The organism is Bradyrhizobium sp. in8p8, assembly GCF_000426845.1.
Lineage (GTDB): Bacteria > Pseudomonadota > Alphaproteobacteria > Rhizobiales > Xanthobacteraceae > Bradyrhizobium > Bradyrhizobium japonicum_C.
On record NZ_AUGD01000002.1, the window covers coordinates 504,020 to 728,987 of the forward strand.

Below are 224,968 nucleotides of genomic sequence, written 5' to 3' on the forward strand. Positions count from 1 at the left end.
AAGACGCCCGGAACACCGGGCGCATTCACGTGAGGGATGGCCACCATGATGGCGGGAAATCGCGCAACGCCGCGCGATGCGGATCCGGGGACGGACCGCGGGGATCAACCACCCATTCGCGGCAGCGCCGGCGAAATGGCGCTGCAATCAAGCCGGGGCTTCGAGGCCGCACCGCAGATGTTCGTGCGTCTGACCGGTTCGCATCTCGCGAGGCTGCGCGATCGGGACTGAGCGAGCGCAAGGCGCCGCAGGAGCGACGCCAACGCATTACTGCGTGAAGAACTCGCCGCACTTCTGCACGTTCACGTCCGCCGTCCCCCATGGCATAATCGGTACCGTCGAGGTCGAGTTCTTGGGCGATCCTTCGATCAGCCTGTCCGAATAGACCATGTAAACCAGCACGTTGCGCTTGGCGTCGCAGCCGCGTACGATCTGCATCTTCTTGAAGAACAGCGAGCGGCGTCGACGGAACATGTCGTCGCCCTGCTCCATCTTGTTCTTGAACTTGATCGGGCCGATCTGGCGGCAGGCGAGCGAGATGTCGGAGACCTCCTCGGCAAGGCCGAGCCAACCCTTGAAGCCGCCCTTCTCCGGCACCGTGAAATGGCAGGCGACGCCCTCGACCTCGGGATCGTCGATACCGTAGGTCGCAAGCTTGTCGTTCGGGCTCATCCATTTGAACACGGTGGAGCGGCGGAAGATCAGATCGGGCTCATCGGCTGCAGATGCCGACGCCATTGGCGCGGTCAGGGCAAGGAGGAATAAAGCAAGACCTTTCAGACGGATGCCGGAAAGAATGCGGAAACGAGATGACATGAAGTTCTCCGGTAACAAGTCCCCGCAATGTAGGAACGCAAGCGACGATCAGGAAGGTGACGGACCGCGAGAGGCAGCCGCCGTTTACCGCTCCGTGAGGCTTTTTTGCTACGCCTTGGATAAAAGTGACGGACGGCAGAACCGCCCTGCTGGTGAACGCGTATTCCCTTCGCGAGACTAACGTCTGATTTGGATTATGGATTCGAGGATGAACAGCGTGAGCGGGTCGGATTCTTCTGCCAAGCAGGGGCGGCTGTGGCAGATCGCCATTGTGACGGCGGCGGGTGTGATCGGCGCGACCAGCCACGCAGACGCAGCGTATTATTATTGGACGGACTATTCCGACGGGTCCTATTACGCTCGACCGGATCGCTATCCCGAGATACCGCGACAGAAGCCGCAAAAGCGCGGCACGGCAAGCAAGAAGGAAAGCATCGTCGAGAAGGAAGCCGGCACCAAGCCGCAAGGACCGCTCATCATCGTGGTCTCGATCGACCGGCAGAAGGTTACGGTCTACGACCGCAACGGCATGTTCGCGGAATCACCGGTGTCGACCGGCATGAAGGGCCATTCGACGCCGATGGGTGTGTTCAGCGTCATTCAGAAGCATAAATTCCACCGCTCCAATCTCTATAGCGGCGCGCCGATGCCGTACATGCAGCGGATCACCTGGTCCGGCGTCGCCATGCATGCCGGCGCACTGCCAGGCTATCCGGCCTCGCATGGCTGCATCCGGATGCCGATGTCGTTCGCGATGAAGATGTGGAACTGGACCCGGATGGGTGCGCGCGTGATCGTGGCGCCTGGCCAGATGTCGCCGCAAAGCTTCTCCCACCCCTTGCTCGCCTCCGTGCGCGTGCCGCCGCAGCCGACGGTGAGCCTCGAGCCGCAGACCAACGGCGACAAGATCGAGAAGACCGTCGCCGAAAGCAGGCCCGTGGAGACCAAGACCGCCAGCGCCGACAGCGTGCTCGATCTTCGCTCGTCCGTCGGCCTTGTCGTCATGTCGGATGTGACCACGGGCAATACGCCGGCGCGCGAAGCCGCCACGCCGGCCAAGTCGGCCGAGGCACCCGACGCGGCCAAACCCCAGTCGGAAGGCGCGGTGAAGCCCGCCGACGACAAGGTTGAGGCTGTCAAGACCGGGCCGGGCAAGACAGAAGCGGTGGGCGCCGCGACGACGCCCGGTGCACAAGCCACAGCACCGGCGCCCGCGGCCTCGCCCGATGCGAAGACGGACGCGACACGCGTTACTGAACCTGCGCCTGTGTCAAAGCCGGATGCGCCGAAGCGGGCCGGCCAGATCGCGGTCTTCATCAGCCGCAAGGATTCCAAGCTCTATGTGCGGCAGAATTTCGCGCCTCTGTTCGAGGTACCCGTCACGATCGCACCCAGCGACCGGCCGCTCGGCACGCATGTCTTTACCGCGGAGGTCGACAAGGCCGATTCCAATACGCTGCGCTGGTCGGTGGTGTCGCTGCCCGTCTCAGCCCGTTCCGCGGCACGAGCCGATGACAGCCGCCTTGCGCGCCGCCGGCAGGGCGCAGTGATGCCGATTGCCGCCAAGCCCGTAATCGCGCCGGACAGCCCGGCTGACGCCCTTGACCGCATCTCGGTCCCCGCCGACACCATGGCGAAGATCAGCGAGATGCTGACGTCAGGCGGCTCGATCATCGTCGCGGACCAGGGCATCAGCCAGGGCGAGACCGGCGAAGGCACCGATTTCATTGTCCGCCTGTATTAGCCCTTGGTCGTTCCGATAACGCGGTGTTGACGAGGCAGATCGTTACGGCGGAGTAGCATGCCCCTCGGATCATTTCGGGGGACGCCGTCATGATGAATCGCAGGACCATGCTCAGCGCGACGCTTGCAAGCGTGCTCGCGCCGGCAACACGCGCCTTTGCCGATGGCGGCATGAGCCGGGTCTCGGCCTACGCGTTCTCCTTCCCGGCCCTGTCGGGCGACGATATCCGCCTCGCCGCCTTCACCGGCAAGCCGCTGCTGGTGGTGAACACCGCCTCGCTCTGTGGCTACACGCCGCAATATGCCGGCCTTCAGGAACTCTGGGACGAATTTCGCGATCGAGGACTCACCGTGATCGGCGTTCCCTCCAACGATTTCGGCGGACAGGAACCCGGCGGCTCCAACGAGATCACGCAGAAGGCGCATCACCAATATGGCGTTACCTTCCCGGTCACGGCCAAGGCCGTCGTCATTGGAGCGCAAGCACACCCCTTCTACAGATGGGCGGCTGCGGCGCGACCAAAGGACGCCCCGCGGTGGAACTTCCATAAATATCTGATCGGCCGCGATGGCTATATCGCTGACGTCTTTCCGGCAGCAGTGGAACCGCCCGATACGCGAATCAAGACTGCCATTGCCAAGGCACTGGCCGTCAGTTGAGCGGGTGCGCCATCCGGCTGGGCACAATTGTGCCGGCGGATCAAACAGCCGTTGCAATGGCGATGGCCCACCATCTAGGCTAGGATTCGTTTGGCAGGATGGTTCTGCGGCAGGCGAAAAGCCGCGGCGGAACAACGGGATCAATCTCGAGGACAACACCATGCGTGTGGCGGCAGGACTGATTTTGGCAGGCGCAATGTCCATGGCGATGACCGGCGCATCATGGGCGCAGACACCGGCTGCCAAGCAGGCGGGTGCAACGCAGGTCGCACCGGCGGCGATGCCAGTCGCGTCAGCGCCCCCGACAGGCCCGGCAGCCGCTCCCGCGACAGGCGCCGCGCCGACGGGGTTCGTCAATCCGCCCCCGCCCAAGCAGGCGCCGCAGCCGGCCCGCGCAGCCTGCAACACGCCGGGCGCGCTGGGGGTTGCCCGCACCGTCGAGATCGACACCACGGGCGGTCCGGGCTTCGGCTTCGAGCACTTCAAGGAGCTCGACTTCCTGCGCGACAAGGAAGTGGTGCTGACCTTCGACGACGGCCCGTGGCCGCGCAACACCCCCGCAGTCTTGAAGGCGCTCGCGGACGAATGCACCACCGGAATCTTCTTCATCATCGGCAAGCACGCGACCTACGAGCCGGAGATCCTCAAGCAGGTCTACGCAGCCGGCCACACCGTCGGCGCCCATACCTGGTCGCACGCCAACCTCAACAACAAGAAGCTCAACGAAGCGCAGCGCAAGGACGAGATCGAGAAAGGCTTTGCGGCGGTGAAGTGGGCGCTCGGCGGCATTTCGCCCGCGCCGTTCTTCCGCTTCCCGGCGCTGCAGCATCCGCCCGAGATGGTCACGTATCTCGGCAACCGCAATGTTGCGAGCTTCTCCTGCGACATCGACTCGTTCGACTTCAAGGCCTCCAAGCCCGAGAAGATCGTCGAGACCGTGATGAAGAAGCTCGATACCAAGGGCAAGGGCATCATCCTGATGCACGACTTCCAGAAGCACACGGCTGAGGCCCTACCCGAGCTGCTCAAGCGGCTGAAGGCCGGCGGCTACAAGGTGGTGGCGATGCGCGCCAAGTTCCCGGCCTCGACGTTGCCGGAATACGACCAGGAGCTGCTCAAGGACCTCAAGCTGCCGACGGTGAGCCAGCGCCCCGTCAATTCCGTGGTGACGACCGTTTCCGAATAGAAGGCAATTGTCTTTCCGCATCGAAGGCTACGTCATCGTCTCCGCGGACGGCATGCTTGCCGACGCCGATCGCGTGATGCCGGACAGCCTGAAGTTCGAAGGCGACAAGCTGTTCTTCGAGCAGGCGCTCGATCGCGCCGCGCTGATCGTGCATGGTCGGCACTCGCACGAGCAGCAGCCGAATTCGCCAAAGCGCAAGCGGCTGATCCTGACCCGGAAGATCAGGGATCTCACCGTCGATCCGGAGATGCCGAATGCGACGCTGTGGAATCCGGAGCATGCCAGCTTCGAGGCGGCCTGCGCCTTCGCGGATGTCGCCTCCGGCACGGTCGCCATCATCGGCGGTCCGGTCGTGTTCGACATGTTCATGGACCGCTACGATACGTTCTGGCTGTCGGAAGCCCCGCATGTGCGGCTGCCTGGCGGCGAAGGCTGTTTTGTCGATGTCCCCGAGCGAACGCCCCATGAGGTGCTGGCTTCGCACGGAATGAAGCCGGACGCGCCGTACCTGCTCGACGCGGCGCACGAGGTGACTGTCACGCCGTGGCGACGGTGAGTCTCCGATCGAAATCGGAAAACAACCCCATGCACAGTACCGGCAACCAGATACCTCTTCGTATCCTGTTCGAATGTCGGTCATAATGGGTCCCGCCGCCGGCCGGCGCAAAGCCGGCTGGCATATGTGCCGAGGTCCGATAATCGGCCCCGACGGCGGTGATGGCGCTATAGCCAATGTCCGCGCCGATGCGTCAAGACGGGCTCACGGCCGAGACACACCGTATCAATAGACTGAGACGAAAGCGCAAGACTGGATGGGCATTGGAACGAGGCGGCCCGCCTCAGAGAGGCCGCAGATGGTGCACGAACGAGCCATTTCCCTTTGCCGCATATCAACTTCCACCCGGACATGATTGCCCAGCCGACCTCCCGCGTCTAACGTCGCCCCAGACGCGACAAGGCCAGCATGACCGACCACGGTACGACGACGACAGGTCCGGCAGACGCCTCCGGACTGACTGACGACGCAGCCCCGATTTCCTCCTTTTTGCCCGCCTTCGGCTTCACCGCCGATCAGATGGATGGGGATGCGAACGTCGCCGCCTGGCGGGAGGCCGTCGCCACGCTGTTCGAGATCGACGAGCTCGCCGCGGGCGAACCGGGCCCGTTTCGCGCCGACATCCGCTCCTACGCCATGGGGCCGGTGCTGATCGGGTTGAGCCGAGCCAGCGGCCAGCGTTTCCGCCGGACAGCTGAAACGATCGCGCGCAGCGGCGTCGACCATATCATCCTACAGCTCTACGTGACGGGCGGCTTTGACGGCGTCGCCGGCGACCGGCCGATGCAGGTGGGCGCTGGCGACATCTGCCTGTTCGACCTCGCCCAGACCCTGGAGACCCGGGCGACGCCATTCGAGAACGTCACGCTGGTCGTACCGCGTCCGATGTTCGGCCCCCATCTCCTGCGCGTCGACGATTTGCACGGCCTCGTCCTGCCGGGCAGCAGCGTGATCGCAAGGCTCCTGGCGGGACATCTCACCGCCCTGTTCGAATTCGCGCCGCGCATGACGCTCGACGAATGCCAATCGGTGGTCGAGGGCACGGTGTCGCTGGTGGCCGCCTGCCTGCGCAACGAAATCGAACGTAGCGATATCGACGCAGGTCATCCTGGCGCCGCGAACCCGTCCTTGATGCGGATCCGCCAATACATCGAAGCCGGACTTGCCAGCGAGGATCTGTCGGCCACTTCGATCGCGGACCATTTCGGCCTGTCCCGGGCCTCACTGTACCGACTGTTTGCGCCCGTCGGCGGCATCGCCGACTACATCCGCAGCCGCCGGCTGCACCGCGCCTTCTTCGATCTCGCCAATTCGGGCGGCCGAGGCCTGCGCATCAGCGAGGTCGCCCGGCGCTGGCAGCTCGGCAGCGACGCGCATTTCGCGCGCTCGTTCAAGGCAGCCTACGGCATCACGCCCCGCGCGGCGCGCGAGGCCGCATTGCTCGGCCTGCAGCGCGGCACCGATGCAACGAACAGCGCAACGATTTCCCGCTGGATGCGCGAGATCGCTCCACCGAGAGCGGATTGATCGCTACACGTCGCCGTAGGCCGCCTCGGCCGGACGCGTGGTGCGGCCGTAGCCGATGATCATGCAGAGCGCACCGATGATCGACAGGTTCTTGAGCGCATCGACCAGCATCTTGGCGTTGTCGGGCGCCGCCATGTTCCAGAAGTCGTAGAACATCACGGTCGCGACGGCAACGTAGATGATCAACAGCGTCGCGAAGAAGCGCGCGCCGAAATTCAGTGCGATCATCAAACCGGCCAAGATCTCCAGTGCTCCGATCGCGATCGCCAGCAGCTGCGGCGTGGTCATCGCGGTCGCCGCCTCGACCTGCTTGGCATAAGGCGCGACCGCGTCGGGCACCACGAGCTTGGTGGCGATGAAGTCCGCGGTGGCCTGGATGGCGAACAGCTTGGTCGCGCCCGTGTAGATGAACAGCACGGCGAACAGGATTCGCCCGAAAGTCACGAACGCTGGCATGATCGGCCTCTTGGTAGGAGCGCTACGGCACGGAACGCGTAAGTGGATTATGAAGAGTCGTGCGTCGGTTTACAAACGAGGAAATGGAGAGCTGGCAAGGAATTCAAAGTTGCCGGTCTCTTCCCTTCTCCCCTTGTGCGAGAAGGGACAAGCACCTCGCGCGGCGCAGCAGCCTGCCGCTACGTAAACAACGTCGGCTGCTGCCGGGCTGCGCGCTCCTGCGCTTCCACGACCGCGACGGCCGTCATGTTGAGGATGCCGCGCGCGGTTACCGACGGCGTCAGGATATGCGCGGGGCGCGCCGGGCCAATCAGGATCGGGCCGACGGGAAGCGCGTCCGCCAGCGACTTGATCATCTGATAGGCAACGTTGGCGGTGTCGAGGGTCGGCATGATCAGGATGTTGGCCTCGCCCTCCAGCTTGGAGTGCGGCAGCACCATTCGCCGAGCGGCGGCCGAAAGCGCGGTGTCGCCCTGCATCTCGCCGTCGGCCTCGATCTCCGGATGCTTCTCCTTCAACAGCTGGGTCGCTCGCCGCATCTTGCGCGAGGACTCGGTGTCATAACTGCCGAAATCCGAGTGCGAGACGAAGGCGATCTTGGGCTTGATGTTGAAGCGCTGCACGTGAACCGCCGCGAGCGAAGCGATCTCCGCGAGTTCTTCCGCGCTCGGGTTGGGCCGCACCTGGGTGTCGGCGATGAAGAAGGCGCCTTTGCTGGTGATCAGAAGCGCAAGCGCCGCATAGTCGCTGATCCCAGGCGAGAAGCCGACGATCTCGCGGACATGGCGCAGATGGCTCATGTAGCGGCCCTCGACACCGCAAAGCATGGCGTCCGCCTCGCCGCGCACCACCGCAAGCGCGGCGATCACGGTGTTGTTGGTGCGCACCACCGTCCGCGCTGCATCCGGCGTCACGCCGCGACGGCCGGCGACCTCGACGTAGGATTGCACGTAGGAGCGGTAGCGCGGGTCGTCCTCGGGATTGACGAGGTCGAAGTCCTTGCCGGCGCGGATCGACAGGCCGAAGCGATTGATGCGCGCTTCAACGACGGAAGGACGGCCGACCAGGATCGGCCGCGCCAGGTTCTCCTCCAGCACCACCTGCGTGGCCCGCAGCACGCGCTCGTCCTCGCCCTCGGCATAGATCACGCGCACCGGCTGGGTCTTGGCCTTGGCGAACATCGGCTTCATGACGAGGCCGGAGCGGAAAGCGAAGCGCTCGAGCAGCGCAGTGTATTCGTCGAAATTGGTGATCGGGCGCGTCGCCACGCCGGACTCTATCGCGGCCTTCGCCACAGCCGGCGCGATGCGCAGGATCAACCTCGGATCGAACGGGCTTGGGATCAGGGACCCCGGGCCGAAGCCCTGCGTCTCGCCGGTGTCGAACCCCTGCGCGACCGCATCCGACGGTGCCTCGCGCGCAAGCTGCGCGATGGCCTCGACCGCGGCCTGCTTCATCTCCTCGTTGATTGCGGTGGCGCCGACATCGAGCGCGCCGCGGAAGATGAAAGGAAAGCAAAGGACGTTGTTGACCTGGTTCGGGTAGTCCGAGCGGCCGGTGCAGATCATGGCGTCGGGGCGCGCCTTTCGTGCCTCCTCAGGCATGATCTCCGGCACGGGATTGGCGAGCGCCATGATCAAGGGCTTGTCGCCCATGGCTTTCGCCATCTCGGGCTTGAGCACGCCGGGTGCCGAGAGCCCGATGAAGATGTCGGCGCCGCCGATGACGTCGGCGAGCGTGCGCTTGTCGGTCTTCTGCGCATAGACCGCCTTCCAGCGGTCCATCGAGGTATTTCGTCCCTCGTGCACGAGGCCGTCGATGTCGCAAACCCAGATGTTCTTGCGCTGTGCCCCCATCGACACCAGCAGGTTCAGCGTCGCGATCGCGGCAGCCCCCGCGCCCGATGCAACGATCTTGACCTCGGACAGCTTCTTGCCGTTCAGCCTGAGGCCGTTGGTGATGGCCGCCGCGACGATGATGGCGGTGCCATGCTGGTCGTCATGGAACACCGGGATCTTCATGCGCTCCTTCAGGCGCGCCTCGATCTCGAAACATTCCGGTCCGCGGATGTCTTCCAGATTGATGCCGCCGAAGGTCGGTTCGAGCGCGGCAACCGTCTCGACCACGCGGTCAATCGTGTCGGCGGCAATTTCGATATCGAACACGTCGATGCCGGCGAATTTCTTGAACAGGACCGCCTTGCCTTCCATCACCGGCTTGGACGCCAGCGGGCCGATATTGCCGAGGCCAAGCACTGCGGTGCCGTTCGAGACGACGGCCACCAGATTGGCGCGTGTGGTGAGCGTGGCCGCCTCGGCCGGGTTCTTGGCGATCTCTGTGCAGGCCGCGGCAACGCCCGGAGAATAGGCCAACGCGAGATCGCGCTGGTTGGCAAGCGGCTTGCTCGCCTGGATCTCGAGCTTTCCGGGGCGCGGCAAACGATGATAGGCCAGCGCCGCCTGGTGGAGATCATCAGAATAGGACGACATGCGGTGTCTCGCCTCGCGTTACCGGCCTTCAATCAAGTGCCCCGGCCAGCCGCCACATTGCGGTATTCCGGCTCATGGAAACCGGATGAAGCACGGCCGGCCGCCCGGTGGCAACATCCGAATGCGATCTGGTCAACAGACTATCCGCGCCGTCATTGCGAGCCATCGGGTCCGCGCAGCGCGCGGCCCGATGACAGGCTCCGCGAAGCAATCCAGAGTCCCTCCGCGGAAACATTCTGGATTGCTTAGCTGCACTCGCAATGACGATGTTGCGGCACCTGGCGCAATACTTGTCGTATGGCGTCGCGGTGCCATAGCGGCCCGCTCACTTCTGCGGCAGGTTCACCCGGATGTGCAGCTCGCGGAGCTGCTTGGTGGTGGCCTCCGATGGCGCGCCCATCAGGAGGTCCATCGCCTGCTGGTTCATCGGGAAGAGCGAGATCTCGCGCAAGTTGGTGGTGCCACAGAGCAGCATCACGATGCGATCGACGCCGGCGGCCATGCCGCCATGCGGCGGCGCGCCGTACTGGAAGGCGCGGTACATGCCGCCGAAGCGCTCGACCACTTCCTGCTCGCCGTAACCTGCGATCTCGAACGCCTTCACCATCGCTTCCGGCACGTGGTTGCGAATGCCGCCAGAAGCGATCTCGTAGCCGTTGCAGGTGATGTCGTACTGGAACGCCTTGATCGTCAGCGGGTCCTGCGACTTGAGCGCGTCGAGGCCGCCCTGCGGCATCGAGAACGGGTTGTGCGAGAAGTCGACCTTCTTGTCGTCCTCGTTATACTCGTACATCGGGAAATCGACGATCCAGGCGAGCTCGAACCGCTCCTTGTCGGTGAGGTTCAGTTCCTCGCCGACCTTGTTGCGGGCAAGGCCAGAGAACTTCCAGAACTTGTCGGGATCGCCGGCGACGAAGAAAGCGGCGTCGCCTTCCTTGACGCCGAGCTGCGCGCGGATCGCAGCCGTGCGCTCGGGCCCGATGTTGTTCGCGAGGGGACCTGCGCCCTCGCCGCCCTCGCGCCACATGATGTAGCCGAGGCCGGGCTGTCCCTCGCCCTGCGCCCACGAGTTCATGCGGTCGCAGAACGCGCGGCTGCCGCCGCCCGGTGCCGGGATCGCCCACACCTGGTTCTTGGGATCTTCGAGCATGCGCGCGAACACCTTGAAGCCGGAGCCGCGGAAGTGCTCGGAGACGTCCTGCATCTCGATGGGGTTGCGCAGGTCCGGCTTGTCGCTGCCGTATTTGCGCAAGGCTTCCGCGAACGGAATCCGGCGCCAGCCCTTCGTGACCGGCTTGCCCTTCGCGAACTCCTCGAACACGCCGGTGATGACGGGCTCCATCGCCGCGAACACGTCTTCCTGCGTGACGAAGCTCATCTCGACGTCGAGCTGGTAGAACTCGCCCGGCAGACGGTCGGCGCGCGGATCCTCGTCGCGGAAGCAGGGCGCGATCTGGAAATAGCGATCGAAGCCCGACATCATCAGCAGCTGCTTGTACTGCTGCGGCGCCTGCGGCAGCGCGTAGAACTTGCCGGGATGAATGCGCGAGGGCACCAGGAAGTCGCGCGCACCCTCCGGCGAGGACGCGGTCAGGATCGGCGTGTTGAACTCGAAGAAGCCCTGCCCCTCCATCCGCCGGCGCATCGACTTGATGATCTCGACGCGCGTCATGATGTTCTGGTGCAGTTTTTCGCGACGCAGGTCCAGGAAGCGATATTTGAGCCTGATGTCTTCAGGATATTCCTGGTCGCCGAACACCGGCAGCGGCAGGTCGCCGGCCGGGCCGAGCACCTCTATCTCGCTGACATAGACCTCGACCTTGCCGGTCGGCAGGTCGTCGTTGTCGGTGCCCTCGGGGCGGCGGCGCGCCTTGCCGTCCATCCGCACCACGCATTCCGAGCGCAGCTTTTCGGCCAGCGAGAACGCCGGCGAGTCCGGGTCGACCACGCACTGGGTCAGGCCGTAATGGTCGCGCAGGTCGATGAACAGCACGCCGCCATGGTCGCGGACGCGATGGACCCAGCCCGACAGGCGGACCGTCTCGCCAATGTTGCTCTCGCGGAGCGCGCCGCATGTATGTGACCGGTAGCGATGCATGGTCGTCCCAAAATCAATGTCAAAGGAAGCGAATCGAACCGCCTGTCACGGCCGGTCCGAAGTTGCGGCAGGGTTTACCCGACGGGACCCAAGGCGGCAACCAAGGGAACGCCCTGTTTTGGACCTCCACTGCCATTTTTGGCTTATCAGAGTCCGAGCCTTTGCCATCAGGCGTTCCAGCCCTATCTTAAGCCCATGACGGTCCATTTCCCCTTCCAGAACTCCTATTCGGCACTGCCGGACAGCTTCTTTGCCCGCGTCGCGCCGACCCCGGTCGCCGCTCCCCGGCTGATCAAGCTGAACCGGCCGCTGGCGCTCCAGCTCGGGCTCAACCCCGACCTGCTGGAGACCCCGGAAGGCGCCGAGATCCTGGCCGGAAAGACGGTTCCCGCCGGGGCCGAGCCCATCGCCATGGCTTACGCCGGCCACCAGTTCGGTCATTTCGTGCCGCAGCTCGGCGACGGCCGCGCCATCCTGCTCGGCGAGGTGATCGACAGAGACGGTGTCCGCCGCGACATCCAGCTCAAGGGCTCGGGCCCCACCCCGTTCTCCCGCCGCGGCGACGGCCGCGCCGCGCTTGGTCCGGTCCTGCGCGAATACATCGTCAGCGAAGCGATGCACGCGCTCGGCATTCCCACCACGCGCTCGCTCGCTGCCGTCGTCACCGGCGAGCACGTCATCCGCGAGACCGCGCTGCCCGGCGCGGTGCTGACCCGCGTCGCCTCCAGCCATATCCGCGTCGGCACCTTCCAGTTCTTCGCCGTTCGCCGCGACACCGAGGCGATCCGCCGGCTCGCCGACCACGTCATCGCGCGCCACTATCCGGACCTGCTTCATGCCGAGCGGCCCTACCACGCCCTGCTCGCAGCCGTCGTCGAGCGCCAGGCCAATCTGATCGCACGCTGGCTCCTGGTCGGCTTCATCCACGGCGTGATGAACACCGACAACTCGTCGATCTCGGGCGAGACGATCGACTACGGTCCCTGCGCCTTCATGGACGCCTACAACCCCGCGCAGGTGTTCTCCTCGATCGACGAGATGGGCCGCTACGCCTATGCCAACCAGCCGCGCATCGGCCTGTGGAATCTGACGCGCCTCGCCGAATGCCTGCTGCCGCTGTTCTCGGACGAGCAGGAGAAGGCGGTCGCGGAAGCCCAGGACATTCTCGGCGCCTTCTCCGACACGTTCAGCGCGGCGTATCAGGCGGGCCTGCGCAGGAAAGTCGGCCTCTTCACGGAGCGAGATGGCGACGAGGCACTAATCCAGGACCTGCTCGACGCGATGGCCAAGAACCAGGCCGACTTCACCCTCACCTTCCGCAAGCTCGGCGACGCGGCGGCTGGCGACGCAGCCGACTCGCGCGCGCAGTTCATGGAGCCCACAGCCTTCGACGAATGGGCCGGCCGCTGGCGCGCGCGTCTCGCGCTGGAGCCGCAGAGCGCCGCCGAGCGGCAAGCCGCCATGCACGCCGTCAACCCGATGTTCATCCCGCGCAACCACCGCGTCGAGGCCGTGATCCAGGCCGCGGTGAACGACGACGATTACGCGCCGTTCGAGGAACTGGTGAAGGTGCTGGCGAAGCCGTTCGAGGATCAGCCCGAGTACGCCGCGTATGCCGATCCCCCGCTGCCGGATCAGCGGGTGCTGCAGACGTTCTGCGGGACGTGAGCCACAAACTCGGTGCGAGGGTGGATCAGCCGAAGGCGTCATCCACCACTTCCCACAATACGCGGCAAATAAAGAGGTGGATTTCACTTCGCTAATCCACCCTGCGACGTCCGCGCTTGTGGACGCCGGAACCGCTGTCATCAAACTGAAACACACGCGCTCTAACCGCCTGTCAGGGTCGTCTTGCCGGAGGCGCCCATCCTTCAACAGTCCTGACAAGCGCCATGCCCTTCAAGTTCATCCACGTCACTGACACGCATCTCGCAAATCCCGGCTCGACGCTCTATGGCCTCGACCCGCGCGCCCGGTTGGATGCGGCGATCGCGGACATCAACAAGCACCAGTCCGATGCTGCCTTCGCAGTGGTGACCGGCGATCTCACCCATTGGGGCGAGCCGGAGTCCTACGTCAACTTCGCCGAGGCGATGGCCGCGTTGAAGATTCCCTACATCGCGATGGTCGGCAATCACGATCGCCGCGTTACCTGCCTCGACGCGCTGAAGGCCGCGCCGCGCGATTCCCACGGCTTCGTGCAGGGCACGCGCACGACCGAGCATGGCCTGTTCGTTTTCCTCGACACTCTGGACGAGACCAGCCATGCCGGCGAGATGTGCGAGAGGCGCCTCGGCTGGCTGGCGAGCACGCTCGCCGCCGCGCCTGCCGACATGCCGTTCGTCGTGTTCATGCACCACCCGCCGTTCCCGGTCGGCGTGCACGCGATGGACGAGATCGGGCTGAAGCAGAGCGCGGAGTTCGCCGAGGTGATCGCGCCCTACCGTTCGCGCATCCGTCATCTGTTCTTCGGCCATGTGCACCGGCCCATCTTCGGCAGCTTCGGCAAGATCCCGTTCTCGACGCTGCGCGGCACCAACCATCAGGTCTGGTTCGAGCTCGACCAGAACGCACCGCACCTCGCCAGCCACGAGCCGCCGGCCTACGGCGTGGTGCTGATCGACGACGAGAACCTCGTCGTGCACAGCCACGATTTCCTCGACGAGAATCTGCGCTTCCCCTTCGCCCCGCCGGCGGGAATGGACGGCCGCGATTACGCGCTCAATTTTCCCGGCGCGGTGAAATGAGCCTCGCCGAACCCGCGGCTCTCCCGGTCGCGACCTCGGCGGCGCCGCGACCGCAAGTCCTGAAGCGCTTGACGAGCAGCTTCAAGGCCTCGCTGCCGGCCTATCTGCTGCTCTTGCCTTCGCTGGTCTTCCTCGCGCTGTTCACCTATGGCGCGATGGGGCGCGTGCTCATCGATGCGCTCTATCAGCGCACGACGCCGAAGGCGCCCGTCCGCTTCGTCGGGCTCGACAACATCAGCGCCGTACTTGCGGACCCCGCGTTCACCGGCGCCGTCGTCAACAATCTCATCTACGCCGTCGCCACCACGATCCCGAGCATCGCCCTTGCGCTGTTGTTCGCGCTGGCGCTGTCGCGGACCCACGCCGTGAGCAGCGCGTTGCGCGCCGCGCTGTTCCTGCCGGTGCTGATCCCGATGGTCGCGGCGTCCGCGCTGTTCCTGTTCATCTTCCTGCCCAATGTCGGCCTGCTCGACTATTACATCGGCCGGCTGCTGCCGGTGCTGCCGAACTGGCTCGGCGATCCCGACATCGCGCTCACTGCGATCATGATCATCACGGTCTGGAAGAACGCCGGCTATTACATGCTGTTCTTCCTCGCCGGCCTCCAGGCCGTGCCCGAGGACGTCATGGAGGCCGCGCATCTCGATGGCGCGGGGCCGTATCGACGCCTGCGCCATATCATCCTGCCGGAGCTCAAGCCGACCTTCCTGTTCGTCACCGTCATCGCCATGCTCAACGCTGTGACGCAGGTCGACCACGTCTTCGTCATGACCCAGGGCGGGCCATCGAACTCGACCAATCTCGTGCTGTTCTACATCTACCAGCAGGCGGTCGAGCATTACGACATCGGCAAGGCCTCGGCCGCGACGCTGCTGACGCTTGCCGTGCTGATGGGTCTCACCGCACTTTCCTTTCGCACCCTGGCGAACCGCGAGGGCGGGGCATGAAGCTGTTCGACCGCCTGTTCAGGGACGCCCCGCTCGCCACGCGCGGCGAGATCACGCCCAAGCTCGGCTTTGCGCTGACCGTGCTGCTCGCCATCGTCTGGCTGATCCCGTTTCTCTGGATGGGCGTGGCGACGTTGCGTCCGCCGTCCGACGGCATCAACCTGATGGCCGAACTGCTGCCGAGCCTCAACCCGACGCTCGACAACATCAGGGATGCCTGGGAGATCGGCGATTTCCCGCGCTACACGCTCAACACCATGATCATCTGCGCCGGCATTTTGCTGGTGCAGTTCGTCACGATCACGCTGGCGGGCTTTGCCTTCGCGCGCCTGAACTTCGCCGGCAAGACGCTGATCTTCTACCTGTTCCTGATGCAGCTGATGCTGGTGCCCGTGCTGCTGATCGTGCCCAACCTGTCGCTGGTGGCGCAGCTCGGCCTCTACGACACGCTCACCGGCGTCATGATGCCGTTCTTCGCCTCCGCCTTCGGCACCTTCCTGATGCGCCAGGCGTTCGAGGCGATCCCGACCGAGCTGGAAGACGCCGCACTGATCGATGGCGCCGGCCTGCTCCAGCGCATCCGCCACATCTACGTGCCGCTGTCGATGCCGAGCTTCTCGGCGTTTGCGATCATTTCCGTGACCAGCCACTGGAACGACTTCCTGTGGCCGCTGATGGTGATCAATTCGCCGGACAAGCGGCCGCTCACGGTCGGCCTCTCCGTCTTCACCAAGACCGCCGAGGGCACGCAGGCCTGGGGCACCATCGCGGCCGGCACGCTGATGGTGATCGCGCCGCTGCTCGTCACCTTCCTGATCTTCCAGAAGCGATTCATCAGCTCTTTCGTCACCTCAGGCATCAAATAGGAGATTTCCGATGCTGTTCTCCCGCAGGCTCATGCTCAGCCTTGCCATCGCAGGCACGATGGCAGGCTCCCTCGCCGTCCCGGCGAAGGCTGAAGGCCCGACCGAAATCGACCTGTTCTTCCCCGTCCCCGTCGACGGCAAGCTCGCCCGCGACATGGGCACCCTGATCAAGGAGTTCAACGAGACCCATCGCGACGTCAAGGCAACCGCGGTCTACACCGGCTCCTATGACGACACGCTGATCAAGACGCGCGCCGCGATCAAGGCCGGCAAGCCGCCGGCCGCCGTGATCATGTCGGCGAACTTCCTGCTCGATATGCAGATCGAGAACGAGCTCACCAACCTCGACAGCCTGATCGCCGCCGACGGCAGCACCAAGGAGAAGTTCCTGGGCCAATTCTTCCCGGCGCTGCACGGCAACGCGGTGATCAACCGATCGGTCTACGGCGTGCCGTTCCACAACTCGACGCCGCTGCTCTACATCAACGCCGACAAGGCCAAGGAAGCCGGTCTTGATCCGAGCAAGCCGCCGCAGACCTGGGCCGAGCTCACCGACTGGGCCAAGAAGCTCACCAAGCGCGACGGTGACAAGGTGACCCAGTGGGGCATCGCCATTCCCTGCGCCTATGATTATTGCGGCTGGATGATGGAAACGCTCACCATGAGCAATGGTGGGCGCTACTACAATGAAGAGTTCGGCGGCGAGGTCTATTACGACACGCCCTCGATGCTGGGGGCGCTCACCTGGTGGAACGACCTCGTCTACAAGCACAAGGTCCACGCGCCCGGCGCCACCCCCGGCCCGGCCGTCAGCACCTCCTTCATCTCAGGCAATGCCGCGATGATGATGCTGTCGACGGGCTCGCTGACCTACGTTCGCGACAACGCCAAGTTCGCCTACAAGGTCGCCTTCATCCCCCGCAACGTCCGCAACGCCGTGCCGATCGGCGGCGCCTCGCTGATCGTGCCGGCAGGGCTCGAGGCCGACAAGCAGAAGGCCGCCTGGACGCTGATCAAGTGGATGACCTCGCCCGAAAAGAGCGGCTGGTGGAGCCGCGCCACCGGCTATTTCGCGCCGAACATGGCCGCGTACAAGACACCCGAGATGGTCGACTTCCTGGGCAAGAACCCGGACGCGAAGACCGCCGTCGATCAGCTCGACGTCGCAAAGCCCTGGTTCGCGACCTACAAGACCGTCCCGGTGCGCAAGACCCTTGAGGACGAGGTGATGCTGGTCCTCAACGGCAAGAAGCAGCCGAAGGAGGCTCTCGCTGCCGCGCAGAAGGCGGCCGACGAGACGCTCAAGCCATACAATGCAGAGACGTCGCTGAAGCTGCCGTAAGGCCGCTTACGACGACGAAGAGCTTCGGCGCTCCGCGATGCGGGGCGCCGAAATCGTTTGGGCACTCCAATCCATTAACCGCCTGTCCACCATCCCATCCGCCCCGCTGCCGGTAACCACGAGAATTAACAGACCCTCAACAGACCCCCGACAAGTCTAGCAATGTTTCTGGAGGTTTCGCCGTGGATCTGTTGGTTATCGAGTTCCTGGGACTGGCTCTGGTCGTCATGTGCGTGCTGGTGGTGGCGCTGCCGTGCGCCCGGAAATCCTCGCAGCGCGTGCGATACGAGTAGGTCTTCGGCGGAGAACAGCGATTCCGGCCCGATTGCAAGGCTCGAATTCGCATCGAGCCCCTTGACATCACAGCACTTTCGGCAGAACGGCTGATGGCAAGTGTCATGGGCCGTTCATGGATTTGATTACCACCACCGCTGACCTCGCGGCTGCCTGCAGCCGACTGGCCAAGCACCCCGTCATTACCGTCGATACCGAGTTCCTCCGCGAGACCACCTATTACCCGCTGCTGTGCGTGGTGCAGATGGCCAGCCCCGAGGAGGCCGTCGTGATCGACGCGCTGGCCGAGGGCATCGACCTCAAGCCGTTCTTCGAGCTGATGGGCAACGAAGGCGTTCTGAAGGTCTTTCACGCCGCCCGTCAGGACATCGAGATCGTCTGGCACCAGGCGGGCATCATCCCGCATCCGGTGTTCGACACCCAGGTTGCCGCGATGGTACTGGGCTACGGCGACAGCATCGCCTATGACGCGCTGGTCGAGAAGGTCACCGGCCACCGCCCGGACAAGACCCACCGCTTCACCGACTGGTCGCGGCGACCGCTGACCAAGGAGCAGATGCACTACGCAGTCTCCGACGTCACGCATTTGCGCGAGGTTTTCGCAGCGCTTGACGCCGACCTGAAGAAGCGCCGCCGCAGCGAGTGGGTCTCCATCGAGATGGAGGTGCTGACCTCGCCCCGCACCTATGATTTCCACCCCGAGCGCGCCTGGGAGCGGCTGAAGACGCGGGTGCGCAAGCCCAAGGACCTGGCGGTACTGATGGAGATCGCGGCCTGGCGCGAGCAGGAGGCACAGAGCCGCGACGTGCCGCGCGGCCGCGTGCTGCGCGACGAAGCCGTCACCGACATCGCGACCCACGCGCCGACTACGCTGGAGAAGCTCGCGCATCTGCGCTCGGTGCCGAAGGGATTCGAGAAATCCAAATGGGGCGCGGACATCATCGCCGCTGTCGAGCGCGGGCTGGCGCGGGATTTCTCGAAGCTGCCCAAGCTGGAGAAACCGCGCAACAATTCCAACGGCGCCGCCATCGTCGAGCTGCTGAAGGTCTTGTTGCGGATGACCGCGGAGCGCCACGCGGTCGCAAGCAAGGTGATCGCGACCGTCGACGATCTCGAGGAGATCGCGGCGGACGATGAGGCCGACGTGCCGGCCCTGCGCGGTTGGCGCCGCGAGCTGTTCGGCGACGCCGCGCTGAAGCTGAAGCGCGGCGAGCTCGCACTGGCAATCGAGAAAGGCCGCGTGATCGGGGTGCAGCGGGCCTAGGCTCGGTGCTCCACATCGTCATCGCAAGCGTACCGAAGCAATCCAGACTGTTCCGGCGGTCTGGATGGCTTCGTCGCTTCGCTTCCTCGCCATGACGAGGAGAGAGCGAGACCTTACGCCGGCGTCAGCTTGGCCACTTCGCCCTTCATGTCGTTCAGCACGCCCGAGATCGCGACGATCAGCTCGTCGATCTGGGCCTTGGTCGTGATCAGCGGCGGGCAGATCGCGATGGCATCGAGCATGTTGCGCGAGATCACGCCGCGCTCCTGGAGCATGCGGCTGGCGATGCCGCCGACGGCACCGGGCGTGCTGGCGGCGCTCTTGCGTCCCTTGTCGAGCACGAGCTCGATCGCTGCGATCATGCCGACGCCGCGGACCTCGCCGACCAGCGGATGGCTGGTGAGCTCGCGCAAGCGGCCCTGCATGTAGCCGCCGAGCTCGGCTGCGTGGGCGACCAGGCCGCGCTCCTCGATGATCTTGAGGTTTTCGAGCGCGATCGCCGATCCGACCGGATGGCCGCCCGCGGTGAAGCCGTGGCCGAGCACGCCGATCTTGTTGCTCTCGTCGGCGATCGGCTCGAACATGCGGTCGTTCATGATGATCGCCGAGAATGGGAAATAGCTGGAGGTGATCTGCTTGGAGACCACCATCGCATCCGGCTTTATCCCATAGGTCTCGCAGCCGAACATCTTGCCGGTGCGGCCGAAGCCGCAGATCACCTCGTCGGCGACCAGCAGGATGTCGTACTTCTTCAGGACCGCCTGGATCTTGTCCCAATAGGTCGCCGGCGGCACGATGACGCCGCCCGCCCCCATCACCGGCTCGCCGAAGAAGGCCGCGATCGTATCAGGCCCTTCCTTCTGGATCAGCGCATCGAGCTCTTCCGCCCGCCGCGTCGCAAACGCCTCCTCGCTCTCGCCGGGCGCACCGTCCTTGTAGAAATGCGGCGAGCCGGTGTGCAGGATGTTGGGCAGCGGCAGGTCGAAGGAGCGGTGATTGTTCGGCAGGCCCGTGAGGCTGGCCGATGCAATCGTGACGCCGTGATAGGCACGCATGCGGCTGATGATCTTCTTGCGCTGCGGCTGGCCCAGCGAATTCGAACGATAGGCGATGAGCTTGAGGACGGTGTCGTTGGCCTCCGAGCCGGAGTTGGTGAAGAACACCTTGCTCATCGTGACAGGCGCGATCGCGACCAGCTTCTCGGCGAGGTCGATCGAGGGCCCGTGCGATTTGGCCGAGAACGTATGGTAGAACGGCAGCGCCTGCATCTGCTTGTACGCAGCCTCGACCAGCCGCTTCTCGTTGAAGCCGAGCCCGACGCTCCACAGGCCGGCCATCGCTTCGAAATAGCGCTTGCCCGCCGCGTCGAACACATAGGGTCCCTCGCCACGCTCGATCACCAGCGGACCAGCCTGCTGATGAGCGCGCGCGTTGGTGTAGGGATGGAGCTGATAGGCCACATCCCGGGCCTCTTGCGAATTGGGCAGCATGGACATTTGCGCAGATCCTTGAAAGCGTCACCTCGCCGGAGCAGCCGGCGTCATCACTCGATGGCACGCACCTTGGCTATTGCCACAGCGCAAAACTTGCAACGCTAATTCGTCGGCAGCAGCCGCCCAGCAGCGATGCACAAAGCCGCACACGGCCGGCCCGCGCCGCGGCAGCCCTCACGCCGCGCCGTCGTCGTCCCCACCGTCGGTGGCGGCACCGGCTTCCCTCACCTCCACCAGGGCCATCGAGAGCAAATAGGCCGTCGTACGAAGACCAAGCCTGCGCGCCCTCTCGGCGGCACGCGACAGATCGTTCGCCAGCTCCCTGAGTTCGTCTCCCCGTGACAATCCCTCACCCCGTCGGCGGCCACCTAAACCGCAACAGCGCCGCTGGTTCTGATCAGTTCGGCGCTGGACTGGACTGTAGCAAAATTCCCGATGACATTCACCACCGCATTCCTGTAGGCGGCTGCATCATCCGTGCCCGGCTGCCGGCAAGCCACGGCGTCAATGACCACTTGGTAGCGGTGACTGCGGTGAAACCCGTCAACGGCCGTGGCCAGGATGGTCTCGTCCAGCGAGAAGCCGATCAGAACGCACCGCATCGCCCGGATACTGGACATATGATCCACGAACCGCGCCGAGCTGTAGGCCGACGGCAGTGGATGCTCGAACGTCATCTCTCCCGGGTGCGGCTTGGTTTCTGCGATCCAATCGGTCAGCCTGGATGCCGGATTGAACCAAGCCGCCTGTGCGATACGCTTCAGATGCATAACCGGCCACAGATTGCTGCGCCACAGCATCAGGAGTTCCAGGCAGCGCGCCATTGCCGCATCGCCGTCAAAGATGACATGGCGGCGGCCGGGGGTCAGATATTCGACCTGAAGATCCGCACAGATCAGGATCGGCGGATCATCATGGATGGACGTCAGCATTGTGTTGCGCAGAGCTGCACCAGTTTCAGCGGTCGGCGAGTGCGAGGTCCCGCAGCGGCGAGGTCACCGCCCGCCCCGCCGAGGCATCGAGGACGCCGGGCCGATCCCAATCGCCCTCAGGACGGATGATCACATAGGGATCGCTGTCTAGCGTGATGGCGTCCGGGCCGGGCTCGATCTCCAGCAACATCTCCGTATAGGAAAAATCCGAGAAGGTGATCTTGCGGTTGTGACCGAGCGGCTTGGCGCCGAAATGGGCCCAGAAATCGACCAGCCGGTCCTGCGCCTGGCCATAGATCTTGCGAAAACCCTTGCGCTTCACATAGTCGACACTGGCCTGCACCAGCTTGAACGAAACGCGTGAGCGGCGGTATTGGTGCCGCACTGCCAGGCGTTCCACCTTGGCGAAATCGCCGAAGAAGCGCACCCGCAGGCAGCCCGCGGGCTCATTGCCGACGAAGCCGATGAAATGCGCGGCGACCATGTCGTTACCGTCGAACTCCTCCTCGAAGGGACAATCCTGCTCGGCGAGATAGACCGCCGAGCGGATGGCGGTCACCAGCATGAGATCATTTGGATCGCGCGCGAGGCGGATGGTGATCGCGCGGGAACAAGGCTTGGCGACAGGAATCCTAGTACCGTGCATCTGCAAAGCTCCTTGATTGGATCATCGCGCCCGGCATGCGCATCGGCTGCCGATGCCAGGGACGCTCGTAACACCACAGGTCGGGTTGAAAGCTCGGAACGGGCGCAAAGCCTGTCGCCCTCATGATGTCGCGTCCGGCCACCGTTGAGGGCTGCGCATAGCAATCCGCGCCGCGAAACCTTATCTGCCTGAGATGAGCCGCGGCCTTGCCGAGACCGGCGATGCCGCGCCCCGTGGCGGCGATCGCCCAGATGTAGATAGCAGCGACGTCCTCGTTCGCCGACGCGAGATAACGCGTCTCCGGCGCGGTGAGGCAGATCTCGTCGAGCAGCAGCGCATCGTGGCCGCGGTCATTGAGAAACAAGAAGGCCATGCCGCCGACGAGCTTGCCTTTCCGGCTGAACGTCAAAATGCTTTGAGGATCGAGAGTGAAGTATCGCGCAAGCTCCACCGTTCCGATCTGCACGCCCGGCACCAGCCGGCGCGCCATTTCCGAAAGTGTCGCAATTTCGGAAAATTGCGCACAGCGAACGTCGACATCCGGGCTCAGCGGCAAGGCATCGAAATCATGCCTTGCGGCAAACGAGCCCCTTTCCATACTCATATCACGCCTCTATCGTTCGAGGCTTTCGTGCCCCGCTATGGCCATGAGCTTAGCGGCTGGGGATCAGGAGTATGCAGCAGTTATTGCACCGGGGTGCTGCGATGATGCAGCACCGTGAAGAAGCCCTGGATGCGTCCTGGGACGATTTGAAGCTGTTTTTAGCGTGCGCAAAATATAAAAGTTTTCGCAATGCGGCCGAAGAGCTCGGCCTCACCTCCACGACCCTGATGCGCCGCATCGACCGGCTGGAAGAGAGCATCGGGTGCAAGCTGTTCCTGCGCGACCAGAGCGGACTCACGCTCAGCGATGAAGGCACCGCGATGATCGCCGACGTTGCACATATGGAGCGTCATGCCTTCAACGTCTTCCGCCGCGCCTCGCGATCGTCGAGCGACACGTCAGGCACCGTGCGCGTCGCTGTGACGGAAGGCCCCGGCAATTTCTGGATCCTGCCACGACTGATCGATTTCCAGAAGACCTACCGCAAGATCACGGTCGATCTGCGTTGCGCGATGGAGCAGGCCGACGTCGCGCGGCTTGAATCGGACATTGCCATCCAGCTCGAACCGCCGACCAATCCCGACCTGATCGTTGCCAAGCTCGGCCGCCTGCACATCTATCCTTTCGTCTCCAAGGAGTACCAGAACCTCTACGGCGTCCCGGCGACGCTCGCTGAGCTGAAGAACCATCGCATCATCAAGCAGAGCGCGCCGCAGGTCGACGACGGCGCCTATGCTCGCGTGCTCGGATTGAACTCGCTCGAGGGCATCGTCGGGATCAAGACCAATTCGTCGGTCGGCGTGCTCTACGCCGTCGAGCGCGGCGCCGGCATCGGCTTCCTGCCGACCGTGTCGATCGCGCTCGGCGCGCCGCTCGTGGCCGTCGATCTCGGCGTCAGCCACCACGCCGATCTGTGGCTGACCTATCACAAGGAGTTCCGCAGCTCCGAACGTCACAAGATCGTAGTCGACTGGCTGAAGAAGATCTTCGATGCCAGGACCTATCCCTGCTTCCGCGACGAGTTCATCCATCCGGACGCGCTGGTGCCGATGATGACGGCTGCGCGCGAAGGGTTTGGTTTGGCAGGCTATGTTGCGGCGACGCCGACCTGAACGCAGGCGAGCGTCGGCTCACCATTTGTATTCGAAGCCGGCCGTGCCCTGATGCGAGGTCAGTTCGTTGCGGAACTTGCCGTCGTAATTGACGTAAAGCCGTGCCACGTTGGTCAGGCTGAGCGAGGCCGAGGCACCGGCATCCATGCCGTAGCGGCTCTCGCCGATGCCGGGGACAATGATGCTCTGGGCGCCCAGGCTGACCTGAACCGACCCCAGATCCTGGTAAAAATTGTCGACGAACTTGCCGTAGGCCGAAAGGTCCAGAACCTTCTGCTCAATGATGAAATAGCGGCCGACCTCCGCCCCGATCATCACACGCGCGCGAGAGAGCGCCGTTGAGCCGACGTTGAGCGGGGCGAGGCCGCCGGCCTCCTGAAACGCGGCGCTCGTGGCGCGCACATATTCGAGCGCGCCCTTGGGCACGATGCGCATCTGGTCCTTGGTCCAGTAATAGCTGATCTCGGTCAGCGCGCCGTCAACGGCGGCGCGATAGCCCGCGGTCGCAAGGCCGAGGCCGGTGTCGCGGGAGGAATGAACCTTGCCGAAGCCGTGCACCACGGCAAAGGCCCAAGTCCAGGGGCCCTTGTCGGCCGAGCCGCTGAAGCCGAGCTGGGTCAGGTCGAGCGTTGCGGATTGCAACGCCAGCGGCACATCGATGTCGGTGTGGCTCTGGTCGATCGAAAAGCCGATGTTGACGCCCGGCGCAAGCCGCGCGCCGAAACCGGCGACGCCGCCAACGGTCTTGCGCTTGTCGCCGACGAAGTCACCTTGCGCATCCGTCCGGACAGAGATTCCGTAGCCCTCGAACCAGGTGCGGTAGCGCGGATCTTCCGTGCTCGCGGACGCGCCGCCGCCGCCGGGATTGGTGCGAAACGCGCGGTTGATACCGCCTGAAGCCTGGTTGCCGAGCCGCTCCAGGAACCCCGAGCCGAGGTTGAGCGCGCTGTTGCCGGCCGACTGATCGTAATTCGTCGACATCGGCGACGGGATCGGGGTCGGTGACGGCGTGGGCGTCGGGGTCGGGGTGGGCGTTGGGCTTTGCGCGAAGCTCGGGGTCGCTGCCGCCATCATCACGACCACCGCGAACGCCATTGCGATCGCAGCCACGATCCGGGGAACGCGGACCAGCCCGATCGTCTGCCGTGTCCCGGAGAGCTGCGCGGCGCAGCGCATGACGATGAATCCCGAAGCAAAGTGGCGGCGCGCGAATACAACACGAACCCGCGGCGCGAGCGGCGATTTGTGCCGAACTACCCGGGAGCGTCAATCGGTCGAAGCGCTGCGACAGGGCCTATTGCCTTCGATTGTGGTTCCGCTGCCACAGGTCGTAAATTGCAGACGAACAGGCCCGCATCGGCCTTGAAATCCGCGCGCAGCTTGCTCGCGCGCGATTTTCATGTTGCAATGCTGGACACAATCGGAATTGGCCGCTGCGCTGTGCGTTTCGCGACGTTGAGACTCAAGACTCGAACAGACTTCCGGAAGCCCGCTTGTGGCGTGGCACGCGAAAAGCGGCCGCGTCTTTTTTGTATCTAGTGGAGGAGACTAGCGATGCCGCAAAAGGGCACCGTCAAATGGTTCAACCCGACCAAGGGCTATGGGTTCATCAAGCCGAACGGCGGCGACAAGGATGTGTTCGTCCACATCTCCGCCGTCGAGCGTGCCGGACTCTCCACCCTCAACGAGAACCAGGTGGTTGAATTCGACCTCGTGGAGAACCGCGGCAAATCATCCGCGGAGAACCTCAAGGTCTCCTGATGTCGCGCAGCGCGCGGGAAATCATGACGTTGCCCCCGGCTTTGCCGGGGGATTTTGTTCTTGGAGGCACCCAGACGCGGAGGGCGCTTCAGCTCACCACCGGCGCAATCAGAAAATTCTCCGACGCCGCGCTGCCCGCCGTCTTGCACACATCGCCCTCGATCCGGACCTTGCCGCTCGCGAGCAGCCGCAGCGCTTCGGGATAGATGCGGTGCTCGACCTCGAGGATGCGTTCCGACAGCGTATCCCCGGTGTCGTGATCGCCGACGGGAACCGCGCCCTGCATCACGATCGGGCCGGCATCGGTCTCGGGGATCACGAAATGCACAGTCGCGCCGGACAACTTCACACCGGCGCGCAAGGCCTGGCCGTGCGGGTCGAGGCCGGGGAAGGACGGCAGCAGCGAGGGGTGGATGTTGAGCATGCGCCCGTACCAGGCCTTGGTGAACTCGGCGGTGAACAGGCGCATGAAGCCGCCAAGACAAATCAGCTCGATGCCGTGCCGATCGAGGGCTGCCTGCAGCACTTTCTCGAATCCGGCGCGGTCCTTGCCGAACGGCTTGCTCTCGATCACCTCAGTCTTCACGCCGCTCGCCCGGGCCCGTTCGAGCCCGGGCGCATCGGCCTTGTTCGAGATGACGAGCGATATCTCCGCCGGAAAATCCGCAGCGGCGGCGGCCCTGATCAGCGCAGCCATGTTGGAGCCGCGCCCGGAGATCAGGATGGCGACCCGGCGCTTCATCACAGCGCCCGTCATTACAGCGCCAGATCGAGGTGGCCGTTATAGACGACCCGATGCTCGCCCTCGGCCGGGATCACGGTGCCGAGCTGCGCCACCGTCTCACCGGCGTCGGTGAAGACCTCGACGACCTGGTCGACCCTATCGGGCTCGACGATCGCGATCATGCCGATCCCGCAATTGAAGGTGCGCAGCATTTCCAGCTCGGCAATGCCCGCCTGCCCGGCCAGCCATTTGAACACCGGCAGCACCGGCAGGCGCGCGAGGTCTATGCCGACGCCGAGGTGCTTCGGCAGCACGCGCGGAATGTTGTCGGTGAAGCCGCCGCCGGTGATGTGGGCGAGCCCCTTCACCGCGCCGGTCTCGCGGATCGCGCGCAGGCAGGACTTGACGTAGAGCTTCGTCGGCGTCAGCAGCGCGCCGCCGAGCGTCATCACGGGCGCGAACGGCGCCTGCGCCGCGAAGCTGAGACCGGATTGCTCGACGATCTTGCGCACCAGTGAGAAGCCATTGGAATGCACGCCCGACGAGGCGAGCCCGATCACGGCATCGCCGGCCGCGATATCCTTGCGCGGCAGCAGCGTGCCGCGCTCTGCAGCGCCGACGGCAAAGCCGCCGAGGTCGTAGTCGCCATCCTTGTAGAGGCCCGGCATCTCGGCCGTCTCGCCGCCGATCAGGGCACAGCCGGATTCGCGGCATCCCTCCGCGACACCAGCGACGATCGCGGCAGCGGCCTCGGGGTCGAGCTTGCCGCAGGCGAAATAATCCAGGAAAAACAGCGGCTCGGCACCTTGCACGACGAGGTCATTGACGCTCATGGCAACGAGATCGACGCCGATGCCGCCGTGCAGCCCGGTCTCGATCGCGATCTTGACCTTGGTGCCGACCCCATCGGTAGCGGCGACAAGGACCGGATCCTTGAAGCCTGCCGCCTTCAGGTCGAACAGGCCGCCGAAGCCGCCGATCTCGGCGTCCGCGCCCGGCCGCGCGGTGGCGCGCACCATCGGCTTGATCAGGTCGACCAGGCGGTTGCCCGCGTCGATATCGACGCCTGAATCGGCGTAAGTGAGCCCGTTTTTGCGGTCGGTCATGCCCGATTTCCAGTGGGTTTGCGGCTGGTTACGTCGAATTCCGGGGACGCGCAATGGCTCGCATGGCGCCCCGCTCTATACTATGTAGATATCAACCGGTTCAGCCTCCCAAGGGGGGCGGATTCGAGGTCAAGCCGGGGCCGGGAAAGCGCTTTCGTGAGTATTCCGAACATCATTACCCTGGGCCGCATCATGCTGGTCCCGATCATTGTCTGGGCCATCGTGTCGAGCCAAATGGAGGTGGCGTTCGCCGTCTTCCTGATTGCCGGCGTCAGCGATGCCGTGGATGGTTTCCTGGCCAAGCGCTTCAACATGACGAGCGAGCTCGGGGCGCTGCTCGATCCGCTCGCGGACAAGGCGCTGCTGGTCTCGATCTACATGGCGCTCGGCATCTGGGGCGCGATACCGCGCTGGATCGTGATCCTGGTGGTCTCCCGCGACATCATGATCGTTGCCGCCGTGATCGTATCCTGGCTGTTCGACCGACCGGTCGAGATGAAGCCGTCGAAGGTGTCCAAGCTCAACACCGTGGCCCAAGTGGCGTTCGCGGCGCTGGTGCTGGCGGCGCTTGCCTTCGGCTTCAAGCCGGCCCCTTATGATATGATCCTGATGGGCCTCGTCACGGTCTTCACGCTCTCCTCCGTGTCGCTCTACCTCGTCGAGTGGCTGCGGCACATGAGTACGATCGAGGCCAAATGAGCCGGGATGCGGCCCCGCAAAAGGCCAAGTCTCGCAAGATCCAGTCTCGCAAGATCAAGGTCTCGCACGAACAAGTGCCGCACGATCAAGTCGAACCCTCTTCAAACGGGCCGGCGCGCCGGCATGGAGCAAAACAAGCGTGGCAGGCCGCGTTCACCCCCGACAATTGGCATTTTCGCTCCCGCATGCGGAGAGCCTCAGCCGGGACAACTTCCTCGAAGGCCCCGCCAATGCGGCCGGTCTCGGCCTGATCGACAGCTGGCCGGAATGGCCGAACCGGATCATGTGGCTGGCCGGTCCCGAGGGAAGCGGCAAGAGCCATCTCGCCGCGATCTGGGCCGAGGAGGCCGGTGCCCGCTCGACCACCGCCAATGCGCTGACCGCCGCCGGGGTCCCCGGTGCGCTCGCCACCGGCGCGCTGGTCGTGGAAGATCTCAGGGCAAACGATTTCGACGAGCGCGCCCTGTTTCACATGATGAATCTCGCCCGCGAGGACGGCGCCTACGTCCTCCTCACCGGACGCGAGGCGCCGGCCTCGCTGGAGATCGAGCTGCGCGACCTGCGCTCGCGTCTGCGTGCCGTGCCGGTGGTCACGCTGCAGCCCCCCGACGACCAGCTCTTTCGCGGCCTCATCGTCAAATTCTGCGCCGACCGCCAGCTCACCGTGGACGAGAGCGTAGTCAGCTACCTCGCCACCCGCCTGGAGCGGTCCTCGGCCGCCGCCCGGCGGGCCGTGGAGCTGCTCGACAGCGAAGCCCTGCGGCTCGGCCGCCCCGTCACCCGGGCGCTGGCCGCCGAGCTCTTGCGGGACGTCTGATTGGCCCGCCAGCCCCCAAGGCGCCTTGAGGCCGCTTGACGGGACCGAGGGGCGGAACATCAATGTCATCGAAACGTCATCGCTGTAACACATGCTCCCCGGGGTTTTGCGCATAAGTCGCAAAGTGAGGCGAGACAGGATGGACCGACTTCTAATGGACTCTGCGCAAACGGTTGAAACGAAAGAAAAACCCCCGGAAGCCGAGGGCTTGCCGGCGATCGCATCCAGCCCCGAACGGTTCATCAACCGCGAGCTGTCCTGGCTGCATTTCAACCGCCGCGTCCTGGAGGAATCGGTCAATCTCAACCACCCCGTGCTGGAGCGGGTGCGGTTCCTCTCGATCTCGGCGAACAATCTCGACGAATTCTTCATGGTCCGCGTCGCCGGCATCAAGGCCCAGGTGCGCGAGGGTATCGCCGAACGCAGCCCCGACGGCCTGACGCCGTCGGAACAGCTCGCGCTGATCAACCGTACCGTCTCCCAGCTCGCCTCCGACCAGCAGGCGATCTGGCGCGACCTGCGCGCCACGCTGGCCGAGGTCGGCATCGTGCTGGTCGACGGCAAGGAGGTCACCAAGGCGGAACGAACCTGGGTCGAGGACTACTTCCTCAACAACGTGTTCCCGCTGCTGACCCCGCTCGCGATCGATCCGGCCCACCCCTTCCCGTTCATTCCGAGCCTCGGCTTCACCATCGCGCTCCAGCTCACGCGCGCCGCCGACGGCAAGCAGATGAACGCGCTGATCCGCATGCCCGGCAAGATCGACCGCTTCATCCGCCTGCCGGCCGAAGGAACGGTGCGCCTGATCTCGCTGGAGCAGGCGACCACCCTGTTCATCAACCGCCTGTTCCCCGGCTACAATCTGCACGGCCAAGGTTCCTTCCGGATCATCCGCGACTCGGAGCTCGAAATCGAAGAAGAGGCGGAAGACCTCGTCCGCCTGTTCGAGACCGCGCTGAAGCGCCGTCGGCGCGGGTCCGTGATCCGGCTCGAGATCGACGCCAAGATGCCGGAGCAGCTGCGCAGCTTCGTGCAGCATGCACTGTCGGCTGCCGACGACGAGGTGTTCCTGGTCGACGGCGTGCTCGCCATGAACGAGCTCTCGCAGCTCACCCGTCTCGACCGGCCGGATCTCGAATTCACCCCCTACGTGCCGCGCCATCCCGAGCGCGTACGCGAGCATGGCGGCGACATCTTTGCCGCGATCCGGCAGAAAGACCTCATCGTCCATCATCCTTACGAGTCCTTCGACGTGGTGGTGCAGTTCCTGCAGCAGGCGACGCGCGATCCCGATGTGGTCGCGATCAAGCAGACGCTCTACCGCACCTCGAACAACTCGCCGATCGTGCGCGCGCTCGCCGAAGCGGCCGAAGCCGGCAAATCCGTCACCGCCCTGATCGAGCTGAAGGCGCGGTTCGACGAAGAAGCCAATATTCGCTGGGCGCGCGATCTCGAGCGCGCCGGCGTGCAGGTGGTCTACGGCTTCCTGGAATTGAAGACGCACGCAAAACTCTCGATGGTGGTGCGCCGCGAGGGCGGCAGCCTCACGACTTACGTTCATACGGGCACCGGCAACTATCACCCGGTCACCGCGCGCATCTACACTGACCTCTCCTACTTCACTTCAGATCCGACCATCGGCCGCGATGCCGCGCGCGTGTTCAACTTCATCACCGGCTATGCCGCTCCGAGCGATCTGGAGAAGATGGCGGTGTCGCCGCTGACCCTGCGCAAGCGCATCATCGAGCACATTCAGGGCGAGACCGCGCATGCCCGGCACGGCCGGCACGGCGCGGTCTGGATGAAGATGAACGCGCTGGTCGATCCTGACATCATCGACGCGCTCTACGAGGCCTCGCAGGCCGGCGTCCAGGTCGAACTCGTGGTGCGTGGCATCTGTTGCCTCAGGCCCGGCATCCCCGGCCTGTCGGAGAACATCCGCGTCAAGTCGATCATCGGGCGATTCCTGGAACATGGCCGAATCTACTGCTTCGGCATGGGCCAGGGCCTGCCGAGCGCGAAGGCGGCTGTGTATATCTCCTCTGCCGACATGATGCCGCGCAATCTCGACCGCCGCGTCGAGGTGTTGTGTCCGCTGCAAAATCCGACGGTGCATCAGCAGGTTCTCGAGCAAATCATGGTCGCGAACCTCAAGGACAATGAGCAGAGCTGGCAGTTGTTGCCGGACGGGTCCTCAACGCGTATGAAGACCGCGAAGGGCGAGGAGCCTTTCAACGTGCACAACTACTTCATGACGAATCCGAGTCTGTCTGGCCGTGGAAAGTCGCTCAAGGAATCCTCGCCGCGTCGTCTCACGCGCCGGAACGAACGCCATCAATCCTGATCGGGGATCTGCGACGTGAAGCAGCCGCGCAAGCGCGGCTCGAGCGTCGCGGTCATCGACATCGGCTCCAACTCGGTCCGTCTCGTCGTCTACGAGGGGCTTTCGCGGAGCCTCATCCCGATCTTCAACGAGAAGACGCTGTGTGGCCTCGGGCGCGAGGTGCAGAGCACCGGTCTGCTCGCGCCGGACGCCGTCGACAAGGCGCTGACCTCGCTCAAGCGTTTCCGTGCGTTGTGCCGCGTGATGCAGGTCGGACGCGTGTTCGCGATCGCGACCGCGGCCTGCCGCGACGCCTCGAACGGCCCCGACTTCATCGCCAAGGCCGAGCGCATCTGCGCGGTGAACATCGAGATCCTGTCGGGCCCGCGCGAGGCGCGGCTGTCGGCGCTCGGCGTGATCTCCGGCATCCACCTTCCGGACGGCATCGTCGGCGACCTCGGCGGCGGCTCGCTCGAGCTGATCGACGTGCGCCGGAACAGCGTGCGCAGCGGCGTGACGCTGCCGCTCGGCGGCCTCGCGCTCCAGGATCTCGCGCATAAATCGCTCAAGCGCGCCGACCACATCGTGCGCGAGGAGCTCGACGGGGTGCCGCAGCTCACCGCGGGCCGCGGCCGCACCTTCTACGCGGTCGGCGGCACCTGGCGCGCCCTGGCGCGCATCCACATCATCCAGAGCGGCTATCCACTCCAGGTGATGCACGGTTATTCGATCTCGGCCGCCGAGGCGCTGGACTTCTCGCGCCGTCTCCGGCGCCTCGTCGCCGCCGACATGCTCGCCGACATCGAGATCGTCGCCGACGCGCGGCGCCCGCTCCTCACCTACGCCGCGCTGGTGCTCGAGCACATCATTCGGGTCGCCAAGCCGAAGACCATCGTGTTCTCGACCTTCGGCGTGCGCGAGGGTCTGCTGCACGAGAAGCTGTCCGAAACCGAACGCGGCAAGGACGGGTTGATCTGCGCGGCCGAGGAGTTGAATCAGCTGCTGTCACGCTCGGCCAAACACGCCCGCGAGCTGATCGCATGGACCGACCGTCTCGTGCGCGTCGTGAAGCTGCGCGAAAGCGAAGAGGATCGCCGCCTGCGCCACACCGCCTGCCTGCTCTCCGATATCGGCTGGCGCGTACATCCCGACCATCGCGGCGAACAAACGCTGAGCCTCGTCGTCAACGGCAATTTCGGCTCGATCACCCACGTCCAGCGCGCCTTCGTCGGCCTGTCGGTGTTCTATCGCTATGCCGGTCTCAGCGAGGAAAACCAGCCGCCGGCCACGATGCAGGGGCTGCTGACGCCGGCCCAGCTCGAACGCGCGCGCCTGCTGGGCGCCGCATTCCGCGTCGCGCATCTGATCTCGGCGGCGCGTCCGGGTGTCCTGCCTGCTACCCATTTCCGCAGCCGGGGCCGCAATCTGACGCTTGTGTTCGAGCACCGCCTCGGCGATCTCGTGGCCGACCGCGTCGGCAGCCGCTTCCGCCAGCTCGCCCGCCTGATCGGCCGCACCGGCTCGATCGTGAGGCGCTGAAGTGCGAACGAGTCGCAGATGCTGGCGGCAGATCATCCGATCTGACCGCTGCTCGTGATCCAAGCGGCTCAAGGCTGTCGGACCGATCGGCATCAGTACAGCCGTCGTGAAAACCATCGTGTCCTGACAGCGTCGGTTGATGCAAATCAACCCGCCAGCGGCGCATCCGATTAGCCTGCTGCCACTTGTTCCGGACTCAAGTTCGTCATGCAACTCCAACATGGGATTCGGCTTTCCGTCCGCGCCCGGAAAGCGGCCGTCGGCGCTCTGCTTGCGCTCGCTTTGAGTTCTTGGCCTTCGGCGCCGCACGCGCAGGCCGAACTGAAGCTGAGCGATGCACAGGCGCGCAATCTCGGCGTGCGCCTGACCCATCCAGTCGCGGTCCGGACGGATCTGACGCTGCCCTATCCCGTTCAGATCGTGATCCCGACGCAGCAATTGCGGGTCGTGAGCGCGCCCATGGCCGGCATGGTCGCCAATCTCCTGGTCGGGCGCGGTGACCGCGTCTCCGCAGGCCAGCCGCTGGTGACCCTGGAGAGCCCGAGCTTCGTCTCCCAGCAGCGCGATTACCTGCATGCGCTCGCACAGGAGCATCTTGCCAGCCAGCAGCTCAAGCGCAACATGGATCTGTTCGAGGGCAAGGCCGTGCCACAGCGCGTGCTGGAGGCCAGCCAGGCTGAAGCACGCCAGGCCGCTCTCGTCGTCGCCGAGCGGCGCCAGATGCTGCATCTGAGCGGGATGTCCGACGAGGCGATCCTTCGGCTTGGACAGGAGGCGGCCATCAGCGGTACGCTTACGGTCAATGCGCCGCAGACTGCATCCGTGGTCGAGGTCACGGTATCGCCGGGACAGCGGATCGAACAATCCGCGCCGCTCATCAAACTGGCGCGGCTCTCACCGCTATGGGCGGAAATCGCGGTCCCTGCGACGAATATCCGCGCGATCCGCACAGGCGCGAAGGTCGAGATCACCGGCTATTCCACCCCCGGCAAGGTCGTGCTGGTCTCCGAGACCATCGACCCTGCCACCCAGACCATTCTGGTTCGCGCGGAAATCCCCAACGATGGAGAGCTGCATCCCGGTCAGACCACCGCGGCTCGCATCGGCTTTCTCTCCGCAGGCGAAAGCGCGTGGGAAATTCCCTACAATGGGCTGGTGCGTCGTGGCGAGCAGACATCGGTGTTCGTTGCCACGGCCGGCGGCTTCCGGCTCGTACCGGTCAAGCTGGTTGCGGAGGACCAGGACCATGTCGTCATCTCCGGCCACCTTACGGACCAGGACGAGATCGCGATCGGCGGCATCTCGGCACTTCGCGGCATTCTCTCCGGACTGGGGCAATAAATGCTCCGGCGCCTGGTTGCGTTCGCACTTGCGCAGCGACTGTTCGTCCTGCTGAGCGTGTTGCTGGTGGTCGGCGCAGGCGCCGTCCTCCTGCCCGGTCTACCGATCGACGCGTTCCCCGACGTCTCGCCGATCCAGGTCAAGATCATCATGAAGGCGCCGGGCCTGACCCCCGAAGAGGTCGAGCAGCGCATCACGGTCCCTGTCGAGCTCGAACTGCTCGGATTGCCCAACAAGAAGATCCTTCGCTCCACCACGAAATATGCGCTGGCCGACATCACCGTCGATTTCGAGGACGGCACCGACATCTATTGGGCGCGCAACCAGGTGTCGGAGCGGCTGTCGAACATCGCGCGTGACTTCCCCGACGGGGTGAGCGGAGGTCTTGCGCCGATCACGAGCCCCCTGGGCGAAATGTTCATGTTCACCATCGACAGCCCCGAGCTGTCGCTCGCCGAGCGGCGGACCCTGCTCGATTGGGTGATCCGTCCCGCGCTGCGGACAGTCCCAGGGGTTGCGGACGTCAATTCGCTCGGCGGTTATGTCCGAGCCTTCGAGATCGTGCCGCGCAACGATGCGCTCGCCGCGCGCGGCATTTCGTACGACGTGTTTCGTCGCGCGATCGAGGCCAACAGCCGCAACGACGGCGCCGGACGGGTGAACCAGGGCGAAGACAGCGCTCTGGTCAGGATCGAAGGCAGCATCCGCTCGATCGAAGACATCAAGGCAATCGTCGTCGACACCCGCGATGGCGTACCGATCCTGGTCAACGACGTCGCGAGCGTCAAGATCGGGACGCTGACCCGCTATGGCGCGGTCACGTCGGACGGCAACGGCGAGACCGTTGAAGGCCTCGTCCTCGGCTTACGCGGCGCCAACGCCGGCCAGCTCGTCCGCGACGTGCGTGCCCGGCTCGCCGAGCTGCAGCCGGCACTGCCGAAGACCGTTTCCATCAACGTGTTCTACGACCGCAGCCGCCTGGTCAACCGCGCCGTCGGCACGGTGGTGCGAGCGCTCGGCGAGGCCACCGTCCTCGTCATCGTTCTGCTGCTGCTCTTCCTCGGCAACTGGCGGGCCTCGCTGGTAATCGCTCTCAGCCTGCCGCTGGCCATCGTCATCGCGTTGATCGTCATGCGCCTGGTGGGGATGTCGGCCAATCTGATGAGCCTCGGCGGACTTGCGATCGCGATCGGCATGTTGATCGACGCGCTGGTCGTCGTGGTCGAGAACATCGTCGGCCATCTCGGCAAGCAGGAGCCGGGCAAAACCGTTCCACTGATCCACCTGGTGTACCGTTCGGTTTGCGAGGTGCTGGAACCGGTCGCCTCAGGGGTCCTCATCATCATCATCGTGTTCATCCCCCTCCTGACGCTGCAGGGCCTTGAGGGCAAGTTGTTCATCCCGGTCGCGCTGGCCATCATCTTCGCGCTCACCGGTTCGCTGCTGCTGGCGCTCACCGTGGTGCCGGTCTTGACCTCCTACGTGCTCAAGTCCGCGTCGCATCGCGATCCCATGCTGGTCCGTGCGGCGCAACGGGTCTATGCGCCGGCATTGGACTGGGCCTTGAACAACGAGCGCAAGGTGATGGCTGCGGCGGTGATCGGACTGATCGCCGCGGGATTGGCCTATACGAAACTTGGCAAGACCTTCATGCCGACGATGGACGAAGGCGACGTCATCGTCAGCGTGGAAACGCTGCCCTCGGTCAACCTCGACGAGTCGCTCGCCATGAATGCGAGACTCCAAAAGGCACTGCTGGCCGTACCGGACGTTGCCGGCATCGTCGCACGGACCGGCTCGGACGAGCTTGGCCTCGATCCCATGGGTCCGAACCAGACCGACACGTTCCTCGTGCTCAAGCCAGCCGCCGAGAGGCAGACCGACGACCGCGAGGCCCTGTTGCAGAAGCTGCGCGAGGTTCTGACCGGCTTTCCCGGCATCTCGCTCGGCTTCACCCAGCCCATCGACATGCGGGTGCAGGAGATGATCAGCGGCGTGCGCGGCGACGTCGCCGTCAAGATCTTCGGTCCTGATATCGCCAGGCTGAACGAAGCCGCAGCCAAGCTGTCGGCCATCCTGTCCAGCATCGACGGTGCCGAGGACGTCTACACGACGCTGAACGAAGGCGCTCAATACTACACGGTTGCGGTCAATCGCATGGAGGCCGGCCGCCTCGGCCTGACGGTGGATTCGATCGTCAACTCGCTCCGCACTCAGATCGAGGGCAGGACGATCGGCACCGCGCTCGAGGAAGGACGCCGCACGCCGATCCTCGTCCGCGGCAGCGAGACCACCCGGGAAGCGCCGACGCTGCTGGCAAACCTGCCGCTGACGCTCGCTTCAGGGCAGCATGTCGCATTGTCGCAAGTCGCCCGGATCCAGCGCGTGGATGGCCCGGTGAAGATCGACCGCGAGGACGGAGCGCGCATGAGCGTCGTCCGCGCCAACATCCGCGGTCGCGATATGGTCGGATTCGTCGAGGAAGCGCGCCAGAAGGTTGCGATCGAGCTTCCCCTTCCGAACGGCTACCGACTGACCTGGGGCGGGCAGTTCGAGAACCAGCAACGTGCCGCCGCACGCTTGTCCATCGTCGTGCCCATCGCGATCGGCCTGATCTTTCTGCTGCTCTTCACCACGTTCGGGGCCATCCGGCAGGCCTTGCTGGTGCTGGTCAACATCCCCTTTGCGCTGATCGGTGGCGTCTTCGCACTGGTCCTGACGGGTGAGTATCTGTCGGTGCCTGCTTCGGTCGGTTTCATCGCACTGCTCGGCATCGCCGTCCTCAACGGCGTCGTTTTGGTATCCTACTTCAACCAACTCCGCGCCCATGGGTTGAGCGAGGACCGCATCGTCGTCGAAGGTGCCATGCGCAGGCTCCGTCCGGTGCTGATGACCGCGAGCATCACGGCGCTTGGCTTGATCCCGCTGCTGTTCGCGTCCGGGCCAGGATCCGAAGTGCAACGACCGCTCGCCATCGTCGTGATCGGCGGACTGTTGTCCTCCACCATGCTCACTCTGATTCTCCTGCCGATCCTGTATCGCCGCTATGGCGGAGCGCCGAAGGTGGCGAAATGACCGATCAACCGGTCTGTCTCACCCTGATCGTACCGGACCAGCTCCGCGAGGAGCTGCTCGACTATCTCACCGACCAGACCGATCTCGTTTCGGGATTCACGGCAGCGCCCGGTGCCGGTCACGGCGCCGGGGTTCGATTGCAGACGGCCGCCGAACGCGTGAAGGGGCATGCCGACCAGACGGCGGTGCAGATCATCCTGGCGAGGAGCGATGCCAGCAACTTGCTCGATCGGCTGCGAGCCTCATTTGGCGGTACCAAGCTCGTCTATTGGATCCTGCCGGTGACGGAGTTCGGCACGATCGATTGACCGCCTCAGAAATCCGTCGCCATCGACAAGAGCAGGGTTCGCGGCGCGCCTTGCGCCAGCGCGGAGAAGCTCGCCACGCCGGACCAATAGTTGGTATCACGGAGGCCGCGAATGCCGTCGGGCTGGAGACCCCGGCGAGCGCTTTGACGGCGGACGCCAGAATGGCAATGGGAGGGCAAATGACTCTCGACGACATCTCGCGGCGGCTTCCGGTTTGATTGATACCGGAGCGAGGTGCCGCGGGAACAGCCGGCGAGTCAAAGAAAGTGTGTTTATTTTCAGTAGCTTAGAATAAGATAAGATCTAAACATGGGGAGAAGCGCGCGACTGGCTGCCGAATATAGCCGCGCGGCATCTGTAGATCGCTGCCGTCAAATTCACTCGGCCGAGGCCCTGGCGTGGTGCTCGGAAGATTCGAGGGCTGTCCGCATCAGGCTGCGGCGGCGCCAGATGAAACCGACCACCAGCACGACGATGACGCCGAGCACCGCACAGAAATATTCGCCGCCTCCTCCGCCATGGCCGAACTGCGGCGGAATGCGCAGCGCGCCGAGCATGCCGTCGAGGGAGGCGCCGAGCGGGCCGTCGAACAGCGTGTGCAGCTTCGGCGCGATGCCTGGATCGGTCGCGATCACCTCGCCTGCGACCCAGCCGAGCAGCGCTGCACCGGCCCAGACCAGGACCGGGAGCTTCGCGAGGAGCGCCATGATCAGCGCGGCGCCGGCCACGATCAGCGGTACGCTGATGGCAAGGCCGAGGATCAAGAGCGGCACGCTGCCATTGGCCGCGGCGGCGACGGCAATGACGTTGTCCAGACTCATGACGATGTCGGCGACCACGACGATCTGGATCGCGTGCCACAAATGCGCGCCCGATTCGACGTCGTCCTCGTCCTCGTTTTCCGGCACCAGGAGCTTGGCCGCGATCACGATCAGCGCGAGACCGCCGGCCAGCTTGAGGTACGGCAGGCCCATCAGGCTGGCGACGATGCCGGTGAAGATGATCCGCAGCATCACGGCTGCGCCGGCACCGAAGATCATGCCCCAGAGCCGGTGCCGCGGCGAGAGACCGCGGCAGGCCAGCGCAATCACCAGCGCGTTGTCGCCGGAGAGCAGGATGTTGATCCAGATGATTTTGCCGACCGCAATCCAGAAGGTCGGTTCGGCCATCTCGTTGCGAAACTGGGTGAAGAATGCCCCGATCGTAGCGGGATCGAAGATCTGCCAGAGCCAGCCCACAATTAATCCTTTCGCCCCGTCGTCCTAACCTGTCGCCTGACGGATCAGCCCACGATCTCGTTGCCCGAGAAGAACTGCGCGATCTCGATCGCGGCGGTCTCCGGCGCGTCCGAGCCGTGCACGGAGTTCTCTCCGATCGACTTCGCGTAGAGCTTGCGGACGGTGCCCTCGGCGGCCTTGGCTGGATCGGTGGCGCCCATCACCTCGCGGTACTTGGCGATCGCGCCCTCGCCTTCCAGCACCTGCACCACGACCGGACCCGAAGTCATGAAGTCCACGAGCTCGCCGAAGAACGGGCGCGCCTTGTGGACGGCGTAGAAGGTCTCGGCCTGCTCCCTGGTCATGCGGATGCGCTTCTGCGCGACGATGCGCAGGCCGGCCTTCTCGATCACGGCATTGACCGCACCGGTCAGATTCCGCTCGGTCGCGTCGGGCTTGATGATCGAGAAAGTGCGTTCGATGGCCATAATCTTGTCCTTGGGAGAAAAGCGGTGGTTCGGAGTTGCGGGGCTTATATCGGCGCCTTTGCCATCCGGCAAGCGACCGCCCGTACGGCCGCAATCGCTTCCGTCGGAGGACGGACGCTCGATTCAGCATGGATGACAACAATTTCACCAAGATGAACCCAGTCTGAAACCGCCGTCAGGGTTCGGTTCAGCTTTAGTGGCATAAGGTCGGCCCATCGAAACCGAAGCCTGATCGTCAGGCGGACCGTTTCGGCGGCTTTCCCTTCGGCGCGATGGCCCCGCGCCGGCAGTCTTGAGGAGATCACCATGTGGAGGAAACTTTCGCTTGCCGCCGTCGCCGCGGTCGCGCTGGGTGCCGCACTGGCGCCGACCTCCGCATCCGCTCATTGGCATGGCGGATGGCGTGGCGGCTGGCACCATGGCCACGGCTGGGGCGGACCGCGCTTCTATGTCGGAGGTCCCGTCTCCTACGGTTATGGCGGCTGCTATGTGCGCCGGTTGGTCCCGACCCCGTGGGGACCCCGCTGGCGGCTGATCAACCGCTGCTACTAAGACCGTCAGCACCTTCCCGAGGTACCTGAGCCCCCCGGGTACCTCCAAGAGAAGCCCCGGCGCCCCCCTCGCCGGGGCTTTGCCTTGCACGGACAAGGTGCGCTTCATACAATTTTTGCGAGAATGCCCACCATTCCCCACAGTCGGCGAAACCAATTGGCTAGCAATGACTTGGTACGGTGTCCTTACTTTGAGAACACGGAACCCGCGATGGCTGGCCTTTTTGCCAACGACAGCGAACAGATCGACCGGCGCACCAGCCGCTCGATTTGCGACGCCGTGGGCGAACGGCTCCAGCAGAGTCTGCGACCCGAGCCTCGCCTTCCGACGCACCTCGAGCAGCTCCTCAACGCCTTGAGGCAGCGCGAGCGCGAGCCGCATTGACGGAAAAACGAGTTGCGTTCGAGGCGCCTTGCGGTGACAAGGCCGCATGCTTCTCATCACCGACCTCTCCATCCGTCTCGCCGGACGCCTTCTGATCGACCAGAGTTCCGTGCAGATCACGCCCGGCGCGCGCGTCGGCTTGGTCGGACGCAACGGCACCGGCAAGTCGACGCTGTTCAAGGTGATCCGTGGCGAGCTCGCTGCCGAGCACGGCTCGGTGACCCTGCCCCCACGCTGGCGCATCGGCAGCCTCGCGCAGGAAGCGCCGAACGGCCCCGAGAGCCTGATCTCGGTCGTGCTCAAGGCCGACCTCGAACGCGACGCGCTGCTAACTGAAGCCGAGCACGCGACCGATCCGCACCGGATCGCCGAGATACAGACCCGCCTCGTCGACATCGACGCGCATTCGGCGCCATCGCGCGCCGCCGCGATCCTCTCCGGCCTCGGCTTCTCCGCCGCGGATCAGCTCCGCCCCTGCGCCGAGTTCTCCGGCGGCTGGCGCATGCGCGTCGCGCTTGCCGCAACGCTGTTCGCTGCGCCCGACCTGTTGCTGCTCGACGAGCCCACCAACTATCTCGACCTCGAAGGCACGCTCTGGCTGGAGGATCACCTCGCGCATTATCCGCGCACGGTGATCGTGATCAGCCACGACCGCGACCTCCTGGAAAGCTCGGTCGACCAGATCCTGCATCTCGAGCGCGGCAAGCTCACGCTCTACAAGGGCACCTATTCCTCCTTCGAGGAGCAGCGCGCTGCGCGCGAATTGCTCGACGCGAAGGCGATCAAGCGCCAGGAGGCCGAGCGCGCGCGCCTGCAGGCCTTCGTCGATCGCTTCAAGGCCAAGGCTTCGAAAGCGCGCCAGGCGCAATCGCGTGTGAAGATGCTGGAACGGCTGAAGCCGATCACCGCGCTGGTCACCGAGGACGTGCGCGAGATCAGCTTTCCCGCGCCCGAGAAGATCCTGTCGCCGCCGATCATCGCCGTCGACAATGCCTCGGTCGGCTACGATCCGGCAATGCCGGTGCTGAACCGCGTCACCCTGCGGATCGACAATGACGACCGCATCGCGCTGCTCGGCGCCAACGGCAACGGCAAGTCGACGCTCGTCAAGCTGCTGGCCGGACGTCTCGCGCCGTTCTCCGGCAAGGTGACGCGAGCGGACAAGCTGTCGATCGCCTATTTCGCGCAGCACCAGCTCGACGAGCTCAACGAGGACGCCTCGGCTTACGACCATGTCCGGAAGCTGATGGGCGATGCGCCGGAGGCCAAAGTGCGCGCCCGCGCCGGCGCGATCGGCTTCTCCGGCAAGGCCGCCGACACCAAGGTCGGCAAATTGTCGGGCGGCGAGAAGGCCCGGCTGCTATTGGGCCTTGCGACCTTCTTCGGCCCCAACATGATCATCCTGGACGAGCCGACCAACCATCTCGACATCGACAGCCGCGCGGCGCTTGCGGAAGCGATCAACGAATTTCCCGGCGCGGTGATCATGGTTTCGCACGACCGCTATCTGATCGAGGCCTGCGCCGACCGGCTCTGGATTGTCGCCGACCGCACCGTCACCAACTACGATGGCGACCTCGACGAGTACCGCCGCCTCGTGCTGTCCGCGCGCAACGCGGAAGCGCCGCGCGAACGCAGCGCGGCAAACGACAAGCCGCAGCGACCGAAGTCCGACAATCGCGGCTCGCTGAAGAAGCGCATCGCCGAAGCAGAAACCGAGATCGCCCGCGTGAGCGAGATCATCGCGAAGATCGACACCGCGCTCGCCCTGCCCGACATCTTCACACGCGATCCCAAGCAGGCTGCGCAGCTGTCAAAGGCCCGCGCCAATGCCGCGGAGGCGCTCGCACGAGCTGAAGAGCAGTGGCTCGAGGCGAGCACGCAATTTGATGAGGCGGCGGGGTAGCTAGCGCTTGGTGCCCCGGAGCGGAGGCAAAGCGAAAGCGACGCGCCGCAGAGCCCGGGACACAGAGAGCCTAAGCAGACTTCTTCCTCGGCTTCGCTGCCCTCGGCACCGGCTGCGGTTCGGGATTGCCTTCGATCGAGGACAGGCGGCCGGAGGTGAACGTGTAGATGCCCGCGCGCGGGCCGGTGGCCCAGGTGACGACCGCGACGCGCCGGCCCGCGGCATCGTTGGAAAGATTGACGGTCGAGGGCGCACCGATGCCGCGCACCACGTCGCATTCGGTGTGGCCGAGCGCGACTGTTCCCCCCATCGGCGCGGGTGCAGTCGTCGAGGCATTGGCATCGGCCGGTCCGGGAGGCGGCGTCATGCCGGGACAGGCGCCGTCGGCGCTGACGAGGTCCTCGGGTCCGACCGGCTTATCGGGCGTCAGCGGCGGCGACTCGATCGAGATGTTCTTGATGAAGAGCCGGCCGGGCTTCTGGAACCATGCTGCGTCCTTCGACAACAGATCGGTCCCGCCCGAGCAGCCCGCGACCAGCGGTGCCACGGCGGCCAACGTAATCATGAGCGAGCCGGGAAGCTTTTGATGTCGCACGATAAACTAATTCCCCGCGTGAAGGACCAGCCCTAAACGATTGTCCCAACATCCCTTTGCGGCACGAAGGTGGCCGAAGCCAGCATCGCTCGAAAAGTGCAAATTATCATTAATTGCGAACGGCGGCTAATTGCGCTTCTGCCACCGGCCGCGCTCGTCGGCCTGCCAATAGGTGACATCAAATCCCCGCGCCTTGCAATCCGTCCAGACCGTGCGGGCAATCGCCAGCGCGTCCGGATCGTCGCCATTGAACAGCAGCACCATGCGCTCGTAGCCCTGTGCGTCCTCGGGCAACGCGGCGTTGTCGATCAGGAAGCGGACATTGGCGCCGTTGGGATTGCCCCCCTCGATCGCCAGCACGATGGGCTGATCGGCGGCGTCGTTCACCCGCCACGTCGCGTGCGGCAGGAAGGAATCGTCGCGATAGGTCCACAGATGCGCGTCGAGCGCATCGGCGCGCTCCTCAGAAGTCGACTGCACCACGACGCGCCAGCCGCGCTCGAGCGATTTCTCGAGAAGCGGCGGCAACACATTCTCTACCGTCATGTCTTGCAGATGGTAGAACAGCACTTCAGTCATTTCAGGTCATTTGCGCTCATAATGGTCGGAGACCAGGCGATCGAGCAGGCGGACGCCGTAGCCGCTTCCCCAGCTCTGGTTGATGTCGGTCTTCGGCGCGCCCATGGCGGTGCCCGCGATGTCGAGATGCGCCCAAGGCGTGCCGTCGACGAAGCGCTGGAGGAATTGCGCTGCCGTGATCGAGCCGCCGTGGCGGCCGCCGGTGTTCTTCATGTCGGCAAACTGCGAATCGATCAGCTTGTCGTATTCGGGACCGAGCGGCATCCGCCAGACCTTCTCCCCGCTCTCGATGCCGGCCGTGAGCAGCCGGTCGGCAAGCTCGTCATTGTTGGAGAACATGCCGGCACGCTCGGTGCCGAGCGCCACCATGATCGCGCCGGTCAGCGTCGCCAGATCCACCATGAATTTCGGCTTCACCTTTTTCGCCACGTACCAGAGCACGTCGGCCAGCACGAGGCGGCCCTCCGCATCGGTATTGATGATCTCGATGGTCTGGCCCGACATCGAGGTGACGATGTCGCCCGGCCGCTGCGCGTTGCCGTCGGGCATGTTCTCCACGAGGCCGATGGCGCCGACCACGTTGACCTTGGCCTTACGCGCAGCGAGCGCATGCATCAGGCCGACGACGCAGGCCGCGCCTCCCATGTCGCCCTTCATGTCCTCCATGCTGCCGGCCGGCTTGATCGAGATGCCGCCCGTGTCGAAGCAGACGCCCTTGCCGACGAAAGCAACCGGTGCCTCGCCTTTCTTGCCGCCGTCCCAGCGCATGATCACGGTGCGGCTCGGCCGTGCGGACCCCTGCCCGACGCCGAGCAGCGCGCCCATGCCGAGCTTCTGCATCGCCTTGACGTCGAGCACCTCGACCTTGACGCCGAGCTTGCGGAGCTGAGCCGCGCGGCGCGCGAATTCTTCGGGAAAGAGCACGTTCGGCGGCTCGTTGACGAGATCACGCGCGATGATCACTCCGTCGATGACGTGGCCGGCCGAGACAAACGCCCTCTTCGCTGCACCGGCATCCCCAACCGCAAGCGAGATGTCGGCGCGCAGGCCGCCCTCCTCGCCGTCCTTCTTCCTGGTCTTGTAACGGTCGAACTTGTAGCTGCGCAGCCGCAGGCCCGAGGCGATCGCAACGGCCTGCTCGCTGGTCATGGCACCGCCGGGCAGCTCCGCCATGATGGTCATGGCGCTGGCGCCGGCGGGCAGCTTGCTGGCGGCCACGCCGCCGAACTTGAGGAAATCGTTCGCCTTCAGGCCGGTCGCCTTGCCGGCCCCGATCACGATGAGCCGGGTCGCCTTCACGCCCTCCGGGGCCAGAATGTCCAGCGCAGCCCCGCTCTTACCTTTGAAGGCGGCGGCGGCGGCCGCGCGCTTCACGATCTCGTTGGCGCCCCCCAGCGCCTTGGTCGTGGCCGGGCCGAGTTTCAGGCCATCGTCGCAGAACACGACCACGATGCCACGGGGGGCGGCAGACAACGGGACAAAGCCGACCTTGATGGCATCGGACATGGATAGCTCCTCCAAAACATGGGCTTATCGCGATCGGACGCCCCGCGCGCAGGCGTAGCTGAACGGCGATTCACTGGACATTGTCCACTATGGGCCACTCGCCCAGCAGATGCCAAGCACCCCCGTGGCCGCCGGGCCACAACACGGGAAATATTAACCATATAATGACGGCGCCACGGGGCAGCCATTTTGTTGACGGATCAAAGGGATGCTAGTGAGAGAATAGCGTGGCGGAAGAGGTTTCGCCCAACCTTGGGGATCCCCGTCGGGGATTGGTTGGGCGGCACGGGTTCCGGCCGGCATCGGGGTCTTGGTGGGATTCGTGCGGTAGCGCATGGGGTCGATCGACAGGTATATCTTCCGCACGACGCTGGCGTCGTTTGCGCTCGTCCTGGTCAGCCTCACCGGCGTGATCTGGATCACGCAGGCGCTGCGCGGCATCGACCTGATGACGAGCCAGGGGCAGACCATCCTCACCTTCCTCGGCATCACCAGCCTCGTTATCCCGGCACTGGTGCTGATCATCTCGCCGATCGCGCTGATGATCGCGATCTCGCACACACTGAACAAGCTCGCGACTGATTCCGAGATCATCGTGATGAACGCGGCGGGCTTCTCACCCTTCCGGCTGTTCTATCCGTTCTTCTACGCCACCTGCGTCGTGGCGCTGCTGGTCGCCTTCATCGCGGCCTATCTCGCCCCCGACGGCATGCGCCGGATCAAGCAGTGGGATGCCGAGATCACCGCCGACGTGCTCACCAACATCTTGCAGCCCGGTCGCTTCGCTCAGCTCGACAAGAACCTGACGATCCGGATCCGCGAACGCCAGCCCGGTGGCATTCTCGCCGGCATCTTCATCGACGACCGCCGCGACCCGAACGAGCGCGTTTCGATCGTGGCCGAGCACGGCGAGATCGTGAAGAACGAGACCGGATCGTTCCTGGTGCTGGAGACCGGCAATCTCCAGCGCTTCGAGGCCGGCAAGCGCGATCCGGCACTGGTGGCCTTCGGCCGCTATGGCTTCGACATGTCGAAATTCTCGGGCCAGGGCCGCGACGTCACCCTCGGCATCCGCGAGCGCTATCTGTGGGAGCTGTTCTCGCCCTCCGAGGACGATCCCGTCTACAAGCAGATTCCCGGGCAGTTCCGCTCGGCGCTGCACGACAGCATCCTCGCACCGGTCTATCCCTTCGTTTTCGCGGTGCTGACGTTCGCGTTCCTGGGCGCGCCGCGCACCACCCGCCAAAGTCGCAATTTCTCGATCGGCTCCTCGATCCTCGCCGTGTTCGGCCTGCGCATGGCCGGCTTCGCCTGTTCGGTCATGGCGGTGAAGTCGCCGGGCGCGGTGCTGGTCCAATACGCGATGGTCGCAGGCGGGATCGGCATCGGGCTCGCCATGATCATCGGCGGCGTGGTGGTCGAGCCGCCTCCTGGCCTGATGGAGGCGATCAACAGATCGAATGCACGGATCGCGCGGCTGTTCGGACGTCCGGCCGCCGCATGAGCATGCTCACCAATACGCTCGGGCGCTATTTCGCCGGCCGCTTCGTGGTCGCGGCGCTCGGCGTGTTCGGCGGCATTTTCCTGCTGCTGGTGCTGGTCGACTACATCGAGATGGTGCGCAAGACCTCGGGCCTGGCATCCGCCTCGGCGATCATGGTGGCCGAGACCTCGCTGTTCCGGGTGCCGCAGCTCCTGGAGAAGCTGACGCCGTTCTGCATGCTGATCGGCGCCATGACGTGCTACCTCGCCCTCTCCCGCCGGCTCGAGCTCGTGGTGGCGCGCGCCGCCGGCATTTCCGCCTGGCAGTTCATCGCACCGGCGCTCGGCAGCGCGCTGCTGATCGGGGTGATCGCCACCGTCGCCTACAATCCGATGTCGGCGAACCTGCGCGAGCTGTCCAAGCGCATGGAGGCCGAGCTGTTCGGCTCGGCGCCCGGCGGCGGCATCCAGGACGCCTCCGGCTTCTGGCTCAATCAGGTGACCAGCGACGGCCAGACCATCATCAATGCGGCGCGCAGTGAGCAGCAGGGCATCCGACTCACGGGGCTCACGCTGTTCCGGTTTGACCCGGACCAGCACTTCAAGGAGCGGGTCGAGGCACGCGAGGCGACGCTCGAGGCCGGCCGCTGGGTGTTCAAGGGTGTCCGCCGCTTCTCGCTGGACGCACCGCCCATCGACCAGGCCAGCCTGGAGATTCCGACCACGTTGACCGAGGCACAGGTCCGCAACAGCTTTTCCACCCCCGAGACTGTGTCCTTTTGGCAACTACCGAGCTACATCCGCTCCTCCGAAAGCTCAGGCTTCGCGACAGCCGGATACCGACTCCAGTATCAGAAGCTGCTGGCGCAGCCGTTTTTGCTGGCGGCCATGGTGATGCTGGCGGCTTCCGTATCGCTGCGCTTCTTCCGGATGGGCGGCGTGCAGAAGATGGTTTTGAGTGGCGTGGGCGCAGGCTTTCTGCTCTACGTTCTGTCGAAAGTAACTGAGGATTTGAGCAAGGCTGAGTTGATGCATCCGATCGCTGCGGCGTGGCTGCCCGTTGTGGTGGGCGGCCTCACCGGCTTTTTGGCCTTGCTCTATCTGGAGGACGGATAGTGACTGCCGTCCGCCGAGGGCTCGTGTCTCGTTTGACGCGGCGCACATCAGTGCGCGCGAACGGGTGCGGTTTGTCCGTCCGCAGACTCCTGATTGCTGCCGTCGCTGCGGCCTCGCTCGGCGGGCTGATCGACGTTGCAGCCGTGACGCCGTCCCACGCCCAGTACACGTATAACCCGCTGCCGCCGCGTCCGAAGCCGCCGAGGGCCCCCAACGACAACCAGATGCTGGTTCAGGCGACCGAGGTCAATTACGACTACAACAACTCGCGCGTCTCCGCGGTCGGTAACGTCCAGCTGTTCTACAACGGCACGAGCGTCGAGGCCGACCGGGTCATTTACGACCAGAAGACCAAGCGGCTGCACGCCGAAGGTAACATCCGCATGACGGATGCCGACGGCAAGATCACCTATGCCGAGATCCTGGATCTCTCCGACGATTACCGCGACGGTTTCGTGGATTCGTTGCGCGTGGACACCGCCGACCAGACCCGCATGGCCGCGAGCCGCGCCGACCGCTCCAGCGGCAACTACACCGTGTTCGAGAACGGCGTCTACACGGCTTGCGCGCCGTGTAAGGACGACCCGAAGAAGCCACCGCTGTGGCAGGTCAAGGGTGCGCGCATCATCCACGACCAGCAGGAGAAGATGCTGTATTTCGAGACGGCACAGATCGAATTCTTCGGCGTGCCGCTCGCCTACATGCCTTATTTCTCGACGCCCGACCCTACCGTGAAGCGTAAGTCCGGCTTCCTGATGCCGGGTTATATTTCCGGCACCGACAACACGGGCTATGGCGTCGAGGTTCCCTATTATTGGGCGATTGCGCCCGACATGGACGCAACCATCACCCCCCGCTTCTTGTCTCGGCAAGGCGTGCTGATGCAGGGCGAATTCCGCCAGCGCCTGATCGACGGCGCGTACCAGATCCGCGCTTACGGCATCAACCAGCTCGATCCCGGAGCATTCGCCGGGCAGCCCGGCGACCGCGATTTCCGCGGCGCCATCGACACCAAGGGTCAGTTCGCGCTGAACGACAAATGGGTCTGGGGCTGGGACGGCGTCCTGATGTCCGACTATTATTTCTTCTCGGACTACCGGCTCTACCAGTACCGCGATCCGCTCGGCTCGTTCCTGTTGCTGCCGACGGAAGCGCTGTCGCAGCTCTATCTGACCGGCGTCGGCAACCGCAGCTTCTTCGATGCGCGCACGATGTACTGGCTGAGCTATTCGGGCAACCAGAGCCAGGTGCCGATCGTCTATCCGGTGATCGACTACTCCAACGTGCTCAATTATCCGGTCTTCGGCGGCGAGTTCAGCTACAAGACCAATTTCGTGAACCTGTCGCGTGACGAGGCGGTGTTCGATCCGATCACGACGGTCGCCAACACCAACAGCCTCTGCACCACGGCGTCGGCCGATCCGCTGGCCCGGATGCCCTCGCAATGCCTGCTGCGCGGCTTCCCGGGCACCTACACCCGCCTCACGGCGGAAGCGCAGTGGCGCAGATCCTTCACCGATCCGTTCGGCCAGATCTGGACGCCGTTCGCCAGCCTGCGCGCCGATGCGATCAACTCCTCGGTCTCCAACCAGCCCGGCGTATCGAACTACCTGCCCGTCGGCGACACCCAGGCGTTCCGCCTGATGCCGACCGTGGGCCTGGAGTACCGCTATCCCTTCATCAACATTCAGCCCTGGGGCTCGACCACCGTCGAGCCGATCGCGCAGGTCATCATCCGGCCGAACGAGACCTATGCCGGCAGGCTGCCGAACGAGGATGCCCAGAGCCTGGTGTTCGACGCCTCGAACCTGTTCAGCGTCGACAAGTTCTCCGGCTACGACCGTGTCGAGGGCGGCGGGCGCGCCAATGTCGGCGTGCAGTCCACCACGCAGTTCGATAGGGGCGGTGCCGTCAAGGTGCTGTTCGGCCAGTCCTATCACCTGTTCGGCCTGAACTCCTTCGCGGTCCAGGACACCATCAACACCGGCCTCAATTCCGGCCTTGACAAGCCGCGGTCCGATTACGTCGCGAGCGCAAGCTACTCGCCCAACAGCACCTACACATTCAGCATCCGCTCCCGCATGGACGAGCAGACCTGGAACGTGCAGCGCTTCGAGGCGGAGGGCCGCGCCAACTTCAATCGCTGGTCGGTCAGCATGCTCTACGGCAATTACGCGCCGCAGCCGGAGCTCGGCTATCTGACGCGCCGCGAGGGCATCCTGACCACGGGCTCGCTGAAGGTCGCTGCCAACTGGGTGGTGTCGGGCTCGGCGCGCTGGGACCTCGAGGCCAACAAGATCAACCAGTATGTGCTCGGTGCCGGCTATGTCGACGATTGCTTCGTGCTGGCGGCGAACTATGTAACTTCGTATAGGTATTCCGCGGGTACCGCACCGCCCACGCTGAGCCACGCGTTCATGTTCCAAATCGGTCTGCGCACGCTGGCGAACTCGTCGACGACCAGCAGTTCCGCCGGCCTCCAGTGAACGGTTCGAGGTGCCGGCCGCGTTTGCCCCGTCAACGCGACTGACATGCGAGCGACATCATGATGATCCCATTGCCTGTCTTCCGCCTCCTTCTCGCTATCTGTGCCGGACTGATGCTGACCGGCCTGCCCTCGCCATTGCGCGCGCAGAACATCGTCGTCATGGTCAATGGCGATCCGATCACCGATTTCGACATCGAGCAGCGCACCAAGCTCACCCAGCTGACGACGCAGAAGACCCCGAGCCGGCAGGAGGTCATCAATTCGCTGATCGACGACAAGGTGAAGCTCAAGGAAGGCAGAAAGTACGGTGTCGATCCCGGCGTTTCCGACATCAACCAGTCCTACGAGGGCATGGCGCAGCGCATGCGCATCACGCCGGAACAGCTCACCAAGTCGCTCGAATCCAAGGGCGTCCGCCCGGAGACGCTGAAGGGCCGCATGAAGGCCGAGATGGTCTGGACCAGCCTGGTGCGCGGCCGCTACAAGGAGCGCCTCCAGGTCGGCGAGCGCGACGTCGCGCAAGCCGTGCAGGCCCAGACCGGCGAGAAACTCCAGATCGAGGGCACCGAGTACAAGATGCAGCCGATCGTCCTGATCGTGCCGCGCGGCTCGTCGGCGACGTTCCTGGAAACGCGGAAGAAGGAAGCCGAGGCCTATCGCGCCCGGATCGGAAGCTGCGAGGAAGCCAACTCGCTGTTTCGCTCGACCCCGAACGCCACCATCCGCGACACCGTCACCAAGACCACGGCTGAACTGCCCGAGCCGCTGCGCAAGGTACTCGACGATACGCCGATCGGCCACCTGACCGCGCCCGAGATGACCAAGAACGGCATCGAGATGGTGGTGCTGTGCTCGCGCAAGCCGACCATGATCGACACGCCGAAAAAGCGCGAGGTTCGCGAGAAGATGTATCAGGAGAAGTACGAGAAGACCCAGAAGGCCTATCTCGAAGAGCTCCGCAAGGCGGCGATGATCGAATATCGCAACCGCTGATGGCCGAGCCTTCTTCAGAGCGCCCGGCAAAGCCCCTTGCCCTGACCCTGGGAGAGCCCGCCGGGATCGGCCCCGACATCACGATCGCGGCCTGGCTCAAGCGCCGCGAACTGAACCTGCCGGCCTTCTACCTGCTCGGCGACGAGGACCTGATCGCGCGGCGTGCCAAGGTGCTCGGCGCCAACATCAGGATCGCCGGGGTGAGCCCCAGCGATGCCGCTTCCGCTTTCACTGACGCCCTTCCCGTGGTCGCGACCGGCGAGCGCGCGAGCGCCGAGCCCGGCAAGCCCGACACTTCCAGTGCGCCGGCCGCGCTCGCCTCGATCCGGCAGGCGGTCACCGACGTTCGCGCGGGTCGCGCCGGCGCCATCGTCACCAACCCCATCGCAAAGAGCGTGCTTTACCGCGCCGGCTTCCGTCATCCCGGGCACACCGAGTTCCTCGCCGAGCTCGCGGCGGAGAACGGCCGCGTGCCGCAGCCGGTGATGATGCTGTGGTCGCCACAGCTCGCCGTGGTGCCCGTCACCATCCACGTCTCGATCCGCGATGCGCTGGGAGAACTCACTAGCGAGCTGATCGTCTCGACCGTTCGCATCGTCGCCACCGCACTGAAAGCCCGCTTCGGCATCGCAAAGCCGCGCATCGCGGTCTCGGGCCTCAATCCGCACGCCGGTGAGGACGGCTCGCTCGGCCACGAGGAGCAGACCGTGATCGCCCCGGCGCTGAAGGTGCTGCGCAACGACGGCATCGAGGTCAGGGGCCCGCTGCCGGCCGACACCATGTTCCACGCGGCCGCGCGACAGACCTACGACTGCGCGGTCTGCATGTATCACGACCAGGCACTGATCCCGGTCAAGACGGTCGCCTTCGACGACGCCGTCAACGTCACGCTCGGCCTGCCCTTCGTCCGCACCTCGCCCGATCACGGCACCGCCTTCGACATCGCGGGGACGGCCAAGGCCAATCCCGCCAGCCTGATCGCGGCGCTCAAGCTTGCGAGCCGCATGGCCGCTTCCCAAGGCTGATGAGCGCGATCGACGACCTCCCGCCGCTCCGCGAGGTCATTCGCCAGCATGCCCTCTCGGCCCGGAAATCGCTCGGCCAGAACTTCCTGCTCGACCTCAACCTGACCGCACGCATCGCGCGCGCCGCCGCACCGCTGGACGAAGCGACCATCGTCGAGATCGGCCCCGGCCCGGGCGGGCTGACGCGCGCCTTGCTCGCGCTTGGTGCCCGCCGCGTCATTGCCATTGAGCACGACGAGCGCGCAATTCCGGCGTTGCAGGATATTTCCACACGCTACCCCGGTAGGCTCGAGATCGTGCATGGCGATGCCATGACCTTCGATCCGCGCCCGCTGCTCTCGGGCGAACGTACGAAGATCGTCGCCAATCTGCCTTACAACATCGCAACCCAGCTTCTCATCAACTGGCTCACCGTCGAGCCGTGGCCGCCTTGGTACGAGATGATGGTCCTGATGTTCCAGCGCGAGGTCGGCGAGCGCATCGTGGCGCGCGAGGACGAAGAGGCCTATGGCCGGCTCGGCGTGCTCGCCAACTGGCGCTGCGAGACCAAGATCCTGTTCGACATTTCACCGTCCGCCTTCGTGCCGCCGCCGAAGGTCACCTCTTCCGTCGTGCGTCTCGTGCCGCGCCCAGAACCCCTGCCGTGCGATCGCAGGCTGCTGGAGCAGGTCGCAGCCGCGGCGTTCGGCCAGCGCCGCAAGATGCTGCGGCAGAGCCTGAAGCCGCTGGGCGTCGATCCCGCGCGGCTCGCGCAAGCTGCGGGCGTCGATGCGACGCGGCGCGCCGAGACAATTCCGATCGCCGGCTTTGTTGCCATGGCGCGTGAATTGGCGGATATACGCAGCGAAACGTGACAATCAGAATTTCGGAGGAAGAAATATGGCGCTGATGCGCAGGCAATCCCTGGTCAAGTTCGATGCGCCCTTGTGCGAGACCATCGTCGACACGCCCAAGCCGCAAGGCCGCGAGGTGCTGGTTCGCATCGAACGCTGCGGCCTTTGCCATTCCGACCTGCACATCCAGGACGGCTATGCCGATCTCGGCGGCGGCAAGAAGCTCGACACCACGCGCGGCATGACGCTGCCCTTCACGCTCGGCCACGAGATCGCCGGCATCGTCGATGAAGTCGGCCCCGACGTGCCGGCAAGCCTCGTCGGCGCCAAGAAGGCCGTCTTCCCGTGGATCGGCTGCGGCCAGTGCCGCGACTGCGCCAACGGCGACGAGAACCTTTGTGTGAAGCAGCGCTTCCTCGGCGTCTCCATTGACGGCGGCTTCGCCACCCACGTGCTGGTACCCGACGCGAAGTATCTGCTCGACTACGATCCCCTCCCCGTCAACCAGGCCGCGACACTGATGTGCTCCGGCGTCACCGCCTACGGCGCACTCAAGCGCCTGGTCGATCGCCCGCGCCAACGCAATCTCTTGCTGATCGGCCTCGGCGGCGTCGGCATGATGGGCCTGTCGTTCGCGCAGGCCATGTTCAAGCAGCCGATCACCGTCGCGGATCTCAGCCCGGCCGCGCGCGACACCGCGCTGAAGAACGGCGCCGCCGTCGCGTACGACCCAGCCGAGCCCGACGTGATCAAGCGCATCCTCAAGGAGACCGAGGGCGGCTTCGACGAGATCGTGGATTTCGCGGGCAACGAGAAGTCGATGGCCTTCGCGGTCGCAGTCGCCGCGCGCGGCGGCAAGATCGTGGTCTCCGGCCTGATGGGCGGCCAGTTTACCCTGCCCATGGTGCAATGGGTCTATAAGCGCATGACCATCGAAGGTTTCATGGTCGGCACGTTGGCCGAGGCGCACGAGCTGATGGCGCTGGCACGCGCCGGCAAGATCAAGCCGACGCCGATGCGCGAGGAGCCGATGGGCGATGTCCAGAAATGGATCGACGAATTGCGCGCCGGCAAGGTCGTCGGCCGCATCGTGCTGAAGAACTGACTGACGCCAGCGGCGGGCCTGGCACAAGTCTCGCCCGCCGCACGGAACGCCTGCGGGCCCGCCGCGTTGGCAGCGCATGTCTATTCGCTGTACCGTCGAAAGCGCATTCTTTATCGCCTGGGGCTGCCTGGAGAAGAGCGGCGAGCTCGGCCCCCCCGACGCGAGCGCAAATCTTCTGCTCGATGCCATCGAAGCGCAGCTCCGGACCGGCGAGCGCCGAGACTTGATGCTCGCCAACAAGGCCATCGATGCCTATCGCGCGCACGCGGCACAAGACCGATCCTTGCGGGACTGCGAAGCGCACTTCGGATAATGTTCGTTGCCGCCCGTCGGGCCCTCCGGCCCTAGCGGCGTTCGGCTGTAGCCGTGATGTCAGCGATCGCCCAAGATCCCGGAAGCCGAAAGCGAAAGTTTTGTAACGGCTGAACATCCGTTGTGTGCACTTTGGAACCGTCGGTTCCGCCGCGGAAACGTAGGTTGCACGCTGGCGCCGATTCCCGGCCCCAAGAGAACCCAACGTGACCGGTCGGCCCCAGAACGATCTGCTCCGGCAGCTCAACCATCAGGATTTCGAGCTGCTCGCGCCTCACCTCCAGCCGGTCGAAGTCGAAACGAGCCATATCCTGCACCACGCCGGAGACGGCATGGCTGCAGTTCATTTTCCCTGCGGTCCCACGCTCGTGTCGTTCGCCGTGCCAGTCGAGGACGATCGCGAGGTCGAGAGCCTGCTGGTCGGGCGCGAGGGAGCGGTGGGCATTGCCTCCGGCCGCACCCCTTCGCTCGCCTATTCGCGCATCGTCGTGAAGCTCGGCGGCACGCTCTTCCGTCTGCCGCTCCGCGCATTCGAGCAGGCGCAGCAGAGGTCGGCGACACTCCAGGAGTCCTTCTCGCGCTATGCCGACTGCCAGTTCGCGCAGTTGCTGCAGACCGCAGCCTGCAACGCGGCACACTCGATCGAGCAGCGCGCTGCCAAGTGGATCATCTCGGCCCAGGAACGTGTCGGTGGCGCCGAAATTCCCCTCACCCATGAGCAGCTCGCAGGCATGCTCGGCGTCTCCCGCAGCTATGCCAGCCGCGTCATCCAGATGTTCAAGGCAAGGCGCATCCTCGCGACCCGCCGCGGCGCCATCCTGATCCTCGACGCGGCAGCGCTCGAAGCAAGAGCCTGCTCCTGCAACGACTGGGTGAAGAAGCATTTCGACGAAGTGCTGGGCGCGGCAATTGCCGGCGGTTAGCAATCCTCCAACGTCACGCCCGCGGCGACGACTGCCGCTTAAGGTGCAGATAGGCCGGACTGAAATCGCCGAGCCGCTGCAGCTCGCGCCATTTCAGCACGACGAGCTCGCCCTCGCGCAGGTCCATGGCTCCGCTCCGCCGAAGGTCGGCGAGTGTCCGGTTCACCGTCGCGATCGCCATGCCCAGCGTCTCGCCGAGTTGGCCCAGGCTGATCGGCACGGGGCAGCGATTGCCGCGGACCAGTTGCGCCGCGCGGGCGCGGTAGAACAGCTCGCAGAAGAGGTGCGCCATCCGCGTCTGCATGGACCGGGCGCTGTTGTTGGTGATGGCCTCCCGAAAGATCGCTGCGTCGAGCAGCGTCTCACGCCAGACGGCCAGCCCAAAGTTCGGCCGCCGCCGGAACGCGACGAACAATTCGCGATGCGGGATGAACGCGACCGTGGCCGGGCCGAGCGCACTGAGCCCGTGATCCATCTGGTCGATGAACAGGCCCTGCGCATCCGGCAGGTCGCCGGTGAGGTGAAACGCCAGGTATTGCCGCCGCCCGCTGCCGAGCAGGTGGTAGCGCGCGACCATGCCAGAGACCACCAGCGCCGAATGCTCGGGTTCGTCGCCCTGGCGGATGAAATCCTCATTGGGGTCGAAATCGCGCAGCGTGAAGGTGAGCGCGCGGATCTCCGCGATATCCTCCTGTGCGAGTTCGGTGTGCTCGCCGAGGTTCCGGATCAGCACGTCTTGGGCTCTTTCCATGGGGCCGCCAAAATGGCGCCGGTCTATCAAATGATACGTCCGGCTCGGGTTCAGCGGACTAGAACGCGGATCGGAAGCACAGGTTGCTAGCCGACCAGCGCCCCATCAGTCGCATCCCGTTCCGTTGCCCTCGACGCGAGCCGAGCCGCCCTTCATGAGCCCTACGACGATCCTGGAGCGCATCCGTAGCCTGTTCCCGCCCCGGGCGAGCGAGCACCTCGACAGCATCGGCGATGCCTTCGAGAACGGCATGATGAAGGAGCCGATCCGGCCGATGTCCGATCAGGAACTCGCCCGCGCCATCCGCGAGTTCCGCGCCGCGCCGGCCTCCGACTGGACCATCGCAAAACTCTCGCGGCGCTCCGTCGGGGCGTCGGTGCCGCGGGACGCCTGAACCAGCACGCGAGACTCATGCCGTATTCGAAGTTCATCGCGCGTCTCCAGGCGATCGAAGGCCTATCGGAGGAGGAACGCCGGCAGGTGGCCGCCCTGCCTTCTGCGCTGCGCCAGGTCGCCGACGGCGAGATCGTGCTGCGCCAGGGCGAGTCTGCCTCGCGCTGCGTGTTCGTCGTCAGCGGCTTCCTCTACCAGGCGCGCATCGTCGGCGACCGCAGCCAGATCCTCGCGTTCCACGTTCCCGGCGACATGCCCTGCCTGCACACGCTGCTGGTCTCGCCGATGGATGCGGATCTGGTCGGACTCGGACCGACCATCGTCGGCACGGTCGCACACAGCCAGCTCAAGCAGTTGCTCGACGGCTCCATCCATCTGACCCGCGCCTTCTGGCGCGAGACGCTGATCGACGCGGCAATCTCGCGGCAATGGATCGCGCGCCTCGGCGCACAGGCAGCGCTGCCCAAGGTGGCACATCTCATCTGCGAGCTCGCCGCAAGGCTGGAGGTCGTCGGCCTTGTCAAGGACGGCTGCTTCCAGATGCCTATGACGCAGCGCCACGTTGCGGACGCCTGCGGATTGTCGATCGTCCACGTCAATCGCACCATCCAGGAGCTGAGGCATCGTGAATTGATTGCCTGGGAAGGCAGCGAAATCGAGCTGCTTCAGTCGGATGAGCTGCGCAGGTTAGCGGATTTCAGGCCTGACTATCTGAGCTGAGCGCGCGTAGACGTGTGATTACCCCCCTCCACGCGGCTTTGTCCGCCAGGCGCTGAGCAGCGTGCCGCCGCTCCCCATCACGGGATCCGTCTTCGGCCTCCGAACCTTCGCGATGCCGCCCGGCGGGGCAATGAAGAAATCCGGCTCGAAGACAATCGTGTAGCCGAACCGCGGCTCGCCGCCGCGCCGGCGAGCCGAACATCGCGGCAAGGATGCAAATGGCCGACTCATCCCATAGGAGAGCTTGACGCCCTTCTCGTATCGCTGATGATTGCGTCGCGTGGTCATTTGGCTATAGTTGGCCATTGGCTCTTTCGCACTGCGCATGAGTGGATCTGAGCATCTCGATCATCTGATTGGCCGCATCTACGAGGCCGGGCTGGTACCTTCATTGTGGCCCGAGGTCCTCAATGAAATCGGTATCGCCGTCGGCGGGAATGGCGGCCTGCTTTTTGCCGTACGCGACGGCTATGTCAGTGGGATCAATTCCGCCAACCACGACCAGACCATGCCGCTTTTCCTGAAGGAGGGATGGAGCGAGCGTGATCCGTTGCTGCCGCGTGCGGCCGCACTCAACCACGCCGGCTTCCTCGTTGATGGAGACCTTCTATCGGAGCACGAGATTGCGACCAACGACGTGTATTGCAGTTTCTATCGCAGGCACGGGATCGGCTACAGAGCCGGGACAATCATTCCAATCCCGAGCGGCGATTCGATAGCGATCGTCATGCCGCGGCATCAGGACAATGGGCCGGTGCCGCGCGACGTCGTCTTGTTTCTGGATGACTTGAGGCCGCATCTGGCTCGGGCGTCCATGACCGCAAACCGCCTTGGTTTCGAGCGCGCTCGCGCGCAGGCCGATGCTTTGCAGGCGATCGGCCTGCCCGGAGCGATATTGCGCGAAGGCGGCCGATTGCTCGCGGCAAACCGCCTGTTCGAAGCGCTGATGCCATCGCTATTTCATGACCGCGCCGAACGGTTGACTTTGACCGATGCTGCCGCGGACGGGTTGTTCTTGGCAGCGCTGGCGACTTCGTCCGTTGCTGGCAGTCGGATCGTCAAGTCCATCGCCATCGCAGCGGCGATGGATCGCGTACCGATGGTCCTGCATGTCATCCCGGTGCGCGGATCGGCGCGCGATATCTTCACGCGAGCCACTTTCATGCTCGTCGTGACTCCCGTCGATCGCGGCGCGGTACCGAGTGCGGAAGTCCTCCAAGGGCTGTTCGACCTGACGCCGGCAGAGGCCCAGGTGGCGCGTCGCGTTGCACAAGCGGAATCGCTCGACGCGCTCGCCGCGGCAATCGGCGTTGCGCGAGAGACAGTCCGCACGCAGCTCAAAGCCGTGCTTTCAAAAACCGGTCTTTCGCGCCAGCAGGAGCTCGTCAGCCTGCTCGCAGGCAAGGCATTGCGCGGCGACTAGACAGATGTTGCTGTGCATCAAACCGGGATGATTTTGCACCGGCTTCTCGCGGGTTGCGAAGTCCGCTGGCTTTGAAGTCTGTCCGGTCTGATCCCAGCACGCGTCAGTCTGGACTAGGTTTGCCTTGGTAGACCAAGCCACTTCTTCACCCAAATGGGTGAAGACACAACCCGGCGCTGTGGATCAAGTCTGTCCATGCTGAATGTTTGACGAGAAGCGGCGGCGATGGTCAGACCCGAGTTCCCGACATTTGAAGTGGTCCTGGTGCAGCGCAGGAGGAAGTGGGCCTGGAACATCTGCACCAGCCAAGGAGTGGTCGTGGTGCACGGGCGTGAACCAAATCGACGTGCCGCAAAGTACCAAGCCGAAAGAGCGCTCTTCATGCTGCTTCTGACCGCGCCCTACCGGTCGCGACTTCCTGTCTAGCGAGGCTCGCATTCAAGTCCCCGGTTGGCGGTCGTCCAGGCTGAATGGGGCAGCGGGGCATAGATCGGCGGCCCCAGCTTTCCGCGCCGCTCGGCCTTGATCGGACAATGAACCACAGCAGGCGGAACCTGCCGCGCGCCTGTGGGAAGTCATGGCCGTCGACGAGCGATCGGAGGTGGAAACCTATTGGCGACGAGCATCATCCCGCTGAGGAACCAAAGCCGCGCAGGCCCGATTCAAGCCACATCGTCTCCGGATTTGCGGCTCATTGCCACCCAACTCTTTGACCAGAAGGGGCTGGTTGAGAGTTGCGTCATGCGTAACCGGGAGACCAGGATGGGCAACCGCGCCGCAAAGTTGATTTCTACCCTCGTCGCCAGCATCGTTGCGGGCGCGCCATTAGCCGCGGTGTCGCAGAATGCGCCAACTGCTTCGAGCATGGCCAACGCGGCCCCCGACTGTCTCGCCGCGCCGAAGGACGCTGCGCCTCAGGGGCAGCACTGGTACTACCGCCTGGAGCGCACGACCAAGCGGAAATGTTGGTATCTGCGCGCTGCGGGCGACAAGGACAGCGCGAGGACCGTGCAGACCGCGCAGGTCGCGAGCGATAATGCGACGACGGATGCGCCAGTCGCGCAGCAGCAGCCGCAGCAGCAGCAGCAAGCGGTGCAGGACGCCCGGGCCGAATATCTGACCCCGCGGAGCGGCGCCGCCTCGAAGGCGCCGAACGCACCTCCGCAGCCTGCCGCCATAATGCCGGTCCAACAATCGACGGAGCAGGCCGCTGACGGCAACGCCCAGCAGCCCGCCGCCACCACGCCCTGGCCCGATGTGTCCACGGCGCCCGCTCCGCCCGCGCCGCCGCCGGCACCAACCGTGGTCGCGGCAGCTGCGCAGCCGAGCGCAAAGCCGTCAAAATCCCTGCCCCTCAGTGCGCCCGCTGCGGCGGACATCGCCGCGGACAAGTCGAACGGCTCGCTCCAGATGCTGCTGCTCGTGATCGGCGGCGCGCTTGCGCTCGCCGGAATCCTCGCCAGCGTCATCTACCGCTTGGCCGGGGCGCGCGTCCGTCTGCAGTCCACTGACCGTCACGCCTATTGGGACGATTGGGAGCCGCAGGATCAGGACGCCAGCCGCGCGCCCTGGCGCGATGCGGCTTCGGCGAACACGCTGCCACCGCGCCCCGTCGACTTCGATGCGGCACGTCCGCGAGCGGCAAAGCAGGCGACAAAGCTCGCCGCGATCAGCCGCGAGATCGCGCTTGTCGACGCGCGCAAGCGCCATGCTGCCGCCCCGACCGCAGAGCCGGAGCAGACGAGAAGCGAGGAGATCGAGGTCAAGCGGCTCGAACGCGAATTCGAGATCGGGGCTGCTTCCCCCAAGCTCGCCGCAAATGAGAGAGGCGAGAATCGCAATGAGGCGCCGACAGCTCGCGGCGCCGAGGCCGTCGACATCGACGTGATCACGACGATGCTGGAACAGCTGGCGAAGGAAGGGCCGCGCCTGTCGCGACCTAACCTTGAAGCTGACCTTGCAAACTTCGAACGAAGCCTACGAGGCCGATCCGCCGCTCGCGCTTGAGGCGTTCGGCCTTCAGGATCGACTGCACCTCGGCAAAGGCCTGGTCGACGTCGTGATTGATCACGATGTAGTCGTACTCGGCCCAGTGGCTCATCTCGTGGCTGGCGCGGCTCATGCGCTTGCGGATCACCTCGTCGGAATCCTGCGCCCGCGAATGCAGGCGCTTCTCGAGGTCGGCCGCCGAAGGCGGTAGGATAAAGACGCGAACGACGTCGACGCTCGCTTTCTGATGCAGTTGCTGTGTGCCTTGCCAGTCGATGTCGAACAGCACGTCCTGCCCAGCCGCCAGCGCCGCTTCCACTGGTGCACGCGGCGTCCCGTAGAGATTGTCAAACACGATGGCCCATTCGAGCAGTTCGCCCTGCTCCACCATCATCTCGAACTTGCGCTTGTCGACGAAGAAATAGTCACGCCCCTCGACCTCTCCGGGCCGCTTTTCGCGCGTGGTCGCCGACACCGACATCTTCAGGCCGGGCTCCCGCTCGAGCAACATCCGCGACAGCGTCGTCTTGCCCGCGCCCGAGGGCGAGGACAGCACGAACATCAATCCGCGCCGCTCGACACCGTCAATTCCGTGACCGCCCGTCGTCATCGATCACTCCAGATTCTGGACCTGCTCGCGGAACTGCTCGACAACATTCTTCAATGCGAGTCCCGTGTTGGTGAGCTCGATGTCGTTCGACTTCGAGCAGCAGGTGTTGACCTCGCGGTGAAACTCCTGCGCCAGGAAGTCGAGCTTGCGGCCGATCGGGCCGCCCCTGCCGATCAGCTCGCGCGCCTGCGCGATATGCGAAGCGATGCGGTCGAGCTCCTCGCGGATGTCGGCCTTGGTGGCGATCAGGATCGCCTCCTGCATCAGGCGGTCGGAATCGAAACGATCGGAAGTGTCGAGCAGTGCGGCAATCTGCTCGGCGAGCCTGGCCTTGATCGCCTCCGGCTTTCGGCCGGGCGAACCTTCCGCTTTCTTCGCCAGCTGCTCGATCTCGTCGACGCGCTGGGTCAGGATCTGCCCGAGCGAGGTACCCTCGCGCTTGCGCATCTCGACGAGCTCGACGAGCGCCTTGTCGAAGGCGTCGGCCGCAGCGGCACGCGCGGCCCTGTCCTCTTCCTCATCGCCCTCGGGCTCGGCAACTTCGACCACACCCTTGATGGCGAGCAACCCGTCGATGCTCGGTGCGACGGCGTCGACCTTTCCGGCGATCAGCGCGGCGGCCTTCAGGACGGCGTTGAGCACGTCCTCGTTGACGCGCACGCTGGCGGCGGCGTTGGTGCGCTTGACGTTGAGATTGGCATAGACGGTTCCGCGCGAGAGCAGCTCGCCGGCGCGCTTCTTGGCGTGGGCCTCGAGTTCGTCGAAGCCCTGCGGCAGCCGTACCCTGAGGTCAAAGCCCTTGGCATTGACCGACTTCAATTCCCATTCGAACGTGTACGGCCCGCTCGCACCGTGGCTTCGGGCAAAGCCGGTCATGGACGACAGCGCCATCAGTTCAGATTCTCCAGGAACACGGGATTCGCGAGGCCATCAAGGCACGCGAATCTTAAGACTATTTTGCCGGAAAGTGGAATCCGCAATGTCCGCAGGTAAGGGGCCGCAGACCTAGCGCTGCACCACGGGTGGCGAGGACTGCACCGCGCCCTGCCGAGCCGGTGCAGGATTGGCCGGGCGCGCCGCCGGCGGCCTCTTCTGCTGGTTGGGTCGCGCCGGCGTTGTCGCCGTCGGCGCATCGGCGGCGCCGCCCGGCGCGGCAGCGGCCGGCGGCTGCGCCTCCTCGGCCGGTTCGACCGTGTCGTTCTGGATCTGCTTCTCTATTGCGCGCAGCTTCGCAACGTTCTTCTGGTGCGCATCGTAGGTCTCGGTGAACGCATGCCCGCCGGTGCCGTCCGCGACGAAATAGAGGTCCCGGGTGCGGGCCGGGTTGGCGGCGGCCTCGAGCGAAGCGCGGCCTGGGTTGGAGATCGGACCCGGCGGCAGGCCCTCGATCACGTAGGTGTTGTAAGGCGAAGGCTGCGTGATCTCGCTGCGCTTGATCGGCCGGCCCAGGGTGCCCTTGCCTCCGACGAGACCGTAGATGATGGTCGGATCCGACTGCAGCTTGATCCTCTGCTTCAGGCGATTGACGAACACCGCGGCGACCCGGCTGCGCTCATCCGGCTTGCCGGTCTCCTTCTCGACGATCGAGGCCAGCGTCACCAATTGCTCCGGCGTCTTGATCGGAATGTCCTGATTGCGGCGTTCCCAGATCTCGGCCAGCACGCGCTTGTGCGCCTGCTGCATGCGCTGGATCACCTGCTCGCGCGTGGTGCCGCGCGGGAATTTGTAGGTCTCCGGCAGCAGCGTGCCTTCGCGCGGCAGCTCGCGCACGCTGCCGGTGAAGATCTCGTTGTCGGACAGACGCGCCACGATCTGCTCGGAGGTCAGGCCTTCGGGGATCGTAACCGCATGCTGCACCACCTTGCCTTCGACAATGGTTGCGATGACGTCGCGCAGCGAGGCGTTCTTCTGGAAGGAATATTCACCCGGCTTAAGGTCCGAGCTCGCCTTCAGCGCGGCGACGCTCGCGATGAACACCCAGGGATTGACGTCGGTCACGCCTTCCCGGTTCAGCGTCTCGGCAATGTCACGCTTGCCGGCACGCTGCGGGATGTTGACGATCTTGTCCTCTTGCAGCGGCCCGGGGGCTTCCAACACCTGCCGGCCGTAATAATAGACGCCGCCGGCACCGAGCATGGCGATCAAGAGAAGGGTGATGATGGCGTTGCCGACGACCACGAGCGGATTGCGTGCGCGGTCCGACCGCTTGGGCGGCGGCGGAAGCTGCTCAGGCTCGAGCGCTGCCCGCGGGCTCCGGGGCGAAATGGGCGGCCTTTCACTCATCGAAACAACCTGAATCCTGCCGGTTCAATCGCGGCCTGACAAACCCGCTTGCCCTGCCAAAATGCACGCGCCCACGTCCATGACTATCGCCGAATACGGCAAAACGGTGGATTCGTCTCAAACGCAACTAACTTGCCAAGCGCCGGACGATGACCGACGCATTGGTACCGCCAAAACCAAAAGAGTTCGATAATGCGACATTGACCTCACGTTGCTTCGCCTTGTGCGGCACGAGATCAATCGCAGTCTCGACCGAGGGATTGTCGAGATTGATCGTCGGCGGCACGACATTATCGCGAATCGCGAGAATCGCGAAGATCGCTTCGATAGCACCGGCCGCACCGAGGAGATGACCTGTCGACGACTTGGTCGAGGACATCGCAACTTTCGATGCGGCGTTGCCGAGCAGACGCTCGACCGCGCCGAGCTCGATCTCGTCGCCGAGCGGCGTCGAGGTGCCGTGCGCGTTGATGTAGTCGAGATCGGAGGCCGTGAGTCCGGCGCGCTTGAGTGCTGCCGACATGCTGCGGAAGCCGCCATCGCCGTCGGGCGATGGCGAGGTGATATGATAGGCATCGCCGGAGAGGCCGTAGCCGATCACCTCGGCGTAGATCCTCGCGCCGCGGCGCCTGGCATGATCGAGTTCCTCGAGTACCAGGACGCCCGCGCCCTCACCCATCACGAAGCCGTCACGGTCCTTGTCATAGGGGCGCGAGGCCTTCTCGGGCGTCTCGTTGAAACCTGTCGACAGCGCGCGCGCGGCGTTGAAGCCGGCAATGCCGATGCGGCTGATCGGCGACTCGGCGCCGCCAGCAACCATCACATCGGCATCGCCAAGCGCGATCAGGCGAGCGGCATCGCCGACCGCGTGCGCCCCGGTCGAGCAGGCCGTGACCACCGAATGATTCGGCCCCTTCAGCCCATGCGCGATCGAGACATAGCCGGAGGCGAGATTGATGAGGCGGCCCGGAATGAAGAACGGCGAGACCCGGCGCGGCCCGCGTTCCTTGAGCAGGATCGCGGTCTCGGCGATACCGTTGAGACCGCCGATGCCGGACCCGATCATCGTGCCGGTCGCGCATTTGTCCTCTTCAGTCTCCGGATGCCAGTTGGCATCGTCGAGCGCCTGGCCGGCCGCGGCCATGCCGAAGATGATGAAGTCGTCGACCTTGCGCTGGTCCTTCGGCTCCATCCACTTGTCGGGATTGAAGCTGTCGTTGGTCCCGTCGCCGCGCACCACCGTGCAGGCGATCTTGGTCTGCAGATCGGAGACGTCGAAGCTCTCGATCCTGCGCGCACCGCTTTCGCCGTTGAGGATGCGTTTCCAGGTCGGCTCGACGCCACAGCCGAGTGGCGAAACCATGCCGAGACCTGTGACGACGACCCGCCTCATATCCGAAAACTCCGCATCGAAAGATTCACGGCCAATAACAAGAAACCGGCTGACCGCTGCGAAGCGGCCCGTCCGGTTTCAATGTTCTTCCCCGCGAAATGAAAGAGCCTTAGCTCTTCGCGTTCTTCTCGAGAAATTTCGTGGCGTCGCCGACGGTGAGAATCGTTTCCGCGGCGTCGTCCGGAATCTCGCAACCGAATTCCTCTTCGAACGCCATCACTAGCTCGACGGTGTCCAGACTGTCGGCGCCGAGGTCGTCGATGAAGCTCGCGTTGTCGACAACCTTCTCGGGTTCAACACCAAGGTGTTCGACCACGATCTTCTTAACCCGCTCGCCAATGTCACTCATTGCTTAACCTCGTGTTGTTCCCTGTAGACCCGACCCCCCGGGACGATACGAGCCGTCGTGGTCGTTTGACTGCCTTCGCTTACGAACTTTGATTGGCCCATCCCAACCGATGCAGGCCCGGGCGAACGACGGCCAAAGGCTCCGCATCGCCAATATACAGGGTTTCAAAAACCTGCAATGGCGTTCTTTGCCCATCCGTTGATGGTCCGGTTATCATACTTCAATTGCCTTGACTACAAGCCTCATTTCGCTCCGGAAACGGCCGTTTGCCGCATCCCGCCCCGCCCCGACGCGCGAGACGGCACGAAGCATCAGATCATGGCCATGCCGCCGTTGACGTGGATGGTTTGGCCGGTGACATAGGACGCCTCGTTCGAACTCAGGTAGACGGCGGCCGCCGCGATGTCCTCGGGCGTCCCCAGGCGGGCGGCCGGAACCTTGGTCAGAATCGTTTCACGCTGCTTGTCGTTGAGCGCATCCGTCATCGGCGTCTTGATGAAGCCCGGCGCGATGCAGTTCGCGGTGACGCCACGCTTGGCGTATTCGGCACCCAAGGTCTTGATCATACCGATCAACCCCGCCTTCGACGCGGTGTAATTGCCCTGCCCGGGATTACCGGTGACGCCGACCACCGAGGTGATCGCAATAATGCGACCGAAGCGCTTGCGCATCATCAGCTTGGTCGCAGCGCGCGCCAGGCGGAAGGTCGCAGTCAGATTGACGTTGATGACTTCGTCCCAGTCCTCGTCACGGAGTTGCACGAAGAGATTGTCGCGCGTGATGCCGGCATTGGCGATCAGAATGTCGACCTGGCCCATTGCCGCTTCCGCAGCCGGCACCAGCGCCTCGACCTCATCGGCCTTGGAAAGATTACAGGGCAGCACATGCGCGCGTTCGCCGAGCTTGCCGGCAAGCTCGTCCAGCACTTCCTTCCGCGTTCCTGATATCGCCACGGTGGCGCCTTGCGCGTGGAGCGCCTGTGCGATTGCGCCGCCGATGCCGCCGGTCGCGCCGGTAACGAGCGCCTTTCGGCCAGTCAGGTCGAACATCGATACAACTCCTCTAGGCCTGCTTCGCAGCGGCCAATGCATCCTTGGCGGCGGCAATGTCGTTGGGGCCACCGACCGCAACGCCAACGGCGCCGTCGGCAATACGCTTGACGAGACCGGTCAGCACCTTGCCCGCGCCGATCTCGAAGAAATGGGTGACGCCCCGCCCTGCCATATAGGCAACCGACTCGCGCCAGCGCACCGTGCCGGTGACCTGCTCGACCAGACGACGCCGGATCTCGTCGGGATCGTTGATGGCGCTCGCCAGCACGTTGGACACCAGCGGCGCGGCCGGTGCCTTGATCGCGACCTTCGACAGCGCCTCTGCCATGGCGTCCGCAGCGGGCTGCATCAGCTTGCAATGGAACGGTGCGGAGACGGGCAGCAGCATCGCGCGCTTGGCGCCCTTGGCTTTGGCAATCTCGACGGCGCGATCGACCGCTGTCTTGTCGCCGGAGACGACCACCTGCCCGCCGCCATTGTCGTTGGCGGCCTGGCAGACCTGCCCTTGCGCCGCCTCGCCTGCGACCTCCATGGCGGCCTCGTAGTCGAGACCGAGCAGCGCGGCCATGGCTCCGGCACCGACCGGGACGGCCTTTTGCATTGCGAGACCGCGCGTGCGAAGCAACCGGGCGGTATCCGAAACCGTCAGGCTGCCGGCCGCGGTCAGCGCCGAATACTCGCCGAGCGAGTGGCCGGCGACGAAGGCTGCGTCTCGTCCCACGGAAAAACCAGCCTCAGCCTCGAGCACGCGGAGGGTGGCGATGGATACCGCCATCAGCGCCGGCTGGGCGTTCTCAGTCAGCTGGAGAGTTTCAGCCGGACCGTCCCAGATGACAGCCGTCAGTTTCTCCCCGAGCGCGGCATCGACCTCGTCGAACACGGCGCGCGCGACCGGGAAGGCGTCGGCCAGGGCCTTGCCCATGCCGACCGCCTGGGAACCCTGCCCCGGAAATGTGAATGCAGCCGTCATCGGCGCTCCCTGCTTGTCAGGCATGATCCCTGCGAGAACCAGCAGCCGATTACGCACGGCCTCGGACCATGGTTCCGGATCATGCTCCAGAGGGGGCCGTAGACACCGTCCGGGGCCGCACTGTCAAGCCGAGACGGGAGCTTGGCCCCTCGTTCAACGGGGGAATGCGCCCGCTCAAAACCCGCCGGCGGTCTGGTTGGCGTCGACCTCTGCCCCGGCCTGTGCGCGGCGCGCACTGCTGACAAGTTGCCCGGGCCGATCTTCGCGGTTCGGCTTTGCCGTCGCCAGCCGCAGCACCGCGGCGTAGTTCGGCTGGACTTCCATACGACCTGCGTACCGGCTCGCACTCAGCAGACGATGCACCTTCGGCAGATTGTAGCAAGGCACGTAGAACAAGAGATGATGCTCGAGGTGGTAGTTCACGTAGTAGGGCGCGATGAACAGGCGCTCAAGAAAATTGGCATGCGTCGTGCGGGTGTTGCGCAACGGGTCGCTGCTGTCGGGAACAACGGCATGCTCTGCGATATTGCGGATCCGGGTGATGACCATCATCCAGGTCAGGAGCGGCACCAGCCAGAGCAGTGGATAGGCCCACCAGACGCCCGCCGCGGCGAGCGCCACAAGCATGATCGCATTGACCACACATTGCGGGCCAAGCTTCTCCCAGAAATGCGCCGCACGCTGGCGCCAGGGCCAGTCTTTCGGCCCAAGCGCGTTGAGCAATTGCGCCTTGCGCTGCTGATAACCGGTCTGGCCGGTGATGTCGCGAATGAACTTGCGGCGGTAGCTGATCTTGGTGATGGGAAACGGCGCCGACAGCACGAGGTCGGGATCGTCCTCCTGCTGCGTGCGCGCATGATGCTGCAGGTGATAGCGCCGGTAGCTGCGCGTCTCCGCAAACAGCGGATATGCGCAGAACCACTGGCTCAGCGCCAGATTGGTCTTTTCGTCGGCGGACAGGCAGCCATGCGCACCGTCATGCATCAGGATCGCAAGGCCAAGCTGGCGCGAGCCGATGATGGCGACGGCGACGATGTAGGTGATCGGATTGGGCCACCACGCAACCAGAGCGATCGCACCAATGATCAGCGCCCAGGCGTGCGCAATGAGTGCGACGCCCTTCCAGGTGACGCGCTGGCGCACGTCGGCCAGTTGATCATCGGTCAGGAAATCCCGGGCACGCATGCGAAGCGCGGTCATGGCCTAACCCTCTCCGTTCGAATTGCTTGATGCATCAGGCTCCTCGACGAGACGCAGGCGCCCCGTGTCGTTCGCGGATTTCGCCTGCTCTCCGAGCACGCGCAACATCTCGGCACAAAGCTGCTCGGGCGAACGGCCCATCGCGTAACCCTCGAGAATGACGCCGATGGCGACGGCCCAGAATCTCCGCGAACTTTCGTCGGGCGCCCGGAGCGAGCGCCAACCGTGCCGTGCGACCTGGCTCGCATAGGCGCGCGCGCCTTCGCCGTGCAGGCGCTCGATGGTACGCTCGACCAGGGGTGCGAGATCCTGGCGCCGACGCGTCAGTGTCAATGCTTCCGCGAAGAAGGCGACCGAATCGCTCGCCGTCACGGTCTCCGCCAGCGTGCGTGTGTATTCCTGGGGCGAGCACGCCTGCAGCGCCGTCCGCTCTGTGGCGCGCGCCAGGTACAGCAATTCGCGGCAGGCGCATTCGACGAACAGCGCCTCCTTGGTGCGGAAATAATAGGTGATCTGGCTAGGGAAGGCGTTCGCGGCGGTGGCGATATCGGTGATCGCCGTCCCCGACAACCCCCGCTCGCGAAACAGCGGGCTCGCCGCATCCAAGAGCAGCGATCGCATCTTGCGCCCGGCCGAGCGCGTCGCGCGCGCGGTATGCTTAGGATCACCCGCCGCCTGGAGCGGCTCCTGGGCCGAGGTTTCCGCCATGAAATTCTCTTTGCTGCATTATTTGTATGATATACAAACAAACAGGTCAAGCGCCGATCCGCATGAAGGAAGGTCCGGTGTTGAGCGACGAGCGGGCCGAAAATGCCCGCCCAACCTTGCAAAGCCGGCCAAAATCCGTATAAGGCGCGCATCCGCAGACCCCGGCCGGGAGCTGAACGGACGGTCTCAGCAAATCATTCGTGATTTTGGTGTGGCAGGGCCAGTCGGCCCGTCGTCCCGTGTTTCCGCCTTCTGAGCTTGATCCCAGAGTCCTTTCCGAAGGTCTCTTAAGGGCTTGACGCCGGGTGATGCGCCAACATGAGGAAAGGACGTCCATGCCTCTTTACGAGCATGTCTTTCTCGCGCGTCAGGACGCGAGCCCGCAGCAGGTCGAAGAGCTGACTGCGCAGATGACCGGTATTGTCGAGGGTCTCGGCGGCAAGGTCACCAAGACCGAGAATTGGGGCGTGCGGTCCCTCACCTACCGCATGAACAAGAACCGCAAGGCGCACTTCGTGCTGCTCAACATCGACGCGCCGTCCGCGGCGATCGCCGAAATCGAGCGCCAGGAGCGCATCAGCGAAGACGTGATCCGTTATCTCAGCGTCCGCGTCGAGGAGCTCGAGGAAGGCCCGTCGGCCATGATGCGCAAGGCCGATCGCGATCGGGAACGTGATGACCGTGGCGGCGGCTTCCGCGGCGAGCGCGAAGGCGGCTTCCGGGGCGACCGCGAGGGCGGCTTCCGCGGCGATCGCGGTCCGCGCCGTCCGCGCGACGAAGCTGAAACCACGGATGGGGAGTAAGACCAATGGCTGAAGCTGGTGCACGTCGCCCGTTTTTCCGTCGTCGCAAGAGCTGCCCGTTCACGGGCGCCAATGCGCCTAAGATCGACTACAAGGACTCCAAACTGCTGATGCGTTACGTGTCCGAGCGCGGCAAGATCGTGCCGAGCCGCATCACTGCCGTGTCCGCGAAGAAGCAGCGTGAACTCGCCCGCGCCATCAAGCGCGCGCGCTTCCTGGGCCTGCTGCCCTACGTCATTCGCTGATACAAGCCGATCCGACCGGCGGCCGCTCGGCCGCCGGTCGTCACTTTCTGAACTCATAAGGCTTCCGGGTCGTCCGGTCGCCGATGGTTGGGGCGAACGATGCCTCTAACCGCTCGAAGGGAGCGGGACAGCTGATGATGGCGTTTGCACTGATAGCCCTGATCGCCGGCGCGGCGTCGGCCCTGATGTTCGCCTCGATAGCGTCGGGCGCGCTGATCTCGCTCGCCCTGTTCTACCTCGCGCCGCTGCCGCTCATGGTCGCCGCCATTGGCTGGGGGCCGCTCTGTGCCAGCCTCGGCGGCATTGCCGCCGCGATCGGCCTCGGCGCGCTGTTCGGCCTCCCCTACTGCATCGCCTTCGCCGTTACCGTCGCGTTGCCGGCCTGGTGGCTCGGCCATCTCGTCCTGCTCGGCCGGCAGTTGGGAAGTGCCGCGCCGGAGGGCACAACCGCCGGGCCGCCGACGGAGGCGAAGGTCGAGATCGAGTGGTACCCGGTTGGCCGCATCCTGCTCTGGATCGCAGGCTTCGCCACGCTGACGACGATGGCTGCCTTGCTCACGCTCGGCACCGACGCCGAAACCATCATCGGCACGCTGCGGCGCGGCCTGATGCGCCTCCTCCGCACCACCGATCCGCAAACCTCGGGCGAGGCCAGCCAGTTGGTGGACGCGCTGGTGCGCATCGCCCCAGCCGCCGCCACCATTGTCGCGATGATGACGCTAACTCTCAACCTCTGGCTCAGTGCCAAGGTAACCGCGACGTCGGGCCGGCTGCGCCGTCCCTGGCCCGATCTGATGGCGGCCGAGCTGCCGCCGATGACGCTGGTGGCGCTCTGCATCGCGCTCGCCTTTTCCTTCACCGGCGGGCTGCTCGCCATCGTCGCGCAGATCGCCACGGCCGCGCTGCTGATGGCTTACGCGCTGACCGGCTTTGCCGTGCTGCATACGCTGACGCTTGCGTTGAAGGGCCGCACGTTCTGGCTCAGCTCGGCCTACGCCGTCGTCGTCGTGTTCGGATGGCCCATGATCGCGGTGGTGATCCTCGGCCTTGCCGATTCCGTCTTCGGCTTCCGCGAGCGCTTCCTGCGCAGCCGGCAGCCGCCACCCCTGCCGACCCCTTAAGTCACCCCGAAACTCAACCTACAGAACACTTCAAAAGGAGAACGGATATGGAAGTCATTTTGCTGGAACGCGTCAACAAGCTGGGCCAGATGGGCGAAGTCGTGAAGGTTCGCGACGGCTACGCGCGCAATTTCCTGCTCAAGCGCGGTAAGGCGCTGCGCGCCACCGCCGATAACCGGGCCAAGTATGACGGCATGAAGGCCGAGCTCGAAGCCCGCAACCTCAAGGCCAAAGGCGAGGCGTCCAAGGTCGCCGAGAAGATCGAAGGCAAGAACATCATCGTGATCCGCCAGGCATCCGAAGCCGGCCAGCTGTTCGGCTCGGTCACCGTGCGCGACATCGTCATGGCGTTCGAAACCGACGGCGTCCACCTCGACCGCCCGCAGGTGCAGCTCGACGCGCCGATCAAGACCATCGGCAAGCACACGGTCACGGTTGCGGTTCACCCCGAGGTCGAGGTCGAGATCACCGTGACGGTCGCCCGCAGCCAGGACGAGGCCGAGCGCATCAACCGCGGCGAGGACATCTCGACCCGCAACGAGGACCGCGACGCAGCGGCCGAAGCGATTGCCGCTGCCGGCGAGTTCTTCGATCCGGAGGCCCAGCAGGACGAAGTCGAGCCGGCGCCGGCCGCGGACGAGAAGTAAGCGGCACGTAGAACTCGTCATGCGCGGGGTTGACCCGCGCATCCATCACGCGAGCGTCCGCCCAAGAAGATGGATTGCCGGGTCAGGCCCGGCAATGACAACAGAGAATGGATCAGCCCGGCTGCCTCAGGCGGCCGGGCTTTTCGTTTTGCCGGCAACGTCCTCGTTCAGCATCGCGATGGATGCCAGCGCGGTGGCCGTATGCTTCTCGACACCATCCTTGACGCAGAACACATCGGCCGCCACCACCGCGACCTGACGGCCCGGCTTGATCACCCGGGCACGGCAGATCAGCTTTTCGCCGACTGCCGGCGACAACAAATTGAGCTTGTATTCAGCCGTCAGCGCCGGCTGGCCGCGCGAAGTGGCCGCAGCGATCGTCGTGGCGTTATCGACCAGGAAGGCCGTAACGCCGCCATGGAAGAAGCCGTGCTGCTGCAGCAGCTCCGGCCGCCGCTCCACTGCGATCGTGCAGGTCCCGCGTGACAATTCTGATAGCTCCGCGCCGACCAGGTTCATGAAGCCCTGCCGGCCGACATTGGCGTGGATGCGCTCGGAAATATGCGCGAATTCCGGATCAGCTTCGGCTCGCATGCAGTCTCTCCTCATTGCTTGATGATGCGGTCGAATGGCCGGAGCGCACGGTTGGCGCAGGCGATCAGCGTGTCGACCCCGTTGCGCGGATCAGTGCGGTCGCGTCCCGAGAGGAAGGCGCGGCAGAAGATCTGCGCCGGGCCAATCAGCTGGCTTATGAACATCATCGGCGGCATCGGCAGGAGTTCCCCCCTCGCGACCAACGGCGCACGCCAGCGCTCGATCCCCTCGGCAAGTCGCGCATTCTGTGCGCGCTGGGCGTCGCGCACGTCGTCGGCCCATTCGCCACGCGAAATCTCGAAGAGGTACCGAGCTTCGCGCCGGCTGGTGACGACCCAGTCAAGGTGCGCCCGGATCAGGCGATCGATACCCTGCTCAGCATCGGGAATGGGATCGAGCGCGGCCAGCATCGCGGCATGATAGTGCCGCAAGACTTCCAGAAGCAGCGCACCGGCGAGCTCCTTCTTCGAGCCGAACGCGTGAAAGAAGCTGCCATTGGAGGCGCGCGCACGGGTGCGGATAGCGGCCACGGTCGCTGCCTCGAAGCCGACGCGGTCGAACACCATCAGTCCGGCTGCCAAAAGATCGTCACGCACACTCGTCCGCATCGACGCCTCCTAGAGTTCAACTCTAGAGCAGTACTCTAATGGCGGTCAAGACAATATGGAGGCCGCGATCAAGCGGCCTCCACATGTCAATCCAGAGAACTTAGCGCGAAATCGGCGGTGCCGGCGGACCGGATGACGCAGCCGGCGCCGCGGGCGGGGCGGCAGGAGCCGCGGGCTCCGCCTGCGCCGGCTTGGCCGCAGGTTCGGAGCTTGCCGCAGGTGCAGCCGGCTTGGAAGCAGCCTCATCCGCCGGCTTGGGTATCGCCGGTTCGGCGGGCTTCGCTGCGGCAGGTGCAGCCGGCGTCACTTGCGGGGCCGGCTCGGATCGCAAAGCCGGAGGCTCGCTGCCGCGCGGCTCGACTCTCGGGCTCTCCGGCTTGGTCTCCGCTGGCTTCTCGGCAGCCTTGCCGCTGTCGGGCTCGACTTTGGCGCCGTCGGGCTTGACGGTCTCTGGCTTCGGCTCGCTCTTCTTGTCCTCGGTCGCCGGCGCGGCGGCATCGGCCTTCGGAGCATCTTGGGTGCCCGGCTTAACCCGCCGCTTGCCCTTACGTGCCTCGGGCGCTTCCTGTCCCTCCGGCTGCGAGCCATCCTCTGCCGGTGGCCGTGCAGCGCGCTTCGGTCGCGGGCCATCACCGGCCGGAGCGGCACCCTCGCCCTCCGGCCTGGCCTCCTGCGAGCGCTGGCGGCGGCCCTGATGCTCAGGCGACTGACCCGCAGCGGCGCCGTCCTTCTTGCCGTCCTTGGCCTGGTAGCGGGTGTCGGTGGCGCCGTTGGAGATCAGATAGGTCGCAAGGACGCCCGCCATGTCCGAGCTCGTCGTGTAATGCTGACGCAGGAAGCCCGGCAGCGAGCCCGGCGCCACAGACTTCAGAAGTCCGCGTGGGCTCTTGTGGCAGACATTGCAGGTCTGAGCGAAAAGCTGGGAGGGGGTCTTGCCGGCTTCGAGATTCGTCGGCTGCGCTAGAACGGAATCGGCCACTGCGAAGCCGATCAGAAGCAATACCGTCGCGAGGCTGAGCGCTCGGCTCGACATCCCATGATCTCCAATGAATTCCGCAAAACGCAGCCGGCAAATGGCGCGGCGCGGTCACCTTTTAACCGATTGAGCCGCGAATGGAAGCAGGCTTCCCCCGCGCGAGGATGTGATCGAGGCATTTTCGAATATCGGCTTTGAATACCGCGCAATGGCGCGGCCCCAACCGCCTCGCTAGATTTGCATGCAAACGCATAGGAACCGCTGCGGCGCCTGGGCGTGGGATGTGAAAGCCGGGTTAGTCGCATCTTTCGGGTTCGCTCGAGAGGAAATGTCGATGGACCGTTTGTTGCGTAAATTCCTGTCTCAATTCATCCGCCGCGGGTCGATGACGGTGACCTGCGCAAGCGGATCGAAGTTCACCGTCGGCGACGGCTCTGGCGAGCCGGTCGCGGTCCGCTTCGTCACCGCGGACGCCGAGCGGAAGGTCCTCGTCAATCCAGAGCTCGGGCTCGGCGAGGCCTATATGGACGGCGAGTTCGTCGTCGAGCGCGGCACGATAGCAGATGCCCTCGCCATCCTGCTCGATCAACCCGACCTATTGCCGCAGTGGGCAAAACCGTGGTGGCACCTGCGCTACCTGACGCGGCACCTCAAGCAGTTCAATCCCCGCGCCCGCGCCCGCCACAACGTTGCTCATCACTACGATCTCGACGGCCGGCTCTATTCGCTCTTTCTCGACGCCGACAAGCAATATAGCTGCGCCTATTTCGAAACGCCCGAGATGTCACTGGACGACGCGCAGCTTGCCAAGAAGCGGCACATTGCAGCGAAGCTTCTCATCAGGGACGGCCAGCGCGTGCTCGACATCGGCTCCGGCTGGGGAGGTCTCGGCCTCTATCTCGCCGAGATCGCGGGCGCCGACGTGACCGGGGTAACGCTGTCGACCGAGCAATTGCAGGTAGCCAATGCTCGCGCGGCTGAGAAGGGCCTGAGCGGCTCGGCCCGATTCCTGCTCCAGGACTATCGCGACATCGACGGTACGTTCGACCGTATCGTCTCGGTGGGAATGCTGGAACACGTCGGGGCAAGGTTCTATGATGCCTATTTCCAGCGCTGCGCCGAACTGCTGGACGAGGACGGCATCATGCTGCTGCACGCGATCGGCCGTTCGCAGGGTCCGGATTCGACCAATCCCTGGATCGCCAAATACATCTTTCCCGGCGGCTACATTCCCGCCCTCTCGGAGGTGCTGCCGGCGATCGAGCGCGCGGGCCTGCTGGTCACCGACATCGAGATCTTGCGCCTGCACTATGCCGAGACGCTGAAGGCCTGGCGAGAGCGCTTCATCGCCCGGCGCGAAGAGGCCGTGCAGCTCTACGACGAACGCTTTGCCCTGATGTGGGAGTTCTATCTGGCGGCCTGCGAGATGACGTTCCGCAAGCAAGCGATGATGAACTTCCAGATTCAGCTGACACGCCGTCAGGGCGTGGTGCCGATGACCCGCGAGTACCTCCCCCGGGAGGAAGCACTGCTGCGGGCGCGCGAAGGCGCGACCCAGCCCAGGCTCAAGCTCGCTGGTGAATAGGCCCAGGCCCCTTGTTGAAGGCGCCAATGGTCGAAATCCGAGAGGACCGCAAAGAGGCCGTTAACGCCAGCTGCGCCCGCAACTCCAACAGGATTTCGGGGGCGACCGGCTGACGACGCACCTCGGGGCGTTCTGCTTGCTTCATGGCCGCGATCAACCCGGACAGCCAATGCCGGCTGCCTGCCTCGCTTCGCCAGTTCTGGTGCTGCCGTTCTGGCCGCATCGCTCGCCTCGTGTTCGTTCCGGCGGGATTGGGACAACCTCCGGCCCGCCTGCCGGTTCCGGCATAATCCCCGAAAGAATCCGGGGAGATGTGATCTGCTTCACATAAATCGGGTCGGGCTTGGCTTAGACCGTCGCCATGAGCAAAGAGACCCGATCCTCCTTCGATGTGCAGGACGACCTCCGCACCGATTTCGCCCTGATCGTCACCGGCGTCGGGGCTGCCGTGGTTGCGCTCGTCTACCTCCTCCTGGTCTGAGCTGGAGCCGAACGCGGCCAGCGGGCCTCGTTTCACGCGCTTCTGATAGGTCTGCGCGCCCGTCTACAGGGTTCATGGGTTTCAGGATTTTTCCGCGGCCCACCGCAGCTTCCGAGACCGGCGAGTTCCACGAAAGTCCGTCAAGCACGGCGCGTGCCGGGACTGCCAGTCATCCACCATTTTCACTGAGCGGTTGATAGCAGTCAGCTTTCGCTTCCGCTTTCGCCTGCGTCGGCGCTTTATCCCGGCCCCGCATCCGCCCAAGAAAATTGCTAACTACGTCCGACCATGGCCCTGACTGATTCGAACGTTCTCAAACTCGCGCCCGATGCCGGAACTCCGACCTATCGGAGCGCGCCGCACAATATTGAGGCGGAACAGAGCCTTCTGGGCGCGATCCTGGTCAACAACGACGCCTTCTACCGCGTCTCCGATTTCCTGGAGCCGAAGCACTTCTTCGAGCCGCTGCACCAGACAATCTTCGAGACCGCCGGCAGCCTGATCCGGATGGGCAAGATCGCGACGCCCGTCACGCTGAAGACGTTCCTGCCCGCCGATACCGACGTCGGCGGCATGACCATCGGGCAGTATCTGGCCCGGCTCGCCGCCGAAGCCACCACCATCATCAACGCCCAGGACTATGGCCGCACCGTCTATGACCTGTCGCTCAGGCGTGACCTGATCGGCATCGGCGAGGACATGGTCAATGTCGCCTATGACGCCCCCGTTGACTTCCAGCCGCGGGCGCAGATCGAGGACGCCGAACGCAAGCTCTACGAACTTGCCGAGTCCGGCCGCTATGACGGCGGCTTCCAGAAGTTCTCGCAGGCGCTGACGGTCGCAGTCGATCTTGCGGCGAAGGCATTCCAGCGCGACGGCAAGCTGTCGGGCATCTCGACGGGCCTGCGCGACCTCGACACCAAGATGGGCGGCCTGCAGGCCTCCGACCTCATCATCGTCGCCGGGCGTCCCGGCATGGGCAAGACGTCACTTGCCACCAACATCGCCTACAATGTCGCGCAAGCCTACGTTCCAGAATTGCAGGCCGACGGCACCATGAAGGCCGCCAATGGCGGCGTGATCGGCTTCTTCTCGTGCGAAATGTCGGCCGACCAGCTCGCCACGCGTATCGTCGCCGAGCGCACCGGGATCCCCTCCTCCCACATCCGCCGCGGCGGCATCTCGGAAGCCGATTTCGAGAAGATCCGCCAGGTCTCGATCGAGCTGCAATCGCTGCCGTTCTACGTAGACGCGACCGGCGGCCTTTCGATCGCGCAGCTGATGGCGCGCGCGCGCCGGCTCAAGCGCCAGAAGGGCCTCGACCTTCTGGTGATCGACTACATCCAGCTGCTCTCGGGCTCGGGCAAGCGCGCCAGCGACAGCCGCGTGCAGGAGATCACGGAGATCACGACCAGCCTGAAGGCGCTCGCCAAAGAGCTCAACGTCCCCGTGATTGCGCTGTCCCAGCTGTCGCGTCAGGTGGAATCGCGCGACGACAAGCGCCCGCAACTCTCGGACCTGCGCGAATCCGGCTCGATCGAGCAGGACGCCGACGTCGTGCTGTTCGTGTTCCGCGAGGAATACTACCTCGCCATGAAGGAGCCGCGCCCCGGCACCGAGGAGCACGCCAAATGGCAGGCCGACATGGAGCGCACGGTGGGCCGCGCCGAAGTCATCATCGGCAAGCAGCGACACGGCCCCACCGGCACGGTGGAGCTGCACTTCGATGCATCGGTCACGCGCTTCGGCGATCTCGCGCATGACGGCCAATTGCCGGATCGCACCGACTATTAATCTCGTCGTGCTCAGAGTTCCGCGGGTTGAACCGCGCTGGCCTCTTGCGTAAAACGGCGCCATGACAATGGCGTCCGACCCGAAAACGAACCCGCAATCCGGGCCTCTCTCCGCAGAGGCCAATCAAGCCGCTGCGCTCGCGGCCTATGGTGGCGTGCTGACCGTCGATCTCGACGCAATCATCGCCAATTGGCGCAAGCTCGAGAAGACCGCGGTGCCGGCCGAATGCGCGGCGGTGATCAAGGCCGACGCCTATGGCTGCGGGGCCGAGCAGGTGTCGCGCGCCCTCAGCCAAGCGGGCTGCAAGACCTTCTTCGTCGCCACCATCGAGGAAGCGCGCAAGGTGCGCGCGGCGGTTCCGGAGCCCACGATCTACGTGCTGGGCGGGTATTTCCAGAACACCGGCGAACACTATGCGAAGATCAACTGCCGTCCCGTGATCGGCGATCTCAACGAGCTTGCCGAATGGGACGTATTCTGCCGTCGCACCGGCTGGAACGGAGGCGCCGCAATCCACATCGACACCGGCATGAACCGGCTCGGGCTGACGCTGTCGGAAGCGCAGGCCATCATCCCCCGCATCAACGCCGGCGACCACGGCATCACGCTGGTGATGAGCCATCTGGTTGCGGCCGAGCAGCTCAACAGCCCGGTCAATGCACGACAGCTTGCGGCCTTCCGCGCCATCGCCAGCGAATTCTCGGGCGTGCCGGCGGCGCTCGCCAATTCCTCCGGCATCTTCCTCGGCGCGCCGTTCCAGTTCGACATGGTGCGGCCTGGCGCCGCGCTCTACGGCGTCAACCCGACGCCGGAAGCCGACAATCCGATGCAGCAGGTCGTCGACCTCAAGGCGCGCATCGTGCAGATCCGCACCATCGAGCGCGGCGAGACGGTCGGCTATGGCGGCACCTGGACCGCAAGGCGGCCGACCAAGCTTGCGATCATCGCGGTCGGCTATGCCGATGGCTATTTCCGCGCGGCCAGCTCGAACGATGGCACCCGCGGCGCCGAGGTCATCGTCGCCGGCAAGCGCTGCCCCGTGGCGGGCCGAATTTCAATGGACCTGATCGCCATCGACATCACCGACCTGCCGCCGAACGCAGTGCGGCGCGGCCATATGGTGACGCTGCTCGGTGAGGGAATCACCGTCGACGAGCTCGCACATCATTTCGGCACGATCGGCTATGAGGTGCTGACCAGCCTCGGCCGCCGCTACGCCCGCATCTACAAGGGCGGCAATGTGGAGGAGCCGCTGGTGAGGCTCGCTGCAGTGACGGGAGAGCAGCCGGCCGCTCCGCAGTCGCTACCCAGCTGATCCGTGTGACGACCCTCGAGCGGCTTACTTCTTCTTCCGGCTGTCCAGCGCCGCCTTGCAGGGCGCACTGAGCTGGTCGCGTTTGCCGTTCAGGCATGCGACGATGCCGCCGCCCGGTGCGATGCCGGCGCAGAACTTATCATAATCCGCCTTGCACGCGCCGCGCTGATCGGACGATTGTGCAGATGCGCCTCCGGAAAACGCGAGGGCGAGTGCGATGGCAACAAAGCTCGACTTGGACATTGTAACTCCGGTGGCGGAAGGCAGGAGCCGGTAGCTCTACATGAAGATCGCGACATTCAACATCAACAACATCAATCGCCGCCTGCCCAATCTGTTGGCATGGATGCGTATCGCGAAGCCCGACGTCGTCGCACTTCAGGAGTTGAAGGCAAGTGATGGCGAATTTCCGGCGGCGCCGATCGAAAAAGCCGGCTACGGCGCGGTGTGGCGCGGACAAAAGACATGGAACGGCGTCGCCATCCTCGCTCGCAACGCCGAGCCCGTGCTGACGCGCGACCGATTGCCGGGAAGGCCCTCGGATCACGAAGCCCGCTACATCGAGGCCGCCGTGCGCGGGGTCATCGTCACCAGCATCTATTTGCCCAACGGCAATCCGCAGCCGGGGCCGAAATTCGACTACAAGCTGGACTGGTTCGCGCGCCTCAAGCGCCACGCCAAGAGCTTGATCAAGCAGGACCTGCCGGTCGTGCTCGCCGGCGACTACAACGTCGCGCCAACCGAGATCGACATCTATCCGACGCGGTCATGGGACATGGATGCCCTGATCCAGCCGAAGAGCCGCGCGGCGTTCGCCTCGCTGGTCGAGCAAGGCTGGTGCGACGCCATCCGCGAGCTGCACCCGGGCAAGCGCATCTACACGTTCTGGGACTACAAGCGGAACCGCTGGCCGCGCGATGCGGGGCTGCGGCTGGACCATCTCCTGCTGAGCCCTGCCCTCGCTCAGCGCCTCGCCAAGGCCGGCGTCGACAAGAAGATCCGCGGCGAGGACGGCGCGAGCGATCACGCGCCGGCCTGGGTGGTGTTGCGCTGACTCCCTAAAAGCTCCCGCGATCCACCGCGGCCCTAGCCGGCCGAGAGGCCGTCCGCAGCGGCCCGCCTGACAAAACGTGCAAAACAACCCCATGCACAGTAGCCGACCCAGTCCGGCCAATGACTTACGGATATCCCGAAGAAGAGTTGATCCGTCGGGCAAAACACTGGCATAATGTCACCATTGAAGCCATGACCTATGTTGCCGGCAGCGAGCGCTCTTCAGACCGCTCCTTCGTCTGGAATGTTGAGAATGGTGCCACAGGCCTTGCAATGCACGGCGTCGGCATCGTGCCTCTGCAGCCCGCAAGTCGGACACGGAAATCGCACCTTGCTGGGACTGAGGAGCGCGCGGGCAAGATTGAAGAACAGCGTGACACCGAAAATCATGATCACGACGGAGATCAAGCGACCGATCGTGCCCGGCAGGGTAATGTCCCCGAAACCGGTCGTCGTCAGTGCCGTGACGGTGAAATACAGAGCATCGGCGTAGTTCCGGATCTGATCGTTCCGAAACTTCTGAGTCTCGTAAACGAGCCCGGTCATGACGAATATGAAAACGGCCAGGTTCGTGACGGCGAAGACGACGTCTTCGTTGCGCCGAAAGAATGGAGAATCGATGCGCAACCTCACCAGCATCTGGTAGTCCCGAAGCAGCCCCAACGTCCGCAGGATCCGGAGGAAGCCGGCCGCCTCGCCGGCAAGCGGAGCCAGGAAGGATACGATTGCAACCATGTCGGCCCACGTTGCGAGCTGGGTGAACTTGCGAAGCGGATGCCGATCGACCAGGAGCCGCGCCGAGAAGTCCGCAAGCAGCGTTACGCCGAACAGGACATCGAGCGTTTCGATGATCTCGCTGGGATGCACGAACGAGGTCGCGATGATGAACAGCACCGTCACAATGTCGAAGGCGAGCAAAGCATAGCGGAATCGCACGCCGCTCGGCGTTGCGCCCTCGTAGAGGTCGCGAACGCTGCTTCTGAGGGATGTGAGGGTCACGGCATCATGATCGCGGTTTGCGCAGATCATTGCAACTCGGACGGCGCGCCGCAACATCGAACCCGATTGCCGATGCGCCGCGCGAAGGTTCCGATGCCTGCATGGATCGCTCCAGTTGTTGCCGGGGGCTAAACTCTCCCGATTCGTGGAGAATGTATTGGCCTTTCTCTTCGTCCTCAGCGTCGGCCTCGTCGCCGGTACCGTTTCAGGCATCGTCGGCACCGGCTCGTCGATCATGCTGATGCCGGTGCTTGTCTATGCCTACGGGCCGAAGGAGGCCGTGCCGATCATGGCGGTGGCCTCCGTCATGGCAAATTTCTCGCGAATTCTGGCGTGGTGGCGCGAAGTCGACTGGCGAGCCTGCGCAGCCTATTCGATCACGGGCATTCCGGCGGCCGCGCTCGGCGCGCGGACATTGCTGGCACTGCCCTCGCACGTCGTCGATCTCGCCATCGGGACCTTCCTGATCGCAATGGTGCCGGTGCGGCACTGGCTGGCGCGGCATGACCTCAAGGCCGGCCTCTGGCATCTGCTCATCGGCGGCGCAGTCATCGGCTATCTCACCGGAATCGTGGTCTCGACCGGCCCGCTCAGCGTGCCGCTGTTCCTGTTCTACGGCCTGTCCAAAGGCGCCTTCCTCGCCACCGAAGCGGCCTCCTCGCTCGGCCTCTATTTCGCCAAATCGGTCACCTTCGAGCGCTTCGGCGCGCTGACCGGCGACGTGTTCATGAAGGGCCTGATCGCGGGCTCCTCGCTGATGTCAGGTGCCTTCATCGCGAAACGCTTCGTGCTGCATCTGAAGCCGGACGTGTTCCGCCTGGTGATGGACGCGATCATGATCGCAGCCGGGCTCTCGATGCTCTGGAATGCGGCCCTGCCGTAGTCGCGTGCGCTCAGGCCGCGAATTCCGGCGCGATCGACGGGCTCTCGGCAAGGACGCAGCTCGCCTCCGCCGCCTGCCTGTCGAGCCATTGCAGCACGGCTTCGAGCGGCTGCGGCCGCTGATAGAGGAAGCCCTGTCCGAATCTGACGCCCATCTCGCGCATGGCCTCGGCCTGCTCGGGGCGCTCGATGCCTTCGACGACCAGAGTCAGCCCCAGCGTGCCGGCGAGCGAAGCGATGACCCCGACGATGGCCTTGTCTTCGGCGCTGTCGGGAATTTCCCGGACAAAGGCCTTGTCGATCTTGACCTTGTCCAGCGGGAAGCGCCTGAGATGAGCGAGCGAGCTGTAGCCGGTGCCGAAATCGTCGAGCGCGATCGTGGCGCCCAGGCGCCGCAGGCGATGCAGCGTTTCGGAGGCGCTGGCCATGTTGTTGATCAGCGATCCCTCGGTGATCTCGAGTTCGAGCGACGAGGCCGAAACATCGAAGCGGGCGCAGGTCGCGCCCAGCTCGGCGGCGAGCGAATGGTCGGCAAGCTCGGACGGCGGCAAGTTGATCGCGATCCGGATCTGCGGCTTGCCCGCAGCGGCCAACCGCTGCAAGGCCCAGCAGGCATCGGTCAGCACGTAGCGCGTCAGCCGCGCATTGTTGCCGCTGCGCTCGATCAGCGGCAAGAATTCGCCGGGGCCGATTACGCCGTGTTCAGGATGGCGCCAGCGGATCAGCGCTTCCAGACCGACGATCTCATGAGTTCGGAGATCGACCTGGCTCTGGTACCAGACCTCGAACTGCCGCTCGGCGAAGCCGGCGGGAATGGCAAGCTCGAGATCCCTGCGGCGGCGATAGTCACGCTGAAGCGCCTCGTCCAGCACGGCGACCGTGCCGGGCGCTTTGCTCTTGGCATGATAGAGCGCGATGTCGGCGAGCGTCGGCAGATGCGACAATTCCGGATCGTCGGCGCGGCGCACGGCAAGGCCGATGCTGGCACGCGGCACGACCTGCTTGTCGTGGAGGCGGATCGGCTCGGAAATGGCGTTCAGCACCCGCTGCGCGAATGCGTGCGCCGACGCTTCGTTGCTGACCTCGGGACGAATGACGACGAATTCGTCGCCGCCGAGCCGCGCAACCCAGTCCTCCGCTTCGACCTCGTTGCGAAGACGCTCCGAAATCTGAACCAGGAACTTGTCGCCGGCCTCGTGGCCGAAGGTATCGTTGATGCCCTTGAAGTCGTCGAGATCGATGAAGCAGAACGCGACCAGCGTATCCGGCGAGCCTCCGTTCCGGCTTGCCACGGCCAGGCGCTCGGTCAGCGAGCGCCGGTTCGGCAGTCCGGTGAGCGGGTCGTGCGTCGCCATGTGTCCGAGCCGGTCCAGCGCGCCTGACGTCGTGTGCTGCATGGCGTTGAAGGCCCGCGCGAGCTGACCGAATTCGTTCGATGACGTGACGTCCGCCGGATAGGCCCGTCCGTCATCCTTGCTGCGCTGGATCGCCGACATCATGGCGGCCAGCGGCCTGCCGATGAAGATGTTGGCGGAGATCCGCATGGCAATCAGGGTCGCAAACGTTGCGAGCAGGCCGACGACCAGCAGCAGCAACAGGCGGCTGCCCGCATCGGCGTAAAGCGTCGCACGGGAATAGGCGATCGAGATGCGGCCGGCCTGAACGGCCATGTTGCCGTTGCTGTAGTGGATCGGGCGCGAGACCTCCGCGACCGCCTGGCCTTCGGGCCGCGCGATCGCGCGGGCAATCGCGGCACCGGTATCGTCATAGACCGCCGCAGCCGCAATGGTCTCGTCGTGCAGGATTTCGTTGAGTACGCCCGTGACCTGATCGTAGCGCATCTTCCAGAGCGGCTCGGCGATCAGCGCGGCCCGGCTCTCGGCGAGGCGGGCCATGCGGGCATCGATCTGCCTGAGCTGCGACCAGAAGCTCGATGCCTCGACGCCGGCGGAGGCGAGCAGTTGCACCAGCAGCAGGACGGGCACGGTCGCCCAGATCATCGCGTGGACGACCGAGCGCAAGCGCGGCGTCCCCGCCTGCTCGCTGCAATCCGGATCGGTCATCGCCTCATCCTTTCGCATCAGTTCGCCGCGCCTTCCGGAAGCGGCAGCGACGAGATGAGCGCATCAAGGGAGAAGTCGTATTGACCGCAGCGTCCGGGCTTGGCCTGGAAGCGCGTAAAGTCGATCCGCTCGAACGCACGCGTCCTGACGAGATCGCCGACGGAAGCGAGATTGTCGCGCGTGATCGCGGATGTCTTGACCTCGACACGAGGGGAAACGGCCGCGAAATCGCAGCCATCGGCATAGTCGCGCAGGAGAACAATCGACCAGCCGCCGAGCAGGAAATGCCCGCCGTCGGTCAAAAGCAGGCGACCCGCCTTGACCTCGCGCAGCGCCTCATCTGACCAGTTGAGGCCCACCACCTGGATGTTCCGGCCGGGCACGAGGCCGGCAGCGGTCACCGCGCGCAGTGCGCCGAGCGCCATCGGATCGTTTCCCGCCCATATGCCGGCAGGCCGGATCTCCTTGCGAGAAGCCCAGCCGAGGTAATTTGCCGTGACCCGCTCGGCCTCGGACTGCGTCCAATTGGCGAACAGCAACCGGTCCACCACGACGTCAGGCGCGGCATCCACGGCCAGCTTGAGGCCGGCGTTGCGGGCGATCGAGGCGGGCGTGATCTCGTCGCCGCCGATGCCGAGAATGTGGATCTTGCCGTCGGAGCTCTGCCATTTCTCGGCACGCGCCGCCGCGATCAGGGCGTTGGCCATGCGCGCGCCCGCAGTCCGAAGATCGGTCGTGATGTCGCCGAGCCAGGTCTTGAGCTTCTGGCGCGGCGGCCCAAGACGCGCCGCATCCTCGCCGATCAGCGTGTTCGAAAGCAGCAGCGTCTTGACGCCCGCAGCCTCGGCCGCCTCCAGGATCGGAACGGCGGCAGACTCCTCGTTCGACAGGATGAGGAAATCGGGCTTGTCGGGACGCGCCACCACGCCGAGGCCAAGCTCCTGCATGGTGCGGTAATTCCGCTGGCTGGTCAGCACCTCGACGCGCGCATCGAGCTTGCGGCCCGCAGCCTGCATGGTCTGCGCGACCATGTCCCAATAGACCTCGCCCGTCTTGCCGGGATTGACGAACACGATGTCGAGGGGCTTGGCAAGGCTGCGTCCAGCCGATGCGAAAACGCCACAGACCATGCCCGCAGCGAGCAACACGCGCAGGAATCTTGTCATTTCTCTTCCGCCCCCGATGGTTCCGAGAGTGGACCCGCGACCGCTAACACTTTGCAAAGCCCAGCGATCACAGCGGCACAGAGCTAATGAAAAGTATATCGGACGTGCCGGATTGAGATAATCGAAGCGCCGGCGATCCGGGGCCGCCATTCCGTGCTATCAGCAAATCCGCAATCCGCGACTCGTAGTCCCCATGGCCAAATCCACCCTCTCCTTCGTCTGCCAGAACTGCGGCGCGGCCTATAACCGCTGGCAGGGCAAGTGCGAATCCTGCGGCGAGTGGAATACGCTCGCGGAAGAAGACACCAGCGGCAGCGTGCCGGTGTCGATCCGCTCCAAGCGCAAGGGCCGGACCTTCGCGCTGGAGAGCCTTTCCGGAAAGAGCCCGGATGCGCCGCGCCTGTCCTCCGGCATGACCGAGCTCGACCGCGTCACCGGTGGCGGCTTCGTCCGCGGCTCCGTGCTTCTGGTCGGCGGCGATCCGGGCATCGGCAAGTCGACGCTGCTGACGCAGGCGACCAGCCTGCTGGCGCGTGCCGGCCACCGCGTCGTCTACATTTCCGGCGAAGAAGCCGTCGCCCAGGTGCGCCTGCGCGCCGAGCGGCTCGGGCTGTCGGATGCGCCGGTCCAGCTCGCCGCGGAGACTTCGGTCGAGGACATCGTCTCGACCCTGTCTGAGGGCGCGGTGCCCCGGCTGATCGTGATCGACTCGATCCAGACCATGTGGACCGATACCGTGGAATCGGCGCCCGGCACCGTGACGCAGGTGCGCGCCTCGGCGCAGGCGCTGATCCGCTTTGCCAAGAAGACGGGCGCGGCCATCATCCTCGTCGGCCACGTCACCAAGGACGGCCAGATCGCCGGCCCCCGCGTGGTCGAGCACATGGTCGACGCCGTGATGTCGTTCGAGGGCGAAGGCTCGCAGCAATTCCGCATCCTGCGCGCCGTCAAGAACCGTTTCGGCCCGACCGACGAGATCGGCGTATTCGAGATGACGGGCCTCGGTCTGCGCGAGGTCACCAACCCCTCCGAGTTGTTCCTGTCCGAGCGCGATCTCGGCACGCCCGGCACCGCAGTCTTTGCGGGAATCGAGGGCACGAGGCCCGTTCTGGTCGAATTACAGGCGCTGGTGGCGCCGACCTCGCTCGGCACGCCGCGCCGGGCCGTGGTTGGCTGGGACCCGAGCCGGCTGTCGATGGTGCTGGCGGTGCTGGAGGCGCATTGCGGGGTCAAGCTGTCCGGGCACGATGTTTATCTCAACGTTGCGGGCGGCCTGCGCATCCAAGAGCCGGCGGCTGATCTCGCCGCCGCCGCCGCACTGGTGTCGTCGTTGGTTAATGCGCAGTTGCCGACCGATGCCGTCTATTTCGGCGAGATCTCGCTGTCCGGCGTGATCCGCCCGGTGGCGCAGACCCCGGCCCGGCTGAAGGAAGCGGCGAAACTGGGCTTCCAGCGCGCCGTGCTGCCCGAATCAGCCCGCGGCGAGAGCGGCGGCGATGCGGGATTGTCGCTCAATGCGGTCAACAGCCTGACGACATTGGTGGCCGAGATCGCCGCCCGCGGCTCCCGCAGCGGCGAATCGAACGCGCCGGCAGAGAAAAATGCCACACCGGCAAGATTCCGCCGTGGAGAGGGCTAGGCGGAGGTGACGACGGAAGCCGCCGCCGCTATACAGCCGTCACAAAAGCAGCATGGGATTGCGTGGTTGCGGCCTTGCCGGGAACGCCGTCTGCCCCTCTTTTAGGGCAGCGGCCAAGCACCGATTCGGCTAGAGCACCTTTGAGAGTACCAGCGGACCCGACCAGCCGATGCCAGTAACCATCCTCGACCTGATCCTGCTCGGTGTGATGCTGATCTCAGGCCTGCTCGCCATGGTGCGCGGCTTCATGCGGGAAATCCTGTCGATCGCGGCCTGGGGCGCCGCCGCGATCGTCACGCTTTACTCGTTCTCGAAGCTGCTGCCGACCGCCAAGGCCTATTTCAACAACGACACGGTCGCCAGCGTGGTCGTGGTCGCGGGCGTGTTCATCGGCACCCTTGTCGTGGTGTCCGTGATCACGGTGCGGATCTCCGACATGATCCTGGATTCGCGCATCGGTGCGCTGGACCGCACACTTGGCTTCCTGTTCGGCCTGGCTCGCGGGCTTTTGATCGTCGTGGTCGCCTTCCTGTTCTTCACCTGGCTGGTGCCGGACAAGCAGCGCCCGGACTGGGTCACCGGGGCCAAGTCCCGCGTCGTGCTCCAAGGAACCGGGGATTGGCTGATGGCCCTCTTGCCTGACGACCCCGAGAACACCATCTTGAAGAGATTCAAGAAAAACAAACCAGATGATGATCAAGCTGAATCCGAGCAGCAGCCTTCGGGCAGTGGCGACGGGTACAGCAAGTCTGCTCGTGACGGCATGAAGAAGCTGATCGAGAAACCTGCGGCGCGTTGATAGAGCCCTAAAGAGAGGCGCGGACGAGATGCGACACCCTGACCAGGACGCCCAACTTGATCTCGATCCAAACGCCGGTCCGGGTCCGGCCCCGCTGGAGGTTCAGGACGATCTGGAAGGCGATACGCTGCGCGAGGAATGCGGCGTCTTCGGCATCTACGGCCATCCCGACGCCGCTGCCATCACCGCGCTCGGCCTCCACGCCCTCCAGCACCGTGGCCAGGAAGCCGCCGGCATCGTCTCCTACGACGGCAGCCGCTTTCATTCGGAACGCCGCCTCGGTCTCGTCGGCGACACCTTCTCCCGCCGCGAGGTGATCGACCGCCTGCCCGGCAATGTTGCGGTCGGCCATGTCCGCTATTCCACCACCGGCGCCACCATCCTGCGCAACGTGCAGCCTCTGTTCGCCGAGCTCAATGCCGGTGGCCTCGCGGTCGCCCATAACGGCAACCTCACCAACGGCCTGACGCTGCGCCGCGAGCTCGTGAAGCACGGCGCGATGATGCAGTCGACCACCGACACCGAGGTGATCCTGCATCTGGTCGCGCGCTCCAAGCGCGCCCGCTTCATCGAGCGCTATATCGACGCGCTGCGCGAGATCGAAGGCGCCTACGCGCTGGTCTCGCTGACCAACAAGAAGCTGGTCGGCGCGCGCGATCCGCGCGGCATCCGCCCGCTCGTGCTGGGCGAACTCGACGGCTGCCCGATCCTGACCTCCGAGACCTGCGCACTCGACATCATCGGCGCGCGCTTCGTGCGCGACATCGAGCCGGGCGAAGTCATCGTGTTCGACGAGAACGGCCAGGACATCCACAAGCCGTTCCCGCCGATGGCTCCGCGCCCCTGCATCTTCGAATACATCTACTTCTCCCGCCCCGACTCCATCGTCCACGGCCGCTCGGTCTACGAGGTGCGCAAGGCCTTCGGTGCGCAGCTTGCGCGCGAGAGCCACGTGCCGATCGACGTCGTCGTCCCGGTGCCGGATTCCGGCGTGCCGGCGGCAGTCGGCTACAGCCAGTATTCCGGCGTGCCGTTCGAGCTCGGCATCATCCGCAACCACTATGTCGGACGCACCTTCATCCAGCCGACCCAGGCGATCCGCGAATCCGGCGTGCGCATGAAGCACTCGGCCAACCGCGCCGCGATCGAAGGCAAGCGCATCATCCTGATCGACGATTCCCTGGTGCGCGGCACCACCTCGAAGAAGATCGTGCGCATGATGCGCGATGCCGGCGCCACAGAAGTCCATTTCCGGCTCGCCTCGCCGCCGATCCTCTATCCCGATTATTACGGCATCGACCTGCCCGACCGCGGCGGCCTCCTGGCGGCGACGCATTCGCTGGAGGAGATGCGCGAGATCATCGGCGCGGACTCGCTGGCGTTCCTGTCGATCGACGGCATGTACCGCGCCATGGGAGAGCCCGGCCGCGACCCGGCCAACCCGAAATTCTCGGATCATTGCTTCACCGGGGCGTATCCGACCCACCTCACCGACCAGACCCAGACCGAGCCGCAGCCGCGGCAACTGTCGCTGCTGGCCGAGGCGAGCTGACGCGAACGGCGTCATCCCGGGGCGATGCCAAGCATCGAACCGGGAATCCAGATGTCGTCTTCGGATCCGGTTCGGTCCTCACGGACCGCCCCGGAATGACAGGGATCATGGGGCTTGTCCCGGCCATCCACGCCTGTAAAACCCCGCCATGACCAAGCCCCTCGCCAACCGCATCGCTCTCGTCACCGGCGCCTCGCGCGGCATCGGCTATGCCACCGCAATTGCGCTGGCCAAGGCCGGCGCGCATATCGTTGCAACGGCCCGCACGCAAGGAGGGCTCGAAGAGCTCGACGACGAGATCCGGAAGGACGGCGGCAGCGCCACCCTGGTGCCACTCAACCTCACCGATTCCGACGGCATCGCGCGATTGGGCGCCGGCCTGCATGAGCGCTACCGCAAGCTCGACATCCTCGTCGGCAATGCCGGCGTGCTCGGCCCCTCCTCGCCGATCGGCCATATCGAGCTGAAGACCTTCAACGACGTGATGGCGGTCAACGTCTCCGCGAACTTCCAGCTGATCCGCTGCATGGAGCCGCTGCTGAAGCAGTCTGACGCGGGGCGCGCCGTCTTCATTACCTCCGGCGCCGCCAACAAGGCCACCGCCTATGTCAGCCCCTATGCCGCGTCCAAGGCCGCGCTGGAAACGCTGGCCCGCGCCTGGGCGCAGGAGACCGCCAACTCGAAGCTGCGCGTCAACCTGTTCAACCCCGGCCCGGTCCGCACCCGTATGCGCGCGACCCTGATGCCGGGCGAGGATCCGGAGACGCTCGACACGCCCGAGCAGGTGGCCGAATTCATCGTGCCGATGTGCGCGCCAGACTGGACCGAAACCGGCAGATTCTACGATTACAAGACCCGCACCTTGATGAGCTTCCGCGCACCGGCCTGATCGATCGCGTCCCTCCCGAGCGCCAATCGAGGCGAAGGGTAACGACTATACCGCCGGGCCGATATCGGAAAGCGCGCAGCCAGAGACTCAAGCCGAGATCGGAGGCGCCGAAATAGCGACTCAACGCATTTTGCCCAATAGTTAACCGACAGATGACGCTACGACGCAGCATCATCCGGCTTTAGGTGCATTGCCGCCGGCTGTGGGACAGGCTAGAGCGATCAACCGGAACAAGGCTCCGCAAGAGAGCCGTCCGCATATTTGACAATGGAGGAAGCTTTTATGACGACGACGTTCGCACGCCGCTCCGCGGCCCTTCTGGCCTGTGCCGCTTTCGGTCTTGCCACATCCGCCTACGCCCAGGACAAGACCATCAAGATCGGCGTGCTCAACGACATGTCGAGCCTCTATGCCGACATCGGCGGCCCGAATTCGGTCGTGGCCATCAAGATGGCGGTCGAGGATTCCGGCCTGCTCAAGAAGGGCTGGAAGATCGACGTCATCAGTGGCGACCATCAGAACAAGCCCGACGTCGGCGTCAACATTGCCCGGCAGTGGATCGACAACGAGAAGGTCGACGCAATTGCGGACACGCCGAACTCCGGCGTCGCCCTTGCGGTCAGCAACCTCGTCAAGGAAAAGAACGCGGTGCTGCTGAATTCCGGCGCCGCCTCCGCCGACCTGACCGGCAAGGCCTGCACGCCGAACACGATCTCGTTCACTTACGATACCTACATGCTGGCCAACGGCACCGGTAAGGCGCTGACCAAGGCGGGCGGCGATACCTGGTTCTTCCTCACTTCCGACTATGCCTTCGGCCACGCACTGGAGCGCGACACCTCGGCGGTCGTGACAGCCAACGGCGGCAAGGTGCTCGGCAGCGTCAAGCATCCGATCAACACCGCGGACTTCTCGTCCTTCCTGCTGCAGGCGCAGTCTTCGAAGGCCAAGGTGGTCGGCCTTGCCAACGCCGGCGGCGACACCACGAACTCGATCAAGCAGGCGGCCGAATTCGGCATCGTCTCCGCCGGCCAGAAGCTCGCCGCGCTGCTGCTGTTCATCAACGACGTGCACTCGCTGGGCCTGAAGACCGCCCAGGGCCTGACCTTCACCGAATCCTTTTACTGGGACATGAACGATCAGACCCGCGCCTGGTCGAAGCGCTTCTCGGCGCTTGCCAGCAAGAACGCGATGCCCTCGATGACCCAGGCCGGCAATTACGCCATGGTGCTGCATTATCTCAAGGCGATGGAAGCGCTCGGCGGCAATCCCCATGACGGCGCCAAGGTCGTCGCCAAGATGAAGGAGTTGCCGACCGACGATCCCCTGTTCGGCAAGGGCCCGCTGCGCGCCGACGGCCGCCGCCTCATCCCGGCCTATCTGTTCGAGGTGAAGAAGCCCGAGGAGTCGAAGGGACCGTGGGATTATTACAAGCAGATCGCCACGATCGCCCCGGAAGACGCGGCCAAGCCGCTCAAGGACAGCGATTGCCCGCTGGTGAAGAAGTAATCGCGTAGCACTCGCGCACCCTTCAACGACGTCATGCCCGGGCTCGTCCCGGGCATTCACGTTGGGGCCAAAGAAAAGAACGTGGATGGCCGGGACAAGCCCGCCATGGCGAACATTCAAGCGTTCTTCGTCGCACCCAGCGTCCGCACCGCAATCGCCACGCACACCACCATCAGCGCCGCTGCAAGCAGGAACGGCGCGCCGGGCAGATGCAGCGGCGCGCCGGCGCCGATGAAATAGGAAAACGTCAGCGTGAACAGGAACGGGCCGACCAGCTGCGACACGCTCTGCACGCTCGCCGTCGCGCCCTGCAGCTGGCCCTGCTGATGGGGCGCAACCAGCCGCGTCATCAGCGATTGCGAGGCCGCGCCGGAGATGCCCCACAGCGACAGCACGGGAATGCCGAGCCAGGACAACGGTCCGGTCGGTGCTGCGCCCAGGATCACGAAACCGAGCGCGCCGCAGCACAGGCCGAGCAGGAGCGCGTTGCGCTCGCCGAGCACGCGCACGATCGGGCCGATCGCGAGCCCCTGCACCACCATGGCGCAGATGCCGACCATCGCGAGCGTCAATCCAACCGTCCTGGAATCCCAACCGTAGCGATAGGTCGCGTAGAGGACAAAGGTCGACGGCAGCACGACATGGGCGACCTGAGCAATGAAGTTGACGATCGACAACGCCGCCAGCGCCGCGTTGGATCGCAGCAGATGCAGCGCCCCGACCGGATTGGCACTTCGCCAGCGAAACGGCGCGCGCTTGTCGGGCGCAAGCGACTCCGGCAGGACGAAGAGTCCATAGAGCGCATTGGCGAAGCTCAGGGCCGCCGAGGCCCAGAACGGCAGGCGCGGATCGACGTCGCCAAGCAGACCGCCGAGCGCCGGCCCCAGGATGAAGCCGGCGCCGAAGGCCGCACCAATCCTGCCGAAGACCGCCGCGCGCCGCTCCGGCGGAGTGACGTCCGAGATATAAGCAAATGCCGTGGAGATGCTGGCCGAAGTAATTCCGGAGATCACACGGCCGATGAACAGCCAGACCAGCGAAGGGGCGAACGCCATCAGCACGTAGTCGGCCGCAAGCCCGAAATTCGACAGCAGCACCACCGGCCGACGCCCGAAGCGATCCGACAGCGCGCCGAGCAGCGGCGAGAACACGAACTGCATCAAAGCCCAGGCGGTGCCGAACAAGCCGAAGAGGCGGGCCGCGTGCGCGGTATCGTTGTCGACGAAGCTCTCGATCAGCTTCGGCAGGATCGGCATGATCACGCCCAGCGCGAGCATGTCGAGCAGGATGGTGACGAAGATGAAGGCGACCACACCGCGCCGGGCCGGCGCAGCACTTGCCGCCACCGCCTCGCCGGCGCCATCGCTCACGACGGCCGCTTGCGCTTGTGCGCGAAAGGATTGGCCTTCTCGCGCAGGGTGATGCGCACCGGCGTGCCCGGCAGATCGAAGGTCTCGCGCATGGAGTTGGTGAGGTAGCGCAAGTAAGACTGGGGCACCGCATCGGCACGCGAGCAGAACAGCACGAAGCTCGGCGGGCGCGCCTTGTTCTGGGTGATGTAGTTCAGCTTCAGCCTGCGGCCGGACACCGCCGGAGGCGGATTGGCCTGGATCGCCTGCTCGAACCAGCGATTGAGCGCGGCCGTCGGCACGCGTCTGTTCCAGACCGCATAGGCATCCTGGATCGCCTGCATCAGGCGGTCGATGCCCTCGCCCATCAGGCCCGACACGGCAACGATCGGCACGCCCTTGAGCTGCGGCAGCCAATGGTCGGCATCACGGCGCAGGCTCGAGATCGCGCCGCCGCCCTTGGTCTCCATCAGGTCCCATTTGTTCACGGCGAGCACCACGGCGCGGCCCTCGCGCTCGATCAGATCGGCGATGCGCAGGTCCTGCTCCTCGAAGCGGTTCTGCGTGTCCATCATCAGCACGACGACCTCGGCAAAGCGCACCGCGCGTAGCGCGTCCGCGACAGAGAGCTTTTCCAGCTTCTCCTCGATCCGCGAGCGCCGGCGCAGGCCCGCGGTGTCGAACACGCGGAAGTCGCGGCCCCTCCAGTTGACCTCGACCGCGATGGAATCGCGCGTGGTGCCGGCCTCAGGGCTCGTCAGCAGGCGCTCCTCGCCGAGCAGGTGATTGATCAGCGTCGACTTGCCGGCGTTGGGCCGGCCGACGATGGCGACCCGGATCGGGCGCGTCGCCGCCTCTTCCTCGGAGATCGGCGCGTCGTCTTCATCGTCGTTCTCTTCGACCGGCTCAGGCATAAGCTTGGCCAGCGCGTCATAGAGTTCGCCCATGCCCTCGCCGTGCTCGGCAGAGATCTGGATGGGATCGCCGAGGCCGAGCGCGAACGCCTCCATCGCACCGGCATCGCCATGCTTGCCTTCGCTCTTGTTGGCGATCAGCAGCACCGGCTTGTTGGCCTTGCGCGCGAAATCGGCGAAGGCGCGATCGGTGGGCGTAAGACCGATGCGGGCATCGATGACGAAGAACAGCGCGTCGGCCTGCCCGATCGCGGTCTCGGTCTGCTCCTGCATGCGCGCGGTGAGCGAACCCTTGACGCCCTCGTCGAGGCCGGCGGTGTCGATGATGGTGAACTCGAGGTCGCCGAGCCTGGCCTCGCCCTCGCGGCGGTCGCGGGTGACGCCGGGCAGGTCATCGACAAGCGCGAGCTTCTGCCCAACCAGGCGGTTGAACAGCGTCGACTTGCCGACATTGGGCCGGCCGATGATGGCGATCGTGAAGGACATCGGTCATTCGTGCGCTGCCGGGGCTGCGCCTGTCAATGCAGTGAAAAGATCAGCGCGAGAAGCTGCCGCTCGGCAGCGGCGCCGGGAAGACGCTCTGCGTTTGCTGCTGCGGGGGCTGGGCGGGTTGCGCCTGCTGGACGGGCTGGTCCGGCGGCGGCGCGGTGGTGCGCCTGCGGACGATCTTGTGCTTGGGCGGCGGAGCGGCCGTGGGCGGCGCGGCCTCCGGCTGGGCCTCGCCGTCGATTTCGCCGGCGGGCGCTTCGGCAGCGGCCGGTTGTCGCGATTTCGCAGCCTTGGCGCCTTGGGCCGGCTCCGGCGGGGGCTCCGCGGGCAGAGCGGCGACGGCAGGCGCGTTCGGATCCGGCTGCTGCTGCGCGCCCTTGTACAGCTCTCTCGGCACGCCCTGCTCGAGCCCCGGCACGCCCTCCGGGAAGACCGGCTTGCGGTCGCCCGGCAGCTTCTTCTTGGTGTCGAGGAAGTCGAGCATATCGCTTGGATCGAAGCTGGAGCAGCCGCCGAGGACGCCCGTGAAGGCGATCAGGACGGCGGCGGCGATCAAGCGTGGCGTACGGCGCATCTTGTGTCCCGTCTCGAATCGGAGGTCCGTCGTCAGCTCTTGTCAGCTCTTGGCAACGGGCGGCAGCAGGGCCTGCAGCGCCTCGGCGCGCGAGCGCAGGCCTGGCGGCGTTTCGCCGTCCTCGCCGATCGCGTCGAGCCATTTGCGGGCTGCGGTCATGTCATTGTTGCGCCAGGCGGACAGAGCCAGCATCTCGCGGGCGCTGTGGCGGAAAGTCGATTTGGGCGCGGCGGAGCCCTCCAGCCGCTGCTGCATGTCGGCGTAGCTCGCGCTGTCGAGCACGAGACCCGCGGCGCGGATCTTCGCCAGATCCTGCCACTCGCCGCCGATGCTGCGGTCAGCGGCAATGTCGTCGTACATCTTCGCGGCGGCTTGGGGATCGCGGTTCGCGGCCTCGGCGGCAGCGCGCAACCGTGCCAGGGTGCGATAGCCGGACGGAGCCTTGGCGGCGAGCTCGGTGAAGGCCTTCTCGGCGTCGGCGTGCTTGTCCTGCTCGGACAGCTCGACGGCCTTCTCGAAGGCGGCGCCGGCCTCTGCGGCCTTCTTGGCCTCCAGATATTGGTAGCCGCGCCAGCCACCGACGGCGGCCACGACCAGCACCATCAGGGCGATGAAGTAGATCGAATACTTGTCCCACAGCTTCTTGAGCTGTTCGCGACGTAGTTCCTCGTCGACTTCATTAAATAATTCAGACACTTATGCTAATCCCATGCCCGTCCGGATGCGTGCGCGAAGGCGTTCGCGTCAGGAATCCCGTCCCCACGTGGCGGCGAGGTACCCTAACGATATGGCGGTGGCAAGGCAAAGCCAGCCCGATCAAGGCGTTAACCACCCGGGAGGCAGGCCCGGAGAACTCCGTCCGCCTCAGCTTCCGAGCAGCTCCCGCAGCTGCCGCTTCAGCACTTTGCCATTGGCGTTGCGCGGCAGCGGCTCGGTCGTGATCGCCAGGGTTTCGGGAACCTTGTAGTCGGACAGCCGCTCCGCGCACCAGGTCCGCAAGTCCGTGTCAGCCACCGGCATGCGTGTCACGACCACGGCGTGGACGCGCTCGCCGAGGACCGGGCAGGCCTTAGCCACAATCGCGCTCTCAACCACGGCGGGGTGGCCCGCCAGCACGGACTCGACCTCGGCAGAGTAGATCTTCAGGCCGCCGCGATTGATCATGTCCTTCTGCCGGTCGAACACGCGGACAAACCCCTCCGCATCGACCGAGCCGAGATCGCCCGAGTGCCAGAATCCGCCAGTGAAGCTTTCGACAGTGGCCTTCGCATTGTTCCAGTAGCCCTTGATGACGGAGGCGCTCTGGATCCAGAGCTCGCCGATCTCGCCAGGCGGCAGCTCGCGCCCATCAGGCCCCATCGCGACAATGCGTGCACCAGGACACGGCAGACCGACGCTGTCGATATGGCTCTCGGTCAGTTCGCCCGGCATGATCGTGGATGGCGACGTCGTCTCGGTCGCGCCGTAGCAGTTCATCAGCTTGAGGCCGGGGATCTTCGCCTTGAGCTTCTCGATGGTCGCGACCGGCATCGGCGCGCCGCCGAAGCCGCCGATGCGCCAGCTCGAGAGGTCGTAGCCGTCGAAATCCGGGTGGAGCAGGCAGAGATTGTACATCGCCGGCACCATCACCGTGTAGGTGACGCGTTCACGCGCGGCGAGCTTGAGGTAATCGGAAGCCTTGAATTCCGGCATGATGATCAAAGCGCCGCCGCAGCGGACCATCGTCGTGATGTTGGCGACGACACCGGTGACATGGCCGAGCGGCACGGCCGCGATCGAACGATCGGCCTGCGTCAATTGCAGGCATGACACGAAGACCATCGAGGAATGAACGATGTTGCAATGGGCCAGCATCGCGCCTTTCGGCTTGCCCGTGGTGCCCGAGGTATAGAGGATCATCGCGGTGTCCTCTTCGTTCACTTCGACCGGCGCGGGCGCCGGTGCATTGTCGGCAAGGACGGCGAAGCGAGATCCGGCGGGATCGTCATCGACGGCGATGCGGTGGATTACAGCAGGCACGTCCTGAGCATCGGGCAGCCGCTCGGCGAGCGCCGCCTCGTGAATCAGGATTTTCGCGCCGCAATCAGCCAGGACATAAGCGATCTCCGGCTTCTGCTGGCGCGTGCTGAGCAGCACGGTGACCAGCCCTTCATGCGCGGCGGCGAACAGCAGCAGCGGAAACTCGATGCGATTGCCGAGCAGGATGGCGACACGGTCGCCGCGCTGGAGGCCGAGCCTGCGAAATCCGGCAGCGATGCGCGCTGACTGCTCAACGGCCTGCTGCCAGCTCAGGCGGACATTGGCGCAGATCAGCGCCTCGCCATCAGCATTGCGATCGCGCGCCTCCGCGATCATCGCCCAGACGCTCGCAGGCCGATCCGAAAATGCCGGCACCACCCGATCGCCAAAGCGCGCCTCGAGACGCATCGGCGGGATCTGAGATTGCGACCAATCCATCGAAGGGCCCTCGGCTTGTTGCTCTTGTCAGCTTCCGCGCATGGACAGCCGGGTTGCGTCTTGTGCTGACCGGCTAGACCCCGATCACGGGAACGCCGATCACGACCGGATGGAACGCGAAGGCCAGTGCGAGATAGGCCACGATGCCTACCGCGACCGCGATCAGATCGTTGCTGACGCCGCCGACCGGTATCGGCGGCGCGCCGCTGTCGGCGCGATGCTTGAGGGTGATGCGATCAAACACCGCCCAGCCCAGGAACGAGCCGAACAGGATGATGGAGCCGAGATCGCCATTGGCGAGCAGGTGCGCGGCGGCCCATAGCTTGATCCCGGCCAGCATCGGGTGCTTCAACGTCGCATAGATGCGGCCGCGCAAGTAAGAGGCCACCACCAGGATGACTGCGGGCAGCATCAAGGCGAGCGTGATGTGCTTCATCGCCTTCGGCGGATACCAGACGTCGATCCATCCGGTGGCGCGATAGTGGGCATAACCCCAGATGATCAACGCGAGCCCCGCAAGAGAGATGAGCGAATAGAGGATCTTGTAGGTCCCCTCGCCCAGCCTTGCGATCGCCTGCGCACGCGCCTCACGTTTCGTCGTGAAAACATGGATGCCGAAGAACAGCACCAGCCCCAGGATCATGACCAGCAGACCCACGACATCCTCCCCGCAAAGCAGCCCCCCGGCCCTGAGGTATCATCGATTGGCTGCCGCTCGCAACTCTCAGGCCCTCATGGTGAGGAGCGCGCCCTTGCGCGCGTCTCGAATCATGCAGGCCCGGCTGCCGCAGCAACGGGGGCTTTCATCCTTCGAGACGCGCGTGGAGAACGCGCTCCTCAGGATGAGGGATAGCGCTAGTGTCCGAGCTTCCGATTATCAACATAGCGGATCGCGATCGGCCGCCCGGCCAGCGCACCGCCGAGACCGCTGGTGAATTTCAGCGGCAGGCAGGCGTTCAGCGATGCATTGATGGCATCAAGATAGATCGTGCGGGTGGCGGCCGGCACGCCCGCTGTCGCAAAGGTCAATCGCGGGGGGCCGACCAAGCCGCCCACCTTGTTGAAGCTGAATCGCACCGCCATCTGCATGCCCTCCCGCGCATTGTCCGCCGGCGGCGACCAGCAGCTGCGCAGCTCGGCGAAGAGGTCGCCGATGGTGTCGAGATCGTGATCCGGTTTCCGGTACTTGACGCGGTCGGCCTCGGACGGAACGCTCTGAATGGTGAGCTGGAGGTTCTGGCCGTAGGGATAGCCGATCTCGGGGATGCAGGGGCCGGACTCGAGCGGGCTGCAATAGGACGGCGTGCAGGGCCGGCCATCGAGCACGCTGCACGGTTCATGCGCGAACGGGATCGGATTGATCTGGCGACGCTGCGCGTCCGCTGCGATCGTTGAGATCGTCAGCAACAGAAAAACAACGATGCCACGCCACATGGAATGAGCTCGCAATGCCACGAGAAGAAGTGGCATTGCCCATGAATACGTCAACCCCGCGTGCATTCACATGCTCGCGCGTGAAGGGGCGTGTTGCGCCCTACCCCTTCTTCTTGACGTCCTTCACGTTGCTGAACTCGATGCCCTCCGCGCGCTCCTTGGTGTAGCCAAGATAGAACTCATTCCGTGCCAGATACACGGGATCGCCATCGACGTCGTCGGCGATGCTGGAGGTGTTGGCGGCGATGAAGGTGTCGAGCTTCTTGCGGTCCTCGGAGGAGACCCAGCGCGCCAGCTGGAACTCGCTGACCTCGAACTCGACCGGCAGCGAATATTCGGCCTCGAGACGCGCCTTCAGCACATCGAGCTGCAGCGCACCGACCACTCCGACAAGCGCCGGCGCGCCGTCGCGTGGGCGGAACACCTGTACCACGCCCTCTTCCGACATCTGCTGGAGCGCTTCCTTCAGCTTCTTCGCCTTCATCGCGTCGGTGAGCCGTACGCGGCGGACAATTTCCGGAGCGAAGCTCGGCACGCCGACGAAGTTGAAATCCTCGCCTTCCGTCAGCGTATCGCCGATGCGCAGCGTGCCGTGATTGGGGATGCCGACGACGTCGCCGGCGAAGGCCTCGTCCGCCACCGAGCGGTCCTGCGCGAAGAAGAATTGCGGGCTCGACAGCGGCATGCTCTTGCCGGTGCGCACGAGCTTGGCCTTCATGCCGCGGCTGAGCTTGCCGGAGCAGAGCCGTGCGAAGGCGATGCGGTCGCGGTGGTTCGGATCCATGTTGGCCTGGATCTTGAACACGAAAGCGCTCATGCGCGGATCGGTGGCCTCGACCTTGCGCTGGTCGCTGTCCTGAGCGCGCGGTTCGGGTGCGAACCTGCCAAGGCCCTCCAGGAGGTCGCCAACGCCGAAATTGCGCAGCGCGCTGCCGAAATAGACCGGCGTCAGATGGCCCTCGCGGAACGCCTCGAGCTCGAACGGCTTTGACGCCTCGGTGACGAGCTCGAGCTCGTCCTTTACCGCGGAGACATCGAGATTGGCGCTGAGCTTGGCGAGCTCTTCGATCGCGATCTGCTGTGCCGCGCCGGTCTTGGCGCCGCCGCCTTCCAGCAGCCGCACGCCACCATTGATCACGTCGTAGGTGCCGAGGAAGTCGCGACCGCGACCGACCGGCCAGGTCATCGGCGTGGTGTCGAGCGCCAGCGTCTTCTCGATCTCGTCGAGCAGCTCGAACACGTCGCGGCTCTCGCGGTCCATCTTGTTGATAAAGGTGATGATCGGAATGTCGCGCAGACGGCACACCTCGAACAGCTTGCGGGTGCGCGCCTCGATGCCCTTGGCGGCGTCGATCACCATCACGGCGGAATCCACGGCTGTCAGCGTGCGATAGGTGTCCTCCGAAAAGTCCTCGTGGCCCGGCGTGTCCAAGAGGTTGAAGACGAGGCCCTCGAACTCGAAGGTCATCACCGAGGTCACCACGGAGATGCCGCGCTCGCGCTCGATCTTCATCCAGTCAGAGCGGGTGTTGCGCCGCTCGCCCTTGGCCTTGACCTGACCGGCCAGATTGATCGCGCCGCCGAAAAGCAGCAGCTTTTCGGTCAGCGTGGTCTTGCCGGCGTCAGGATGCGAGATGATCGCAAAGGTGCGCCGCCGCGCCACTTCGGCGGCAAGCGGGGAACGGGCCGGCGATTCGGCTGTAGGGGTGGCGATGTCGGACATGGCGGGAGCGTGTGGCAGGGAAAGCGGGCCTGATCAAGCCTCATGTGGTGATTGCGGAGGCTTCCGGCCAGCCCCATATCGGCTTTCGGGAAGGACGGCCTTCCCCTTTCTCAGCACCTCGCCGCGGGGACGACCCTGCCTTGATTGGAGGGTCGTCATGGCCTGGAGCATCCTGTTCGTCGCCGGTCTCCTCGAGATCGTCTGGGCGATCGGCCTGAAATATACCGAGGGCTTCACCCGGCTTGTTCCGTCCGTGATCACGCTGGCGGCGATGGCCGGGAGCGTCATTCTGCTCGGGCTTGCGCTCAGGTCCCTGCCCGTGGGAACCGCTTACGCGGTCTGGACCGGCATCGGCGCGGTCGGCACCGCGGCGCTCGGGATCTTTCTGTTCGGCGAGCCGGCTAGCGCGCTCCGGCTTGCCAGCATCGGCCTGATCGTTGCCGGCATCATCGGGCTGAAGCTCGTCACTTGACGAGCTGGACCACCCACCAGGTCAGCGCGGCCACGATGGCCGAGGCCGGGATCGTGATCACCCAGGCATAGACGATCGAGCTTGCGACGTTCCAGCGCACCGCCGAGACGCGGCGCGCAGCGCCGACGCCGACGATGGCGCCGGTGATGGTATGGGTGGTCGAGACGGGAACGCCGAGATAGGTCGCCATGAACAGGGTTGCCGCGCCGCCCGTCTCGGCGCAAAAGCCCTGCATCGGCGTCAATTTGGTGATGCGCAGGCCCATGGTGCGGACGATCCGCCAGCCGCCCATCAGCGTGCCCAGCGCCATCGCCGCCTGGCAGGACAGCACCACCCAGAACGGCACCGAGAACTCGCTGCCGAGATGGCCCTGCGAATACAGCAGCACCGCGATGATGCCCATGGTCTTCTGCGCGTCGTTGCCGCCATGGCCGAGCGAATAGAGCGAGGCGGACGCGAACTGCAGGATACGAAAGGCGCGGTCGACCGCGAACGGCGTCGAGCGCACCGACGCCCAGGACACGACCGCCACCAGCAACATCGCGAGCAGGAAACCGACCAGCGGCGACAGCACGATCGCCAGGACCGTCTTGGACAGGCCGCTCCAGACCGCGGCCGAGATCCCCGCCTTGGCCATGCCGCCGCCGACGAGCCCGCCGATCAATGCGTGCGACGATGAGGACGGGATACCGAGCGCCCAGGTCACGAGATTCCAGACGATGGCCCCGACCAGCGCCGCGAAAATCACCTGGGCATCGACGACCGCGGGATCGATGATGCCGGTGCCAATGGTCTGGGCGACGTGCAGTCCGAACACCAGAAAAGCGATGAAATTGAAGAAGGCGGCCCAGAACACGGCGAATTGCGGCCGCAGCACGCGTGTCGAGACGATGGTCGCGATCGAATTGGCGGCGTCGTGGAGGCCGTTCAGGAAGTCGAACAGCAGCGCGACGGCGATCAGGCCGACCAGGACAGGAAAAGCCAACGCGGCATCCACAGCGCGGCCCCCGCTCTAAGCTCTGCGCACGACCTCCGCGCGAACGCGTTCCGCGTTCGTCGCGAAGGAAGACCGCTGCACGCCTGTCCGGATCATGCGCTACACTTGCTCGATGACGATGCTGTTGATCTCGTTCGCGACATCATCGAAGCGATCGGCCACCTTCTCGAGATGATCGTAGATTTCGGCGCCGACGATGAAGTCCATCGCATTGCCTTCGCGATGCTTCAGAAAGAGCTCCTTGAGGCCGATGTCGTGGAGATCGTCGACCCGCCCCTCGAGCTTGCCGAGCTCTTCGGTGATGGCAGTCAGCATCGCGACGTTGGGTCCGATCGACTGCATCAGCGGCAGCGCACGTCCCACCAGATTGGCGCATTCGATCAGGAGCGCGCCGATCTCGCGCATGGGCGGCTCGAAGCTGCGAACCTCGAACAACATGACGGCCTTGGCCGTCTGCTGCATCTGGTCGATCGCATCGTCCAGCGAGGTGATGAGGTTCTTGATGTCGCCGCGGTCGAACGGCGTGATGAAGGTGCGCCGCACCGCTGTCAGCACCTCGCGAGTGATGTTGTCGGCCTCGTTCTCGAACTGGTTGACGCGCTGGCAATAAACCGGCGTCTCCTGCCCCCCGTTGAGCATACCCTGGAGCGCGATGGCCCCCTGGATCACCGTCTGGGCATGCCGGTCGAACAGGTCGAAGAACCGCTCTTCCCTGGGCAGGAACGCACGAAACCATCGCATCATCGAGGTAGGCTACCGGTTGGAAATGGCCAGGCCCCAAGGGGCCGTCACAAAACTGTCATAGACCATTTTCGATCCGCGCGCGTGTCATCTCACGCCCGCGGAGCCGGATCATCCACCGCTTTCACGCAGCAAGTAAATTGAACTGGAATCAATTACTTAGAGCGATCGTCGGAAGTAGTGCGCGATTTCGCCGACGACGCCGCGACGGAAGGTGAGCACGCAGGTCACGAAGATCACGCCCTGGATGACCGTCACCCACTGGCCGAAGCCCGCCAGATATTGCTGCATGGCGATGATGACGAAGGCGCCGACCACCGGACCAAAGATGGTGCCGAGACCGCCGACGAGCGTCATCAGGACGACCTCGCCCGACATCGACCAGTGCACGTCGGTGAGCGAGGCATTCTGCGCCACGAAGACTTTGAGCGCTCCGGCAAGGCCGGCCAGCGTACCCGACAGGACGAAGGCCAGGAACTTGTACTGGTCGGTGCGGTAGCCCAGCGAGATCGCGCGCGGCTCGTTCTCGCGGATGGCCTTCAGCACCTCGCCAAACGGCGAGTTGATGATGCGGAAGATCAGGAGGAAGCCGGCAAGGAAGCCGACCAGCACCACGTAATACAGCACCGTCGGCTGAGACAGATCGAGGAGGCCGAACATGCGCCCCTGCGGAATGCCCTGGATGCCGTCCTCGCCATGGGTGAACGGGGCCTGGAGATAGATGAAGTACAGGAGCTGCGACAGCGCCAGGGTGATCATCGAGAAATAGATGCCCTGGCGTCGGATCGAGATATAGCCGGTGACGATCGAGAGCACGAAAGCCGCCGCGACGCCGACGAGAATGCCGAGCTCCGGCGGCAGCGCCCACACTTTGAGCGCATGCGCGCTGCAATAGCCGGCCGTTCCCAGGAACATCGCATGGCCGAACGAGAGCAGGCCGCCATAGCCGATCAGCAGATTGAAGGCACAGGCGAGCAGCGCGAAGCACAGCGCCTGCATCACGAAGAACGGATAGACTCCCGTGAATGGGACCGCCGCAAGCAGCAGCGCCATCACCACGAACACCGTCATCTCGTCGCGCATCGCGCGCGGGGTTGCCGGCAGCGTGTCGTCCGTCAGGGTTGTCATCTCAGGCCGCCCTTCCCGTCAATCCCGTTGGCTTCACCAAGAGCACCAGCACCATCAGCACGAACACGACGGTGTTGGAGGCCTCGGGGTAAAAATACTTGGTCAGGCCCTCGATCACGCCGAGCGCGAAGCCGGTGATGATCGAGCCCATGATGGATCCCATGCCGCCGATCACGACCACCGCGAACACGACGATGATGAGGTCGGCGCCCATGAGCGGCCGCACCTGGTTGATCGGCGCCGAGAGCACGCCGGCCAGCGCGGCAAGGCCGACGCCAAGACCGTAGGTCAGTGTGATCATGCGCGGCACGTTGATGCCGAAGGCGCGAACCAGGGTGGGGTTTTCAGTGGCGGCGCGCAGATAAGCGCCGAGCTGCGTCTTCTCGATCAGGAACCAGGTGGCCAGACACACCACCAGCGAGAACACGACGACCCAGCCACGGTAGATCGGCAGGAACATGAAGCCGAGATTCATGCCGCCCTTGAGCTGGTCCGGAATCGCGTAAGGCAGGCCGGAGGAGCCGAAGTAGTTCTGGAACACGCCCTGAACGATCAGCGCGATGCCGAAGGTCAGCAGCAGCCCGTAGAGATGGTCGAGCCCGGTCAGCCATTGCAGCATGGTCCGCTCCAGGATCATGCCAAAGATGCCGACGATGATCGGCGCCAGCAGGAGCGCCCACCAATAGTTGATCCCGCCCAGGTTCAACAGGAAGTAGGCGACGAAGGCGCCCATCATGTAGAGCGCGCCATGGGCGAAGTTGATGATGTTGAGCATGCCGAAGATCACGGCGAGCCCGAGACTGAGCAGCGCGTAAAACGAGCCGTTGATCAGTCCCACCAGTAGCTGAGCGTATAGAGCCTGCATCGATCCCGCACCCGGTCCCTTCGGCGTTCCCTGAAACTTGCCCGCAGGCCTCAAGACCTGCGCGACGTTATCTTACTTCTTCAAGAGCGCGCACTTGCTCTCGGATAGCGGCGTGAAAGCCTGGTCGCCCGGCACGGTGCCGACCAGCTTGTAGAAGTCCCATGGTCCCTTGGACTCCGAGGGCTTCTTCACCTCGAACAGATAGGCGTTGTGGATGGTGCGCCCGTTCGGCTGGATCTCGCCCTTGCCGAACAGATCGTCCTCGGTCGGCATCGACTTCATCTTCTGGACGATCTTGACGCCGTCATGCGGGTTGCCGCCGAGGGCTTCCAGCGCCTTGAGATAATGACGCACGCCGGCATAGACGCCGGCCTGCACCATGGTCGGCGGCGCATTGTTCTTCATCCTCGCGGCAAAGCGCTTGGAGAACGCCCGGGTCTGGTCGTTCATGTCCCAGTAGAACGTCTCGGTGAAGTTGAGGCCCTGGGCCGTCTCCAGGCCGATCGCCTTGACGTCGGTGAGGAACAGCAAGAGGGCCGCGAGCTTCTGGCCGCCCTTGCCGATGCCGAACTCGGCCGCCTGCTTGATCGTGTTGGTGGTGTCGCCGCCGGCATTGGCAAGACCGATGATCTTGGCCTTGGACGACTGCGCCTGGAGCAGGAAGGAGGAGAAGTCCGGCGTATTCAGCGGATGCTTGACGCCGCCGACCACCTTGCCGCCGTTGGCGGTGACGACCGCGCTGGTGTCGCGCTCGAGCGCCGCACCGAAGGCATAGTCCGCGGTCAGGAAGAACCAGCTGTCGCCGCCGGCCTTCACCAGCGCCTGTCCGGTGGTGTGGGCCAGCATGTAGGTGTCGTAGGTCCAGTGCACGGTATTGGGCGAGCACTGCGCGTTGCTGAGGTCGGAGGTCGCCGCGCCCGAGTTGATGTAGACGCCGTTCTTCTCCTTGATGACGTTGTTGACGGCCAGCGCCACGCCGGAGTTCGGCACGTCGACGATGACGTCGACCTTGTCGACGTCGAACCACTGCCGCGCGATCGCGGTGCCGATATCGGGCTTGTTCTGGTGATCGCCGGAGATGATGTCGATCTTCCAGCCCTTCGCGGCGAGGCCGGAATCCTCAACGGCCATCTGCGCGGCGAGCGTCGAGCCCGGTCCGCCGAGGTCGGCATAGAGGCCGGACTGATCGGACAGCGCGCCGATCTTGACCGTCTTGTCCTGCGCGAAGGCTGCGCCTGTCACCGCGACGGCAAGAGCAGTGGTCAGCAGCAATGACGCAATCGACATGGTCTTCATGCAACTTTCCTTTTTGAATCTTCTTGTCGGCAATATCAGACACCGAGATAGGTGTGGAGCTTGTCCATGTTGGCGGCAAGCTCCGCGTTGGAAAATCCGTCAATGATCTTGCCGTGCTCGACCACGTAGTAACGGTCGGCGACGGTGGACGCGAAGCGGAAATTCTGCTCGACCAGGAGGATCGTGAACCCCTCCTTCTTGAGCCGCGCGATGGTGTGGCCGATCTGCTGGATGATGACGGGCGCCAGACCTTCGGTCGGCTCGTCCAGCATCAGGAAGCTCGCGCCGGTGCGCAGGATGCGCGCGATCGCCAGCATCTGCTGCTCGCCGCCGGACAGCTTGGTGCCCTGGCTGCCGAGCCGCTCCTTCAGGTTCGGAAAGAGCTCGAAGATCTGATCGAGCGGCAGTCCGCCCTCACGGACCACCGGCGGCAGCATCAGATTCTCCCGCACGTCGAGGCTGGAGAATATGCCCCGCTCTTCCGGGCAGAACGCGATTCCCATGCGCGCGATCTTGTCGGAGGTCGCGCGGATGATCTCTTGGTCGTTGAATTTCACCGAGCCGGAGCGCTTGCCGATGATGCCCATGATCGACTTTAGCGTGGTCGTCTTGCCGGCGCCGTTACGCCCGAGCAGGGTGACGACCTCGCCCGCATTCACGTCGAAGTTGATCCCGTGCAGGATGTGGGACTCGCCGTACCAGGCTTCGAGGTTGCGGACCTGGAGGATGTTTCCGCCGGTCGTGGCCATGGCCGGGGCCTCGGCGATCGCAGTGTCAGGCATGACCGGCTCCCAGATAGGCTTCCTTGACGCGCTCGTCCTTGGTGAGCTCGGAATAATGGCCCTGCGCGAGCACCTGACCGCGCGTCAGCACGGTGATGATGTCGGAGAGGTTGGCCACGACGCTCAGATTATGCTCGACCATCAGGATGGTATATTTCGCGGAGATGCGCTTGATCAGCGCCGCGATCTTGTCGATGTCCTCGTGGCCCATGCCGGCCATCGGCTCGTCGAGCAGCATCATCTCTGGGTCGAGCGCCAGCGTCGTTGCGATCTCAAGTGCGCGCTTGCGCCCATAAGGCATCTCGACCGCGGGCGTGTTCGCGAACTCGCTGAGGCCGACATCGTTCAGCAGCTCACGCGCCCGGTCGTTGAAGCGATTGAGCACCGACTTCGAGCGCCAGAAATCGAACGAAGAGCCATGCTGGCGCTGAAGCGCGACGCGGACGTTTTCCAGCGCGGTGAGATGGGGAAACACCGCTGAAATCTGGAACGAACGCACCAGACCCATGCGGGCGACGTCCGCCGGCGCCATCGCCGTGATGTCCTGCCCCTTGTACAGGATTTTTCCGGCTGACGGTTTGAGGAACTTGGTCAAGAGATTGAAGCAGGTCGTCTTGCCGGCCCCGTTCGGGCCGATCAACGCGTGAATGCTCCCACGGCGAACCTTGAGCGCAACGTCGCGTACGGCGAAGAAGCCCGCGAACTCCTTGGTCAAGCCTTCCGTTTCGAGAATGAACTCATCGGCCAAACAGATTTCCCCCTGCCCGCGCCAGGCGCGTGGCTGTCCTTGTTGCTTCGGCTGTCCGGAGGCCTTGGAGCCCACCCGGGCCGCCGCCTCCGGGCGCGGAATATGCCGGAGGTGACGGGGGTTAGGCAAGGCGGAAAGCTGAGCAGATCACGCCTCCGGCTGGGACAAATGCTCCCTTGGTCGGAGGTGTTTTGATGCGTGCCTGCCCGGCCTCCCGGTTCGCAAGGCACCGGCCATCAAGCCGTCGTTAACGGTCTTTCGCGCCGTGCGCCAGCCTTCATCAAAAATTTTCCCGCAGGCTGGATCATGCGGGGGTCTTCACGTGCGGAGAATATTGCTTTGGATTTTGCAGGCGCCGCTCCCTCCGTCGTCAAGTCGATCCGGCAACGCGATCTCCTGAACACGTGGCTGCGACTTTATGCGCGCCAGCAGATCGCGCCGGCGATCTGGGAGTATCAGCCCGCGCGGCTCGAGGAGGAGCTGTCGGATCTCATCTACTATACGGTGGATTTCTCGGCCCCGACGCCGCGCCTCATCATCCAGAGCGAAGGCACACGCATCTCCCGTGCCTATGGACATACCGGCAAGGGCGTTCCGCTGGATGACTATATCGGGCCGCAACTCGCGCCCCTCGTGATGCCGATCTACCATCAATGCGTGGCACGCGGACTGCCCGTCTACAGCGTGGCCGACGTCGAGGACATCTATGGGCGCAACGTCGCCTATGAAAGGCTGCTGCTGCCGTTCCAGACCGACGGCAAGGTCTGTCACGTCATCGCTTCGGTCAAGACCTTCTGCGAGGACGGGGGCTTTGAGATCAAGAACCTGATGCGCGGAAATGACGCGCTGCCGCGTCCAAAGATGCGCGCCGTAATTGATCGCGAGCTGTTTCATCGCGCTCCCGGCCGCATCTCCCCTGCGGAAGTGGTCGAGCTATCCGACCAGCCGGATTCCGGCATCGTCACCGAGATCATCGAGTTGAACTAGCAGTCAGCGCGCCTTGCCGCCGACCTCCTTGGCATAGATCTCCGGCTTGAAGCCGACCAGCAGCTTGCCGCCGACTTCCAGCACCGGCCGCTTGATTATCGATGGCTGCGCCAGCATCAATGCCAGCGCCTTTTTCTCGGTGAGCCCGTCCTTGTCGGAATCGGGCAGCTTCTTGAAGGTCGTCCCTGCGCGGTTGAGCAGCGTCTCCCAGCCGACCTTGCCGCTCCACCGCTCGAGCCGATCCTTCTCAACGCCCGCCGCCTTGTAGTCGTGAAACTCATAAGGCACACCATGGGCATCGAGCCAGGCGCGGGCCTTCTTCATGGTGTCGCAATTCTTGATGCCGTAGATGATGTTGGGCAAGACGGTCCTCGCGCATGGCGTATCGTGCTGGGGCCAACGTTGTACGAAACTCCGCTTCGCGCGACAATATTGCGAACCACCCAACTCTCCGAACGGACATCCCATGCACGTGACGCACGATCCCGCAGCCGCCGCCTCGCCGACCATCGACTTCAACAGCTTCCTCGCGGTCGATGTCCGCGTCGGCACGATCGTCGACGCCAAGCCGTTTCCGGAGGCGCGCAAGCCGGCGTGGCGGCTGTGGATCGATTTCGGCCCCGTCATCGGCGTGCGCAAGAGCTCGGCCCAGATCACCGAAAATCACCCACTCGATAGTCTCGTGGGGCAGCAGGTCGCGGCCGTCGTCAACTTCCCGCCGCGCCAGATCGGCCCCGTCGTCTCCGAGGTGCTGACGCTCGGCTTCCCCGATGCGAACGGCAAGGTCGTGCTGGTGCAGCCGAGCAAGCCCGTGCCGAACGGCGGCCGGCTGTTCTAATGAAGCATCACGGCCGCTGCGGAATGCTCAACCCGCGCTGCACCGCCGGACGCGCAAGGCCGCGTTCGAGCCAGGCACCGACGGTCTTGAACTGGCTGAACTCGACGAGATCGCCCGCCCCGTAGAAGCCGATGAGATTGCGCACCCAGCCGAGCATGGAGATGTCGGCGATAGTGTAGTCGTCATCCATGAACCATTGCCGGATGGAAAGATGCGTCTCCATCACGCCAAGCAGGCGCTTGGCTTCCGCGACGTAGCGGTCACGGGGCCGCTTGTCCTCGAAATCCTTGCCGGCAAATTTGTGAAAGAAGCCCACCTGGCCGAACATCGGCCCGATGCCGCCCATCTGGAAGTGCACCCACTGGATGGTCTGGTAGCGGCGCACGGCGTCTACCGGCAGCAGCTTGCCCGTCTTCTCCGCGAGGTATTGCAGGATCGCGCCGGACTCGAACAGCGGCAGCGGCCTGCCGCCGGGGCCGTCGGGATCGAGAATTGCGGGAATCTTGCCGTTCGGATTGAGCGAGAGGAATTCGGCCGTCTTCTGATCGTCCTTGCCGAAATCGACGAGATGAACCTCGTAAGGCAGCCCGATCTCCTCCAGCATGATCGAGACCTTGACGCCGTTCGGCGTGGGCAGGAGTAGAGCTGAAGCAGCTCGGGAGGCCTGGCCGGCCAGCGCTTGGTGATGGGGAAAACGGATAGATCAGACATCGGCACTCCGGCTGCATCGCACGATGTGGTCTAATCTAGGCGAGCCGGCGAACGGGGCAAGGTCAGCGCTCGAGGCGGAGCGTCGCTCAAGGCGACCTACAGCGGCACCGTCGCGGAAGCCACGACCGGAGTCCTTGTCTCATGCTGCAATCGATAGTCGATAAACCATCGGCCTGTCACCAGCAGCATGGCCGTGAATGAAATCGCAAGCATCGCAGTCGCCCACTGGCGAACATCATACATGATCGTTCTTCCCACTGACGTCTTTTGCCCTCAACGTCAGCTCCAGCACCATGTTCCGCGCCTTCTGCGAAAATATTGCCTATTTTTCCCGATTAATGACAAGCCGACAAGGTGATTGGATGGGAGCATCGGCGATGCTTGCGCGTTGTAGGCAGATGAACATCGAGAAGCGCGCCCTGCTCGACCACGCCAAACGCTGTCGCCGCGTCGCGAACAATCTCGCCCATGACGCAGCCGCGCGGCGGCTGCGGGCAATGGCCGAGACGTACGAAGCCAGAGCGGCAAGATTGGATGACGAGAGCGACTCCTTGGACCCGAGCCGAAACGGTCGCAGGCATTTCGGAGCTGAGATCGATCGGGAGAATTGATCGATTCAGTAGTTGATCTCCATCCGCAATCCGCGCGGATCGAATTCCTTGCCGCCGACGCGCTGCCTGCTGTCGCGCGCCGCGACCGCGCAGGCGCACGCGTCGATGAGGTCGTCGCGGGCGATGCCAGTGCCGTGACGCAGCTTCAGCCATTTCGGCAAACGCGTGAAGCCGCGTTGCTCAAGCAACGAAATGCGCTGTTCGAGCCCCTGCGCTGACGTCTTCTTTGCAAGACGGACTTGCCCAGCGAGATTCCAGAAGATCAACTCCGGATGCGCCTCGCCGATCGTCGCCTGTCTGGTCGGCGTCATGGCGTCGTCGACCTCTCTCAGCTTGTCCCTGATGTTCCAGAGCTGCACCGATATTCCCCTCCCCTCGCCTTCGTGCGCCCAGTAATGGCGATTGGCTGCGGCCATGTCGGGAAAGGTCCAGAGGTCGCGGCGTGCACCGAGAAAGACGGCGGGTCCTACCAGTTCGCGAGCCCGCAGATCGCAAGCGCGGTAGCCGCTCGATTTCAATCCGATCGGCATGTCGATCATCGCGCGCGCATGCCGCATCGCGAGCAGGCGCGTCAGGCCCGGTGAATAATCGAAGCCGTGGTCGCCACGATCGTCGATCCAGGCTGAGACCCAGCCGAAACGAAATCCATCGAGACCGAGAAAATTCGACGTCATGCGTGCGTCATCTTAATTTGCTCGAGCAGCTTCGCTTGACATTCACAAGTCGCGGGCGTATGTCCCGCGCCCTCGCAAACACTTCCGTTTGCGACAGACACCATGAACCGAGCGATGTTGCACCGCTACGAAAGAATTGTCCGCATGCCGAATAGCCCAGAGCTATTCGATGTTGCATGCCCGGCTCATGGGAGCGATCTTGCCTGACCGCAAGATCGACCGTCCGCTTCTCACGGACCCTCCCGAGCCTGCCGCTCCGGAGGGTTTTTTGTTGCCCGCCGCGCGGCCCAACCGAACAACCCGGCATCGGCCGGAACGGGAGACCCGGATCCCGGGGCTCGCGCTGAGAAGGCGCGTGCCCAAGTGCGCGGGGCCTGCCGGAGGGAACGAGGCGATGAGCCGGACACCGATGGCAGAGCGAACCCAACGGGTTCGCAAACGGCGGCGCGTCGACAGCGCCGCGATAGATTTTTTTTAACTCGGTTTGCCGCGAGTGGTCGCGGCTCAACCGACGCTGGTGGTGAAGATGTCGGATACTTCTCCGCAAGGCAAAGCGGGTGATGCCTCCTGCCTTTGACACACGCACCGGGATGCGGCCTCGGAAAAGGTACGCACGCGGCCCGGCGCAGGTCCCTCCGCAAGGACGGCCCTGCGTTGTCGTCACTGAAAGCCGATATCGCCCGTTCCCCAGCGTACCCATCAACGGCCAGTGCGACAGCATCGGCCCGGCGGTGGTGAAGATGTCTGTTACTTCGGTAGAGCGCCGTCCTGGCCTGCCAGGACGGAGGTCGCGGGTTCGAATCTCGCCGGCTGAAATGCCGTAGCTCAGTTCTTGCTCCTCGGAGCGGCAACAGCATCGCCCGTTCCCCGCCAACCCCATCACGATCCGTGGTGAAGATTTCTGTTACTTCGCCTGCAACGCGAGAGGTCGCGGGTTCGAATCCCGCCCGGTGTCCCATGCACCGGTAGCTCAGCGGATAGAGCGCTTTCCGGCAAGCTTGCGCTTGCCGGGTCACAGAATCGCCTGTTCCCGGATCGTGTCCCTTTCGCGCCGGTGGTGAAGAGCGCTGTTACTTCGTGAATCACACTGTCGAAGGTTCGACTCCTTCCGGACGCAAGTCCGTAGCTCAGCGGTAGAGCATGTGGAGCCCCTCGTGGGCAGGACAGCCTCGCTTGTTCCCCGGCACCCCGTTTCATTCACAATCAACCCAAGAGGAGGCCGTCATGGTCAGGCTCAACAAGATCGTTCGCGCCTTCACGCGGGAGGGCGCGCGTGCGAGGCGCTTCACGCCCGAGATGGAGCTGAAGCGGGCATTGATGAACTGCCTCCTGTGGGAGGACCAGTTCTACGAGGACGGCGTTGCGATCGCCGACCGCATCAAGGCCCTGGTGCCCAAGGTCGCGCCTGCCAAGGTCGCAGAGCTTGCGATCGAGGCGCGCGAGGTGATGAAGCTGCGGCACGCGCCGCTGCTCGTCATCCGCGAGATGGCGCGGAGCGAGAAGCACCGCGGCCTTGTCGCGGACACGCTCGCCCGGGTGATCCAGCGTCCCGACGAGATGACGGAGCTGCTCGCGATCTACTGGACGGATGCGCTGGGGCCGATGCAGCAGCGCAAGCGTCAGCCGGTTTCGGCGCAGGTGAAGAAGGGCCTAGCCCGGGCGCTGACCAAGTTCGACGCCTATCAGCTCGCCAAGTGGGATCGCGACGGCGCGGTGCGGATCAGGGACGTGCTGTTCCTGGTCCACGCCAAGCCGAAGGATGCCGGGCAGGCCAAGGTGTGGAAGCAGTTCGTCGATGGCGAGCTCGCCTCTCCCGACACCTGGGAGGTTTCGCTCTCGGCCGGCAAGAACAAGCGCGAGACCTTCGAGCGGCTGATCGCCGAGCGCAAGCTCGGCGGCCTGGCGCTGCTGCGCAATCTGCGCCTGATGCAGAATGCGCTGGTCCCGCGCGAGACCATCGCAGGGGCGATCGAGGCGATGCGGACGGATCGACTCCTTCCCTATCGCTTCATCACGGCGGCGCGCTACGCGCCGGACTTCGAGCCCGAGCTCGAGGCTGCGATGCTCAAATCGGTCAAGGACCATGTACGGCTTCCGGGCCGCACCCGGCTCCTGATCGACGTGTCGGGCTCGATGTTCGCGACCCTCTCCGCGCAGTCGGAAATGACGCGCGCGGAGGCGGCGTGTGGCCTTGCCATCCTCGCGCGCGAGATCTGCGACGAGGTCGAGATCTTCACCTTCTCAAACGAGGTCGTGAAGGTCCCGCCCCGCCGCGGCTTCGCGCTTCGAGATGCGATCATCAACTCGCAGCCGCATGGCGGAACCTATCTCGGCAAGGCCGTGACGGAGATCGACCGCAAGGGCGATCGCCTCATCGTCTTCACCGACGAGCAGAGCCACGACCAGGTGCCCGAGCCGAGGGCGCGCGGCACCATGGTCAACGTGGCCTCGTATCAGCACGGTGTCGGCCACGGCGCCTGGACCCGCGTCAACGGCTTCTCCGAGGCCGTGGTCGCGTGGATCGCAGCGTCGGAGACGGCGTCGAACTGATGCGGAACGACAGCGGCCCCGGACGCAGGAGACTGCGCCCGGGGCTTTAGAACTCACCGGATTGATCCGCCCGCCCGAGGATTGTGCGAGCGGAATGACAAGGACCCACCACCATGCGACGACCCGATCCCTACATGGAACGCGCCCGCGAGCTCTGCCTTGCCGCCGGCGTCGATCCCGACTCGCGCGTCGGCGAAGGACGCGGCCAGCCCGCCTGGTGCCTGTACAAGGATGCCGCGCGCAAGGAGCATCTTGCCCGCGAGGCCAATGCCACCGCAGACTCCATCGCCGAGTTCCGCACCCAGGACGCCCGCTTCCAGAATGCGCCGCTGAAGGTGTTCGGCCCGCACGAGGACGCGACCATCGCGCAGATGCGCAACTGCATGGCGGTCGGCAACGTCGTATCCGGCGTGATCTGCGCCGACGGCCATCTCGGTTACGCCCAGCCGGTCGGCGGGGTCATCGCCTATGAGAAGCAGATCAGCATCTCCGGCGTCGGCTTCGACATCGGCTGCGGCAACATGGCGGCCCGGCTCGACACCCGCTTCGCCGACATCGCGCAGATCGCTCCAACGATCATCCGCGACGTCGCCAAGGTGATCTCGTTCGGCGTCGGCCGTGCCAACGCCGAACGGGCCGAGCACGAACTGTTCGACGACGGCGACGCCTGGCGCGAGAGCGACATGGAGGATTACCGCAAGAAAGCGGTGAGCCAGCTCGGCACTGTCGGATCGGGCAACCATTATGTCGACCTCATGCGCGACGAGGAAGGCTTCGTCTGGATCGGCGTCCATTTCGGAAGCCGCGGTCTCGGGCACACCTCCGCGACGCGCTACCTCAAGGCTGCCGGCGGCAAGGACGGCATGAACGTTCCGCCGGCCGTGGTTGACGAGGACAGCGAGCTCGGCCGCCGCTACATCGCGGCGATGCAGCTCGCCGGGCGCTATGCCTATGCGGGCCGCGAATGGGTCGTCGAGCGCGTCCGCCAGATCATCGGCGGCAGCGTGACCGAGACGGTGCACAACCACCACAACTACGCCTGGCGTGAGACCCACGACGGCAAGGATCTGTGGGTGGTGCGCAAGGGCGCGACGCCGGCGTTTCCCGGCCAGAAGGGATTCGTCGGCGGCTCGATGGGCGACGATGCCGTCATCCTCGAAGGCGTCGACAGCCCGGAGGCCAGGGCCTCGCTCTACTCGACCGTGCACGGCGCCGGCCGCCTGTTCGGACGAAGGGAGGCGAAGCGGCGCTTCTCGCGGGCGGAGATGGACCAGTGGCTCAACGAGCGCGGCGTCACCTTGATCGGTGCCGACCTCGACGAGAGCCCGATGGCCTATCGCCGCCTGCCGGACGTGCTGGCGCAACATGCGGGCACCGTGAAGGTGCTGCACACGTTGCGGCCGTTCGCGGTCGCGATGGCCGGCGAAGGCGAGTTCGATCCCTGGAAGGACTGACAACGACGAGCGGGAGGCCCAACCTCCCGCTCGCTTTGCCCTTGTCGCAGCCTGAGACAGACGAACGAGCCGACTCTCGCGTCAGTTCGCGCCTACGGCCTGGTAGGCCAGCCGCTTGAACTCGAAGAAGAACGGATTCCAGAAGCCCATGTAGCGCTGGGCCATCAGCACACCCGCAGTATTGGCCTCCGGGCAGATCCACCAATGGGTGCCGGCAAGACCGCCCCACTGGAATTCGCCGGTCGAATTCGGAGGGTCGAACGGCGTCGGCGCGAAGGTGACGGCGCCGCCGAGACCGAAGCCCTTGCCGGGGATCGGCCCGAGAGTTGCGAAACGGATGGTCTGCCCCGCTCCTAGCTGGTTCGTCATCATCAGCCGCAGCGTCGCCGGCTTCAGCAGCGCATCAGACCCGGGCAGCAGCGCACGCACCAGTGCGAGCATATCAGGCAAGGTAGAGACCAGACCGCCGCCGCCCGAGAGCCTCGGGAATGGCCGCCGATAGGCCTGCGGAAAGGGAAGATTGTCGGCACGCGTGAGACCCGGCTTCATAGGGTCAAGCACGTCAGCACCATTGTAGAGCGCGACCAGCCTGCCCTGCTGCGCCTCCGGCACGTGGAAGCCGGTATCGATCATGCCGAGCGGGTCGAAGATGCGCGCTTTGAGAAAGACGTCGAGCGGCTGGCCCGAGACGACCTCAACGACACGGCCGAGTACGTCGGTCGCCACTGAATATTCCCAGGCCGTGCCTGGATGATAGGACAGCGGCAGATCGGCAAGCTTGTCGATCAGGTCCGAGAGCGGGGTCAGAGGATTGAGCACACGCGCATCGTTGTACCCCTTGAACAGCACCGTGCCGGGATCGAAGATGCCGTAGCTCAGGCCGGAGGTGTGGGTCAGAAGCTTGCGGATCGTGATCGGGCTTGTTGCGGGCTCGACGTCCGAGAGACTTGCCGCGCCCTGCTTCAGCACCTTGCGATTGCCAAGCTGCGGCAGGACCTTTTCGACGGGGTCATCGAGCCCGATGCCGCCTTCCTCGACCAGCAGCATGATCGCGCAGGTGACGAAGATCTTGGTGTTGGAGAACGCGCGGAAAATATGGTCCGGCCGAAGCGCTGTGTTCGCCTCGCGATCGGCAAAGCCGACGCATTGCTGATCGAGCACTTCGCGCCCGCGCAGCACCGCCCAGGATGCGCCTGGAATGATCTCCTGATCGACGTAGCGCTGCATCGCCGTCCGTGCGGCGGAAAAATCAGGTGTCCTGGCGTCCATGTAATCCCCCCTGTTATGGTTGGAATCGATATAGCGCGAATTCGTGCAATATGAAGCCCTACGCGCGGCTCATGCCTGTTTCATTAGCGCAGTGACGTGCAGGCGCCGGCGAATCCACATGCCCTGCCGTTCGTAGAGCGCGATCGCCGACGTGTTGCTGGAAAACACGTGCAGGAACGGAATCTCGCCGCGAGCCTCGATCCGGCGCGCGACCGCCGCGAGCAACGCCTGCGCGTAGCCCCGCCCACGGTAGTCCGGATGCACGCAGACGGCGGTCATCTCGACAAACTTTCCCGGCTTCATGCGCTCCCCCGTCATCGCAACCAGTTCGCCGCCGGAGCGAATGCCGAGGAACGTGCCGAGCTCATGAGTACGCCGCGCGAATGGACCGGGCTTCGTCAGCTCGGTCAGTGCCATCATCGCGGGCACGTCGGCCGCCCCCAACGTGACGATCTCGGCATCGCGCAACGGGCTGTCGGCCGGCGAGCCGATCATCTGCTCACCTGTATCGGCGAGCACCACCTTGAAGCCCGCGGGAACCTCGACCGGCTCCGGCGTGAACAGCGCAGCCACCTGAGAACCGGACAGCAGATCACCGAGCGCAGCAAAGCTTTCCGCCGACATGTCGGCCATGTCGGCAAACGGCGTCATGTCCACGGGATAGCGCAGCGCCCGTGGGCCGCCTTCGGCCAGGTGCCTCTGGCTCGTCGTCAACGCGCTCCAGATCGGACGATCCAGCAGCGCCAGATCGGTGTCGGACATTGGCCTAGTCCTTGTCGAAGCTGACGATCACGGCCGCATTGGCGATCAGGATCGGATCGTTGGCCGCTTCCGTGGCCGAGGGAATCTCCAGCCCGCCTTTGACCGCCGTAACCGTTACGGTGCCGTAAGGCAGCTCCTTGGCGACGGCTTCCTTGTCGACGGCCTCCGGGTTGGGCACCGCAATCGTGACGTCGACGAACATGTCGTTCGCGGTCTTCCCGATCATCCGGAAGAAGCCGAGGCTCGAATGTCGGATCGCATCGGACACCGCGCGCTTTGCCGCCTTGGTAGCGTCCCTGCCGTGAACGTCGACGCCCATGCCCATCTCGGTGACACAACGAACGCGGGTCATTTCATAGTCCTGTGGTTGGGTTGGTAATGCTCAAGCGGATTGTTATCGCATTTGGGCCGATCCGCATACTCCGTCATTGCGACGAGCGGAAGCGACGGACCAATCCAGCCGCCTCTCAAGAACGATTCTGGATTGCTTCGCTGCCCTCGCAATGACGTGTGTAGCGGAGAAGGCCCAGACTCACGCCTTTGCCTTCTCGTGCGCCCTTAGCTCATCCACCAGCACTCGCACGTTCTCCGAATAATCGACCGGGATGGAGACCAGATGCACGCCGCCCTCCTGGAATGCCTCTTCCAGCGTCGGTCCGAAGCGGTCGATGCTCTCGATGCGATGTCCTTTCGCGCCATAAGCCTTCCCGTAGACAACGAAGTCGGGATTGCGGAAGGTCATGCCGTAGTCAGCGAAACGATCGACGGCCTGCTTCCAGCGGATCATGCCGTAGGCATTGTCCTCCAGCACCAGCACGACCAGATTGAGCTTGAGTCGGACAGCCGTCTCCATCTCCTGGCTGTTCATCATGAAACCACCGTCGCCGGCAATGGCGAGCACGCGGCGGTCGGGATATAGCATCGCGGCCATCATCGCCGACGGGAGGCCGGCGCCCATGGTCGCAAGCGCGTTGTCGAGCAGCAGCGTGTTCGCGACTCGGGTGCGGTAGTTGCGCGCGAACCAGATCTTGTACATGCCGTTGTCGAGCGCGACGATGCCGTTCTCCGGGATCACCCGGCGGATGTCGTGCACGATCCGCTGCGGGGTCGGCGGCCAGCGCGCTTCGGTGGCCCGGTCGGCGAGGTGCTTCAATATCTCTTCGCGCAGCGGGAGCAGCGCCGCCGCCTGCGGCAGCCTGCCTTCGATCCGATCCGCGAGCAGCTCCAGACTTGGGCCGACGTCGCCGACGACCTCGGCGTCGGGAAAGTAGACCAGCTCCACGCTCGCCGGCGTGTAGCTCACGTGAATCACCTTCGGGCCCGCCGGCCCCATGATGAATGGCGGCTTCTCGATCGGGTCGTGTCCGATGGCGACGATCACATCAGCCGCATCGATCGCGTCGTGGACGTAGTCTCGCTCGGACAGCGCTGCCGTGCCCATGTAGAGGTTGGTGCCGCCGGGCACGGTGCCCTTCCCCATTTGCGTGGTGAAGAACGGAATCCCGGTCCGCTGCACGAAGCTTGCGATGCCATGCGTCGATCGCGGTCGGCTGGTCGCAGCGCCCATCATCACCAGCGGACGCTTTGCTGCCAAAATCAGTTCGGCGGCCCGATCGAGCGCAACGTGATGGGCAACCGGAATCTCGATCGGATGAACCGGAATCACGGGAGCCGGCGGCACTTCATCGCCCGCGATGTCCTCGGGCAGCTCGAGATGCACCGGCCCGGGCCGCTCCTCCATCGCGACGCGAAAGGCATCGCGCACCACGGTCGGGATGCTGGAGGCGCTGACGATCTGCCGCGACAGCTTCGTCAGCGGCTTCATGGTCGCGACCACGTCCACGATCTGAAAGCGCGCCTGCCGGCTGCTCATGATCGGCTTCTGTCCGGTGATCAGGATCATCGGCATGGCACCGAGATGCGCGTAGGCGGCGCCCGTAGACAGGTTGAGAGCACCAGGACCAAGTGTCGACAGACAGACGCCGGGCTTCCCGGTCAGCCGACCATGGGTAGCGGCCATGAAGGCCGCAGCCTGCTCGTGGCGGGTCAGGATCAGCTCGATTTTGGAGGTGCGGAGGGATTCGACCAGATCGAGATTCTCTTCGCCGGGAATGCCGAAGATTTTGTCAACGCCCTCATTCTCAAGCGCCGCAACGAACAGATCCGATCCCTTGACCTTGCGCTCCTGCCCGCTCATGTCGTCTCCGCTTGCTGTGCTGGCTCGGCCGCGTGCCGCCGCAGCCGGCACATGGTAGCGAGCTTCCGCTCCGGCACAACTCACAATGAGGCGCACAATTGCGCCCGATCGGTTCGCCACCGTTGACAGGTCATTTTATCTGACTAAAGTCAGACATCATGCTCGACCCGGTCTCCCGCGTCCGCCGCTTCAACCGTGCCGTCACCTCCGCCGTCGGCGCGCTCGACACCTCCTTTCTCGGACGCGGCCGGCCGCTTGGTGCGGCGCGCGTGCTCAATGCGATCGGGCACGGGCGTTCCGATGTGGCGGAGATCCGCGACTATCTCGCTCTCGATTCAGGGCTGATGAGCCGCCTGCTGCGCAGCCTCGAAGACGAGGGGCTGATCGAGACCGCCGCGCATGAGGACGATGCGCGGCGGCGTGTCGCAAAATTGACGCGCGCGGGCCGGCGCGAGTTCGCGGCCTACGAAGCGCTGTCGAACGCGCAGGCGGAAGGCCTCCTCGCGCAACATTCGCAGCGCGAGGCCTTATTGGCGGCAATGGACCTGATTGCCTCCGCGCTGACGCGCGAGCGCGTCGCACTTGACGAGGTGGACCCGCGGAGCGAACAGGCGCGCTACTGCCTCGGCGAGTACTATGCCGAGCTCGGGCGCCGCTTCAGCCAGGGCTTCGACGTCTCGCTCTCGCGCGATCCTGATGCCAAGGACATGCGCCGGCCGCGCGGCACCTTCATCGTCGCGATGTCGGACACACTGCCGATCGGTTGCGTCGGGTTGAAGGGAACTGATCACGGCTACGCCGAGATCAAGCGGCTGTGGGTCGCGCCGGCAGCCCGCGGATTGCGGCTCGGCCGGCGCCTGATGGATGCAGCCGAGGATGCAGCGCGGGAACTCGGCATCGGGCTGCTGCGGCTCGACACCAACAGCGCGCTGCCCGAAGCCGGCCAGCTCTATCGCAGCACGGGCTGGCGCGAGATTCCCCGCTTCAACGATGATCCCTATCCGGACCTCTTCTTCGAGAAGCGCCTCTGAGCTGGACCTGTTTGCGGTGCTCGTGCGTTGCGACCCGGACCACAGGAGCCTCGCCATGACGACAGACGAGCTCGCCGAGTTCTACCGCGACTACATCGCCTGCCTGAACCGGCGAGACTGGCCGGCGCTCAGACAATTCGTGCACGAAGACGTCGCCCACAACGCGCGGCCCCTCGGGCTGCCGGGCTATCGCGCGATGCTGGAACGGGACATTCGGGAGATTCCCGATCTGCAATTCCACATCGAGATGCTGATCTCCGCGCCACCCCGCATCGCCGCCCGACTGAAGTTCGATTGCGCACCAGTCGGGACATTCCTGGGTCTTGCCGTCAACGGCAAGCGCGTGTCCTTCTGCGAGAACGTGTTCTACGAATTTCGCGACGGCAAGATCCGGCAGGTCTGGTCGGTGATCGACAAGCTCGCGATCGAGGCGCAACTCTGACGCCCCGCCTTCATCCGGAGCTCACGCCGGCGCCGGCGCCACCTCGCCTTGCGGCTTTGCGAACGGCCGGAACGTCATCGCCATCAGGAACGCACCAAGGCCCATCGCCCACGAGGCGATGTAGAGCCAGGCGTAGCTCGAGAAGGCGTCGTAGATCAGGCCGCCGGCGAGCGGGCCCGTGGCCATGCCGAGGCTGCCGGCCATCGCCGTGCCGCCGATCACCGTGCCCATCATCCTGAGCGGAAAGTTCTCGCGGATGAGGACGGCGTAGAGCGGCATGGTGCCGGCGTAGATGAAGCCGAAGATGGCGCCGACCGCGTAGAACGTGGCAAGCTGGTTGGCGAAGACATAGGCGAGCGCGCCGAAGGCCTGCAGCAGCAGCCCAGAAACCAGCACGCGCTTGGCGCCGAAGCGGTCGCCCATCAGGCCGAAGGCGATGCGCCCGCCCAGGCCGGCAAACCCCTCGATGCTGTAGATCGTCACCGCCGCGACCAGCGGAATGCCGCAGCTCACGGCATAGCTGACGGTGTGGATGATCGGACCCGAATGGGTCGCGCAGCAGAAGAAGTTGGTCGCGAGCAGGATGAGGAATTGCGGCGAGCGCAGCGCGTCGCCCATCGACATCTCGGCCTGCGCAGCGCCCTCGCCCGGTGCGACAGCAGCCTGCGCGAGCGCCGGCGGACGGCGCACCAGGAACGAGACCGGGATCATGATGGCCCCGACCACGAGCGCGATGATCTGCATCGAGGTGCGCCAGTCGTGGCCGGAGACGAGCCAGGCCGCCAACGGCGACATCGTCATCGGCGCCATGCCCATGCCGGCGGAGACCAGCGACACCGCGAGGCTGCGGTTTGTGTCGAACCAGCCGGTGACGGTCGCCATCATCGGCGCGAAGATCGCCGCACAGGACGCGCCGACCAGGAGGCCGAACACGATCTGGAACACGATCAGCGAGGTCGCATGGCTCGCGGCTAACAGGCTGAGCGTGAGCACGATCGATCCCGTCAGCACCACGGGCAACGGGCCGAAGCGATCGGTCAGCGTGCCCCAGGCCATGCTGGTGAAGGCCATCGCCAGGAAGCCGACCGTCATCGCGCTGGAAATGCCGGTCACCGACCACCCGGTGTCCTTTGCGATCGGCTGCAGGAACACCGGCAGCGAAAACATGCCGCCGACTGCGACGCAGCCGAGCAGGCCGCCGGCGGCGACGATCACCCAGCGATAGTTGGAAGAAGTCATTTGGGTCTCCCGTCAGATCTGTCTGGGTGAAAGACGAACGGGAACCGCCGCAGTCGACAAGCTGATGCATATTGTGTGGCATCGTTTGCGAGCTGCCAACAAGCCTGCGAAAACAACCCCATGCACAGTAGCCGGTCGCTGCAGGATCAATGACTTACGGCGTCAGCAACGTGCAAGGCCTGGACCGTCCTTTGACTCGTCGGGCAAAACACCGGCACAAATGCCACATCCCGCCGATCCTGATCTCGTCCACGACTCCGATCGTGACCACGGCTGGTCCGTTCGACGGCCGGTTCCCGCACAGGGACGTCACGCCGTATGCGGCGTGACGTCCCTGCGAATTTTCATGCGGCGGCACGACGCCGCCAATCCGTGACGGTCAACCAGACCGCCGAGACCAGGAAGTAGAGCGCGCCGACCGCGGCATAGCCCGCGACATTCGAGATCGACGGGATTGCTGGCATCGAGGCCTGAAAGATGAAGAAGCCGCCCGCCAGCGCCGACTGGCCTCCGCTGAGAACCATGGCCCATTGCGCGCCAAACAGCTTCCAGCGCCGCAAGGCAGTGCCGAGTTGGAGCAATCCGGACAGGATCGCCCAGGCGCCGAAGATTCCGAGCACCCAGTTCATGCTGACCTGCAAGGCCAGGATGACCGCAATGGTGGTCGCCAGGCTGACGAGCACGTTGAGGCCCTGCGTGCGGTTCTGGTTCAACCCGCCGTTCGAGAGCGCGTCGAGATAGTTGGCCGCGGCGTCCCATGCCGGATACGCAACGAGTAGCGTCGCCGCGATCACCGCAGATGACGGCGCGATGGCCAAGGCCAGAACGACCCAGCCAACGGAAAACGCCGCCCGCAGGAAGTAGTACTGCTTCAGCCATTGATCGGCCGTATCCGAGGTCAGTTCATGAGCTCTCACTTCTTTTTCCTTACCTACTAGTTGGTAGATTACGAAGCGGATGCATGCCCACCGCGCGGGCTTGCACCGCGTCGATCTCCTCAGTGCCTGCTGGAAAGCCGATCCAGCAGCGGCCGCGTGATGGTCCCGAACATCTTGGGATCGCCATAGGCGCGCGCCGACAGCATCGCGCCGTGAACGGTTGCCATAAACGATTCCGCCTCGATCCTTGCCGTGCTGGCGAGTTGCAATCGTCCCTGCCGCTTGCCGCGCTCCATCGCCGAGGTCAGCCACGAGGCCAGCGCGCGGAAATGAGCTCGCACTTCAACGGCGACTTCCTCGGGCAAGATCGGAAGCTCGCTTGCCAGGAGCGCACACACGCAGAACGGAGCCGTCGCGTCCTTGATACATACCTCCCAGTACGCGATGTAGCTTCTGAGCTGCTCGCCGGGATCCGCAACGTTGCGTTCAAGCGCCGCCAGTCCGGCTTGCGCCTCCTCGCGATAGCGCGACACGAGGGTCCGGACCAGATCGACTTTGCTGGCGAAATGGTGGTGAATGCTCGGCTTGCGGATGCCGACGACATCGGCGATGTCGGCGTAGCTGAAGCCGTTGTAGCCGCCCGCGATGATCAGGGTGCGCGCGCAGGCGAGAATGTCGTTGGCTGTGGATGAAACGTTGCTCATGGCCAGTCATCTACCTTCCAGTTGGTAGATACTCAAGATGAGAGTGCTTCAATGATCCGTGAGTGGTAGGAGCCTCCATGACCATCCGCCCTGTCCTCCGCTACCCCGACCGCCGGCTTGCGAGCCCTGCCCGTCCGGTCACTGATTTCGACGACGCCTTGCGCGAGCTTGCGCTGGACCTGCTTGATACGATGCGCGCTGCGCCCGGCATCGGCATCACGGCGCCGCATATCGGCGTGCCCTTCCGTGTCGTCGTGCTGGAGCTCGATGCCGAGGCCGGCCCGCAGACCTACGTCAACCCGGAGATCACATGGAGGTCGCCCGAGATGATCCTGCATCGCGAGGGCAGCGTCTCCATGCCGGGGATCAATGACGAGGTGCAGCGTCACGCCCGCGTGCGGATCAGCTATCAGGATCTCGACGGCAACATGCACGCCGAGGAGTCGGAAGGTTTGCGCGCGGTCTGTCACCAGCACGAAATTGACCAGCTTGACGGCATGTTCTGGATCCAGCGGCTGTCGCGGCTAAAGCGGGAGCGGCTGATCAAGAAGTTCGAGAAGATGTCGCGGAGTTCACAGGCTGGATGAGAGAAGCGGAGCGGCACCATATACGCTCCCGCAGTCCGGACTGTGCTGCGACGCTCAAGCCCTCTTCCCGCCGCGCTTGGTCATTGGCGCGGTGCGACGTTCGCGTTTGCCTCGCGCGATCTCGGTCGCCAGCGCATCGAGCTTCGGCTCCCAGAACGTCCTGAACTGGCCGATCCACGAATCCACGGCGCGGAGGCCCGCAGCGTCCACCGAATAGAGGCGCCGTTGCGCCTCCGCCCGCACGGTCGCAAAACCGCTCTCGCGCAGCACCTTGAGGTGCTGCGAGACTGCCGCCTGCGTGATGCCGAACTCGGCCCCGATCGCTTCGACGACCTCACCGGATGCCATTTCCCCGGGCGCGAGCAGCTCGAGGATGCGACGGCGCACGGGATCGGCGAGGACTTCGAAGGCGTGCATCAGCTTCCTGTGCCGGGATGCGTGATATCGGGCGGCGTCTCGCCGCGATAAAAGGCGATGGTGCGGTCCGACCGCTCCTTCGCCGTGGCCGGATCGACCCCGCCTGCCACATGCGCCGCACGCCAAGATTCGCCGCTTGTCGTCATAAAGTCCTTGCCCTCCGGCGAGACCATCCAGGCCTCGGCCGTTTCATGATCGACCGATGCTCCGGTCGCAAGGTAGCGCTCAAGACCCGCAAGCGCGAGGTCCCAACCGATGCCCACCGCACCCGGGCCGAACTGGTCCCAATGATCCCCAATGATCGCGGTGTGCTCAAGCGTCAAGCGCGCCTGGCTTCGCTCTGCGCTCAGAGTGACGTCGATCCAGCTCGTGGCGCCGCCGAATTCCCACGTCGCTGCAAAATGGGTCGGCGGCGTGCAGGAGGTGATGGTGCCGCCGGCATTGCCCTTGACCTGGTAGCGTCCACCGAGCCGAAGGTCACCCTCGACCGGCGCGAACCAGCGCGGGATGCGCTCCCTGCTGGTCACGGCGTCCCAGAGATCGTCGACGCTGGTGTCGTAGAGCCGCGTCAGCGTCACCGCACTCGCCGGCTTGCCGTCCTTGTCGAAGCTCCTCACCGAGCGCGTCACAAGCCCCAAGACCCGGGCGACGTCGATCTGCATTTTCGGTTCTCCCTGGCGTTCTCCTGTCGAACCAATATCGATTTCCAATTATATAAGTCAATACTTATATTATGAATGCTCCACTGCGTCAAACCGCCTCGCGCGGCGAGGCGAACCAAACAACGGCCACGGCGTCTATTCGTGCCTCCCCAGCCACACAAGACGGAACGATGTCATGAAAGTTCGCAAATTCGCCCTCGCCGGCGCTTCGCTCGAACGCTCGCCGGGACAAGACGGCGATATCTTCGCCGGCAATGTGATCGACCAACGCCACGGCGGCCCCATCACGATCGGTTTCGGCCGCTACGCGCCGAACCAAAATCTCGATGAGACGATGAAGGTCGACGATGTCATGATCGTCCTCGAAGGCAAGCTGTCGGTCACGAGCGACGGCAACACCGTGACCGCGGGGCCCGGCGAGATCGTCCATATGCCGAAGGGCGAGACCGTCACGATCCGCTCACACGAGCAAGGCGCCGTCACCGCCTACGTCACCTATCCGCATTGGCAGGAGGCGTGACGACGCCGCTTGAGGGGTGACGGGGCAGTCGCGCAACTCACTTCGTTCGTCCCGGATCTCGCTTTCGCTCCATCCGGGCTACGAAGAAGCCAGTCTTGACGCGCCCTACCCGCCCGCCATCAGCGCCTTCGCCAGCGCCATGTAGGCCGGCAGCGTCAGCGGGTCGTTGGCGGCGTTGCCGGCCATGGGATGCGAGGCGTAGCGCGCGATCACCATCTCGGCCTTGGGGTCGATGTAGATGCCTTGACCGTAAACGCCGCGCGCCATGTAGGCGCCATGTTCGTTGTGGGTGACCCACCACTGATTACGGTATGACGCGCCGGGCAGTGTGGTGTAGCCGGCCGGCTTGAATTTTTCGGGATCGCCGCCGCGCGCGATATCCTCGACCACCCTCGGCGGCACGATCTGGCGGCCGTTGAAGCGGCCGTGATTGCGCATGGTCTCACCGAAGCGGGCGAGATCGCGCAGCGTGGTGGAGAGACCGCCGCCCCCGCTCTCCGTGCCGATGCGATCGACGTGATAATGCGCGTCCTCCTCCGCTCCCATCGGCTGCCAGATGCGCTCGGAGAGCAAATCGGAGAGAGACATGCCGCTGACGCGCCGGCAGATCCAAGCGAGCACGTCGGTGTTGACGGTCTTGTAGGCGAAGGCCTTGCCGTGCTCGCCCTGCTTCTTCTGCGCGATGAGGAAATCAAAGATGGTGGTCGGGCCGTCGTAGTCGGGCGGGATGGGAGCCATGCCGTTGGCACGCCGCAGGCCCCACACGTCCGAATTCTTGTCGGTGTAGACCTCGGTGTAGAGGAGCCCCGTGGTCATATCCATGACCTCATGCACGCGCGCATCGCCAAACGCGCTTGCCTTCAGCTCCGGCACGTAGTCCGTCACCGGTGCCTGCGGATCGATCTTGCCCTCGGCGACCAGCATGCCGGCGAGCACGCCGGTGAACGACTTCGTCACCGACATGCCGATATGCGGCTTGTGCGGCTTCAGCGCGCCGAAATAGCGCTCATAAATCAGCGTGCCCCGGTGCAAAACCGCGATGCCATCGGCATAGGTCTCCTCCAGCATCTTCGCGAACGTCATTGGCCGGCCGTCCATCGTGGTCGAAGCGACCGTGCCGATGTCATGGTCGTCCCGCGGCAGCACCGACGCCGGCCCCGCCCCGCGCCACACATTCACCGTCGGCACCAGCTGGCGGATGTTGCTCCAGGCCCAGCGCAGTTCGGGGAAGCTGCGGAACGAGCCGTCCTGGAAGGTGATGGTGCGGTCGGGCGAGGGCGGAAAGCCGCGCATCCAGCCGAGGGCTTCGGGGTCGGTTTCAACGGCAGTGGCGGGAGGCTGGCTGGCGGCAGTCGCGACGGGCATCAAGGCGGGCTCCGGAGGGGGCGATACGGATGTCGTATCACGAGAGGACGTGACGGAGATCCGACGTTTGCGCCGGGCGCCTACGCGCGGTCGGGACGGCAGCAGCGGCCGGCTGCGACCAGGCAGAGGCCCGATCTGCTTATGCTACAGCGACGCTAGTCGCCCTCTCCTTTCACTGCGACAGGAATTTGAAGGGCTCGGCCGGTGCGAACTTGTCCGACACTTCTCCTGCATAGATCGGGCGGCTGGTGAGATCGAGGCGGCGGGGCTTGGAGCCGGCGGCCAGATCGAGCTTGGCGAGGTCAACCCAGAAGATCGAGGGATTGTAGGACGACTCGAAATAGTACCGCTTGGCCTGAATGTCGGAAACCGAGCGCCAGATGGTCCCGGCGATATTCGGCTTGCCCGCCTCGGCAAGGCCGAGCGGCACCGAGATCGCGCGGATCATGGAGAAGGACGTGGCCACTGCCAGCCTGTTGTCCTTCTCCTTCGGAGCATACTGGAGAGCCCAGCTCGCGCGCACGAAGCGGTCGGAAGAATTGATCGTGCCCGGCAGGAACGAGAGGCCGTCGATGTTTTTCCAGTAGGTCGAGATCGCCAGCTGCTGGTCGAAAGGCGGCGAGTTCGTCATGACCGTATAGGATCGGTTGTGGTGAATGACGAGCTTGCCTTTCACGTACTCGAAGATCGCGCTGTCCCCGGAGGCGTCCGCCAGGGACAGGTGCCCGCCTGCGGCGTTGCCATCGGGAAGCGCTGGCGCGACAATGGCAAACGGCTCGCGCGAGAGGGCTTCGACGGCCTCGGCCACTGTCGCGAAGTTGTCGAGTGCATATTGAGTCCAGGCTCCGACCGACATCAGCGGCTTGCCCGAGGCCTTGGCGTCGCCATAGTCGGTCTCGACGAGGTAGAGCGTGTTGGCGACGAGGCCGGCGGTGTTCATGCCTTCGACGGTCGCGATGTTGTAGAAGGATGCGACCACGGACCCGTATTTCGACGTCCAGGAGACGGAGCCACGCCCCACGCCTCCGTCGCGCGCCATCCCTTGCGGGAACGCCCAGAGATCGGTCCTGGGATCCTCCATCCAGTCCATCGACCGCGCAACGATATAGGTCTTGTTTCCCGTCTCGTAGACGAATCGCGTGCAGGCATCGGCGGCCGCGCTCGTGAGTGTGAGGGCGATACAAACCACCCGCCCAAAGATCCGGATCTTCTTCATAAGACAACCTGTTACCGTGCAACGATCGGCAGACTGTCGGGGCAATATAAGCTGAATGTCAACGCCCTCACCGCCTACCACACGGATCGAGCCACTTCCCCGGTTCGGGCTTACATCGGTCCTCGCAGAATTTGCTCGAACCGTGGAAATCGAATCGGCCCCTGGCGCCGCCGTCGCAGCGGGTGGCGCTCACATCGGCAGACCCAGGAACTTGAATGGCTCGGCCTCCTGGAAATTCGCGGTCGCATCGCCGGCAAAGATTCGCGACTGTTGGGGGCCAAGATCGAGCTTCTTCACTCGCCCCTTCTCCGGTGAAAAATCGATTGTCTTGAGATCCACCCAGAATGTGTTCGGAGTCAGCACGGACTCGAAGAAGTAGAGCTTGCGTTGATGGTCGGCCACCGTGCGCCACCGCGTCGAGGAAATGTTGGGCTGATCCGGCGTCGAAATGCCGAACGGCACCGACACGTTCCGGATCACGCTGAAGACGCTGGCCAAGGCACGGTCGGGATTTTCATCTTTTGGAACCGCGTTGACGTAAAAGGATGCCCGCGCAAACCGGTCTGCGGCGCGGTTGGTGCCCGGCAGCATCACCGTGCCGCCGATCTCCTTCCAATATTCGTTCAGCGCCAGCTGCTGTTCGAAGACCGGGGAATTCGTCATCACCTGGTACTTGCGGCCGTGATGAATGACCGGCCGGCCATTGACGTATTCGATGATCGCGCTGTCGCCCGTGGCGTCCGAAAGAGACAGATGAAGCGTGGCGAGCAATTTCTGTCCGGGCACGTTGTCGGTGACGATCATGAATGGATCCGTCTCGAGTACCGCAACCGCATCCTGAACGGTGGCGAAATTGTCGAGCACGTATTGGGCCCAGGCGGCAATGGACAGGCCGGGCTTGCCGGGACCGAACTTCGGGTATTCGGACTCGGTGAGCCAGAGGACGTTGGCGACCAGTCCCGCCTCGTTCATGCCGTCCGACGTCGAAACGTCGTAAGCGGAGGCAACCACGCTGCCGAATTTGGATTTCCATTTCAGCGAGTTCGGCCCGACCTCGCCGCTGCGCGCCATGCCTCTCGGGAATATCCAGAGATTGGTCGGCATCTCAAACCGCCAGTCCATCGACCGCGCAGTGACGACCTGATTGTTGGCGCCGAGATAGACCAGTCGCGTACAAGCGAGCGAGAGCGATGGCGCGATGGCGATCACAGCCGCCAGGCTCGCCGAGAAAATGCGCGATAGGGCCGGACTCTTCATTGTCATCGACCTCGCAACAGCGTTTGAACCGACAGGAACACGCTACCAGCTTCGAGGATCGTCACAATGACGTAGGTCAAACAAACCGTCGCGGAGCGGGAACGAGAAGAACGCCCTCCGACACCACTTCATCCGGCGATACGACCGACTTTCGCCCCTTGCTCCCGCTCTATGCAAGTATTGGTAGTACATTGACTTCAAGAGATAACAAGTTCGCTTCCCGGGACTCTCCATTCTCAGCGCGCCAGCATCCAGAGGCCAAGCCCGATCAGGACCACGCCACCGGCGCCGCGGCTCAACGCGGCATAGCGCGTATCAATGACCTTCTGCACGGTGAATGCCGCGAGTCCAAAAATGACGAGATCGTCGAGCATGAAGAACGTTACGTACAATCCGATGTAGGCGTAGTATGCTCCGGTCGAGAGGTCTGCCAGCGCGAGCATATGAGTGTAGATCGCCGGCAGCGCCGCCGAACACGCGAACTCGATCGCGTTGACGGTAAACGCCAGACCGACGATCAGCAGCAGACTTACCAGGCCGACGGGCGCGGCGACGATCTTGCGGATTCGTTGCATCGTCTGCTGCCGCTGTTCGGTATTGCCGACGTCGCAGACGGTCACGCCACGCGTCACGGCAAGCTCATAGAGATGATCGATGCCGATCCCGATCGCCACCAGCCCAACGATCTGTGTGAGCGGGCGGATATGACCGACCACGAGGAATGTGTTCAGCCACGCCGTCATGAACAGGAAGTAGAGCACGCCTGACGCGAGGACGAAGCTCCCCACCAGCCACCAGATCTTGCCGTAGTCCTTGATGCCCGCGATCAGCGAGATCAAATAGACGAGGACCCACATGGCGCAGGGATTGAAGCCGTCGGCGAGGCCCATCAGAATGCCCAGCGTCGGAAGGGAATAACCGACGGGGTCAATGTCTCCCAGCCACGGCAAGCTTATTTTGCGGGCGGCGTCCTCCGGACGCGCAATCGCGGTCTCATCAGCCACAAGAGCCAGCAGGTCCCTGCCCGTTTTCTCCGCCGACTCGAAGCCGAGCAGGTAGCGCGAGCCGCGCACGAAGAGGGGAACGCCAAGTTCGTGCTCCGGTATGGCGTGCTGACGAGCAATGGCAAGGAACAGGGTTTCGTTGGCCGAATTCGACACATCGTGAAGGACGAAATCGACACGCGGTTGTGTCCTGAGAAACTCGATGGCCCTGTGGCAATGAGGGCAGTCCGGATGAAAGAAAACGTGAAGCCTTCCATCGTGCTGCCAAGCAGACGTGCTTTCAGGCGACGGCGCAACATTTGCAGTGAGTTGCAGGGCCGCAAAGATCAATCCGAGCACGATGACCAGCGCAATGCGCAGCCGTGTCGAACTTAGTGCCGAGAGACGGATCATTCAGGCAGGCTCCGAGAACGCGAACAGCCTGAGCTACTGCCTGGCGGTGCCCCTTGAAGTTGATCTTTGTCAAACCACGCCAGTTCGACTCCCGCTACGAGAGAGCACGTCGTGCGGAGTGAAGCCTACTCGATCGGTTGGCCAGCGTGCTTGCGCTGGTCGCGCTCGGTATGGCGATGCACGGGCTTCCCGAGGGGATCGTCGCTGCACTCTGCCGCTTCGCAGCGGTCCTTTCTGCTCGCGTTCCTTGCCGCAGCCTTGACCAAGGCCATCGATCGGCAGCTTCTCTACCCCGTCTTCAGCAGCCATCGGATAGGCATTGCGATCGCCAGCAGCGTAATCACACCCGCCGCCCACAGCGCCACGAACCATAACAGCTGCCTCCAGGTTCGAGACACACGCAGCATCAGTGATACCCCTCGCCGTGCCGCACCTTGCCGCGAAATATCCAGTAGACGTAGCCAGTATAGACGAGGATCACCGGCACCAGCACCGCCGCGCCGACGAGCAGGAACAACTGGCTGCTGGGATGCGTGGCTGCCAGCCAGATCGTAATGGAGGGCGGCACGATCATCGGCCACATGCTGATGCCAAGCCCTATGTAGGACAGCACGAAGAAGCCAAGCGCGCACAGGAACGGCACCACATCCTCGCCCTTGCCGAGCGCGCGATGAAAGCGCCATGCCAGCAGGGCCACGAGAACTGGCACAGGCGCTGCGTAAAGCATGTTTGGCAGCGTCAGCCATCGCTCCCGGAACGCCGGGCTCTGGATGACCATCATCACGGATATGACGGCAATGAAGCCGAGCGTCGCAAAGCCGAGAACGCGTGCATAGTTGCGGCAGCGTGCCTGAAGCGCGCCGTCGGTCTTCCAAACCAGCCAGCACGCGCCGAGCAGGCCGTAGCCGACAACCAGGGCAATACCGGTCAGAACCGAGAAAGGCGTCAGCCAGTCCCACCACCCGCCGGCGTAAGCACGCCCCTCCACACGAATGCCCTGCACGATGGCGCCAAGGCAGACGCCCTGGAGGAATGCGGCGGCAAAGCTGCCCCACGAGAAGGCGCGGTCCCACCATGTTTCACCGGCGGGCGTCCGCGCTCGAAACCGCATTTCGAAGGCCACTCCGCGAAACACCAACGCGAGCAGCATCAGAATAAGCGGCATGTAGAGCGCGGGAAAAATCGTCGCGTAGGCCAGCGGAAACACCGCGAACAATCCGCCGCCGCCGAGGACGAGCCAGGTTTCGTTGCCGTCCCAGACCGGTGCCACGGAATTGACCATGACGTCGCGGTCGGCTCTCGCCACCTCGGCCGGAAACAGGATGCCGACGCCAAGGTCGAAGCCGTCCATCATCACGTAGAGCAGCACGGCCGTGGCGATCAGCAGGGCCCATATCAGTGTGAGGTCGATGCTCATGGCCTGATCCCCGCTTGACGCGACTCTGCTCTGTGTGTCGCCGGCGCCCCGGCTATCAACGCTGGGGCCGGCGTAATGCCGGCCGTGCGGACCGGCTGGCCCTGTGGCGGTCCGTGCTCGCCGGCTTCAGGCGTCTGGCGGAAGAGGTGAAACAGATACGCGATCCCCGCGCCGAACACGACGAAGTACACGACTACGAATGCCGCCAGTGACGCGGCCACGGCCGGCGCGGCGATCGGCGCGACGCTATCGGCAGTCCTCAGGAGTCCGTAAACCGTGAATGGCTGGCGTCCCGCCTCCGTCACCGTCCATCCGGCCGTCACCGCGATCAGCCCCGACGGCCCCATGGCCACGGCAAAGCGGTGCAGCCACGGGGTGTCGTACAGCCCGTCGCGCCAACGCAGAACGAGCGAGGCCATGCCGAGCACGATCATCAGAATTCCCAGGCCGACCATGATGCGGAACGCCCAGAAGACGAGTGGAATGTTGGTCGGCCATGTATCTTTCGGGAAAGCCTTGAGCCCCTTGACCTCTCCATCAAGGCTGTGCGTCAGATAAAGGCTCGCGAAGCCAGGAATGGCAATTTGGCCGCGCGTCACCCCGGCTTCGGCATCCGGCATGCCGAACAGGATGGAGGACGCACGGCGTTCGGTCTCGAAGTGGCCTTCCATGGCCGCGACTTTGACCGGCTGATGGTGGTACGAATTCACGCCATGCAGATCGCCGATCAGGAGCTGCATCGGCGCCACGATCGCCGCCATCCACATCGCCATTGAAAACATGATGCGAGCGCGTTCGTTCATCCTGTCCCGCAGAAGGTGCCAGGCGCCCACGGCCCCCACGATCATCGCGGTCGTCAGGTAGGCCGCGGTGACAGTATGGGCGAACCGATAGGGGAACGACGGATTGAAGATGATTGCGAGCCAGCTCTCGGGAATGAACTGGCCGTCCGGCCCCGTCCCATGTCCCGTCGGCGTCTGCATCCAGGAATTCGCGGCGAGAATCCAGAAGGCCGAGAGCAAGGTGCCGCCCGCGACGAAGCAGGTCGCGACGAAATGCAGGCGCGGACCAACGCGGCCAAGGCCAAAGAGCATCACGCCAAGGAAGCCGGCCTCGAGAAAGAATGCCGTCAGCACTTCATAGCCGAGGAGCGGTCCGAGCACCGGCGATGTCTTGTCGGCAAACACCGACCAGTTCGTGCCGAATTGGTACGACATGACGATACCCGACACGACGCCCATGGCGAAGGCGACCGCGAAAATCTTCAACCAATAGCGGTAGGTATCGAGATAGGCGCCGCGGCCCGTCCACAGCCACAGACCTTCGAGCACGGCAAGATAGCTCGCGAGTCCGATGGTGAAGGCCGGAAACAGGAAGTGCCAGACCACCGTGAAGGCGAACTGGAAGCGCGCAAGATCCAACGCGCTGGGCAGTAAGTCGGACATAGCTCCGCCCCCGACATCAATTGCGGCCCGCAGCTAACGCTTTCAACCTGCGCTGGTTCCAGCTGCCTCGATCATCAGATGTCGAGAGTCTTAAGCATTCTGCGAGCACTGTCTGGAGGGTATCCTTGGCACACTACGGTCTCAAGACGTCGGAATGTCCTACCCCCCGCACGGTCTGCAGCCGACGAGCTGCGAGTGCGTTCGACGCAAATGCGTTCTCGCGGCGTCGAAGCTGCCAGTGCCGGGCATCGTTCGATCCTAAGCCGACGCCGGTCTCTGCACGTTTGGCGGTGGAGCAGCATCATCGGCGTCTGGATCCCGACCCTGACTCCTGTCGAGTTGTCGCATGACCGGCGTGACAGTCAGTCCGTGAAGCAGAATCGACAACAGCGCTACGAGGCCAACGATAGCCCACAGCCGCTCGCCGACGGTCAACTCCATATGGTTGAGCCCATAGGCCAGATAGTAGAACGAGCCCACACCTCGGATTCCGAAGAAGGCCAGCGTCATCTTCTCCGAGAAGCGAGCCTTGAATCCAGCCAGCGCAATCAAACCGCCGATCGGCCGGATGACGAGCAGAATCGCCGCCGCCGCCGCCACGTCCACCAACTCGAGCGGGCGCAGCAAACCGCTGACCAATGCCCCGCCGAACAGCAGCAGCAGGACCATCATGGCCAGCCGCTCGACCTGCTCGGTGATGTCGTGCATTTGCCTGTTGAATTCGTGGTCGCGGTGCGATCGGCGCAGCGTCAGTGCGGTGACGAAAACGGCAAGGAAGCCGTAGCAGTGGATGAGTTCTGTCACACCGTAAGAAACGAACGTGGCCGCGATCGCGATGAGACCGTCTCCCGTCCTCGACAGCTTCGTGTCGGCGGGAACGTGAAACGTGAGCCAGCCGAACAGCCGGCCAATGAGCCAGCCACCGATGAGGCCGGCGCCAATCTCCCACAGCACATTGTGGAGCAGCCACTGCCCTGCCCAGGGTTCACCCGTTGCCATCGCCAAACCGAGCGCGATCGCAAGATTCACGAACGGGAAGGCGAAGCCGTCGTTCAAGCCTGCCTCGGATGTCAGCCCGAAGCGAACCTCATCCTCTTCCCCGGTCTTGGGAGGCCCGACCTGGACGTCGGACGCGAGCACCGGATCGGTCGGCGCCAGACTCGCCGCCAGCAACAGCGCCGCGATCCAGGGCAGGCCCAGCATCCATCCCCCCAATGCAGTGATTGCAAGGATTCCGATCGGCATCGTGATCGCCAGCAACCGCCAGGTTACGCTCCACTTTCGCCAACTGAACGGGCGATCGAGCTTCAAGCCGGCCCCCATCAGCGCAATGATCACGACGAACTCGGTGAAACGCTCGGTGAAGTCCGGGTAGTTGAGCGGCAGTGGCCGGAGCGAGACTGCCGGCAGCGAGAAGATCGCAGCACCAATCCCGATGCAGACGATCGGCAGAGACAGGGGAAGCCGCTTTAGGGCGAGTGGTAGCCAGGCAACGAGCGCGATGAGCAGGCCCGCTCCTGTCAGGATCAGGATGTATGGCTCTGGGGCAAAGGAGGAGACTTGCACATCCCTTTAACGCCGCAGAGCCGTGAACGGTTCACACGCGGAGAGCAGCCGTGAACTGTCGACACCTGCGATTGTTTCGGCGCACGCGAACGACGCGGTGAATCTCACCGTTCGACAAAGGACCGCCGTCCCCCTAAATCAATACGGCTCTCTCATTCCCACTCGATCGTCCCGGGCGGCTTGCTCGTCACATCATACACCACCCGGTTCACGCCCTTCACCTCGTTGATGATGCGCGTCGCCGTCTCGCCCAGGAATTTCATGTCGAACTGGTAGAAGTCCGCGGTCATGCCGTCGGTCGAGGTGACGGCGCGCAGGCCCACGACGTAGTCGTAGGTGCGGCCGTCGCCCATGACGCCGACGGTCTTGACCGGGAGCAGCACCGCAAAAGCCTGCCAAATCTCGTCGTAGAGGCCGTGCTTGCGGATCTGGTCGATGTAGACGGCGTCCGCCTTGCGCAGGATGTCGAGCTTGTCGCGGGTGATCTCGCCGGGGCAGCGTATGGCAAGGCCCGGGCCCGGGAACGGGTGGCGGCCGACGAAGATTTCGGGCAGACCGAGCTCACGCCCGAGCTTGCGCACCTCGTCCTTGAACAGCTCGCGCAAGGGCTCGACGAGCTTCATGTTCATGCGCTCGGGCAGACCGCCGACATTGTGGTGCGACTTGATGGTGACTGACGGTCCGCCGGTGAAGGAGACGCTCTCGATCACGTCGGGGTAGAGCGTGCCTTGCGCCAGGAAATCGGCGCCGCCGATCTTCTTGGCCTCGGCCTCGAACACCTCGATGAAGAGGCGGCCGATGGTCTTGCGCTTCGCTTCCGGGTCGGTGACGCCCTCGAGTTCGCCCAAAAACTGTTTCGAGGCGTCCACGTGCACGAGGGGAATGTTGTAGTGGTGGCGGAAGAGGTCGACGACCTGCTCGGCCTCGTTGAGGCGCATCAGGCCGTGATCGACGAAGACGCAGGTGAGCTGGTCGCCGATGGCCTCGTGGATCAGGACGGCCGCGACCGCTGAATCGACGCCGCCGGAGAGGCCGCAGATCACCCTGCCCTTGCCGACCTGCGCGCGGATCTTGGCGATCTCCTCCTCGCGGAAGGCGCGCATGGTCCAGTCGCCGGTGAGACCGGCGATCTTGCGGACGAAGTTGCGAATGAGTTTTGCGCCGTCGGGCGTATGCACCACTTCGGGATGAAACATCAGGCCGTAATATTTGCGCCTCTCGTCCTGGATGATCGCGAAGGGCGCATTCGGCGAGGTGCCGGCGACGGAGAAGCCCGGCGGCATCTTGGTGATGCGGTCGCCATGGCTCATCCAGACCTGGTTCTTGCTGCCCGACGACCAGACGTCCGCGAACAGCTGGCTGTCGGCTTTCACCTCGACATCGGCGCGGCCGAACTCGCGGTGATGCCCGCCCTCGACCTCCCCGCCGAGCTGTGCCGCCATGGTCATCTGACCGTAACAGATACCCATCACGGGCACGCCGGAATCGAAGATCGATTGCGGCGCGCGGGGCGAGCCGGCCTCATGCACCGACTCGGGGCCGCCGGAGAGGATCACCGCCTTCGGCTTCATCTCGTCGAAGGCGGCTTCGGCCTTGTTGAACGGGACGATCTCGCAATAGACGCCGTCCTCGCGGACGCGACGCGCGATCAGCTGCGTCACCTGGCTGCCGAAGTCGACGATGAGAATCTTGTCGTGCGCCGAGGCCACCGAGGGCGTCGACGCGGAGCGGTCGTTCTGTGCTGCTGTCATGGCCAGCAGATACGCTGGCGCGGCCCGGGCCGCAACCGCGCGGCTGCGCGCGCCCACATGCTTCTTTGGGCATGGACAGGGCTATAAAGGTCAGTAATACTGACCTATTATATCCGCCCCCCGAGAGGGCCATCAGGGAGAACGTCATGCCACAGCATCATCCACCGTCAATGCTGGCCGCGCTCGGCCGCACCTGGGTCGAGGCCTGGAACGCGCGCGACCTCGAGCGCGTGCTCGCGCTCTATGACGAGGCAGCCGTGATGACCTCGGACCGCATCCCCGCGATGGGGTTCGACGCCAGCGGCACGGTGCGGGGCAAGGAGGCTTTGCGCGCCTATTGGGGCAAGGCACTCGGGCTGCTGCCGGAGCTGCATTTCTCGCTGATCGATCTGTTCGTCAGCCCCGACAGCGTCGTGGTGTTCTATGCGAACGAGCGCGGGAAGAAGATCTGCGAGTATCTGCGGGTGAACGATGCAGGGCTGATCGTGCAGGGCTCGGCGAACCATTTGGTGCACTAGCCTGTCCGTCGTTGCCAGCGTAGCGAAGCAAATCCAGTATCTATCCCCGGATACAGTCCTGGATTGCTTCGTTGGAGGCTCCCCGCAATGACGGAGTTTGTTGCTATGTCATTACGCCAAGCATCGCCCCCCATTCAGGACTCCCCATGAAGCTCCCCACCTCCCCCTTCACCGTCACCGACTGGAGCAAGATCGACGTGACCACGCATCCCGGCGAGAGCGGCGAGGCAAAATGGCGCACGCTCACTATCGGCGATCTACGGGTGCGGATGGTGGAGTATTCGCCGGGCTATGTCGCCGATCATTGGTGCGACCGCGGCCACGTGCTCTACGTGCTGAAGGGCGACCTCGACTCCGAGCTGCGCGACGGGCGCAAGTTCAAGCTTACGGCGGGAATGAGCTACCAGGTGTCGGATTTTGGCGACGCCGCGCACCGGTCCTCGACCGCGACGGGCGCCACGCTCTTCATCGTCGATTGAAGCCGCAACGGTTAATTTGCACCGCAAAATAGCAAACACGCGCGACATGCCGAGCCGCGGGTGGTGCCTTGAAGTAGCCCAAAATTCTCGCTATATTGTGATCATCGATACTTGGCCGAACGACTGGGCCGCTTCGCTTCGTTACCGACGGGCGCGCACGCTTCAGATGACTTCTCCAAACATCGACTGAACAGGATCAAGGGCGCAGCGACGCGTACCGGTCCGCGTGCGTACCCTCTCTAACAAAGGAAACTCCCATGGCTATGGGCACCGTGAAGTGGTTCAACACCCAAAAGGGTTATGGTTTCATCCAGCCGGACGACGGCCAGAAGGACGTGTTCGTCCACATCAGCGCGGTCGAGCGCGCCGGCCTCTCCACCCTCAACGAGGGCCAGAAGGTCTCGTTCGACATCGTCGCCGATCGCCGCAGCGGCAAGTCCTCGGCTGACAATCTCCGCGTCGGCTAACGCCTGCGCATCGTTCTGACCACGGACGTACCGGCAGAACGCTAGACTCAGAAAGCCCCGCGGCCGGGATCCGGTGCGCGGGGTTTTGTATTTGAGGCCGTCAATCCGGAGCGCTCCGCAGGACGAGCCCCGGAATGACTACTGAGGACCACTTAGCCGATTTTCCTCAGCACCGACACGAAAAACCCGTCCGTCCCCGTCCGCCGCGGCGTCATCAGCCAGCCTTCCGTCGACTTCAGCGCGGCCTCGCCAAAAGCTTCCGCCTTGTCCCAGAGCACGCTCGCGGTCTGCTCGGGGGGGACGACCGCGAATTCGGGATGGCGTGCGGTGAACGCCCTTACCTGCTCCCCGTTCTCCTCCGAAAGCACCGAGCAAGTGATGTAGGCGATGCGCCCGCCAGCCTTAACCAGCGGCACCGCCCGCTCCAGCACCTCGGCCTGGTCGCGCAGGCGGATCTCCAGCGCGCCCGGGCGCATCCGCCATTTGGCGTCGGGGTTGCGACGCCAGGTGCCGGTTCCCGTGCAGGGGGCGTCGATCACGACGAGGTCGGCTGTGCCTCGGATATCGGCCAGCGGATCCGCCTCGCCCTTGGGCGTGCGGACGTCGGCGTTGTGGACGCCGGCCCGCGACAGCCGCTCATGGATCGGCGCGAGCTGGCGCTTGTCGCGGTCGGTCGCGATCAGCCGGCCCTTGCCCTGAATGAGGGCGGCGAGCGCCAGTGTCTTGCCGCCGGCGCCGGCGCAGAGATCGATCACCTGCTCGCCGGGTTTTGCCGCGGTGAGCTGGGCCGCAAGCTGCGATCCCTCATCCTGCACTTCAATTGCGCCCTTGATGAAATCCTCTTCCGCCTGGATGCCGGGATTGCGCGCATCGGCCGAAAGCTCGATGCGCACGCCGGTTGCGGACCAGGGCGTCGGTTTCGCATGAAGATGAGCAAGCGCGCGCAGCACCTTGTCGCGATTGGACTTTAGCGTGTTGACGCGCAAATCGAGCGGGGCCCGACTGGCCATCGCGGCGGCTTCCGCGGCGCGGGTCTCGCCGAATACTTTTGCAAGATGCGGGTCGAGCCATTCGGGGTAATCGCCGGCGATCGCCGAGGGCGCGTCCTTGAGGGAGCGCGAGGCGAGCGCGGCCTGCTCGGCCTCGGTCAGCGGCGCCGGCGCAAACCGGCTGCCGTCGAACAGCGCGGCCATGGTGGCCGTATCCATGTTGCGCTCGAGGCGGAGCATGCCGATCAGCCTAGCCCGCGCGGTATCGGAATCCATCAGGAATGCGCTCGAGGCGTAGCGGCGCAGCACGTCCCAGACGAGGCCGGCAATCGCGGCGCGGTCGCCGGAACCGGCGAAGCGGTGCGCGGTGCCCCACTCCTTCAGTGCCTTGGCGGCGGGCACGCGGTCCCTCTCGATGGTGTCGATCAGTTCGATGGCTGCGGACAGCCGTGCAGCGGGTGTCATTTGAATTCTTTCGAAGGGCGCGGAGCGCCTAGATCAGCAGCAGAAGCTTCAGCGCGAAGTAGATCCACATCGCCAGCAGTACCAGCACGCCGGCGAGCCACACGGTGGAGCGGCGGCCCAGATCGTTCGAGGAGACGAAAACACCCGCGTGGGCAAAGCGCGTCACCACGAACACCCAGGACATCAGCACGATGAAGAGATCGGCGCGGCGGAGCGGCAATGCCAGTGCGATCAGGACGTAGAACAGCACCGGCAGCTCGAACTGGTTGCGGTAGCAATTGGCGATCTGTGTGGCGCCCTTCGGCCAGTTCGGCTCGCCCAGCGCAATGTCGCGGATCTTGGTCTCCCCCGCGACCAGCGTCTTGCGGCGCGCCATGACCATCCCGATCAGAAGCGCGAAGGTGAGAGCGACCTGCACGAAGACCGGCAGCAGGACCATTTGAACGGACATCGGAACTTTCCCGGGAGGCGAAATGCCGCCGCCCGTCATTAGCGGCGACTCTTGGCGCTGACAATGAACGACTTGAACCGCCGTTCCCGCTTCGGCGACCAACCGCCGATAGTTGAAGCGATTTCGGCCGCTTGGGCCCGACGCGAGATGGCGCCATGAACACCTTGTCCAGCCTCTTCACCGCATCCGCCAGCGGCCAGCTCGGCATTCTGATGTCTGCGCTATCGGGCATCGCGACGGCGCTGGCGGTCGCGCTGGCCATGACGGTGTACTTCCGCCTGAGCTATCGAACTTGGCGCGATGTCGCCCGGCATGGCCTGGCTGCGTTCGCTGCACTCGCCTTGTTCGCCTTTGCCGCCTACGACATGCGCCACGCGGCGCTTGCTTATCTCGGCCTCAATCCGTCCAAGCCCGCCATCGAATTCGAGATCCGCATGCCGCGGGAGATGCTGGCGGCGGTCACCGACAGCCAGATCGAGCTGCACACCGATCGCAACCAGACCCTGGCGCTGGTCGATGGCGTGCGGGATCTTGCCGACGGGCGGGCGGTGCTGCGCGGCGCGGTGGCGCTCAACCACCGCACGGCCGACCGCGTCCTGGTCGTGAACCTGCCCGGCAAGGGCACGTTCGAATTCCGCCTGCGTCTGCCGGCGCAACCGCATCGCTCCGAGCAGTTCGGTCCCTGGCATCTGGCCGACCGAATCGCATCGCCGCTCGCCGGCGCGGTCGCACCGCAGGACGGCTACACGATCCGCTACCGCGTGCTTTAAACTTTGTTCGTCGCGATCCCACCTACGCCGTCATCGTTCCGACGCGCGGCCGCGGCTAGGATGGTCGCATGCCCGAATTTCGCCTCACCCAGATTTCCGACACCCATCTCGGCCGGCGCTTTCCCGGCCTGATCGCCAACTTCGAGGCGATCGGCGACCACATCGACGCCGGCAGGCCCGACCTGGTCGTCAACACCGGCGACGTCTCGTTCGACGGGCCGACAAGCCGCGACGACGTCGAATTCGCGAAGGGCTTGCACGACGCGCTGCCCGTTTCCTGCCGCTATCTCCCCGGCAATCACGATATCGGCGACAATCCGACGACGATCGGTCCGGCGCCGAAGCCTCCGGTCAACGAGGCGCATCGCGGGCAGTTTTGCGAGATCATCGGCGAAGACCATTGGTCGTTCGAGGCCTGTGGCTGGCGCTTCATCGGCCTCAATTCTCTGGTGATGAACTCGGGGCTGCCTTTCGAGGCCCAGCAGTTCGATTGGCTCGCCTCCGAGATTTCGCGCACGAACGGCGGGCCGGTCGCGCTGTTCCTGCACAAGCCGCTGTTTCTCAACCAGCCCGACGACCCCGAGACGCCGGAGACGTCGATCCGCTACGTGCCGCAGCCGGCGCGAGCGCGGCTGATCGAGATGTTCGGGAAGGTCGACTTGCGTCTGGTCGCCAGCGGCCACGTGCACCAGCGCCGCGACTTCACCTGGCGCCACACCCGCCACGTCTGGGCGCCGTCAGCGGGCTTCGTCATCAACGATAAGCGGCAGGACCGCATCGCGGTCAAGGAAGTCGGCCTCGTCGAATACCGCTTCCAGCCCGACAGTCTCGAGGTCCGACACGTCAGGGCGGCGGGCCAGCGCGATGTCGATATTGAGGAATTGCTTGCCCAGATGGGCGAGCAGTGACTAAGCGACGCTCTTGAGATCCTGCTGGATCGCGGCGAGCAGGGATTGCAGCGCCTCGCTGTTCACGGGCTTGGCCTCGGTGCCGACTGGCTGAATACCAGCGGACTGCGCAGCTTTCACCGGACGCTTCGGAAACGGCGGTGGCGCGGGCATCGCGGCCGGCGTGAAATCGCCCTCCTCCTCCGTGTGCACGAACCTGCCATGGATGACGTCGTCGCGACGGCCCATGATGAACATGGTCGCCCAATAGCCGGCGGCCAGGAGGATTACGCAGAAAATACTGATCTCGAACATCGCAGCACCTAAAATATGCGCGATGATTCAATGCCTTCGTCGAACCGTCAACGAACAGGCGGTCACACCTGCGGTTTTTGCGGGCAGGTGTGACCATTTGGTGACTCTTTCTTAACCATCCCACGAGCCAGCTTGGCACGGAAGCACGTGAGACCTGGCCGATGTCGCGCTAAGCCTTGTCCGGTCCGACGCGCACCAGCTGCTTGCCAAAATTGGCTCCCTTCAGCAGGCCGATGAACGCGCCCGGCGCACTCTCCAGGCCTTCGGTGACGAATTCCTTGTACTTGACCTTACCCTCGCGGACCCAGGTCGACATGTCGCGCAGGAAGTCGCCATGGCGGGCGGCGAAGTCGGACACGATGAAGCCGCGGAACGTCAGCCGCTTGGTCAGGGTCGCGCGCATCAGGCTCGCGGCCCATTTCGGCGGCTTGGCCTCGGTGTCGTTGTAATGGGCGATGAGGCCGCAGACCGGCACACGCGCGAACGGATTGAGCAGCGGGAAGACCGCCTCGAACACGGCGCCGCCGACATTCTCGAAGTAGACGTCGATGCCCTTGGGGCAGGCGTCCTTGAGCTTGGCGGCGAGATCGGGATCGCGGTGATCGATGCAGGCATCGAAGCCGAGTTCCTTCACGACGTAGTCGCACTTGTCCTTGCCGCCGGCGATGCCGACCGCGCGGGCGCCCTTGATCCTGGCGATCTGGCCCACCGCGGAGCCGACCGCGCCAGAAGCGCCGGCAACGACGACGGTCTCGCCGGGTTGCGGCTTGCCGATGTCGAGCAGACCCGTATAGGCAGTCATGCCGGGCATGCCGAGCACGCCGATGGAGGTCGAGATCGGACCGAGCTTGGGATCGACCTTGATCAGGCCCTTCCCGTTCGAGATCGCATGGGTCTGCCATCCCGAGCGGATGCGCACGATGTCGCCGACTGCGAAATCGGGATTGTTGGACGCCGCGACTTCGCTGACCGCCTCGCCTTCCATCACCCCGCCGACCGGCACCGGAGCTGCGTAGGACGGCCCCTCGCTCATGCGCCCCCGCATGTAGGGATCGAGCGACAGCCAGATCGTGCGCAGCAGGACCTCGCCCGGCCCCGGCGTCGGAACAGCGAATTCCTCCAGGCGAAAATCAGACGGCTTGGGTTCGCCGACGGGACGTGCGGCGAGAACGATGCGTTTGCCTTGGGACATGCTTCCTCCGAATTGTGTTTCGGCGCGAACGGAAGCGGAGGCGGAGCGGCGCGTCAACACAAAAGCGGTGGAGTTTAGTGACGTTTCGACACGCGCATCTCTCGCGTCCCGGACGCGGTGCTGCGCCGCGTCCGGGGCACGAGAGGGAACGCGACCGGCGCCATCCTTCGTTAGAATTTTAAGCGGCGAATTAGGGCCGTGATCACCCCACCAGTCTAGGGTGCACGAGAGAGACCACCTCGCCTCTGCCGTGCACAGCGGCGTTGCCAAAGAGATCAACATCCAAAACGAAAATTGGACAGGAAATGACATCGCTGAGGCAGCAGATCGGGCAAATGGGTCTCGCAGCAACGAAGAGCATGGCTTGGAAAGTCACGGCCGCCCTGGCGTCCTTTCCGGTCCTGATCTTTGCGATCGGCCCGGTGCTCTCGGCGTGGTTCGCTGACGACACCCCTAATCTCGGTGAGGCGGCACATTATCTCGCAGGTTTTGCTCTCCTCTTCCTGCCAACGTGGATCGCGCTCTTTCTCAGTCACCCCTGCGTTTTGTTTATCTACCTGTTGAATTTCCTGGCCTTCGTGACGTCTCTGCTCTGCCTCGCCGGCATAACCGTCAACAGCTGGGTCAGCCTCGACGGCCAAGCGCTGTGGGCAGTCCTGGCGACGCCCGTTGCGCTGATCTGGTCGCTGATGAACAGCAAGCGACCGGATGCGGCGAAGCTGAATGACTCGGCTCCGCCGATCCCATCACATGGCGTTGCGTCGGCGTAACTAACCCCCGCCCGGATAGTTCGGGCTCTCGCGCGTGATCGTGACGTCGTGGACGTGGCTTTCGCGGAGGCCGGCGCCGGTGATGCGGACGAACTGGGCTTTCTCGTGCAGCTCCTTCATGTCGCGCGCACCGACATAGCCCATCGCGGCGCGCAAGCCGCCGGCGAGCTGGTGCATGACGTGGCCGACAGCGCCCTTGTAGGGTACCTGGCCCTCAATGCCTTCAGGGACGAGCTTGAGCGTGTCCTTGATGTCCTGCTGGAAATAGCGGTCGGCCGAGCCGCGCGCCATCGCACCGACCGAGCCCATGCCGCGATAGGCCTTGTAGGAACGGCCCTGCCACAAGAATACTTCGCCGGGCGTCTCGTCGGTACCCGCCAGCAGCGAGCCGACCATCGCGATGTCGGCACCGGCGGCGAGCGCCTTGGCAAGGTCGCCGGAGAACTTGATGCCGCCGTCGGCGATGACGGGAATGTCGGCCTTCTTCGCCGCTTCCACCGCATCCATGATCGCAGTGAGCTGGGGAACGCCCACGCCGGCGACGATGCGCGTGGTGCAGATCGAGCCCGGGCCGATGCCGACCTTGATGCAATCGGCCCCCGCATCGATCAGCGCCTGCGCGCCTTCCGTGGTGGCGACGTTGCCGGCGACGACTTGGACGGAGTTCGACAGGCGCTTGATGCGGTTCACCGCATGCAGCACATGACGGGAATGGCCGTGCGCGGTATCGACGACGACGAGGTCGACGCCGGCATCGATCAGTCGCTCGGTGCGCTCGAAACCGCTGTCGCCGACGGTGGTGGCGGCGGCAACACGCAGGCGCCCCTGGGCGTCCTTGCAGGCGAGCGGATGGGCGACCGCCTTCTCCATGTCCTTCACGGTGATGAGGCCGACGCAGCGATATTGGTCGTCGACGACGAGAAGCTTCTCGATGCGATGCTGATGCAGCATCCGCCGCGCCTCGTCCTGGCTGACATTCTCCCGGACCGTAACGAGGTTTTCGTGCGTCATCAGCTCGGAGATCTTTTGCTGGCGATTGGTCGCAAAGCGCACATCACGGTTGGTGAGGATGCCCACCAGCTTGCCGGGCGTGGACTTGCCGGCGCCGGTGACGACGGGAATGCCGGAGATGCCGTGATCGCTCATCAGCTTCAGCGCGTCCTCGAGCGTGGCGTCGGGGCTGATGGTGAGCGGGTTCACCACCATGCCCGACTCGTAGCGCTTGACCTGGCGGACCTGAGCAGCTTGCCCTTCCGGATCGAAATTGCGGTGGATGACGCCAAGGCCGCCGGACTGCGCCATGGCGATCGCCATGCGGGCCTCGGTGACCGTGTCCATGGCGGAGGCCATGATCGGAATGTTGAGCGGAATGGCGCGGGTGACGCGGGAACGGATGTCGACCTCGCCCGGCATGACGTCGGACAGGCCCGGCTTCAACAGCACGTCGTCGAACGTAAAGGCTTCGCGGATGCCCTGAAGTTGCACCGTGGCCATTTGCCAACTCCTTCCTGCGGCCCTGCCGCAAATGCTTATGGATGAGCGCCGCCCACGGCGAACCTTGCGGCATCGCCTTGAGAATCGGAGCCCATCGGTGGGGTTGACGCGGGTCGATAGCACGGCCGCGTGACGAATCAAAGCAATTCGGGCCGCTGGCCAGCCATGCACAGGGTTTTTTGAGCCGGAATCGGCGATCTCGGCCCCACGCGACAGCACCCTGACCGTCATTCCGGAGCATGCCCGGGAACGATGAGAGAGCGGAAGCGGCGGCCCCAGAATGACGGAGGCGCAGAGTCACACCGTTTTCACGCAGGGTTTAGGTGCCATGCGCCGATCAGCGATGGTCGCCGCCGGGCGGCGGTGTTAAGCCGCAAACTGCACCCGTCCTTTCCGATTTTCGTTACCGATCCTCATGGTCGACAAGCAACGCGTCATTCCGCTGATCGTGGCCACTGCTCTCTTCATGGAGAACATGGATTCCACTGTCATCGCCACTTCGCTGCCGGCGATCGCCGCCGACATCGGCACCAGCCCGCTGACGCTGAAGCTCGCGATCACGTCCTATCTTCTATCCCTCGCGGTGTTCATCCCGGCGAGCGGCTGGACCGCCGATCGGTTCGGGGCGCGGATGGTGTTCGCGATCGCGGTCGGTGTGTTCATGGTCGGCTCGGTCGGTTGCGCGCTCTCGACCTCGGTCACCGACTTCGTGTTCGCGCGCATCCTGCAGGGCATGGGCGGGGCGATGATGACACCGGTCGGGCGCCTCGTGCTGCTGCGCTCGGTCGACAAGAGCGCGCTGGTCAATGCGATGGCCTGGGTCACCGTCCCCGCCCTCATCGGCCCCGTGATCGGACCGCCGCTCGGCGGCTTCATCACGACCTACGCATCCTGGCACTGGATCTTCCTGATCAACATCCCGATCGGGTTGCTCGGCATCTTCATGGCGCTGCGCTACATCGATCCCATCAAGAGCGAGGAACGCGAGCCGTTCGATCTCTATGGCATGGTGCTCGCGGGCATCGGCCTCGCGGGTATCGCCTTCGGCCTGTCGGTTGCCGGTCTCAACCTGTTGCCCTGGAGCACGGTTGCCGCGTTGATCGCAGGTGGTGCGATCTCGATGACGCTCTACGTCATTCACGCGCGGCGCACCGGGTCGCCCGTGCTGGATTTTTCGCTTCTGAGGCTGCCGACGCTGCGGGCGGCCGTGTTGGGCGGCTTCCTGTTCCGGCTCGGTATCGGCGCACTGCCTTTCCTGCTGCCGCTGCTGATGCAGATCGGTTTCGGCCTCTCGCCGTTCCATTCGGGTCTCGTCACCTTTGCCTCCTCGTTAGGAGCCATGGGAATGAAGACGCTGGCGGCGCGGATCATCCGCACCTTCGGCTTCCGCAACCTGATGACGGTGAATGCGATCATCAGCGCCTTCTTCCTCGGCGTCTGCGCCCTGTTCACGGTGACGACGCCGCTGCTCATCATCATGGTCATCCTGGTGGTCGGCGGCTTCTTCCGCTCGCTGGAGTTCACCGCGATCAACACGGTGGCCTATGCCGAGGTCGAGACCGCGCAGATGAGCCGCGCCACGACGCTCGTCAGCGTCAACCAGCAGCTGGCGGTCTCCGCGGGCGTCGCGCTCGGTGCGGCCTGCGTCGAGACGACGATGTGGTTCAGTCATGTCAGCGAGCTCAACGCCACCGTGTTCGCGCCGGCTTTCGTCGTGGTCGCGCTGGCCTCGGCGGCGTCCAGCTGGTTCTTCTGGCAGATGCCCGCCGATGCCGGCCACGAGATCTCCGGCCGAAAGGCGGTCGAGATCGCCAGCCGCAAGGGCGCGGGCAAGGGTGCCGAGAAGGCGGCGGTCAAGGCGGCGTCGGAGGATACGCAGGACGTGCGGGATCAGCGGCTGGGGTAGCGCAGTCCCTGTAGCTTGCGGCTACGCCGTTTCCCCGCCCCGAAACCCCGTCGCCAGCACGTAGCGTTCCGAGGAATCCTGCCGGCTCGCCGCCGGCTTGACGTGGCGCACCGCTGCAAAATCGCGTTTGAGCTGGGCGAGCAGGTCGGCATCGGCGCCGCTCTGGAACGTCTTGGCGAGGAACGTGCCGCCCGGCTTGAGCACATCGCGGGCAAACGCAGCCGCGGTCTCGACCAGGCCGACGATGCGGAGCTGGTCGGTCTTGCGGTGTCCGGTCGTGTTGGCGGCCATGTCGGACATCACGACATCGGCCTTGCCGCCGAGCATCGCGGTGAGCTTGTCGGGGGCATCATTGTCCATGAAATCGAGCTGCGCGAAATCGACGCCGGGAATCTCGGGCATCTCCAACAGATCGATGGCGACGACCTTGCCCTTGCCCTCCGTCGAGCCGACGCGCTTGGCCGCGATCTGACTCCAGCCCCCCGGCGCGGCGCCGAGATCGACCACGGCCATGCCGGGTTTCAACAGCCGATACTTGTCATCGATCTCGAGGAGCTTGAAAGCCGCGCGCGAGCGATAGCCGGCTGCCTTGGCCTTGGCGACATAGGGATCATTGAGCTGCCGCTCCAGCCACAGCTTCGACGACAGTTTGCGCTTGCCGCCGGTCTTGACCTGGACGTGCAAGCGGCCGGTGGTGTCCTTGGCCATGTCACCAGCTCCTGAGCGCGCCGTCCTCGCGCATCATCTCGACCAGCATGCCCTCGCGCAGGCCGCGGTCGGCAACGCGCAGGCGCGGCAGCGGAAAGGCGCGCCGGATGGCATCGAGGATGGCGCAGCCGGCCAGCACGAGATCGGCGCGCTCGACGCTGATGCAGCTGTTGGCGGCGCGCTCCTCGTAGCTCATGCCCAGCAGCTTGCTGATGGTCGCGGTGATGTCGGCGTCGTTCATCCAGATGCTGTCGATGCGGCGCCGGTCGTAGCGGGCGAGATTGAGGTGAATGCCGGCGAGCGTCGTCACCGTGCCCGACGTGCCGAGCAGATGCATGTCGGCGAGCTCGCGACCGTGCTCTTCTGCGAACGGCGCGACATGGCTGGCGACCTCCTGCTCCATCGCGGCATAGATCCCGGGCGTCACGTCCCGACCGCCGAACTGCTCGGCGAGCGTGACCACACCGTAGGGAATCGACATCCAGGCCTTGATGCGCGGTTCCGGATCTGCGGGATCGCGCTCGATCCGCACCAGCTCCGTCGAGCCGCCGCCGATGTCGAACAGGATCGCGCCGCGTCCTCTGGGATCGATCAGCGGCGAGCAGCCGAGCACGGCGAGCGCGGCTTCGGTCTCGCGGTCGATCACCTCGAGCTCGATGCCGGTCTCGGCGGCAACGCGGCTGCGAAAACCCTCCGCGTTCGAGGCCGCGCGGCAGGCCTCGGTCGCGATCAGCCGCAACCGCCGCGCCTTCCGCAGATTGATCTTGTCGCGGCAGATGCTGAGCGCCGCGATGGCGCGCTCGATCGCAGCTTCGCTGATGCACCCCGTCGCCGAGACCCCTTCGCCGAGCCGGATGATGCGCGAGAAGGAATCGACCACGCGAAAACCGTCCTGGGTCGGACAGGCAATCAGCAGTCTGCAATTGTTGGTGCCGAGGTCCAGCGCCGCATAGACGCCGGTTCCCGCCGCCTGTGCGGGGATGGAAGGTTTGGTGGCCAACGCCACCGCCGCCATCGACCCCTCCAGCTCGCCGTGCGGCCCATGGCCGTCACCGAGCCGCGTGTGGTCATTCATACAAACTGTCTTTCCGCGGCCAATCTGGCCGGTCTGGAATTGATTTTTCGCTTGAAACATTAGCAGCGCGGCAGGCCTGCGCAACAACGCATCACATGGGACCATGCCCATTCGTGCGTTGTCGTGAACGGGGGCGTGGGTTATCTGAGAGAGGTCCGGTGCCCTGCTGCCGCGAAAATGCGCAAATGCCGGTTTTTCAGGTCAATTCCATGCAAGAACACACCAAATCGACCACGCTCGAGAACGCTATTGCACTGCAAAAGTACGGCGTCGGACAACCGGTCCGCCGGAAGGAGGACGACACGCTGGTGCGCGGCAAGGGCCGCTACACCGACGATTTCAACCTGCCGGGCCAGGCCTATGCCGTGGTCGTCCGCTCCACCCATGCCCATGGCGTCATTCGTGGGATCGGCATCGAGGCCGCCAAGGCGATGCCGGGCGTGCTGGGGGTATGGACCGGGAAAGATCTCGATGCCGCCGGCTACGGCCCCTTCACCTGCGGCCTGCCCCTGAAGAGCCGTGACGGCTCGCCCCTGCGCCAGACCAACCGCCAGCCGCTCGCGACCGACAAGGTCCGCTTCGTCGGCGATCCCGTCGCCTTCGTTGTCGCAGAGACGCTGGCACAGGCGCGTGATGCGGCCGAGGCGGTCGAGCTCGATATCGAGCCGCTGCCCGCGGTGACTGATCCTGAGGAAGCTTCCAGGCCCGGCGCGCCGCAGCTTTACGACCACATCCCCAACAACGTGGCGCTCGACTATCATTATGGCGACACGGAGAAGGTGAACGCCGCTTTTGCCAGCGCCGCTCATGTGACCAAGCTCGACATCGAGAACACCCGTGTCGCCGTGGTCTCGATGGAGCCGCGCGTCGGTCTTGCCTCCTATGACAAGAAGACCGAGCGCTACACGCTTCAGGTGCCGACGCAAGGCGTGGCCGGCAACCGCACCAATCTCGCCAAGAACTTGAAAGTGCCGAACGAGAAGGTTCGCATCCTCACCGCCAATGTCGGCGGCTCCTTCGGCATGAAGAACATCAACTATCCGGAATATATGTGCATCCTTTACGCGGCCAAGACGCTGGGCCGCCCGGTGAAATGGCTCGATGAACGCTCGACCGCCTTCCTCTCCGACAGCCATGGCCGTGCGCAGAAGATCCATGCCGAGCTCGCGCTCGATGCCGACGGGCATTTCCTCGCGGCGAAGCTTTCCGGTTATGGCAATCTCGGCGCCTACATCACCGGCGTTGCGCCGGGCCCGCTCTCGCTCAACACCGGCAAGAATTTTTCCAGCGTCTATCGCACGCCGCTGATGGCCGTCGACATCAAGGTGGTGCTCACCAACACCACGTTGATGGGCGCCTATCGCGGCGCCGGCCGGCCCGAGGCGAACTACTACATGGAACGCCTGATCGACCGCGCCGCCGACGAGATGGGCATCGACCGGCTGGCCTTGCGCAAGCGCAACTTCATCAAGCCGAACCAGATCCCGTTCGCGGCCTCCTCCGGTGTCACCTATGACAGCGGCGACTTCCAGGCCGTATTCAACAAGGCGCTCGAAATCTCCGACCACGAGAATTTCGCCAAGCGCAAGAAGGAAAGCAGGAAGGCCGGCAAGCTGCGCGGCATCGCGGTCGGTTCCTATCTCGAGGTCACGGCGCCGCCGAGCCCCGAGCTGGGCAAGATCGTGTTCGACGCCGACGGCACCGTGCAGCTCATCACCGGCACGCTCGACTATGGCCAGGGCCATGCCACGCCGTTCGCGCAGGTGCTGAGCGCGCAATTGGGGGTGCCCTTCGACAGCATCAAGCTGGTGCAGGGCGACAGCGACATCGTGCACACCGGCAACGGCACCGGCGGCTCGCGCTCGATCATGGCGAGCGGCCAGGCCATCGTTGGCGCGGCAAAGCTGGTCATCGAGAAAGGCAAGCGCGCTGCGGCGCATATGCTCGAAGCGTCCGAGGCCGACATCGAATTCGCCGATGGCAGGTTCACGATCGCGGGCACCGATCGCAGCATCGACATCATGGAGCTGGCCAAGAAACTGCATGACGGCAAGGTGCCGGAGGGCGTGCCTGATACGCTCGACGTCGATCACACCAGCGAACCGATCGCCTCCGCATTCCCGAACGGCTGCCACGTCGCCGAGGTCGAGATCGATCCCGAGACCGGCGTGGTGCAGATCGTGCGCTACAGCGCGGTCAACGATTTCGGCACGGTGATCAACCCGATGCTGGTCGCGGGCCAGCTCCATGGCGGCGTGGTCCAAGGCATCGGCCAGGCGCTGATGGAGCATGTCCGCTACGACGAGAGCGGCCAGCCGATCACGGGCTCGTTGATGGATTACGCCCTGCCACGCGCCGAGGACGTGCCGAACATGACCGTCGGCGACCACCCGGTGCCGGCCACGACCAATCCGCTCGGCAGCAAGGGCTGCGGCGAAGCCGGTTGCGCCGGCAGCCTGTCGACGGTGGTGAACGCCGTGATCGATGCGCTGTCCGAGTACGGCATCAAGCACATTGACATGCCGCTGACCCCCGAGCGCGTGTGGCGCGCGATCCAGGAGGCGAAGGCCAAGGCGGCGTAAGGGTGGATTCGTCGTTCCGGGGCGATGCAACGCATCGAACTACGGTGCGCACCTTGCGCACCTGAGAACCTCGAGATTCCGGGTTCGGTCCTCGCGGACCGCCCCGGAATGACAGTCAACACCTACGCTGCCGCCTGCTCGCGCGGCTGGTAGATCGCGGTGTGCTGGCAATGAGCGAGCGGCGTCGTGCCGTTGGCGACGACGAGGGCGTCGAACTCGACGAAGCGGTGGCCCTTCTTTTCGTAGTTCGCAGTGACCTTGGCGCGCGCACTGATCTCGTCACCGACGCGCGCCGCCGACAACAGCTGCATGCGGCTGCCGACGTGAATCCACGGGCCCAGGATGGTGTTGTCGACCAGCACGCGGTTCATCACCCGCTGGATCAGGCCGGGATGGCCAAGCCCCTCGCGCGCGAAGATCGGATCGAACTCCCTGATGTCCGCAAGATAATCAGCGGCGTCCTGCCCGGCCCAGCGTCGGGGTGTTGTGCCGAACCATTTGCCCGTTTCGAACGTCGCGGGGCTGACCGGCGTGCGCTCGGCGACGGCTGGGACCGCAACATAGTCGCTCAGCGAGACGGCCGGCGCAGCCGCCGGCAGCGACGCCGTCCCCGTGGCGCACAGCTCGGTGCGGCTGAACACCTCGATCGTGAGCAGGTCGTTGTGCTCCATCGCGTCCACGTCGGCGGTCTCGCCGTCATAGACGGGCTTGATGAAGCGCGCCTCGATCAGCCCGCGCGACAGGAAGTCCCGCCCCCAGCGAACGGTCGGCACGTGCATCATGTAGGCGAAGACGTCGACGCCCGGGACCAGCCCGCCGGAAAAGCCGAAGCGGCGGGCCACGGTATCGTCGTGCATCTTATTTTCGGATTGTTTGGCGGTGTTGTAGGCCTCGACGCGGTAGGTTTCGAGCCGGTTCGGCATGGTTTGGCGTTCCCCATATTCTTGTTTCAGGGTGGATCGTAAGCCCCCGGGAACAGCGGTCAATCCCCTCGCCTTTGCGGCCCGGATGGGGTACCACGCGGCGAATGAGCGACACCCCCACCCGCATCTATGTCGACGCCGACGCCTGTCCGGTGAAGGACGAGATCTATCGCGTCGCGCTCCGGCACGGTGTGCCGGTGAGCGTCGTCGCCGGCAATTTCATTCGGGTGCCGCAGGACCCATCGATCGAGCGCATCGCCGCAGGCGCCGGCATGGACGCGGCCGACGACTGGATCGCCGAGCGCGCCAGACCCGGCGACATCGTCGTGACCTCGGACATCCCGCTGGCGAGCCGCTGCGTCAAGGCGGGCGCCGACGTGATCGCGCCGAACGGCAAACCATTCACGGAAGAGTCGATTGGAATGACGCTCGCGGTTCGCAATCTGATGACCGATCTGCGCTCGGCCGGCGAAGTCACCGGCGGGCCTCGATCGTTCGCGCCGCGCGACCGTTCCGCTTTCCTCTCGGCACTCGACCAGACGCTGCGCCGGATCGCCCGCCGCCGCGCTGATGCGACGGCCACGAGTCGGGGTTGATCATGGCGCCGCCGCTGATCCAGCTGAAAGACATCAGGTTGACCTTCGGCGGCACGCCGCTGCTGTCGGGCGTCGAGCTCAACGTCGCCCCGAGTGAACGGGTCTGCCTGATCGGCCGCAACGGCTCCGGCAAATCGACGCTGCTCAAAATCGCTGCCGGCCTCGTCGAGCCCGACGGCGGCACGCGCTTCGTGCAGCCCGGCGCCACTGTTCGCTATCTGCCGCAGGAGCCGGATTTCGGCGAGCACGAGACCACGCTCGCCTATGTCGAGTCCGGGCTCGCGCCCGGGGACGACCAGCACCAGGCGCGCTATCTCCTCGAGCAGCTCGGACTCACCGGCGAGGAGAACCCGCACAATCTCTCCGGCGGCGAGGCGCGCCGCGCAGCGCTGGCCTATGTGCTGGCGCCCTCGCCCGACATCCTGCTGCTGGACGAGCCGACCAACCACCTCGATCTCTCCACCATCGAGTGGCTGGAGCAGGAGCTCGACAGCCGCCGCAGCGCGCTGGTGATCATCAGCCACGACCGTCGCTTCCTCACCAATCTCTCCCGCTCCACCGCCTGGCTCGACCGCGGCAAGATCAAGCAGATCGACCGCGGCTTCGCCTCGTTCGAGGCCTGGCGCGATGAGGTGCTCGCGGAGGAGGAGCGCGACCAGCACAAGCTCGACCGCAAGATCGTCGACGAGGAGCATTGGCTCCGCCACGGCGTTTCCGGCCGCCGCAAGCGCAACGTCAAGCGCCTCGCCAATCTGCATGCGCTACGCGACCAGCGCCGCAACTATCGCGGCACCGCCGGCAGCGCCAACCTCGCTGCAGCGGAAGCGGAGCAATCCGGCAAGCTCGTGATCGAGGCCAAGGGCATCAGCAAGACCTATGGCGAGCGCAAGATCGTCGACAATTTCTCGACCCGGATCCAGCGCGGCGACCGGCTCGGCATCATCGGCCCGAATGGGGCCGGCAAGACCACCCTTGTCAATCTGCTGACCGGCGCGATGCAGCCTGATTCCGGCACGGTGCGGCTGGGAGCCAATCTGGAGATGGCAACGCTCGACCAGCACCGTGAAAGCCTCGATCCCAAGTCGACGCTGGCGGAAGCCCTCACCGGCGGTCGCGGCGATCACATCATGGTCGGCGGCAAGCCGAAGCATGTGGTGGGCTACATGAAAGACTTCCTGTTCGCGCAGGAGCAACGCGGCACGCCGCTCGAAGTGCTCTCGGGCGGCGAGCGCGGCCGGCTGATGCTGGCCCGCGCACTGGCAAAGCCCTCGAACCTCCTGGTGCTCGACGAGCCGACCAACGATCTCGATCTGGAGACCCTCGACGTGCTCGAGGAGATGCTCGGCGACTATGACGGCACGGTCATCCTGATCAGCCACGATCGCGACTTCCTCGACCGCGTCGTCACCTCCGTGATCGCACCCGAGGGCAACGGCAGGTGGATCGAATATGCCGGCGGCTACAGCGACATGCTGGTGCAGCGCGGCGCCGACCTGAAGCGCGAGACGGCGAAGGCCCAGCCGGTGGCGGAGAAGAAAGAGGAGCGGCCGGCTGCTCCCGCATCCGCTCCCAAACGGAAGCTGAGCTTCAACGAGAAGCACGCGCTGGAAACGCTGCCGAAGAAGATGGAGACGTTGCAGGCCGACATTGCAAGGCTGCAGCGCGTGCTGGACGATCCCAACCTCTATGCCAAGGATCGCAAGACATTCGACGATACATCGGCCGCCATCGCCAAGGCGCACGAAGAACTGTCCGCCGCCGAGGAGCGCTGGCTCGAACTTGAAATGCTTCGCGAAGAGATAGAGCAGGCTTAGATCATGACGACGTCCCTCGCCGCAAAGATCGCCCGTGAATACGGCACGCCCTGCGCGGTCATCGATTTGGACCGGGTCGAGCGCAACATCGCGCGGATTCAGAAGGCCTGCGACGATGCGGGAGTCGCCAACCGTCCTCACATCAAGACGCACAAGAACCCGACCATCGCCAAGATGCAGGTCGCGGCCGGAGCCAAGGGCATCACCTGCCAGAAGCTCGGCGAGGCCGAAATCATGGCCAATGCCGGCATCGACGACATCCTGATCAGCTATAATCTCCTCGGCGAGGAGAAGATGGCGCGGCTGGCTGCATTGCAGACGAAGGCCAAAATGACGGTCGCTGCCGACAATTCCACGGTCGTCGCGGGGTTGCCCAAGGCAGCGGCGACATCAGGGCGTACGCTCTCGGTCGTGGTCGAATGCGACACAGGCCGCAAGCGTGCAGGTGTCGAGACGCCGGCCGAAGCGATTGCGCTGGCGCGTGAGATCGCGGGGTCGAAGGGACTCGAGTTTGCCGGCTTCATGCTGTATCCGACCGAGACCGGCTGGGCCGAGGCGCAGAAGTTTTACGACGAAGCATTGGCCGGCGTGCGGGCACACGGGCTGGATGCCAAGATCGTCTCCACCGGAGGCACGCCGAACCTGAAGAATCTCGGCAAGCTGAAGGGCGGCACCGAGCACCGCTTCGGCACCTATATTTATAACGACCGCATGCAGGTGGCGGCCGGCGTCGCCAGCTGGGACGACTGCGCGCTGCACATCTATTCCACCGTGGTGAGCCGCGCCGCGCCCGAGCGCGGCATCCTCGATGCCGGCTCGAAGACGCTGACGACAGATACCGGCGGCCTCGATGGTCACGGCCTGATCCTCGAGCACCCCGAAGCGAAAATCGCGAAGTTCGCCGAGGAGCACGGCTTCCTCGACCTCTCCCGCAGCAACACCCGCCCCAATGTGGGCGATGTCGTTCGCATCGTGCCGAACCATGTCTGCGTGGTCGTCAACATGATGGACGAAGTGGTGATGGTGCGCGGCGAAGAGATCATCGGCACGCTGCCGGTGGCAGCAAGGGGGAAGCTGCGGTAGGCGCCCTCTGCTTCGCGACCGTCATTGCGAGGAACTCGCCCGCAATGACGGTAAGTAGCGCTTCAGCCACTCCAGCGCGCCCCTGCCCGCGGCGGCACCGGTCGCAAAGGACGACTGGAGCAGATAGCCGCCGGTCGGCGCTTCCCAGTCCAGCATCTCGCCGGCGGCGAACACGCCGGGCAGCTTGCGGATCATGTAATCAGCATCGAGCTCATCGAACGAGATGCCGCCGGCACTCGATATCGCGCGCGCAATCGGCGCCACCCCGGTCAGCTTGATCGGCACGGCGTTGATGAACTCCGCCAATCGTTCCGGCGACATCGTCGACAACGACTGGCCTGCATTGATCGTGGCTTCCTGCAACAGCCCGACGGCGACGGGCGAAAGCTGCACAGCCTTGCGCAGGAAGTTGGAGAGCGATTGCTTGCCGCGCGGTGCGGACAGGCGTCTGGCAAGCTCGAGCTGATCGATGTCCGGGCGCAAGGCGACGTGCAGCACCGCCTCGTGCTTCACGGCGATCGCCTCGCGCAGTTCGGCTGACAGCGCATAGATCACGCCGCCCTCGATGCCGGACTGCGTGACAACAGCCTCGCCGCGAAGCCTGTGCAGACCGAAGCTCAGCGCGATCCCCTTGAGCGGCTGCCCCTCGAAGCGCGCGCGGAAGACGTCGGACCAGCTAACTGTGAAGCCGGAATTGGCGGGCCGAAGCGGCGAGATGGCGATGCCTCTGTCGGCCAGGATGCTCGCCCAGCCGCCGTCCGAGCCCAGCCGCGGCCAGCTTGCACCACCGAGCGCCAGCACGGTGGCGTCGGCAGTGACAGCCTTCGTGCCATCGATCGTTTGAAACGCCAGCCTCCCCTCGTCGTCCCACCCGATCCAGCGATGACGAAACGCAAAGCGCACGCCGGCGGCATCGAGCCGCCGCAGCCAGGCGCGCAGCAAGGGCGAGGCCTTGAACGCCTTCGGAAACACGCGGCCGCTGGTGCCGATGAAGGTCGGCTCGCCCAGCGCCTCGCTCCAGGTGCGTAGCGCGTCCGGAGGGAACGCGGCGATCGCCGCGTGCAGCTTCGGCGCCGCCTCGCGATAGCGCGCCATGAACTGCGGCAACGGCTCGCTGTGGGTGAGATTGAGGCCGCCGCGGCCGGCCATCAGGAATTTGCGGCCTGCCGATGGCATGGCGTCATAGACGGTGACGCGGATGCCGCCCTGCGCCAGCACCTCCGCAGCCATCAGCCCGGCGGGACCGGCGCCGATGATGGCGACGTGGTTGTCAGGTGATGTCATAGCGGGAGTCCAGGCCAGGTCCTCGCGTCTAGCTCGTCATTCCGGGGCGCGCCTCGCGCGTGCCCGGAATCCATTGGGCGGCAGAGGCGGTGGCAGGACGGATTCCGGGGCTCGCCCTTCGGGCGCCCCGGAATGACGGAAAACTACAGCTTGATGCCCGCCCTTGCCGCGGCTTGCGCCACATATTTCTGCGTCTGCTCGAAGGCACCCGTCAACGCCCTCGCCTTCGACATGTCGCTGATCTCGGCGAAATGCGCGGCCACCGCGTCCGGAGTCCATTCGGATTCCGGCAGGTTGATGCCCTCGCTCTCCAATATCTTGATCACGGCGAACGAGCCGGCGCCGGCACCCATGATGGTGCGGGTCGGCGCGTCCTCGCTCAGCATGTACTCGACCGCCGGCGTGATCGCGTTCGGCTTCATCAATTGCAGCGCCTGCGGCGGCAGCAGCTCTTCGGTCATGCGGGTTGCCGCGGTGGGCGAGATGATGTTGACGCGAATGTTGTTCTTGCGGCCTTCCTCGGCCAGCACGTTCATCAGGCCAACCATGCCGGATTTCGCCGCGCCGTAATTGGCCTGGCCGAAATTGCCGTAGAGCCCCGAGGACGACGTCGTCAGCACGATGCGGCCGTAATTGCGATCGCGCATGCCGGCCCAGGCCGCCTTGCAGCAATAGAAGGTGCCGACGAGATGCACGTCGAGCACCTTCTGGAAATCGGCCACCTCCATCTTGCCGAACGATTTGTCGCGGAGGATGCCGGCATTGGCGCAGAGAAGATCGACGCTGCCCCATTCCTTGGTGGCGCGCTCGACCATGGCGGTGACCTGCTCGAAATTCGACACGTCCGCGCCGTCGGCCATCGCGGTGCCACCCGCTTTGCGGATCTCCTCAACCACCGCCTCCGCCGGCGACAGCGAGCCGCCGGTGCCGTCACGCGCGCCGCCGAAATCGTTGACCACGACCTTGGCGCCGCGGCTGGCCAACCCCAGCGCGTGCGCCTTGCCGAGACCATTGCCCGCGCCGGTGACGATGGCGACGCGTCCGTCGAACCTGATTGCCATGAGTGTGCTTCCTTTCTTCCTTCTCCCCTTGTGGGAGAAGGTGGCCATCGGCGGCCTACGGCCGCCGTACCTAAAATGGACGCCGACGCGTAGCGTCGGCTACGGCGCCGGATGAGGGTATCTCTCGGCAGCCGAGTTCGTGGAGAGACACCCCTCACCCGGCTTCGCGTTCCGCGAAGCCACCCTCTCCCACAAGGGCAGAGGGGGCACCGAGCGCGATTTGACCGGCTTTTTGAGCAGCGATGGAGGACCGGGTCAAGCCCGGCCGGGACTTACGCGAAATAGATCAGGCCGAGCCAGTCGGCGACGAGCGCGGGCTTGTCCTCGCCTTCGATCTCCACAGTGACGTTGGTGCGGGACTGCAATTCGTTGGGCTTGCGGAGCTTCGCTTCCGCCAGCACGAAGCGGCCGCGCACGCGCTTGCCCGCGCGCACTGGCGAGATGAAACGCAGCTTGTCGAAGCCGTAGTTCACGCCCATCGTGGTGCCGGCGATCACCGGCATCACCTCGTAGGACATGATCGACAGCAGCGACATCGTGAGAAAGCCGTGCGCGATGGTAGTGCCGAACGCGGTCTCTCTCTTCGCGCGTTCCGGATCGACGTGGATGAACTGGTGATCCTCGATCACGTCGGCATAGGTGTCGATACGGGGTTGGTCGATCAGGTGCCACGACGACACGCCGATCTCCTTGCCGACCATGGCCTGATAGGCCTCGAGCGTGATGGGCGGCTTCTTCCAGACTTCGTTCATTCATGACTCCAACCACTGTCATTCCGGGTTCGATGCTGCGCATCGCCCCGGAATGACGCGCTCTCTTCGTTCACCTAGCTTTCGCCCCGAATCTTTGACAGCTCCGGGAAATCCTCCTCGCGGAATTCCCGGCCGCGCAGCGGATCGTCGCGATCATTGTCGCGCTCCAGCCGTCGTAGCTGGACGCGACGGATCTTTCCCGAGATCGTCTTCGGCAGCTCGGTTACGATTTCGAGACGACGGATGCGCTTGAATGGCGCAAGGCGCGTGTGAAGATGTTTGAAGATGGAGAGCGCGGTCTCGGGTGAACGCTCCGTGCCCGACGTCAGCAGCACGAAGGCCTTTGGGATGGCGAGCCGAATCGGGTCGGGGCTCGGCACCACCGCCGCTTCCGCGACCAGCTCATGCTCGAGCAGCACGCTCTCGAGCTCGAACGGACTGATGCGGTAATCCGATGATTTGAACACGTCGTCGGCGCGGCCGACGAAGGTGAGATAGCCCTCGTCGTCTTCGAAGACCACGTCGCCGCTGCGATAGAGCTCGCCTTCGGCGCCAGACAGCTTGCCGTCGTCGCCCTGATAGCCCTGCATCAAGCCGGCGGGACGATCGGCGCCCAGCATCAGCGTGACCTCGCCTTCCTTCGCCGGATTGCCGTCGGCATCGCTGATCTGCACGCGATAGCCCGGCAGCGGCCGGCCCATCGAGCCGACCTTGATCTTCTGGCCGGGCGAGTTGCCGGCAAGCGCCGTGGTTTCGGTCTGGCCATATCCGTCACGGATGGTGAGCCCCCAGGCCGCCCGCACCTGATCGATCACCTCCGGGTTCAGCGGTTCGCCGGCGCCGCAGACCTCGCGCAGGGCCACCTTGAACGAGGCCAGGTTCTCCTGGATGAACAGCCGCCACACCGTCGGCGGCGCGCACAGCGTGGTGACGCCGCAGCGGCCGATGGTGGCGAGCAGCGCCTTGGCATCGAAGCGCGGCTGGTTGACCACGAACACGGTCGCACCCGCGTTCCAAGGCGCGAAGAAGCAGCTCCAGGCGTGCTTGGCCCAGCCGGGCGAGGAGATGTTGAGGTGGATGTCGCCGGGCTTCAATCCGATCCAGTACATGGTGGAGAGATGGCCGACGGGATAGCTGCGCTGGCTGTGCCGCACCAGCTTTGGCTTTGCCGTGGTGCCTGAAGTGAAATAAAGCAGCATCGGGTCGTCGGCATTGGTCGGACCGTCAGGCGTGAAACTCTCCGCGGCTTTCGCTGCCTCGTCATAGGTCAGCCATCCATCGGGCGCCGCGCCGACCACGATGCGGACGACATTCTCGGTACCAAGGCTCGCGAACTTGGCCACCTGGTCCTCGGCCGCCACCACCGCTTTCGCCTTGCCGCGATCGAGCCGGTCGCGAAGTTCGTTGGCGGTCAGCAGCGTGGTCGCTGGGATCACGACAACGCCGAGCTTCATCGCCGCCAGCATCGTCTCCCAGAGCGGAACCACGTTGCCGAGCAGCAGCAAGAGGTGATCGCCGCGCCTGAGCCCTTGCGCACGGAGGAAATTCGCGACCTGGTTCGAGCGCTTCGAGAGCGCCGCGAAGGAGAGCTTGGTCTGCTTGTCCTGCGCGGCGTCGACGATCCAGAGCGCAGCACGATCCTTGCTGTCCGGATTCGCCGCCAGATCGGCGTCGAACCAGTCGAGCGCCCAGTTGAAAGGAGCCGGATCGGGCCAGCGGAATCCTTTGACCGCTGCCTCGTAATCCGTGCGGTGCTTTAGCAGAAACGCGCGCGCTTCCTGAAATGTCGTCATCAAGCTTTCCCGGCCAGACTCCTAACGTGCTTGATAATTCCGGAAAAATCCACCCCGCCCTGTCCGGCTGCGTCGAAAGACTGATAAATCTCCTGCGCATGCTTGCCGAGCGGCGTCGCCGCGCCCGCAGCCTTCGCCGCGTCCTGCGCCAAGGTCAGATCCTTCACCATCAGCGCCGAGGCAAAGCCCGGCTTGTAGTCGTTGTTCGCCGGCGAGGTCGGCACCGGGCCCGGCACCGGGCAATAGGTCGTCAGCGACCAGCACTGGCCTGACGAGGTCGAGGCGACATCGAACAGCGCCTGATGCGAAAGGCCAAGCTTCTCGCCCAGGGCAAAAGCCTCGCTCACCGCGATCATGGAGACGCCGAGGATCATGTTGTTGCAGATCTTTGCCGCCTGACCCGCGCCGGCACCGCCGCAATGCACGATCTTCTTGCCCATATTCTCGAGCACCGGTTTGGCGGCCGCGAACGCCTTCTCTTCGCCGCCGCACATGAAGGTGAGCGTTGCGCCCTTGGCGCCGCCGGTCCCCCCGGAGACGGGCGCGTCGACCGAGAGCACGCCGTGCTTGGCAGCTAGCGCATGCGCGGCCCTGGCGCTCTCGACGTCGATGGTGGAGCTGTCGATGATCAGCGCGCCCTTGGTCATGGCGGGGACGACCTCGTTCCAGACGCCGAGCACATGCTTGCCCGCCGGCAGCATGGTGACGACGACTTCGGCGCCCTTCACGGCCCCTGATGCGCTTTCCGCAACGCTGGCACCATCGGCCTTGGCCTGATTGCGCGAGGCCTCGACGAGGTCGAACGCCACGACCTTGTGGCCGGCCTTGACCAGATTGGCGGCCATCGGGCCACCCATGTTGCCGAGACCGATGAATGCGATCGTGGCCATTGTCGTTTCCTCCCGCTTGAGACGCTGATCTATTTCAAATTCAGCACAGTTGGCAGCTTTGGAACCACCTCTCCCCGGCAGGGAGAGGTGGTCCGAATTCTTCCGCATCGATTTGACGAGATTTCACACTAGTTGAACCTCAGCTCGTCGGCGCCGATCTCGGCGAGATACGGCGCAAGCATCTCCGGCGTCACATCCTCGATCCGCGGCGGTGACCAACTCGGATTGCGGTCCTTGTCGATCACGGCCGCGCGCACGCCCTCGCGGAAATCGTCGCTGCGGAACACTTCAAGCGCGGCGCGATATTCGCGAACCAGGCAGTCTTCCAGGCTCGATGCGGCGCGCGCGAGGCGCAACAGCTTCAGCGTCACCACCATGCCACGCGGCGACTTCTCGTTGAGCGTCTTGAGCGTGGCCATCGCGAATTCGGAGCCGTCGCGCGCGAGCGCCGCGAAGATGTCCTCCATGCGGTCGAAGCCGAACAGCGCATCGATCGTCGCCTGCTTCGCGGCAACCGGCCCGGCGGTCTCGCCCGTTGCAAAACCATCGATCAGCCTGGTCACATCGGCTGCGGTCGCGCCTTGGCGAACTTTGGCCAACGCCTCGCGCAGTTCCGGCCATTTGGCCACTGGCACCACGGCGTCCGCGAACCTGGCGTGGATCGCGTCGGGCCCGTTCATGGTCTGGCCGGTGAGGCCGAAATAGGTGCCGATCTCGCCGGGCGAGCGCGAGAGGAGCCAGGTGCCGCCGACATCCGGGAAGAAGCCGAGCCCGACTTCGGGCATTGCGAGCTTGGTGCGATCCGTCACGACACGATGGCTGGCATGGCCGGAAAGACCGACACCGCCACCCATGACGAGGCCATCCATGAACGCCACATAAGGCTTCGGATACTTCGCGATCCGTGCATTCATGACGTATTCCTGGCGCCAGAACCGCGCACCGAGATCGCCGCCTTCGCGTGAGCTCTCCCAGAGGCCGCGGATGTCGCCACCGGCGCAGAGGCCCCGCTCGCCAGCGCCTTCCAGGATGATCAGCCCGACCTCAGGATCGCTCTCGAAGCGGTCGAGCGCCGCGTCGATGCCGATGGACATTTCCAGCGTCATGGCATTGAGCGCCTTCGGCCGGTTGAGCCGGATCACCCCCGCTGCGCCCTCACGGCGAACGATGAGATCCCCCTCGTCCACTCCGCTCATCGGGCGCCCTCGATCAGTTTGCGCGCCACGATGAGACGCATGATTTCGTTGGTGCCTTCGAGGATCTGGTGCACGCGCAGGTCGCGCACGATCTTCTCGATGCCGTATTCGCTGAGGTAACCGTAACCGCCGTGAAGCTGCAGCGCGTGGTTGGCGACCTCGAAGCCCACATCGGTGCCGAACCGCTTGGCCATCGCGCAGAGCATGGTGGCGTCGGGGTCCTTCCGGTCGAGTGCCGCGGCTGCGCGCCACAGGAAAGTGCGGGCGGCTTCGAGCTCGATGGCCATGTCCGCAAGGCGGAACTGCAGCGCCTGGAATTCGTCCAGCCGCTTTCCGAACGCCTTGCGCTCTTTCATGTAGCTGCGCGCCTTGTCGAGTGCGGTCTGCGCACCCCCGAGCGAGCACGCCGTGATGTTGAGCCGGCCGCCGTCGAGGCCGGCCATCGCGATCTTGAAGCCCATACCCTCTTCGCTCAGCCGGTTAGCGACTGGCACGCGGGCGTTCTCGAACATCACCGCGCGGGTCGGCTGCGCGTTCCAGCCCATCTTGCGCTCGTTGGCGCCGAACGAGACGCCCGGAGTCTTGCCGTCGATGACGAGCGTCGAGATGCCACCGGGGCCGTCGCCGCCGGTTCGCACCATCGCAACCAGGAGGTCGGTGCCGCCGGCGCCCGAGATGAACTGCTTCTGGCCGTTGAGGACGTAATGGTCACCGTCGCGCACTGCGCGGGTGCGCAATGCCGCGGCGTCCGAGCCGGCGCCCGGCTCGGTGAGGCAGTAGCTCGCGATCAGCTCCATGGCGCAGAGCTTCGGCAGCCATTGGTGCCGCTGGGTGTCGCTGCCGAAGGCATCGATCATCCAGCTCGCCATGTTGTGAATGGAGATGAAAGCCGAGGTGGTCGGGCAGCCCGTCGCCAGCGCCTCGAAGATCAGCGCCGCATCGAACCGTGTCATGCCGGAGCCGCCGACATCGTCGCGGATGTAAATGCCGCCCATGCCGAGCGTGGCGGCCTCGCGCATGACCTCGACGGGGAAATGCTTCTCCTCGTCCCAGCGCAGCGTATGCGGCGCGATTTTTTCCGCCGCGAACGCGAGCGCCATGTCGCGAACCGCGATCTGATCTTCGTTCAGAGCGAACTGCATCGTTGCCGCTTACCCTCTTATCCAGCGTCATCGAGAGCACAGCAAAGCAATCCACGCTGCCCCCTCAGAAAGACTCTGGATTGCTTCGTCGCTACGCTCTCGCAATGACGCGCTGGGCTACAGCCTTACTTCATCAGCGGGATCGAGAACTCCGCGCCCTCCTTGACGCCGGACGGCCAGCGCGAGGTCACCGTCTTGGTCTTGGTGTAGAAGCGGATCGAGTCCGGACCGTGCTGGTTGAGGTCGCCGAAGCCCGACTTCTTCCAGCCGCCGAAGGTGTAATAGGCGATCGGCACCGGGATCGGCACGTTGATGCCGACCATGCCGACGTTGACCTTGGCGGCGAAGTCGCGCGCGGCGTCGCCGTCGCGGGTGAAGATCGCAACGCCGTTGCCGTAGTGATGCTCGGAGGGCAGCGCCAGCGCCTCCTTGTAGTCATGCGCGCGCACGACCGAGAGCACGGGACCGAAAATCTCTTCCTTGTAGATCCGCATGTCCTTGGTGACGTTGTCGAACAGCGAGCCTCCGAGATAGAAGCCGTTCTCATAGCCCTGCATCTTGAAGCCGCGGCCGTCGACGGCCAGCGTCGCGCCTTCCTTGATGCCGATGTCAATGTAGCTCTTGACCTTCTCGACCGCCTCGCGCGTCACCAGCGGACCGTAATCGGCCGACGGGTCGATCGAGGTGCCGATCTTCAACGACTCGACGCGCGGGATCAGCTTCTCCATGAGGCGGTCGGCGGTGGACTTGCCGACGGGCACCGCGACCGAGACGGCCATGCAGCGTTCTCCGGCCGAGCCGTAGCCGGCGCCGATCAGCGCGTCGACAGCCTGGTCCATGTCGGCGTCGGGCATGACGATGGCGTGGTTCTTGGCGCCGCCGAAGCACTGGCAGCGCTTCCCGGTCTGCGCCGCGCGCTCATAGATGTACTGCGCGATGGGCGTCGAGCCGACGAAGCCAATGGCCTTGATATCGGGATCGTCGAGGATGGCGTCGACCGCTTCCTTGTCGCCGTTGACGACGTTGAGGATGCCGGCCGGCAGGCCCGCCTCGATCATCAGCTCTGCGAGCTTCATCGGCACGCCGGGATCGCGCTCCGACGGCTTGAGGATGAAGGCGTTGCCGCAGGCGATCGCGGGCGCGAACTTCCACATCGGGATCATCGCCGGGAAGTTGAACGGCGTGATTCCGGCGACGACGCCGAGCGGCTGGCGCATCGAATAGATGTCGATGCCGGGGCCGGCCCCTTCGGTGTACTCGCCCTTCATCAGGTGCGGGATGCCGCAGGCGAATTCGACGACTTCGAGGCCGCGCTGGATGTCGCCCTTGGCATCAGGCACGGTCTTGCCGTGCTCACGCGCGAGCAACTCCGCGAGCTTGTCGTAATCGCGCTGGATCAGCTCCAGGAATTTCATCATCACGCGGGCGCGGCGCTGCGGATTGGTCGCGGCCCATTCCGGCTGTGCCGCGCGCGCGTTTTCGACGGCGGCGCGAACCTCGGCCTTGGACGCCAGCGCGACCTTCGCCTGCACGTCACCGGTCATCGGCTCGAAAACGTCGGCCGTGCGGCCCGAGGTGCCCTTGACCTCCTTGCCGCCGATGAAATGTCCGATTGAACGCATGGAATGATCTCCTTCAGGCCGAGCGTGGTCGCTTTGACAAATCCTATTGACCTGCATTTTATAGGATTCAAGTCTGAGATAATGCACCATAGATGTGCGAAAATGCCGGATCAAGGCGCTATCGACTGGGACGACTTTCGCTTCGTGCTGGCCATCGTGCGGGGCGGCTCGGTCTCGGCTGCGGCAAAACAGCTGGGCGTCGACCACGCCACCGTGATTCGCCGCGTCGATCGGTTGGAAAAGCACCTTTCTGCAAAACTGTTTGACCGGCGCAAGACCGGGTATCTCCTCACCGAAGCCGGCCAGCGTGTCGCAGACAGTGCGGAAGCGATGGAATCGACCATCGTCGCCAACCAGGAACAGGTCGGCGGCTCGGTGGCGCGGCTGACCGGCACGGTGCGGATCGGTGCGCCCGACGGGTTCGGCACCGCGTTCCTGGCGCCGCGGCTCGCCCCCTTCGCCGACCGTTATCCCGACCTCGATCTACAACTTGTAGCTACTGCGCGACTGTTCAGTCTCTCCAAGCGCGAGGCCGACATCGCGATCAGCCTGACCATGCCGAAGGAAGGCCGCATCGTCGGGCGCAAGCTGCTCGACTATCGTCTCGGGCTCTATGCCGCGCCTGGCTATCTCGATCGCTTCCCTGAGATCACATCGCGGCAGGACCTGACGCAGCACCGCTTCGTCGGCTACATCGAGGAGCTCTTGTTCACCCCGGAGCTCGATTATCTTCCCCAGGTGTCGCCGCGCATTTCCGCACGCTTCCGCAGCGCCAACCTGATCGCTCAGCTCAATGCCACCCTCTCCGGGTTCGGCATCGCCGTGCTGCCGCAATTCATGGCGAGCGACTATCCGCAGCTCGTTCCGGTGCTGCCGGAGGAAATTTCGATCACCCGGACGTTCTGGATGCTGATGCACGCCGACAGCAAGGATCTGGCGCGAATCCGGGCGGTGGCCGATTACATCGGCGAGATCGTGGAGCGGGAGCGGGCGTTGTTTTCGGGGCGGTAGCGCCGCGCTCGTGAGGGATGGAGGGCACGGCGCATGCGCGCCTCTACCCACCTCATCTCGCCTAAGTCTTCGCCTTCTTCGCCGCCCCGACCTTCGGCTCGCGCTTGGCTCCCTCGAGCACGCTGTCGCGGCCCGCCTTCAGCACCTCATCGGACAATTCGCCCGATCCGGCGATGCGCGCCAGCAGCATGGTGCCGGCCATTGTCGCCAGCGTCGCGATGGCCTGCTTGCGAGCAGCCTTGCGTGGCTGGTTCGGGACACAGTCGGCCAGCCGCTCGATCATCTCCTCGAGCTTGCCGGCAAAGGCCTTTCGCGTTTTCGGGCTCTCCCGGGCGATCTCGGCGCCAAGCGCGGGAATCGAGCAGCCATGGCCGGGATTATCGCGGTGCAACGCCGAGAGATAGGCCTCTGCGATCAGCGCCAGCCGCTTCTCCGGCGACACCTCGCCGGTGATCTTGCGCCAATGCTCCATCGAGCGGTCCATGGCATAGCCGAAGGCCTCGATCACCAGCGCTTCGCGCGAGTCGAAATGCGCGTAGAAGCCGCCATGGGTGAGGCCCGCCTCCTTCATGAGATCGGCGACCCCGATGCCATGGGCTCCCTTTTCGCGCAGCCGCACCGAGGCCTTCCTCACGATACGGTCGTGGGTTTCCTGCTTGTGTTCCGGGGAATAGCGCATGCGGGTCTCATTGAATGTCGAAGGTCATCTCATAACACGCGAACGCCGAAACGGGTGCATTAATTCACGTTAAGCTGCACCGATCATCGAAAAGGTTGCAGTTGCATGGACCGCAAGGGCCTCCTTGCCGTCGCGGACGAAGCCTTCGGTGTAGCTGGTCTGACGCCCCAGCTTGATGACCCTCCCCTCGGCCGAGATCAGGCCTGAGCGAACCGACAGCGGACGCAGGAAGGTCATCTTCAGGTCGAGCGTCACCGAGCTCTGCCCCGCCTCCAGACGGGTCGAGATCGCGCATCCCATCGCGGTATCGAGCAGCGCCGCCGCCGTCGCCCCGTGCAGAAGGCCGATGGTATTTTCGAGATCCTCGCGCGGCTCCAGTTCCATGACGATGCGGCCCGGCTCGACCGCGGCCATAGTGAACCCGATCAGCTTTGCGAAAGGCGGCGGCGGCAGCCGGCCGTCGCGAATGGCGCGCATGGCGTCCATGCCCGAAAGCGTCATGGCGGCTCGTGCGACCGGCGCAGGCACCTGCCAGTCCACCACCCGCTCGCGTCGCTGCGCCGGTGAGAAAAGCTTGAACTGATCGATGTCGGTCATGGCCACCCCATTAGATGATATACATCATACTATATCACGGACTTCGCGCTGGCAAACTCAACCCGTCAGCCAGCTTGACAAGCGGTACGTTTCGGCCCGGAAGTGGGCCCCGGCAGTGCGCCTCGCCCCGCCCACGAAAGCTTCGAGATGCCACGATGGAAATGCTCAACAACCACTGCGGCGTGACGCGCGATGAGCGCGGCATCGTCCATGTCACGATCTGCAACGCCGGTCCGCTCAACATTCTGGGTTCGCCGGTGACCGAGGCGGTGCGCGAAGGCCTGCAGCAGCTCGCGTCCGACCGCAGCATCCGTGTCGTGGTGCTGCGCGGCCAGAGCGAGAAAAGCATGATCGGCGGTGCCGACATCAAGGAGATGGCCAAGCTCGACCAGAAGTCGGCCGAAGCCTTCATCAGCCGCCTGCGCGATCTCTGCGAGGCCGTTCGTCAGTTTCCTGCCCCGGTGATCGCACGCATGCCCGGCTGGTGCCTCGGCGGCGGGCTCGAAGTGGCGGCGGCCTGCGACTTCCGCATCGCCGCGCACGATGCGCATTTCGGCATGCCGGAGGTGCGCGTCGGCATCCCCTCGGTGATCCACGCGGCGCTCCTGCCGCGCCTGATCGGCTGGGCCCGGGCGCGCTGGCTGGTGATGACGGCGGAGAACATCGATGCGTCCACGGCGCTGGCCTGGGGCCTGGTCGACAAGGTCGCCGCGCCAGGAGAACTGGATGCGGAGATCGAGCGCACCGTCAAGGCGCTGCTCGAATGCGGTCCCGAGGCACTGCGATCGCAGAAGGCTCTGCTGCGGCGATGGGAGGAATTGCCGCTGACCGAATCGGTGAATCTCAGCGTGAAGGTGTTCGGCGAGTCTTTCCTGACGGACGAGCCGACGCGGCTGATGGGCGCTTTCGTGAACCGGAAGCGATAGGCGCTGCACCGACGCTGTCATGCCCCGCGGAAGCGAGGCATCCAGGCGCCGCGGTTTCTCGGATCCAGCCGCGCCGCCTCGGGAAATACCGGATTGCCCGCCCCTGCGCAATTGCGCACCAGGCGGACAATGACGGCGAGGACTGATCGACCAAATCTCATCCGAACCACGACATTTTCTCATCTCTGCCGCGGTTGCTTTTCTTGCGCCGCATCATATGATGATCATAATCTTAAACGTCATCGCAGGGAGTCCCGTCATGGCCGAAGCCGCCGATCCCGTCGTCATCGTCTCCGCCGCCCGTACGCCGCTTGGCCGCTTCATGGGCGAATTGTCGCCGCTGCCCGCGCACAAGCTCGGATCGCATGTGATCGGCGCGGCGCTGGAGCGTGCCAGGCTTGCGCCAGAGAAGGTCGACGAGGTCTTCATGGGGTGCGTGCTGCCGGCCGGACAGGGCCAGGCGCCCGCGCGGCAAGCGGCACGCGCCGCCGGTCTGCCCGACTCCACTGGCGCGACCACGGTCAACAAGGTCTGCGGCTCTGGCATGAAGGCGACGATGCTGGCCCACGACATCATCCGCGCCGGCTCGGCCGAGATCGTCGTCTCCGGCGGCATGGAGAGCATGAGCAACGCGCCGTATCTGCTCGCCAAGGCGCGCGGCGGCTATCGTGTCGGCCACGACCGCATCATCGACCACATGATGATGGACGGGCTGGAGGACGCCTATGAGACCGGCCGCTCCATGGGCGATTTCGGCGAAGCGACCGCGGAAGCCTACCAGTTCACACGCAAGGACCAGGACGCATACGCGATGGAAACGCTCGGACGCGCCCGCAAAGCAGTGGAAGGCGGCGCGTTCAAGGCGGAGATTGCACCCATCACGCTGGCCGAAAAGGCCGGCCCGCGCGTGATCGCCAATGACGAGCATCCGCTGAAGGTCGATCCCGCGAAAATTCCCGGGTTGAAACCGGCGTTCCGTGCCAACGGAACCATCACGCCGGCCGCCTCCTCCGCCAACGCCGACGGCGCCGCGGCGCTGGTGCTGACCAAGCGTTCGCTCGCCGATCGCAGCGGTCTGCCAGCTCTCGCTGAAATCAAGGGTCACGCCACCCACAGCCAGGAGCCGCAATGGTTCACCACCGCGCCAATCCCGGCGATCCGCAAGCTGCTCGACAAGGTGGGCTGGACTGCCTCCGACGTCGACCTGTTCGAGATCAACGAGGCGTTTGCCGTGGTGGCGATGGCGGCGCAGCGTGATCTCGGGATCCCCCGCGACAAGCTCAACATCAACGGCGGAGCCTGCGCGCTCGGCCATCCCATCGGCGCCACCGGCGCGCGGCTGATCGTGACGCTGCTGCATGCGCTCGAGGCGCAGAACCTCAGGCGCGGCATCGCGGCGCTCTGCATCGGCGGCGGCGAGGCAACCGCCATCGCTGTGGAGCGGCTGGCGCGCTAGTATCTATGGCCGAAATTGAGGGAAGTCTGTCATTTTAGACTTCCCCTCCCTCATGCCAGACTGCAACGATGACGCGGGTCCCACCGGGCTCGCCAACCCACATTGAGGCCCAATGATCTCGAACTGGCTCGCGGCAGAACTGTCCCGCCGCAACATCCATTATGGCTGGGTGATGGTCGGCGTGACCTTCCTCGCGGCACTGATCAGCGCCGGCACGGTCGGCGCGCCCGGTGTGTTCATCGTCCCGCTTCAAAAGGAGTTCGGCTGGAGCACGGCGGAAATCTCCTCGGCGCTGTCGATCCGCTTCATCCTGTTCGGCCTGATGGCGCCGTTCGCGGCCGCCCTGCTCAATCGCTACGGTCTGCGCAACATCACGCTCATCGCGCAGCTGATTGTGGTTTGCGCGCTCGTGCTCTCTCTCGGCATGACGGAAGTCTGGCAGCTCATCGCCCTCTGGGGCGTGGTGATCGGCATCGGCACCGGCATGACCGCGCTGGTGCTCGGCGCGACGATTGCCACGCGCTGGTTCGCGGCAAGACGCGGCCTCGTGGTCGGCATCATGACCGCGAGCGTCGCCACTGGGCAGCTCGTGTTCCTGCCGCTGCTCGCAAGCCTCACCGAGCGCTACGGCTGGCGGCTCGCGCTCGGCCTCGTCTGCGTCATGCTCGGCGTCTCCGCACTGGCGGTGCTGCTCGCGATGTGTGACCGTCCCAGCGATGTCGGCCTGCGGCCGTTCGGCGACGAGGGCACAGAACCCCTGCCCGCGCCGCCGGTGAGCCACGGCTCGATCACGGGCGTTGCGCTGGGCACGCTGCGCGATGCATCGAGATCGACGGCGTTCTGGATCCTGTTCGCCACCTTCTTCGTATGCGGCGCCTCGACCAATGGCCTCGTCCAGGTGCACCTGATCCCGATGTGCCTCGATTTCGGCATCCCGCAGGTGCAAGCCGCCAGCCTGCTCGCCGCGATGGGCATCTTCGACTTCATTGGCACCATCCTGTCCGGCTGGCTGTCGGATCGCTACGACAATCGCTGGCTGCTGTTCTGGTACTACGGCCTGCGCGGGCTCTCGCTGATCTTCCTGCCGTTCAGCGACTTCTCGTTCTACGGCCTGTCCGTCTTCGCAATGTTCTACGGCCTCGACTGGATCGCCACGGTGCCGCCGACCGTGCGCCTCACCGCGCAGAAGTTCGGACCCGAGCGCGCCAATCTGGTGTTCGGCTGGATCTTTGCCGGGCATCAGCTCGGCGCGGGCACCGCAGCGTTTGGCGCCGGCTTCTCGCGGACGGTCTATGAGAGCTACCTGCCTGCCTTCTTCATAGCCGGCGCGCTGTGCGTGTTCGCCGCGCTGATCGTGCTGGCGCTGGCGCGGCAGCCCAAACCGCAGCCCGTGATGGCCTAAAGCGCGATGCGATCAGGATCCGCTCGAGCCGGTGGGCCGACGATGCGGCCTGACGCAGGTGCGACGCAGCCGGCCAAGTTTGCGCCGAGGCGCCAGGGCGATTGCTGTGCATGCACGATTGCTACGGCACGAGGATCGGCGTCACTTCGAATCCTTGTTCAATTCGATCGCGACCTCCGACATCCAGGACCCCGGCGCCTCCATCAGGAAGGATTGACGATTGCTCTTGGTCTGGATCGTCACCAGCGCGGCCACCGTGTTTCCCTCAATTCGTGCCTCGATCAGGCCGTCCTTGTTCGTGCCGTAGACCTTGCCGCCTTGTCGGTATTCGCTCTCGAACCAGTTGCCGGAAAGCTCCGTTCCGCTCTGCTCGATGTTTGCGGACAGGACCATCTTGTACGCATCGCTTGCGCAGCGCAGATTGAGGGTCAGGGACCGTCCCGGCCTGGTGACGTCGTACGCCACTTTGCAGCGGACCTTCTCACGCGGCCCATCGGACGGCTTCATCGTGCCGACGCCCGACCAAGCACCGGCCAAACCGTCGAACACCGGCTCTGCGCGCAACGGGCTGATGCCGACGAGCACGAGACAGGCCGCGCCAACGCCCATGTGCGCCGCCGAAAACTTCAATAGCATTCTTCCGATCCCGATCCGCAACAAAGTCTGGGCGCGTTCTACGCTCGAACAGCCACGGGATGTTGGCGACGATGTTCAGAAATGTTGCAGAGATTGCCTGAACATTGCCGGATCGGAAAAGGTCGCAGGCCGGGCGTCCGAGGGCGGCGACACACGCGAAGAAGAGACACACGGATCCGGCCTCGACGACGGCGCGTCGGATTCCGTCGTTGCTGCGGCACCGGTCCTGCCCGGCCGAGGCGTTGATGACGCACCCGTGTGGGTCCACAGGTTCGGCCCACATTCCCGTTAGACTCCCCGCCCCAAACGTGGACAATAGCCTCCGCACGTCACGTGCGCAGTGCACACCAAGATGCGCCAGGGGAAATGAAATGCCGGCCGCCTTCCTGTCCTCCGATCCCATCATCCCGACCACTCCTTTGACATCCGAGATGCGCGATGCGTTGCGCGCGATCGTCGGCGAGAAGGGTCTGATCGAGGACGAGCATGGCAAACAGCCTTTCGTGACCGATTGGCGAGGATTGTTGGTTGGTGGTGCCGGCGCCGTCGTTCGTCCGGGCAGCACCGAGGAAGTCTCGAAAGTCGTGCGACTCTGTCATGAGCATGGCATCGCGATCGTGCCGCAGGGCGGCAATACCGGTCTGATGGGCGGGGCGACGCCCTGGCCTGCGCATACCGGCATCGTCTTGTCGCTGGGACGGATGAACCGCGTGCTGGACGTCGATCCCGTCGGCTATTCGATGACGGTCGAGGCCGGTTGCGTGCTGCAGACGCTTCAGGAAACAGCGGCCGAACACGACAGATTCCTGCCGCTCAGCCTCGGCGCCCAGGGCTCCTGCATGATCGGCGGCAACCTTTCGACCAATGCCGGCGGCGTCCAAGTATTGCGGTATGGAAATGCCCGCAATCTCGTGCTGGGGCTCGAGGTCGTGTTGCCCAACGGCGAGGTCTGGGACGGACTGCGCGCGCTCAAAAAGGACAACACCGGCTACGACCTCAAGCACTTGTTCATGGGAGCCGAGGGCACGCTGGGCATCATCACCAAGGCCGTGCTCAAGCTATGGCCGGCGCCGAAGGACGTCTGCACCTCATGGCTGGCGATTCGCGATCCCCGCGCGGCACTGGAGATCCTGTCCGAGGCGCATGCGGCGTCCGAAGACAATGTCGGCTCCTGCGAGCTGATGAGCCGCAGCGCCGTCGACATGGTGCTGCGCCATATCCCCGGCACCCAGGATCCGCTCAAGGCGGAGACGCCATGGTACCTTCTGCTGGAATGGTCGTCCGCGCGGGCGCGACGCGATGGGATGGAGGGCATGTCCGAGAAGCTGGAGCAGTTTCTCGCCGATCAGCTCGGGGCCGGCCGCGTGCTCGATGCCGCGATCGCGCATACGGTCGGGCAGTCGCGCAACATGTGGCGCATCCGCGAAGGTGTCGCCGAGGCGTCGCGGGCGGAAGGACCTGGGCTCAGCTACGACATTTCGGTGGCAATCTCCCGGATACCGGAGTTCATCGACAAGGGTACCAGAGCCGTGCTCGACATTCTCCCGACCATCAGGCCCTATCCGCTCGGACACATCGGCGACGGCAATCTGCATTTTTCGTTCATGGGGCCTGGCGGCATGGATCAGAAGACGCTGAACCAGTACAAGGGCGCCATCACCCGGGCCGTGAACGATCTCGTCACTTCCCTGGGCGGATCGATCTCGGCGGAGCACGGCATCGGCATCGACAAGCTCGACGAGCTCAGCCGCTACCGACCGAAAACCGAGCTCGACATCATGCGCGCCATCAAGCGCGCGCTCGATCCGCAAAACATCATGAATCCCGGCAAGGTGCTCCGGCTGTGATGACGCCGGGCACCCTGTCCCGGATCAGGCGCGCGGGTTGACGATTGTGTAACCTCGCAGGGAGCGCGCATGCAGTCGGGTCGCGCGACCGCCGGAATTGGCATCATATGCCATCCACATATCGCCGCCGAGGTGCTGCTCCAGAACGAAAACATGGCCGCGGCGGGCCGCAACCATTCCCGGCGCCGGCGACGTCCGCGGAAAGCGCAGCCAGTTCGACGCGAGATTCAATTCCGGGATGATGCGACCAAATACGCGCAGGGAGGCGCCGCAGCCGCAGAAAGACGACGGGCACCCGGCGGGACGCCCGCCAACAACCCGATCGTTCGAGACAATCGTTGACGTGGGAGTATTCCCCGCGTCGGTCACCGTCATTTGCGTTGAGCGATAGGCCCGCAACGTGCGCCTGGGAGCCCGCTCGCGGCGCGTTTGCGAGTACGAGAAATCGCAGGGCATGGTGACGTTGCACTCAGGGGCTTGAAGAATGCGGTAGGGCCGCGCTTCGGAGACGGCGCAGGTAGCGATAAAGAGGATGCACGCAGAAAAAACTCGTTTGATCATTGCAGGTCTCTGAGTTGGGAGATCCTGCCCCGGTCGGGAGAAACCAATACTGATTTGGCCGAAATGGGCCCAAAGCGCGGCCAAAAAACTGCTTCTACCTACGCCGTTAACCTAGATCATGTTCAAAGCGTCCGGCCGACAGCGCGAGATTGTCCCCTCCTACTGCATGATCGCGGCGGCGATCTTCTCCGCCGACATCAGCACCGGAAAATTGGTGTTAGCGCACGGTACCACCGGGAAGATCGAGGCGTCGACGACGCGCAGGCCCTGGATGCCCTTCACGCGGCCCTCGGTATCGACCACCGCCATCGGATCGTCGGCACGTCCCATGCGGCACGAGCACGAGGCGTGCCAGACGCCGATCGTCGCCTTGCGCACGAAGGCTTCCAGCGCCTCGTCGTCGCTCATGACCTGGTCAAAGGTGAACCCCTCGACCACGAAATTGTCGATCATGTAGTGGCGCAGTGCGGCCGGCCCGTCCATCAACGCGGCGGCGATCGTGGTCAGAATCTTGTTCGTCGTGTTGACCACGCCGATCTTGCGGACGCGGTCGGTGTAGGAGGCCGGGAATGGCTTGTCCGTCACCTTCCTGACCACTTCGCTCATCTGCACGGCCGCCATCTTGCGAAAGCCGCTCATAAGGCGATCGAGGTCGCGCCGGTCGGACAACAGGTTGAACTCGACGATCGGTTCCGCCGAGGGATCGCGCGAGGCCAGCTTGACCTGTCCGGTCTCGGAATAGGTCTTGTTGACGAAGGTCAGCAGCGAGCCGATTTGCGCGCCTACGGCGTGCCAGGCCGATTTGCTCAGCACGACGACGAACATGTCGCCCTTCGGGACGCCCGGCAGCCCGGAGGAATAGCGCAGCCCGAGCTGCATGTGGCGCCTGGTGTGCTCGTTCATGCGCGCGCCGCGTCGGACAAAGGACGACAGCGAGATGGAGGGATGATCCATCAGGCGCTGGCCGACGCCAGGCAGCCCCATCAAGACGGGAATGCCCATATCCTTGAGGTGACCAACCGGGCCGATACCGGCGCGGAGCAGATGCGCCGGCGAATGGATGGCGCCGCTGGAAAGAATGATCTCGCGTCCGCGGAATTCCTGCTCGCGCCCGTCCACCAACGCCTTCACACCGACGCAGCGCGTGCCCTCGAACAGCAGCTCTCTGACCTGCGTGTTGGTGGAGATCGTGAGGTTGGTGCGCTTGCGGGTGTCGCGATCGAGGTAGCCCATCGCGGCCGAGACGCGCTGCTCGGCTTGGTTCGAATGCGTCACCGGGAAAAAGCCGTCCACGAACTCGCCGTTCTGGTCGGGCACGAACTGGTGGCCGGCCTGCTGGAAGGCTTGCGCGAACGCCTCCGAATGCTGCGTCCAGTGCGCCCGCGGAATGCGGCGCACCGGGATTCGGCCGTCCTTGCCGTGATACGGTCCGTCGAAATCGAGGTCGCGCTCGACCTTCTTGAAGAAGGGCAGCACGTCATTCCAGCTCCAGCCTTCGGCGCCCCGCGCTTGCCATTCGTCGTAGTCGGTCGGTGCGCCGCGATTGGCCATCTGACCGTTGATCGAGGAGCCGCCGCCGAGCACCCTGGCCTGCTCGTATTTGCGCAAGGGAGGACGCGCTTCGTTCGGATTGTTGTGGCTGATGACCTGCGTGGTGACCTTCAGTTCAGTCCAATGGAAGCGCGGATCGAAATAGGCGGTGCCGGGATAGCTGTCCCTGATCTCGGCCGGCTCGTTGCCGGGCGGCGTGTCCTGCCCGGCTTCGCACAGCAGAACCTTGTTGGCGCTCCTTGCCGAGAGCCGGTGCGCCAGCACGGACCCCGCGGAGCCGCCCCCCACGATGATGAAGTCGTACACGATTGACGTTTCCTCTTGCTCTTATCCGGGGAACGTAGCGCGTTCTTGTTTTGAGGTCACGCCCATCGCGGCCATGACAAGATTGTCGCAGCCGCGATGATTGCTGAACATCACGGCCTGATCGAGAAGTTCTCCGGCGGCCCGGCCTTGCGCAGCGGCTCCGCCAGCCGCGCAAACTCGCACAGCAGCGACCGCGTCTTCCTGGGATCGATGATCTCCTCGACCCAGAACTTTTCGGCGGAGCGGAATGGCGAGCGCAGCTTGTTGAGCCGGTCCTCGATCTCCTTGAGTTTCGCCGCCTTGTCTTCCGCCGCGTCGATGTCGGCGCGGTAGGCCGCCTCGATGCCGCCCTCCAGCGGCAGCGAGCCCCAATAGGCCGAGGGCCAGGCGTAGCGAATCGAGAAGCGGTCAGCCGGCTGATGCACCACGCCGGCAACGCCGAAGGCGTTGCGCAGGATGACGGTGCACCAGGGCACCGTGGTCTGGTTGACCGCAGCCATGGCGCGGACCCCATGGCGGATGGTGGCCGCCTTCTCGGCATCGAGGCCGATCATGAAGCCGGGGCAATCCATGAGATAGACGATGGGGAGATGGAAGGTCTCGGCGAAGTCGACCCAGCGCACCACCTTCTGGCAGGCATCCGCGGTCCAGGAGCCGCCATAGTGGAAGCTGTCGCTGGCAAGCACCATGACCGCCCTGCCCTCGAGCCGCGCGAGGCCGACGATAATGGGCTTGCCAAAATTCTTGGCGACCTCGAAGAACGAGCCCTTGTCGACGACCGACTCGATGATAGGTCGCACCTTGTAGACCTGCTTGCGGTTACGCGGCACCGCGTTCATCAGCGCTTCGTCGCCCCGCTCCGGATTATCGGTGCAGGGCAAGGTGGGCGGCAGCTCGTAGACCGATGATGGCAGATAAGAAAGGAATCGTCGCGCACAGGCGAAGGCTTCCTCCTCGGTGTCGACGGCATGATCGACCGCGCCGGCGCGGGTCTGGATATCGGCGCCGCCGAGCTCTTCCTTGGTAAGATCCTGCCCTAGCGCCTTCACCACCGGCGGCCCTGCGACGAACATCGCGGACTTCCGGGTTATGATGGAATAGTGGCTGGCGGCAAGACGCGCCGCACCCAGGCCCGCTACCGAGCCGAGGCCGAGTGCGACCACCGGCACGCGCGACAGATTTTCCGTCGTGAAGCGATACCAGCGCGTGCCGCCGATCCCGCCCGGCAGGTTCGCCGCGCCCTTGGTCTCGATGGTCTTGACCGAGCCGCCGCCGCCGGAGCCCTCGATGATGCGGACGATGGGCAGACGAAAATCGTGCGCCATCTCCTCCGCCATCAACGGCTTTGCCGAGATCGACGCATCGGCCGAGCCACCGCGCACCGTGAAATCGTCGCCGACCACGACCACGGTGCGGCCGTCGACGCGGGCGCGACCGAACACGCAGTTCGCCGGCGTCAGCTTCTGCAGCTCGCCGCTGGAATCGTACTCACCGATGCCGGAAACAGCACCGATCTCGTGAAAGCTGCCTTTGTCGATCAGCTTGTCGATACGTTCCCGAACAGTCAGCCGGCCCTGGTCATGCTGTCGCTTGACCTTGTCAACGCCGCCCATCTCCCGCGCGAAGGCTTCGCGCCGGGCGAGCTCGTCGAGTTCCGGCTTCCAGTTCATTCATTCCCTCCGAGTTGATCGGCTTGTTATTGTTGTGCACGGCCATGGCGACCGGTTTGCGCGAGATGCGGTTGTTGAAGGCGTCGCCTTCTGCGCCTTCCATCAGGCTGCCGAGCGAACGGCCAAGCTCCAGCATCAGCGGGGCGACTTCGGCATGCAGACGCTGCTCGTCATACATGGCAGCCAAGAGGCCGATCGTGATGACGACGAAGGTCTGGTATTGCGGCGACCAGATCGGCACCGCGAGGCCGTTGATGTGCGGGCTCCAGAGGCCGCAGGCAACGACATAGCCGCGCTCGCGCAACGACTGCCGGTTGGCCTCGATGCGAGGCCTGAGAATCTTTGCAGCCTCGGGCGCTTCGCGCTCCATCTCGGCGATGAAGGCATCGCCGACTTCCGGCGACAATGCCGCCGTGTAGGCCGCGCCTGCTGCGGTCGAGGCCATCGCGATGCGGCTGCCGGTGCCCTCGTGCAAGCCGAGTGCGGAGGGCGAGCGCGCGAACTGGAGATAGACGAGATGGAAGCGATCGGGGACGACGAAGCCGACGGTGCCAGGCAATTGCTCGGCCACTTCCTGAAGCCGCTGGCGAATCATGCTGCGCAGCTGCGCGCCTTTCATCATCGAGGCGCTCATCGCCACGGCGCTCGGGCCGATGCGATATTTTTGATCGCGCGGCAAATAGACCAGCTGGCCCATGCGGGTCAGCGTGTGCGTGAGCCGCGATACCGTCGAACGCGGCAGACCGCAGCGGTTTGAGATCTCTAGATTGCCGAGCCTGCTATCGTGGCCCTCGAAGCATCGCAACACGTCGAACGCGCGCGACACCACTTGGATGACATCTCCCTCGCCCGCGTCGCCAGCGAGCACGCCTTGCCTACTCAACCGCTCCGATCGTCGTCCCATGTTCCCTACCAATTGTTCCGCTCTGCGGAATTAAATTCCACTTGCAGACGACGCTACCTCAGGCATTTTGCGACGACAACAAAAAGGCGATGGCATGCCAGAAATTAAGATCGTCACAGAAGTAGCGGGACGCGTCTGCGCAACTCCCGTGCAAGTTGGAGGAACCGTTGCAGATGGCGATGACGTTGTAATTGTCGAAGCGATGAAGATGGAAATTCCGGTGCCCTCGCCCGCGAGCGGGACCATCACATCTCTTCTGGTGAAGCTCGACGACGTCGTTGCCGAAGGACAAGCGATCGCGATCGTCACGCGGTGACGGCATTATCCGGCGTTTTCCGCGACAATCTGTCAGCCGCATTGCTGTATTCGCGGTACGGCGTTGCCATCGCTTGATCGCGGTGACATGATCTGTTGCAAACAAAACGTTGTTTCAAACAAAGAAAGAAAATCTTCGCGCTTAAGCGAAGACGATGGAGGGAAACATGCTTCGTGGATTGTTCATGCTCGCACCTGCCGTGGTGGCAGGCATTTCTTTTGCGTCTACACGCTGTTCGTTCGCCGAGGACATCAAGCTGCCGGCGACACTGACCTTCACGGCCTATGACACCGGTACGGCCGGCTTCAACATCGCGGTCGGCGTAGGCAAGATGATGAAGGACAAGTACGGCACCGACGTGCGCGTACTTCCCGCGGGCAACGACGTTGCCCGCCTCGCGCCGTTGCGCGCCAAGCGCGCGGCATCGGCCGCGATGGGATCAGGCACCTATTTCGCGCAGGAAGGCGTGTTCGAGTTCGGCTCCAAGGAATGGGGCCCGCAGCCGCTTCAGATCCTGCTCTCGAGCGTCGACTGCAATTGCGGATCGCTCGGCGTGGCCGCCGACACCGGCGTGAAGGAGCTGAAAGATCTCAAGGGCAAGCGGGTCGGCTTCGTGGTCGGCTCGCCTGCGCTGAACCAGAATTCGCTCGCGGTGCTCGCCTTCGCCGGGCTGACGCAGAAGGACGTCAAGGTGGTCGAGTTCGCCAGCTACGGCGCGATGTGGAAGGGCCTTATCAACAATGACGTCGACGCCGCCTTCGGCACCACCATCACCGGCCCCGCCAAGGAAGCCGAGACCTCGCCGCGCGGCCTGATCTGGCCGCCGCTGCCCGCCAAGGACAAGGAAGGCTGGGCGCGGATGCAGAAGGTCGGCTCGTTCTTCTTCCCGCAGCTTGCGACCTGCGGCGCCGGCATCTCGCCGGAGAAGCCGGTCGAGCTCGGCAACTATCCCTACCCGATCTTCGTCGCCTACGCCTCGCAACCGGCCGATCAGGTCTATGCGATGACGAAGGCAATGATCGTGAACTACGACGCCTACAAGGACTCCGCACCCGGCGCCGGCGGGCTCGCGGCCGACCGGCAAACCAAGAACTGGGTGGTGCCGGTGCATCCCGGCGCAGTGAAGGCGCTGAAGGAAGCCGGGCAATGGAGCGATACGCAGGAAGCGCACAACAACAAGCTGATCAAGCGCCAGGAGGTGCTCGCCGCCGCGTGGGCCGATTACGGCAAATCCAGTCCGCCGTCGGACGACAAGCCCTTCCTCGATGGTTGGATGAAGGCGCGCGCCGCCGCGCTTGCCAAGGCCGGCATGCCGAATGGGTTCGAGGAGTAGAGCGGCACATGAGCTCGCTCGTCGCCGCGCGCGAGGCGCGCCCCCTCTCCCGCTTGCGGGAGAGGGTGTTTCCGCAATGGGACACCCTCCTAGAGGAGACGGCCCTCACGCGCGCCTTCGGCGCGACCTCTCCCGCGAGCGGGAGAGGTTGAGGAGCCCGCGGATCGATCGATTCAACCAACGGCCGGCCACCAAAATATATCAATCAGCCCACGTGCGGGGTCGATCATGTCTGTTTCAATCTCCACCGCCCCGCAAGACGAGGCCAAGCGGGTCGTCTTCGACGATCCGCACGGTGCCGCCGGCAACATGCAGGAGGCAGAGGTCACGCGCGTCCGCACGCTTCGCGGCCTCTGGCGATGGGCGCTGGTCGGCGCGACAGCGGCGACCATCCTGCTGTGCATCAACCAGCAGTTCTCGCTGCGCTTCTTCATCGGATACACCCAGCTCAACACGGAGTATTTCTACCTCCTGATCGCGTTGATGCTGCCGTTCACGTTCCTGATCTTCCCAGGGGCCGAACGAGCGCCGCTCGATCGCATTCCCTGGTATGACCTCGTCCTGTTCGTCGCGACCTTCGCGGCGGCGCTCATGCTGATGACCAATGTGCGCAAGGCCGCGGAGGCCGGCTGGGAATTCGGCGGCGCGCCGACCAGCGTAATCGCCGCCGGCCTCGTGATGTGGGCGATGCTGATGGAGGCGCTGCGCCGCACCGGGGGCTGGAGCCTGCTGCTGAGCGTCTTTCCCTTCACGGTCTATCCCTTGTTCGCCGAGGCCGGCTGGCTCGGACCGTTCCGCGGCACGCAGTCGACGCTGGAGCAGGCGACCGCCTATCACGTGCTGTCCGGCGAAAGCCTGCTTGGCATCCCCATCCAGGCCTTCGCCGATACCGTGATCGGCTTCCTTGTGTTCGGCACCGCGCTGATGATGACGGGAGCCGGCAAATTCTTCATCAATCTCTCGTTCGCGCTGTGCGGCACGTTCCGCGGCGGCGCGGCGAAAGTCTGTATCTTTGCCAGCGGCCTGCTCGGCATGATGTCGGGCTCGATCATCTCCAACGTGCTCACCGCCGGCACGATGACCATCCCCGTGATGAAGAAGAGCGGCTTCCGCGCCTCCTATGCCGCCGCGATCGAAGCCTGCGCCTCGACCGGCGCGGTGCTGGCACCACCGGTGATGGGCGCCACCGCCTTCGTGATCGCGCAGTTTCTCAATGTCAGTTACGCCGAAGTCGCGCTCGCCGCCGTCATTCCGGCCGTGCTGTACTACATCGGCCTGTTCATGCAGGTCGATGCCTATGCCGCACGCCACAATCTGAAGGGCATTCCGCGCTCCGAGCTGCCGCGGATCATGGATACGATCAAGGACGGCTGGTACTACGTCTTCGTCATCGCGCTCCTGATCGTCATGCTGCTCTACTTCAAGCGCGAGAGCCACGCGCCATTCTATGCGACCGCGTTGCTGCTTGTTCTCAACCAGTTCTTTTCCAAGGACACGCGCTGGACATTTGCCACGATCGGCAGATTCCTGGAGGTGAACGGGCGCACCTTCGTGGAGCTCGCTGGTATCCTCGCCGGCTGCGGCCTCCTCATCGGCGCATTCTCGATGACCGGCGTGGTCTCGAGCCTTGCCAACGACCTGCTGCATATTGCCGGCGACAACGCCTTCCTGCTGCTGGCGATGTGCGCACTGACCAGCCTCATCCTCGGCCTCGGGCTGACAACGACGGCCTGCTACATCTTCCTCGCCATCCTGGTCGCGCCGGCGCTGGAGAAGCTCGGGCTCAACCGCATGGCGGTGCACATGTTCATCTTCTACTGGGGCATGCTGTCTTCCATCACGCCGCCGGTCGCGATCGCTTCTTTCGCAGCCGCAGGCATCGCCGGTTCGCCGGCGATGAAGACCGGCTGGGAGTCGATGTGGGTCGGCAGCATCATCTATTTCCTGCCGTTCTTCTTCGTCTTGAATCCGGCCCTGGTGCTGCAAGGGCCGAACCCATATCTCGCAGCTCTTGGCCTGATGGGCCTTGCCGCCTTCGGCACGCTGTTCATCTGCGGTGGCATCCAGGGCTACCAGCCCTTCGTCGGCAATTTGCGCGCCGCAGGGGCGCTGGAATGGCCGATCCGCGTGCTGCTGGTGATCGGCGGCTTCGTGGTCGCGACCCCCGGCGGCGGAATCATGCCGCTGTCGCAGATGCAGGTGACGCTGCTCGGCCTCGGGATCCTGCTGCCGACGATCTTGATCGCGCTTCTTCTGGTCCGACGCCAGCCCGAGGTGCCGGACGGGTTGCGCGCACCCTGATTGCGTTGCACAACAGAGGGCGATGAAGCCGCAATCGCCTCTCGCCGCCGCCTGGACCCGCTCGAAGCCGCCACTGCTGCGGTTTCTGGACCATTGCCTCAGTGAATTCTCGGCCGAGACCTCAGGCAGCGTTGCCGATTACATTCCCGAGCTGAGCAAGGCGGACCCTGCCTGTTTCGGCATCAGCCTGGCGACGCTGGATGGCCATGTCTATGAGGTCGGCGACAGCCGGGTGCCCTTCACCATCCAATCGATGTCGAAGCCTTTCGTGTTCGCGCTGGCGCTGGACCTGCTTGGCGCCGGCAGGGTCGAGAGCGCGATCGGGGTCGAGCCCTCGGGGGACCCCTTCAACTCGATCCGGCTCAACTCCGAGAACCATCCGTTCAATCCGATGGTCAATGCCGGCGCGATCGCCTGCACCGGGCTGATCTACGACAGCAGGGGCACGGAGGCCTTCGAGCAGATCCGTGCCGCCCTCAGCCGCTTTGCCGGCCGCGACCTTGCCGTTGACGAGGCGGTCTATGCTTCCGAGAGCCAGACCGGCGACCGCAACCGCGCCATCGGCTATCTCTTGAAGACCAATGCGGTCATCTCGGACAGCGTCGCTGGCGTCCTCGACGTCTATTTCCGACAATGCGCAGTGCTGGTCACCGCGCGGGACATCGCGGTGATGGCCGCGACGCTCGCGAACCGCGGCATTAACCCCGTGACCGGCGAGCAGGTGCTCACGCCTTACGCGATCTCGCGCACGCTCTCGGTGATGACGTCGTCGGGCATGTACGATTATGCCGGCGAATGGATCTACCGGATCGGCATTCCCGCCAAGAGCGGCGTCGGCGGCGGCATTCTCGCAGCGCTCCCGGCCCGGCTCGGCCTCGGCAGCTATTCGCCGAAGCTCGACAAGCACGGCAACAGCGTGCGCGGCATCAAGGTCTGCGAGGCGCTGTCCTCGCATTACGACCTGCACATGCTCAACCGCAGCGATGACGCCCGCAACGCCGTCATAGCGGACTACAACATCGGCAAGAGCCCGTCCCGCCGCGTGCGCCGGCCTCAGGAGCGCGAAATCCTGGCGGCGCATGAGCAGGAAGTGCGGATCATCGAGCTGGTCGGCACGCTGTCGCTCTCCGCGGTCGATTACGTCTCGCGGCGGCTCGCCGGGCGACCGCGGCCGCAATTCGTGATCTTCGATCTCCATCGCGTCACCTCGACCACGCGCGCCGGGGCGCGGCTGATCGCCGAAGCGTTCGAGGAGCTTGCGGCCTTGAACGTGACCGTCGTGCTGTCAGGCGTCAGGCGCGCCTCCAAGGAATGGGACACCTTGCGGGAATGGACGGCGGAGCTGAAGAACGTCCGGGACTTCTACCTGCTCGACACCGCCATTGAATGGGCCGAAGACCAGATCGTGTATCGCTACGGCGGCTCGATCGATTTTCACGAGACCACCGAGCTCGCCGAGCAACCGCTGCTGACAGGGTTGAGCGAGGAAGAACTGACCGATCTGGCCTCGCTCTGCACCATCAGGGCCTATCCATCCGGCGCGAAGATTCTCGCGGCCGGCGACCCCGCCGATACCCTTTGCTTCCTGCGCAGCGGCGCGGTGCACGTCACCTTGCCCGACGGCATCCGGCTGGCGACACTCACCGCCGGCATGGCGTTCGGCGAAATGGCGCTGCTGGAGCCGACAAGGTCGGCCGATGTGTCCGCCGACCTGGCAGCAACGACGTACGAAGTGCCGCTGAAGGATTTCCAGCGCTTCCGCAAGCAGCACCCGCGCGCCAGCGAATGCATCATGCGCAATCTGGCCCAGCTGCTGGCCGACCGCCTGATCGTCGCCAACGCCAAGGTCGACATATTGACGTCGACGTAGAACGACGCTCCTCCGCCTCGTCAGGAAAAGGTCTCAACGACTCGCGGCCTCGCTCAGCCGGCGATTGATCCGCGCCGCACTTGCCTTCAGCACTTCGGACGGCTGCTGCCCGGTGGCCGCACACAAGCAGGCCCAATAATAGATGACGTCGCCGAGCTCATTGACGAGGCCCGCCTGGTCCAGCCAGCCGTCTCGCAAGAGCTTCTTGACGTGGTCGGCCACCTCGCCGGCCTCGCCGGCAAGGCCAAGACCGAGATAGGACAGCCGCTCGTTGGACGGATGCTCGTCGACTTTCGCTATGCTCGCGGCCCAGGCCACATATTCATCGATCGTCATCGGCATTCCCCGCCGCTTGCGTCGATTCAGCCCACCACTTCGGTGACGGGCTGGAGATCGATCTCGAAGGTCTCCAGGAATTTCGAGGTCATGATGTAGAAGCCCACCGAGAGCTGCAATTCGACCAATGCAGCGGGCGTCAGCTTCGATGCGATGGCCTTGAACGTCGCATCGGTCGGCTTGCGCAGCTTCACGATCTCGTCGGTGAAGGCGAGCGCGGCGCGCTGCACCTCATCGAAGCAAGACGCCGCCTGCCAGTTCTCGAGCGCCTCGTTCTGCTCGTCGGTGACGCCGACATTCTTGCCGATGCGCTTGTGCGCGACGACCTCGTACGGAGCCTCGCACAGAATTCCGGTGCGGGTGATCGCAAGCTCACGCACGATCGGGTCGAGCTCGCCCTTGTGGCGTATGGCGCCGCCAAGGCGGCAGTACTGCTCGAGATAGCTCGGCGAGTGCGCCATCATGCGGAAGATATTGGCATTGCGGTTCTTGCCGAGGAGCTCGCGGGTGCGGTCGGATGCCTTGGACGGGTCGCTGTAGTCGATACGGGCCATTTTGCTGAAGTTTTCCCTGGGCTTTTGATGCTTCTTGTCGTCGTGGGCACAATTTCCCGATGACTCTATGCGCGCGTGGACGCAGGAGCAACATCAGGGAGTCAAATTGCCGCCGCATTGCTGATCAACCCTGAGACAGTCGATATTCGCCGTGTGGGGACAAAGCGCGGCGAGTACTCGCAAATGGGGTGTTCCGAGTAAAACAATTGGCCATCGGGTGCGCTAGCCGCACAACGGTGAGTCACGCCCAAGTCTAGGGAGAAAAAGGCATGAAGGAAGCCACCAAGGGGGCGGCCTCGGGAGCGCTCGCGCATATGCTGGCGGTGACGGCGATGCTCGTCATCGCCAGCATCTTGTTCTACGGGCGCTAGTTGGAGTTTTAGTGCTTTCGTCATTCCGGGGTGGCTCTCGCACAAGCCAGGCCCAGAATACCCGTTCCAGGCTCGGTCGCATGACCGCCCCCGAATGACGAATCCCTCTACGACCTCGTGAAGAACGGCACGAGCCGGCCGGCAAAGGGCTTGAAGCTTGCGGTGACCGAATCGCCGATGGCGAGATCGTCGTCGCCATGCGCCATCATGCGAAAACCCTCTGCACAATCGACCAGCAGGATGTTGTAGGGTACGTGCGCCCGCGTCTCTGATGTGGCGGCCCGGCAGACCAGCGAGGTCGCGTACACCCTGCCCTTGCCGCTGGCGCGCTGCGCGCGCGGGCCGGATGCACCGCAGGCCGCGCAGAAGGCGCGATGGAAATACTGCACGTGACCGCATGAGATGCAGGTCTGGTAGGTGATCGCCTCTTCGCCCTTGGTCCAGTCCGTCAGACGCTCGCTCATCGCACCCGCTCCAGGAACATGCTCACGTGAGAGGACAGCACGCCGCCGTCGCCGTGCAACAGCGCAATGGACGCATCCCGCACCTGTCGGTCAGCCGCCCGGCCCGTCATCTGCAAATGCGCTTCGACCAGATGCGCCATGGCGCCGCCGACCCCGCAATGGCCGTAGCTGAGCAGGCCGCCGTGGGTGTTCAGCGGCATCGCGCCGTCGCGGCCGAAATGGCCTGATCGAACGCGGGCGGCAGCCTCACCGCGCCCGGCAAGGCCGAGGTCCTCCAGCAGCATCGCAAGCGTGATCGTAAAACTGTCGTAGATGGCGGCGTAGCGCACGTCGGAGATCGCCAGGCCCGCGGCGTCCTTCGCACGCGCGATCGAGATCTCGGCGCCGAGCTCGCTGAGGGCGGGAGCTGCGGTGACATGCTGATGGGTGTGGGCCTGGGCGCAGCCGCGGATGCGCACGCCCGCTTGCCCGGTCCGTTCGCGACTGATGACGAAGGCCGCGCCGCCATCGGAGACCGGGCAGCAGTCGAGCAGCTTGAGCGGCATCGCCACCGGCTTCGAGGCCATGACGTCGGCGACCGTAATGGGATCGTGGAATTGCGCGCCGGGATGGGTGCAGGCGTGGCTGCGCATCAGCACCGCGAACTGGGCAAGGTCCTCTTCGGTCACGCCGTATTCGTGCATATAGCGGTTGGCAACGAGGCCATAATAGGCAGGAATAGTCGGCCCTAGCGGCACCTCGTAGTCGGGATGTCCGACCTGCGCCAGCGCCTGGACCGAGGCATCGCGGCTCTGCCCGGTGAGGCGGTTCTCGCCCGCGACGACGAGCACGTGGCGGACGATGCCGGATTCGACGAGGTGATGCGCGAGCATCGTCATCGCGAGCCCCGTCGCGCCGCCGACCTGCACGGCGTGGGCATAAGCAGGACGGATGCCAAAGTGCTCGGCGAAGACGGTCGCCAGCATGATGTGAGGCGAGACGGTGGAGTAGCCGCAGAGGATGCCGTCGATATCCGAACGCTTCAGCCCGGCATCGTCCAGCGCGGCTTGCGCCGCCTTGCTCATCAGATCGAGCGAGGACGAGCCTTCGTGCTTGCCGAACGGTGTGAGGCCGACGCCGGTGATGAAGCTCATGGTGCCCTCCTGTCATTCCGGGGCGGCCCGAAGGGCCGAGTCCGGAATCCATCGCGCAGCATGTGCCGAGCATGAATGGATTCCGGACTCGCGACATTGTCGCGCCGCGGAATGACGGATGAGAGAGCTGTGGTCATCCCTACCTCTCCTCCTCCGGCGCCGAGCGCGTGACGCCGTCGCGCACCATGGCTGCGATCTCGTCGGCGGAATAACCGATCTCGCGCAGGATCTCGGCGCCATGCTCGTTGAGCCGCGGCGCCAGGCGCGATGGCTCGGCTTCGGTCTCTGACCACGTCGCCGTCACCTTCATGCTGCGGATTTCGCCTTCTGTTGGATGGTTCACCACCGGGAAAAAGTTCGTCGCCTCAAGATGCTCGTCGTGCAACATCGAGGCAAGGTCGTGCATCGGCATCACCGGGACGTCGGCCTTGGTGAGCAGCTCGATCCATTCCGCCGTCGTGCGTGTCTCGAAGATGCGAGCGAGCTCGGCGTAGACCACGTCGATATTGGCGGCGCGGCCGGCGAAGGTTGCGAATTTGGGATCGGCGCGAAGATCGTCGCGCTTCGTGGCCTTGAAGAAGTTCTCCCATTGCTTGTCGTTGTAGACGATGACGCTGAGATAGCCGTCCGAGGTCTTGTACGGCCTGCGGTCGCGCGAGAGGTGGCGGGCATAGCCGCCTTTGTCGAGCGGCGGCTCGAAGGTGAGCCCGCCCATGTGGTCGCCCATGACGAAGCCGGCCATGGTCTCGAACATCGGGATGTCCAGACGCTGGCCGCGGCCGGTGCGGTCGCGGTGGACGAGGCTGGCGCAGATCGCGCCGACGGCGGTGAGGCCGACGATGCGGTCGACCAGCGCGTTCGGCACGTAGCGCGGCACGCCGTCGCCGGTCTGCGCCATCAGCGCCGGCAGCGCGGTGGCGCCCTGGATCAGATCGTCATAGGCGGGTTTTGCGGCATAGGGCCCGTCCTGGCCGAAACCGAACACGCCGGCGTAGACCAGGCGGGGATTGATGGCAGAGACGACGTCGTAGCCGAGCTGCAGCCGTGCCATGGCCTGCGGACGGACGTTGTAGACGAGGACGTCGGCGTCCTTCAGCAATCTCAGCACGGCCTCGCGCCCGGCGGGCTTCTTCAAATCGAGGCAGATCGAGCGCTTGCTGCGGTTGGTGTTGAGAAACACCGGACCCATGCCGGCGTGACGCATCGGGCCGATCAGGCGTGTGACGTCACCCTCCAGGGATTCCACCTTGACGACGTCGGCGCCGTAGTCGCCGAGCATCTGGGTCGCATAGGGCCCCATCAGCACGGTGGTCATGTCGATGACCCTGACGCCCTTCAGTGGCCCCATCGTTCGCTCCCGATTGCGCGGGACCCAGGTGCCCTCGCGATTTCGGTCCCAGCTAACGGCAGCGCCGCCGCACGCGCAAGGGCGGGCGGCGTATGGCGGCATGCGCGGTGCGGCGATGTCGCCCGCTATTTCTTCTGACGGGATTCGCGGATCTTGAGGAGCCGATCGAGCTCGTCGTTCTGCTGGGTGATCCGGTCGGCGATGCGCGACTCGCTCTGCTCGCCCGAGGCCGCCGCGGCCTGCTCGATGAGCTGGCGAATATTGTCCTCGAGGATCGCAATACGATCGTTGAGTGCGTCCATCGACAGCGAGTCTTCGTAGTCAGTGCTCATGATGCATTCCCTGCAAATCAATCAGGAGCATTAAGGCTGGCCGAGGCAGGCCCACCATGATTTAGCGCAAAGAGGTGGGCACGGCGCGTGGCGCCCGTGCCCAGCCCACAGAGCGACCTACTTCAGCGGCTCCAGCACCGAGACGTAGTTGGCGACGGCAGCACCGCCCATGTTGAAGATGCCGCCGAGCTTGGCATTCTTGAGCTGCATGCCTTCGGGCGCTTGCCCCGCCAGCTGCATCGCGGTCATCACGTGCATGGAAACGCCGGTGGCGCCGATCGGGTGCCCCTTGGCCTTGAGGCCCCCGGAGGGATTGACCGGGAGCTTGCCGTCCTTGAGCGTCCAGCCTTCCTTGATGGCACGGGCGCCCTGCCCCTTCGGCGTCAGGCCCATCGCTTCGTATTCGATCAGCTCGGCAACCGTGAAGCAGTCATGGGTCTCGACGAAGGAGAGATCGGAGAGCGTCACACCGGCTTTTTCCAGCGCGCGCTGCCAGGCGACCGTGCAGCCCTCGAACTGGAGGATGTCACGCTTGCTCATCGGCAGGAAGTCCTGGGCGTGCGCGGTGGCGCGGAAACCGATCGACTTGTTCATGGTTTTGGCTGTCTCAGGGTCGGCCAGCACCAGCGCAGCGGCACCGTCCGAGACCAACGAGCAGTCCGTGCGCTTCAGGGGACCGGCGACGTAAGGGTTCTTCTCGCTCTCGGCGCGGCAGAAGTCGAAGCCGAAATCCTTGCGCATCTGGGCGAAGGGATTGGCGACGCCGTTCTTGTGGTTCTTGGCTGCGATCAGCGCCAGCGCATCTGACTGGTCGCCATACTTCTGGAAATAGGAGCTGGCGATCTTGCCGAACACGCCGGCGAAGCCGCCGACCGTGTCGCCGTCCTCGGGCAGATAGGAGGCCTTGAGCAGGTTCTTGCCGATCTCCGGACCGGGCGTGCGCGTCATCTGCTCGACGCCGACGACCAGGACGATCTTGGCGGCCCCTGCGGCAATCGCGCGCAGGCCCTGATGGACGGCGGCGGAGCCGGTCGCGCAGGCATTCTCGACGCGCGTCGCCGGCTTGAAGCGCAGCTTGGGGTCGGCCTGAAGCACCAGCGAGGCGGTGAAGTCCTGCGGAGAGAAGCCGGCATTGAAATGACCGAGCACGATCTCGTCGACATCACCAGCCGAAACGCCGGCGTCGGCCAGCGCCTCATTGGCGACCCGCACGACGAGGCTTTCCACGGTCTCCGTGTCGAACTTGCCGAACGGTGTATGCGCCCATCCGACGATGCTGGCGGTCATGGTCCATTCTCCCTGGAGGTCTCTTCCTGAGCTAAGTCTTAGCCTAGCATTGGCAAGACTTCACGCGGCTTTCAGCGCCTTGACTGTCCGCTCGCAGATGGCAGTTATGCCGGCCCAGTTCCCAGCCCGGATCTCCGCCGGCGGGCAAAGCCAGGACCCGCCGACCGCGACCACGTTGGGCTCGGCCAGCCAGGTCGCCGCATTGGCCTCACCGATCCCGCCGGTCGGACAGAAGCGTAGGTTCGGGAACGGCCCGCCGAGGGCGCGCAGGCCCTTGATGCCGCCGGCCTGCTCGGCCGGAAAGAATTTGGCGACGTCGAAACCGTAGGACAGCGCCATCATCAGCTCGGAGGCCGTGGCAATGCCCGGCGCGAAGGGCAAGGAGCTGTCGGTCGCCACCTTCAGGAGATCGGGGGTCAGGCCCGGACTGATGCCGAACGCCACGCCAAGCTTCTCGACACGGGTGAAGTCGGCCGGGTTGAGGATCGTGCCAATGCCGACGACCGCCTCGGGCACCTCCGCCATCATCGCCCGTGCCGCCTCGATCGCAACGGGGGTGCGCAGGGTCACCTCCAGCGTGCGAACGCCGCCGGCGACCAGCGCACGCGCCAGCGGCACCGCATCCTGGATTCGCTCGATGGTCAGGACGGGAATGACCGTCGCGGCCTTGAACAGGGCGACGAGGTGATTCTGTTGGGCACTCGTGGTCATTAGGTCTCGATTCACTTGGTGGCTTGGCGAGAGGGCGCCGGCCGGTGCCGTTTCTTCGGCGGCATGGCATAGCCCGGAATGATGGCACCGGGATAGCAAATCACGACGCCGGCGAGGCGATGCCCGGCCTGGGCCGCCTCGACCGGATCGGAACCGCCGAGGCGGGCCGCAATATAGGCGGCCGCAAAGCTGTCACCGGCGGCAGTCGTGTCCACCACGGGCTTGGTCATCGGCTCGGCCCGAACCTCGCTGGTCCCGCCGGGAAAGCGTAGCAGGCTCACCGGCTCGGCCAGGCGGAACACCAGCTCGGGGCTGGGAATGCGCGCCATCAGTTGATCGTCGCTCTCGCCCGGATAGAGTGCGAGCAGATCCTCGGTCGAGGTCAGCACGATGTCGGCAGTCGCAAGCGCCGCGGCAAACACCTCGCGCGCAACGTCGCGATCGGGCCACCCGCGTGCGCGAAAATTGGTGTCGAACACGAAGCGGGTGCCGAGCAGGCGCGCGCGCTTGATCGCGGCGAGCAGCCGCTCGCGTCCGGGTGCGTCGTAGATCGAGAGCGTGATCGCGGAGAGATAGACGACGTCATAGCTCATCAGCGAGTTGAGGATCTCGTCGGTCTCCGGCAGGCTCATCAGCTGCCGCGCAGCCGCGCTGTCGCGCCAGTGGAAGAACTGGCGCTCGCCCTTTGCATCCGTCTGGATCATGTAGAGGCCGGGCAGCTTGCCTGCCAGCCGCACGACACGCCGCGTGCCGACGCCTTCCGCATTCCAGGCCGCGACCATCTCGTCGCTGAGACCGTCATCGCCGAGTGCGGTGAAATAATCGACCTTGATGTCGAGCCGCGCCAGATAGACGGCCGTGTTGAGGGTGTCGCCGCCGAAGCCCCGTGAGTACAGGCCGCCGCCCTGCCCGGCAGATGCGCCTCCTTGCGCCTGCCTCAGCTCGACCATGCATTCGCCGATGCAAGCAACGCTCGCCATCACCAGGGCCCGCCCAGTCGGAGATCAGGGAACGAAATTGCCGCCGAGCTCGTCTTCGATGTGAATGCGAATGATGTCGTCGAAGTTCTTCTCGGCGGTGGTGAAGCCGAGCTCGCGTGCGCGCTTCGGATCGAAATTGCGTGGCCAGCCGCCGACGATGCCGACGATGAAGGGATCCGGCTCGCGCTTGATGCGCGCGGCGACCTTCTCGCCGGCAACCCGCTTCAAGGCGGCGATCTGCTCGCCGACCGTGGCCGACAGGCCCGGCATGGTCAGGTTGCGGCGCGGGCCGACGGCGGCGAGGTCCATGGTGCCGGCGTGCAGAAGGAAGCCGACGGCCGAGCGCGGCGTGGCGTGCCAGTGGCGGACGTCCTCGGACACCGGGAGGATCGCCTCCTTGCCGGCCAGCGGCTCGCGCAGGATGTTGGAGAAGAAACCCGAGGCCGCCTTGTTTGGCAGGCCGGGCCGGATACAGATCGTCGGCAGGCGAATGCCGATGCCGTCGAGGAAGCCGCGACGGGAATAGTCGGCGAGCAGCAATTCGCCGATCGCCTTCTGGGTCCCGTAGCTGAGCAGCGGGGTGTGGAAGAACTCGTCGCCGATCGCATCCGGGAACGGCGCACCGAACACCGCGATCGAGGACGTGAAGACCACGCGTGGCTTGTAACCGCCGCCCGCGAGCCTGATCGCGTCGAGCAGCATCCGCGTGCCGTCGAGGTTGATACGATACCCCTTGTCGAAGTCGAGCTCTGCCTCGCCCGAGACGATGGCGGCGAGATGGAAGATCACGTCGGGGCGGCCGGCGACCAGCTTTTCGGCCGCGCCCGGTACCGCGAAATCGCCCGAGATGGTCTCGACCGGGAAGCCGGCGTTCTCCGGCTTCTTCGGTTCGACCACGTCATGCATGGTGAGCTTGGTGATGTCGCTCTTGCCCAGCCGGCCGTCGCGCAGCAGCCGTTCGCAGAGTTTGCGGCCAACCATGCCGGCAGCGCCCAGAACCAGAATGTGCAAGAGCCTAACTCCTTCTTATTGGCCGAAGCGCACCGCTCCGGATGCCGCTTCGGCAAGCACCGCGATCACTCCTTCACGGCGCCGGTCATCGCCGACACATAATGCTCCACGAAGAAGGCGTAAAGGATCACGAGCGGCAGCGAGCCGGCCAGCGCTCCGGCCATCAGCGAGCCCCAGCGGTAGATGTCGCCGTCGACGAACTCGTTGACGATCGCGACCGGGACCGTCTTGTTGCTGGTCGATTGCAGGAACGTCAGGGCGTAGATGAACTCGTTCCAGCACAAAGTGAAGCAGAAGATGAAGGCCGAGATCAGGCCGGGGATCGCGAGCGGCAGCACGATCTTGACCAGGATCTGCCATCGGCTTGCCCCGTCGATCAGCGCGCACTCCTCCAGCTCGAACGGGATGGTCTTGAAATAACCCATCAGCAGCCATGTCGAAAACGGAATCAGGATGGTCGGATAGGTCAGGATCAGCGCAAGCGGCGAGTCGAACAGGCCGTACTGAAACACGACGGTGGCGAGCGGAATGAACAGGATCGACGGCGGCACCAGATAGGCGAGGAAGATCAGCCCGCCAACGAGATTGGCGCCCTTGTAGCGCAACCGCACGATCGCGTAGGCGGCCAGCACGCTCGCAAAGATCGACAGCACCGTCGCGCACACGGCCACGTACATCGTATTCCAGAGCCAGTGCGGGTAATAGCTCTCGAACAGAAGCTTGTGAAAGTGCTTGAACGTCGGATTCCAAGTCCAGAACGGATTGTACTTGTCGAGGTCGAGCAACTGCTCGTCGGGCTTCACCGACGTCAGCGCCATCCAGTAGAACGGGAACAGCAGGACGACCACGATGATCGTGAGCGGCAGATACAGCGTCACCATCCTGCGCGGCACCGACTGCAGATAGCTCATGCCCTCGCTATGGTCGTCCTTCGCCGCGGTCGGAGAGGACGCCGACAGGGTGGCCTTGAGATCAATCGACCTGGTCGGCAGATCAGTCATTGTTCTCTCCCTGCTGCCATTTCCTGCGCTGCAGGCCGAACCACGAGACCATGATGGCTGCGAGCAGGAAGGGGATCATCGCGCTGGAGATCGCGGCTCCCTCGCCCAGCTGCCCGGCAATGATCGCGCGCTGGTAAGACAGCGTGGCCATCAAATGGGTGGCGTTGACCGGGCCGCCACGCGTCATCGCCCAGATCAGCTGGAAGTCGGTGAAGGTGAACAGCACCGAGAACGTCATCACGACCGCGATGATCGGCGTCAGCAACGGATAGGTGATGTGCCGGAACATCTGCCAGCGCGACGCGCCGTCGAGCGTTGCGGCCTCATAGAGCGATGGCGAGACGGTCTGCAATCCCGCAAGCAGCGTGATCGCCACGAAGGGAACGCCGCGCCAGACATTGGCGAAGATCACACAGATCCGCGCCCAGGTGGTGTCCCCCAGGAAATTGATGTTCTGGCTGATCAGTCCGAGCTGCTTCAGCGACCAGGAAATGATCGAGAATTGCGAGTCGAAGATCCACCAGAAGGCGAGAGCCGACAGCACCGTCGGAACGATGAAGGGGATGAGCACCATGGCGCGCAGCATCGCCTTGAACGGCATATGCTCGTTGAGCAGCAGCGCAAGATAGAGCCCGATGCCGAATTTGAAGGCACTGGCGACGAACGTGTAGAGCAGCGTGTTGAATACCGACAACCAGAAGATAGAGTCGTCCCAGAGCCACTCATAGTTCTCGGTGGCGACGAATTGCCCGACCCTGCCGATGCGGGTGTCCGTGAAGGACAGCCAAATGCCGAGCCCCAGCGGATAAGCCAGGAAGAAGATCAGGAACGCCATGGCCGGCACCATGAACCAGAAGCCGAGCCAGTTGCGATTGTGTTTGAGCTGGATCCAGGCGCTGTCCTCGCTCAACTGAGGCTTGGCCCGGGGAATTGCGACATCAGCCATGCCCGATATCCCTGATCAAAAATATTGACGGGCGGGCGGCCGGAGGGCCGCCCGCCCGGTGACCGTCAGCGATAGATGCGTTTCAGCTGGCGCTCGGCTTCCGCCATCGCACCCTTCGCATCCTTGGTGCCGGTGCAGTAATTGGCGAACATGTCGACGACGATGAAGTCGGCGATCGCGGTTGCCGCCTTCTCGCCGACCGTGCCGATACCGGACGCGGGCAGCGTGCGCTTTGAAGCCTGTGCGAACACGGCGTTCTTGGGATCCGCTGTCCAGATCGGCGCGGACTCATAGGCGTTCAAGGTCTGCGTCAGATAGCCCTGCGCGCCATCCAGCCACTTCTCGTAGTTCTCCTTCTCCAGCATGAAGGCGACGAATGCCTTCGCCGCGTTCGGATACTTGGTGAAGTTGAACGCGAGGATCGGCAGCGCCAGCTGCAGCTCAGTCGGCTTGCCGACCGGACCGACCGGCCAGAGCGCGTGATAGGTGTCCGCAGCGAGCTCCTTCTTGCTCGCATCCGTCTTGGCGGCGACGTAGATCGAGATTCCGTTCGCTGTGCAATAGAGTTCGCCAGCGAGGAACGCCTTGTTGTTGGAGGAGTCGTTCCAGGACGCAGTGCCCGGGATGAAGCTCTCGTACAGCGCCTTGCAGTATTCCAGCGCCTTCGCCGTCTCCGGCGAATTGATCACGATCTTGTCGTTCTGGTCGACCGTGTACGCGCCATGCCCCCACAGCACCCAGTGCAGCCACGAATTGCCGTCGCCCGATGCGTGGCCGAGCGCGAAGCCGGCCGGCGTGTTGTTCGCCTTCAGCGCCTTGCACATCTCGAGGAAGCCGGGGAAGTCCTTCGGGAATTCCTTGAAGCCGGCCTTGTCGAGCGCCGACTTGCGGTACGTCATGTAACCGCCGTTGGTCGCGACGGGGATGCCGAGCCAGTCATTTCCCTGCTTGCAGGTCTTGGCGGCCGCGTCGGTCCAGCCGCCGTATTTCTTGCCGAGATAATCGGCGACGTCGTTCATCTTCAGCACTTTGGTCGGGAACAGCTGCGGCAGCGTGTGCAGGCCCCAGGCGAGATCGAGCCCCGAACCGGTGTTGGCTGCAACCGAGGCCTTCGGCTGCACGTCCTCGAAGGATTCGCTGAACACGTTCATCTCGGTGCCGGTCGCAGCCTTGAAGGCCGCAACCATTGCGTTGAACGCATCGTCCTCCGCCGGCACGAAGCGCTTCCAGCGCATCACGGTCAGCTTGGCGCCGGGCTCGGCTTTCCAGGGCGCGCTCTGCGCCCAGGCCCTGGCGAAGTCGAACAGTGCCGGCCCGGTCAGCATGCCGGTCGCAGCCAGTGCCGTTCCGCCTTGAAGCAATGTTCGGCGGGTAAAGTCTTGCATGTCGTCCTCCCTGTGATGTTTTTTGTCGTCTTATGCTTTGTTGCTTTATGCGCTACGCGTTGAGGCGTTTCCCCGTCGCGTCGTCAAACAAGTGCACCAGCGCCGGGTCGGGCTTCAGCCGTATCTTGTCACCCGGGTTGAACTGGTGACGCTCGCGGAAGACCGCGACCACCTGCTCGCCACCGACCTTGGCGAACACCTGCGTCTCCGAGCCGGTCGGCTCGACCACGATGATCTCGGCCTCGGCGCCATCGTCGGCGATGGTGAAATGCTCCGGCCGCACGCCGTAGACCGCGGGACGGCCGTCGGACGCCGTCGGCGCCGTCTTGAGCGGCAGCTTGACGCCGTTCGGTCCCTCGAAGGTGGCAACGCCATTGACGCGCACATGCCCCTTGAGGAAGTTCATTGCGGGCGAGCCGATGAAGCCGGCGACGAACTGGTTGTCGGGCTTGTCGTAGAGCTCGAGCGGCGTGCCCATCTGCTCGACGATGCCGTCATGCATGACGACGATCTTGTCGGCCATGGTCATGGCCTCGATCTGGTCGTGGGTGACGTAGACGGTCGTCGTCTTCAGCCGCTGGTGCAGTTCCTTGATTTCGGTGCGCATGGCGACGCGCAGCTTGGCATCCAGGTTCGACAAAGGCTCGTCGAACAAGAACACCTGCGGATCGCGCACGATGGCGCGCCCCATGGCGACGCGCTGGCGCTGGCCGCCGGAGAGCTGGCGCGGGTAGCGGTCCAGCAGCGGCGACAGCGCCAGGATCTCGGCCGCGCGCTTGACGCGCTTGTTGATCTCGTCGGCGCTGGCATTCCGCAGCTTCAGCGAGAAGCCCATGTTGTCGGCGACCGTCATGTGCGGATAGAGCGCGTAGTTCTGGAACACCATCGCGATGTCCCGCTCCTTGGGCTGGACATTGTTGACGACGCGATCGCCGATCGAGATCGTGCCGGAGGTGATGTTCTCGAGACCGGCGAGCATGCGCAGAAGCGTCGACTTGCCGCAGCCGGAGGGACCAACCAGGACGACGAATTGGCCGTCCTCGATCGGTATCGTCACGCCGTGCAGGACTTCGAAATTGCCGAACGATTTCCGCACGTCGCGGATTTGCACAGACGACATCTAGCTCCCTCCTCGAAAGTCCACGACGCCTCCAAGCGCCGCGACCGTCTTGTTTTTTCAGACTTCACCGAACGAAGCCCGATCTTAGCGGGCGACATTGTCGGTAGTTTGTGCGGTTTTGGCAATTTGTCTTTGGTTAGTCGTTGCTGGTAGCGCTGTCAACGTTCCTTTGTTTGCAGGACTGACTGTGTTAAGAGCAGCAAATGGGTCGAAAACGCACCAAGTCAGGCAAAATCCGGCTGGCCGAAGTGGCCGAGCTCGCCGGCGTCAGCCCGATTACCGCGTCCCGCTTCTTCCGCAATCCGGAGGCTCTGTCCGTCGCCAAGCGGACACGGGTTGAGAGTGCCGCGAAGGAGCTCGGCTATGTGCCCAACCTTGCGGCCCGCGCGCTGGCCTCGCAACGCACCGAAGTCATCGGTGTATTGATCCCCTCCCTCACGAATAACGTGTTCTCGGATGTGCTGCGCGGCATCTATGATGCATCCGAAGGCAGCCGTTACTCGATCCAGTTGTCCAACACACGCTACAGCATTCTCCAGGAAGAGAAGCTGCTGCGTCTGTTTCTGGCGCAGAAACCCGCCGGGCTGATCGTCACTGGCATCGACCAGACAGCCGAGTCCCGCGCGATGCTGGAGGCCGCAGACTGCCCGATCGTGCAGATCATGGAGATCGGTCCGGATCCGGTCGACATGATGATCGGCTTTTCACACTACGATGCGGCCCGCGCCGCGATAGCGCACCTGTTCGAACAAGGCCACCGCAAGATCGGCTTCGTCGGCGCACGCATGGATCCCAGAGTGCAGCGGCGCCTCGACGGATATGTCTCGGCGATGAAGGACGCCGGACTGTTCGATCAGCGTCTCGTGGTCACGACGGCGACGCCAACCTCCGTGACGCTCGGCGGCGCGCTGTTCACCGATCTTCTGGCGCGCGAGCCCGACATAGACGCGGTGTTCTGCGCCAACGACGACCTCGCGCTCGGCGTCCTGTTCGAATGCCGGCGCCGGGAGATCGAGGTCCCCGAGCAGATCGCGATCGTCGGCTTCAACGACCTCGAATTCATGGCCTCCGCCGTCCCCACTCTCACCAGCGTCCGCACCAACCGCTACGAGATGGGGAAGACGGCCGCCACCATGCTGATCAACGCCATCGAAGGGCGGCGGCCGGAGCAGGCGGTGCTCGATCTCGGCTTCAAGGTGATCGAGCGGCAAAGCTCGTCAGCACGACGTGCGGACAGCAGGCCGGCCACTTCCGCCGCGGGCGCAGCGAACAAAATGATAGCGTTACCAAGTAGCCACGACTAGTATTGCACTTATGAGGAAACGACCCCGCCAGCGGGACGGCAGATCATCGCTCGCGCCGTTGGGCATCGCACATGCCGCTACCGTGAGACGGACGCCGGTGCGTTTGCATTGCAGGAGAAACCAATGACAAAGAAGCCAACCAATGGGCATGCCGCCGGCAGCAACGGCTCCCGCCGCCATCTTCGCTCGCAAGAATGGTTCAACAACCCGCACAATCCGGGCATGACGGCGCTCTATATGGAGCGTTACCTGAACTACGGCCTCACCCGCGCCGAGCTGCAGTCCGGCAAGCCGATCATCGGCATCGCCCAGACCGGCAACGACCTCTCTCCCTGCAACCGCCACCACATCGAGCTTGCCCATCGCGTCCGTGAGGGCATCCGCGAAGCCGGCGGCATTGCGATGGAATTCCCGACCCATCCGATCCAGGAGACCGGCAAGCGCCCGACCGCGGCGCTCGACCGAAACCTCGCCTATCTCGGCCTCGTCGAAATCCTCTACGGCTATCCGCTCGACGGCGTGGTGCTGACCACCGGCTGCGACAAGACCACCCCGGCCTGCATGATGGCGGCGGCCACCGTGAACCTGCCCGCGATCGTGCTGTCGGGCGGACCGATGCTGAACGGCTGGCATGCCGGCGAGCGTACCGGCTCCGGCACCATCGTCTGGAAGTCGCGCGAGCGGCTTGCCGCCGGCGAGATCGACTATGAAGAGTTCATGGAGATCGTGGCTTCCTCGGCGCCCTCGGTCGGCCATTGTAACACGATGGGCACGGCCTCGACCATGAACGGGCTTGCCGAAGCGCTCGGCTTCTCCCTGCCCGGCTGTGCGGCAATCCCCGCACCCTATCGCGAGCGCGGCCAGATCGCCTACGAGACGGGCAAGCGCATCGTCGAGATGGTCTGGGAGGATCTGAAGCCTTCGGACATCCTGACCCGCAAGGCGTTCGAGAATTGCATCGTGATCAATTCCGCGATCGGCGGCTCGACCAATGCGCCGATCCACATCAATGCGCTGGCCCGCCATATCGGCGTCGAGCTTTCGATCGAGGACTGGCAGAAGGTCGGCCATGACGTGCCGCTGCTCGTCAACATGCAGCCGGCAGGCTTCTATCTCGGCGAGGAATTCCACCGCGCCGGTGGCGTGCCGGCCGTGGTGCGCGAGCTGATGAAGCACAAGCGGATCCACGAGGATGCAGTCACGGTCAACGGCCGCGGCATCGGCGAGAATTGCAGGAATGCGCCCGCGCCTGATAACGACGTGATCTGGGCCTACGACAAGCCGCTGGTGAAGGACGCCGGCTTCCTGGTGCTGAAGGGCAATCTGTTCGATTCCGCGATCATGAAGACCAGCGTAATCTCCAAGGAGTTCCGCGACCGCTACCTCAGCAATCCGAAGGACCCGAACGCCTTCGAAGGCCGCGCCATCGTGTTCGAAGGACCTGAGGACTATCACGAGCGGATCGATGACCCCGCGCTCGACATCGACGAGCACTGCGTGCTGTTCATCCGCGGCACCGGTCCGATCGGCTACCCCGGCGGCGCCGAGGTCGTGAACATGCAGCCGCCGGCAGCATTGATCAAACGCGGCATCCTGTCCCTGCCCTGCATCGGTGACGGCCGCCAGTCCGGCACCTCGGGCTCGCCCTCGATCCTCAATGCTTCGCCGGAAGCCGCCGCCAATGGCGGTCTCGCGATCCTCAAGACCGGCGACACGGTGCGGATCGATCTCAACAAGGGCAGTGCCAACATCCTGATCTCGGACGAGGAGCTGAAGAAGCGGCATGCCGAGCTCAAGGCCAGTGGCGGCTTCAAGCACCCGCCGAACCAGACGCCGTGGCAGGAGATCTACCGCAACACCGTCGGCCAGCAATCGACCGGCGCCTGCATGGAGCTCGCCACCCGCTATCAGAACGTCGCCGGTACGTTTGGCGTGGCGCGGGATAATCACTAGAAGCCACACCGTCATTGCGAGGAGCGAAGCGACGAAGCAATCCAGAGCGCCCTCCGCGGCAAGATTCTGGATTGCTTCGCTTCGCTCGCAATGACGACACAGCCATCAGATTCAGGGTGAGGAGAACAACAAAATGGCAGACCGCCTCAAGGGCAAGCGCGCCGTCGTCACGGCTGCTGCGGCTGGAATCGGGCGCGCCTGCGCCATCGCGTTCGCGCGCGAGGGCGCAACCGTCATCGCCACCGACATCAACGAGGCCGGGATCGCGACCCTGACCAAGGAAGGCATCACTGAAGTCGCCAAGCTCGACGTCCGCAACACCGCCGAGGTCAATGCGTTCGCCAAGCGCGTCGGCAGGATCGACATCCTGCTCAACGCGGCCGGCTTCGTGCACCACGGCACCATCCTGGACTGCTCCGAAGAGGATTTCGACTTCTCGTTCGACCTCAATGTCAAGTCGATGCACCGGACCATCAAGGCGTTCCTGCCGGAGATGCTTGCGGGGGGCGGCGGCAGCATCGTCAACATCTCGTCCTGCGCGGCCTTGAGGCCGCCCGCCAATCGCTACGTCTACAGCGCATCAAAAGCGGCGGTGTCGCTGCTGACGCGTGCGGTCGCGCTCGACTTCATCACCAAGGGCATCCGCTGCAACTCGATCTGTCCCGGCACCGTCGAGACGCCCTCGATGCTCGACCGCGCCGCAGCACAAGGGCCGCAGGGCAAGGAGATGTTCATCTCCCGCCAGAAGATGGGGCGGCTCGGCACCGCCGAGGAGATCGCGGCCATGGCGGTCTATCTCGGCAGCGACGAGAGCGCCTTCACCACCGGCGTCGACCTCGTGGTCGACGGCGGCTACATGCTCTGACCCCAGGGGCACCCGGCATGAACAAGATCGATCTCGACGGCCGCGTCGCCATTGTCACCGGCGGTGCGCAGGGCTTTGGCCGCGCCATCACCGAGCGCTTCGTCGCCTCGGGCGCAAAGGTCGCGATCTGGGACTTCGACTCGACGCTGGCGGAGAAGACGGCAAGCGAAGTCGGTGGCGAGACGAAAGTCTTCAAGGTCGACGTCACCGACACCCAGGCAGTCGATCAGGCCCGCGATGCAACTCTGGCCGCCTTCGGGAAGATCGACATTCTCGTCAACAATGCCGGCATCGCCGGTGTCAACAAGCCGGTCTGGGAGACCGACCTGGAGGAATGGCGCAAGGTGTTGCGCATCAACCTCGACGGCCCGTTCATCGTAAGCAAGGCGATCGTGCCCGTGATGCTCAAGCAGAAATACGGGCGCATCGTGAACATCGCCTCGATCGCCGGCAAGGAAGGTAACCCCAACGCCGCACACTATTCGGCCTCCAAGGCCGGCCTGATCGCGCTGACGAAATCGCTCGGCAAGGAACTGGCGGCACACGACATTCTCGTCAATGCGGTGACGCCGGCGGCGGCAAAGACCGCAATCTTCGACCAGATGACTCAGCAACACATCGATTTCATGCTGTCGAAGATCCCGAAAGGCCGCTTCGTGCTCGTGGAAGAGCTCGCCGCGATGGTCGCCTGGCTCGCATCCGAGGACTGCGCATTCTCGACCGGCGCGGTGTTCGACATTTCGGGTGGGCGCGCAACCTATTAAGGTCATCATGATCCGGGAAGGCGGATGCCTGTGCGGCGCGGTGCGGTTCAAGGCGGAAGGCGAGCCGCTCAACGTCCGCATCTGTCATTGCCGCATCTGCCAGAAGGCGATGGGCTCGCCCTACTTCGCCCGCGCGCAGTTCGATCAGCGCGCGCTCAGCGTCGAGGGTGAGACCGCACGCTACGCCTCCTCCGAGAACATCGACCGCGTGTTCTGCAAGCACTGCGGCACGCGCCTGTTCGCATGGCGGCGCAACGGAACGCTGGCGGGGGTCGCCCTCGCCACTTTCGATGATCGCAATGCTTTCGCCCCGACCGAGCACATCTGGGTGAGCGAGAAGCTCACCTGGGTGAAGGTCGATGACGGATTGGTGCAATATCCGGGAACGATCCCGACATAACGTCAGGTCTGGTGTGAGGCGGACGCGCCTCCCGGCCGATCGCGCCGTCCGGTCGTCGTCGATATCCAGATCCCGGCAAAGACCGCAACGATGCCCGCCGCGAGATTCCAGCGCAGCGGTTCGTTCAGCAGCCAGGCTCCGACCAGCGATGCCGTGATCGGATTGACCGTCACTGAGATCGCGACGCGCGTCGGCGTCGTCCGCTCCAGAGCGAAGGCCCAGAGATGGAAGGTCAGCGCCGCACCGAAGCCGCCGAGATAGAGCGCCGCCAGCCATTGCGGCGCACCGAAGTTCGCGACCGGGGCAAAACTGCCGCGGACGCAGGAGAGCAGGATCAAGCAGGCAGCACCCGCCGCCATGCTGATGGTCGTGAAGGCGATCGAGCTGGAGCGGCGGATCAGCGGTTTCGACCAGATGCCATAGAGCGCCATGCACAGCGCAGCCGCTGTCATCAGGAGATCTCCGCGCCAGGCTCCCGACGGGGCCGAAGTCAGATCGGAGAGAAGCGCCACCGCAACGCCAAACGTCGCGATCACGACACCCACCGACTTGCGCCAGGTCAGGGCTTCGGCGCCGAGAGCGGCCCCGATCACGAGCGACAACAAAGAAAGCGTCGACAACGCAAGCGCGCCACGCGGGGCGGTCGTGAAGATCAGCGAGGCGTTGAACAGGATCGGAAACAGGGCGAAGAATAGAATTCCGAGGCCGACGGCGGCGGCCCAGTCCTCTCGCTTGGGCCAGTGATCGGCGCGCAGCAGCGCGAGAGGCAACAGCAGGAGGAAGCCGATGCCGAAGCGGAACGAGCCGATCGCGAGCGGATCGATGCTCCCGACGAGATAACGCGTGGCACCGATGGAGGTCCCACCCAGCGCGCTCGACAACACCGCAGCAAAAACGCCAAGGATCTCGGCCACGACTCCTCCCCGACGGCTTTGCGGACAGCATAGGAGGCGCGCCGAAACGGGGAATGGAATTTCCGTAATTCCAGGATAAGTTTTCGTCATGACCGCGGCCGACCTCGACCCCGACCTTCTGAAGGCCTTCCTCGCCGTTGCGGAGCATCGGTCGTTCACGCGCGCCGCCACGATCCTCAACCGCACGCAATCGGCGGTGAGTGTCCAGATCAAACGTCTCGAAGACCGGCTGGACGTCAGGCTGTTCCATCGCACGAGGTCGGGCGTGGCACTGAGCGCAGCGGGTCAGGAGCTGCTTGTCTATGCCAAGCGGCTTCTCGACCTCAATGCAGAGGCAGTCGATGCGCTCCGCCCGCGCAGGCGCGAAGCCGTCGTCCGCCTCGGGGCAATGGACGACTACGGTACAATCGTCATTCCACCTTTGCTTGCGTACTTTGCCAGAAGCTATCCGGAGATCCGGGTCGAGATAGATACCGGCTAACCGCCACGATGCCGGCCCGGCTCGGCGAAGCTTATGATCTCGTCATTGCCATGCATCCGGAAGGACACGGCGACGGCGAACTGCTGCGGCGCGAGCGGCCGGTCTGGGCCGCAGGCGCGTCATACCCGGTCGCCGCACCGCACGACATCCTGCCCGTCGCGCTCTATCCGCCGGGCTGCCTGTTCCGGCAATGGGCTATTGAGGCCCTCGATGCGGCCGCCCGGCCGTGGCGCCTTGCCTTCGTCAGCCGGACACTTGCGGCGGTGGTAGCGATCGCGGCACAGGGCCTCGCAATCACGGTCGTGAAGGTGGGCACCCTGCCTCCTCGCCTGCGCGTCCTGCGCGACAGCCTGCCGCCGCTGCCGACCGCGGACATCCGCCTCCATCGCGCGCGTAATCTGTCGCGACCGGCCGCACTGCTGGCGGACCATTTGCAACGGGCAATTTCGGAATTCGGCGCCATATAAGGTAGATCGTAAAGGGTTGCGGCCCTATACGGCCTGCTTTGCAAAGCGCGCGCGCCGAACCGGAACGGATGAGCTGTGAATATATCCTTTTATGACTTGTCGGTATGGGTTCTTCCGCTCGTGCTCGCCATCACCTTCCACGAGGCCGCGCACGCCTTCGTCGCGGACCGGCTGGGCGACAACACGGCCTCGCAGCTCGGCCGCGTCAGCTTCAACCCGATCAAGCATATCGACCCGTTCGGCACCGTGATCCTGCCGGCCATGCTGCTGTTCGCGCATTCACCGTTCCTGTTCGGCTACGCCAAGCCGGTGCCGGTGAACTTCCGTAAGCTGAACAATCCAAGGCTGGACATGGTCTGGGTGGCGCTCGCCGGGCCGGCGACCAACATCCTGTTGGCGCTCGCCACCGCTCTCGCCTTCCATGCCTTGCCCCTGGTGCCCGCGAGCGCGGCGAAATGGGTTGCCGACAACCTCAAGAATGCGCTCATCATCAACGCGGTGCTGGCCGTCTTCAACATGATGCCGATCCCACCGCTCGATGGCGGGCGGGTCGCGGTCGGGCTACTGCCCCGCCCCCTCGCCGTGCCGCTGGCCCGGCTCGAGCCGTTCGGAATGCTAATCCTGATCAGCCTGTTGATCCTGCTGCCGCTTGCAGGTTCCCAGTTCGGTCTAAATCTTGATGTTATTTCCGCAATACTGCGGACGTTGACCGGTTATGTGATTCAGGCTGTTCTCTTCCTGACCGGCAACGCGTAGTTGAACAGCGACACCCGAACACCAGCCGAAGGGCCAGAGGCCGACTTGGTCAAAGCTGCCGATATGCTCATCGCGCGACGCGCCGACACCCGCGCCCGTGCCGATTTTGCCACCTGGAAGATGATGGCGAAGCTCAACGGGTCGTCCGCACTGCCGCCGGAGGCCCAGGAGTTCCTCGCCAGCTACAAGAACCTGCTGGCGCAAATGAGCGAGGGCGAAGCCACCGAGGCCACCATCGGAGCGATCTACAAGGCCTATTATGCCGAAATGGGCGGCGCAGGAACCCCACCGGACGTCCGCCCACGCCCACCCGAAACGGCGGCGGACAACGTTACCGCATTCCGCCGCCCGGCGCCGAAGCAGAAGAAGTCCGCCTCCTTCGCAGCATCGGCATTCGCCGGCCCCCAGAAACGGCCCCTTCCGGTGGCGCTGATCTTCGCCTGTCTGGTGGTGGTCTACGTCGGAATTCGGCTCTACTGGCGCTGAGTCCTCCTTTTCTTCTTCGCGTCCGGCGGGGTGAAGATGATGTCGACGGTACGTTCGAACCGGTCGTCGGTCAGTCCGGCAGGCGGCTGCGGAATGGGGTCCGACTTGCGGACGATCGATATCGCTGCCGCATCGTAGGCCGCGTCCCCCGACGATTCCACGACATCCACTGAAAGCACGTTGCCCTTCCGGTTGATGGCGAAGCTCACCTTGACCTTCTGGTTGTTGGGCACCTTGCCTTCAGGATTGACCTTGTGCAGCGTGAGATGCGCGCTGATCTTGCGGTTCCAGTCGGCCGTCAGCTTCAGGATGTCCTTGCCGATACCGATGACAGGCGCCATCGCCTTCTCGGCCTCGCGCGCGTCCTCCTCCAGCGTCTGACGAGCGGTCGCCACCGATTTCGGCGACGCTTCAGCGGCCGGAGTCTCGACCGCCTGAATCTTCGGATCGTCTTCGCTCGGCTTCTTCGCGTCGTTCTCGGTCACGACGCGGTCGGGATCCTCGACCTCCTGTGCCTGATCCTTCGGAAGCTCCGTTTCCTTGGTCTCGGCCTTCTGCTCGGGAAGCGCCTGCTGCTCCTGCATGGCCTCGCTGTCTGGCCCGGGTGGAAGGTCGGTTTCGGGCGCCTTTGGCGACGCCATCTCCACGGCGAACTCGGCGCCGACCGCACCAAGGCCGTCGCCGTCGTCATCGACGCGCAAGTGAGCCAGCGCGAGCGCTGCCCCACCCAGATGCAGCGCGAGCGCCGCCATGGCCGCCAAGATCCATAGCTTCCGGGATGGTCTGAGTTCGTCCGACATGACTGGCCCTTAAGGCTGAGCGGGGCCTGCCGCGGGCGCCCCTGGAGCACCTTCCAGCGCGACCAGCTTCACCCGCGTATAGCCGCCCGAGCGCAAGAGCTCCATGACTCCCATCAACTCGCCATACGGCACCGAACGATCGGCGCGCAGGAAGACATACTTGTCCTTGCTCATGTCTGACAGGCCGTCGAGCGTCCCTATCAACTCGGCCCGGTGAACCGGGTTCTCTCCGATCGCGAGCGTCAGATCGGGCTTGATGCTGAGATAAGTCGGCTTGTCCGGCTTCTTCTGCGGCGTCGCGCTCGATGTCGGCAGATCGATCGGCAGGTCGACGGTCGAGAGCGGCGCTGCGACCATGAAAATGATCAGCAGCACCAGCATGACGTCGATGAACGGCGTGACATTGATGTCATGCGTTTCCGAGAAATCGTCGTCTTCGCCGTCGTTGTCTGCGAGCGAAACACCCATGGCTCACTCCGCCGCGCGCGAATGCACACTGCCGTGGCTGCGGTCGAGATCGCGCGAGAGCAGCCGCCCCGCCGCGCCCGAGGCGCGGCTGACGAGCTCGAGATAGCCCTTCGTCACGCGCGAAAAGTGATTGTAGATGATGACTGCGGGAATCGCAGCGACGAGGCCGATCGCGGTGGCGAGCAGCGCCTCGGCGATGCCGGGCGCGACGACGGCAAGGTTCGTGGTCTGCGACTTCGAGATGCCGATGAAGCTGTTCATGATGCCCCAGACCGTGCCGAAGAGGCCGACGAAGGGCGACGTGGAGCCGATCGTGGCGAGCACGCCCATGCCGATCCGGATGCGGCGCTGTTCCGCACGCACGATCTCGGAAAAGCTGGATGCAGCGCGCTCCTTGATGCCGGCATCGCTGGACAGGCCGGCCGACATCCGCGCCTCGCGCAGGGCCGCCGCCAGGAAGGACGGCAGGATGCCCTCCTTGGCACCGAGCGCCATCTGCGCTTCGGAGAGGGAGCGCGCGTCCCCAATCTTCTTCAGGGCCGAACGAAGTTTGGTGGAAGCGACCGACAGCTCGATCGACTTTGCGATGAAGACGGTCCAGGTCATGAGCGACGCGAAGGCGAGCCCGATCATCACCGCCTTCACGATGATGTCCGCCGACATGAACATCATCCAGGGCGACAATTCCTTCATGGCAGGCGCAACGCCGGCCGCGGACTCGGACTTTGCCGGCGCCGGCGTTGTGACCACGGGCGGTGCGGCCGAGGCCGCGGGCGCAGTTTCCGAGCGGGCAACTGCCGAGGGGGCAGCTGCCGGAGCCGGGCTGGCCGCAGGCGGCGCAGCCGTTTGCTGCGTCGCCGGCGACGGCGGGGTCTGTGTCTGGGCAGAAACAGGGGATGCGAGCCAGGCGACCGCCAGCATCGCAGCGGCGGCCAGGCTTGCTCTTGAGGTCATGGTCTTCATACTTCGGCCCAGTAGCGAATGAGGTTGTGATAGATACCCGTCAATTTGACCGTTTCGGGATCGTCACGCCCGAGCCGTTCCACCAGCGCCTGTATCGCGGTGTCGAGGTCGAAGATCATGCTCCGGGCTTGATCGTCCCGTATCATGCTCTGCAGCCAGAAGAAAGACGCAACCCGCGTTCCCCTCGTCACGGGAGTGACGAGATGAAGGCTGGTCGAGGGATAGAGCACGCAGTCACCGGCTGGCAACTTGACCTCGTGCGAGCCGTAAGTGTCCTCGATCACAAGTTCGCCACCGTCGTACTCTTCCGGCTCGGCGAGGAACAGCGTAACCGACAGGTCTGTGCGGATGCGAAGGCCGGTCAGACGGTCGCCGCGAATAGCATTGTCGACGTGCAGGCCGAAATGATGGCCGCTACTCGCCGCATAGCGGTTGAACAGCGGCGGAAAGATCTGGAGCGGGATCGCCGCCGCAATGAAGCGCGGGTTCGAGGTCAGTGCCGAGATGATGCGGTTGCCCAGCTTGCGCGCGACCTCGCCGTCCGCAGGCAATTGCTCGTTGCGCTTGACCATCGCCGACTGCGCGCCGGCGGTGGAGCGGCCGTCCTCCCATTCGCTGGCGTCCATGATGCGGCGGAAATCCGCCACATCATCCTTGCTGAGAACGCCAGGTAGGCAGGTCAACATGATCAGAACTTCGCTGTCGTTACGACGTAGAATGCCCGTCCCGGCGCAACCGCCACGAACGGCACGTTGCTGCGATAGAACGAGTCGTAATAGAGCTTGTTGGTGAGGTTCTGCGCGTAGAACTTCATCGTCCAGTTCTGGTCGATCTTCTTCTCGACGAACGCGTCGAAGCGCCAGTAGCTCGGCAGCTCGTTGGTGTTGGCCGCGAACGTGCCGCCATAGACTTTTGAGCGGTAGACCGCCTGCCCGCCGAGCTCCCACCCCCCGTCGAACTTGTACTTGGTCAGCATGCTGAACGACTGGTGAGCGATGTTGGCAAGTTGCAAGCCTATATTCGAAGCGACGCCGCTCTGCGTGACCTTGGACTGCATCAGCACCAGGCCGCCAAAGATGCTCCAGCGATCGGTGATCTTGCCCTCGGCTTCGATGTCGATGCCCTGGATCCTGTAGGCAGCGCCCGACGTCAACAAGCCGTTGACGGTCTCGCGCGCATTGTCCTTGGTGGTCTGGAACAATGCACCGGTCACGAGCAGGTGGCGGTCAGCGAGCTCCCATTTGGTGCCGAGTTCGATCGCCTTGTTGCGCTCGGGCCCGAGCAGGACGGCCGTGTTGGGCGGAACGCCGCCGTAGTCGGTACCGGTCGCATCAAGCTCCGATCCGAACGGATTCGCCGAGGTCGCATAGGCCGCATAAAGGCTGCCGATCGGCATCGGCTTGTAGACGGCACCGACGTTGTAATTCACCAGATCGGCATTCTGCTTCAGATAAGCCGCGTTGGTGGACGAACTCTGGCTGTAGCCGTCGTAACGCACGCCGCCATTGACGATGATTGTGTCCTGCCAGTTCGCAGTGTCCATGACATAGACGCTGGTGGTGTTGACGCCATAGCGCGTCGGATTTCCGGTCAGCGACGGCGTGCCGAAAGGAATGTTGGTATACTGGGGTGAATAGAGATTGACGTTCTGGACAGCGCCGTTGCTGGTGAAAGCGGAGCCGGACAGTTCCGACGCCAAGCCCGCGTAGCGGTCGATTGAGACGTTCTCGTTCGAATACTCGACGCCGAACACGGCGGTGTGCTTGACCCCGCCGGTGTCGAGCTTGAACGTGGCCTCGTTCTGGTTGGCCCATACGTCCACGGTCTGATAGCGGCTCTGCGCGCTCGCCGTGGTCGTCCAGAGCAGCGGATTGGGATTGGTGGTATTCGGGTTCTGCGGCAGCGTGCCGATGTAGTTGAGCAGCGAGTGCTCGCCGCGCACCTTGCTGGTCAGCGTGATGGCTTCGTTGACCTTGTACTCAATCGTTCCGGTGCCGAAATCCTGCCGCGCCGTCTGGAAATCGCGATTAAGAAAGCCGTACCAGTTCTCGCGCGGAATGCCCGCCGAGGTCACCGGAACGTTGCCCTGCTTGTAATAAGGCACGCCGAAATCGGGATAACCGCTGAGATCGGTATGGACGTAGTTCGTCGTGATCTTGATGTCGCTGGTCGGGGTGTACTTGGTCGAGATGAAGCTGCCCCAGCGATTGTCGGTGACGTAGTTGCGTCCGGCGACGTTGGCGTCCTGGAACAGGCCGCCGGTGCGCACCGAGAAGGTGGGATCGATCACCTGGTTCACGTCCAGGGTGACGCGCTTGGTCTGATCGGTGCCGAACTCGGTGTCCATGCGCTTGAAATTGACGTCGCCGGCCTGCTTGGTGACGATGTTGATGGCGCCGCCGGCGGTGCCGCGGCCCGCATAGGAAGATGCCGGTCCGCGCAGAATCTCGATCTGCTCGGTGAAGAAGTTCTCGCGGATGGACACGGCGGGATCGCGGATGCCGTCGATGAAGACGTCATTGCGTGCATCGAAGCCGCGGATGAAGAAGCGATCGCCGAACGCGTTGCCGCCCTCGCCCGAGCCGAGCGTCACGCCGGCGGTCGAGCGTCCGATCTCCTTCAGCGTCGTCGCGTTCTTGTCCTCGAGCACTTCCTTGCTGAGCACGGTGATGCTCTTGGGCGTGTTCAGCATCTTCTCGGGAAACTTGCCCGAGGCCTGGACGTGGTCGACCTTGTAGGGCGCCGCCGGATCGGCATAGGGATTGCCGTCGGGCGCGCCCGAGGGCGTGGCGGGAGCCGTCTGCTGCGCCTGCTGGCGCTGCGCGGCGCGGCGAAGCGCGTTGCGGGCACGGATCTGCTCAGGCGAGGGCCTCGAGGCCGTCGGACGCGGGCGCTCGACCGGAGCATCGACCGTCACCGGCGGCAGGTCCGATTGCTGCGCCTGCGCGCCGCTTGAAACCGACGCCACCGCGATCAAGCTCGCGACTGCCGATACCTTTTTGCCGGAAACGCCTACGAACCTCTCATCCAACGAATCGAATGCTGCGACCGAACGCAACGATTTCGGTGCGACCACCTGCCCCATTACCAAACGCCCCATATTCCTGTTCGCTCATTCACTTCGAACGAACGATGGGCTGTTGGTATCGGCCACAAAATAGCGGGTCAATGCGAGCCGTTCGCGAGAACCCTTGAATCAATCCAGATCAAAACGATTCTAATCTGCAGTTTGAAATCGTTCTAAACGAACATTGGATTCGCTCTAGAGAGGCAACGCAAACCAATCGTTGCACTCTCAGTCGCTGCTCGGCGGCTTCATCAGCGAGAACAATTCGTCGACGGTTTTCTGCGCGACGGCGCGCACGCGATCGGTGTTGTCCATGCCGGCGATGTGGACGCCGTTCACGACGGCTTTGATCTCATCACGAAAATCGGTGAGGAAGCGCAAGGGATCGCGCTGCTCGTTTGCGACACGCGCGATCAACCCCGTGATCAGAATCTGGCACGCGATCAGCTTGCCGTTCAGCTCGTCCATCCTGCGCTCCATTCATCGCGGCGCCGATATGGACGATGCTGAAATCCCTGACAACCGCAGCGGCCCCTATCCGACTTAGAACCGTTCTTGCTGGGTAATCCGAACCATAGCTCAGCGTGGAGTAGTCCGCCGAGTACGCCGCTGCGGCGCTGTGCAAACTTGGCGCGCCGACCGGCTCGTGGCCTGGAGAAATGCCCCACTGCACACCGACGCGCCAGACGCTGCCCAACGGGTGCAAAGCTTTCCAATTGTTTAGGATTTCTCAAGCGATAGTGCTGTTTACACTGAAACTTGGCGTGTATTATACATCACCATGGAACTCCACGATTGCCCCATTAATTCATAGCTGAGGGCACGAGCCGACACGAGACGCGATGAAAAAGTCCCGGCCGATCCTCTGGCTTCTGATCATCGCGGCCGTGGCCTCCGCGGGTTATTATGCTTGGCAGAAGTTTGGCTCGTCCCAGGCTGGAAAAACCCAGGCTGCGGAGAAGGGCGCCCCTCGCCCGTCCGCTGTCCCCGTCAGCGTCGCAGCGGTGCAGAAGACCGACTTCCCAGTCTACCTGACCGGTCTGGGCACGGTTCAGGGCTTCAACACCGTCCAGGTCCGCAGCCGGGTCGACGGCCAGATCATCAAGCTCGAGTTCAAGGAGGGCCAGATCGTCAAGCAGGGTGAGCTTCTGGTCTCGATCGATCCTCGTCCCTATCAAGCCGCGCTTGACCAGGCGAAGGCCAAGAAGGCACAGGACGAGGCTAGCCTCGCCAACGCCAATCTCGAGCTGCAGCGAGCCATGAGGCTCGGCGAGTTTGCGACCGCACAGCGCGTGGATACCCAGCGCTCGACAGTCGCCCAGCTCACGGCTCAAATCGCCGCCGACGAAGCCGCAATCGCCAACGCCCAGACCCAGCTCGATTACACTCAGATCAAGGCACCGATCACCGGTATCGCCGGCCTGCGTCAGGTCGACATCGGCAATATCGTGAACGCCTCGACGCAGACGGGCATCGTCACGATCTCGCAGGTCGAGCCGATCTCGGTCATCTTCACGGCGCCGCAAGACCAGCTCCCCTATATCAGCGAAGGCCAGAAAGCCGGCGCGCTCAAGGTGATCGCCTTCACCACGGACGGTAAGAACATGCTCGCCGAGGGTAAGCTTGCGGTCATCAACAATCAGGTCGACACAACCAGCGGGACGATCCGGCTCAAGGCGGTGTTCGACAATAAGGACCACGTATTGTGGCCCGGCCAGTCGGTCTCGACGCGCCTGCTGGTGCGAACGCTGAAGGATGCGACCGTGGTTCCGGATGAAGCGGTCCAGCGCTCCACCAACGGCCTCTACGCGTACAGCGTCAATCAGGACAACAAGGCCGAACTGCACAAGATCAAGGTCAGCTATGCCATGGCTGGCCAGTCTGTCATCGAGGAAGGCTTGAGTCCGGGCCAGCAGGTCATCGTCGGCGGTCAGTTCAAGGTCCAACCCGGAAGTCTCGTCTCGACGACGGTGGCAAGCTCGGATCGGGCCGAGAGCAAGGTACGACAGGAATGATGGGCGGCGGGATTTCGGCACCTTTCATCCGCTATCCCATCGGCACCTCGCTGCTGATGGCCGGCATTCTGTTCGTTGGCCTTGTCGCCTATCCGCTGCTACCGGTCGCACCGCTGCCGCAAGTGGACTTTCCGACCATCCAGGTCACCGCCAACCTGCCCGGCGGCAGCCCCGAGACGATGGCTTCGTCCGTGGCGCAGCCGCTCGAACGGCAATTCGCGCAGATTCCCGGCATCGCGCAAATGACCTCGACGAGCTATCTGGGAACCGCGTCGATCACCATCCAGTTCGACCTCAACCGTAGCATCGACGCTGCTGCCAACGACGTGCAGAGTGCAATCAACGCCGCTGGCGGCCAGTTGCCGAAGAACCTGCCCTCGCCCCCGACCTACCGCAAGGTCAACCCGGCGGACGCGCCGATTCTGATCCTGTCCGCGACGTCGGACACGCTCCCGCTCACCACTGTCAGCGACACCGCCGATACCCAGCTTGCTCAGCAGATCAGTCAGATTTCTGGCGTCGCACAGGTCTTCATCGGCGGTCAGCAGAAGCCGGCGATCCGCATCCAAATCGATCCGGCCAAGCTCGTCGCCAAGGGCCTGTCGCTGGAGGACGTGCGCAGTCAGATCGCGATCACCACAGTCGACAGTCCGAAGGGCAACATCGACGGGGAGCGGCGCGCTTACACGATCTACGCCAATGACCAGTTGACGGACGCCAAGGAGTGGAACGACGTCATTGTCGCCTACCGCAACGGCGGACCATTGAGGATCCGGGACATCGGGCAGGCGATCAGAGGTCCTGAGGACGCAAAGCAGGCCGCCTGGGCCAACGGGAAGCGCGGCGTATTCCTCGTCGTGTTCAAGCAGCCAGGCGCCAACGTCATCGAGACTGTCGACCGCATCAAGGCAACGCTGCCGCGCCTGGTCGCCGCAATTCCGAGCGCCATCAAGGTCGAATTGATGAGCGATCGTACGCAAACGATCCGCGCTTCGGTAGATGACGTGCAGTTCACTCTGCTGCTCACCGTCTTCCTCGTGGTGATGGTGATCTTCATCTTCTTGCGCAGTTTCTGGGCGACGGTGATCCCGGCAGTGACCGTGCCGCTCGCCCTGCTCGGCGCTTGCGCCATGATGTGGGTTGCGGGCTACACGCTCGACAATCTTTCGCTTATGGCCCTCACAATCGCGGTCGGGTTTGTCGTCGACGACGCCATCGTCATGCTCGAAAACATATCGCGCTACGTCGAGCAGGGCGAATCGCCCATGGCCGCAGCCTACCGGGGCGCGAAGGAAATCGGCTTCACGATCGTCTCCATCAGCATCTCGCTGGTTGCGGTGCTGATCCCGCTGCTCTTGATGGGCGGCATCATCGGGCGACTGTTCCGAGAATTTGCGGTCGTGCTGGCGATGACGATATTCGTGTCGATGTTCGTCTCCCTCACGCTAACCCCCATGATGGCTTCTCGCTTCCTGCGCGCGCATGGCGAAGTCAAGCACGGCCGGATCTTCCAGTGGAGCGAACGCGGGTTCGAGGCGCTGTTGCGCGGTTACGCTTACGTGCTTGACATCGCGCTGAGCTGGAGGCGCACCACGCTTGCCGTCTTCTTTGCGACACTCGCGCTGTCGATCTATCTCTTCGTCCTGATCCCCAAGGGCTTCTTCCCGCAGCAGGATAATGGATTGATCACCGCGGCCTCCGAGGCCTCGCAGGACATTTCGTTCAAGGAGATGCAGAGGAAGCAGGAGGCGCTCGGCCAGATCGTCCTGTCCGATCCCGATGTTGCGGCGGTTGCCAGCGTGATCGGCGGCAGTGGCCGCGCCGGCAACAACGGCGCCCTGTATATCACCCTGAAGCCACGCAACGAGCGCGAGGCCTCGGCACAACAGATCATCGCGCGGCTTCGTCCGCAGTTCGACAAGGTCGAGGGCGCCCGCCTCTACATGCAGGCGTCCCAGGACGTCCGCCTCGGCGGCCGACCAACGCGCACGCAGTTCGAGTTCACCTTGCAGGATGCGGATCTCGCTGAGCTCAACGAGTGGGCGCCGAAGATCCTCGCCAAGATGCAAACGCTGCCCGAGTTGCGCGATGTCGCCAGCGACCAGCAGACGCAGGGCACGACGGTCCAGCTCAAGATCAACCGCGACACCGCCGCCCGCTACGGCATTCAGCCCCAGTTGATTGACGACACGCTCTATGACGCCTTCGGACAGCGGCAGGTCACGCAGTATTTCACCCAGCTCAACACCTACAAGGTGATCCTGGAGGTCCTCCCGGAACTGCAGGGTGATCTCGAGACGCTGAACAAGTTGTATCTGAAATCGCCGCTGACGGGCGATCAGGTGCCACTGTCCACCTTCGCGACCTGGACCACAGACCCGGTCCGCCCGCTCTCGATCAGCCACCAGGGCCAGTTCCCGTCGATTACGATCAGCTTCAATCTCGCCCAGGGCGTTGCGCTCGGCCAGGCAACCGAGGCCGTGCAGCGCGCGATGGCCGAGCTCGGCGCGCCGCCGACGCTGAACTCGAGCTTCCAGGGTACCGCTCAGGCGTTCCAGCAGTCGCTCGGCACCGTGCCCCTGTTGATCCTCGCCGCGCTCGTCGTGGTCTATCTGATCCTCGGCATTCTCTACGAGAGCTACATCCATCCGATCACGATTCTCTCGACACTGCCCTCAGCCGGCGTCGGTGCGCTCGCGATCCTGATGGCGGCGGGCTTTGACTTCAGCCTGATCGCGCTGATCGGCATCATCCTGCTGATCGGCATCGTGAAGAAGAACGGCATCATGATGGTCGACTTTGCGATTGCCGCAGAACGCGACGAGCACAAGACGCCGGAGGAATCGATCCGCCAGGCCGCGCTGCTGCGTTTCCGCCCGATCATGATGACGACGATGGCCGCGCTTCTGGGCGGCGTGCCCTTGATGCTCGGCCACGGCACCGGCGCCGAGATCCGTCAGCCGCTGGGCTATGCCATGGTCGGCGGCCTGATCGTCAGCCAGGCGCTGACGCTGTTCACGACGCCCGTCGTCTATCTCTATCTCGACAAGCTCAATAACTGGTTCTCGACCTGGGGCCGCTCGGGCGACGGCGACGAGACCCTCGAGCACGGCAGCGTCAAGGAAGCCGCCGAGTAAACTTGCGCCGCGCATGCCGCGACGCTACAGCGAGGCGCCCGGTTTCTCGCCAACGTGGTCCGCCATGCCCATTCAGTTCAAATTTGTCGCCCTCGCCGCCGCCCTGTTGTCGGCGGGCGCCGCACATGCCCAGCAGGGTGCAAAGAAGAACGCCGCTCCTCCGGTCGCGCAGCCCGCACCTGCCCCGACGCAAGCACAGGCGGAGGGCACTCCCGGACAGCCTGGTTGGATCGTCCGCTGCACCAGTGCGAGCCGCGAGGCGCCGCTCGAATGCGCGATGGAGCAGAACGCGGTCCTGACCAAGACCGGCCAGACCGTCGTCCTGATCAACATCCGCATTGCGCCGGACACGCGCACGCCGATCGCGCTCCTGCAATTGCCGCTCGGCCTCAACCTTCCGGTCGGCGCCAAGCTGCAGGTCGACGAAGGCAAGACATTCGACCTCCAGATCCAGACCTGCGAAAACCGCGGCTGCTACGCCTCGACGCCGGTCGCGCCCGACCTGCTCGCCGCCTTGCGGTCCGGCAAGCAGCTCAAGGTCTCCTTCCAGAACATGGCCAAGGAGACGATCGCGATCCCGATGCCGCTCGTCGACTTCGCGGCGGCTTACGACAAGATCAAGTAAAGGCGGCGGCGCGGCGCAGTCGTATTTTCGCACGCGTTCCATCCGGTCTCCGCGCCGCGCCGTGGCAGCGACAATGGCTGTCAGCCAACAACGTCGTTCGCCCGGAGCAGCGTCGTGAAGCCGCCATAGATCATGCGCTTGCCGTCGAAAGGCATGCCCTCGAACTTCATCCGAGGGTCCTCCATCACCTTCTTGTTGATGGCGTCGCGGCTCTCCCTATCGCGATAGACGATCCAGGCGAACACCACGACCTCGTCGTCTTTCGCCATCACCGCGCGCGGAAACGAGGTGAGCTCACCATAGGGAACGTCGTCACCGATGCATTCGACATAATCGAGCGCGCCGTGCTCCATCCAGAGCGCGCAGGCGGTGGTCGCCAGCGCCTTGTAGGCCTCGATCTTGTCCTTCGGAACGGCGAGAATGAAGCCATCGACATAGGGCATTGGGATCTCCTTGAGTTACGGCCCAAGGACGATACAGGGCGCCGCGATCCGACTCGGAAATGCGATGTTGGATGAGACAAACCGCCGCGCGGCTGTGGACCTGTCGATCCGCACCGGGTCTGGAACGGTATATCGGATGCGTGCCGGGAACTGGCTGGGGAACCTGGATTCGAACCAAGACAAACAGAGTCAGAGTCTGTTGTGCTACCGTTACACCATTCCCCACCGAAGCGCTTGAAATCTCTCAGCTTCTTCGGAAGATTGCGAGGCTGGCTGAAAGCTTTGGCAAATCAGCGGCTCGCAGGCCGCTCATATAGCCGCGCCGACCTTCGCGGTCCAGCCCTTCTGTGAACATCGTCGCGTGTTCTCGCTGCGTTCACGACCGAGCGAACGCATCTTCCCGCGTTGTGGACCGTCGCTTTAGCGCGACCAGCCTGTGGGACCATCGCGCCAGAGCGCAGTCAATGCGTGCGGCCGACGTGGACGACGATCTCGCCTTTGCCGTTCGCGATCATCACCTGGCCGTATTCGTCCTGCGGCGGACTTTCCTCGTAACGAAGCGGGATCGTGGTGATCTCCTGCCGGGCTTCACCGCTCGGCTCCTGGGCATTTACGTCGAGGATCAGGATCTTTGGATTGATCCCCTGCGGTGAGCGCCTGGTCAGCCGGGCTTGCCAGCCGTTGGCCGGCACCCGCACGTCGCCGATCATGATCAGCTTGGGCGGTGCGCCGGGGACGCAATCGATCCAGGCCCTGAAGGTGTTTCTCAGCAGGACAGTCATGATACGCCTCTCCCTTGCCAAGTTGCGCGACCCTTCGGTCACGAACGAAACATAGGCGGACGATGCGAATTGGCCGTGAATGGCCCGTGAATACGGTGCGCGCACGGAACGCCGGGGTGGCCCGCCCGGGACTTGCCGCACGAATACCGGCGATGCCGCCCGGCTTCCGCCGCCAGCGGCAATCGGTGAAGGCGGTCGGTGAAGCGAGCAAGCCCATCGAACTCGCGCGTGAGTTGCCCGCGCCGCGACGGCCAAGCCGCGATTCACGCTGGATTCACGCCCATCGGCTCGAAGGCAGGAGCCATTTCATTTCGTGCTCGCAAGTCGCATTTCGATCATTCCGCAACCCTTGGCCATCTCTCGACCGAAGATGTACGATTCTGGCATTGCAGCAGCCCCGGCGGGCTGCATTCCCGAACTCACCGGTCATTGGCTTCGCAGACCAAGCGAACCTGCCTTTTGCGTTCTGCCAAGTCTGGCCACCCGCACCCGGCCCTCCTACACTGTCCTCGACACGATCGACCAGGGATGGGACGAGATGTCGGGAGTCAACGGCGACAAGGCGGTTGGCAAGGGCGGGGCCAACCGACTGACCCTCAAGATCATCGGAGCATTTTCAGCGTCCGTGGACGGGCAAGAGGTCGGGCTCGGCCGGAAGGCACAAGCGCTTCTCGGCTATATGATCCTCTCCTCCTCACGCCAGCTGCCAAGGAGCAAGTTGGTCGGACTGCTCTGGAGCGAGAAGGACGACGTGCTCGCAAAGGGGTCGCTGCGCCAATCATTGAGCCAGATTCAGCGCGAGCTAAGAGCGCTGGGCTGCTCACATTTCCACGCAGACCAGATTCACGTGGCACTCGATGTCGAGCACGTGACATGTGATCTCGTCGAGATCATCTCGGATGCCGAGCGCGGCATGGTCCATCCACTGCTGCTCGCACGCGAACGCCTGACCGACGACATCCTTGACGACCTGGAAAGCGTCGATCCGGCATTCTCGGAATGGCTCGCGGAGACGCGACCACTGATCCACGAACGGCTGATCCACGCGCTGACGAGGCTGCTGCCCGATGAGAGCGACGCAGTCGTGACGCCAACGGCTGAAGCTGCCGCGAAGGCGATTCACCGGCTGGATTCCGAGAACGAGCGGGCTATTCGTGTTCTCATCAGGAGTCACCTCGCCTCTGGAAGTATCGGCGCTGCCCTCGCGATCTATGCGCGCCTCTGGCGCCAGCTCGAAGACGCCTACGACATCGAACCGCACAAGCTCACGCAGGACCTGATTGCCGGCGTGCGACAGCAGCAGCCTGAGGCCGTGGCACGCCCGGTCCCGTTCTCCATGGCAGCCCCCGCTGTCGCCTCGAACGGATCCGACGTCAGCCGACCGTCGATCGCCGTACTGCCCTTTCGCGCGCTTACCCCCGCTCTCGAGCCTCAATTCACGATCGGCGTCGTCGACAGCGTCGTCCAGGCTCTGTCGGGCTTAAAGGAGCTGTTCGTCATTTCGCGCGGTTCCACGATGATCCCGGTCTCGCAGACGCCGGATCTGCGCGCAATCGGCCGCGATCTGAATGCGCAATATCTGCTTCATGGCAGCATTCAGCGCGCTGGCGACCAGATCCGGATCTCGACCGAGCTCGTCGCAACCGAAACCGTCGAGGTTGTCCGCGTCGATCGCCTCAGCGGGACTGCAGCCGACGTCTTCGATTTGCAGGATCGCATCGCCGTCGAGGTCATACGCTCGCTGGCGCCCCAAGTTCGCGACCGGGAGCTACATCGCGCGATGCAGAAGAGACCAGACGATCTCGACGCGTATCAGCTGGCACTTGTCGGTTACGATCAGATGTTCAGCCCGGACTACACGACGTTCGTGACGGCGCGAACCAATTTCGAACGGGCACATGTCCTCAGCCCGAACTGGGCGCCTCCGCTTTCCTACAGCGCCATCTGGCACATGCAGCGCGTCGCGCGCGGGTGGTCTGCGAATGCATTGAACGAGCGCGACACGGCGCGTGCTCTCGCCGAAAGAGCGCTTGAGCGCAACTCCGAAGACCCGCTCGCCAACGCCGTCGGCGGTTACACGCTATCGCAGTGCAAGCATGACCACGTCGGGGCCCTCGGGCAGCTCGACCGCGCGATCGAGATCACGCCGAACCTTGCGCTCGCATTCGCTTACCGGGCCGCGGTGCATGTCCGCTGCGAGAACTACGACGACGCGCTCCGCGATGCCACCGTCAATCTGCGTCTGTCGCCGAGAGACCGGCACGCATGGTTCGCCGAAATGATCTTGGCTCAGGCCTACTTTGCCATGCAGGACCTCGCATCTGCCGTCGAACATGCGCGGCGTGTCGCGACGCAATTACCTAACAATCAGGTGAACCTGCGCGTCCTCGTTGCTGCGCTGGTGGAGAGCGGACGCCTCCACGAGGCACAAACCTTCGCACGGCCGCTCATGCCCGAAGGTGAGCTCGATCTGAAGTGGATCTCAACATCGCCATGGCCGAAGCCGACCCTGGCGCGCGTCGAAGCAGCTCTCTCGCGCCTGGCAGCGGCACTTCGGCACGGAAACAGCCAGAGCGATACCGACAAATCCTAAACAGAGGAGGCGCACATGGCAGGCGGATACGGAGGATATGGCGGTTACGGCGGCTATGGCGGATATGGTGGCTACGGAGGCTATGGAGGATATGGCGGCTACGGCGGCAACGCGGGCGGATCAGGCGGTGCCATGTTCAGCGATCGCGTCGATCGTCCGTTCATAACCGAGCGCGACGTCGCCGGCGCCAGATTTGATGCGGGCGGCTTCGGCATGAAGCTTTGGTCGACCCGCTGGTATGCCTGGGTGGTGATGTCCGATCTCGCCAGCCGGGCAGATTGGCTCGACCGGCTCGGCGGGTTTGCACTGCTCGGCGCCGGCCCAACTCCTTGGGCGGGCGCAATCGAGGACGATATCAGCGCCCTGAGAAACATGGCCGTTCATGAGCGCGCTGCGGCCCTCGGCGACATCGTATCGGAGGCCGACGAGTTCATCAGCAAGTTCCTGCATCTGGTGTCCGCGACGCCGACGACGCATCCGGCGACATCACGCATGCTGATCGTCGCCGACGCGCTTACGGCGTTGATCACGATGCACTACAAGGCTCATTTCAATCGTCCGCGTCCAACCCAGGTCGTCCCCGGCCTCATGTCGCCGATCCAGCACGGCGGACATGCGTCATTCCCAAGCGGTCACGCCACTCAGGCTCACGTCTTCGCGGCGTTGCTGACGAAAGTCATTCCGCCGTCTCTCGGCTTTCCGGCCCCCGCGCCAGGAGCCGCGGGCAGAACCACGATCGGAAAGTCGCTCGGCGCCCTCGCCGACAGAGTCGCACGCAATCGCGAGATCGCCGGCCTCCACTATCGTTCGGATACCGTGGCCGGCGTGAAACTGGCAGGCGCCATCATCGACAGGATTCTGTTGGACAGGACATATCTGCCGAAGTTCACGAAGCTCGTCGACAACGCCAGGGACGAGTGGCAGCACACGGGCGTCTTCGATGAAGGGAAGGAAGCCGGCATCTCCGTGGGAGAGAAGAATGTCCGCGATTGATCGGTGCGGCCTCTATGAAGTCGTGCCTGCCGGATTCGACCTGCTCAAAGCGTCTCCCGCCGAGCTCGATCGCTATGGCATTCCGCAGAAGCCGGATGTCATCACGGAGCCCGAGCTGTTCGAGTTCTGGACTGAGCTCGTTTCGGCGCCTTTTGCCGCAAAGCAGCCGACGTTCGCCAGCATCCATCCCCCGTCGCTGGGAGGAGCGCTGCAGTCGATGCTGAACTGGTCGGGTGCGCTTATTTCCACGCCCTGGCCGCAGCAGATCGTGTTCGCTGCAGGGGCATGGAATGTCCCGCACGTGCGCCGGCCATCGGTATCGGCCCTGGGTACGCCCGCGGACGATCCAAAGTCGCTGGTCTGGGTGGGGCTCGACGGCCGCAATGGCACGCTGCCGAACGTCTCCCTGCCTCAAATCGGCACCGGTCACTGGCCCGACCGCAAGCCCAACCACTTTGCCTGGTGGGATTGGTGGCACAACGCGCGGCCCGACGAGGCGACCACCGAGTCGGCAGCGCCTGCGAAGCCACAAGCGATCACGGTGATCGACAACCTGCTCATCGAGACGGGTCACAAGATTCTCGCGGGTCTGGCGGTCCAGGTCAGCGGAGACATTCTGTACTTCATCAAGAACCAGCGCACCGGAGAGTTTCGCTCGTTTCTCGCCCCGCCGCCAAGCGGAGAGATCGAACCGCTCGGTTCATCAGCGGAATGGGTGATGGAGCGGCCGACGGACCCGGAAAGCGGCGCCCTGTTTCCGCTTCCCGACTATGGTGCCGTCGACTTCAGCTACTGCGTGGCGCGAGCCGCGGATGGAGCGGTCGGGTCGGGGCGCATGATGACGCTCGCCGACAACGCACTCCTGATCGAGATGCGCGAGACGTTCGCAAATCCAGATCGTACGGTGATTGTGTCCCGCCCGGCGCTACGGCAGGAACACGCCGAGGCCCCGATCGGCGTCAGATGCACTTTCCAGGACCCGGTCGCCTGAACGCCAGTCCGACGTTTGCCTCGCTTCGGACGGACTAGACGACGACGCGATCGAAATCTGCGGCGATCCGGGTGTTCGGGAAGATCTTTGCCGCCTCGGCGAGAATCTCCTCGTCCTGGTAGCGTCCGGACATATGCGTCAGCACGAGCTGTCCGATGTTGTTCGCGGCCGCAAAGGAAGCTGCTTCGGCCGCGGTGAGATGGCCGTAATTTCGCGCGGTGGACGCGTCGCGTTCGAGGAACGTTGCCTCGATAACCAGCATGTCGGCGTTGGCCGCATATTGCGACAGCCCCTCGGTTGTCTCGGTGTCGCCGATCACGACGAGCTTCCTGCCGCCGCTCGGCGGGCCCTGGACGTCTCCCGGATCGATCGTTCGGCCGCCGAGCACGACCGGTCGGCCCGCGGCCAACTCGCCGCGCAAGGGACCGTCGGGCACGCCAAGCGCGACGAGGCGGTCAGGCCGAAGATGACGGCGAGGCGGGATTTGGAAGACAAAGCCGAAACTGTCGGTGTCGCGGTGGCGGACCGGAAAACAGTCGATGGTAAACTCACCGCAAGCCAGGACCTGTCCCTCGGCGAGCCCTTCGAACTGGACCGCGATCGGCGCCCTGCCGACGCCCCATAGTCCCGCGAGCATGCGGATGACGATGTCGAGCGTCCCCTGCCCGCCATGGATGGTC

Annotated in this window: 213 protein-coding genes, 1 tRNA gene and 1 pseudogene (1 of these 215 only partly in view); 96 read left to right on the forward strand and 119 right to left on the reverse strand. The window is 64.5% G+C overall.

The features are described 5' to 3' along the window. Positions 1–36 precede the first annotated feature (36 nt). On the forward strand, positions 37–231 hold the full coding sequence (locus K408_RS0107890; RefSeq protein WP_028145830.1) for a hypothetical protein: 195 nt from the start codon (positions 37–39) through the stop codon (positions 229–231). 36 nt (positions 232–267) lie between these two features. Here the strand turns inward: K408_RS0107890 and K408_RS0107895 are convergent, their stop codons facing one another. Further along, entirely contained in the window at positions 268–816 is a 549-nt protein-coding gene (locus K408_RS0107895) for a CreA family protein (protein WP_024338067.1), read from the reverse strand. Between the two features lie 208 nt (positions 817–1,024). Between K408_RS0107895 and K408_RS0107900 the strand changes: the two genes are divergently transcribed. The 5 genes from K408_RS0107900 to K408_RS0107920 all read left to right on the forward strand — a co-directional run bounded on the left by K408_RS0107900 (position 1,025) and on the right by K408_RS0107920 (position 6,488). Next, the gene (locus tag K408_RS0107900; RefSeq protein WP_024338068.1) at positions 1,025–2,560 is read left to right on the forward strand and encodes a L,D-transpeptidase; all 1,536 of its coding nucleotides are present in this window, start codon (positions 1,025–1,027) and stop codon (positions 2,558–2,560) included. Between the two features lie 89 nt (positions 2,561–2,649). After that, a complete protein-coding gene (locus K408_RS0107905) occupies positions 2,650–3,219 on the forward strand; it encodes a glutathione peroxidase (RefSeq protein ID WP_024338069.1) in 570 nt (189 codons plus the stop codon). A gap of 160 nt (positions 3,220–3,379) precedes the next feature. Then, positions 3,380–4,405, forward strand: coding sequence for a polysaccharide deacetylase family protein (locus tag K408_RS0107910; protein ID WP_024338070.1), 1,026 nt, complete (start codon positions 3,380–3,382; stop codon positions 4,403–4,405). 7 nt (positions 4,406–4,412) lie between these two features. Next, complete coding sequence (locus K408_RS0107915; protein WP_024338071.1) at positions 4,413–4,961, forward strand: dihydrofolate reductase family protein; 549 nt, start codon at positions 4,413–4,415, stop codon at positions 4,959–4,961. A 408-nt stretch (positions 4,962–5,369) separates the two neighbouring features. Then, positions 5,370–6,488, forward strand: coding sequence for a helix-turn-helix domain-containing protein (locus tag K408_RS0107920; protein WP_024338072.1), 1,119 nt, complete (start codon positions 5,370–5,372; stop codon positions 6,486–6,488). A 3-nt stretch (positions 6,489–6,491) separates the two neighbouring features. Here the strand turns inward: K408_RS0107920 and K408_RS0107925 are convergent, their stop codons facing one another. The 3 genes from K408_RS0107925 to aspS all read right to left on the reverse strand — a co-directional run bounded on the left by K408_RS0107925 (position 6,492) and on the right by aspS (position 11,531). Further along, on the reverse strand, positions 6,492–6,944 hold the full coding sequence (locus K408_RS0107925) for a DoxX family membrane protein (RefSeq protein ID WP_024338073.1): 453 nt from the start codon (positions 6,942–6,944) through the stop codon (positions 6,492–6,494). A 179-nt stretch (positions 6,945–7,123) separates the two neighbouring features. Further along, positions 7,124–9,433, reverse strand: coding sequence for an NADP-dependent malic enzyme (locus tag K408_RS0107930; protein ID WP_024338074.1), 2,310 nt, complete (start codon positions 9,431–9,433; stop codon positions 7,124–7,126). A gap of 325 nt (positions 9,434–9,758) precedes the next feature. Further along, positions 9,759–11,531 (reverse strand): aspartate--tRNA ligase, encoded by a 1,773-nt coding sequence (aspS, locus tag K408_RS0107935; protein ID WP_024338075.1) that lies wholly within the window; start codon positions 11,529–11,531, stop codon positions 9,759–9,761. A gap of 195 nt (positions 11,532–11,726) precedes the next feature. Here aspS and K408_RS0107940 point away from each other — a divergent pair, with 195 nt between their 5' ends. The 6 genes from K408_RS0107940 to rnd all read left to right on the forward strand — a co-directional run bounded on the left by K408_RS0107940 (position 11,727) and on the right by rnd (position 18,991). Continuing rightward, positions 11,727–13,199, forward strand: coding sequence for a protein adenylyltransferase SelO (locus K408_RS0107940; RefSeq protein ID WP_024338076.1), 1,473 nt, complete (start codon positions 11,727–11,729; stop codon positions 13,197–13,199). 224 nt (positions 13,200–13,423) lie between these two features. Then, positions 13,424–14,278, forward strand: a complete 855-nt coding sequence (locus K408_RS0107945) for a phosphodiesterase (RefSeq protein WP_024338077.1) — start codon at positions 13,424–13,426, stop codon at positions 14,276–14,278. Beyond that, the gene (locus K408_RS0107950; RefSeq protein ID WP_024338078.1) at positions 14,275–15,225 is read left to right on the forward strand and encodes a carbohydrate ABC transporter permease; all 951 of its coding nucleotides are present in this window, start codon (positions 14,275–14,277) and stop codon (positions 15,223–15,225) included. The genes K408_RS0107945 and K408_RS0107950 overlap by 4 nt, the downstream gene beginning before the upstream one ends. Then, complete coding sequence (locus tag K408_RS0107955; protein WP_024338079.1) at positions 15,222–16,091, forward strand: carbohydrate ABC transporter permease; 870 nt, start codon at positions 15,222–15,224, stop codon at positions 16,089–16,091. Before K408_RS0107950 ends, K408_RS0107955 begins: the two co-directional genes overlap by 4 nt. Positions 16,092–16,101: 10 nt before the next feature. Beyond that, entirely contained in the window at positions 16,102–17,433 is a 1,332-nt protein-coding gene (locus K408_RS0107960; protein WP_024338080.1) for an ABC transporter substrate-binding protein, read from the forward strand. A gap of 409 nt (positions 17,434–17,842) precedes the next feature. Beyond that, positions 17,843–18,991, forward strand: coding sequence for a ribonuclease D (gene rnd, locus K408_RS0107970; protein ID WP_024338081.1), 1,149 nt, complete (start codon positions 17,843–17,845; stop codon positions 18,989–18,991). Between the two features lie 113 nt (positions 18,992–19,104). Here rnd and K408_RS0107975 read toward each other — a convergent pair whose 3' ends face one another. From K408_RS0107975 to K408_RS0107995, 5 genes are all read right to left on the reverse strand, one after another. Beyond that, the gene (locus K408_RS0107975) at positions 19,105–20,487 is read right to left on the reverse strand and encodes an aspartate aminotransferase family protein (RefSeq protein ID WP_024338082.1); all 1,383 of its coding nucleotides are present in this window, start codon (positions 20,485–20,487) and stop codon (positions 19,105–19,107) included. Positions 20,488–20,658: 171 nt separating this feature from the next. Next, positions 20,659–20,829, reverse strand: coding sequence for a hypothetical protein (locus K408_RS42670; protein ID WP_196232358.1), 171 nt, complete (start codon positions 20,827–20,829; stop codon positions 20,659–20,661). A 23-nt stretch (positions 20,830–20,852) separates the two neighbouring features. After that, complete coding sequence (locus K408_RS0107985; RefSeq protein ID WP_024338083.1) at positions 20,853–21,416, reverse strand: isochorismatase family protein; 564 nt, start codon at positions 21,414–21,416, stop codon at positions 20,853–20,855. Between the two features lie 25 nt (positions 21,417–21,441). After that, positions 21,442–22,062: a GNAT family N-acetyltransferase gene (locus K408_RS0107990; RefSeq protein WP_024338084.1), complete on the reverse strand. Its 621-nt coding sequence runs from the start codon at positions 22,060–22,062 to the stop codon at positions 21,442–21,444. Continuing rightward, positions 22,049–22,666 carry a hypothetical protein gene (locus K408_RS0107995; protein ID WP_024338085.1) on the reverse strand — a complete coding sequence of 206 codons (618 nt, stop codon included), beginning with the start codon at positions 22,664–22,666 and terminating at the stop codon, positions 22,049–22,051. Before K408_RS0107995 ends, K408_RS0107990 begins: the two co-directional genes overlap by 14 nt. 71 nt (positions 22,667–22,737) lie before the next feature. Here K408_RS0107995 and K408_RS0108000 point away from each other — a divergent pair, with 71 nt between their 5' ends. Continuing rightward, positions 22,738–23,778 (forward strand): LysR family transcriptional regulator, encoded by a 1,041-nt coding sequence (locus K408_RS0108000; RefSeq protein ID WP_024338086.1) that lies wholly within the window; start codon positions 22,738–22,740, stop codon positions 23,776–23,778. Positions 23,779–23,796: 18 nt separating this feature from the next. Here K408_RS0108000 and K408_RS0108005 read toward each other — a convergent pair whose 3' ends face one another. Beyond that, positions 23,797–24,954 (reverse strand): autotransporter outer membrane beta-barrel domain-containing protein, encoded by a 1,158-nt coding sequence (locus K408_RS0108005; RefSeq protein ID WP_024338087.1) that lies wholly within the window; start codon positions 24,952–24,954, stop codon positions 23,797–23,799. 378 nt (positions 24,955–25,332) lie between these two features. Here K408_RS0108005 and K408_RS0108010 point away from each other — a divergent pair, with 378 nt between their 5' ends. Beyond that, positions 25,333–25,539 (forward strand): cold-shock protein, encoded by a 207-nt coding sequence (locus tag K408_RS0108010; RefSeq protein ID WP_024338088.1) that lies wholly within the window; start codon positions 25,333–25,335, stop codon positions 25,537–25,539. 88 nt (positions 25,540–25,627) lie between these two features. Here the strand turns inward: K408_RS0108010 and purN are convergent, their stop codons facing one another. Both purN and purM read right to left on the reverse strand, forming a co-directional pair. Next, on the reverse strand, positions 25,628–26,281 hold the full coding sequence (purN, locus tag K408_RS0108015) for a phosphoribosylglycinamide formyltransferase (RefSeq protein ID WP_024338089.1): 654 nt from the start codon (positions 26,279–26,281) through the stop codon (positions 25,628–25,630). A 14-nt stretch (positions 26,282–26,295) separates the two neighbouring features. After that, a complete protein-coding gene (gene purM / locus K408_RS0108020; RefSeq protein WP_024338090.1) occupies positions 26,296–27,369 on the reverse strand; it encodes a phosphoribosylformylglycinamidine cyclo-ligase in 1,074 nt (357 codons plus the stop codon). A gap of 156 nt (positions 27,370–27,525) precedes the next feature. On the opposite strand from purM, the gene K408_RS0108025 reads away from it, so the two are divergent. The 7 genes from K408_RS0108025 to K408_RS0108055 all read left to right on the forward strand — a co-directional run bounded on the left by K408_RS0108025 (position 27,526) and on the right by K408_RS0108055 (position 37,471). After that, complete coding sequence (locus K408_RS0108025; protein ID WP_024338091.1) at positions 27,526–28,068, forward strand: CDP-alcohol phosphatidyltransferase family protein; 543 nt, start codon at positions 27,526–27,528, stop codon at positions 28,066–28,068. Between the two features lie 139 nt (positions 28,069–28,207). Continuing rightward, positions 28,208–28,885, forward strand: coding sequence for a P-loop NTPase family protein (locus tag K408_RS0108030; protein ID WP_024338092.1), 678 nt, complete (start codon positions 28,208–28,210; stop codon positions 28,883–28,885). 154 nt (positions 28,886–29,039) lie between these two features. After that, on the forward strand, positions 29,040–31,229 hold the full coding sequence (locus K408_RS0108035; RefSeq protein WP_024338093.1) for an RNA degradosome polyphosphate kinase: 2,190 nt from the start codon (positions 29,040–29,042) through the stop codon (positions 31,227–31,229). Between the two features lie 15 nt (positions 31,230–31,244). Further along, positions 31,245–32,747 carry an exopolyphosphatase gene (gene ppx, locus K408_RS0108040; RefSeq protein WP_024338094.1) on the forward strand — a complete coding sequence of 501 codons (1,503 nt, stop codon included), beginning with the start codon at positions 31,245–31,247 and terminating at the stop codon, positions 32,745–32,747. Positions 32,748–32,954: 207 nt separating this feature from the next. Beyond that, on the forward strand, positions 32,955–34,088 hold the full coding sequence (locus tag K408_RS0108045) for an efflux RND transporter periplasmic adaptor subunit (protein ID WP_024338095.1): 1,134 nt from the start codon (positions 32,955–32,957) through the stop codon (positions 34,086–34,088). Beyond that, positions 34,089–37,163, forward strand: coding sequence for an efflux RND transporter permease subunit (locus tag K408_RS0108050; protein ID WP_024338096.1), 3,075 nt, complete (start codon positions 34,089–34,091; stop codon positions 37,161–37,163). Beyond that, entirely contained in the window at positions 37,160–37,471 is a 312-nt protein-coding gene (locus tag K408_RS0108055) for a DUF3240 family protein (protein WP_024338097.1), read from the forward strand. The genes K408_RS0108050 and K408_RS0108055 overlap by 4 nt, the downstream gene beginning before the upstream one ends. A gap of 377 nt (positions 37,472–37,848) precedes the next feature. Here the strand turns inward: K408_RS0108055 and K408_RS0108060 are convergent, their stop codons facing one another. Together K408_RS0108060 and ndk are read right to left on the reverse strand one after the other, a co-directional pair. Then, positions 37,849–38,709 (reverse strand): TerC family protein, encoded by an 861-nt coding sequence (locus tag K408_RS0108060; protein WP_024338098.1) that lies wholly within the window; start codon positions 38,707–38,709, stop codon positions 37,849–37,851. 44 nt (positions 38,710–38,753) lie between these two features. Further along, positions 38,754–39,176, reverse strand: coding sequence for a nucleoside-diphosphate kinase (ndk, locus tag K408_RS0108065; RefSeq protein WP_024338099.1), 423 nt, complete (start codon positions 39,174–39,176; stop codon positions 38,754–38,756). Positions 39,177–39,482: 306 nt separating this feature from the next. On the opposite strand from ndk, the gene K408_RS0108070 reads away from it, so the two are divergent. The 3 genes from K408_RS0108070 (at position 39,483) to K408_RS0108080 (ending at position 42,018) form a co-directional block, all read left to right on the forward strand. Beyond that, complete coding sequence (locus K408_RS0108070) at positions 39,483–39,728, forward strand: hypothetical protein (protein ID WP_024338100.1); 246 nt, start codon at positions 39,483–39,485, stop codon at positions 39,726–39,728. Between the two features lie 210 nt (positions 39,729–39,938). Further along, positions 39,939–40,112, forward strand: coding sequence for a hypothetical protein (locus tag K408_RS42675; RefSeq protein ID WP_196232359.1), 174 nt, complete (start codon positions 39,939–39,941; stop codon positions 40,110–40,112). A gap of 46 nt (positions 40,113–40,158) precedes the next feature. Next, on the forward strand, positions 40,159–42,018 hold the full coding sequence (locus tag K408_RS0108080; protein WP_024338101.1) for an ABC-F family ATP-binding cassette domain-containing protein: 1,860 nt from the start codon (positions 40,159–40,161) through the stop codon (positions 42,016–42,018). A 70-nt stretch (positions 42,019–42,088) separates the two neighbouring features. Here K408_RS0108080 and K408_RS0108085 read toward each other — a convergent pair whose 3' ends face one another. From K408_RS0108085 to K408_RS0108095, 3 genes are all read right to left on the reverse strand, one after another. After that, positions 42,089–42,574, reverse strand: a complete 486-nt coding sequence (locus tag K408_RS0108085; protein WP_024338102.1) for a hypothetical protein — start codon at positions 42,572–42,574, stop codon at positions 42,089–42,091. Positions 42,575–42,739: 165 nt separating this feature from the next. Beyond that, the gene (locus K408_RS0108090) at positions 42,740–43,192 is read right to left on the reverse strand and encodes a DNA polymerase III subunit chi (RefSeq protein ID WP_024338103.1); all 453 of its coding nucleotides are present in this window, start codon (positions 43,190–43,192) and stop codon (positions 42,740–42,742) included. 6 nt (positions 43,193–43,198) lie between these two features. After that, positions 43,199–44,698: a leucyl aminopeptidase gene (locus tag K408_RS0108095; RefSeq protein ID WP_024338104.1), complete on the reverse strand. Its 1,500-nt coding sequence runs from the start codon at positions 44,696–44,698 to the stop codon at positions 43,199–43,201. Positions 44,699–45,032: 334 nt separating this feature from the next. Between K408_RS0108095 and lptF the strand changes: the two genes are divergently transcribed. The 9 genes from lptF to K408_RS0108140 all read left to right on the forward strand — a co-directional run bounded on the left by lptF (position 45,033) and on the right by K408_RS0108140 (position 54,975). After that, complete coding sequence (gene lptF, locus K408_RS0108100) at positions 45,033–46,202, forward strand: LPS export ABC transporter permease LptF (RefSeq protein WP_024338105.1); 1,170 nt, start codon at positions 45,033–45,035, stop codon at positions 46,200–46,202. After that, positions 46,199–47,296, forward strand: a complete 1,098-nt coding sequence (lptG, locus tag K408_RS0108105; RefSeq protein ID WP_024338106.1) for an LPS export ABC transporter permease LptG — start codon at positions 46,199–46,201, stop codon at positions 47,294–47,296. The genes lptF and lptG overlap by 4 nt, the downstream gene beginning before the upstream one ends. Then, complete coding sequence (locus K408_RS0108110; RefSeq protein ID WP_024338107.1) at positions 47,296–49,782, forward strand: LPS-assembly protein LptD; 2,487 nt, start codon at positions 47,296–47,298, stop codon at positions 49,780–49,782. The genes lptG and K408_RS0108110 overlap by 1 nt, the downstream gene beginning before the upstream one ends. Before the next feature lie 59 nt (positions 49,783–49,841). Further along, positions 49,842–50,777 carry a peptidylprolyl isomerase gene (locus tag K408_RS0108115; protein WP_024338108.1) on the forward strand — a complete coding sequence of 312 codons (936 nt, stop codon included), beginning with the start codon at positions 49,842–49,844 and terminating at the stop codon, positions 50,775–50,777. Then, positions 50,777–51,802, forward strand: coding sequence for a 4-hydroxythreonine-4-phosphate dehydrogenase PdxA (pdxA, locus tag K408_RS0108120; RefSeq protein WP_024338109.1), 1,026 nt, complete (start codon positions 50,777–50,779; stop codon positions 51,800–51,802). Before K408_RS0108115 ends, pdxA begins: the two co-directional genes overlap by 1 nt. Beyond that, complete coding sequence (gene rsmA, locus K408_RS0108125; protein ID WP_024338110.1) at positions 51,802–52,656, forward strand: 16S rRNA (adenine(1518)-N(6)/adenine(1519)-N(6))-dimethyltransferase RsmA; 855 nt, start codon at positions 51,802–51,804, stop codon at positions 52,654–52,656. The genes pdxA and rsmA overlap by 1 nt, the downstream gene beginning before the upstream one ends. A gap of 25 nt (positions 52,657–52,681) precedes the next feature. Further along, positions 52,682–53,740, forward strand: coding sequence for an alcohol dehydrogenase (locus tag K408_RS0108130; protein WP_024338111.1), 1,059 nt, complete (start codon positions 52,682–52,684; stop codon positions 53,738–53,740). A 76-nt stretch (positions 53,741–53,816) separates the two neighbouring features. Further along, the gene (locus tag K408_RS0108135) at positions 53,817–54,053 is read left to right on the forward strand and encodes a hypothetical protein (protein WP_024338112.1); all 237 of its coding nucleotides are present in this window, start codon (positions 53,817–53,819) and stop codon (positions 54,051–54,053) included. Between the two features lie 205 nt (positions 54,054–54,258). Next, positions 54,259–54,975 carry a Crp/Fnr family transcriptional regulator gene (locus tag K408_RS0108140; RefSeq protein ID WP_024338113.1) on the forward strand — a complete coding sequence of 239 codons (717 nt, stop codon included), beginning with the start codon at positions 54,259–54,261 and terminating at the stop codon, positions 54,973–54,975. A 13-nt stretch (positions 54,976–54,988) separates the two neighbouring features. On the opposite strand, the gene K408_RS0108145 is transcribed toward K408_RS0108140, so the two are convergent. Then, entirely contained in the window at positions 54,989–55,726 is a 738-nt protein-coding gene (locus K408_RS0108145; RefSeq protein ID WP_024338114.1) for a Crp/Fnr family transcriptional regulator, read from the reverse strand. A 154-nt stretch (positions 55,727–55,880) separates the two neighbouring features. Here K408_RS0108145 and K408_RS0108150 point away from each other — a divergent pair, with 154 nt between their 5' ends. Next, on the forward strand, positions 55,881–56,120 hold the full coding sequence (locus K408_RS0108150; RefSeq protein WP_024338115.1) for a hypothetical protein: 240 nt from the start codon (positions 55,881–55,883) through the stop codon (positions 56,118–56,120). A gap of 17 nt (positions 56,121–56,137) precedes the next feature. Further along, a complete protein-coding gene (locus K408_RS0108155; RefSeq protein WP_024338116.1) occupies positions 56,138–56,839 on the forward strand; it encodes a Crp/Fnr family transcriptional regulator in 702 nt (233 codons plus the stop codon). Between the two features lie 388 nt (positions 56,840–57,227). Here the strand turns inward: K408_RS0108155 and K408_RS41990 are convergent, their stop codons facing one another. Continuing rightward, complete coding sequence (locus tag K408_RS41990) at positions 57,228–57,419, reverse strand: hypothetical protein (RefSeq protein ID WP_155251388.1); 192 nt, start codon at positions 57,417–57,419, stop codon at positions 57,228–57,230. Between the two features lie 174 nt (positions 57,420–57,593). On the opposite strand from K408_RS41990, the gene K408_RS41995 reads away from it, so the two are divergent. Beyond that, positions 57,594–58,262, forward strand: a complete 669-nt coding sequence (locus tag K408_RS41995) for a helix-turn-helix transcriptional regulator (protein ID WP_155251389.1) — start codon at positions 57,594–57,596, stop codon at positions 58,260–58,262. Between the two features lie 741 nt (positions 58,263–59,003). Continuing rightward, positions 59,004–60,269: a hypothetical protein gene (locus K408_RS0108170; RefSeq protein WP_155248325.1), complete on the forward strand. Its 1,266-nt coding sequence runs from the start codon at positions 59,004–59,006 to the stop codon at positions 60,267–60,269. On the opposite strand, the gene gmk is transcribed toward K408_RS0108170, so the two are convergent. The 9 genes from gmk to K408_RS0108215 form a co-directional block, all read right to left on the reverse strand. Then, positions 60,202–60,861 (reverse strand): guanylate kinase, encoded by a 660-nt coding sequence (gene gmk, locus K408_RS0108175; protein WP_024338120.1) that lies wholly within the window; start codon positions 60,859–60,861, stop codon positions 60,202–60,204. The genes K408_RS0108170 and gmk overlap by 68 nt on opposite strands. A gap of 3 nt (positions 60,862–60,864) precedes the next feature. Further along, the gene (locus K408_RS0108180) at positions 60,865–61,752 is read right to left on the reverse strand and encodes a YicC/YloC family endoribonuclease (RefSeq protein WP_024338121.1); all 888 of its coding nucleotides are present in this window, start codon (positions 61,750–61,752) and stop codon (positions 60,865–60,867) included. A gap of 114 nt (positions 61,753–61,866) precedes the next feature. Next, positions 61,867–63,144, reverse strand: a complete 1,278-nt coding sequence (mltG, locus tag K408_RS0108185; protein ID WP_024338122.1) for an endolytic transglycosylase MltG — start codon at positions 63,142–63,144, stop codon at positions 61,867–61,869. A gap of 127 nt (positions 63,145–63,271) precedes the next feature. Continuing rightward, positions 63,272–64,537, reverse strand: a complete 1,266-nt coding sequence (gene fabF / locus K408_RS0108190) for a beta-ketoacyl-ACP synthase II (protein WP_024338123.1) — start codon at positions 64,535–64,537, stop codon at positions 63,272–63,274. Positions 64,538–64,646: 109 nt separating this feature from the next. Further along, positions 64,647–64,886, reverse strand: coding sequence for an acyl carrier protein (locus K408_RS0108195; protein ID WP_008551805.1), 240 nt, complete (start codon positions 64,884–64,886; stop codon positions 64,647–64,649). Positions 64,887–65,197: 311 nt separating this feature from the next. Next, on the reverse strand, positions 65,198–65,935 hold the full coding sequence (gene fabG, locus K408_RS0108200; protein WP_024338124.1) for a 3-oxoacyl-[acyl-carrier-protein] reductase: 738 nt from the start codon (positions 65,933–65,935) through the stop codon (positions 65,198–65,200). A 13-nt stretch (positions 65,936–65,948) separates the two neighbouring features. Next, positions 65,949–66,908, reverse strand: coding sequence for an ACP S-malonyltransferase (gene fabD / locus K408_RS0108205; protein WP_024338125.1), 960 nt, complete (start codon positions 66,906–66,908; stop codon positions 65,949–65,951). Between the two features lie 174 nt (positions 66,909–67,082). Continuing rightward, positions 67,083–68,108 (reverse strand): fatty acid desaturase family protein, encoded by a 1,026-nt coding sequence (locus tag K408_RS0108210; protein WP_024338126.1) that lies wholly within the window; start codon positions 68,106–68,108, stop codon positions 67,083–67,085. A gap of 3 nt (positions 68,109–68,111) precedes the next feature. After that, entirely contained in the window at positions 68,112–68,816 is a 705-nt protein-coding gene (locus tag K408_RS0108215; protein ID WP_024338127.1) for a TetR/AcrR family transcriptional regulator C-terminal domain-containing protein, read from the reverse strand. Between the two features lie 335 nt (positions 68,817–69,151). On the opposite strand from K408_RS0108215, the gene rpsF reads away from it, so the two are divergent. From rpsF to rplI, 4 genes are all read left to right on the forward strand, one after another. Beyond that, positions 69,152–69,619, forward strand: a complete 468-nt coding sequence (rpsF, locus tag K408_RS0108220) for a 30S ribosomal protein S6 (protein ID WP_024338128.1) — start codon at positions 69,152–69,154, stop codon at positions 69,617–69,619. 5 nt (positions 69,620–69,624) lie between these two features. Beyond that, complete coding sequence (rpsR, locus tag K408_RS0108225; RefSeq protein ID WP_007592020.1) at positions 69,625–69,864, forward strand: 30S ribosomal protein S18; 240 nt, start codon at positions 69,625–69,627, stop codon at positions 69,862–69,864. A gap of 134 nt (positions 69,865–69,998) precedes the next feature. Continuing rightward, complete coding sequence (locus K408_RS0108230) at positions 69,999–70,985, forward strand: DUF2232 domain-containing protein (protein WP_024338129.1); 987 nt, start codon at positions 69,999–70,001, stop codon at positions 70,983–70,985. Between the two features lie 47 nt (positions 70,986–71,032). Beyond that, complete coding sequence (gene rplI, locus K408_RS0108235; RefSeq protein ID WP_024338130.1) at positions 71,033–71,632, forward strand: 50S ribosomal protein L9; 600 nt, start codon at positions 71,033–71,035, stop codon at positions 71,630–71,632. 126 nt (positions 71,633–71,758) lie between these two features. Here rplI and K408_RS0108240 read toward each other — a convergent pair whose 3' ends face one another. The 3 genes from K408_RS0108240 to K408_RS0108250 all read right to left on the reverse strand — a co-directional run bounded on the left by K408_RS0108240 (position 71,759) and on the right by K408_RS0108250 (position 73,867). Continuing rightward, positions 71,759–72,226, reverse strand: coding sequence for a PaaI family thioesterase (locus K408_RS0108240; protein WP_024338131.1), 468 nt, complete (start codon positions 72,224–72,226; stop codon positions 71,759–71,761). An 11-nt stretch (positions 72,227–72,237) separates the two neighbouring features. Continuing rightward, a complete protein-coding gene (locus tag K408_RS0108245) occupies positions 72,238–72,834 on the reverse strand; it encodes a TetR/AcrR family transcriptional regulator (RefSeq protein ID WP_024338132.1) in 597 nt (198 codons plus the stop codon). Between the two features lie 100 nt (positions 72,835–72,934). Next, positions 72,935–73,867: a hypothetical protein gene (locus K408_RS0108250; protein WP_024338133.1), complete on the reverse strand. Its 933-nt coding sequence runs from the start codon at positions 73,865–73,867 to the stop codon at positions 72,935–72,937. A 277-nt stretch (positions 73,868–74,144) separates the two neighbouring features. Between K408_RS0108250 and K408_RS0108255 the strand changes: the two genes are divergently transcribed. From K408_RS0108255 to alr, 3 genes are all read left to right on the forward strand, one after another. Further along, the gene (locus K408_RS0108255; protein WP_024338134.1) at positions 74,145–75,395 is read left to right on the forward strand and encodes a cyclopropane fatty acid synthase; all 1,251 of its coding nucleotides are present in this window, start codon (positions 74,145–74,147) and stop codon (positions 75,393–75,395) included. A gap of 769 nt (positions 75,396–76,164) precedes the next feature. After that, entirely contained in the window at positions 76,165–77,670 is a 1,506-nt protein-coding gene (locus K408_RS0108265) for a replicative DNA helicase (protein WP_024338136.1), read from the forward strand. Between the two features lie 67 nt (positions 77,671–77,737). After that, entirely contained in the window at positions 77,738–78,985 is a 1,248-nt protein-coding gene (alr, locus tag K408_RS0108270) for an alanine racemase (protein WP_024338137.1), read from the forward strand. Positions 78,986–79,009: 24 nt separating this feature from the next. Here the strand turns inward: alr and K408_RS0108275 are convergent, their stop codons facing one another. Next, positions 79,010–79,228, reverse strand: a complete 219-nt coding sequence (locus K408_RS0108275; RefSeq protein ID WP_024338138.1) for a hypothetical protein — start codon at positions 79,226–79,228, stop codon at positions 79,010–79,012. 40 nt (positions 79,229–79,268) lie between these two features. Between K408_RS0108275 and K408_RS0108280 the strand changes: the two genes are divergently transcribed. Beyond that, the gene (locus K408_RS0108280) at positions 79,269–80,039 is read left to right on the forward strand and encodes an exodeoxyribonuclease III (RefSeq protein WP_024338139.1); all 771 of its coding nucleotides are present in this window, start codon (positions 79,269–79,271) and stop codon (positions 80,037–80,039) included. A gap of 221 nt (positions 80,040–80,260) precedes the next feature. On the opposite strand, the gene K408_RS0108285 is transcribed toward K408_RS0108280, so the two are convergent. Then, a complete protein-coding gene (locus tag K408_RS0108285) occupies positions 80,261–81,067 on the reverse strand; it encodes a potassium channel family protein (RefSeq protein ID WP_422867487.1) in 807 nt (268 codons plus the stop codon). A gap of 127 nt (positions 81,068–81,194) precedes the next feature. Here K408_RS0108285 and K408_RS0108290 point away from each other — a divergent pair, with 127 nt between their 5' ends. After that, entirely contained in the window at positions 81,195–81,920 is a 726-nt protein-coding gene (locus tag K408_RS0108290; protein ID WP_024338141.1) for a sulfite exporter TauE/SafE family protein, read from the forward strand. A 10-nt stretch (positions 81,921–81,930) separates the two neighbouring features. On the opposite strand, the gene K408_RS0108295 is transcribed toward K408_RS0108290, so the two are convergent. After that, positions 81,931–84,000, reverse strand: coding sequence for a putative bifunctional diguanylate cyclase/phosphodiesterase (locus K408_RS0108295; protein WP_024338142.1), 2,070 nt, complete (start codon positions 83,998–84,000; stop codon positions 81,931–81,933). Then, the gene (locus K408_RS0108300; protein ID WP_029673992.1) at positions 84,000–85,148 is read right to left on the reverse strand and encodes an ABC transporter substrate-binding protein; all 1,149 of its coding nucleotides are present in this window, start codon (positions 85,146–85,148) and stop codon (positions 84,000–84,002) included. The genes K408_RS0108295 and K408_RS0108300 overlap by 1 nt, the downstream gene beginning before the upstream one ends. Positions 85,149–85,341: 193 nt before the next feature. Between K408_RS0108300 and radA the strand changes: the two genes are divergently transcribed. From radA to K408_RS0108325, 5 genes are all read left to right on the forward strand, one after another. Then, a complete protein-coding gene (gene radA / locus K408_RS0108305; RefSeq protein ID WP_024338144.1) occupies positions 85,342–86,787 on the forward strand; it encodes a DNA repair protein RadA in 1,446 nt (481 codons plus the stop codon). Between the two features lie 169 nt (positions 86,788–86,956). Further along, positions 86,957–87,586, forward strand: coding sequence for a CvpA family protein (locus K408_RS0108310; RefSeq protein ID WP_024338145.1), 630 nt, complete (start codon positions 86,957–86,959; stop codon positions 87,584–87,586). Between the two features lie 28 nt (positions 87,587–87,614). Next, positions 87,615–89,138: an amidophosphoribosyltransferase gene (gene purF, locus K408_RS0108315; RefSeq protein WP_024338146.1), complete on the forward strand. Its 1,524-nt coding sequence runs from the start codon at positions 87,615–87,617 to the stop codon at positions 89,136–89,138. A 148-nt stretch (positions 89,139–89,286) separates the two neighbouring features. Next, positions 89,287–90,027, forward strand: a complete 741-nt coding sequence (locus tag K408_RS0108320) for an SDR family NAD(P)-dependent oxidoreductase (RefSeq protein ID WP_024338147.1) — start codon at positions 89,287–89,289, stop codon at positions 90,025–90,027. A gap of 282 nt (positions 90,028–90,309) precedes the next feature. Beyond that, complete coding sequence (locus tag K408_RS0108325; protein WP_024338148.1) at positions 90,310–91,536, forward strand: ABC transporter substrate-binding protein; 1,227 nt, start codon at positions 90,310–90,312, stop codon at positions 91,534–91,536. A gap of 116 nt (positions 91,537–91,652) precedes the next feature. On the opposite strand, the gene K408_RS0108330 is transcribed toward K408_RS0108325, so the two are convergent. From K408_RS0108330 to K408_RS0108365, 8 genes are all read right to left on the reverse strand, one after another. Beyond that, a complete protein-coding gene (locus tag K408_RS0108330) occupies positions 91,653–92,906 on the reverse strand; it encodes a TCR/Tet family MFS transporter (protein WP_024338149.1) in 1,254 nt (417 codons plus the stop codon). Further along, on the reverse strand, positions 92,903–94,285 hold the full coding sequence (gene der, locus K408_RS0108335) for a ribosome biogenesis GTPase Der (protein ID WP_024338150.1): 1,383 nt from the start codon (positions 94,283–94,285) through the stop codon (positions 92,903–92,905). Before der ends, K408_RS0108330 begins: the two co-directional genes overlap by 4 nt. A gap of 49 nt (positions 94,286–94,334) precedes the next feature. Next, positions 94,335–94,862 carry a hypothetical protein gene (locus K408_RS0108340; protein WP_024338151.1) on the reverse strand — a complete coding sequence of 176 codons (528 nt, stop codon included), beginning with the start codon at positions 94,860–94,862 and terminating at the stop codon, positions 94,335–94,337. A 42-nt stretch (positions 94,863–94,904) separates the two neighbouring features. Further along, on the reverse strand, positions 94,905–95,558 hold the full coding sequence (locus K408_RS0108345) for a tetratricopeptide repeat protein (protein WP_024338152.1): 654 nt from the start codon (positions 95,556–95,558) through the stop codon (positions 94,905–94,907). 168 nt (positions 95,559–95,726) lie between these two features. Beyond that, positions 95,727–97,319 carry a class I adenylate-forming enzyme family protein gene (locus K408_RS0108350; RefSeq protein ID WP_024338153.1) on the reverse strand — a complete coding sequence of 531 codons (1,593 nt, stop codon included), beginning with the start codon at positions 97,317–97,319 and terminating at the stop codon, positions 95,727–95,729. A 73-nt stretch (positions 97,320–97,392) separates the two neighbouring features. Continuing rightward, positions 97,393–97,977 carry an NnrU family protein gene (locus tag K408_RS0108355; protein WP_024338154.1) on the reverse strand — a complete coding sequence of 195 codons (585 nt, stop codon included), beginning with the start codon at positions 97,975–97,977 and terminating at the stop codon, positions 97,393–97,395. Between the two features lie 197 nt (positions 97,978–98,174). After that, positions 98,175–98,753 carry a UCP034077 family protein gene (locus K408_RS0108360; RefSeq protein WP_024338155.1) on the reverse strand — a complete coding sequence of 193 codons (579 nt, stop codon included), beginning with the start codon at positions 98,751–98,753 and terminating at the stop codon, positions 98,175–98,177. A 100-nt stretch (positions 98,754–98,853) separates the two neighbouring features. After that, entirely contained in the window at positions 98,854–100,476 is a 1,623-nt protein-coding gene (locus K408_RS0108365) for a peptide chain release factor 3 (protein WP_024338156.1), read from the reverse strand. A 157-nt stretch (positions 100,477–100,633) separates the two neighbouring features. Here K408_RS0108365 and sugE point away from each other — a divergent pair, with 157 nt between their 5' ends. Then, complete coding sequence (sugE, locus tag K408_RS0108370; protein ID WP_024338157.1) at positions 100,634–100,948, forward strand: quaternary ammonium compound efflux SMR transporter SugE; 315 nt, start codon at positions 100,634–100,636, stop codon at positions 100,946–100,948. Here the strand turns inward: sugE and K408_RS0108375 are convergent. From K408_RS0108375 to K408_RS0108405, 7 genes are all read right to left on the reverse strand, one after another. Then, the gene (locus K408_RS0108375; RefSeq protein ID WP_024338158.1) at positions 100,941–101,945 is read right to left on the reverse strand and encodes an inorganic phosphate transporter; all 1,005 of its coding nucleotides are present in this window, start codon (positions 101,943–101,945) and stop codon (positions 100,941–100,943) included. The two genes, sugE and K408_RS0108375, sit on opposite strands and share 8 nt — an antisense overlap. 99 nt (positions 101,946–102,044) lie before the next feature. After that, on the reverse strand, positions 102,045–102,689 hold the full coding sequence (locus K408_RS0108380) for a DUF47 domain-containing protein (RefSeq protein WP_024338159.1): 645 nt from the start codon (positions 102,687–102,689) through the stop codon (positions 102,045–102,047). 156 nt (positions 102,690–102,845) lie between these two features. Next, positions 102,846–103,814 (reverse strand): branched-chain amino acid ABC transporter permease, encoded by a 969-nt coding sequence (locus K408_RS0108385; protein ID WP_024338160.1) that lies wholly within the window; start codon positions 103,812–103,814, stop codon positions 102,846–102,848. Position 103,815: 1 nt separating this feature from the next. Further along, positions 103,816–104,679 carry a branched-chain amino acid ABC transporter permease gene (locus K408_RS0108390; RefSeq protein ID WP_008551982.1) on the reverse strand — a complete coding sequence of 288 codons (864 nt, stop codon included), beginning with the start codon at positions 104,677–104,679 and terminating at the stop codon, positions 103,816–103,818. A 72-nt stretch (positions 104,680–104,751) separates the two neighbouring features. Further along, the gene (locus K408_RS0108395) at positions 104,752–105,975 is read right to left on the reverse strand and encodes an ABC transporter substrate-binding protein (protein ID WP_024338161.1); all 1,224 of its coding nucleotides are present in this window, start codon (positions 105,973–105,975) and stop codon (positions 104,752–104,754) included. A gap of 35 nt (positions 105,976–106,010) precedes the next feature. Next, entirely contained in the window at positions 106,011–106,757 is a 747-nt protein-coding gene (locus K408_RS0108400) for an ABC transporter ATP-binding protein (RefSeq protein WP_024338162.1), read from the reverse strand. Further along, the gene (locus tag K408_RS0108405; RefSeq protein WP_008551999.1) at positions 106,750–107,505 is read right to left on the reverse strand and encodes an ABC transporter ATP-binding protein; all 756 of its coding nucleotides are present in this window, start codon (positions 107,503–107,505) and stop codon (positions 106,750–106,752) included. Before K408_RS0108405 ends, K408_RS0108400 begins: the two co-directional genes overlap by 8 nt. A 306-nt stretch (positions 107,506–107,811) precedes the next feature. On the opposite strand from K408_RS0108405, the gene K408_RS0108410 reads away from it, so the two are divergent. Next, positions 107,812–108,492 carry a PAS domain-containing protein gene (locus K408_RS0108410; RefSeq protein ID WP_024338163.1) on the forward strand — a complete coding sequence of 227 codons (681 nt, stop codon included), beginning with the start codon at positions 107,812–107,814 and terminating at the stop codon, positions 108,490–108,492. Positions 108,493–108,495: 3 nt separating this feature from the next. On the opposite strand, the gene K408_RS0108415 is transcribed toward K408_RS0108410, so the two are convergent. Beyond that, entirely contained in the window at positions 108,496–108,855 is a 360-nt protein-coding gene (locus K408_RS0108415; protein ID WP_024338164.1) for an ArsC family reductase, read from the reverse strand. 103 nt (positions 108,856–108,958) lie between these two features. On the opposite strand from K408_RS0108415, the gene K408_RS0108420 reads away from it, so the two are divergent. Then, positions 108,959–109,330, forward strand: coding sequence for a tRNA-binding protein (locus K408_RS0108420; protein WP_024338165.1), 372 nt, complete (start codon positions 108,959–108,961; stop codon positions 109,328–109,330). Positions 109,331–109,337: 7 nt separating this feature from the next. Here the strand turns inward: K408_RS0108420 and K408_RS37805 are convergent. Both K408_RS37805 and K408_RS42680 read right to left on the reverse strand, forming a co-directional pair. Then, positions 109,338–110,041, reverse strand: a pseudogene (locus K408_RS37805) (glutathione S-transferase family protein). Positions 110,042–110,137: 96 nt separating this feature from the next. Further along, positions 110,138–110,284 carry a hypothetical protein gene (locus K408_RS42680; protein ID WP_196232360.1) on the reverse strand — a complete coding sequence of 49 codons (147 nt, stop codon included), beginning with the start codon at positions 110,282–110,284 and terminating at the stop codon, positions 110,138–110,140. 50 nt (positions 110,285–110,334) lie between these two features. Between K408_RS42680 and K408_RS0108435 the strand changes: the two genes are divergently transcribed. After that, positions 110,335–110,652: a hypothetical protein gene (locus K408_RS0108435; RefSeq protein WP_155248329.1), complete on the forward strand. Its 318-nt coding sequence runs from the start codon at positions 110,335–110,337 to the stop codon at positions 110,650–110,652. A gap of 5 nt (positions 110,653–110,657) precedes the next feature. Here K408_RS0108435 and K408_RS0108440 read toward each other — a convergent pair whose 3' ends face one another. Continuing rightward, positions 110,658–111,326 carry a DUF429 domain-containing protein gene (locus K408_RS0108440; protein WP_024338167.1) on the reverse strand — a complete coding sequence of 223 codons (669 nt, stop codon included), beginning with the start codon at positions 111,324–111,326 and terminating at the stop codon, positions 110,658–110,660. A gap of 1,224 nt (positions 111,327–112,550) precedes the next feature. Between K408_RS0108440 and K408_RS0108450 the strand changes: the two genes are divergently transcribed. Further along, positions 112,551–113,876 carry a TROVE domain-containing protein gene (locus K408_RS0108450; protein ID WP_024338169.1) on the forward strand — a complete coding sequence of 442 codons (1,326 nt, stop codon included), beginning with the start codon at positions 112,551–112,553 and terminating at the stop codon, positions 113,874–113,876. 113 nt (positions 113,877–113,989) lie between these two features. Beyond that, positions 113,990–115,330: an RtcB family protein gene (locus K408_RS0108455; protein WP_024338170.1), complete on the forward strand. Its 1,341-nt coding sequence runs from the start codon at positions 113,990–113,992 to the stop codon at positions 115,328–115,330. Between the two features lie 81 nt (positions 115,331–115,411). Here K408_RS0108455 and K408_RS0108460 read toward each other — a convergent pair whose 3' ends face one another. From K408_RS0108460 to K408_RS0108475, 4 genes are all read right to left on the reverse strand, one after another. Further along, entirely contained in the window at positions 115,412–116,599 is a 1,188-nt protein-coding gene (locus tag K408_RS0108460) for a serine hydrolase domain-containing protein (RefSeq protein ID WP_024338171.1), read from the reverse strand. A gap of 69 nt (positions 116,600–116,668) precedes the next feature. Then, complete coding sequence (locus K408_RS0108465) at positions 116,669–117,361, reverse strand: GNAT family N-acetyltransferase (protein ID WP_024338172.1); 693 nt, start codon at positions 117,359–117,361, stop codon at positions 116,669–116,671. Between the two features lie 4 nt (positions 117,362–117,365). Next, entirely contained in the window at positions 117,366–117,713 is a 348-nt protein-coding gene (locus K408_RS0108470) for a Lin0512 family protein (protein ID WP_024338173.1), read from the reverse strand. A 180-nt stretch (positions 117,714–117,893) separates the two neighbouring features. Continuing rightward, positions 117,894–119,558 carry an acetolactate synthase large subunit gene (locus K408_RS0108475; protein WP_024338174.1) on the reverse strand — a complete coding sequence of 555 codons (1,665 nt, stop codon included), beginning with the start codon at positions 119,556–119,558 and terminating at the stop codon, positions 117,894–117,896. Positions 119,559–119,716: 158 nt separating this feature from the next. On the opposite strand from K408_RS0108475, the gene K408_RS0108480 reads away from it, so the two are divergent. Next, a complete protein-coding gene (locus K408_RS0108480) occupies positions 119,717–120,589 on the forward strand; it encodes a bifunctional helix-turn-helix transcriptional regulator/GNAT family N-acetyltransferase (protein ID WP_024338175.1) in 873 nt (290 codons plus the stop codon). A gap of 55 nt (positions 120,590–120,644) precedes the next feature. After that, complete coding sequence (locus K408_RS0108485; protein ID WP_024338176.1) at positions 120,645–121,031, forward strand: ester cyclase; 387 nt, start codon at positions 120,645–120,647, stop codon at positions 121,029–121,031. Between the two features lie 21 nt (positions 121,032–121,052). Here K408_RS0108485 and K408_RS0108490 read toward each other — a convergent pair whose 3' ends face one another. From K408_RS0108490 to K408_RS0108500, 3 genes are all read right to left on the reverse strand, one after another. Further along, entirely contained in the window at positions 121,053–122,270 is a 1,218-nt protein-coding gene (locus K408_RS0108490) for an MFS transporter (RefSeq protein WP_024338177.1), read from the reverse strand. Between the two features lie 344 nt (positions 122,271–122,614). Beyond that, positions 122,615–123,187 (reverse strand): membrane protein, encoded by a 573-nt coding sequence (locus K408_RS0108495; RefSeq protein WP_024338178.1) that lies wholly within the window; start codon positions 123,185–123,187, stop codon positions 122,615–122,617. 80 nt (positions 123,188–123,267) lie between these two features. After that, complete coding sequence (locus K408_RS0108500) at positions 123,268–123,852, reverse strand: TetR/AcrR family transcriptional regulator (RefSeq protein WP_024338179.1); 585 nt, start codon at positions 123,850–123,852, stop codon at positions 123,268–123,270. 77 nt (positions 123,853–123,929) lie between these two features. Between K408_RS0108500 and K408_RS0108505 the strand changes: the two genes are divergently transcribed. After that, on the forward strand, positions 123,930–124,439 hold the full coding sequence (locus K408_RS0108505) for a peptide deformylase (RefSeq protein WP_024338180.1): 510 nt from the start codon (positions 123,930–123,932) through the stop codon (positions 124,437–124,439). A 54-nt stretch (positions 124,440–124,493) separates the two neighbouring features. Here the strand turns inward: K408_RS0108505 and K408_RS0108510 are convergent, their stop codons facing one another. After that, complete coding sequence (locus tag K408_RS0108510) at positions 124,494–124,856, reverse strand: ArsR/SmtB family transcription factor (RefSeq protein ID WP_024338181.1); 363 nt, start codon at positions 124,854–124,856, stop codon at positions 124,494–124,496. Then, a complete protein-coding gene (locus K408_RS0108515) occupies positions 124,856–125,518 on the reverse strand; it encodes an SRPBCC family protein (RefSeq protein ID WP_024338182.1) in 663 nt (220 codons plus the stop codon). The genes K408_RS0108510 and K408_RS0108515 overlap by 1 nt, the downstream gene beginning before the upstream one ends. Before the next feature lie 175 nt (positions 125,519–125,693). On the opposite strand from K408_RS0108515, the gene K408_RS0108520 reads away from it, so the two are divergent. Continuing rightward, a complete protein-coding gene (locus K408_RS0108520; protein ID WP_024338183.1) occupies positions 125,694–126,038 on the forward strand; it encodes a cupin domain-containing protein in 345 nt (114 codons plus the stop codon). A gap of 105 nt (positions 126,039–126,143) precedes the next feature. On the opposite strand, the gene K408_RS0108525 is transcribed toward K408_RS0108520, so the two are convergent. From K408_RS0108525 to guaA, 8 genes are all read right to left on the reverse strand, one after another. Further along, positions 126,144–127,403, reverse strand: a complete 1,260-nt coding sequence (locus K408_RS0108525; RefSeq protein ID WP_024338184.1) for a serine hydrolase domain-containing protein — start codon at positions 127,401–127,403, stop codon at positions 126,144–126,146. Positions 127,404–127,575: 172 nt separating this feature from the next. Further along, the gene (locus K408_RS0108530; protein ID WP_024338185.1) at positions 127,576–128,619 is read right to left on the reverse strand and encodes a linear amide C-N hydrolase; all 1,044 of its coding nucleotides are present in this window, start codon (positions 128,617–128,619) and stop codon (positions 127,576–127,578) included. A gap of 189 nt (positions 128,620–128,808) precedes the next feature. Beyond that, positions 128,809–129,876 (reverse strand): linear amide C-N hydrolase, encoded by a 1,068-nt coding sequence (locus tag K408_RS0108535; RefSeq protein ID WP_035697904.1) that lies wholly within the window; start codon positions 129,874–129,876, stop codon positions 128,809–128,811. 236 nt (positions 129,877–130,112) lie between these two features. Then, a complete protein-coding gene (locus tag K408_RS0108540; protein ID WP_230646506.1) occupies positions 130,113–131,219 on the reverse strand; it encodes a thioredoxin domain-containing protein in 1,107 nt (368 codons plus the stop codon). 460 nt (positions 131,220–131,679) lie between these two features. Further along, the gene (cydB, locus tag K408_RS0108555) at positions 131,680–132,690 is read right to left on the reverse strand and encodes a cytochrome d ubiquinol oxidase subunit II (RefSeq protein ID WP_024338188.1); all 1,011 of its coding nucleotides are present in this window, start codon (positions 132,688–132,690) and stop codon (positions 131,680–131,682) included. Further along, positions 132,687–134,135 (reverse strand): cytochrome ubiquinol oxidase subunit I, encoded by a 1,449-nt coding sequence (locus K408_RS0108560; protein ID WP_024338189.1) that lies wholly within the window; start codon positions 134,133–134,135, stop codon positions 132,687–132,689. Before K408_RS0108560 ends, cydB begins: the two co-directional genes overlap by 4 nt. Before the next feature lie 258 nt (positions 134,136–134,393). Next, positions 134,394–135,701, reverse strand: a complete 1,308-nt coding sequence (locus K408_RS0108565; RefSeq protein ID WP_024338190.1) for a cation:proton antiporter — start codon at positions 135,699–135,701, stop codon at positions 134,394–134,396. Positions 135,702–135,853: 152 nt separating this feature from the next. Then, positions 135,854–137,452, reverse strand: coding sequence for a glutamine-hydrolyzing GMP synthase (gene guaA, locus K408_RS0108570; protein ID WP_024338191.1), 1,599 nt, complete (start codon positions 137,450–137,452; stop codon positions 135,854–135,856). 146 nt (positions 137,453–137,598) lie between these two features. On the opposite strand from guaA, the gene K408_RS0108575 reads away from it, so the two are divergent. From K408_RS0108575 to K408_RS0108585, 3 genes are all read left to right on the forward strand, one after another. Further along, positions 137,599–137,970, forward strand: a complete 372-nt coding sequence (locus tag K408_RS0108575) for a nuclear transport factor 2 family protein (RefSeq protein ID WP_024338192.1) — start codon at positions 137,599–137,601, stop codon at positions 137,968–137,970. Between the two features lie 146 nt (positions 137,971–138,116). After that, the gene (locus tag K408_RS0108580; RefSeq protein WP_024338193.1) at positions 138,117–138,449 is read left to right on the forward strand and encodes a DHCW motif cupin fold protein; all 333 of its coding nucleotides are present in this window, start codon (positions 138,117–138,119) and stop codon (positions 138,447–138,449) included. A gap of 257 nt (positions 138,450–138,706) precedes the next feature. Beyond that, positions 138,707–138,916 (forward strand): cold-shock protein, encoded by a 210-nt coding sequence (locus K408_RS0108585; RefSeq protein WP_015686739.1) that lies wholly within the window; start codon positions 138,707–138,709, stop codon positions 138,914–138,916. Positions 138,917–139,068: 152 nt separating this feature from the next. On the opposite strand, the gene K408_RS0108590 is transcribed toward K408_RS0108585, so the two are convergent. Beyond that, positions 139,069–140,370 carry an RsmB/NOP family class I SAM-dependent RNA methyltransferase gene (locus K408_RS0108590; RefSeq protein WP_024338194.1) on the reverse strand — a complete coding sequence of 434 codons (1,302 nt, stop codon included), beginning with the start codon at positions 140,368–140,370 and terminating at the stop codon, positions 139,069–139,071. Between the two features lie 28 nt (positions 140,371–140,398). Further along, entirely contained in the window at positions 140,399–140,821 is a 423-nt protein-coding gene (locus K408_RS0108595) for an MAPEG family protein (protein ID WP_024338195.1), read from the reverse strand. 155 nt (positions 140,822–140,976) lie between these two features. Between K408_RS0108595 and K408_RS0108600 the strand changes: the two genes are divergently transcribed. Both K408_RS0108600 and K408_RS0108605 read left to right on the forward strand, forming a co-directional pair. After that, on the forward strand, positions 140,977–141,591 hold the full coding sequence (locus K408_RS0108600; protein WP_024338196.1) for a hypothetical protein: 615 nt from the start codon (positions 140,977–140,979) through the stop codon (positions 141,589–141,591). A gap of 68 nt (positions 141,592–141,659) precedes the next feature. Continuing rightward, positions 141,660–142,499 (forward strand): metallophosphoesterase family protein, encoded by an 840-nt coding sequence (locus K408_RS0108605; protein ID WP_024338197.1) that lies wholly within the window; start codon positions 141,660–141,662, stop codon positions 142,497–142,499. Here the strand turns inward: K408_RS0108605 and K408_RS0108610 are convergent, their stop codons facing one another. Next, a complete protein-coding gene (locus K408_RS0108610) occupies positions 142,500–142,793 on the reverse strand; it encodes a hypothetical protein (RefSeq protein ID WP_024338198.1) in 294 nt (97 codons plus the stop codon). 169 nt (positions 142,794–142,962) lie between these two features. Next, positions 142,963–143,985 (reverse strand): NADPH-dependent curcumin/dihydrocurcumin reductase, encoded by a 1,023-nt coding sequence (locus K408_RS0108615; protein ID WP_024338199.1) that lies wholly within the window; start codon positions 143,983–143,985, stop codon positions 142,963–142,965. A 335-nt stretch (positions 143,986–144,320) separates the two neighbouring features. Here K408_RS0108615 and K408_RS0108620 point away from each other — a divergent pair, with 335 nt between their 5' ends. Further along, positions 144,321–144,755 (forward strand): hypothetical protein, encoded by a 435-nt coding sequence (locus tag K408_RS0108620; protein ID WP_035697906.1) that lies wholly within the window; start codon positions 144,321–144,323, stop codon positions 144,753–144,755. On the opposite strand, the gene guaB is transcribed toward K408_RS0108620, so the two are convergent. Then, positions 144,756–146,249: an IMP dehydrogenase gene (gene guaB / locus K408_RS0108625; RefSeq protein WP_024338201.1), complete on the reverse strand. Its 1,494-nt coding sequence runs from the start codon at positions 146,247–146,249 to the stop codon at positions 144,756–144,758. It lies immediately after the preceding gene. Between the two features lie 415 nt (positions 146,250–146,664). Here guaB and K408_RS0108630 point away from each other — a divergent pair, with 415 nt between their 5' ends. Further along, the gene (locus K408_RS0108630; RefSeq protein ID WP_024338202.1) at positions 146,665–148,155 is read left to right on the forward strand and encodes an MFS transporter; all 1,491 of its coding nucleotides are present in this window, start codon (positions 146,665–146,667) and stop codon (positions 148,153–148,155) included. Between the two features lie 21 nt (positions 148,156–148,176). Here the strand turns inward: K408_RS0108630 and K408_RS0108635 are convergent, their stop codons facing one another. Together K408_RS0108635 and K408_RS0108640 are read right to left on the reverse strand one after the other, a co-directional pair. Then, positions 148,177–148,863: an RlmE family RNA methyltransferase gene (locus K408_RS0108635; protein WP_024338203.1), complete on the reverse strand. Its 687-nt coding sequence runs from the start codon at positions 148,861–148,863 to the stop codon at positions 148,177–148,179. A gap of 1 nt (position 148,864) precedes the next feature. Next, positions 148,865–149,938, reverse strand: coding sequence for a Ppx/GppA phosphatase family protein (locus K408_RS0108640; protein ID WP_024338204.1), 1,074 nt, complete (start codon positions 149,936–149,938; stop codon positions 148,865–148,867). Positions 149,939–150,147: 209 nt separating this feature from the next. Between K408_RS0108640 and K408_RS0108645 the strand changes: the two genes are divergently transcribed. After that, positions 150,148–152,520 (forward strand): xanthine dehydrogenase family protein molybdopterin-binding subunit, encoded by a 2,373-nt coding sequence (locus K408_RS0108645; RefSeq protein WP_024338205.1) that lies wholly within the window; start codon positions 150,148–150,150, stop codon positions 152,518–152,520. A 122-nt stretch (positions 152,521–152,642) separates the two neighbouring features. Here K408_RS0108645 and K408_RS0108650 read toward each other — a convergent pair whose 3' ends face one another. After that, positions 152,643–153,443: a hypothetical protein gene (locus K408_RS0108650; RefSeq protein WP_024338206.1), complete on the reverse strand. Its 801-nt coding sequence runs from the start codon at positions 153,441–153,443 to the stop codon at positions 152,643–152,645. A gap of 104 nt (positions 153,444–153,547) precedes the next feature. On the opposite strand from K408_RS0108650, the gene K408_RS0108655 reads away from it, so the two are divergent. From K408_RS0108655 to K408_RS0108665, 3 genes are read left to right on the forward strand one after another with little or no spacing between them, the layout of a single operon-like run. Beyond that, positions 153,548–154,039, forward strand: a complete 492-nt coding sequence (locus K408_RS0108655) for a YaiI/YqxD family protein (protein WP_024338207.1) — start codon at positions 153,548–153,550, stop codon at positions 154,037–154,039. A gap of 2 nt (positions 154,040–154,041) precedes the next feature. Next, positions 154,042–155,853 carry an ABC-F family ATP-binding cassette domain-containing protein gene (locus tag K408_RS0108660; RefSeq protein ID WP_024338208.1) on the forward strand — a complete coding sequence of 604 codons (1,812 nt, stop codon included), beginning with the start codon at positions 154,042–154,044 and terminating at the stop codon, positions 155,851–155,853. Positions 155,854–155,856: 3 nt separating this feature from the next. Then, positions 155,857–156,936 carry a D-TA family PLP-dependent enzyme gene (locus tag K408_RS0108665; protein ID WP_024338209.1) on the forward strand — a complete coding sequence of 360 codons (1,080 nt, stop codon included), beginning with the start codon at positions 155,857–155,859 and terminating at the stop codon, positions 156,934–156,936. A gap of 21 nt (positions 156,937–156,957) precedes the next feature. Here K408_RS0108665 and K408_RS0108670 read toward each other — a convergent pair whose 3' ends face one another. The 8 genes from K408_RS0108670 to K408_RS0108705 form a co-directional block, all read right to left on the reverse strand. After that, complete coding sequence (locus K408_RS0108670; RefSeq protein ID WP_024338210.1) at positions 156,958–158,220, reverse strand: BaiN/RdsA family NAD(P)/FAD-dependent oxidoreductase; 1,263 nt, start codon at positions 158,218–158,220, stop codon at positions 156,958–156,960. Between the two features lie 143 nt (positions 158,221–158,363). Continuing rightward, positions 158,364–159,281 carry an SDR family NAD(P)-dependent oxidoreductase gene (locus K408_RS0108675; RefSeq protein ID WP_024338211.1) on the reverse strand — a complete coding sequence of 306 codons (918 nt, stop codon included), beginning with the start codon at positions 159,279–159,281 and terminating at the stop codon, positions 158,364–158,366. A 272-nt stretch (positions 159,282–159,553) separates the two neighbouring features. Further along, the gene (locus tag K408_RS0108680; RefSeq protein WP_024338212.1) at positions 159,554–160,033 is read right to left on the reverse strand and encodes a MaoC family dehydratase; all 480 of its coding nucleotides are present in this window, start codon (positions 160,031–160,033) and stop codon (positions 159,554–159,556) included. A 74-nt stretch (positions 160,034–160,107) separates the two neighbouring features. Beyond that, complete coding sequence (locus K408_RS0108685; RefSeq protein ID WP_024338213.1) at positions 160,108–161,826, reverse strand: AMP-binding protein; 1,719 nt, start codon at positions 161,824–161,826, stop codon at positions 160,108–160,110. Next, complete coding sequence (gene mmsB / locus K408_RS0108690) at positions 161,826–162,824, reverse strand: 3-hydroxyisobutyrate dehydrogenase (protein WP_283805265.1); 999 nt, start codon at positions 162,822–162,824, stop codon at positions 161,826–161,828. Before mmsB ends, K408_RS0108685 begins: the two co-directional genes overlap by 1 nt. A 20-nt stretch (positions 162,825–162,844) precedes the next feature. Next, entirely contained in the window at positions 162,845–163,912 is a 1,068-nt protein-coding gene (locus K408_RS0108695; RefSeq protein WP_024338215.1) for an enoyl-CoA hydratase/isomerase family protein, read from the reverse strand. After that, positions 163,909–165,054: an isobutyryl-CoA dehydrogenase gene (locus K408_RS0108700; protein ID WP_024338216.1), complete on the reverse strand. Its 1,146-nt coding sequence runs from the start codon at positions 165,052–165,054 to the stop codon at positions 163,909–163,911. Before K408_RS0108700 ends, K408_RS0108695 begins: the two co-directional genes overlap by 4 nt. Positions 165,055–165,179: 125 nt before the next feature. After that, positions 165,180–166,676: a CoA-acylating methylmalonate-semialdehyde dehydrogenase gene (locus tag K408_RS0108705; RefSeq protein ID WP_024338217.1), complete on the reverse strand. Its 1,497-nt coding sequence runs from the start codon at positions 166,674–166,676 to the stop codon at positions 165,180–165,182. Between the two features lie 102 nt (positions 166,677–166,778). Here K408_RS0108705 and K408_RS0108710 point away from each other — a divergent pair, with 102 nt between their 5' ends. Continuing rightward, positions 166,779–167,687, forward strand: coding sequence for a LysR family transcriptional regulator (locus K408_RS0108710; protein ID WP_024338218.1), 909 nt, complete (start codon positions 166,779–166,781; stop codon positions 167,685–167,687). Positions 167,688–167,748: 61 nt separating this feature from the next. Here the strand turns inward: K408_RS0108710 and K408_RS0108715 are convergent, their stop codons facing one another. Beyond that, positions 167,749–168,366 carry a TetR/AcrR family transcriptional regulator gene (locus K408_RS0108715; protein ID WP_024338219.1) on the reverse strand — a complete coding sequence of 206 codons (618 nt, stop codon included), beginning with the start codon at positions 168,364–168,366 and terminating at the stop codon, positions 167,749–167,751. Between the two features lie 69 nt (positions 168,367–168,435). Then, positions 168,436–168,963: a PaaI family thioesterase gene (locus tag K408_RS0108720; RefSeq protein ID WP_024338220.1), complete on the reverse strand. Its 528-nt coding sequence runs from the start codon at positions 168,961–168,963 to the stop codon at positions 168,436–168,438. A gap of 155 nt (positions 168,964–169,118) precedes the next feature. Between K408_RS0108720 and K408_RS0108725 the strand changes: the two genes are divergently transcribed. From K408_RS0108725 to K408_RS0108735, 3 genes are all read left to right on the forward strand, one after another. Further along, positions 169,119–169,889 (forward strand): enoyl-CoA hydratase, encoded by a 771-nt coding sequence (locus tag K408_RS0108725; RefSeq protein WP_024338221.1) that lies wholly within the window; start codon positions 169,119–169,121, stop codon positions 169,887–169,889. A 259-nt stretch (positions 169,890–170,148) separates the two neighbouring features. After that, entirely contained in the window at positions 170,149–171,345 is a 1,197-nt protein-coding gene (locus K408_RS0108730) for an acetyl-CoA C-acyltransferase (protein ID WP_024338222.1), read from the forward strand. A 112-nt stretch (positions 171,346–171,457) separates the two neighbouring features. After that, a complete protein-coding gene (locus tag K408_RS0108735) occupies positions 171,458–172,747 on the forward strand; it encodes an MFS transporter (protein WP_024338223.1) in 1,290 nt (429 codons plus the stop codon). Positions 172,748–172,888: 141 nt separating this feature from the next. Here the strand turns inward: K408_RS0108735 and K408_RS0108740 are convergent, their stop codons facing one another. Then, a complete protein-coding gene (locus tag K408_RS0108740; RefSeq protein ID WP_024338224.1) occupies positions 172,889–173,383 on the reverse strand; it encodes a hypothetical protein in 495 nt (164 codons plus the stop codon). A 371-nt stretch (positions 173,384–173,754) separates the two neighbouring features. Here K408_RS0108740 and K408_RS0108745 point away from each other — a divergent pair, with 371 nt between their 5' ends. Then, positions 173,755–175,230, forward strand: coding sequence for an FAD-binding oxidoreductase (locus K408_RS0108745; protein ID WP_024338225.1), 1,476 nt, complete (start codon positions 173,755–173,757; stop codon positions 175,228–175,230). A 24-nt stretch (positions 175,231–175,254) separates the two neighbouring features. Here K408_RS0108745 and K408_RS42685 read toward each other — a convergent pair whose 3' ends face one another. The 4 genes from K408_RS42685 to K408_RS0108770 form a co-directional block, all read right to left on the reverse strand. After that, positions 175,255–175,791 carry a hypothetical protein gene (locus K408_RS42685; RefSeq protein WP_028145837.1) on the reverse strand — a complete coding sequence of 179 codons (537 nt, stop codon included), beginning with the start codon at positions 175,789–175,791 and terminating at the stop codon, positions 175,255–175,257. Positions 175,792–175,950: 159 nt separating this feature from the next. After that, positions 175,951–177,648, reverse strand: a complete 1,698-nt coding sequence (locus K408_RS0108755) for a GMC family oxidoreductase (RefSeq protein ID WP_024338226.1) — start codon at positions 177,646–177,648, stop codon at positions 175,951–175,953. Positions 177,649–177,758: 110 nt separating this feature from the next. Then, complete coding sequence (locus K408_RS0108765) at positions 177,759–179,318, reverse strand: acyl-CoA carboxylase subunit beta (RefSeq protein WP_024338227.1); 1,560 nt, start codon at positions 179,316–179,318, stop codon at positions 177,759–177,761. Next, complete coding sequence (locus tag K408_RS0108770; protein ID WP_028145838.1) at positions 179,248–180,222, reverse strand: IclR family transcriptional regulator; 975 nt, start codon at positions 180,220–180,222, stop codon at positions 179,248–179,250. The genes K408_RS0108765 and K408_RS0108770 overlap by 71 nt, the downstream gene beginning before the upstream one ends. 94 nt (positions 180,223–180,316) lie before the next feature. Between K408_RS0108770 and K408_RS0108775 the strand changes: the two genes are divergently transcribed. The 4 genes from K408_RS0108775 (at position 180,317) to glsA (ending at position 186,042) form a co-directional block, all read left to right on the forward strand. Continuing rightward, a complete protein-coding gene (locus K408_RS0108775; RefSeq protein ID WP_024338229.1) occupies positions 180,317–180,538 on the forward strand; it encodes an acyl-CoA carboxylase biotin carboxyl carrier protein subunit in 222 nt (73 codons plus the stop codon). 166 nt (positions 180,539–180,704) lie between these two features. Then, positions 180,705–181,871 (forward strand): TAXI family TRAP transporter solute-binding subunit, encoded by a 1,167-nt coding sequence (locus K408_RS0108780; protein WP_024338230.1) that lies wholly within the window; start codon positions 180,705–180,707, stop codon positions 181,869–181,871. Positions 181,872–182,099: 228 nt separating this feature from the next. After that, a complete protein-coding gene (locus K408_RS0108790; RefSeq protein WP_024338231.1) occupies positions 182,100–184,172 on the forward strand; it encodes a TRAP transporter permease in 2,073 nt (690 codons plus the stop codon). 22 nt (positions 184,173–184,194) lie between these two features. Continuing rightward, a complete protein-coding gene (glsA, locus tag K408_RS0108795; protein ID WP_024338232.1) occupies positions 184,195–186,042 on the forward strand; it encodes a glutaminase A in 1,848 nt (615 codons plus the stop codon). Positions 186,043–186,075: 33 nt separating this feature from the next. Here the strand turns inward: glsA and K408_RS0108800 are convergent, their stop codons facing one another. The 14 genes from K408_RS0108800 to K408_RS0108870 all read right to left on the reverse strand — a co-directional run bounded on the left by K408_RS0108800 (position 186,076) and on the right by K408_RS0108870 (position 199,021). Further along, positions 186,076–186,378, reverse strand: coding sequence for a nucleoside triphosphate pyrophosphohydrolase family protein (locus tag K408_RS0108800; protein WP_024338233.1), 303 nt, complete (start codon positions 186,376–186,378; stop codon positions 186,076–186,078). Positions 186,379–186,404: 26 nt separating this feature from the next. Continuing rightward, positions 186,405–186,932 (reverse strand): carboxymuconolactone decarboxylase family protein, encoded by a 528-nt coding sequence (locus K408_RS0108805; protein WP_024338234.1) that lies wholly within the window; start codon positions 186,930–186,932, stop codon positions 186,405–186,407. A gap of 478 nt (positions 186,933–187,410) precedes the next feature. After that, positions 187,411–187,767 carry a Zn-ribbon domain-containing OB-fold protein gene (locus K408_RS0108815; protein WP_024338235.1) on the reverse strand — a complete coding sequence of 119 codons (357 nt, stop codon included), beginning with the start codon at positions 187,765–187,767 and terminating at the stop codon, positions 187,411–187,413. Continuing rightward, positions 187,764–188,900, reverse strand: a complete 1,137-nt coding sequence (locus K408_RS0108820) for a thiolase family protein (RefSeq protein WP_024338236.1) — start codon at positions 188,898–188,900, stop codon at positions 187,764–187,766. The genes K408_RS0108815 and K408_RS0108820 overlap by 4 nt, the downstream gene beginning before the upstream one ends. A 139-nt stretch (positions 188,901–189,039) precedes the next feature. Then, on the reverse strand, positions 189,040–190,248 hold the full coding sequence (locus K408_RS0108825) for a CaiB/BaiF CoA transferase family protein (RefSeq protein WP_024338237.1): 1,209 nt from the start codon (positions 190,246–190,248) through the stop codon (positions 189,040–189,042). A gap of 125 nt (positions 190,249–190,373) precedes the next feature. Continuing rightward, positions 190,374–190,580 carry a hypothetical protein gene (locus K408_RS0108830; protein ID WP_024338238.1) on the reverse strand — a complete coding sequence of 69 codons (207 nt, stop codon included), beginning with the start codon at positions 190,578–190,580 and terminating at the stop codon, positions 190,374–190,376. Positions 190,581–190,697: 117 nt separating this feature from the next. Further along, positions 190,698–191,867 (reverse strand): acetyl-CoA acetyltransferase, encoded by a 1,170-nt coding sequence (locus tag K408_RS0108835; protein ID WP_024338239.1) that lies wholly within the window; start codon positions 191,865–191,867, stop codon positions 190,698–190,700. A gap of 60 nt (positions 191,868–191,927) precedes the next feature. Continuing rightward, positions 191,928–192,578, reverse strand: coding sequence for a bifunctional 4-hydroxy-2-oxoglutarate aldolase/2-dehydro-3-deoxy-phosphogluconate aldolase (eda, locus tag K408_RS0108840; protein ID WP_024338240.1), 651 nt, complete (start codon positions 192,576–192,578; stop codon positions 191,928–191,930). A gap of 11 nt (positions 192,579–192,589) precedes the next feature. Next, entirely contained in the window at positions 192,590–193,558 is a 969-nt protein-coding gene (locus K408_RS0108845) for a sugar kinase (protein WP_024338241.1), read from the reverse strand. 24 nt (positions 193,559–193,582) lie between these two features. Next, a complete protein-coding gene (gene denD, locus K408_RS0108850) occupies positions 193,583–194,569 on the reverse strand; it encodes a D-erythronate dehydrogenase (protein ID WP_024338242.1) in 987 nt (328 codons plus the stop codon). A gap of 65 nt (positions 194,570–194,634) precedes the next feature. Further along, the gene (locus tag K408_RS0108855) at positions 194,635–195,570 is read right to left on the reverse strand and encodes a carbohydrate ABC transporter permease (RefSeq protein WP_024338243.1); all 936 of its coding nucleotides are present in this window, start codon (positions 195,568–195,570) and stop codon (positions 194,635–194,637) included. Further along, positions 195,563–196,516: a carbohydrate ABC transporter permease gene (locus tag K408_RS0108860; RefSeq protein WP_024338244.1), complete on the reverse strand. Its 954-nt coding sequence runs from the start codon at positions 196,514–196,516 to the stop codon at positions 195,563–195,565. The genes K408_RS0108855 and K408_RS0108860 overlap by 8 nt, the downstream gene beginning before the upstream one ends. A 65-nt stretch (positions 196,517–196,581) precedes the next feature. Beyond that, the gene (locus K408_RS0108865; RefSeq protein ID WP_024338245.1) at positions 196,582–197,901 is read right to left on the reverse strand and encodes an ABC transporter substrate-binding protein; all 1,320 of its coding nucleotides are present in this window, start codon (positions 197,899–197,901) and stop codon (positions 196,582–196,584) included. Positions 197,902–197,953: 52 nt separating this feature from the next. Further along, positions 197,954–199,021 (reverse strand): ABC transporter ATP-binding protein, encoded by a 1,068-nt coding sequence (locus tag K408_RS0108870; protein ID WP_024338246.1) that lies wholly within the window; start codon positions 199,019–199,021, stop codon positions 197,954–197,956. 203 nt (positions 199,022–199,224) lie between these two features. Between K408_RS0108870 and gntR the strand changes: the two genes are divergently transcribed. The 5 genes from gntR (at position 199,225) to K408_RS0108895 (ending at position 204,307) form a co-directional block, all read left to right on the forward strand. Continuing rightward, positions 199,225–200,325: an HTH-type transcriptional regulator GntR gene (gene gntR, locus K408_RS0108875; RefSeq protein WP_024338247.1), complete on the forward strand. Its 1,101-nt coding sequence runs from the start codon at positions 199,225–199,227 to the stop codon at positions 200,323–200,325. A gap of 123 nt (positions 200,326–200,448) precedes the next feature. Continuing rightward, positions 200,449–202,278 (forward strand): IlvD/Edd family dehydratase, encoded by a 1,830-nt coding sequence (locus tag K408_RS0108880; RefSeq protein WP_024338248.1) that lies wholly within the window; start codon positions 200,449–200,451, stop codon positions 202,276–202,278. A gap of 133 nt (positions 202,279–202,411) precedes the next feature. Beyond that, a complete protein-coding gene (locus K408_RS0108885) occupies positions 202,412–203,143 on the forward strand; it encodes an SDR family oxidoreductase (RefSeq protein WP_024338249.1) in 732 nt (243 codons plus the stop codon). A 17-nt stretch (positions 203,144–203,160) separates the two neighbouring features. Beyond that, positions 203,161–203,907: an SDR family NAD(P)-dependent oxidoreductase gene (locus tag K408_RS0108890; protein WP_024338250.1), complete on the forward strand. Its 747-nt coding sequence runs from the start codon at positions 203,161–203,163 to the stop codon at positions 203,905–203,907. A 7-nt stretch (positions 203,908–203,914) separates the two neighbouring features. Continuing rightward, complete coding sequence (locus tag K408_RS0108895; protein ID WP_024338251.1) at positions 203,915–204,307, forward strand: GFA family protein; 393 nt, start codon at positions 203,915–203,917, stop codon at positions 204,305–204,307. A gap of 2 nt (positions 204,308–204,309) precedes the next feature. Here K408_RS0108895 and K408_RS0108900 read toward each other — a convergent pair whose 3' ends face one another. After that, entirely contained in the window at positions 204,310–205,221 is a 912-nt protein-coding gene (locus K408_RS0108900) for a DMT family transporter (protein WP_024338252.1), read from the reverse strand. An 88-nt stretch (positions 205,222–205,309) separates the two neighbouring features. Between K408_RS0108900 and K408_RS44075 the strand changes: the two genes are divergently transcribed. The 4 genes from K408_RS44075 to K408_RS0108915 all read left to right on the forward strand — a co-directional run bounded on the left by K408_RS44075 (position 205,310) and on the right by K408_RS0108915 (position 207,411). Continuing rightward, entirely contained in the window at positions 205,310–205,702 is a 393-nt protein-coding gene (locus K408_RS44075) for a LysR family transcriptional regulator (protein WP_349509755.1), read from the forward strand. Positions 205,703–205,710: 8 nt separating this feature from the next. Further along, positions 205,711–206,169, forward strand: coding sequence for a LysR substrate-binding domain-containing protein (locus tag K408_RS44080; protein WP_349509756.1), 459 nt, complete (start codon positions 205,711–205,713; stop codon positions 206,167–206,169). A gap of 75 nt (positions 206,170–206,244) precedes the next feature. Continuing rightward, positions 206,245–206,925: a site-2 protease family protein gene (locus tag K408_RS0108910; RefSeq protein WP_024338253.1), complete on the forward strand. Its 681-nt coding sequence runs from the start codon at positions 206,245–206,247 to the stop codon at positions 206,923–206,925. Between the two features lie 63 nt (positions 206,926–206,988). After that, positions 206,989–207,411, forward strand: coding sequence for a hypothetical protein (locus K408_RS0108915; protein ID WP_024338254.1), 423 nt, complete (start codon positions 206,989–206,991; stop codon positions 207,409–207,411). Here the strand turns inward: K408_RS0108915 and K408_RS0108920 are convergent. The 6 genes from K408_RS0108920 to K408_RS0108945 all read right to left on the reverse strand — a co-directional run bounded on the left by K408_RS0108920 (position 207,399) and on the right by K408_RS0108945 (position 213,177). After that, positions 207,399–208,211, reverse strand: coding sequence for a TonB family protein (locus K408_RS0108920; protein WP_024338255.1), 813 nt, complete (start codon positions 208,209–208,211; stop codon positions 207,399–207,401). The genes K408_RS0108915 and K408_RS0108920 overlap by 13 nt on opposite strands. A 9-nt stretch (positions 208,212–208,220) precedes the next feature. Then, entirely contained in the window at positions 208,221–208,679 is a 459-nt protein-coding gene (exbD, locus tag K408_RS0108925; RefSeq protein WP_024338256.1) for a TonB system transport protein ExbD, read from the reverse strand. Positions 208,680–208,682: 3 nt separating this feature from the next. Next, on the reverse strand, positions 208,683–209,642 hold the full coding sequence (exbB, locus tag K408_RS0108930) for a tonB-system energizer ExbB (RefSeq protein WP_024338257.1): 960 nt from the start codon (positions 209,640–209,642) through the stop codon (positions 208,683–208,685). Further along, positions 209,639–210,328 (reverse strand): Fe2+-dependent dioxygenase, encoded by a 690-nt coding sequence (locus tag K408_RS0108935; RefSeq protein WP_024338258.1) that lies wholly within the window; start codon positions 210,326–210,328, stop codon positions 209,639–209,641. Before K408_RS0108935 ends, exbB begins: the two co-directional genes overlap by 4 nt. 2 nt (positions 210,329–210,330) lie before the next feature. Continuing rightward, positions 210,331–212,727: a TonB-dependent receptor gene (locus tag K408_RS0108940; protein WP_024338259.1), complete on the reverse strand. Its 2,397-nt coding sequence runs from the start codon at positions 212,725–212,727 to the stop codon at positions 210,331–210,333. 210 nt (positions 212,728–212,937) lie between these two features. Beyond that, positions 212,938–213,177: a hypothetical protein gene (locus tag K408_RS0108945; RefSeq protein ID WP_024338260.1), complete on the reverse strand. Its 240-nt coding sequence runs from the start codon at positions 213,175–213,177 to the stop codon at positions 212,938–212,940. Positions 213,178–213,551: 374 nt separating this feature from the next. Here K408_RS0108945 and K408_RS0108950 point away from each other — a divergent pair, with 374 nt between their 5' ends. From K408_RS0108950 to K408_RS0108960, 3 genes are all read left to right on the forward strand, one after another. After that, positions 213,552–214,724: an efflux RND transporter periplasmic adaptor subunit gene (locus K408_RS0108950; RefSeq protein ID WP_024338261.1), complete on the forward strand. Its 1,173-nt coding sequence runs from the start codon at positions 213,552–213,554 to the stop codon at positions 214,722–214,724. Further along, positions 214,721–217,861, forward strand: coding sequence for a multidrug efflux RND transporter permease subunit (locus tag K408_RS0108955; RefSeq protein ID WP_024338262.1), 3,141 nt, complete (start codon positions 214,721–214,723; stop codon positions 217,859–217,861). The genes K408_RS0108950 and K408_RS0108955 overlap by 4 nt, the downstream gene beginning before the upstream one ends. Before the next feature lie 64 nt (positions 217,862–217,925). Further along, a complete protein-coding gene (locus K408_RS0108960) occupies positions 217,926–218,486 on the forward strand; it encodes an invasion associated locus B family protein (RefSeq protein WP_024338263.1) in 561 nt (186 codons plus the stop codon). Between the two features lie 80 nt (positions 218,487–218,566). Here the strand turns inward: K408_RS0108960 and K408_RS0108965 are convergent, their stop codons facing one another. The 3 genes from K408_RS0108965 to K408_RS0108975 all read right to left on the reverse strand — a co-directional run bounded on the left by K408_RS0108965 (position 218,567) and on the right by K408_RS0108975 (position 219,711). Next, on the reverse strand, positions 218,567–218,929 hold the full coding sequence (locus K408_RS0108965; protein ID WP_024338264.1) for a DUF1428 domain-containing protein: 363 nt from the start codon (positions 218,927–218,929) through the stop codon (positions 218,567–218,569). 151 nt (positions 218,930–219,080) lie between these two features. Continuing rightward, positions 219,081–219,154, reverse strand: a tRNA-Gln gene (locus K408_RS0108970). Positions 219,155–219,390: 236 nt separating this feature from the next. Continuing rightward, on the reverse strand, positions 219,391–219,711 hold the full coding sequence (locus K408_RS0108975) for a hypothetical protein (RefSeq protein ID WP_024338265.1): 321 nt from the start codon (positions 219,709–219,711) through the stop codon (positions 219,391–219,393). Positions 219,712–220,249: 538 nt separating this feature from the next. Between K408_RS0108975 and K408_RS0108980 the strand changes: the two genes are divergently transcribed. The 3 genes from K408_RS0108980 to K408_RS0108990 are packed head-to-tail and all read left to right on the forward strand — an operon-like array spanning position 220,250 to position 224,288. Then, positions 220,250–222,304 (forward strand): BTAD domain-containing putative transcriptional regulator, encoded by a 2,055-nt coding sequence (locus tag K408_RS0108980; protein WP_024338266.1) that lies wholly within the window; start codon positions 220,250–220,252, stop codon positions 222,302–222,304. Between the two features lie 15 nt (positions 222,305–222,319). Continuing rightward, positions 222,320–223,297 carry a phosphatase PAP2 family protein gene (locus K408_RS42690; protein WP_024338267.1) on the forward strand — a complete coding sequence of 326 codons (978 nt, stop codon included), beginning with the start codon at positions 222,320–222,322 and terminating at the stop codon, positions 223,295–223,297. Further along, on the forward strand, positions 223,284–224,288 hold the full coding sequence (locus K408_RS0108990; protein ID WP_024338268.1) for a G1 family glutamic endopeptidase: 1,005 nt from the start codon (positions 223,284–223,286) through the stop codon (positions 224,286–224,288). The genes K408_RS42690 and K408_RS0108990 overlap by 14 nt, the downstream gene beginning before the upstream one ends. A gap of 34 nt (positions 224,289–224,322) precedes the next feature. On the opposite strand, the gene rnz is transcribed toward K408_RS0108990, so the two are convergent. Further along, a protein-coding gene (gene rnz, locus K408_RS0108995; RefSeq protein WP_024338269.1) for a ribonuclease Z crosses the window boundary here: on the reverse strand, positions 224,323–224,968 show its 3' portion. Its footprint extends 260 nt past the window's final position; 646 of the gene's 906 nt are visible here — the last part of the coding sequence; its start codon lies beyond the right edge, outside the window — the gene reads right to left on this strand; the stop codon is at positions 224,323–224,325.

What these genes read in the sequence shown, in the direction of transcription:
- K408_RS0108825 (WP_024338237.1), bottom strand. Translation starts at nt 190,248, where the DNA reads ATGGGGCCACTGAAGGGCGTCAGGGTCATCGACATGACCACCGTGCTG.
- K408_RS0108090 (WP_024338103.1), bottom strand. Translation starts at nt 43,192, where the DNA reads ATGACTGAAGTGCTGTTCTACCATCTGCAAGACATGACGGTAGAGAAT.
- K408_RS0108455 (WP_024338170.1), top strand. Translation starts at nt 113,990, where the DNA reads ATGCGACGACCCGATCCCTACATGGAACGCGCCCGCGAGCTCTGCCTT.
- K408_RS0108435 (WP_155248329.1), top strand. Translation starts at nt 110,335, where the DNA reads ATGTTCCGCGCCTTCTGCGAAAATATTGCCTATTTTTCCCGATTAATG.
- K408_RS0108410 (WP_024338163.1), top strand. Translation starts at nt 107,812, where the DNA reads ATGCGGGGGTCTTCACGTGCGGAGAATATTGCTTTGGATTTTGCAGGC.
- K408_RS0108740 (WP_024338224.1), bottom strand. Translation starts at nt 173,383, where the DNA reads ATGCTATTGAAGTTTTCGGCGGCGCACATGGGCGTTGGCGCGGCCTGT.
- K408_RS0108145 (WP_024338114.1), bottom strand. Translation starts at nt 55,726, where the DNA reads ATGGAAAGAGCCCAAGACGTGCTGATCCGGAACCTCGGCGAGCACACC.
- K408_RS0108670 (WP_024338210.1), bottom strand. Translation starts at nt 158,220, where the DNA reads ATGACATCACCTGACAACCACGTCGCCATCATCGGCGCCGGTCCCGCC.
- K408_RS0108935 (WP_024338258.1), bottom strand. Translation starts at nt 210,328, where the DNA reads ATGTTGACCTGCCTACCTGGCGTTCTCAGCAAGGATGATGTGGCGGAT.
- K408_RS0108155 (WP_024338116.1), top strand. Translation starts at nt 56,138, where the DNA reads ATGCCGTATTCGAAGTTCATCGCGCGTCTCCAGGCGATCGAAGGCCTA.
- K408_RS0108050 (WP_024338096.1), top strand. Translation starts at nt 34,089, where the DNA reads ATGCTCCGGCGCCTGGTTGCGTTCGCACTTGCGCAGCGACTGTTCGTC.
- K408_RS0108645 (WP_024338205.1), top strand. Translation starts at nt 150,148, where the DNA reads ATGCAAGAACACACCAAATCGACCACGCTCGAGAACGCTATTGCACTG.
- K408_RS0108865 (WP_024338245.1), bottom strand. Translation starts at nt 197,901, where the DNA reads ATGCAAGACTTTACCCGCCGAACATTGCTTCAAGGCGGAACGGCACTG.
- K408_RS0108245 (WP_024338132.1), bottom strand. Translation starts at nt 72,834, where the DNA reads ATGCGGACGAGTGTGCGTGACGATCTTTTGGCAGCCGGACTGATGGTG.
- K408_RS0108045 (WP_024338095.1), top strand. Translation starts at nt 32,955, where the DNA reads ATGCAACTCCAACATGGGATTCGGCTTTCCGTCCGCGCCCGGAAAGCG.
- K408_RS0108500 (WP_024338179.1), bottom strand. Translation starts at nt 123,852, where the DNA reads ATGAGCAACGTTTCATCCACAGCCAACGACATTCTCGCCTGCGCGCGC.
- K408_RS0108520 (WP_024338183.1), top strand. Translation starts at nt 125,694, where the DNA reads ATGAAAGTTCGCAAATTCGCCCTCGCCGGCGCTTCGCTCGAACGCTCG.
- der (WP_024338150.1), bottom strand. Translation starts at nt 94,285, where the DNA reads ATGTCCTTCACGATCGCCATCATCGGCCGGCCCAATGTCGGCAAGTCG.
- K408_RS0108835 (WP_024338239.1), bottom strand. Translation starts at nt 191,867, where the DNA reads ATGACCGCCAGCATCGTCGGATGGGCGCATACACCGTTCGGCAAGTTC.
- K408_RS0108400 (WP_024338162.1), bottom strand. Translation starts at nt 106,757, where the DNA reads ATGCCTGACACTGCGATCGCCGAGGCCCCGGCCATGGCCACGACCGGC.
- K408_RS0108300 (WP_029673992.1), bottom strand. Translation starts at nt 85,148, where the DNA reads ATGACAAGATTCCTGCGCGTGTTGCTCGCTGCGGGCATGGTCTGTGGC.
- K408_RS0108255 (WP_024338134.1), top strand. Translation starts at nt 74,145, where the DNA reads ATGGACCGTTTGTTGCGTAAATTCCTGTCTCAATTCATCCGCCGCGGG.
- K408_RS0107905 (WP_024338069.1), top strand. Translation starts at nt 2,650, where the DNA reads ATGATGAATCGCAGGACCATGCTCAGCGCGACGCTTGCAAGCGTGCTC.
- K408_RS0108440 (WP_024338167.1), bottom strand. Translation starts at nt 111,326, where the DNA reads ATGACGTCGAATTTTCTCGGTCTCGATGGATTTCGTTTCGGCTGGGTC.
- K408_RS0108560 (WP_024338189.1), bottom strand. Translation starts at nt 134,135, where the DNA reads ATGTCCGACTTACTGCCCAGCGCGTTGGATCTTGCGCGCTTCCAGTTC.
- K408_RS0108960 (WP_024338263.1), top strand. Translation starts at nt 217,926, where the DNA reads ATGCCCATTCAGTTCAAATTTGTCGCCCTCGCCGCCGCCCTGTTGTCG.
- K408_RS0107910 (WP_024338070.1), top strand. Translation starts at nt 3,380, where the DNA reads ATGCGTGTGGCGGCAGGACTGATTTTGGCAGGCGCAATGTCCATGGCG.
- K408_RS0108770 (WP_028145838.1), bottom strand. Translation starts at nt 180,222, where the DNA reads ATGGGACGACGATCGGAGCGGTTGAGTAGGCAAGGCGTGCTCGCTGGC.
- cydB (WP_024338188.1), bottom strand. Translation starts at nt 132,690, where the DNA reads ATGAGCATCGACCTCACACTGATATGGGCCCTGCTGATCGCCACGGCC.
- K408_RS0108480 (WP_024338175.1), top strand. Translation starts at nt 119,717, where the DNA reads ATGCTCGACCCGGTCTCCCGCGTCCGCCGCTTCAACCGTGCCGTCACC.
- K408_RS0108705 (WP_024338217.1), bottom strand. Translation starts at nt 166,676, where the DNA reads ATGCGTTCAATCGGACATTTCATCGGCGGCAAGGAGGTCAAGGGCACC.
- K408_RS0107995 (WP_024338085.1), bottom strand. Translation starts at nt 22,666, where the DNA reads ATGAGTATGGAAAGGGGCTCGTTTGCCGCAAGGCATGATTTCGATGCC.
- K408_RS0107945 (WP_024338077.1), top strand. Translation starts at nt 13,424, where the DNA reads ATGCCCTTCAAGTTCATCCACGTCACTGACACGCATCTCGCAAATCCC.
- K408_RS0108860 (WP_024338244.1), bottom strand. Translation starts at nt 196,516, where the DNA reads ATGGCTGATGTCGCAATTCCCCGGGCCAAGCCTCAGTTGAGCGAGGAC.
- K408_RS0108805 (WP_024338234.1), bottom strand. Translation starts at nt 186,932, where the DNA reads ATGGCCCGTATCGACTACAGCGACCCGTCCAAGGCATCCGACCGCACC.
- K408_RS0107925 (WP_024338073.1), bottom strand. Translation starts at nt 6,944, where the DNA reads ATGCCAGCGTTCGTGACTTTCGGGCGAATCCTGTTCGCCGTGCTGTTC.
- K408_RS0108385 (WP_024338160.1), bottom strand. Translation starts at nt 103,814, where the DNA reads ATGACAACCCTGACGGACGACACGCTGCCGGCAACCCCGCGCGCGATG.
- K408_RS0108775 (WP_024338229.1), top strand. Translation starts at nt 180,317, where the DNA reads ATGCCAGAAATTAAGATCGTCACAGAAGTAGCGGGACGCGTCTGCGCA.
- K408_RS0108845 (WP_024338241.1), bottom strand. Translation starts at nt 193,558, where the DNA reads ATGGCGAGCGTTGCTTGCATCGGCGAATGCATGGTCGAGCTGAGGCAG.
- rpsR (WP_007592020.1), top strand. Translation starts at nt 69,625, where the DNA reads ATGGCTGAAGCTGGTGCACGTCGCCCGTTTTTCCGTCGTCGCAAGAGC.
- K408_RS0108240 (WP_024338131.1), bottom strand. Translation starts at nt 72,226, where the DNA reads ATGCGAGCCGAAGCTGATCCGGAATTCGCGCATATTTCCGAGCGCATC.
- K408_RS0108715 (WP_024338219.1), bottom strand. Translation starts at nt 168,366, where the DNA reads ATGCGCTATTCCCCGGAACACAAGCAGGAAACCCACGACCGTATCGTG.
- lptF (WP_024338105.1), top strand. Translation starts at nt 45,033, where the DNA reads ATGGGGTCGATCGACAGGTATATCTTCCGCACGACGCTGGCGTCGTTT.
- K408_RS0107940 (WP_024338076.1), top strand. Translation starts at nt 11,727, where the DNA reads ATGACGGTCCATTTCCCCTTCCAGAACTCCTATTCGGCACTGCCGGAC.
- purN (WP_024338089.1), bottom strand. Translation starts at nt 26,281, where the DNA reads ATGAAGCGCCGGGTCGCCATCCTGATCTCCGGGCGCGGCTCCAACATG.
- eda (WP_024338240.1), bottom strand. Translation starts at nt 192,578, where the DNA reads ATGACCACGAGTGCCCAACAGAATCACCTCGTCGCCCTGTTCAAGGCC.
- K408_RS0107975 (WP_024338082.1), bottom strand. Translation starts at nt 20,487, where the DNA reads ATGTCCATGCTGCCCAATTCGCAAGAGGCCCGGGATGTGGCCTATCAG.
- K408_RS0108870 (WP_024338246.1), bottom strand. Translation starts at nt 199,021, where the DNA reads ATGTCGTCTGTGCAAATCCGCGACGTGCGGAAATCGTTCGGCAATTTC.
- K408_RS0108450 (WP_024338169.1), top strand. Translation starts at nt 112,551, where the DNA reads ATGGTCAGGCTCAACAAGATCGTTCGCGCCTTCACGCGGGAGGGCGCG.
- K408_RS0108790 (WP_024338231.1), top strand. Translation starts at nt 182,100, where the DNA reads ATGTCTGTTTCAATCTCCACCGCCCCGCAAGACGAGGCCAAGCGGGTC.
- K408_RS0108660 (WP_024338208.1), top strand. Translation starts at nt 154,042, where the DNA reads ATGGCGCCGCCGCTGATCCAGCTGAAAGACATCAGGTTGACCTTCGGC.
- K408_RS0107955 (WP_024338079.1), top strand. Translation starts at nt 15,222, where the DNA reads ATGAAGCTGTTCGACCGCCTGTTCAGGGACGCCCCGCTCGCCACGCGC.
- K408_RS0108460 (WP_024338171.1), bottom strand. Translation starts at nt 116,599, where the DNA reads ATGGACGCCAGGACACCTGATTTTTCCGCCGCACGGACGGCGATGCAG.
- K408_RS0108640 (WP_024338204.1), bottom strand. Translation starts at nt 149,938, where the DNA reads ATGAATGACCACACGCGGCTCGGTGACGGCCATGGGCCGCACGGCGAG.
- K408_RS0108665 (WP_024338209.1), top strand. Translation starts at nt 155,857, where the DNA reads ATGACGACGTCCCTCGCCGCAAAGATCGCCCGTGAATACGGCACGCCC.
- K408_RS0108650 (WP_024338206.1), bottom strand. Translation starts at nt 153,443, where the DNA reads ATGCCGAACCGGCTCGAAACCTACCGCGTCGAGGCCTACAACACCGCC.
- K408_RS0108000 (WP_024338086.1), top strand. Translation starts at nt 22,738, where the DNA reads ATGCAGCAGTTATTGCACCGGGGTGCTGCGATGATGCAGCACCGTGAA.
- K408_RS0108915 (WP_024338254.1), top strand. Translation starts at nt 206,989, where the DNA reads ATGCTCATCGCGCGACGCGCCGACACCCGCGCCCGTGCCGATTTTGCC.
- K408_RS0108745 (WP_024338225.1), top strand. Translation starts at nt 173,755, where the DNA reads ATGCCGGCCGCCTTCCTGTCCTCCGATCCCATCATCCCGACCACTCCT.
- glsA (WP_024338232.1), top strand. Translation starts at nt 184,195, where the DNA reads ATGAAGCCGCAATCGCCTCTCGCCGCCGCCTGGACCCGCTCGAAGCCG.
- K408_RS0108895 (WP_024338251.1), top strand. Translation starts at nt 203,915, where the DNA reads ATGATCCGGGAAGGCGGATGCCTGTGCGGCGCGGTGCGGTTCAAGGCG.
- K408_RS0108530 (WP_024338185.1), bottom strand. Translation starts at nt 128,619, where the DNA reads ATGAAGAAGATCCGGATCTTTGGGCGGGTGGTTTGTATCGCCCTCACA.
- fabG (WP_024338124.1), bottom strand. Translation starts at nt 65,935, where the DNA reads ATGTTCGACCTGACTGGCCGAAAGGCGCTCGTTACCGGCGCGACCGGC.
- K408_RS0108465 (WP_024338172.1), bottom strand. Translation starts at nt 117,361, where the DNA reads ATGTCCGACACCGATCTGGCGCTGCTGGATCGTCCGATCTGGAGCGCG.
- K408_RS0108685 (WP_024338213.1), bottom strand. Translation starts at nt 161,826, where the DNA reads ATGACGACATTTCAGGAAGCGCGCGCGTTTCTGCTAAAGCACCGCACG.
- K408_RS0108730 (WP_024338222.1), top strand. Translation starts at nt 170,149, where the DNA reads ATGGCCGAAGCCGCCGATCCCGTCGTCATCGTCTCCGCCGCCCGTACG.
- K408_RS0108735 (WP_024338223.1), top strand. Translation starts at nt 171,458, where the DNA reads ATGATCTCGAACTGGCTCGCGGCAGAACTGTCCCGCCGCAACATCCAT.
- pdxA (WP_024338109.1), top strand. Translation starts at nt 50,777, where the DNA reads ATGGCCGAGCCTTCTTCAGAGCGCCCGGCAAAGCCCCTTGCCCTGACC.
- K408_RS0108510 (WP_024338181.1), bottom strand. Translation starts at nt 124,856, where the DNA reads ATGCACGCCTTCGAAGTCCTCGCCGATCCCGTGCGCCGTCGCATCCTC.
- K408_RS0107950 (WP_024338078.1), top strand. Translation starts at nt 14,275, where the DNA reads ATGAGCCTCGCCGAACCCGCGGCTCTCCCGGTCGCGACCTCGGCGGCG.
- K408_RS0108230 (WP_024338129.1), top strand. Translation starts at nt 69,999, where the DNA reads ATGATGGCGTTTGCACTGATAGCCCTGATCGCCGGCGCGGCGTCGGCC.
- K408_RS0108070 (WP_024338100.1), top strand. Translation starts at nt 39,483, where the DNA reads ATGTGGAGGAAACTTTCGCTTGCCGCCGTCGCCGCGGTCGCGCTGGGT.
- rsmA (WP_024338110.1), top strand. Translation starts at nt 51,802, where the DNA reads ATGAGCGCGATCGACGACCTCCCGCCGCTCCGCGAGGTCATTCGCCAG.
- gntR (WP_024338247.1), top strand. Translation starts at nt 199,225, where the DNA reads ATGGGTCGAAAACGCACCAAGTCAGGCAAAATCCGGCTGGCCGAAGTG.
- K408_RS0108855 (WP_024338243.1), bottom strand. Translation starts at nt 195,570, where the DNA reads ATGACTGATCTGCCGACCAGGTCGATTGATCTCAAGGCCACCCTGTCG.
- K408_RS0108975 (WP_024338265.1), bottom strand. Translation starts at nt 219,711, where the DNA reads ATGACTGTCCTGCTGAGAAACACCTTCAGGGCCTGGATCGATTGCGTC.
- K408_RS42690 (WP_024338267.1), top strand. Translation starts at nt 222,320, where the DNA reads ATGGCAGGCGGATACGGAGGATATGGCGGTTACGGCGGCTATGGCGGA.
- K408_RS0108285 (WP_422867487.1), bottom strand. Translation starts at nt 81,067, where the DNA reads ATGATCTGCGCAAACCGCGATCATGATGCCGTGACCCTCACATCCCTC.
- K408_RS0108115 (WP_024338108.1), top strand. Translation starts at nt 49,842, where the DNA reads ATGATGATCCCATTGCCTGTCTTCCGCCTCCTTCTCGCTATCTGTGCC.
- alr (WP_024338137.1), top strand. Translation starts at nt 77,738, where the DNA reads ATGGCGTCCGACCCGAAAACGAACCCGCAATCCGGGCCTCTCTCCGCA.
- K408_RS0108990 (WP_024338268.1), top strand. Translation starts at nt 223,284, where the DNA reads ATGTCCGCGATTGATCGGTGCGGCCTCTATGAAGTCGTGCCTGCCGGA.
- guaB (WP_024338201.1), bottom strand. Translation starts at nt 146,249, where the DNA reads ATGGCCACGGTGCAACTTCAGGGCATCCGCGAAGCCTTTACGTTCGAC.
- K408_RS0108725 (WP_024338221.1), top strand. Translation starts at nt 169,119, where the DNA reads ATGGAAATGCTCAACAACCACTGCGGCGTGACGCGCGATGAGCGCGGC.
- K408_RS0108250 (WP_024338133.1), bottom strand. Translation starts at nt 73,867, where the DNA reads ATGTCGAGCCGAGCGCTCAGCCTCGCGACGGTATTGCTTCTGATCGGC.
- rplI (WP_024338130.1), top strand. Translation starts at nt 71,033, where the DNA reads ATGGAAGTCATTTTGCTGGAACGCGTCAACAAGCTGGGCCAGATGGGC.
- mmsB (WP_283805265.1), bottom strand. Translation starts at nt 162,824, where the DNA reads ATGCGGAAGAATTCGGACCACCTCTCCCTGCCGGGGAGAGGTGGTTCC.
- rpsF (WP_024338128.1), top strand. Translation starts at nt 69,152, where the DNA reads ATGCCTCTTTACGAGCATGTCTTTCTCGCGCGTCAGGACGCGAGCCCG.
- K408_RS0108820 (WP_024338236.1), bottom strand. Translation starts at nt 188,900, where the DNA reads ATGAGCTTCATCACCGGCGTCGGCCTCACACCGTTCGGCAAGCACGAA.
- K408_RS0108885 (WP_024338249.1), top strand. Translation starts at nt 202,412, where the DNA reads ATGGCAGACCGCCTCAAGGGCAAGCGCGCCGTCGTCACGGCTGCTGCG.
- K408_RS0108055 (WP_024338097.1), top strand. Translation starts at nt 37,160, where the DNA reads ATGACCGATCAACCGGTCTGTCTCACCCTGATCGTACCGGACCAGCTC.
- K408_RS0107895 (WP_024338067.1), bottom strand. Translation starts at nt 816, where the DNA reads ATGTCATCTCGTTTCCGCATTCTTTCCGGCATCCGTCTGAAAGGTCTT.
- K408_RS42685 (WP_028145837.1), bottom strand. Translation starts at nt 175,791, where the DNA reads ATGATCAAACGAGTTTTTTCTGCGTGCATCCTCTTTATCGCTACCTGC.
- K408_RS0108695 (WP_024338215.1), bottom strand. Translation starts at nt 163,912, where the DNA reads ATGAGCGGAGTGGACGAGGGGGATCTCATCGTTCGCCGTGAGGGCGCA.
- K408_RS0108010 (WP_024338088.1), top strand. Translation starts at nt 25,333, where the DNA reads ATGCCGCAAAAGGGCACCGTCAAATGGTTCAACCCGACCAAGGGCTAT.
- K408_RS0108210 (WP_024338126.1), bottom strand. Translation starts at nt 68,108, where the DNA reads ATGACCGCGCTTCGCATGCGTGCCCGGGATTTCCTGACCGATGATCAA.
- K408_RS0108605 (WP_024338197.1), top strand. Translation starts at nt 141,660, where the DNA reads ATGCCCGAATTTCGCCTCACCCAGATTTCCGACACCCATCTCGGCCGG.
- K408_RS0108005 (WP_024338087.1), bottom strand. Translation starts at nt 24,954, where the DNA reads ATGCGCTGCGCCGCGCAGCTCTCCGGGACACGGCAGACGATCGGGCTG.
- K408_RS0108585 (WP_015686739.1), top strand. Translation starts at nt 138,707, where the DNA reads ATGGCTATGGGCACCGTGAAGTGGTTCAACACCCAAAAGGGTTATGGT.
- exbD (WP_024338256.1), bottom strand. Translation starts at nt 208,679, where the DNA reads ATGGGTGTTTCGCTCGCAGACAACGACGGCGAAGACGACGATTTCTCG.
- K408_RS0108580 (WP_024338193.1), top strand. Translation starts at nt 138,117, where the DNA reads ATGAAGCTCCCCACCTCCCCCTTCACCGTCACCGACTGGAGCAAGATC.
- K408_RS0108945 (WP_024338260.1), bottom strand. Translation starts at nt 213,177, where the DNA reads ATGGACGAGCTGAACGGCAAGCTGATCGCGTGCCAGATTCTGATCACG.
- mltG (WP_024338122.1), bottom strand. Translation starts at nt 63,144, where the DNA reads ATGAGTGAAAGGCCGCCCATTTCGCCCCGGAGCCCGCGGGCAGCGCTC.
- K408_RS44080 (WP_349509756.1), top strand. Translation starts at nt 205,711, where the DNA reads ATGCCGGCCCGGCTCGGCGAAGCTTATGATCTCGTCATTGCCATGCAT.
- K408_RS0108590 (WP_024338194.1), bottom strand. Translation starts at nt 140,370, where the DNA reads ATGACACCCGCTGCACGGCTGTCCGCAGCCATCGAACTGATCGACACC.
- exbB (WP_024338257.1), bottom strand. Translation starts at nt 209,642, where the DNA reads ATGAAGACCATGACCTCAAGAGCAAGCCTGGCCGCCGCTGCGATGCTG.
- K408_RS0108470 (WP_024338173.1), bottom strand. Translation starts at nt 117,713, where the DNA reads ATGACCCGCGTTCGTTGTGTCACCGAGATGGGCATGGGCGTCGACGTT.
- K408_RS0107890 (WP_028145830.1), top strand. Translation starts at nt 37, where the DNA reads ATGGCCACCATGATGGCGGGAAATCGCGCAACGCCGCGCGATGCGGAT.
- K408_RS0107930 (WP_024338074.1), bottom strand. Translation starts at nt 9,433, where the DNA reads ATGTCGTCCTATTCTGATGATCTCCACCAGGCGGCGCTGGCCTATCAT.
- K408_RS0108710 (WP_024338218.1), top strand. Translation starts at nt 166,779, where the DNA reads ATGCCGGATCAAGGCGCTATCGACTGGGACGACTTTCGCTTCGTGCTG.
- purM (WP_024338090.1), bottom strand. Translation starts at nt 27,369, where the DNA reads ATGACCGACCGCAAAAACGGGCTCACTTACGCCGATTCAGGCGTCGAT.
- K408_RS0108515 (WP_024338182.1), bottom strand. Translation starts at nt 125,518, where the DNA reads ATGCAGATCGACGTCGCCCGGGTCTTGGGGCTTGTGACGCGCTCGGTG.
- K408_RS0108780 (WP_024338230.1), top strand. Translation starts at nt 180,705, where the DNA reads ATGCTTCGTGGATTGTTCATGCTCGCACCTGCCGTGGTGGCAGGCATT.
- aspS (WP_024338075.1), bottom strand. Translation starts at nt 11,531, where the DNA reads ATGCATCGCTACCGGTCACATACATGCGGCGCGCTCCGCGAGAGCAAC.
- K408_RS0108490 (WP_024338177.1), bottom strand. Translation starts at nt 122,270, where the DNA reads ATGACTTCTTCCAACTATCGCTGGGTGATCGTCGCCGCCGGCGGCCTG.
- ndk (WP_024338099.1), bottom strand. Translation starts at nt 39,176, where the DNA reads ATGGCCATCGAACGCACTTTCTCGATCATCAAGCCCGACGCGACCGAG.
- K408_RS0108615 (WP_024338199.1), bottom strand. Translation starts at nt 143,985, where the DNA reads ATGTCCCAAGGCAAACGCATCGTTCTCGCCGCACGTCCCGTCGGCGAA.
- K408_RS0108765 (WP_024338227.1), bottom strand. Translation starts at nt 179,318, where the DNA reads ATGAACTGGAAGCCGGAACTCGACGAGCTCGCCCGGCGCGAAGCCTTC.
- K408_RS0107900 (WP_024338068.1), top strand. Translation starts at nt 1,025, where the DNA reads ATGAACAGCGTGAGCGGGTCGGATTCTTCTGCCAAGCAGGGGCGGCTG.
- K408_RS0108485 (WP_024338176.1), top strand. Translation starts at nt 120,645, where the DNA reads ATGACGACAGACGAGCTCGCCGAGTTCTACCGCGACTACATCGCCTGC.
- K408_RS0108720 (WP_024338220.1), bottom strand. Translation starts at nt 168,963, where the DNA reads ATGACCGACATCGATCAGTTCAAGCTTTTCTCACCGGCGCAGCGACGC.
- lptG (WP_024338106.1), top strand. Translation starts at nt 46,199, where the DNA reads ATGAGCATGCTCACCAATACGCTCGGGCGCTATTTCGCCGGCCGCTTC.
- K408_RS0108360 (WP_024338155.1), bottom strand. Translation starts at nt 98,753, where the DNA reads ATGTGGCGTGGCATCGTTGTTTTTCTGTTGCTGACGATCTCAACGATC.
- K408_RS0108180 (WP_024338121.1), bottom strand. Translation starts at nt 61,752, where the DNA reads ATGGCGCTGTCGTCCATGACCGGCTTTGCCCGAAGCCACGGTGCGAGC.
- K408_RS0108635 (WP_024338203.1), bottom strand. Translation starts at nt 148,863, where the DNA reads ATGGCCAAGGACACCACCGGCCGCTTGCACGTCCAGGTCAAGACCGGC.
- K408_RS0108340 (WP_024338151.1), bottom strand. Translation starts at nt 94,862, where the DNA reads ATGCGCCGTACGCCACGCTTGATCGCCGCCGCCGTCCTGATCGCCTTC.
- K408_RS0108630 (WP_024338202.1), top strand. Translation starts at nt 146,665, where the DNA reads ATGGTCGACAAGCAACGCGTCATTCCGCTGATCGTGGCCACTGCTCTC.
- K408_RS42675 (WP_196232359.1), top strand. Translation starts at nt 39,939, where the DNA reads ATGGCTGGCCTTTTTGCCAACGACAGCGAACAGATCGACCGGCGCACC.
- K408_RS0108830 (WP_024338238.1), bottom strand. Translation starts at nt 190,580, where the DNA reads ATGAGCACTGACTACGAAGACTCGCTGTCGATGGACGCACTCAACGAT.
- K408_RS0108395 (WP_024338161.1), bottom strand. Translation starts at nt 105,975, where the DNA reads ATGAAGACCATGTCGATTGCGTCATTGCTGCTGACCACTGCTCTTGCC.
- K408_RS0107985 (WP_024338083.1), bottom strand. Translation starts at nt 21,416, where the DNA reads ATGCTGACGTCCATCCATGATGATCCGCCGATCCTGATCTGTGCGGAT.
- rnd (WP_024338081.1), top strand. Translation starts at nt 17,843, where the DNA reads ATGGATTTGATTACCACCACCGCTGACCTCGCGGCTGCCTGCAGCCGA.
- K408_RS0108280 (WP_024338139.1), top strand. Translation starts at nt 79,269, where the DNA reads ATGAAGATCGCGACATTCAACATCAACAACATCAATCGCCGCCTGCCC.
- K408_RS0108620 (WP_035697906.1), top strand. Translation starts at nt 144,321, where the DNA reads ATGGGTCTCGCAGCAACGAAGAGCATGGCTTGGAAAGTCACGGCCGCC.
- K408_RS0108815 (WP_024338235.1), bottom strand. Translation starts at nt 187,767, where the DNA reads ATGAGCGAGCGTCTGACGGACTGGACCAAGGGCGAAGAGGCGATCACC.
- K408_RS0108595 (WP_024338195.1), bottom strand. Translation starts at nt 140,821, where the DNA reads ATGTCCGTTCAAATGGTCCTGCTGCCGGTCTTCGTGCAGGTCGCTCTC.
- K408_RS0108955 (WP_024338262.1), top strand. Translation starts at nt 214,721, where the DNA reads ATGATGGGCGGCGGGATTTCGGCACCTTTCATCCGCTATCCCATCGGC.
- K408_RS0108965 (WP_024338264.1), bottom strand. Translation starts at nt 218,929, where the DNA reads ATGCCCTATGTCGATGGCTTCATTCTCGCCGTTCCGAAGGACAAGATC.
- purF (WP_024338146.1), top strand. Translation starts at nt 87,615, where the DNA reads ATGCGACACCCTGACCAGGACGCCCAACTTGATCTCGATCCAAACGCC.
- K408_RS0108325 (WP_024338148.1), top strand. Translation starts at nt 90,310, where the DNA reads ATGACGACGACGTTCGCACGCCGCTCCGCGGCCCTTCTGGCCTGTGCC.
- K408_RS0108320 (WP_024338147.1), top strand. Translation starts at nt 89,287, where the DNA reads ATGACCAAGCCCCTCGCCAACCGCATCGCTCTCGTCACCGGCGCCTCG.
- K408_RS44075 (WP_349509755.1), top strand. Translation starts at nt 205,310, where the DNA reads ATGACCGCGGCCGACCTCGACCCCGACCTTCTGAAGGCCTTCCTCGCC.
- K408_RS0108505 (WP_024338180.1), top strand. Translation starts at nt 123,930, where the DNA reads ATGACCATCCGCCCTGTCCTCCGCTACCCCGACCGCCGGCTTGCGAGC.
- K408_RS0107920 (WP_024338072.1), top strand. Translation starts at nt 5,370, where the DNA reads ATGACCGACCACGGTACGACGACGACAGGTCCGGCAGACGCCTCCGGA.
- K408_RS0108130 (WP_024338111.1), top strand. Translation starts at nt 52,682, where the DNA reads ATGGCGCTGATGCGCAGGCAATCCCTGGTCAAGTTCGATGCGCCCTTG.
- K408_RS0108310 (WP_024338145.1), top strand. Translation starts at nt 86,957, where the DNA reads ATGCCAGTAACCATCCTCGACCTGATCCTGCTCGGTGTGATGCTGATC.
- K408_RS0108940 (WP_024338259.1), bottom strand. Translation starts at nt 212,727, where the DNA reads ATGGGGCAGGTGGTCGCACCGAAATCGTTGCGTTCGGTCGCAGCATTC.
- K408_RS0108675 (WP_024338211.1), bottom strand. Translation starts at nt 159,281, where the DNA reads ATGGCAATCAGGTTCGACGGACGCGTCGCCATCGTCACCGGCGCGGGC.
- K408_RS0108535 (WP_035697904.1), bottom strand. Translation starts at nt 129,876, where the DNA reads ATGAAGAGTCCGGCCCTATCGCGCATTTTCTCGGCGAGCCTGGCGGCT.
- K408_RS0108475 (WP_024338174.1), bottom strand. Translation starts at nt 119,558, where the DNA reads ATGAGCGGGCAGGAGCGCAAGGTCAAGGGATCGGATCTGTTCGTTGCG.
- radA (WP_024338144.1), top strand. Translation starts at nt 85,342, where the DNA reads ATGGCCAAATCCACCCTCTCCTTCGTCTGCCAGAACTGCGGCGCGGCC.
- K408_RS0108980 (WP_024338266.1), top strand. Translation starts at nt 220,250, where the DNA reads ATGTCGGGAGTCAACGGCGACAAGGCGGTTGGCAAGGGCGGGGCCAAC.
- K408_RS0108215 (WP_024338127.1), bottom strand. Translation starts at nt 68,816, where the DNA reads ATGGCGGAAACCTCGGCCCAGGAGCCGCTCCAGGCGGCGGGTGATCCT.
- K408_RS0108420 (WP_024338165.1), top strand. Translation starts at nt 108,959, where the DNA reads ATGCACGTGACGCACGATCCCGCAGCCGCCGCCTCGCCGACCATCGAC.
- K408_RS0108080 (WP_024338101.1), top strand. Translation starts at nt 40,159, where the DNA reads ATGCTTCTCATCACCGACCTCTCCATCCGTCTCGCCGGACGCCTTCTG.
- K408_RS0108135 (WP_024338112.1), top strand. Translation starts at nt 53,817, where the DNA reads ATGTCTATTCGCTGTACCGTCGAAAGCGCATTCTTTATCGCCTGGGGC.
- gmk (WP_024338120.1), bottom strand. Translation starts at nt 60,861, where the DNA reads ATGACGACGGGCGGTCACGGAATTGACGGTGTCGAGCGGCGCGGATTG.
- K408_RS0108380 (WP_024338159.1), bottom strand. Translation starts at nt 102,689, where the DNA reads ATGATGCGATGGTTTCGTGCGTTCCTGCCCAGGGAAGAGCGGTTCTTC.
- K408_RS0108700 (WP_024338216.1), bottom strand. Translation starts at nt 165,054, where the DNA reads ATGCAGTTCGCTCTGAACGAAGATCAGATCGCGGTTCGCGACATGGCG.
- K408_RS0108150 (WP_024338115.1), top strand. Translation starts at nt 55,881, where the DNA reads ATGAGCCCTACGACGATCCTGGAGCGCATCCGTAGCCTGTTCCCGCCC.
- K408_RS0107990 (WP_024338084.1), bottom strand. Translation starts at nt 22,062, where the DNA reads ATGCACGGTACTAGGATTCCTGTCGCCAAGCCTTGTTCCCGCGCGATC.
- K408_RS0108365 (WP_024338156.1), bottom strand. Translation starts at nt 100,476, where the DNA reads ATGTCCGACATCGCCACCCCTACAGCCGAATCGCCGGCCCGTTCCCCG.
- K408_RS0108920 (WP_024338255.1), bottom strand. Translation starts at nt 208,211, where the DNA reads ATGTCGGACGAACTCAGACCATCCCGGAAGCTATGGATCTTGGCGGCC.
- K408_RS0108950 (WP_024338261.1), top strand. Translation starts at nt 213,552, where the DNA reads ATGAAAAAGTCCCGGCCGATCCTCTGGCTTCTGATCATCGCGGCCGTG.
- K408_RS0108890 (WP_024338250.1), top strand. Translation starts at nt 203,161, where the DNA reads ATGAACAAGATCGATCTCGACGGCCGCGTCGCCATTGTCACCGGCGGT.
- fabD (WP_024338125.1), bottom strand. Translation starts at nt 66,908, where the DNA reads ATGACGGCTGCATTCACATTTCCGGGGCAGGGTTCCCAGGCGGTCGGC.
- K408_RS0108800 (WP_024338233.1), bottom strand. Translation starts at nt 186,378, where the DNA reads ATGACGATCGATGAATATGTGGCCTGGGCCGCGAGCATAGCGAAAGTC.
- K408_RS0108610 (WP_024338198.1), bottom strand. Translation starts at nt 142,793, where the DNA reads ATGTTCGAGATCAGTATTTTCTGCGTAATCCTCCTGGCCGCCGGCTAT.
- K408_RS0108295 (WP_024338142.1), bottom strand. Translation starts at nt 84,000, where the DNA reads ATGCGAAAGGATGAGGCGATGACCGATCCGGATTGCAGCGAGCAGGCG.
- sugE (WP_024338157.1), top strand. Translation starts at nt 100,634, where the DNA reads ATGGCCTGGAGCATCCTGTTCGTCGCCGGTCTCCTCGAGATCGTCTGG.
- K408_RS0107960 (WP_024338080.1), top strand. Translation starts at nt 16,102, where the DNA reads ATGCTGTTCTCCCGCAGGCTCATGCTCAGCCTTGCCATCGCAGGCACG.
- K408_RS0108390 (WP_008551982.1), bottom strand. Translation starts at nt 104,679, where the DNA reads ATGCAGGCTCTATACGCTCAGCTACTGGTGGGACTGATCAACGGCTCG.
- K408_RS0108035 (WP_024338093.1), top strand. Translation starts at nt 29,040, where the DNA reads ATGGACTCTGCGCAAACGGTTGAAACGAAAGAAAAACCCCCGGAAGCC.
- K408_RS0108880 (WP_024338248.1), top strand. Translation starts at nt 200,449, where the DNA reads ATGACAAAGAAGCCAACCAATGGGCATGCCGCCGGCAGCAACGGCTCC.
- K408_RS0108195 (WP_008551805.1), bottom strand. Translation starts at nt 64,886, where the DNA reads ATGAGTGACATTGGCGAGCGGGTTAAGAAGATCGTGGTCGAACACCTT.
- K408_RS0108525 (WP_024338184.1), bottom strand. Translation starts at nt 127,403, where the DNA reads ATGCCCGTCGCGACTGCCGCCAGCCAGCCTCCCGCCACTGCCGTTGAA.
- K408_RS0108170 (WP_155248325.1), top strand. Translation starts at nt 59,004, where the DNA reads ATGCGTAACCGGGAGACCAGGATGGGCAACCGCGCCGCAAAGTTGATT.
- K408_RS0108275 (WP_024338138.1), bottom strand. Translation starts at nt 79,228, where the DNA reads ATGTCCAAGTCGAGCTTTGTTGCCATCGCACTCGCCCTCGCGTTTTCC.
- K408_RS0108350 (WP_024338153.1), bottom strand. Translation starts at nt 97,319, where the DNA reads ATGGATTGGTCGCAATCTCAGATCCCGCCGATGCGTCTCGAGGCGCGC.
- K408_RS0108680 (WP_024338212.1), bottom strand. Translation starts at nt 160,033, where the DNA reads ATGAACGAAGTCTGGAAGAAGCCGCCCATCACGCTCGAGGCCTATCAG.
- guaA (WP_024338191.1), bottom strand. Translation starts at nt 137,452, where the DNA reads ATGACAGCAGCACAGAACGACCGCTCCGCGTCGACGCCCTCGGTGGCC.
- K408_RS0108655 (WP_024338207.1), top strand. Translation starts at nt 153,548, where the DNA reads ATGAGCGACACCCCCACCCGCATCTATGTCGACGCCGACGCCTGTCCG.
- K408_RS0108600 (WP_024338196.1), top strand. Translation starts at nt 140,977, where the DNA reads ATGAACACCTTGTCCAGCCTCTTCACCGCATCCGCCAGCGGCCAGCTC.
- fabF (WP_024338123.1), bottom strand. Translation starts at nt 64,537, where the DNA reads ATGAGGCGGGTCGTCGTCACAGGTCTCGGCATGGTTTCGCCACTCGGC.
- K408_RS42680 (WP_196232360.1), bottom strand. Translation starts at nt 110,284, where the DNA reads ATGTATGATGTTCGCCAGTGGGCGACTGCGATGCTTGCGATTTCATTC.
- K408_RS0108095 (WP_024338104.1), bottom strand. Translation starts at nt 44,698, where the DNA reads ATGTCCGATGCCATCAAGGTCGGCTTTGTCCCGTTGTCTGCCGCCCCC.
- K408_RS0108265 (WP_024338136.1), top strand. Translation starts at nt 76,165, where the DNA reads ATGGCCCTGACTGATTCGAACGTTCTCAAACTCGCGCCCGATGCCGGA.
- K408_RS0108575 (WP_024338192.1), top strand. Translation starts at nt 137,599, where the DNA reads ATGCCACAGCATCATCCACCGTCAATGCTGGCCGCGCTCGGCCGCACC.